The organism is Nocardia stercoris, assembly GCF_003696265.1.
Lineage (GTDB): Bacteria > Actinomycetota > Actinomycetes > Mycobacteriales > Mycobacteriaceae > Nocardia > Nocardia stercoris.
The window spans coordinates 1-230,686 of the sequence record NZ_RFFH01000002.1; the positions used below are offsets into that span (position 1 = coordinate 1).

General features: G+C 69.4%; 204 protein-coding genes, 1 pseudogene and 1 riboswitch (1 of these 206 cut by a window edge). Of the genes and pseudogenes, 109 read left to right on the plus strand and 96 right to left on the minus strand.

The features are described from left to right. Window positions 1-766, minus strand: a pseudogene (locus EBN03_RS34470) (hypothetical protein); the annotation flags it as partial. A gap of 123 nt (window positions 767-889) precedes the next feature. Then, entirely contained in the window at window positions 890-2,692 is a 1,803-nt protein-coding gene (gene leuA / locus EBN03_RS05510) for a 2-isopropylmalate synthase (protein ID WP_122186851.1), read from the minus strand. A 318-nt stretch (window positions 2,693-3,010) separates the two neighbouring features. On the opposite strand from leuA, the gene EBN03_RS05515 reads away from it, so the two are divergent. Then, on the plus strand, window positions 3,011-3,772 hold the full coding sequence (locus tag EBN03_RS05515; protein ID WP_122186852.1) for a sulfite exporter TauE/SafE family protein: 762 nt from the start codon (window positions 3,011-3,013) through the stop codon (window positions 3,770-3,772). Window positions 3,773-3,852: 80 nt separating this feature from the next. After that, the gene (locus EBN03_RS05520) at window positions 3,853-5,025 is read left to right on the plus strand and encodes a DUF5685 family protein (protein WP_122186853.1); all 1,173 of its coding nucleotides are present in this window, start codon (window positions 3,853-3,855) and stop codon (window positions 5,023-5,025) included. Here the strand turns inward: EBN03_RS05520 and EBN03_RS05525 are convergent. From EBN03_RS05525 to EBN03_RS05540, 4 genes are all read right to left on the minus strand, one after another. Then, window positions 5,022-5,696, minus strand: a complete 675-nt coding sequence (locus EBN03_RS05525; protein WP_122186854.1) for an alpha/beta fold hydrolase — start codon at window positions 5,694-5,696, stop codon at window positions 5,022-5,024. The two genes, EBN03_RS05520 and EBN03_RS05525, sit on opposite strands and share 4 nt — an antisense overlap. 67 nt (window positions 5,697-5,763) lie before the next feature. Further along, on the minus strand, window positions 5,764-6,645 hold the full coding sequence (locus EBN03_RS05530) for a transglutaminase family protein (protein WP_122186855.1): 882 nt from the start codon (window positions 6,643-6,645) through the stop codon (window positions 5,764-5,766). Further along, window positions 6,642-9,905: a circularly permuted type 2 ATP-grasp protein gene (locus EBN03_RS05535; protein WP_122186856.1), complete on the minus strand. Its 3,264-nt coding sequence runs from the start codon at window positions 9,903-9,905 to the stop codon at window positions 6,642-6,644. Before EBN03_RS05535 ends, EBN03_RS05530 begins: the two co-directional genes overlap by 4 nt. A 210-nt stretch (window positions 9,906-10,115) precedes the next feature. Then, on the minus strand, window positions 10,116-13,520 hold the full coding sequence (locus tag EBN03_RS05540) for a transglutaminase family protein (protein WP_122186857.1): 3,405 nt from the start codon (window positions 13,518-13,520) through the stop codon (window positions 10,116-10,118). 75 nt (window positions 13,521-13,595) lie between these two features. Between EBN03_RS05540 and EBN03_RS05545 the strand changes: the two genes are divergently transcribed. After that, a complete protein-coding gene (locus tag EBN03_RS05545) occupies window positions 13,596-14,240 on the plus strand; it encodes a hypothetical protein (RefSeq protein WP_122186858.1) in 645 nt (214 codons plus the stop codon). Here EBN03_RS05545 and EBN03_RS05550 read toward each other — a convergent pair. Next, window positions 14,237-14,974, minus strand: a complete 738-nt coding sequence (locus EBN03_RS05550; protein WP_122186859.1) for an AraC family transcriptional regulator — start codon at window positions 14,972-14,974, stop codon at window positions 14,237-14,239. The genes EBN03_RS05545 and EBN03_RS05550 overlap by 4 nt on opposite strands. 83 nt (window positions 14,975-15,057) lie before the next feature. Between EBN03_RS05550 and EBN03_RS05555 the strand changes: the two genes are divergently transcribed. After that, window positions 15,058-16,230 carry an MFS transporter gene (locus EBN03_RS05555; RefSeq protein ID WP_233608187.1) on the plus strand — a complete coding sequence of 391 codons (1,173 nt, stop codon included), beginning with the start codon at window positions 15,058-15,060 and terminating at the stop codon, window positions 16,228-16,230. A gap of 1,066 nt (window positions 16,231-17,296) precedes the next feature. Here the strand turns inward: EBN03_RS05555 and EBN03_RS05560 are convergent. Further along, window positions 17,297-17,815, minus strand: coding sequence for a hypothetical protein (locus tag EBN03_RS05560; protein WP_122186860.1), 519 nt, complete (start codon window positions 17,813-17,815; stop codon window positions 17,297-17,299). A gap of 66 nt (window positions 17,816-17,881) precedes the next feature. On the opposite strand from EBN03_RS05560, the gene EBN03_RS05565 reads away from it, so the two are divergent. Next, window positions 17,882-18,751: a LysR family transcriptional regulator gene (locus EBN03_RS05565; protein ID WP_199742627.1), complete on the plus strand. Its 870-nt coding sequence runs from the start codon at window positions 17,882-17,884 to the stop codon at window positions 18,749-18,751. Between the two features lie 107 nt (window positions 18,752-18,858). Then, entirely contained in the window at window positions 18,859-19,041 is a 183-nt protein-coding gene (locus tag EBN03_RS05570; protein WP_122186862.1) for a tautomerase family protein, read from the plus strand. Between the two features lie 40 nt (window positions 19,042-19,081). On the opposite strand, the gene EBN03_RS05575 is transcribed toward EBN03_RS05570, so the two are convergent. Continuing rightward, on the minus strand, window positions 19,082-19,423 hold the full coding sequence (locus EBN03_RS05575; protein ID WP_233608188.1) for a hypothetical protein: 342 nt from the start codon (window positions 19,421-19,423) through the stop codon (window positions 19,082-19,084). A 141-nt stretch (window positions 19,424-19,564) separates the two neighbouring features. Here EBN03_RS05575 and EBN03_RS05580 point away from each other — a divergent pair, with 141 nt between their 5' ends. After that, the gene (locus tag EBN03_RS05580; protein WP_122186863.1) at window positions 19,565-20,227 is read left to right on the plus strand and encodes a class I SAM-dependent methyltransferase; all 663 of its coding nucleotides are present in this window, start codon (window positions 19,565-19,567) and stop codon (window positions 20,225-20,227) included. A gap of 17 nt (window positions 20,228-20,244) precedes the next feature. Here EBN03_RS05580 and EBN03_RS05585 read toward each other — a convergent pair whose 3' ends face one another. Continuing rightward, a complete protein-coding gene (locus EBN03_RS05585; RefSeq protein ID WP_122186864.1) occupies window positions 20,245-20,844 on the minus strand; it encodes an alpha/beta hydrolase family protein in 600 nt (199 codons plus the stop codon). 285 nt (window positions 20,845-21,129) lie between these two features. On the opposite strand from EBN03_RS05585, the gene EBN03_RS05590 reads away from it, so the two are divergent. The 6 genes from EBN03_RS05590 (at window position 21,130) to EBN03_RS05615 (ending at window position 29,376) form a co-directional block, all read left to right on the plus strand. Then, window positions 21,130-22,965 (plus strand): acyl-CoA dehydrogenase, encoded by a 1,836-nt coding sequence (locus EBN03_RS05590; RefSeq protein ID WP_122186865.1) that lies wholly within the window; start codon window positions 21,130-21,132, stop codon window positions 22,963-22,965. Window positions 22,966-23,224: 259 nt separating this feature from the next. Continuing rightward, window positions 23,225-24,307 carry a DUF4185 domain-containing protein gene (locus tag EBN03_RS05595; RefSeq protein WP_407671086.1) on the plus strand — a complete coding sequence of 361 codons (1,083 nt, stop codon included), beginning with the start codon at window positions 23,225-23,227 and terminating at the stop codon, window positions 24,305-24,307. A gap of 177 nt (window positions 24,308-24,484) precedes the next feature. Beyond that, on the plus strand, window positions 24,485-25,513 hold the full coding sequence (gene gnd, locus EBN03_RS05600; protein WP_122186867.1) for a phosphogluconate dehydrogenase (NAD(+)-dependent, decarboxylating): 1,029 nt from the start codon (window positions 24,485-24,487) through the stop codon (window positions 25,511-25,513). A gap of 141 nt (window positions 25,514-25,654) precedes the next feature. Continuing rightward, window positions 25,655-26,821: a glycoside hydrolase family 3 N-terminal domain-containing protein gene (locus tag EBN03_RS05605; RefSeq protein WP_122186868.1), complete on the plus strand. Its 1,167-nt coding sequence runs from the start codon at window positions 25,655-25,657 to the stop codon at window positions 26,819-26,821. Window positions 26,822-26,962: 141 nt separating this feature from the next. Then, window positions 26,963-27,577, plus strand: a complete 615-nt coding sequence (locus tag EBN03_RS05610; protein ID WP_122186869.1) for a TetR/AcrR family transcriptional regulator — start codon at window positions 26,963-26,965, stop codon at window positions 27,575-27,577. Window positions 27,578-27,672: 95 nt separating this feature from the next. Next, window positions 27,673-29,376 carry a DUF5685 family protein gene (locus EBN03_RS05615; protein WP_122186870.1) on the plus strand — a complete coding sequence of 568 codons (1,704 nt, stop codon included), beginning with the start codon at window positions 27,673-27,675 and terminating at the stop codon, window positions 29,374-29,376. A 127-nt stretch (window positions 29,377-29,503) separates the two neighbouring features. Here EBN03_RS05615 and EBN03_RS05620 read toward each other — a convergent pair whose 3' ends face one another. Then, complete coding sequence (locus EBN03_RS05620; protein ID WP_122186871.1) at window positions 29,504-30,367, minus strand: MaoC family dehydratase; 864 nt, start codon at window positions 30,365-30,367, stop codon at window positions 29,504-29,506. Then, window positions 30,367-31,725 (minus strand): 3-oxoacyl-ACP reductase, encoded by a 1,359-nt coding sequence (locus tag EBN03_RS05625; protein WP_122186872.1) that lies wholly within the window; start codon window positions 31,723-31,725, stop codon window positions 30,367-30,369. The genes EBN03_RS05620 and EBN03_RS05625 overlap by 1 nt, the downstream gene beginning before the upstream one ends. Window positions 31,726-31,896: 171 nt before the next feature. Between EBN03_RS05625 and EBN03_RS05630 the strand changes: the two genes are divergently transcribed. Beyond that, on the plus strand, window positions 31,897-33,213 hold the full coding sequence (locus EBN03_RS05630) for an acetyl-CoA C-acetyltransferase (protein WP_122186873.1): 1,317 nt from the start codon (window positions 31,897-31,899) through the stop codon (window positions 33,211-33,213). 51 nt (window positions 33,214-33,264) lie between these two features. On the opposite strand, the gene EBN03_RS05635 is transcribed toward EBN03_RS05630, so the two are convergent. Continuing rightward, window positions 33,265-33,729, minus strand: coding sequence for a hypothetical protein (locus EBN03_RS05635; RefSeq protein ID WP_147471472.1), 465 nt, complete (start codon window positions 33,727-33,729; stop codon window positions 33,265-33,267). Window positions 33,730-34,019: 290 nt separating this feature from the next. Between EBN03_RS05635 and EBN03_RS05640 the strand changes: the two genes are divergently transcribed. The 4 genes from EBN03_RS05640 (at window position 34,020) to EBN03_RS05655 (ending at window position 40,254) form a co-directional block, all read left to right on the plus strand. Continuing rightward, complete coding sequence (locus tag EBN03_RS05640; RefSeq protein WP_122187308.1) at window positions 34,020-34,499, plus strand: universal stress protein; 480 nt, start codon at window positions 34,020-34,022, stop codon at window positions 34,497-34,499. A gap of 18 nt (window positions 34,500-34,517) precedes the next feature. Further along, entirely contained in the window at window positions 34,518-35,603 is a 1,086-nt protein-coding gene (locus tag EBN03_RS05645) for an isochorismate synthase (protein ID WP_122186875.1), read from the plus strand. 81 nt (window positions 35,604-35,684) lie between these two features. Then, window positions 35,685-35,855, plus strand: a complete 171-nt coding sequence (locus tag EBN03_RS05650; RefSeq protein WP_122186876.1) for a DUF2613 domain-containing protein — start codon at window positions 35,685-35,687, stop codon at window positions 35,853-35,855. Further along, complete coding sequence (locus EBN03_RS05655) at window positions 35,836-40,254, plus strand: alpha-(1->3)-arabinofuranosyltransferase domain-containing protein (protein WP_122186877.1); 4,419 nt, start codon at window positions 35,836-35,838, stop codon at window positions 40,252-40,254. Before EBN03_RS05650 ends, EBN03_RS05655 begins: the two co-directional genes overlap by 20 nt. Before the next feature lie 154 nt (window positions 40,255-40,408). Here EBN03_RS05655 and EBN03_RS05660 read toward each other — a convergent pair whose 3' ends face one another. Continuing rightward, on the minus strand, window positions 40,409-41,569 hold the full coding sequence (locus tag EBN03_RS05660) for an acyltransferase family protein (protein WP_122186878.1): 1,161 nt from the start codon (window positions 41,567-41,569) through the stop codon (window positions 40,409-40,411). A 117-nt stretch (window positions 41,570-41,686) separates the two neighbouring features. Between EBN03_RS05660 and EBN03_RS05665 the strand changes: the two genes are divergently transcribed. Continuing rightward, window positions 41,687-42,733, plus strand: a complete 1,047-nt coding sequence (locus tag EBN03_RS05665) for a DUF3068 domain-containing protein (RefSeq protein WP_122186879.1) — start codon at window positions 41,687-41,689, stop codon at window positions 42,731-42,733. A gap of 62 nt (window positions 42,734-42,795) precedes the next feature. Here EBN03_RS05665 and EBN03_RS05670 read toward each other — a convergent pair whose 3' ends face one another. Then, window positions 42,796-44,184, minus strand: a complete 1,389-nt coding sequence (locus EBN03_RS05670; RefSeq protein ID WP_122186880.1) for a polysaccharide biosynthesis protein — start codon at window positions 44,182-44,184, stop codon at window positions 42,796-42,798. A 115-nt stretch (window positions 44,185-44,299) separates the two neighbouring features. On the opposite strand from EBN03_RS05670, the gene EBN03_RS34030 reads away from it, so the two are divergent. From EBN03_RS34030 to EBN03_RS05690, 3 genes are all read left to right on the plus strand, one after another. Next, on the plus strand, window positions 44,300-44,473 hold the full coding sequence (locus EBN03_RS34030) for a hypothetical protein (protein WP_158675545.1): 174 nt from the start codon (window positions 44,300-44,302) through the stop codon (window positions 44,471-44,473). 124 nt (window positions 44,474-44,597) lie between these two features. Continuing rightward, window positions 44,598-46,328: an amidohydrolase family protein gene (locus EBN03_RS05680; protein ID WP_233608189.1), complete on the plus strand. Its 1,731-nt coding sequence runs from the start codon at window positions 44,598-44,600 to the stop codon at window positions 46,326-46,328. A 195-nt stretch (window positions 46,329-46,523) separates the two neighbouring features. After that, the gene (locus EBN03_RS05690) at window positions 46,524-48,230 is read left to right on the plus strand and encodes a hypothetical protein (protein ID WP_199742628.1); all 1,707 of its coding nucleotides are present in this window, start codon (window positions 46,524-46,526) and stop codon (window positions 48,228-48,230) included. 77 nt (window positions 48,231-48,307) lie between these two features. On the opposite strand, the gene EBN03_RS05695 is transcribed toward EBN03_RS05690, so the two are convergent. Next, a complete protein-coding gene (locus EBN03_RS05695; RefSeq protein ID WP_122187311.1) occupies window positions 48,308-49,483 on the minus strand; it encodes a glycosyltransferase family 4 protein in 1,176 nt (391 codons plus the stop codon). 281 nt (window positions 49,484-49,764) lie between these two features. Between EBN03_RS05695 and EBN03_RS05700 the strand changes: the two genes are divergently transcribed. Then, on the plus strand, window positions 49,765-50,595 hold the full coding sequence (locus EBN03_RS05700) for a class I SAM-dependent methyltransferase (protein WP_122186883.1): 831 nt from the start codon (window positions 49,765-49,767) through the stop codon (window positions 50,593-50,595). A 48-nt stretch (window positions 50,596-50,643) separates the two neighbouring features. Here the strand turns inward: EBN03_RS05700 and EBN03_RS05705 are convergent, their stop codons facing one another. Next, window positions 50,644-51,441 carry an alpha/beta fold hydrolase gene (locus tag EBN03_RS05705; protein ID WP_122186884.1) on the minus strand — a complete coding sequence of 266 codons (798 nt, stop codon included), beginning with the start codon at window positions 51,439-51,441 and terminating at the stop codon, window positions 50,644-50,646. Between the two features lie 135 nt (window positions 51,442-51,576). Between EBN03_RS05705 and EBN03_RS05710 the strand changes: the two genes are divergently transcribed. Then, entirely contained in the window at window positions 51,577-52,419 is an 843-nt protein-coding gene (locus tag EBN03_RS05710) for a MerR family transcriptional regulator (protein WP_122186885.1), read from the plus strand. A gap of 16 nt (window positions 52,420-52,435) precedes the next feature. Here the strand turns inward: EBN03_RS05710 and EBN03_RS05715 are convergent, their stop codons facing one another. The 4 genes from EBN03_RS05715 to EBN03_RS05730 all read right to left on the minus strand — a co-directional run bounded on the left by EBN03_RS05715 (window position 52,436) and on the right by EBN03_RS05730 (window position 57,838). Further along, entirely contained in the window at window positions 52,436-52,717 is a 282-nt protein-coding gene (locus EBN03_RS05715; protein WP_122186886.1) for a hypothetical protein, read from the minus strand. A 453-nt stretch (window positions 52,718-53,170) separates the two neighbouring features. Further along, window positions 53,171-55,003 (minus strand): phosphoenolpyruvate carboxykinase (GTP), encoded by a 1,833-nt coding sequence (locus EBN03_RS05720; RefSeq protein ID WP_122186887.1) that lies wholly within the window; start codon window positions 55,001-55,003, stop codon window positions 53,171-53,173. Between the two features lie 263 nt (window positions 55,004-55,266). Continuing rightward, complete coding sequence (locus EBN03_RS05725) at window positions 55,267-56,775, minus strand: hypothetical protein (protein WP_233608190.1); 1,509 nt, start codon at window positions 56,773-56,775, stop codon at window positions 55,267-55,269. Beyond that, entirely contained in the window at window positions 56,762-57,838 is a 1,077-nt protein-coding gene (locus tag EBN03_RS05730) for a hypothetical protein (protein ID WP_233608191.1), read from the minus strand. Before EBN03_RS05730 ends, EBN03_RS05725 begins: the two co-directional genes overlap by 14 nt. Window positions 57,839-58,065: 227 nt before the next feature. Here EBN03_RS05730 and EBN03_RS05735 point away from each other — a divergent pair, with 227 nt between their 5' ends. From EBN03_RS05735 to EBN03_RS05755, 5 genes are all read left to right on the plus strand, one after another. Continuing rightward, window positions 58,066-59,457 carry a lipase family protein gene (locus EBN03_RS05735; RefSeq protein ID WP_122186889.1) on the plus strand — a complete coding sequence of 464 codons (1,392 nt, stop codon included), beginning with the start codon at window positions 58,066-58,068 and terminating at the stop codon, window positions 59,455-59,457. Window positions 59,458-59,515: 58 nt separating this feature from the next. Then, a complete protein-coding gene (gene trmB / locus EBN03_RS05740; protein ID WP_122186890.1) occupies window positions 59,516-60,316 on the plus strand; it encodes a tRNA (guanosine(46)-N7)-methyltransferase TrmB in 801 nt (266 codons plus the stop codon). Between the two features lie 74 nt (window positions 60,317-60,390). Next, a complete protein-coding gene (locus EBN03_RS05745; RefSeq protein ID WP_122187313.1) occupies window positions 60,391-61,056 on the plus strand; it encodes an NYN domain-containing protein in 666 nt (221 codons plus the stop codon). Window positions 61,057-61,209: 153 nt separating this feature from the next. Then, entirely contained in the window at window positions 61,210-65,802 is a 4,593-nt protein-coding gene (locus EBN03_RS34475; protein ID WP_199742629.1) for an MMPL family transporter, read from the plus strand. Between the two features lie 102 nt (window positions 65,803-65,904). After that, window positions 65,905-66,273: a hypothetical protein gene (locus EBN03_RS05755; RefSeq protein ID WP_122186891.1), complete on the plus strand. Its 369-nt coding sequence runs from the start codon at window positions 65,905-65,907 to the stop codon at window positions 66,271-66,273. Between the two features lie 155 nt (window positions 66,274-66,428). Here EBN03_RS05755 and EBN03_RS05760 read toward each other — a convergent pair whose 3' ends face one another. The 5 genes from EBN03_RS05760 to EBN03_RS05780 all read right to left on the minus strand — a co-directional run bounded on the left by EBN03_RS05760 (window position 66,429) and on the right by EBN03_RS05780 (window position 71,132). Beyond that, window positions 66,429-67,241: an alpha/beta fold hydrolase gene (locus EBN03_RS05760; RefSeq protein WP_122186892.1), complete on the minus strand. Its 813-nt coding sequence runs from the start codon at window positions 67,239-67,241 to the stop codon at window positions 66,429-66,431. A 93-nt stretch (window positions 67,242-67,334) separates the two neighbouring features. Continuing rightward, the gene (locus tag EBN03_RS05765) at window positions 67,335-68,045 is read right to left on the minus strand and encodes a DUF1707 SHOCT-like domain-containing protein (RefSeq protein ID WP_122186893.1); all 711 of its coding nucleotides are present in this window, start codon (window positions 68,043-68,045) and stop codon (window positions 67,335-67,337) included. 123 nt (window positions 68,046-68,168) lie between these two features. Continuing rightward, the gene (locus tag EBN03_RS05770; RefSeq protein WP_122186894.1) at window positions 68,169-68,831 is read right to left on the minus strand and encodes a response regulator; all 663 of its coding nucleotides are present in this window, start codon (window positions 68,829-68,831) and stop codon (window positions 68,169-68,171) included. Further along, a complete protein-coding gene (gene macS, locus EBN03_RS05775) occupies window positions 68,831-70,000 on the minus strand; it encodes a MacS family sensor histidine kinase (RefSeq protein WP_233608192.1) in 1,170 nt (389 codons plus the stop codon). The genes EBN03_RS05770 and macS overlap by 1 nt, the downstream gene beginning before the upstream one ends. Continuing rightward, entirely contained in the window at window positions 69,987-71,132 is a 1,146-nt protein-coding gene (locus EBN03_RS05780) for an AI-2E family transporter (protein ID WP_122187314.1), read from the minus strand. Before EBN03_RS05780 ends, macS begins: the two co-directional genes overlap by 14 nt. Before the next feature lie 250 nt (window positions 71,133-71,382). On the opposite strand from EBN03_RS05780, the gene EBN03_RS05785 reads away from it, so the two are divergent. Genes EBN03_RS05785 through EBN03_RS05795 form a run of 3 tightly spaced genes read left to right on the plus strand, consistent with a single transcriptional unit; the run spans window position 71,383 to window position 74,414 of the window. Then, the gene (locus EBN03_RS05785; protein WP_199742664.1) at window positions 71,383-72,882 is read left to right on the plus strand and encodes an adenylate/guanylate cyclase domain-containing protein; all 1,500 of its coding nucleotides are present in this window, start codon (window positions 71,383-71,385) and stop codon (window positions 72,880-72,882) included. A 25-nt stretch (window positions 72,883-72,907) separates the two neighbouring features. Further along, entirely contained in the window at window positions 72,908-73,963 is a 1,056-nt protein-coding gene (locus tag EBN03_RS05790) for a lysylphosphatidylglycerol synthase transmembrane domain-containing protein (RefSeq protein ID WP_122186896.1), read from the plus strand. 28 nt (window positions 73,964-73,991) lie between these two features. After that, a complete protein-coding gene (locus EBN03_RS05795) occupies window positions 73,992-74,414 on the plus strand; it encodes a DUF3054 domain-containing protein (protein WP_122186897.1) in 423 nt (140 codons plus the stop codon). A gap of 3 nt (window positions 74,415-74,417) precedes the next feature. Here the strand turns inward: EBN03_RS05795 and EBN03_RS05800 are convergent, their stop codons facing one another. Next, the gene (locus tag EBN03_RS05800) at window positions 74,418-76,055 is read right to left on the minus strand and encodes an NTF2-like N-terminal transpeptidase domain-containing protein (protein WP_233608193.1); all 1,638 of its coding nucleotides are present in this window, start codon (window positions 76,053-76,055) and stop codon (window positions 74,418-74,420) included. 318 nt (window positions 76,056-76,373) lie between these two features. Here EBN03_RS05800 and EBN03_RS05805 point away from each other — a divergent pair, with 318 nt between their 5' ends. Next, the gene (locus tag EBN03_RS05805) at window positions 76,374-76,931 is read left to right on the plus strand and encodes a hypothetical protein (protein WP_122186898.1); all 558 of its coding nucleotides are present in this window, start codon (window positions 76,374-76,376) and stop codon (window positions 76,929-76,931) included. Window positions 76,932-76,948: 17 nt separating this feature from the next. Beyond that, window positions 76,949-77,377, plus strand: coding sequence for a type II 3-dehydroquinate dehydratase (gene aroQ, locus EBN03_RS05810; protein WP_122186899.1), 429 nt, complete (start codon window positions 76,949-76,951; stop codon window positions 77,375-77,377). 4 nt (window positions 77,378-77,381) lie between these two features. Here aroQ and EBN03_RS05815 read toward each other — a convergent pair whose 3' ends face one another. The 5 genes from EBN03_RS05815 to EBN03_RS05835 form a co-directional block, all read right to left on the minus strand. Beyond that, the gene (locus EBN03_RS05815; RefSeq protein WP_122186900.1) at window positions 77,382-77,762 is read right to left on the minus strand and encodes a cupin domain-containing protein; all 381 of its coding nucleotides are present in this window, start codon (window positions 77,760-77,762) and stop codon (window positions 77,382-77,384) included. Window positions 77,763-77,817: 55 nt separating this feature from the next. Next, on the minus strand, window positions 77,818-78,996 hold the full coding sequence (locus tag EBN03_RS05820) for an aminotransferase class I/II-fold pyridoxal phosphate-dependent enzyme (RefSeq protein ID WP_122186901.1): 1,179 nt from the start codon (window positions 78,994-78,996) through the stop codon (window positions 77,818-77,820). A 100-nt stretch (window positions 78,997-79,096) separates the two neighbouring features. Further along, window positions 79,097-80,167, minus strand: a complete 1,071-nt coding sequence (locus EBN03_RS05825) for a 3-oxoacyl-ACP synthase III family protein (RefSeq protein WP_199742631.1) — start codon at window positions 80,165-80,167, stop codon at window positions 79,097-79,099. A gap of 7 nt (window positions 80,168-80,174) precedes the next feature. Next, window positions 80,175-80,834: an SRPBCC family protein gene (locus tag EBN03_RS05830; RefSeq protein WP_122186902.1), complete on the minus strand. Its 660-nt coding sequence runs from the start codon at window positions 80,832-80,834 to the stop codon at window positions 80,175-80,177. Further along, on the minus strand, window positions 80,831-82,507 hold the full coding sequence (locus EBN03_RS05835; protein ID WP_122186903.1) for a thiamine pyrophosphate-binding protein: 1,677 nt from the start codon (window positions 82,505-82,507) through the stop codon (window positions 80,831-80,833). The genes EBN03_RS05830 and EBN03_RS05835 overlap by 4 nt, the downstream gene beginning before the upstream one ends. A gap of 129 nt (window positions 82,508-82,636) precedes the next feature. On the opposite strand from EBN03_RS05835, the gene EBN03_RS05840 reads away from it, so the two are divergent. The 3 genes from EBN03_RS05840 to EBN03_RS05850 all read left to right on the plus strand — a co-directional run bounded on the left by EBN03_RS05840 (window position 82,637) and on the right by EBN03_RS05850 (window position 85,016). Continuing rightward, window positions 82,637-83,155 carry an EXLDI protein gene (locus EBN03_RS05840; protein WP_122186904.1) on the plus strand — a complete coding sequence of 173 codons (519 nt, stop codon included), beginning with the start codon at window positions 82,637-82,639 and terminating at the stop codon, window positions 83,153-83,155. Between the two features lie 128 nt (window positions 83,156-83,283). Next, the gene (locus EBN03_RS05845) at window positions 83,284-84,240 is read left to right on the plus strand and encodes an ATP-binding cassette domain-containing protein (RefSeq protein ID WP_122186905.1); all 957 of its coding nucleotides are present in this window, start codon (window positions 83,284-83,286) and stop codon (window positions 84,238-84,240) included. Further along, window positions 84,237-85,016, plus strand: coding sequence for an ABC transporter permease (locus tag EBN03_RS05850; RefSeq protein WP_122186906.1), 780 nt, complete (start codon window positions 84,237-84,239; stop codon window positions 85,014-85,016). Before EBN03_RS05845 ends, EBN03_RS05850 begins: the two co-directional genes overlap by 4 nt. 51 nt (window positions 85,017-85,067) lie before the next feature. Here EBN03_RS05850 and EBN03_RS05855 read toward each other — a convergent pair whose 3' ends face one another. The 4 genes from EBN03_RS05855 to EBN03_RS05870 form a co-directional block, all read right to left on the minus strand. After that, window positions 85,068-85,802 (minus strand): zf-HC2 domain-containing protein, encoded by a 735-nt coding sequence (locus EBN03_RS05855; protein WP_122186907.1) that lies wholly within the window; start codon window positions 85,800-85,802, stop codon window positions 85,068-85,070. Further along, complete coding sequence (locus EBN03_RS05860; RefSeq protein WP_233608194.1) at window positions 85,799-86,386, minus strand: sigma-70 family RNA polymerase sigma factor; 588 nt, start codon at window positions 86,384-86,386, stop codon at window positions 85,799-85,801. The genes EBN03_RS05855 and EBN03_RS05860 overlap by 4 nt, the downstream gene beginning before the upstream one ends. Window positions 86,387-86,507: 121 nt before the next feature. Beyond that, window positions 86,508-87,122, minus strand: a complete 615-nt coding sequence (locus EBN03_RS05865; protein WP_122186909.1) for a YqgE/AlgH family protein — start codon at window positions 87,120-87,122, stop codon at window positions 86,508-86,510. Window positions 87,123-87,181: 59 nt separating this feature from the next. After that, on the minus strand, window positions 87,182-87,553 hold the full coding sequence (locus tag EBN03_RS05870; RefSeq protein WP_325052052.1) for a GNAT family N-acetyltransferase: 372 nt from the start codon (window positions 87,551-87,553) through the stop codon (window positions 87,182-87,184). A gap of 16 nt (window positions 87,554-87,569) precedes the next feature. On the opposite strand from EBN03_RS05870, the gene EBN03_RS05875 reads away from it, so the two are divergent. Beyond that, window positions 87,570-88,694: a glycerate kinase gene (locus tag EBN03_RS05875; RefSeq protein WP_122187319.1), complete on the plus strand. Its 1,125-nt coding sequence runs from the start codon at window positions 87,570-87,572 to the stop codon at window positions 88,692-88,694. A 79-nt stretch (window positions 88,695-88,773) separates the two neighbouring features. Further along, window positions 88,774-89,595, plus strand: coding sequence for an acyl-CoA thioesterase domain-containing protein (locus tag EBN03_RS05880; protein WP_122186910.1), 822 nt, complete (start codon window positions 88,774-88,776; stop codon window positions 89,593-89,595). Window positions 89,596-89,618: 23 nt separating this feature from the next. Here the strand turns inward: EBN03_RS05880 and EBN03_RS05885 are convergent, their stop codons facing one another. Then, a complete protein-coding gene (locus EBN03_RS05885; protein ID WP_122186911.1) occupies window positions 89,619-90,026 on the minus strand; it encodes an SdpI family protein in 408 nt (135 codons plus the stop codon). Between the two features lie 160 nt (window positions 90,027-90,186). Between EBN03_RS05885 and leuS the strand changes: the two genes are divergently transcribed. Further along, window positions 90,187-93,072, plus strand: a complete 2,886-nt coding sequence (leuS, locus tag EBN03_RS05890) for a leucine--tRNA ligase (protein WP_233608195.1) — start codon at window positions 90,187-90,189, stop codon at window positions 93,070-93,072. 58 nt (window positions 93,073-93,130) lie between these two features. On the opposite strand, the gene EBN03_RS34035 is transcribed toward leuS, so the two are convergent. The 4 genes from EBN03_RS34035 to EBN03_RS05905 are packed head-to-tail and all read right to left on the minus strand — an operon-like array spanning window position 93,131 to window position 96,669. Next, window positions 93,131-93,292 (minus strand): hypothetical protein, encoded by a 162-nt coding sequence (locus EBN03_RS34035; protein WP_158675546.1) that lies wholly within the window; start codon window positions 93,290-93,292, stop codon window positions 93,131-93,133. A 25-nt stretch (window positions 93,293-93,317) separates the two neighbouring features. Then, window positions 93,318-94,214 carry a formylglycine-generating enzyme family protein gene (locus EBN03_RS05895; protein WP_122186913.1) on the minus strand — a complete coding sequence of 299 codons (897 nt, stop codon included), beginning with the start codon at window positions 94,212-94,214 and terminating at the stop codon, window positions 93,318-93,320. Continuing rightward, on the minus strand, window positions 94,207-95,124 hold the full coding sequence (locus EBN03_RS05900) for an HAD family hydrolase (protein WP_122186914.1): 918 nt from the start codon (window positions 95,122-95,124) through the stop codon (window positions 94,207-94,209). Before EBN03_RS05900 ends, EBN03_RS05895 begins: the two co-directional genes overlap by 8 nt. A gap of 3 nt (window positions 95,125-95,127) precedes the next feature. Then, window positions 95,128-96,669, minus strand: coding sequence for an arylsulfatase (locus EBN03_RS05905; protein ID WP_122186915.1), 1,542 nt, complete (start codon window positions 96,667-96,669; stop codon window positions 95,128-95,130). Window positions 96,670-96,975: 306 nt separating this feature from the next. Here EBN03_RS05905 and EBN03_RS05910 point away from each other — a divergent pair, with 306 nt between their 5' ends. Both EBN03_RS05910 and EBN03_RS05915 read left to right on the plus strand, forming a co-directional pair. After that, a complete protein-coding gene (locus EBN03_RS05910) occupies window positions 96,976-97,821 on the plus strand; it encodes an SCO6745 family protein (RefSeq protein WP_233608196.1) in 846 nt (281 codons plus the stop codon). Window positions 97,822-97,899: 78 nt separating this feature from the next. Then, window positions 97,900-99,171, plus strand: coding sequence for a Fic family protein (locus EBN03_RS05915; protein WP_122186916.1), 1,272 nt, complete (start codon window positions 97,900-97,902; stop codon window positions 99,169-99,171). 11 nt (window positions 99,172-99,182) lie between these two features. On the opposite strand, the gene EBN03_RS05920 is transcribed toward EBN03_RS05915, so the two are convergent. The 3 genes from EBN03_RS05920 to EBN03_RS05930 all read right to left on the minus strand — a co-directional run bounded on the left by EBN03_RS05920 (window position 99,183) and on the right by EBN03_RS05930 (window position 101,741). Further along, entirely contained in the window at window positions 99,183-99,980 is a 798-nt protein-coding gene (locus EBN03_RS05920) for a polysaccharide deacetylase family protein (protein ID WP_122186917.1), read from the minus strand. A gap of 93 nt (window positions 99,981-100,073) precedes the next feature. Then, window positions 100,074-100,655 (minus strand): polysaccharide deacetylase family protein, encoded by a 582-nt coding sequence (locus tag EBN03_RS05925; RefSeq protein ID WP_325052053.1) that lies wholly within the window; start codon window positions 100,653-100,655, stop codon window positions 100,074-100,076. Between the two features lie 405 nt (window positions 100,656-101,060). Then, complete coding sequence (locus EBN03_RS05930) at window positions 101,061-101,741, minus strand: SDR family oxidoreductase (RefSeq protein WP_122186919.1); 681 nt, start codon at window positions 101,739-101,741, stop codon at window positions 101,061-101,063. Window positions 101,742-102,183: 442 nt separating this feature from the next. On the opposite strand from EBN03_RS05930, the gene ggh reads away from it, so the two are divergent. Together ggh and EBN03_RS05940 are read left to right on the plus strand one after the other, a co-directional pair. Beyond that, on the plus strand, window positions 102,184-103,521 hold the full coding sequence (gene ggh / locus EBN03_RS05935; protein WP_122187321.1) for a glucosylglycerate hydrolase: 1,338 nt from the start codon (window positions 102,184-102,186) through the stop codon (window positions 103,519-103,521). A gap of 89 nt (window positions 103,522-103,610) precedes the next feature. Next, window positions 103,611-104,357 carry a glycoside hydrolase family 25 protein gene (locus tag EBN03_RS05940; protein ID WP_122186920.1) on the plus strand — a complete coding sequence of 249 codons (747 nt, stop codon included), beginning with the start codon at window positions 103,611-103,613 and terminating at the stop codon, window positions 104,355-104,357. 58 nt (window positions 104,358-104,415) lie between these two features. Here the strand turns inward: EBN03_RS05940 and EBN03_RS05945 are convergent, their stop codons facing one another. Further along, entirely contained in the window at window positions 104,416-105,216 is an 801-nt protein-coding gene (locus EBN03_RS05945) for a hypothetical protein (protein ID WP_122186921.1), read from the minus strand. A 2-nt stretch (window positions 105,217-105,218) separates the two neighbouring features. Beyond that, window positions 105,219-105,770: a lipoprotein LpqH gene (locus EBN03_RS05950; protein ID WP_122186922.1), complete on the minus strand. Its 552-nt coding sequence runs from the start codon at window positions 105,768-105,770 to the stop codon at window positions 105,219-105,221. Window positions 105,771-105,937: 167 nt separating this feature from the next. Here EBN03_RS05950 and EBN03_RS05955 point away from each other — a divergent pair, with 167 nt between their 5' ends. The 3 genes from EBN03_RS05955 to EBN03_RS35660 are packed head-to-tail and all read left to right on the plus strand — an operon-like array spanning window position 105,938 to window position 111,190. Next, window positions 105,938-107,248: a hypothetical protein gene (locus EBN03_RS05955; protein WP_122186923.1), complete on the plus strand. Its 1,311-nt coding sequence runs from the start codon at window positions 105,938-105,940 to the stop codon at window positions 107,246-107,248. After that, window positions 107,245-108,285 carry a hypothetical protein gene (locus EBN03_RS05960; protein WP_233608197.1) on the plus strand — a complete coding sequence of 347 codons (1,041 nt, stop codon included), beginning with the start codon at window positions 107,245-107,247 and terminating at the stop codon, window positions 108,283-108,285. The genes EBN03_RS05955 and EBN03_RS05960 overlap by 4 nt, the downstream gene beginning before the upstream one ends. Window positions 108,286-108,343: 58 nt before the next feature. Next, window positions 108,344-111,190, plus strand: coding sequence for a tetratricopeptide repeat protein (locus tag EBN03_RS35660; RefSeq protein WP_325052054.1), 2,847 nt, complete (start codon window positions 108,344-108,346; stop codon window positions 111,188-111,190). On the opposite strand, the gene EBN03_RS05975 is transcribed toward EBN03_RS35660, so the two are convergent. From EBN03_RS05975 to EBN03_RS05980, 3 genes are all read right to left on the minus strand, one after another. Continuing rightward, window positions 111,183-112,268 (minus strand): YeiH family protein, encoded by a 1,086-nt coding sequence (locus EBN03_RS05975; RefSeq protein ID WP_122187324.1) that lies wholly within the window; start codon window positions 112,266-112,268, stop codon window positions 111,183-111,185. The two genes, EBN03_RS35660 and EBN03_RS05975, sit on opposite strands and share 8 nt — an antisense overlap. A 161-nt stretch (window positions 112,269-112,429) precedes the next feature. Then, window positions 112,430-112,567 (minus strand): hypothetical protein, encoded by a 138-nt coding sequence (locus EBN03_RS34480; protein ID WP_199742632.1) that lies wholly within the window; start codon window positions 112,565-112,567, stop codon window positions 112,430-112,432. Window positions 112,568-112,700: 133 nt separating this feature from the next. After that, window positions 112,701-113,495 (minus strand): LLM class F420-dependent oxidoreductase, encoded by a 795-nt coding sequence (locus EBN03_RS05980; protein ID WP_122186924.1) that lies wholly within the window; start codon window positions 113,493-113,495, stop codon window positions 112,701-112,703. Window positions 113,496-113,726: 231 nt separating this feature from the next. Here EBN03_RS05980 and EBN03_RS05985 point away from each other — a divergent pair, with 231 nt between their 5' ends. Continuing rightward, entirely contained in the window at window positions 113,727-114,809 is a 1,083-nt protein-coding gene (locus tag EBN03_RS05985; protein ID WP_122186925.1) for an ABC transporter ATP-binding protein, read from the plus strand. A gap of 4 nt (window positions 114,810-114,813) precedes the next feature. On the opposite strand, the gene EBN03_RS05990 is transcribed toward EBN03_RS05985, so the two are convergent. Further along, window positions 114,814-115,320, minus strand: coding sequence for a winged helix-turn-helix transcriptional regulator (locus EBN03_RS05990; RefSeq protein WP_233608198.1), 507 nt, complete (start codon window positions 115,318-115,320; stop codon window positions 114,814-114,816). Window positions 115,321-115,401: 81 nt separating this feature from the next. Here EBN03_RS05990 and EBN03_RS05995 point away from each other — a divergent pair, with 81 nt between their 5' ends. Beyond that, on the plus strand, window positions 115,402-116,571 hold the full coding sequence (locus EBN03_RS05995) for a thiolase family protein (RefSeq protein ID WP_122186927.1): 1,170 nt from the start codon (window positions 115,402-115,404) through the stop codon (window positions 116,569-116,571). Window positions 116,572-116,797: 226 nt separating this feature from the next. Next, window positions 116,798-117,772, plus strand: coding sequence for an o-succinylbenzoate synthase (locus EBN03_RS06000; protein WP_122186928.1), 975 nt, complete (start codon window positions 116,798-116,800; stop codon window positions 117,770-117,772). Window positions 117,773-118,351: 579 nt separating this feature from the next. On the opposite strand, the gene EBN03_RS06005 is transcribed toward EBN03_RS06000, so the two are convergent. Together EBN03_RS06005 and EBN03_RS06010 are read right to left on the minus strand one after the other, a co-directional pair. Then, on the minus strand, window positions 118,352-118,864 hold the full coding sequence (locus tag EBN03_RS06005; RefSeq protein ID WP_122186929.1) for a TIGR04338 family metallohydrolase: 513 nt from the start codon (window positions 118,862-118,864) through the stop codon (window positions 118,352-118,354). After that, a complete protein-coding gene (locus tag EBN03_RS06010; RefSeq protein WP_199742633.1) occupies window positions 118,861-119,697 on the minus strand; it encodes a DUF2786 domain-containing protein in 837 nt (278 codons plus the stop codon). The genes EBN03_RS06005 and EBN03_RS06010 overlap by 4 nt, the downstream gene beginning before the upstream one ends. A gap of 168 nt (window positions 119,698-119,865) precedes the next feature. On the opposite strand from EBN03_RS06010, the gene EBN03_RS06015 reads away from it, so the two are divergent. The 6 genes from EBN03_RS06015 (at window position 119,866) to EBN03_RS06040 (ending at window position 126,955) form a co-directional block, all read left to right on the plus strand. Further along, window positions 119,866-121,161 carry an ABC transporter substrate-binding protein gene (locus EBN03_RS06015; protein WP_122186930.1) on the plus strand — a complete coding sequence of 432 codons (1,296 nt, stop codon included), beginning with the start codon at window positions 119,866-119,868 and terminating at the stop codon, window positions 121,159-121,161. Between the two features lie 19 nt (window positions 121,162-121,180). Next, window positions 121,181-122,146: a carbohydrate ABC transporter permease gene (locus EBN03_RS06020; protein WP_122186931.1), complete on the plus strand. Its 966-nt coding sequence runs from the start codon at window positions 121,181-121,183 to the stop codon at window positions 122,144-122,146. Continuing rightward, window positions 122,146-123,030: a carbohydrate ABC transporter permease gene (locus tag EBN03_RS06025; RefSeq protein WP_122186932.1), complete on the plus strand. Its 885-nt coding sequence runs from the start codon at window positions 122,146-122,148 to the stop codon at window positions 123,028-123,030. The genes EBN03_RS06020 and EBN03_RS06025 overlap by 1 nt, the downstream gene beginning before the upstream one ends. Before the next feature lie 294 nt (window positions 123,031-123,324). After that, a complete protein-coding gene (locus EBN03_RS06030; protein ID WP_122187326.1) occupies window positions 123,325-125,574 on the plus strand; it encodes a transglycosylase domain-containing protein in 2,250 nt (749 codons plus the stop codon). Between the two features lie 484 nt (window positions 125,575-126,058). After that, window positions 126,059-126,520 carry a GyrI-like domain-containing protein gene (locus EBN03_RS06035; protein ID WP_122186933.1) on the plus strand — a complete coding sequence of 154 codons (462 nt, stop codon included), beginning with the start codon at window positions 126,059-126,061 and terminating at the stop codon, window positions 126,518-126,520. Window positions 126,521-126,529: 9 nt separating this feature from the next. Further along, window positions 126,530-126,955, plus strand: coding sequence for a GyrI-like domain-containing protein (locus EBN03_RS06040; protein WP_122186934.1), 426 nt, complete (start codon window positions 126,530-126,532; stop codon window positions 126,953-126,955). Between the two features lie 191 nt (window positions 126,956-127,146). Here EBN03_RS06040 and EBN03_RS06045 read toward each other — a convergent pair whose 3' ends face one another. Both EBN03_RS06045 and EBN03_RS06050 read right to left on the minus strand, forming a co-directional pair. Then, the gene (locus EBN03_RS06045; protein ID WP_122186935.1) at window positions 127,147-128,250 is read right to left on the minus strand and encodes an inositol-3-phosphate synthase; all 1,104 of its coding nucleotides are present in this window, start codon (window positions 128,248-128,250) and stop codon (window positions 127,147-127,149) included. Then, window positions 128,243-128,779, minus strand: a complete 537-nt coding sequence (locus EBN03_RS06050) for a PadR family transcriptional regulator (RefSeq protein WP_122187327.1) — start codon at window positions 128,777-128,779, stop codon at window positions 128,243-128,245. The genes EBN03_RS06045 and EBN03_RS06050 overlap by 8 nt, the downstream gene beginning before the upstream one ends. Before the next feature lie 135 nt (window positions 128,780-128,914). On the opposite strand from EBN03_RS06050, the gene EBN03_RS06055 reads away from it, so the two are divergent. From EBN03_RS06055 to EBN03_RS06115, 13 genes are all read left to right on the plus strand, one after another. Beyond that, complete coding sequence (locus tag EBN03_RS06055) at window positions 128,915-129,325, plus strand: DUF5318 domain-containing protein (protein WP_158675547.1); 411 nt, start codon at window positions 128,915-128,917, stop codon at window positions 129,323-129,325. Window positions 129,326-129,419: 94 nt separating this feature from the next. Then, window positions 129,420-132,290, plus strand: coding sequence for a transglycosylase domain-containing protein (locus EBN03_RS06060; RefSeq protein WP_407671087.1), 2,871 nt, complete (start codon window positions 129,420-129,422; stop codon window positions 132,288-132,290). A 14-nt stretch (window positions 132,291-132,304) separates the two neighbouring features. Beyond that, entirely contained in the window at window positions 132,305-134,104 is a 1,800-nt protein-coding gene (locus EBN03_RS06065) for a glycosyltransferase family 87 protein (protein ID WP_233608241.1), read from the plus strand. A gap of 81 nt (window positions 134,105-134,185) precedes the next feature. Further along, a complete protein-coding gene (rpsF, locus tag EBN03_RS06070) occupies window positions 134,186-134,473 on the plus strand; it encodes a 30S ribosomal protein S6 (protein WP_122187330.1) in 288 nt (95 codons plus the stop codon). 157 nt (window positions 134,474-134,630) lie between these two features. Next, window positions 134,631-135,182 carry a single-stranded DNA-binding protein gene (locus EBN03_RS06075; RefSeq protein ID WP_122186937.1) on the plus strand — a complete coding sequence of 184 codons (552 nt, stop codon included), beginning with the start codon at window positions 134,631-134,633 and terminating at the stop codon, window positions 135,180-135,182. Between the two features lie 28 nt (window positions 135,183-135,210). After that, complete coding sequence (gene rpsR, locus EBN03_RS06080) at window positions 135,211-135,462, plus strand: 30S ribosomal protein S18 (RefSeq protein WP_122186938.1); 252 nt, start codon at window positions 135,211-135,213, stop codon at window positions 135,460-135,462. A gap of 16 nt (window positions 135,463-135,478) precedes the next feature. Next, window positions 135,479-135,934: a 50S ribosomal protein L9 gene (rplI, locus tag EBN03_RS06085; RefSeq protein ID WP_122186939.1), complete on the plus strand. Its 456-nt coding sequence runs from the start codon at window positions 135,479-135,481 to the stop codon at window positions 135,932-135,934. 652 nt (window positions 135,935-136,586) lie between these two features. Then, window positions 136,587-137,966, plus strand: a complete 1,380-nt coding sequence (gene dnaB / locus EBN03_RS06090) for a replicative DNA helicase (protein ID WP_122186940.1) — start codon at window positions 136,587-136,589, stop codon at window positions 137,964-137,966. Window positions 137,967-138,176: 210 nt separating this feature from the next. Beyond that, window positions 138,177-138,488, plus strand: coding sequence for a hypothetical protein (locus EBN03_RS06095; protein WP_122186941.1), 312 nt, complete (start codon window positions 138,177-138,179; stop codon window positions 138,486-138,488). Window positions 138,489-138,564: 76 nt separating this feature from the next. Next, window positions 138,565-138,996 (plus strand): DUF1003 domain-containing protein, encoded by a 432-nt coding sequence (locus tag EBN03_RS06100; protein WP_122186942.1) that lies wholly within the window; start codon window positions 138,565-138,567, stop codon window positions 138,994-138,996. Between the two features lie 107 nt (window positions 138,997-139,103). Further along, the gene (locus EBN03_RS06105) at window positions 139,104-139,520 is read left to right on the plus strand and encodes a DoxX family protein (RefSeq protein ID WP_122186943.1); all 417 of its coding nucleotides are present in this window, start codon (window positions 139,104-139,106) and stop codon (window positions 139,518-139,520) included. A gap of 55 nt (window positions 139,521-139,575) precedes the next feature. Then, window positions 139,576-140,052: a hypothetical protein gene (locus EBN03_RS06110; protein WP_199742634.1), complete on the plus strand. Its 477-nt coding sequence runs from the start codon at window positions 139,576-139,578 to the stop codon at window positions 140,050-140,052. Between the two features lie 4 nt (window positions 140,053-140,056). Continuing rightward, a complete protein-coding gene (locus EBN03_RS06115) occupies window positions 140,057-141,271 on the plus strand; it encodes an AI-2E family transporter (protein WP_122186944.1) in 1,215 nt (404 codons plus the stop codon). Here EBN03_RS06115 and EBN03_RS06120 read toward each other — a convergent pair. Continuing rightward, window positions 141,257-141,736: a nuclear transport factor 2 family protein gene (locus tag EBN03_RS06120; protein ID WP_122186945.1), complete on the minus strand. Its 480-nt coding sequence runs from the start codon at window positions 141,734-141,736 to the stop codon at window positions 141,257-141,259. The genes EBN03_RS06115 and EBN03_RS06120 overlap by 15 nt on opposite strands. A 211-nt stretch (window positions 141,737-141,947) precedes the next feature. Here EBN03_RS06120 and EBN03_RS06125 point away from each other — a divergent pair, with 211 nt between their 5' ends. Then, a complete protein-coding gene (locus EBN03_RS06125; protein ID WP_122186946.1) occupies window positions 141,948-142,658 on the plus strand; it encodes a hypothetical protein in 711 nt (236 codons plus the stop codon). A gap of 24 nt (window positions 142,659-142,682) precedes the next feature. Further along, the gene (locus tag EBN03_RS06130) at window positions 142,683-143,648 is read left to right on the plus strand and encodes a GlxA family transcriptional regulator (RefSeq protein ID WP_122187331.1); all 966 of its coding nucleotides are present in this window, start codon (window positions 142,683-142,685) and stop codon (window positions 143,646-143,648) included. A gap of 45 nt (window positions 143,649-143,693) precedes the next feature. Here EBN03_RS06130 and EBN03_RS06135 read toward each other — a convergent pair whose 3' ends face one another. Both EBN03_RS06135 and EBN03_RS06140 read right to left on the minus strand, forming a co-directional pair. Then, window positions 143,694-143,906: a hypothetical protein gene (locus EBN03_RS06135; RefSeq protein ID WP_122186947.1), complete on the minus strand. Its 213-nt coding sequence runs from the start codon at window positions 143,904-143,906 to the stop codon at window positions 143,694-143,696. A gap of 361 nt (window positions 143,907-144,267) precedes the next feature. Continuing rightward, a complete protein-coding gene (locus EBN03_RS06140) occupies window positions 144,268-144,540 on the minus strand; it encodes an ANTAR domain-containing protein (protein ID WP_122186948.1) in 273 nt (90 codons plus the stop codon). Window positions 144,541-144,747: 207 nt separating this feature from the next. On the opposite strand from EBN03_RS06140, the gene EBN03_RS06145 reads away from it, so the two are divergent. After that, entirely contained in the window at window positions 144,748-146,325 is a 1,578-nt protein-coding gene (locus EBN03_RS06145) for a phytoene desaturase family protein (RefSeq protein ID WP_122186949.1), read from the plus strand. Here the strand turns inward: EBN03_RS06145 and EBN03_RS06150 are convergent. Then, window positions 146,322-146,939: a PadR family transcriptional regulator gene (locus tag EBN03_RS06150; protein WP_233608200.1), complete on the minus strand. Its 618-nt coding sequence runs from the start codon at window positions 146,937-146,939 to the stop codon at window positions 146,322-146,324. The genes EBN03_RS06145 and EBN03_RS06150 overlap by 4 nt on opposite strands. Before the next feature lie 118 nt (window positions 146,940-147,057). Here EBN03_RS06150 and EBN03_RS06155 point away from each other — a divergent pair, with 118 nt between their 5' ends. Together EBN03_RS06155 and EBN03_RS06160 are read left to right on the plus strand one after the other, a co-directional pair. Then, complete coding sequence (locus tag EBN03_RS06155) at window positions 147,058-147,510, plus strand: hypothetical protein (RefSeq protein WP_122186950.1); 453 nt, start codon at window positions 147,058-147,060, stop codon at window positions 147,508-147,510. Between the two features lie 66 nt (window positions 147,511-147,576). Beyond that, a complete protein-coding gene (locus EBN03_RS06160; protein ID WP_233608201.1) occupies window positions 147,577-149,640 on the plus strand; it encodes a CocE/NonD family hydrolase in 2,064 nt (687 codons plus the stop codon). Here EBN03_RS06160 and EBN03_RS06165 read toward each other — a convergent pair. From EBN03_RS06165 to EBN03_RS34040, 3 genes are all read right to left on the minus strand, one after another. Then, a complete protein-coding gene (locus EBN03_RS06165; protein ID WP_122187334.1) occupies window positions 149,606-150,244 on the minus strand; it encodes a TetR/AcrR family transcriptional regulator in 639 nt (212 codons plus the stop codon). The two genes, EBN03_RS06160 and EBN03_RS06165, sit on opposite strands and share 35 nt — an antisense overlap. A gap of 58 nt (window positions 150,245-150,302) precedes the next feature. Then, complete coding sequence (locus tag EBN03_RS06170; protein ID WP_233608202.1) at window positions 150,303-150,914, minus strand: GDSL-type esterase/lipase family protein; 612 nt, start codon at window positions 150,912-150,914, stop codon at window positions 150,303-150,305. A gap of 217 nt (window positions 150,915-151,131) precedes the next feature. After that, on the minus strand, window positions 151,132-151,305 hold the full coding sequence (locus EBN03_RS34040; RefSeq protein WP_158675548.1) for a hypothetical protein: 174 nt from the start codon (window positions 151,303-151,305) through the stop codon (window positions 151,132-151,134). Between the two features lie 63 nt (window positions 151,306-151,368). Here EBN03_RS34040 and EBN03_RS06175 point away from each other — a divergent pair, with 63 nt between their 5' ends. Next, complete coding sequence (locus EBN03_RS06175; protein WP_122186952.1) at window positions 151,369-153,756, plus strand: lysylphosphatidylglycerol synthase transmembrane domain-containing protein; 2,388 nt, start codon at window positions 151,369-151,371, stop codon at window positions 153,754-153,756. A gap of 237 nt (window positions 153,757-153,993) precedes the next feature. Here EBN03_RS06175 and EBN03_RS06180 read toward each other — a convergent pair whose 3' ends face one another. After that, a complete protein-coding gene (locus EBN03_RS06180) occupies window positions 153,994-154,953 on the minus strand; it encodes an MBL fold metallo-hydrolase (RefSeq protein ID WP_122186953.1) in 960 nt (319 codons plus the stop codon). A gap of 315 nt (window positions 154,954-155,268) precedes the next feature. On the opposite strand from EBN03_RS06180, the gene EBN03_RS06185 reads away from it, so the two are divergent. Continuing rightward, window positions 155,269-157,497 carry an acyltransferase domain-containing protein gene (locus EBN03_RS06185; protein WP_122186954.1) on the plus strand — a complete coding sequence of 743 codons (2,229 nt, stop codon included), beginning with the start codon at window positions 155,269-155,271 and terminating at the stop codon, window positions 157,495-157,497. 189 nt (window positions 157,498-157,686) lie between these two features. Continuing rightward, window positions 157,687-158,832: a cation:proton antiporter gene (locus tag EBN03_RS06190; RefSeq protein WP_122186955.1), complete on the plus strand. Its 1,146-nt coding sequence runs from the start codon at window positions 157,687-157,689 to the stop codon at window positions 158,830-158,832. Window positions 158,833-158,923: 91 nt separating this feature from the next. Here the strand turns inward: EBN03_RS06190 and EBN03_RS06195 are convergent, their stop codons facing one another. The 3 genes from EBN03_RS06195 to EBN03_RS06205 all read right to left on the minus strand — a co-directional run bounded on the left by EBN03_RS06195 (window position 158,924) and on the right by EBN03_RS06205 (window position 160,728). Then, window positions 158,924-159,307, minus strand: a complete 384-nt coding sequence (locus EBN03_RS06195; protein ID WP_122186956.1) for an RNA-binding S4 domain-containing protein — start codon at window positions 159,305-159,307, stop codon at window positions 158,924-158,926. Then, entirely contained in the window at window positions 159,300-159,962 is a 663-nt protein-coding gene (locus EBN03_RS06200; RefSeq protein WP_233608203.1) for a C40 family peptidase, read from the minus strand. The genes EBN03_RS06195 and EBN03_RS06200 overlap by 8 nt, the downstream gene beginning before the upstream one ends. A 17-nt stretch (window positions 159,963-159,979) precedes the next feature. Next, window positions 159,980-160,140: riboswitch (cyclic di-AMP (ydaO/yuaA leader) on the minus strand. Between the two features lie 297 nt (window positions 160,141-160,437). Beyond that, window positions 160,438-160,728, minus strand: a complete 291-nt coding sequence (locus EBN03_RS06205; RefSeq protein WP_122186957.1) for a hypothetical protein — start codon at window positions 160,726-160,728, stop codon at window positions 160,438-160,440. An 86-nt stretch (window positions 160,729-160,814) separates the two neighbouring features. Here EBN03_RS06205 and EBN03_RS06210 point away from each other — a divergent pair, with 86 nt between their 5' ends. Both EBN03_RS06210 and EBN03_RS06215 read left to right on the plus strand, forming a co-directional pair. Further along, window positions 160,815-161,999 (plus strand): AAA family ATPase, encoded by a 1,185-nt coding sequence (locus EBN03_RS06210; protein WP_122186958.1) that lies wholly within the window; start codon window positions 160,815-160,817, stop codon window positions 161,997-161,999. Window positions 162,000-162,126: 127 nt separating this feature from the next. Continuing rightward, window positions 162,127-164,070: an acyl-CoA dehydrogenase family protein gene (locus EBN03_RS06215; protein WP_122186959.1), complete on the plus strand. Its 1,944-nt coding sequence runs from the start codon at window positions 162,127-162,129 to the stop codon at window positions 164,068-164,070. Window positions 164,071-164,143: 73 nt separating this feature from the next. On the opposite strand, the gene EBN03_RS06220 is transcribed toward EBN03_RS06215, so the two are convergent. Next, the gene (locus EBN03_RS06220; RefSeq protein WP_122186960.1) at window positions 164,144-164,575 is read right to left on the minus strand and encodes a cupin domain-containing protein; all 432 of its coding nucleotides are present in this window, start codon (window positions 164,573-164,575) and stop codon (window positions 164,144-164,146) included. Window positions 164,576-164,825: 250 nt separating this feature from the next. Here EBN03_RS06220 and EBN03_RS06225 point away from each other — a divergent pair, with 250 nt between their 5' ends. The 5 genes from EBN03_RS06225 to EBN03_RS06245 all read left to right on the plus strand — a co-directional run bounded on the left by EBN03_RS06225 (window position 164,826) and on the right by EBN03_RS06245 (window position 170,436). Continuing rightward, window positions 164,826-165,839 carry an alpha/beta fold hydrolase gene (locus tag EBN03_RS06225; protein WP_122187336.1) on the plus strand — a complete coding sequence of 338 codons (1,014 nt, stop codon included), beginning with the start codon at window positions 164,826-164,828 and terminating at the stop codon, window positions 165,837-165,839. A gap of 193 nt (window positions 165,840-166,032) precedes the next feature. Continuing rightward, window positions 166,033-166,323: a hypothetical protein gene (locus EBN03_RS06230; protein ID WP_122186961.1), complete on the plus strand. Its 291-nt coding sequence runs from the start codon at window positions 166,033-166,035 to the stop codon at window positions 166,321-166,323. A gap of 541 nt (window positions 166,324-166,864) precedes the next feature. After that, entirely contained in the window at window positions 166,865-167,695 is an 831-nt protein-coding gene (locus EBN03_RS06235; protein ID WP_122186962.1) for a hypothetical protein, read from the plus strand. A gap of 30 nt (window positions 167,696-167,725) precedes the next feature. Beyond that, entirely contained in the window at window positions 167,726-169,687 is a 1,962-nt protein-coding gene (locus tag EBN03_RS06240; protein ID WP_122186963.1) for a fumarate reductase/succinate dehydrogenase flavoprotein subunit, read from the plus strand. 2 nt (window positions 169,688-169,689) lie between these two features. Further along, on the plus strand, window positions 169,690-170,436 hold the full coding sequence (locus EBN03_RS06245) for a succinate dehydrogenase/fumarate reductase iron-sulfur subunit (RefSeq protein WP_122186964.1): 747 nt from the start codon (window positions 169,690-169,692) through the stop codon (window positions 170,434-170,436). 76 nt (window positions 170,437-170,512) lie between these two features. Here the strand turns inward: EBN03_RS06245 and EBN03_RS06250 are convergent, their stop codons facing one another. Together EBN03_RS06250 and EBN03_RS06255 are read right to left on the minus strand one after the other, a co-directional pair. Further along, window positions 170,513-170,710 carry a hypothetical protein gene (locus tag EBN03_RS06250; RefSeq protein ID WP_122186965.1) on the minus strand — a complete coding sequence of 66 codons (198 nt, stop codon included), beginning with the start codon at window positions 170,708-170,710 and terminating at the stop codon, window positions 170,513-170,515. Window positions 170,711-170,779: 69 nt separating this feature from the next. Beyond that, window positions 170,780-171,676, minus strand: a complete 897-nt coding sequence (locus tag EBN03_RS06255) for a helix-turn-helix domain-containing protein (RefSeq protein ID WP_122186966.1) — start codon at window positions 171,674-171,676, stop codon at window positions 170,780-170,782. 283 nt (window positions 171,677-171,959) lie between these two features. On the opposite strand from EBN03_RS06255, the gene EBN03_RS06260 reads away from it, so the two are divergent. The 4 genes from EBN03_RS06260 (at window position 171,960) to EBN03_RS06275 (ending at window position 174,206) form a co-directional block, all read left to right on the plus strand. Continuing rightward, window positions 171,960-172,253 (plus strand): hypothetical protein, encoded by a 294-nt coding sequence (locus tag EBN03_RS06260; RefSeq protein ID WP_233608204.1) that lies wholly within the window; start codon window positions 171,960-171,962, stop codon window positions 172,251-172,253. Then, the gene (locus EBN03_RS06265) at window positions 172,253-172,546 is read left to right on the plus strand and encodes a hypothetical protein (protein WP_122186967.1); all 294 of its coding nucleotides are present in this window, start codon (window positions 172,253-172,255) and stop codon (window positions 172,544-172,546) included. Before EBN03_RS06260 ends, EBN03_RS06265 begins: the two co-directional genes overlap by 1 nt. 116 nt (window positions 172,547-172,662) lie before the next feature. Then, the gene (locus EBN03_RS06270) at window positions 172,663-173,364 is read left to right on the plus strand and encodes a hypothetical protein (protein ID WP_122186968.1); all 702 of its coding nucleotides are present in this window, start codon (window positions 172,663-172,665) and stop codon (window positions 173,362-173,364) included. Between the two features lie 89 nt (window positions 173,365-173,453). After that, complete coding sequence (locus EBN03_RS06275) at window positions 173,454-174,206, plus strand: SDR family oxidoreductase (RefSeq protein WP_122186969.1); 753 nt, start codon at window positions 173,454-173,456, stop codon at window positions 174,204-174,206. Window positions 174,207-174,331: 125 nt separating this feature from the next. Here EBN03_RS06275 and EBN03_RS06280 read toward each other — a convergent pair whose 3' ends face one another. The 3 genes from EBN03_RS06280 to EBN03_RS06290 form a co-directional block, all read right to left on the minus strand. Then, entirely contained in the window at window positions 174,332-175,255 is a 924-nt protein-coding gene (locus tag EBN03_RS06280; protein ID WP_122186970.1) for a DNA-3-methyladenine glycosylase family protein, read from the minus strand. Window positions 175,256-175,334: 79 nt separating this feature from the next. Continuing rightward, window positions 175,335-178,133 (minus strand): FAD-binding and (Fe-S)-binding domain-containing protein, encoded by a 2,799-nt coding sequence (locus tag EBN03_RS06285; RefSeq protein WP_233608242.1) that lies wholly within the window; start codon window positions 178,131-178,133, stop codon window positions 175,335-175,337. 202 nt (window positions 178,134-178,335) lie between these two features. After that, on the minus strand, window positions 178,336-179,304 hold the full coding sequence (locus EBN03_RS06290; protein WP_122186971.1) for an NADP-dependent oxidoreductase: 969 nt from the start codon (window positions 179,302-179,304) through the stop codon (window positions 178,336-178,338). Window positions 179,305-179,505: 201 nt separating this feature from the next. Here EBN03_RS06290 and EBN03_RS06295 point away from each other — a divergent pair, with 201 nt between their 5' ends. Further along, window positions 179,506-181,392, plus strand: a complete 1,887-nt coding sequence (locus tag EBN03_RS06295; protein ID WP_122186972.1) for an ABC transporter ATP-binding protein — start codon at window positions 179,506-179,508, stop codon at window positions 181,390-181,392. A gap of 14 nt (window positions 181,393-181,406) precedes the next feature. On the opposite strand, the gene EBN03_RS06300 is transcribed toward EBN03_RS06295, so the two are convergent. Together EBN03_RS06300 and EBN03_RS06305 are read right to left on the minus strand one after the other, a co-directional pair. Further along, window positions 181,407-181,844: a VOC family protein gene (locus tag EBN03_RS06300; protein ID WP_122186973.1), complete on the minus strand. Its 438-nt coding sequence runs from the start codon at window positions 181,842-181,844 to the stop codon at window positions 181,407-181,409. A gap of 2 nt (window positions 181,845-181,846) precedes the next feature. Next, window positions 181,847-182,422, minus strand: coding sequence for a DinB family protein (locus EBN03_RS06305; RefSeq protein ID WP_122186974.1), 576 nt, complete (start codon window positions 182,420-182,422; stop codon window positions 181,847-181,849). Between the two features lie 102 nt (window positions 182,423-182,524). Here EBN03_RS06305 and EBN03_RS06310 point away from each other — a divergent pair, with 102 nt between their 5' ends. Both EBN03_RS06310 and EBN03_RS06315 read left to right on the plus strand, forming a co-directional pair. Then, window positions 182,525-183,472, plus strand: a complete 948-nt coding sequence (locus EBN03_RS06310; RefSeq protein ID WP_122186975.1) for a helix-turn-helix transcriptional regulator — start codon at window positions 182,525-182,527, stop codon at window positions 183,470-183,472. Window positions 183,473-183,705: 233 nt separating this feature from the next. Next, window positions 183,706-184,731, plus strand: a complete 1,026-nt coding sequence (locus EBN03_RS06315) for a phosphatidylinositol-specific phospholipase C (protein ID WP_122186976.1) — start codon at window positions 183,706-183,708, stop codon at window positions 184,729-184,731. Window positions 184,732-184,762: 31 nt separating this feature from the next. Here EBN03_RS06315 and EBN03_RS06320 read toward each other — a convergent pair whose 3' ends face one another. Both EBN03_RS06320 and EBN03_RS06325 read right to left on the minus strand, forming a co-directional pair. After that, complete coding sequence (locus EBN03_RS06320; protein ID WP_122186977.1) at window positions 184,763-185,758, minus strand: oxidoreductase; 996 nt, start codon at window positions 185,756-185,758, stop codon at window positions 184,763-184,765. Between the two features lie 248 nt (window positions 185,759-186,006). Then, window positions 186,007-186,813, minus strand: a complete 807-nt coding sequence (locus EBN03_RS06325; protein ID WP_122186978.1) for an enoyl-CoA hydratase/isomerase family protein — start codon at window positions 186,811-186,813, stop codon at window positions 186,007-186,009. Window positions 186,814-186,980: 167 nt separating this feature from the next. Between EBN03_RS06325 and EBN03_RS06330 the strand changes: the two genes are divergently transcribed. Next, window positions 186,981-187,457: a PaaI family thioesterase gene (locus EBN03_RS06330; RefSeq protein WP_122187339.1), complete on the plus strand. Its 477-nt coding sequence runs from the start codon at window positions 186,981-186,983 to the stop codon at window positions 187,455-187,457. A 209-nt stretch (window positions 187,458-187,666) separates the two neighbouring features. Here the strand turns inward: EBN03_RS06330 and lon are convergent, their stop codons facing one another. Next, window positions 187,667-190,003 (minus strand): endopeptidase La, encoded by a 2,337-nt coding sequence (gene lon, locus EBN03_RS06335; protein ID WP_233608243.1) that lies wholly within the window; start codon window positions 190,001-190,003, stop codon window positions 187,667-187,669. 197 nt (window positions 190,004-190,200) lie between these two features. After that, on the minus strand, window positions 190,201-190,740 hold the full coding sequence (locus tag EBN03_RS06340) for a hypothetical protein (RefSeq protein WP_122186979.1): 540 nt from the start codon (window positions 190,738-190,740) through the stop codon (window positions 190,201-190,203). 279 nt (window positions 190,741-191,019) lie between these two features. On the opposite strand from EBN03_RS06340, the gene EBN03_RS06345 reads away from it, so the two are divergent. The 6 genes from EBN03_RS06345 (at window position 191,020) to EBN03_RS06370 (ending at window position 196,392) form a co-directional block, all read left to right on the plus strand. Then, window positions 191,020-192,375: a hypothetical protein gene (locus EBN03_RS06345; protein WP_122186980.1), complete on the plus strand. Its 1,356-nt coding sequence runs from the start codon at window positions 191,020-191,022 to the stop codon at window positions 192,373-192,375. 114 nt (window positions 192,376-192,489) lie between these two features. Continuing rightward, window positions 192,490-193,278: a TIGR03084 family metal-binding protein gene (locus tag EBN03_RS06350; protein WP_122186981.1), complete on the plus strand. Its 789-nt coding sequence runs from the start codon at window positions 192,490-192,492 to the stop codon at window positions 193,276-193,278. A gap of 344 nt (window positions 193,279-193,622) precedes the next feature. Next, a complete protein-coding gene (locus tag EBN03_RS06355; protein ID WP_122186982.1) occupies window positions 193,623-193,967 on the plus strand; it encodes a hypothetical protein in 345 nt (114 codons plus the stop codon). Between the two features lie 36 nt (window positions 193,968-194,003). After that, complete coding sequence (lhgO, locus tag EBN03_RS06360) at window positions 194,004-195,215, plus strand: L-2-hydroxyglutarate oxidase (RefSeq protein WP_122186983.1); 1,212 nt, start codon at window positions 194,004-194,006, stop codon at window positions 195,213-195,215. Window positions 195,216-195,278: 63 nt separating this feature from the next. Then, window positions 195,279-195,776 carry an SRPBCC family protein gene (locus tag EBN03_RS06365; RefSeq protein WP_122186984.1) on the plus strand — a complete coding sequence of 166 codons (498 nt, stop codon included), beginning with the start codon at window positions 195,279-195,281 and terminating at the stop codon, window positions 195,774-195,776. 10 nt (window positions 195,777-195,786) lie between these two features. Next, window positions 195,787-196,392 carry a ribonuclease H family protein gene (locus EBN03_RS06370; RefSeq protein WP_122186985.1) on the plus strand — a complete coding sequence of 202 codons (606 nt, stop codon included), beginning with the start codon at window positions 195,787-195,789 and terminating at the stop codon, window positions 196,390-196,392. A 78-nt stretch (window positions 196,393-196,470) separates the two neighbouring features. Here the strand turns inward: EBN03_RS06370 and EBN03_RS06375 are convergent, their stop codons facing one another. The 9 genes from EBN03_RS06375 to EBN03_RS06415 form a co-directional block, all read right to left on the minus strand. Further along, window positions 196,471-197,253 (minus strand): hypothetical protein, encoded by a 783-nt coding sequence (locus EBN03_RS06375; protein WP_122186986.1) that lies wholly within the window; start codon window positions 197,251-197,253, stop codon window positions 196,471-196,473. A gap of 95 nt (window positions 197,254-197,348) precedes the next feature. After that, window positions 197,349-198,518, minus strand: coding sequence for an MlaD family protein (locus EBN03_RS06380; RefSeq protein ID WP_122186987.1), 1,170 nt, complete (start codon window positions 198,516-198,518; stop codon window positions 197,349-197,351). Continuing rightward, complete coding sequence (locus tag EBN03_RS06385; RefSeq protein WP_122186988.1) at window positions 198,515-199,642, minus strand: MCE family protein; 1,128 nt, start codon at window positions 199,640-199,642, stop codon at window positions 198,515-198,517. The genes EBN03_RS06380 and EBN03_RS06385 overlap by 4 nt, the downstream gene beginning before the upstream one ends. Next, a complete protein-coding gene (locus EBN03_RS06390; protein WP_122186989.1) occupies window positions 199,639-200,724 on the minus strand; it encodes an MCE family protein in 1,086 nt (361 codons plus the stop codon). Before EBN03_RS06390 ends, EBN03_RS06385 begins: the two co-directional genes overlap by 4 nt. Continuing rightward, on the minus strand, window positions 200,721-201,722 hold the full coding sequence (locus EBN03_RS06395) for an MCE family protein (protein WP_325052055.1): 1,002 nt from the start codon (window positions 201,720-201,722) through the stop codon (window positions 200,721-200,723). Before EBN03_RS06395 ends, EBN03_RS06390 begins: the two co-directional genes overlap by 4 nt. After that, a complete protein-coding gene (locus EBN03_RS06400) occupies window positions 201,719-202,747 on the minus strand; it encodes an MCE family protein (protein ID WP_122186991.1) in 1,029 nt (342 codons plus the stop codon). Before EBN03_RS06400 ends, EBN03_RS06395 begins: the two co-directional genes overlap by 4 nt. Beyond that, the gene (locus tag EBN03_RS06405; protein ID WP_122186992.1) at window positions 202,744-204,258 is read right to left on the minus strand and encodes an MlaD family protein; all 1,515 of its coding nucleotides are present in this window, start codon (window positions 204,256-204,258) and stop codon (window positions 202,744-202,746) included. Before EBN03_RS06405 ends, EBN03_RS06400 begins: the two co-directional genes overlap by 4 nt. Before the next feature lie 8 nt (window positions 204,259-204,266). After that, window positions 204,267-205,130, minus strand: a complete 864-nt coding sequence (locus tag EBN03_RS06410; protein ID WP_122186993.1) for an ABC transporter permease — start codon at window positions 205,128-205,130, stop codon at window positions 204,267-204,269. Between the two features lie 4 nt (window positions 205,131-205,134). After that, window positions 205,135-205,953 (minus strand): MlaE family ABC transporter permease, encoded by an 819-nt coding sequence (locus EBN03_RS06415; RefSeq protein WP_122187341.1) that lies wholly within the window; start codon window positions 205,951-205,953, stop codon window positions 205,135-205,137. A gap of 479 nt (window positions 205,954-206,432) precedes the next feature. On the opposite strand from EBN03_RS06415, the gene EBN03_RS06420 reads away from it, so the two are divergent. The 4 genes from EBN03_RS06420 to EBN03_RS06435 all read left to right on the plus strand — a co-directional run bounded on the left by EBN03_RS06420 (window position 206,433) and on the right by EBN03_RS06435 (window position 210,626). Then, entirely contained in the window at window positions 206,433-207,104 is a 672-nt protein-coding gene (locus EBN03_RS06420; RefSeq protein WP_407671088.1) for a S1 family peptidase, read from the plus strand. A 210-nt stretch (window positions 207,105-207,314) separates the two neighbouring features. Next, complete coding sequence (locus EBN03_RS06425; protein ID WP_122186995.1) at window positions 207,315-207,950, plus strand: DUF6764 family protein; 636 nt, start codon at window positions 207,315-207,317, stop codon at window positions 207,948-207,950. A gap of 38 nt (window positions 207,951-207,988) precedes the next feature. Beyond that, window positions 207,989-209,380 (plus strand): cytochrome P450, encoded by a 1,392-nt coding sequence (locus EBN03_RS06430; RefSeq protein WP_122186996.1) that lies wholly within the window; start codon window positions 207,989-207,991, stop codon window positions 209,378-209,380. 304 nt (window positions 209,381-209,684) lie between these two features. Continuing rightward, window positions 209,685-210,626: a L,D-transpeptidase gene (locus EBN03_RS06435; RefSeq protein ID WP_122186997.1), complete on the plus strand. Its 942-nt coding sequence runs from the start codon at window positions 209,685-209,687 to the stop codon at window positions 210,624-210,626. A gap of 199 nt (window positions 210,627-210,825) precedes the next feature. Here the strand turns inward: EBN03_RS06435 and EBN03_RS06440 are convergent, their stop codons facing one another. The 3 genes from EBN03_RS06440 to EBN03_RS06450 all read right to left on the minus strand — a co-directional run bounded on the left by EBN03_RS06440 (window position 210,826) and on the right by EBN03_RS06450 (window position 215,300). After that, a complete protein-coding gene (locus tag EBN03_RS06440; protein ID WP_199742636.1) occupies window positions 210,826-211,746 on the minus strand; it encodes a hypothetical protein in 921 nt (306 codons plus the stop codon). A 187-nt stretch (window positions 211,747-211,933) separates the two neighbouring features. Next, window positions 211,934-212,995: an alpha/beta hydrolase gene (locus tag EBN03_RS06445; RefSeq protein ID WP_122186998.1), complete on the minus strand. Its 1,062-nt coding sequence runs from the start codon at window positions 212,993-212,995 to the stop codon at window positions 211,934-211,936. A 322-nt stretch (window positions 212,996-213,317) separates the two neighbouring features. Then, complete coding sequence (locus tag EBN03_RS06450) at window positions 213,318-215,300, minus strand: M13 family metallopeptidase (protein WP_233608205.1); 1,983 nt, start codon at window positions 215,298-215,300, stop codon at window positions 213,318-213,320. Window positions 215,301-215,476: 176 nt separating this feature from the next. Here EBN03_RS06450 and EBN03_RS06455 point away from each other — a divergent pair, with 176 nt between their 5' ends. Further along, window positions 215,477-215,956 carry a hypothetical protein gene (locus tag EBN03_RS06455; protein WP_122187000.1) on the plus strand — a complete coding sequence of 160 codons (480 nt, stop codon included), beginning with the start codon at window positions 215,477-215,479 and terminating at the stop codon, window positions 215,954-215,956. Between the two features lie 18 nt (window positions 215,957-215,974). Here the strand turns inward: EBN03_RS06455 and EBN03_RS06460 are convergent, their stop codons facing one another. Together EBN03_RS06460 and EBN03_RS06465 are read right to left on the minus strand one after the other, a co-directional pair. Continuing rightward, entirely contained in the window at window positions 215,975-216,427 is a 453-nt protein-coding gene (locus tag EBN03_RS06460; RefSeq protein ID WP_122187001.1) for a DUF4190 domain-containing protein, read from the minus strand. A 9-nt stretch (window positions 216,428-216,436) separates the two neighbouring features. After that, window positions 216,437-217,216, minus strand: coding sequence for a pirin family protein (locus EBN03_RS06465; RefSeq protein ID WP_122187002.1), 780 nt, complete (start codon window positions 217,214-217,216; stop codon window positions 216,437-216,439). Between the two features lie 240 nt (window positions 217,217-217,456). Here EBN03_RS06465 and EBN03_RS06470 point away from each other — a divergent pair, with 240 nt between their 5' ends. Next, window positions 217,457-217,927 (plus strand): NUDIX hydrolase, encoded by a 471-nt coding sequence (locus EBN03_RS06470; RefSeq protein WP_122187003.1) that lies wholly within the window; start codon window positions 217,457-217,459, stop codon window positions 217,925-217,927. 164 nt (window positions 217,928-218,091) lie between these two features. Continuing rightward, entirely contained in the window at window positions 218,092-219,720 is a 1,629-nt protein-coding gene (locus EBN03_RS06475; protein ID WP_122187342.1) for a DUF4185 domain-containing protein, read from the plus strand. Here EBN03_RS06475 and EBN03_RS06480 read toward each other — a convergent pair. The 4 genes from EBN03_RS06480 to EBN03_RS06495 form a co-directional block, all read right to left on the minus strand. Beyond that, a complete protein-coding gene (locus tag EBN03_RS06480) occupies window positions 219,717-220,838 on the minus strand; it encodes a sulfate/molybdate ABC transporter ATP-binding protein (RefSeq protein WP_122187004.1) in 1,122 nt (373 codons plus the stop codon). The two genes, EBN03_RS06475 and EBN03_RS06480, sit on opposite strands and share 4 nt — an antisense overlap. Window positions 220,839-221,293: 455 nt before the next feature. Then, entirely contained in the window at window positions 221,294-222,097 is an 804-nt protein-coding gene (locus EBN03_RS06485; protein ID WP_122187005.1) for an ABC transporter permease, read from the minus strand. A 554-nt stretch (window positions 222,098-222,651) separates the two neighbouring features. Then, window positions 222,652-223,431 carry a molybdate ABC transporter substrate-binding protein gene (gene modA / locus EBN03_RS06490; RefSeq protein ID WP_122187006.1) on the minus strand — a complete coding sequence of 260 codons (780 nt, stop codon included), beginning with the start codon at window positions 223,429-223,431 and terminating at the stop codon, window positions 222,652-222,654. After that, window positions 223,428-223,829, minus strand: coding sequence for a TOBE domain-containing protein (locus tag EBN03_RS06495; protein WP_122187007.1), 402 nt, complete (start codon window positions 223,827-223,829; stop codon window positions 223,428-223,430). The genes modA and EBN03_RS06495 overlap by 4 nt, the downstream gene beginning before the upstream one ends. A gap of 136 nt (window positions 223,830-223,965) precedes the next feature. Between EBN03_RS06495 and EBN03_RS06500 the strand changes: the two genes are divergently transcribed. Beyond that, a complete protein-coding gene (locus tag EBN03_RS06500) occupies window positions 223,966-224,781 on the plus strand; it encodes a hypothetical protein (RefSeq protein ID WP_122187008.1) in 816 nt (271 codons plus the stop codon). Here EBN03_RS06500 and EBN03_RS06505 read toward each other — a convergent pair. Beyond that, on the minus strand, window positions 224,778-226,241 hold the full coding sequence (locus tag EBN03_RS06505; RefSeq protein ID WP_122187343.1) for a CCA tRNA nucleotidyltransferase: 1,464 nt from the start codon (window positions 226,239-226,241) through the stop codon (window positions 224,778-224,780). The genes EBN03_RS06500 and EBN03_RS06505 overlap by 4 nt on opposite strands. Window positions 226,242-226,394: 153 nt before the next feature. Between EBN03_RS06505 and EBN03_RS06510 the strand changes: the two genes are divergently transcribed. The 3 genes from EBN03_RS06510 to EBN03_RS06520 form a co-directional block, all read left to right on the plus strand. Beyond that, a complete protein-coding gene (locus EBN03_RS06510) occupies window positions 226,395-226,931 on the plus strand; it encodes an NUDIX hydrolase (RefSeq protein WP_122187009.1) in 537 nt (178 codons plus the stop codon). Window positions 226,932-226,981: 50 nt separating this feature from the next. Continuing rightward, entirely contained in the window at window positions 226,982-229,531 is a 2,550-nt protein-coding gene (locus EBN03_RS06515; protein WP_122187010.1) for a DUF6049 family protein, read from the plus strand. A gap of 781 nt (window positions 229,532-230,312) precedes the next feature. Then, window positions 230,313-230,686, plus strand: partial view of a murein biosynthesis integral membrane protein MurJ gene (locus tag EBN03_RS06520; protein WP_407671098.1) — the start only. Its footprint extends 3,451 nt past the window's final position; the window shows 374 of its 3,825 coding nt (coding positions 1-374); it begins with the start codon at window positions 230,313-230,315; its stop codon lies beyond the right edge, outside the window.

The following is a 230,686-nucleotide window of genomic DNA, read 5'->3' on the forward strand; positions in this document are numbered from 1 at the left end:
CCCAGCCCGCGCCGGGGTCGACGGCCGGCTGTTCGCCCGGGTCGGCAGCGGGCGGCGCGGCCGGGTAGCCGGCGGGCGCGGCGAAGGTCGTGGGCTCGGCGGGCGGCGGGAAGCCGGGCGTGCCCGGCGGCGCGAAAGGGCTACCGGGCGGCGGGAATCCACCGAGGGCGGGACCCTCGGGAGCCGGCTGCGGGAAGCCGGGCGGCGCGAAACCCCCAGGGCCAGGCGGGAATCCGCCCGGTGCGAAACCCGGCGGCGGGAAACCCTCAGGCCCCGGCGCGAATCCGGGAGGCGGGAAGCCTTCGGGCCCCGGCGCGAAGCCAGGCGGCGGGAAACCCTCAGGCCCCGGCGCGAATCCGGGCGGCGGGAAGCCTTCGGGACCGGGCGCCAGACCGGGTGGCGCGAAACCGTCCGGCCCAGGCGGGAATCCGGGCGGCGCGAAACCGTCGGGTCCCGGCGGCGGGAAACCACCGTGGGGGAAACCTTCCGGTGGTGGGAAGCCGCCGGGCGGGAAATTCTCGGGTCCGGGCGCGGGGAAGCCACCCGTCACCGGCTGAAAGGTGGTGGCCTCGATGGTATCCGGGACCGGCGGGAACAGGCCGGCACCGTGCTGATCGTGGGTGCCGGAGTCGTCGGCCGCGTGCTTGGCGTCGCCCGCCGCGGTGCCCGTGAGCTCGGCACCTGCGGCGTCGCCCGCGTCGGAATCGGTTCCGGCACTCGAACCCGGCAGCCACGGAGGCGACGTCGAGTTGTCCTTGGTCGTCACTTTTCCCCCATCTTGCTGGAGTGGCGAGCGGCAGCTCGACGCGAATCAGTTTTCAAGCTAGCACGACGGACCTGGCCCGGCCCGGGCTGCCGGAACCGGGCCAGGACCCTCGAACAGTGGTGGTCAGGCCGTGCGGTTGGCCCGGTTGACCGCGGACACGACCGCGCGCAGCGACGCGGTGGTGATGGAGGTCGCGATACCGACACCCCATGTCACCTTGTCGCCGACGGCGCATTCGACATAGGCCGCGGCCTGGGCATCGTCACCGGCGGACATGGCGTGCTCGCTGTAGTCCAGCACCCGCACGTCGTAACCGATCCCGCCCAGCGCGTCGACGAAGGCGGCCAGCGGGCCGTTGCCGTCACCGGAGATCTCCTGCTCGACCCCGTCGACCTTGACCACGGCGTCGATGTGGTCGGTGCCGCCGTCGGTCTCCGAGGCGGTCACCTTCTGGCGCATCCGCTCCAGCGGCCGGATCGGGTTCAGGTACTCCTCGGCGAAGACGTCCCACATCTCCTTCGGGCTGACCTCACCACCCTCACCGTCGGTGATCTTCTGGATGGCCTGCGAGAACTCGATCTGCAGCCGGCGCGGCAGCGCCAGACCGTGGTCGGTCTTCATGATGTAGGCGACGCCGCCCTTGCCGGACTGCGAGTTGACCCGGATGACGGCCTCGTAGGTGCGGCCCACGTCCTTCGGGTCGATCGGCAGGTACGGCACCGCCCAGGTGATGTCGGCGACGTCGGCGTTCTGCGCGTCCGCATCGGCCTTCATGGCGTCCAGGCCCTTGTTGATGGCGTCCTGGTGGCTGCCGGAGAAGGCGGTGTAGACCAGGTCACCGCCGTACGGGTGCCGTTCGGGCACGGCCAGCTGGTTGCAGTATTCGACCGTGCGACGGATCTCGTCGATGTTGGAGAAGTCGATCTGCGGGTCGACGCCGCGGGAGAACAGGTTCATGCCCAGGGTGACCAGGCAGACGTTGCCGGTGCGCTCACCGTTGCCGAACAGGCAGCCTTCGATCCGGTCGGCGCCGGCCAGGTAACCCAGTTCGGCCGCGGCCACGGCGGTACCGCGGTCGTTGTGCGGGTGCAGCGACAGCACGATCGACTCGCGGCGGGCCAGGTTGCGGTGCATCCACTCGATCGAGTCGGCGTACACGTTGGGGGTCGCCATCTCGACGGTCGCGGGCAGGTTGATGATCAGCGGCTGGTCCGGCGTGGGGGCGATGATCTCGGAGACCGCGTCGCACACCTCCAGCGCGTACTCCAGTTCGGTGCCGGTGTAGGACTCCGGGCTGTACTCGTAGCGCCAGTTGGTGTCGGGGTAGTTCTGCTCGATCTGCTTGACCAGGGTCGCGGCGTCGGTGGCGATCTTCTTGACCGCGTCCCGGTCGGCGCGGAACACGACGCGGCGCTGCAGGATCGAGGTCGAGTTGTAGAAGTGCACGATGACGTTGGGAGCGCCGGCGCAGGCCTCGAAGGTGCGCTCGATCAGCTCGGCACGGCACTGGGTCAGCACCTGGATGGTGACGTCGTCGGGGATCGCGCCGTCCTCGATGATCTCGCGCACGAAGTCGAAGTCGGTCTGACTGGCCGACGGGAAGCCGACCTCGATCTCCTTGTAGCCCATCCGGACCAGCAGGTCGAACATGCGGCGCTTGCGGGCCGGGCTCATCGGGTCGATCAGGGCCTGGTTGCCGTCGCGCAGGTCGACCGCGCACCAGCCGGGCGCGACGTCGGTGACCTTGCCGGGCCAGGTGCGGTCGGGCAGGTCGATGGGCTCGACTTCCTCGGCGAACGGCCGGTACCGGAAGGTCGGCATCGACGAGTTCTTCTGCTTGTTCCACGCGGGCTGGTCGGCGGGCGCGGGCTTGGCGGGCGCGGTGATGGTGCGCGTACCGGAAGTGAAAGCGTCAGCGGATGACATGGGTGTGTGCTCCGAATGTGAGGGTGCCAGGTTGTGAGTTAGACCGGCACGGCAAAACCCCGCGACGGGAGCCGGTCCGTATCAGAACCCGTCGCGGCGGCCGAGGAGGAGAGCCCGCTGCATGATGTCCGCTAGTTTACGACATCCGCTCACGCGCCGTCATGGAGGTTGATTCGGATCACCCACCGGCCGGATCGGCGCGGGCCCCGGACATGCGACGTGATCGCCGGATGTATAGCGTCGTTCCGGAAACCGGCCGGTCAGGGCACTGTCTGTGACCCGGAACACTCGTACCCGCGCGCCCGAAGGATCGCCACGATGACCTTGCTCGAACAATTGGCCGTCCTGGGCGCAGGCATCGGGGCCGGCTGCATCAACACAATCGTCGGCTCGGGGACGCTGATCACCTTCCCGGTGCTGCTGGCCTTCGGCCTGCCGCCGGTGACCGCCAATGTGTCGAACACGGTCGGGCTGGTCCCGGGCGGGATCAGCGGCGTGCTGGGTTACCGTGCGGAGCTGGCCGGGCAGCGGCCGCGGCTGGTGCGTTACGGCGCGGCGACGCTGGCCGGCGCGGTGGTCGGCGCGGTCCTGCTGCTGGTGCTGCCGGCCGGCGCGTTCAAGGCGATCGTGCCGGTGCTGATCGCGCTGGCCCTGGTGCTGGTCGTCACCGGCCCGAAGCTGTCGGCGTGGGTGAAGCGCCGGCGCGAGGCCGGCGGCGGGGTTCCCGCGCACGGCGGCCCGCTGCTGCTCACCGGCATTCTCGGCACCGGCGTGTACGGCGGGTATTTCGGTGCGGCGCAAGGTGTGCTGTTGATGGGCCTGTTGGGGGTCTTCGTCGACGAGGATCTGCAGCGGCTCAACGGAATCAAGAACTTCCTGGCGCTGTTGGCCAACGCCGTGTCGGCGGCCATCTTCATCTCGGTCGCCCACATCGACTGGCGGGTGGCGGGATTGATCGCGGTGGGTTCGGTGCTGGGCGGCCAGATCGGCGCTCGCGCCGGGCGCCGCATGTCGCCGACGGTGCTGCGCGGCGTCATCGTCGCGGTCGGCGCGCTGGCCATCGTGCGCCTGCTCGCCTGAGCCGATTCTTAGCGAATTCTCGGGATACTCAGGGGTTTTCCCGGAGGCGCGGACCCGGCATCCGGGTTACGGTCGATCCCATGTTCGGCATCATTCGGCCCTGCCGGCACCGGCTCGGCGAGGAACTCGGCGCGGCCTGGCTGGCGCAACTGTGCGGCCTGTGCCTGGCGCTGCGCGACGACCACGGCCAGTCGGCGCGGATCGCGACCAACTACGACGGACTGGTGATCTCGGCGCTGGTCGACGCGCAGGCGGCCGGCGGCGCCACCACCCGGGCCGCGGGTCCGTGCCCGTTGCGCGGGATGCGGCGGGCCGATGTGGCCACCGGTGACAGTGTGCGACTGGCGGCGACGGTGTCGCTGGTGCTGGCCGCGGCGAAGGTCCGCGACCATGTCGCCGACGGTGACGGGATGGCGGGCACCGCCGGAATCCGCCCGGCCGCACGGCGAATCGCGCAACGGTGGGCGCGGCAGGGCACCGACGCCGGGGCGGAACTTGGCTTCGACACCGCTGTCCTACTCGAGGCCGTCGAACGGCAGACCGTGGTCGAGGCCACCGCCGGACCGGATACCCGGCTGCTCGACCTGACCGAACCGACCGAGACCGCGACGGCCGCCGCGTTCGGGCACACCGCGATCCTGGCGGGCCGGCCGGGCAATGCGGCCGCGCTCACCGAGATCGGCCGGATGTTCGGCCGGGTGGCGCATCTGCTGGATGCCGCCGAGGACTACGTCGACGACGCCGCGCAGGGCAAGTGGAATCCGTTGGCCGTCACCGCGACTCCCGCGCCGGAGGCCTACCGGCTGTGCACCGACGCCGTGCTGGCGATCGAATTGTCGCTGGCCGATGTGGAATTCACCGACCGCCGGCTGATCGAGAAACTGCTGGTCCAGGAACTGGGCCGCGCGGTCCGCCGCACGTTCCGGCAGTCCGGGCGCTCGCACCGGCACCGGGCCACCGTCGAGATCCCACGCGACGCACGGGAACTGCTGGCCCCGCCCACCCGCGGCACCCTGCACGGGCGCCGCCGGCGCGGCTATCCCCAGCCCCCGCCCGGATACGGTTATCCCCCACCAGGTTACGGCTATCCGCCGCCGCAGTACTACGGCCGCCCGCCGCGCCGCCGCGGCGGCTTCTGCCTGCCGTTCTGCGAGGGCTTCGCCTGCGCCGAATGCTGCAACTGCGGCGAGAACTGTTGCTGCTGTTCGTGCGAATGCTGCGGCGAGGGCTGCTGCGAGACGTGCTGTGACTAGTCCCCGCTGAGCAGGTAGTCGACAACCGCCCGCGGGTTCGACAGGGCGACCAGGTGACCGCCGGGAACGACATCGGGTTCGACACCGATCCGTTCGCGGGCGAGCCGTTGCTGCAGGGCGAGCGGGAAGAAGCGGTCGCCGGCACCGGCCAGCACCCGGGTCCGGGCAGGCCAGCCGGTGAACAGGCACGGATCGCCGAAGGCGCGGTCGGCCTCGGGACGCTGGAACGGCTCGCCCTCCCGCGCGATCTCCGGCGGTACGTCGTGCAGAAAGTAGATTTCCGGGTCGAATTCCCGGCTGTAGCCGCCCGCGTCGGCCGCCGCGATGCGGGCATCGATCGAGCCGACGTCGCCCCACCACTGGCCGGCCGTTTCGCCGGGCACCGGAATCATGGCGTTGACCAGGACCAGTTCCGCCACGTCGAGTTGCTCGCAGACCGAAGCCGCGGTGAAGGCACCCATCGACTGGGCCACGATCACGTCACCGTCGGTGGCCTGCGCGAGCACGAGGTCGCGGTATTCGGCGAGACCCGCCGCGGTGTCGTCGCCGGGCAGGTCGATCGGGATCGCGATGTGTCCCGCCTCGGTGAGGGCCGCGGCCACCCGGCTCCAGTACCAGCCGACGCCACCGGCACCGGGAACCAGGACGAATCTGCGCGTAGTCGTGCTCATACCGGCACAGACGACGCGGACGCGTCGAATTCATCGCGCGGACAATCGGAATCCCCGTGGGTCACGGTCAGTCCTGCGGGGCGACGTCCACCGACACCTGGATGGCGCTCTCGGTAGCATCGGTGTAGATGATGCCGCGCAGCGGGGGAACGTCGACGTAGTCGCGGCCCCAGGCGACGGTGATGTAGCGCTCGTCGGCGAACTGGTCGTTGGTGGGGTCGAACCCGATCCACCGTCCGTTCCGGTCGCCGTCGTCCGGCAGCCACACCGCCGCCCAGGCATGGGTGGCGTCCACACCCACCATGCGTTCCTTGCCGGGCGGCGGATCGGTGGCCAGATAGCCCGAGATGTAGCGGGCGGCCAGGCCCTGCGAGCGCAGGCAGGCGGCGGCCACGCGTGCGAAGTCCTGGCAGACGCCGTTGCGGGCGGCGAAGACATCGGGCACCGAGGTGGACACCGTCGTGGAACCGGAGCGGTAGGTGAAGTCGGTGTAGATCCGGTTGGTCAGCTCGGCCACCGCCTCCAGCAGCGGCCGGCCCGGCGGAAACGATTGCGCCGCATACTCGCTCACCACCGGCGTGATCTCCGGCGGGATGAGATCCAGGGTGAACTCGACGGCCAGCGGCCCGGTCGAAGCGGTGGGCCGTGCCTTCTCCCACGGCAGCGAATCCTCCGGCCACTCCGGCGGGTCGACCTCCACATACGACTCGGCGACGACCTCGAGCTTGCGATGCGCGGCGGTGACGTGGAAGTACCGGCTGATATTGCCGTACACGTCGGCGCCCACCGAGCCGTCCGAGGGCACCGGATCGATGAACACGTCGTGCACCCGTACGCGCTGACCGGGCATTTCCCGGGGTTCCAGGAAAACCCGCCCGTACGAGCTGGAGACGATGTCGGAGTAGCTGTAGGTCGTGCGGTGCTCGACCCGGTACCGGCGGGAGGTCACGGCACCACCTGAGTACTACCCCACAGCGGCTGGGTCGCACCGGGACCGGCCAGCCGCGAGGCCTGGAAGGAGTCGGCCAGTTTGCGCAGGCGCAGGTGGACACCGTCGAGCAGTTCGACCAGGTCGGTCCGGCGCCCGTCGGCGTCGGTGGCCTCCAGATCGGCCGGGTCGAGGCGCCGCAGCAGCCGCCGGGCGTCGGCCAGCAGACGTTGCGGCCGGGACGATCCCGAGTTTCCGGGCAGGGCGTTGAGGTCGGTGTGCAGCCGGTCCAGCTGGTAGGCCAACGAGCGCGGGTTGGCCTCGTCGAACAGCAGCAGGCTGGCGACCGCCGCCACCCGCACCGAATCCCGGTGCCGGCGACGGTAACTCACGCTGGATTCGGTCGCGCGCAGCACGCCCTCGGTCACCTTGCCCTCCACCTCTTCCGGGTAGGTGTGCTCGAACACCGACGACAGCAGTGCGGTGATCGACAGCCCGCGCTCGATGCGCTTGCCGATATCGGATACGTACCAGCCGATATCGCGCACCATCGACTCCGCGTCCACCCCGGACAGCGACAGCAATGCCACCAGGATCGCCGAATGCACCACGGACAGTTCGGCTTCCATATCGCGACCGGCCGCGCTGAACGCCTGCCGTGCCCGGTCGACCGCGCTCAGGATCATCCAGGTGTCCTGCGACAACTGATCTCGGACCGCGCGGGCGTTGGCGGCGTAGTGCTCGATGGCGAAGGCGACGGAGCCGGGGAGCTCGCGGTCCAGGGTGACGCGAACCAGGTAGTCGTAGCCGGCGGCGGTGGCGCCAACGACCTGCGGCTGAGGCGGCTCAAGCGAATCCGGTTGTGCGGCTGCGGGTTCAGTGGGCTCAGGCGATGCGGCAGCTGCTCCCTGTAATGCGGCAGCCCCGTCGGCCGCTCCCGGCGCCGCGGCCCCCGCGGCCTCTCCTCGTGATGCGGCAGCCCCGTCGGCCGCTCCCTGTGGCGCGGCCACTCCGTCGGCCGCTCCCTGTGGCGCGGCAGTCTCCGCCCCTCCCCGTGATGCGGCAGTATCCCCCGCCCCTCCCCGTGATGCGGCAGTATCCCCCGCCTCACCCCGTGATGCGGCAGCGCCCTCGGCCTCTCCCCGTGATGCGGCCACTCCCTTGGCCTCTCCCGGCGCTGCGGCCCGACCTTGCGCAGCGGCTTCGTCACTCGCCGCCCCACCTGGTGCCGCAGCCGTCCCCTGCTGCGCGGCTCCGGCCTGCGCGGCCGTCGTGCCCTGTGGCGGGACGATCCCGTCTTGCGGCTGCGGCGGTGGAACCTCGTTCGGCTCCGCGGCGCCGTCCGCCGAACTTCCGGCCGAGTCCGCCGCACTGTCGGGGTAGCCCCCCGCGGGCATGATCAGATCCGGGTCGATGCGCGGCGGCTGTTGTTGTGGCACAGGTGATTCCGGTGAAACACCGGAATTCGGGTGTTCGTACGGCAGCACTGTTCCGGTGACCCGGCTCAGGGCCGCCATCAGCACCGGCACGGCCGCCGCGCCTTCGAGCCACGGCCGGTAACGGTAGTCCTGGGACTGACTGTGGATGGCGGCGAGCAGACGGGTGGAGTTCTCCGCCCGTTCGGCGTAGCGGCCCATCCAGAACAGGTCGTCGAGGACGCGAGGTGAGCTGAGCGCCTCCACCACCGGGACGGTCGAGGGGATCCGGATGCGTTCCTCGGGTTGGGTTTCCGCCGGGACCGCCGCCACGGTGGTGGGGGCCATGCGGACCCAGACATCCTTGGCCGCGACCGGGATCATCGGCCGGCCGGGCGACGACACCACCGGGGTGCCGGGTTCCCGCAGGTACTGGTGGCCGAGCCCGCCCGGCATGGCGCGGTAGCCGACCCGGCCCGCGAGCGCGAACAGCCGGACCCCGACCGGCGCCGCGACCAGCCCGGTGCCTTCGCTCAACGCGGGCGCCACCGAGAACTCCGGCGGCTCCTGACCGACCCACTGCCAGCCGTGACTCTCGATCCGGGCGGCCAGTTCCTCGCGTTCGGCCGCGGCCAGCGCCGGACCGTAATAGGTGGTGCCGTCCACCGCCGACCGGACGATCAGTTTCGGCAGATCCGCCAGCACCTTGCCGCGGGCGCGGTCGTCACCGCACCAATAGGCCGGTGCGCCTTGGAGTTTCAGCTCTTCGTCGAGCACGGTCCGGGACAGCTCGGGCAGGAACGCGGCCAGCGCCGGACTCTCCAGCAGGCCGCTGCCGAGCGTGTTGACCACGGTCACCGCGCCCCGGCGCAGCACCTCCACCAGGCCCACGACCCCGAGCTGGGAGTCGGCGCGCAGATCCAGCGGGTCGGCGAATTCGGCGTCGAGGCGGCGCAGCACCACGTCCACCCGGCGCAGCGTGCCCAGCGAACGCATCCACAGGCAGCCGTCCCGCACCACCAGGTCCGCACTCTCGACCAGCGGAAAGCCCAGCACCGACGCGAGATACGCCTGATCGAACGCGGTCTCCGACATGACGCCCGGGCTGAGCACGACGACCACCGGATCAGCGTCGTCACCGGCCTCCGGCGCGGCCTCGATCAACATCAACCGCATGGCCCGGGCGAACGGGGTGAGTGGACGCGGGACCGCACCCTCGAACGCGTCGGGGACCGCCGTCGACACGACGCGGCGGTCGGCCAGCGCGTAGCCCGCGCCCGAAGGCGCCTGCGCCCAATCGGTCAGCACCCGGAACGTGCCGTCGGCCCATCGGCTCACATCACAGCCCAGCAGGAACAACTGATGCCGGCCCGGCACCGTAATGCCATGTGCCGCACGCAGATACCCGGTACTGCCGAAGACGATCTGCGGCGGGAGCTGGCCGGAACGCAGCAGCCGGCGCGGACCGTACACGTCGGTGAGCACCTCGTCGAGCAGCCGCGCGCGCTGGACCAGACCGGCCTCGAGGCCCGTCCAGTCCTCCGCCGACACCAGCAGCGGCACCGGGTCCAGCCGCCACGGGGTCGGGGCCGCGGGCACCGCGACCCCGTTCGGCGTCGCCACCCCGGTCTCGGTGTAGGTGATGCCGTCGTCCTCGATGATGCGGCGGACCCGGCTGTCGATCCGGTTCAGGGCGGCCGCGCCCTGAGTCACGAAGTCGTGCGACAGTTCCGACCACATCGGGCGCACCCGGCCGGTGGGGTCGACGAGTTCGTCGTAGTCACCGGATGATTCGGCGTCCGCGCGATAGCGCCGGAATTCGGCTTCCGCCTGCGCGCGTTTGCCGCGAACCGTGTCGTGCGTCATTGCGCGCCTCGCTTCCGCCGCTCGTACGTTGGCCGGCCGTCCCCATCCGGCCCGAGCGCGGCGCATCGAAGGCCCCGGCGCGCCGACGTGGGTGAATTATATCGCTTCGCGGGACGCTGATCGGTAACGCCGACCGCCCCCACGCAGCGATTTCGCCGGCCGGGCCGGCCGATCACACCGCCGCGCAACGCGATCGGCGACCGGCCGCGATTACCGATTGCCGGGCCGGTTCCACACGGTCCGGGCGCGCCGCAGATCGAGAATTCCTGGTGCGCCGACATCGGTGGACTGCACGGCCATGGTCGCCCGCAGTCGCGCCACGTCCACCGGTCCCGGCGTGTGCCCGATCGCCTCGAACCGCCGGTTGCGGCGGGACTCGGCCTCCACCGCGTTCACCGGCGGCAACTCGTGCGCGCGGCCGCCGGGGTGCGCGACGTGGTAGGTGCAGCCGCCCAGCGACAGTCCGGCCGCCGGGTCGACCAGATCGAACACCAACGGCGCGTCGACGGTGATCGACGGGTGCAGCGCGCTCGGCGGCTGCCACGCCCGGTACCGTACCCCCGCCACCTGCACGTCGGCCTTGTCGGTGCCGAGCATCGGCACCGGAATCCCGTTGCAGGTGAGCACGAACCGGCCGCGGTCGGCGCCGACCAGCCGAACCTGGACGCGTTCCACCGACGAGTCCACGTAGCGGGCGGTGCCGGTCGCGGTCGACTGTTCGCCCAGCGTCTGCCACGGTTCGATCGCGCCACGCAGCTCGAGCTCCACCCCGCTCAGCCCCACGGTGCCGATCCGCGGGAACCGGAATTCGGTGAACGGGTCCAGCCAGCTCTGCTCGAAGTCGATGTCGTGGGCGCGCAGATCGGCGACCACCTCGGCGATATCGGCCATCAGGAAGTGCGGCAGCAGGTAGCGGCCGTGCAGATTCTCGCCGTGCCGCAGCAGCGGCGCGTCGTAGGGGTCGGACCAGAAGCGCAGCACCAGCGCCCGGACCAGCAGCGACTGCACCATCGCCATCCGGAAGTGCGGCGGCATCTCGAACCCGCGTAGCTCGACCAGGCCGAGCCGGCCGCGGGCCGAATCGGGGCTGAACAGTTTGTCGATACAGAATTCCGCCCGATGGGTGTTGCCGGTGAGGTCGGTGAGCAGGTGCCGCAGCGAGCGGTCCACCTGCCAGGGCAGCGAGGCGGGCCAGCCGCCGCCCTCGGCCGCCAGCCGCGCGATCTCGGCGAAGGCGATCTCCAGTTCGTAGAGCGCGTCGGGCCGGCCCTCGTCGGCGCGCGGTGCCTGCGAGGTCGGGCCCACGAACCGGCCCGCGAACAGGTAGGACAGCGCCGGATGCCGCTGCCAGTAGCGCAGCATCGACACCAGCAGGTCGGGGCGGCGCAACATCGGTGAGCGGGCAGGGATCTCGCCGCCCAGGGTGATGTGGTTGCCGCCGCCGGTGCCGGTGTGCACGCCGTCGAGATCGAAGGTCTCGGTGCTGAGCCGGGCCTGGCGGGCCTGCTCGTAGAGGGTTTCCAGCAGTGCCGCCTGGTCGGCGAACGATTCGGTCGGTTGGACGTTCACCTCGATCACGCCCGGGTCGGGGGTGACCGAGAAGGTGGTGAGCTGCGGCGCCGTGGGCGGGCCGTACCCTTCCAGCACGACCGGCTGCCCGGTCGCGACGGCGGCGGCGTGCACCCGGGAGATCAGGTCGACGAAGTGGGCGGCGTCCTCGAGCGGCGGCAGGAAGACGAACAGCCGGCCGGCGCGGATCTCGGCGACGACCGCGGTGGTGGGTGCGGAGTCGGCGGGCTCGACCGGCGCGGCACCATCGTCGGGGCCGGGGTCCGGGTCCGGTGGGGCGAACAGATCCCGTTGGTACACCGGCGGACTCGGGCGCCAGCTGATGGCCTGCAACGGAAGCCGCAGTCCGGCGGGCGAATCGCCCTCGGTCAGCACGATGCGGCCGCGACGCAGCTTCCAATCCGCACTGGCCCAACCGGATTCGTCGGCACGGCGATGCAGGGGCAGTAGCCACGCGGCGGGTTCGGTGACCGACTCGTCCAGGCGGGCCAGCAGTTCGGCGCGGGTGCGGGGCGAATCGCGGTCCGGGCCGGGGTCTTCGCGCTCGTCGATCGGATCACCTTCGGGCAGGCGGACTTTCGCGGCGAGGGCGAGGAGCGGGTCCTCGTAGGCGGGGCGTATCTGCCGCTCGGGAAGGCCGAGTCCGGCGGCGAGGGCGGCGATCAGGGCGCGGGCGGCACTGGGGTCGGCTTCGCTGTCCGATGGGCCGGATTCTGTTGCGGCACTGTCATTGTCGGTGGTACGAGTTTCCGGCCGCCTGTCCCGCAACGGTTTCGGCCACGGTTCGGCCAGCAGGTCTTGGCGAGGCCACAGCGGAACCCCGTCGGTGCGCCAGACCGTCGCGATCTCCCAGCGCGGCAACGGTTCTCCCGGGTACCACTTGCCCTGACGGAACTGGCGGATACCGCCCGGGGCGTAGATCGCCGCCATGCGGCGGGCAAGATCCGCGGCGCGCTCGCGTTTGTGCGGACCGTCGGCTTCGGTCACCCACTCGGGACTGATCCGGTCGTCGACCGAGACAAAGGTCGGTTCACCGCCGACGGTCAGGCCCAGCTCCGCGGCCTCGGACCGCGCGTCCACCGCGGCACCCGAGGCGAGGATCCGGTCCCACTCGGCGTCGGTGTAGGGCAACGTGACTCGCGGATCCTCATGGATCCGGCGCACGGTGTTGGCGAAGTCGAACGTGGTGTTGTTCGGGCCGGTGGCGCCGGTGATCGCGGCCGCCGAACTGGGATGCGGGGTGGCGGCCAGCGGGATATGGCCCTCGCCGGCGAACAAGCCGGACGTCGGGTCCATGCCCACCCAGCCGGCGCCCGGCAGGTACACCTCGGTCCAGGCGTGCAGGTCGGTGAAATCCGTTGTGGGACCGGACGGTCCGTCCAGCGAGGGCATGTCCTGGGCCAGCTGCACCAGATATCCGGACACGAAGCGGGCGGCCAGGCCGAACTGGCGCAGAATCGACACCAGCAGCCAGGCCGAATCCCGGCAGGACCCGATCGCCGAGGTCAGGGTGAAATCCGGGGTCTGCACGCCCGGTTCCATGCGGACCGAATACCCGACGTCCTCGCCCAGAGCCCGATTGACGCCGACCAGGAAATCGATGGTGCGGATCCCGGGCTCGGGCGGATGCGCGGCGACCCAGCGCCGGACCTCCGGCCCGGGACCGCCCAGCTCGCCCTCGGCCACCGGGCGCAGGTACGCCTCCAGATCGGCGGCCAGTTCCGGCGGATAGCTGAACGGGAAATGCTCCGCGTACTCCTCGACGAAGAAGTCGAACGGATTCACCACGTCCAGGTCGGCGACCAGGCCGACGACGATCTCGAGTTTCTCCGCACGGTCCGGAAACACCAGCCGGGCAAGGAAATTGCCGAAAGCGTCCTGCTGCCAGTTGACGAAGTGCCCGCTCGGGGTGACCTTCATCGAATACGCTTCGATCTTGGTTCGGGTGTGGGGTGCGGGCCGCAGGCGCACGACATGTGGATGCACTTCGACCGAACGGTCGAAGGAGTAGGTGGTTCGGTGCTCGACAGCGACCTTGATCCCCATGTTCCCAGTTCACCACATCAGCGCCCATCAGGGCTGTTACGGCTTGTAACGGCTGCGGTCCGCTAGCCTCACCCCGTGAGCTACGACCAAGTCCTGTTGCCGTCCGGTGTCGCGTCGACCCCCGCCGAGGTCGACGAATACCTGACCGGACAGCAGGGCCTGCCCGAGTCCGAGGCCATCGCCGAGATCGCGGCCGAGCTGAACCAGCGGAACGCGGAACTGCCCGAGGTCGACGCGTTCCTCGCCGAATCGCCGGTCGGCGGCGGTGCCACCGGGGAAACCCTGTACGTGGCCAGCGACTACGACGCGATCGGGCACCTGCGCGGCCTGCTGTTCGAGCTGGCCACACCGCGCGGCTACGCCGTGTACGACCCGCAGCTGACCTGGCTGATCGACCCCGCCGACAGCGTGCCGGTGACCGTCAACCACGGCGGCGCCGGTGAATTTCCTTACCTCACACGCAAACTCGTCGACATGTGGGTGCCGGAGCTGGCCGCGCCCAACCCTTATCTGATCGTCGAGCGCGGACCCCAGTCCTATATCCAGACCTTCACCGACGGCAACGGTTCCTGGGCCCTGGAATACCGCGACGGCGGACCGGACCGGCACTACGGTCTCCTGCTGCAGGATCCGGCGCAGGTGGCGGACGCGATCTGGGCGTGGACCACCGGCGACCGCGGCGACTTCGACACCCTGCCCTGGCAGCGGATCGAGTTCTAGAAACGGGTGCCGGGCGTGTGGCCCAGGACGCGCCTGTAGACGTCGATGAAGGCGCTCGGCGTGGACCAGCCGCAGGCCGTGGCGACCGCGGTGACCGGCATCGACTCCGCCAGCAGTTGCACCGCCCGGTACAGGCGCAGCTGGGTGCGCCACTGCGGGTAGGTCATGCCGAATTCGGTGCGGAACAGCCGGCTCAGGGTGCGTTCGCCGGCGCCGCAGGCACGGCCGAGTTCGGCCAGGCTCCGGGCGACGGACAGATCCGACTCGACCAGGGCGCACGCCCGGCGCAGGCGGTCGTCGATCGGTGCGGGCAGGTGCAACGGGCGCTCGGGACAGTGCCGCAACTGGTCGATCAGGACCTGCCGGAGCCGCGCGCCCTCGCCCGGCGGTAGGTCGGTCGCCAGCGAACAGGAAACGATCAGTTCGCGCACCAGTGGCGACACCGACACCACGGCGGGCGTCGCGAAGGGCGCCCGCACTTGCGCGGGTTCGAATGCGACGCAATGGAATCGGGCCGAACCGTAGAACCGGTGCTCGTGCCAGGCGCCGGCCGGGATCCAGAGTGCGCGATCGGGCGGGGCGATCCAGCTGCCCACCTCGGTGGTCACCGCCACCACACCACTGCTCGGGTAGACGATCTGATGGTCGTCGTGCCGGTGCCGCACGATCGTGTCGCCGGCCGCCAGGTCGTGGGCGCCGGTGACCGGCAGACCCTCGTGGCGGTTTTTCGACATATCTGGGCATCTTATCGGAAGTAGTGCGGGCTGGATCTTCCTAGCGTCTGGAGCATGAACAGTTACCGCCGAAAGACCGGCCGATGAGCACCGAAGTCACCGGGTTCGCCCCGGCGGCGACCACACCCTGGAAACGCATGCGGCACTGGGCGATCGCGCACGCCGTGGACGACTTCTATCAGGGCCTGGTGCCGGCGAGCATCCCGTTCTTCGTCCTCGAACGGCACTACAGCTACACCGCGGCCTCGGGCCTCGCGCTGGCCGCGACCCTCGGCTGCTCACTGCCGCAGCCGCTGTTCGGCGTGCTCGCGGACCGGCGGTCGCTGCCGTGGCTGGCGCCCCTGGGCCTGACCGTCGCGGGCGTCGGCGCGGGCATGGCCGGACTCGCCCCGGTGTATCCGCTGGTCTGGGTGCTGCTGCTGGTGTCCGGGCTGGGTGTGGCCGCCTTCCATCCGGCGGCCGGGCGGGCGGCCCGGCAGGCCGCGGGTGACAGTGCTTCCTCGATGAGTCTGTTCGCGACCGGCGGCAGCGTCGGGTTCTTCCTGGCGCCGGTGCTGGCCACACCCGCCTTGGTGGCATTGGGCGTCGGCGCCACGGCACTGTTCCTGCCACCCGCGGTGTTGACCGGGTACGTGCTGTGGCGGCACCAGCTGCGGACGGGTGGCCGAACCGGTTCGCGCGCAACAGGTTCCGGCCGCGACCGCTGGGCGCCGTTCGCCCTGCTGACCGGCGTGGAGGTAGTTCGCTCCGTGGTGTATTTCGGGATGAACACTTTCGTCGCTCTGTTCTGGATCCAGCACTTCGGCGCTTCTCGCGGCCTCGGCGGTACCGCGCTGGGCGTGTTCCTGACCGGCGGCGTGGCGGGCACCCTGGCCGGTGGCCGGCTGGCCGATCGGATCGGCGCGACCCGCACCGTTCGCCTCGGCGCCGCGGCAGCCGTCCCGGCCCTGCTGCTGGTCCGGCTCGCACCCGGCCCCACCACCGGCCTGCTCCTGGTCCTGTCGGCCGGTGTCGCGATCAACATTCCGTTCGCGGTCCTGGTCAAACTGGGCCAGGACTACCTGCCCACCCGCCCGGGCACCGCCGCCGGCGTCACCCTCGGCCTGGCCGTCAGTATCGGCGGCCTGTTCGTCCCGGCGCTGGGCCTGCTCGCCGACCACCACGGCACCCCGGCCGCGATGGCGGTGCTGTGCGTAATCGCCGCCGTCGCAACAGCGTTGGCATGGTTCCTGCCGGAGCCGGACACCACCGCCTGACCGATGCGGTCCCATCTGCTCCGTCGACTGCGGGCCGGCGGAGCAGATCGCGGGCCCAATGCCAGCAACGAGATTCTCCGCTGCACAGCGACATACGTCTGCGCCGCGCCAGCGCTCTATCGCGCCGCCGCCGAATACCGCTCCGACACAACAACGGCCGCAGCCGACACCGCGACAACCAGCGCAACAGCCGTGAGCGTCAACGACCTACCGCATGCCCCGCGGCCGATCGACAACGGAATCGTCTGCACCACAGCAGCACTCATCAAAACTCACCCAAACCGGACGCTTCGGTCTATATATCTATAGAACCTGGGCTCAGTATTGCCATAGACGGATTCTCTTGATACTCATTGGACATGAGTGCCGTACACCTCCTCGCGCTGACCGTCGCGATCGGCAGTTCCGTCGACCATTTCCTCGCTCGCCTCCGCCTGTTTCGATCGCGGAACGCCCGGTACCCCGGCTGTCGCCATCGACATCGAGCGGCTCGATCGGCACAACCGACGGGAGCTCGTGCGATCCAGCCGGTGGATCGGCCCTCCCAGCCCGGTCGACACCGCGCCGACCGGCTACCGGACCGCGCCGACCACCGTCCACCGCCGTGGCCAGGACAGTTGCCGAGTTCACGACCGAGAAGGCCACGACCGGCAGGGGGCGGCGCCGCATGGGCCGATACGCACCGCCCGCCACACCGCACCGCGAACCGCGACGCACACCGTCCGCGGCAGTACGCGAATTCCCCGGCCGTCGCAGCGGTCCGAAACCACGCCCCGCTCGTGCGGCCGTACGTAACTTCGTCCGGCCCCCGATCGTTCAGGGCAGGTATTGATGCATGACTACCGAAACCACCGTCCCGACCCTCCCCGGATCCGGGCCGCCATGGCAAGAGGACTCCTGGCCGACCTTCGGCGACGAATCGAGTCGAGCCGGGTGCGTACGGCTCTGCGCGAGCTGCGTGACGGAGAGCGTTACCGATGCTCTATCCGGACAAGCGACTCGGCGAGGCCGCACATGCGGCCGGTCCGACCTGGGCCGCACCCGCCTGAGTGCGAACCGAGCGATCTCAGTGGCTCGGTAGCCGGTCGGTCGAACCGAGCGCGAGGGCCGCTGCCACGTTCTCGATACCGGTCGCGACCGTGTGGGCGTAGTTGTCCGCCGACAGGGCTGCCAAGCGTTCGCGGGCGGCGGTCAGGTGGCGGTGGGCGGCGGCGAAGGAGCCGATGCGGCGGAAGTTGTCGGCGACGTTGAGGTGGAGGGAGGGGTAGAAGCCGGCTACCGAGAGGGTTTCGTGGTGACGCTGGGTGCGCTCGTCGGTGAGGCCGTCGGCGGCTTCCAGGGCGCGGACGTCCCAGTTCAGGGCCTCGGCCGGGTCGTCGCCGAAGAGGTCGGCGAGATAGTGGCCGATGGTGCAGCGGTGGAGCGGATCGCCCTCGGCGCCGACCTCGTCCCACAGCTCGGCCAGCCGGTGCCGAGCCTGTTCGAGTTCGCCGCGACGACCGGCGACGATCGCGTCGCTGATGGCAACCATGATCGGATCCACCGTGGTGGGATCCTGACCGGACGTAGCAGATACCGCCGTCATGCCCCAAGACAATAACCACCGGCACCGACAAAATGGCCGAAACGGCGTAGTGCCAATCTGGGGGGCATGCCCATGGAGCTGCACCAGCTGAGCTACTTCGTCACCGTCGCCGAGGAACTGCACTTCGGGCGGGCGGCGCAACGGCTGCACATCGTGCAGTCGGCGGTCAGCCAGCAGGTGCGGCGGCTGGAACGAGAGCTGGGAATCGAACTGTTCCAACGGACTTCACGCAGCGTGACGCTCACTGCCGCGGGCGCCCGGTTCCTGCCCGCCGCCCGCGAGGTGCTGGCCGCGGCCGCACGGGCTCGGGCCAGCGTCGCCGACCTGCTCCCGGCCACCACGCTGCGGCTGGGCACCTGCGGCGGGCTCGGCGACCACCTCGACCGGATCCTGGAACAGCTGCCGCAACAGTTCACCGTGGACCTGGTGGCCGTGCCCGCCCGCGAACGGATCGAGCAGGTGCGGTCCGGGCAGCTGGATGCGGCGTTTGTGCGCAATATGACGGATCACCCTGAGCTGCAACGGATTCCGCTGTGGGACGAGCCGCTGGTGGTCGCGCTGTCGGCGAAGCACCCGCTGGCGGCCCGCGACGCGATCCCGCTCGCCGAGCTGGCCGCCCATCCCCTGCGGCTGGTCGACCGACGGGAGAATCCCGCGCTGGTCGATCTGGTGCTGAACGCCTGCCAGGCCGCCGGATTCGAGCCGGTGCCGGGCCGCAGCGCCGGGGCACTGCCGGAAACCCTGGCCCTGATCGGCACCGACACCAGCTGGACCGTCGCCTACGCCGCGCACGCGGTCCGGCTGGCCGTGGGCCGGATCGTGTTCCGGCCGATCGCGGGCGCGGCCCTCACCCTGCCGACCTCGCTCGTCGTACGTCGCGGCCGCCCCGCCGCCGGACTGCCCGCCCTCCTGGCCGCTATCGATCACGATTCGTGATCGCTGCGGGCCACCGTTTGGTTCTCGATCACGGCCGCGATCTGCGGTGAACTGGTGCACAGGTCGCCGAAACCGATACGGCGACAGTGAGATACAGGAGCACGACGATGCCGAACATCATCATCCAGCAGCTGCCCAAGGACCCCGAGGTCACCCGCGACCTGGTCCGCCGCGTCACCGACGCCGTCGTGGACGCCACCAAGGCCCCCGCCGACAAGGTGCACGTCTGGGTCCAGGACTACCCCGCCGATCACTACGCGGTGGGCGGCGTCCTGGTCGCCGACAAATAGCCGCTCCGATGCGGGGCGCGGTGGAGCGCCCCGCGCCGGATCAGCCGACCTTCAGGCAGTCCGGGGCCTTCTGGCTGGCACCCTGCAGCTTGGCCTGGTCGTCCTGGCTCAAGCCGGAGATGTCCGCGGGCATACCGGACGCGGACGGGTCGTGCGGCTTGACCAGCAGGCGCAGGCCGTCCTGCGAGATACCCGCGTCGATGAACATCTTGGCGAAGCAGTCGGCCAGGGCCGGCTGCTTGATCCCACCGTCCTGTAGCGACTTCGACAGGTCCGCCTGGGTGATGGTCGGCTGCGAGCTGGACGAGGAACTACAGCCGCTCAGCAGCGGAGCGGTGCAGGCGGCCACGGCGAGCAGGCCCGCGATCAGCGATTTCTTCAACAGATCCTCTTTCGGTCTCGACAGCGCGGCCAAGGCTACCTGCCGATGTGCGACCCAGGCCACAGTTGGCGGCCGATCCCGGCGTGGATGCGCCCCGAACCGGCTCGGGGGTGTCACTGCCCCGAACCATAGACTGAACCCATGGACGCTGCCGACTGGAATGCCCGGTATGCGGGTACCGAATTGGTATGGGGCGCGCCACCGAACGCGACGGTCGTCGAGCAGGTGTTCGGGCTGGAACGCCGCCAGCCCCATCCCGACCCCGACGGCAGCGTGCCCGAGCATCCGCGCGCCCTGGACCTGGGCTGTGGCGAGGGCCGGCACGCGCTGTGGCTGGCCACCCACGGCTGGCAGGTGCACGGTGTGGACTTCGCCCAGGTCGGGATCGACAAGGCACGCACGGTCGCGGCCCGGCTGTCCCGCTCGGTCCGCAACCGGATGACCTGGCAGTGCGCCGACGTCACCGATCTCGACGACGCCGACATCGGCGGCCACTTCGAACTGATCCTGGTGTCCTACTTGCACTTTCCCGCCGCGCAGCGCCGAATGATGCTGGCCGGTTGCGCCCGGCGGCTGTCGCTCGACGGCACGCTGGTGGTCCTCGGCCACGACCGCACCAATATCGACGAGGGTTTCGGCGGCCCGCAGGACCCCGACATCCTGTTCACGCCCGAGGGCGTGGTCGCCGACCTGGAGGCGTCGGGGGTGCCGGTGCGGATCGACAAGGCCGAGCGCATCCTGCGCCCGACCGAGGGCCGCGACGCCATCGATGCCCTGGTGGTCGCGACCCGCACGCAGGACTGACCGGGGAATGGTCACCACTACTTCGCGGACCAGCGGGTGAGCCAGGGTGTTACCGCCGCGGCGATCTGATCGAAGCCGGCGCGGTAGGAGTGCGGCTGGCCGGGGATCACCACGACCTCGGCGGCGTCGGCGGGATCCGGGATGCCGAACGGGTCGCGGGCACCGTTGACGACCAGCACCTCGACCGGGCGGGCCGCCAGGAGTTCGTCGCGCCGGGACCGTTCCGGCTTGCCCGGCGGGTGCAGTGGAAACGACAGGGCCACGACACCTTTCGCTCCGGCCTGCACCGCGGTGCGGCAGGCGAGGCGGGCGCCGTTGCTGCGACCGCCGACGAGCAGCGGGCCGGTGCGCACCTTCTTGCGCAGTGCCGCGACGACCTCGAGCCAGGCGGCGTCCTGGGCGGGTACCGAGCCCGGCGCCCGGCGGCCCGCGACCCGATAGGGCTGCGTCACCAGCGCCACCGCACCGCCGAGTTCCAGCGCGGCATCGCGCACGGTGAGCAGGTCGCGAGCGTCCACGCCACCGCCCGCGCCGTGGGTGAGGATCAGCAGGAAGCGGGCCCCGCGCGGCTTGCGCAGATCCGTTTCCGCAGGTCCGGCCGCAGTGTCGAGTTGCACCGGCTCACGGTAACGCGGGTCGGTACGGCTCACTGTCGCCGACGCGGCGCGGTGCGATCGCCTACCAAGCTCCCGGCGCCGGGAAACCGGTTCGGAGTGTGGTGTTTTTCTCATCACATCCGCAGGTCCAGGCGTGGACACCGTCCATTACTCGTAAGTAATATACAGCGTAAGTTACCTGCGAGTAGGAACCTGAGGGTCCCTCACGAACAGGAGACGGCACACAGGGCGGGAACGGTTTCCGTACCGACCGCACCCCGACTCAATGGAGAGTGAGCGATCACCATGGGCCACTACAAGAGCAACGTCCGCGACCTCGAGTTCAACCTCTTCGAGGTGCTCGGCCTGGACAAGCTCCTCGACGCCGGCGCCTTCGGCGACCTGGACACCGACACCGCCAAGGAGATGCTGGCCGAGGTCCGCCGCCTCGCCGAGGGCCCGATCGCCGACTCCTTCGCCGAGGCCGACCGCAACCCGCCGGTCTTCGACCCCGAGACCCACACCATCAAGATCCCCGAGGCGTTCAAGAAGTCCTACCGCGCCTACGAAGAGGGCGGCTGGGCCAAGATCGCCAACAACGAGGCCCTCGGCGGCCTCAACGCCCCCAAGGCGCTGGCCTGGGCACTGAGCGAGATGGTCCTGGGCTCCAACCCGGCCGTCGCCATGTACTCCGCCGGCGCGCCCTTCAGCCAGGTGTTCTGGAACAACGGCACCGACGAGCAGAAGAAGTGGGCGGAGGTCATCTCCGAGCGCAACTGGGGCTCCACCATGGTGCTCACCGAGCCCGACGCGGGTTCCGACGTCGGCGCCGGCCGCACCAAGGCCATCAAGCAGGAGGACGGCACCTGGCACATCGAGGGTGTGAAGCGCTTCATCACCTCGGCCGTGTACGACGACCTGTTCGAGAACACCATGCACCTGGTGCTGGCCCGCCCCGAGGGCGCCGGCCCGGGCACCAAGGGTCTGTCGCTGTTCTACGTGCCGGACCGCCACTTCGACTTCGAGACCCAGACCTTCGGCGAGAAGAACGGTGTCTTCGTCACCGGCGTCGAGCACAAGATGGGCCTGAAGGTCTCCGCCACCTGTGAGGTCACCTTCGGTGGCCACGGCATCCCCGCCAAGGGCTGGCTGGTCGGCGAGGTGCACAACGGCATCGCGCAGATGTTCGACGTCATCGAGAACGCGCGAATGATGGTCGGCACCAAGGCCATCGGCACCCTGTCCACCGGTTACCTGAACGCGCTGGACTACGCCAAGACCCGCGTCCAGGGCGCCGACCTGACCCAGATGGCCGACAAGGCCGCCCCGCGCGTCACCATCACCCACCACCCGGACGTGCGCCGCGCGCTGATGATGCAGAAGGCCTACGCCGAGGGCCTGCGCGCGGTGTACCTGTACACCGCCGCCCATCAGGACGCCGCCCTCGCCGAGCAGGTCTCCGGCGCCGACGCCGACACCGCGTTCCGCGTCAACGACCTGCTGCTGCCGATCGTCAAGGGTGTCGGTTCCGAGCGGGCCTACCAGTACCTGACCGACTCGCTGCAGACCTTCGGTGGCTCCGGCTTCCTGCAGGACTACCCGATCGAGCAGTACATCCGCGACGCGAAGATCGACTCCCTGTACGAGGGCACCACCGCCATCCAGTCGCAGGACTTCTTCTTCCGCAAGATCGCTCGCGACCGCGGTGTGGCCCTGGCGCACGTGGCCGGCCAGATCCAGAAGTTCATCGGCGCCGAGAACGGCAACTCCGCGCTCAAGAACGAGCGGGTGCTGCTGAACACCGCCCTCGAGGACATCCAGGGCATGGCGGCCACCCTCACCGGGCACCTCATGGGTGCGCAGGAGGAGCCGAAGGAGCTGTACAAGGTCGGCCTGGGTGCCGTGCGCTTCCTGATGGCCGTCGGTGACCTGATGGTCGGCTGGATGCTGCTGAACCAGGCCGAGGTCGCCCTGGCCGCGCTGGACAACGGCGCGCAGGGTGCGGACAAGGACTTCTACACCGGCAAGGTCGCGGTGGCGCAGTTCTTCGCCCGCAACGTCCTGCCCGAGCTGACCGCCACCAAGGCCGTGCTCGCCAACCTGGACAACGACATCATGGAGCTGGACGAGGCCGCGTTCTGAGCCTGACCCGGCACATCGACAGCGGCCCTGCCACCGGATCTTCCGGCGGCAGGGCCGCTGTTGCGTATCGACGCCAACCCTGTCGTATATGCGCAACCCCGCCGCGTTGTCCTTGCGGTTTTCCCGCCACACCGACCGCAAGCGTTGCGAGGTGCGGCGAGCCGGGGAACGATGTGCATGCTTCGATCCGATACCCAGCGCCTGGCTGTGCGAAACCGGCAGGGCCTTTTCGCGGGCGCCGCACTGGAAGGAATCGCACGTGCGACCACTGGCAACTCTGACCGGATGCTGCACCGCCGCAGCACTGTTGCTGCTCGGCAGCACACCCGCCGGCGCCGACCCGAACAACATCAACCCGATCCCAGTCCTCAACGGCATCGCCGGGCTGCCCAACCTGCCCGGGCCGACGGTGGCGGTCTCGCAGCTCACCGGCATGGGTTCGACGAACCACACCGAGCAGCAGAACGTGCTCGGCACCGACCTCGGCATCATGTGGGACAACGGCCAGGGGCAGATGCTGACCGCCTACGGCGACACCGCCGGCCTGGGCCTGCCGAACTTCCTGGCCGGCAGCATCTGGGCCTGGCGGTCGAACGTGCTGTTCACCAGCCCGGCCGGCGCCGACCCCAGCGGCGGGATCAACTACACCGGATTCATCGACAATCCGCTGCCCAGCCCGAAGATCCCGGGCATCGAGATCAGTTTCATCCCGACCGCCGGTATCGCGGCCAACGGCGCCCAGTACATGAGCATGATGTCGGTGCAGGACTGGGGTCCGGACGGGCACTGGGACACCAACTTCTCCACGCTCGCCGTCTCCGGTGACGGGGGACGCAGCTGGGTGCAGCTGCCGGCCACCCGGCGCGCCAACGAGAACGGGTTCCAGAACTTCCAGCAGGCCGCGTTCCTGAAGTCCGGCGGCTACGTGTACCGCTACGGGACGCCGGGCGGCCGCAACAACGCCGGTTTCGTCGCCCGGGTGCCCGAGGGCGACATCGCGAACATCGACGCCTACGAGTACTGGGACGGCGGCAAGTGGGTGCCCGGCAAGGCCGATGCGGCCGCGCCGATCGTCGGTGGTGTGGGCGAGCTGTCGGTGATGTGGAACGACTACCTGCACCAGTACGTCATGCTCACCACCGACCCGTTCGATTCGGTCGTGATGCGTACCGCACCCGCGCCGGAGGGTCCGTGGGACGCGCCGCGGGTGCTGATCGACGCCCACAGTCTCCCGACCGCGTACGCGCCGATGATCTACCCGTACCAGACCGGGAACAGCCTGTACTTCGCGCTGACCATGCACAACCAATACAACACGGTCCTGATGCGCACCCCGCTGTGACCGCCCGGCCCGCGGGCGCGCCCGGGTGCGAGAATGCGAACGGCTCCGCACTGTTGCCGGGTCGGGGGTCTGGCAACAGCACGGAGCCAACCGTCTTATCGGGACGCCGTTTCCGGTGTTACATCGGCCAGGCGCCGATATGCAAGCGTTACCGAAAAATGGCTGAGGAGATGTGACATGCAGCTGGGAATGATCGGGCTCGGCCGGATGGGCGCCAACATCGTGCGCCGTATCGTGCGCGACGGCCACGACGCTGTCGGCTTCTCGCGACACCCTGAAGAGATCGCGAAGATGAGCGAGGAACTGGGTGACGGTTTCTCCGGTGCCACCGACTTCCCGCATTTCGTCGCGCTGTTGGAGAAGCCGCGCATCGTGTGGGTGATGATTCCCGCCGGCTCCACCGGGGCGGTCATCGACCAGGTCGCGGCCCTGCTGGAACCGGGCGACATCATCATCGACGGTGGCAACAGCCGCTACCACGAGGACATCGAGCGGGCGAAGGCCTTGGCGCCCAAGGGCATCCACTACCTCGACATCGGTACCTCCGGCGGCGTGTGGGGGCTGGACCGCGGCTACTGCCTCATGATCGGCGGCGAGAAGGAGCAGGTCGGCTACCTCGAGCCGCTGCTGAAGTCGATCGCCCCCGGTGTCGACGCCGCCCCGCGCACCCCCGGCCGGACCGGGGCGCCGAGCCCCGCCGAGCAGGGCTGGCTGCACTGTGGCCCGGCCGGTGCCGGCCACTTCGTGAAGATGGTGCACAACGGCATCGAGTACGGCGCGATGGCCGCCTACGCCGAGGGTATGAACATCCTGCACAAGGCCAACATCGGCAAGGCGAGCGACGACGAGCACTCCGCCGAGGTCGCCCCGCTGGAGAATCCCGAGTACTACCAGTACGACATCGACATCCCCGAGGTCACCGAGGTGTGGCGGCGTGGTTCGGTGGTGGCGTCCTGGCTGCTCGACCTCACCGCCCAGCAGCTGTTCGCCGACCCCGACCTGAAGGATTTCGGCGGCCGCGTCTCCGACTCGGGTGAGGGCCGCTGGACCATCCAGGCCGCGATCGACGAGGGCGTCCCGGTCCCGGTGCTCGCCTCGGCCCTGTTCGAGCGCTTCGCGTCCCGTGACGAGGACCTGTATGCCAACAAGGTGCTGTCCGCCATGCGCAAGGGCTTCGGCGGCCACAACGAGCTGCCGGGTCAGTAGCACGCGAAAATGGTTGTGGCCCACCCTGATACCGGGTGGGCCACCGTCGTTTCCCGGGCGGCGGGGTCGGGCGATGCCGCCGGTGCGGCGGCAGTGCCGGGCGGGGGTATCCACCGAATCCGGTGCGGGTAGCGTTTCGGCATGCGCATGATTCGCGGGGTCGTGTTGGCAGTGGTGGCGGTCGGGGCGGCCGCCTGTTCGAGCGGGGGCACCTCGACGTCGGCGCCCAGCCCGGCGGTCTCGACGCAGACGAGCGTGGCGCCGGGAAGCGAGGCCACGCCGGCGTCGAGCGGACCGCAGGACTGCGACGGGCGGTATCTCGGGCAGTTCACGCTGCGGCAGAAGCTGGCGCAGCTGCTCACCGTCGGGGTCAAGGGCGAGACCGATGCGCTGAACGTCGTGCGGAACGAGCAGGTCGGCGGGATCTTCATCGGGAGCTGGACCGATCAGACCCTGTTGTCGGGCGGGCTCACCGACGTGCAGGGCGCCGCGAAGGTGCCGGTCATGGTCACCATCGACGAGGAGGGCGGCCGGGTGTCGCGGGTGGCGAACCTGATCGGATCGCAACCGTCGGCCCGGGTGATCGCGCAGACCATGTCGCCCGACGAGTTCTACAACCAGAGCCTGGCCCGGGCCAAGAAACTCAGGGACCTGGGGATCACCGTCGACTTCGCGCCCGACACCGATGTGAGTGATCAGCCCGACGACAGCGTGATCGGCGACCGGTCCTTCTCCAGCGACCCCGAGGTGGTCACCACGTATGCGGGTGCCTTCATCCGCGCGCTGCACGACGCGGGCGTGGGCACGGTGATCAAGCACTTCCCCGGGCACGGGCACGGATCGGGCGACTCGCACACCGGCGCGGTGCAGACGCCGCCGCTGGATCAGCTGCAGCAGGTGGATCTGGTTCCGTTCCGGAATCTGGTCGGCTCGGGCTCGGCCGTCATGGTCGGGCACCTCGACGTTCCGGGCCTGACCTCGCCCGGGGTGCCGGCCAGTATCAGCCCGCAGGCCATGCAGTTGCTGCGGGAGGGCACCGGGTACGGCGCGCAGCCGTTCGACGGGGTGATCTTCACCGACGACCTGTCCGGAATGGCGGCCATCACCAACCGGATGGACATCTCAGACGCGGTCGCCACCGCCTTGGAGGCGGGGGCCGACGAAGCCCTGTGGATCAGCACCGACCAGCTGTCCGCGGTGCTGGATCATCTGGTCGGTGAGGTGCAGTCCGGTAAACTGCCGCAGGCGCAGGTCGATGCCTCGGTGCTGCGCGTGGCCACCTTCAAGGGCATCGCGCCGCGATGCTGAGTACGGGGCCGGTCCGCCCGCCGGCGGCGACCGCGCCCTGAACTGCGGATTTCCGGACTGCCGCGACCGGATCCTCCGAGTGTCTCGGTTCGAAACTTACCTTGGAGTAAGATGTAAGTTTCGAACCGGCGAGGAGTGTGCATGGCAGGCGGAACGAAGCGACTTCCCCGCGCCGTCCGTGAGCAGCAGATGTTGGACGCCGCGGTCGAGGTGTTCTCCCGCAAGGGATACCACGACACCTCGATGGACGCGATCGCCGCCGAGGCCAAGATCTCCAAACCGATGCTGTACCTGTACTACGGCTCGAAGGACGAACTGTTCCGGGCCAGCATCCAGCGGGAGAGCGCCCGGTTCCTGGAGGCCGTCGCGGTAGCCGGGAACCCGGCACTGACCCCGCACGAACAGCTGCGGGCCGCGCTGGAGGCATTCCTGTCCTACGTCGACGAGCACCGGCTGTCGTGGCAGGTGCTGTACCGGCAGGCGCTCGGGCAGCAGGCGTTCTCCGGTGAGATCGCCGGCAGCCGCGACCGGGTCATCGAACTGACCGCGGCGCTGCTGGAGTCGAGCGCGAAATACGCCGACCCCGGCACCGACTACAACCTGGTCTCGGTCGCGGTGATCGGCGCCGGCGAGGCGATCGCCGACCACATCGCGTCCGGTTCCGTCGACGTGGCGCAGGCCGTCGACCTGCTGGACAATCTCGCCTGGCGCGGCCTGTCCGGCAAGAAGAAACCGGACCCCGAAACCGCCTCCTGACCCTTCCCCTTTCCCGGTTGCGCGGACCGGCCCGGCCCTGGCAGGGTGCCGGAGACTGTCTGTGTGCGAACCGGGTTCGGTTCGGGAGGGAACCCATGTTCGGACTTTTGCGGCCGTGTTCGCACGGCGCGGCCCGCTACGGAATCGACGGACAGGAGTGGTTCGCGCAGCTGTGCGGACTCTGCCTGGGATTGCGGGACGGCCACGGTCAGCTGGCCCGGGCCGCGACCAACACCGACGCCGTCGTGCTGACCATGCTGACCGAGGCCCAGCAGCCCCGCAGCGCCCGCCGGACCGCGGCCGGCCCCTGCCCGTTGCGCGGCATGCGACGGGCCGAGGTGGCGGCCGCCGGCTCCCCCGGTGTGCGGCTGGCCGCTACCGCATCCCTACTGTTGGGCGCGGCCAAGGTCGCGGACCGCGTCGAGGACGGTGAGGCCGGCTTCGGCCGCGCGCGGCCGCTGAATGCGATGTCGAAGCGCTGGTTCACGCACGCCCGCAACGGGGCCGCGGAGATCGGACTGGACATCGAACCGCTGATCGCGGCGATCTCGGCGCAGGCGCGGGTCGAGGAATCGGTCTCGGCCGGAGCGGGTTCCGAAGTTGTCCACAATCGTCCCCAGGGTCGCGGACCGCACCGCGCGATCGCGCGTGCGGGATCCGCCGCGCCCCCGACGGCGAATCACCGCACGGCGACTCCGGCTCCGGACCGCGCGACTTCACCCGCGAATCACGCAGCCGGACTTCAGGTCTCGCATGTCGAGGGCGAACGGATCGCCGAGTCGCTGGCGGCACTGACCCGGGCGAGCCAGGTCTGTGCGGCCGAATTGTTCGCGCACAGTGCGGTTCTCGCCGGGCGGCCGGAGAACGTGGCCCCGTTGCGGGAGGCCGGATGGCATTTCGGGCGGATCGCACACCTCGCCGACGCACTCGAGGACCTGGCGGAGGATCGGCGCCGCGGGCGGTTCAATCCGTTGACCGCGACCGGGACCAGCCCGGAACAGGCGTACTCGCTGCTGCGCGAATCACAGTCCGCGGTCGGGCACGGGCTGCGGCGGGCCGGGCTGGCGGACCGGGCCGAAGTGCGCTGGCTGCTGCTGGATCCGCTGCGCAGCGCGATCCGGCGGATCGGCCGGATCGCCGGAACCGCCTGCGACACAGCGCGGCACGCGTGCGGGTGCGGGTCGAGCGGGCGGACGCTGCCGACGGGGACCGATGCAGGTCGGACCGCGGCCCTGCTGGGGTACCCGGTCGCGCTGGGCGCGCTGGACGAGCAGTTCCGTGCGCCGGGCGCGCAGTCGCGCGGACTCGACGGACAGTACCCGGGCGGGCCGGGACCCTATGGCCCGCAACCTGATCCCGGGTTCGGGCCGAATCAGCAGCAGCCTTATCACATTCCGCCGCCGTTCGGCGGTGACCCGAATGCGCAGCAGCCGTGGCCGAGTCAGCAGCAGCCGTACGAGATTCCGCCGCCGTTCACGGACGGTGGTGGCTTCGACGGGCCGCCCGCGCCGCCCGACTGCGGCGGGGCGACAGGGATCGTCTGCACCCAGTACTGCACGGGTTACGCGTGCTGTCACAGTCACGACGACCCGTGCCACGGCGGACGCAAGCGGGCGATCATCGCGCGGTGCTGGGATCGCTTGGATTGCTGTGACTGTTGCGATTGCTGCCAGGGCTGCGGAGATTCCGGCGGTGGCGACGGGGGTGGCGGTTGCGGCTGCGGCGACTGTTGCGACGGTGACTGTTGCGACTGTGACTGCGACTGCTGCTGCGACGGGTGCGACTGCAACTGCAACTGACCCATCCGGAAATACGCTGAGCCGCACCAGCTTCGGTCCCCCTCCCGCGTCGGAACCCCCTGCGGTCCGATCCGGGATGTCGAAGTTGGTGCGGCTCAGCGTCTTACAGCCGAACTACGGCCGAAGCCTAACGTAGCGTGGCGGTCAGGTGCGGGAAGCCTTTCTTGGCATCCAGGACCGAAACGTCCCATCCGCCCGGAACGGCATCCGCGTAGACATTGACCGAGGCCGGCAGCAGGATCGGCTTGCCGAAGCGCACCGAATAGGTTGCCGCCGCCGGGATCCGGCCCTCGAGCACCTGCAGCACCGCCGCCGAGGACCACATGCCGTGCGCGATGGCGCGCGGGAAACCGAACGCCTTGGCGGCGATCGACGACATGTGGATCGGGTTGCGATCGCCGGAAGCCGCCGCGTAGCGGTGGATCCGGGCCTGGTCGACCTTCACCTTGCGCAGCGGCGCCGGGGGCTCCTCCGCGGGCTTGGGTTCGGGCTTCGGGCCACCCGACAGCGAGGTGCGCTGCTGGTGCAGGAAGGTGGAGGTCTGGCGCCACACCAGTTCCCGGCCGACCCGGACCTCGCTGATCGCATCGACCAGCAGGCCCTTCGGGTGCTCACGCAGGTTCTCGATCCGCGCGGTCAGGTCGAGCGGTTCGGCGACCGAGATCTCCCGGAACCGTTCGATCACGTTCTCGACGTGCACCGAACCCATGGCGGTGAACGGGAAGTCCCGCGCCACCATGAGTTCCATCACCAGCGGGAAGGTGAGCGTGAACGGGTAGGTCAGCGGCAGCTGGTCGCCGAAGCGCAGCCCGGTGGCGTCGCAGTAGGCGGCCAGGTTGCCGACGTCGACCTTCAGGCCGTTCAGCTCCGCCGCCCGGTCGGGCAGGTCGGAGCCGCGATCGGCCAGACCGGGCAGCGGGAGCGCACCGAGCGCGGCCCGCAGGTAGGTACGGCCGAGGTTCGGCTCGGTCAGGGTCACGGTACGACTCATCACGCGCCGATCAGGGCCTGGCCACAGACACGGATCGTGTTGCCGCTGACCGCGTTCGAGGCCGGGCTCGCGAAGTACGCGATGGTCTCGGCGACGTCGACGGTCTGGCCGCCCTGCAGCAGCGAGGACAGCAGCCGGCCGGCCTCGCGGGTACCGAGCGGGATGGCGGCGGTCATCGCGGTCTCGATGAAACCGGGGGCGACGGCGTTGATGGTGACGCCGTGCTCGGCCAGCTTCGGGGCCTCGGCGTTCACCATGCCGATGACACCGGCCTTGGAGGCGCCGTAGTTGGTCTGGCCGCGGTTACCGGCGATACCGGCGATCGAGGAGACGTCGATCACGCGACCACCGTCCTTCAGCACACCCAGCTCCACCAGTTTGGTGGTGATGCGGTGCGGGGCAGCGAGATTCACGTTCAGCACCGAGTTCCAGCGGCCGGCGTCCATGTTGGCGAGCAGCTTGTCGCGGGTGATGCCGGCGTTGTGGACGACGATGTCGAGGCCACCGAAGCGCTCCTGCGCGAACTCGGCGATCTTCTCCGCGGCGTCGGGCGCGGTGACGTCGACCGCGAGGGCCACGCCGCCGACCTTGTTGGCGGTCTCGGACAGCGCCTCCCCGGCGGCCGGGATGTCGGCGACGATGACCTTGGCGCCGTCGCGGGCGAAGACCTCGGCGATGGTGGCGCCGATACCGCGGGCGGCACCGGTGACGACGGCGACCTTGCCGGCCAGCGGCTGGTTCCAGTCGATGCCGGCGGCGGCGTTGTCGGCGGCGCCGACCCGGAAGACCTGGCCGTCGACGAACGCGGACTTGGCCGACAACAGGAAGCGCAGGGTGGATTCGAGACCGGTGGCCGCGGACAGTGCGTCCGGGTGCAGGTAGACCAGGTTGCAGGTGGCGCCGCGCAGCAGCTCCTTGCCGACGCTGCGGGTGAAGCCCTCGAGTGCGCGCTGGGCGATCTGCTCGTCGACGCCCGCGGTGAGCTCCGGGGTGGTGCCGATGACCAGCACGCGGCCGGAGGCGGCGATCGAGCGCATGGCCGGCTGGAAGAACTCGAACAGCTGGGCCAGGTCGTCGATCGAGGACAGGGCGGTGGCGTCGAACACCAGGGCGCCGTACTTCACGCCTGGCGTGATGTCGTCCTCGAAGGTGTAGTCGCCGAGCAGGCCGCGGATCGCGCCCGACACCCGGCCCTTGCCGCCGAGTAGCACCGGCCCGGGCAGGGCGGGCTCGCCCGCACGGTAGCGGCGCAGCGTCTCCGGCTGCGGCAACCCCAGCTTGCCGGCCAGGAACGCGCCCGGCGCCGAGTTGATGAACGATCCGTAGAGGTTGGGTGCACCCTTACTCTTGGCCGCCACAGCTACTCCCTTTTCTCGCGTCAGTCGTGTGATGCCACATGGGCATGTCACCGGGTCCCGGTATCGACAACCAACTTACTCCGGAGTAAGTTTAATGTAAACCGGCGACCGACACGGACCCGGCACTTCCGAGCCGACCGCGGGCGGAGTTTCCGCCAACGGACCCGAGACATGGAGACAGCAACTGTGACTATCGATGCACGTGTGACCAAGCAGACGCGCCCGGTCGCGATCCTGGGCGGCAACCGCATCCCCTTCGCCCGGTCCAACGGCCGCTACGCCCAGGCCTCCAACCAGGACATGTTCACCGCCACGCTGAACGGGCTGGTCAGCCGGTTCGGCCTGCAGGGCGAGCGGCTCGGCATGGTCGTCGGCGGCGCCGTGCTCAAGCGGGTCGGCGAGCACGGCATGATCCGCGAATCGGTGCTGGGCAGCGAGCTGTCGCACTACACACCCGCACACGACCTGCAGCTGGCCTGCGGCACCGGCCTGCAGGCCATCCAGACCGTGGCCGACGGTATCGCGCTGGGCCGCTTCGACTCCGGCATCGGCGGCGGCACCGACACCACCTCCGACGCGCCGATCGGGGTCAGCGAGCCGCTGCGCCGGTGGCTGCTCAAGGCCAACCAGGCCAAGTCCAACAAGGACTACGTCAAGCTGATCGGCCAGCTGCGCCCGTCCATGCTGGGCATCTACGCGCCGGCCAACGCCGAGCCGCGCACCGGCCTGTCCATGGGCGAGTCGGCCGCCATCACCGCCAAGGAATTCGGCATCGCCCGCGACGCGCAGGACGAGCTCGCCTACCAGTCGCACCGGAACATGGCCGCCGCCTACGACCGCGGCTTCTTCGACGACCTGATCACCCCCTTCCTGGGCCTGACCCGCGACGACAACCTGCGTCCCGGCTCGACCGTCGAGAAGCTCGCCACCCTGAAGCCGGTGTTCGGCGTGAAGGCCGGCGACGCCACCATGACCGCCGGTAACTCCACCCCGCTCACCGACGGCGCGTCCGCGGTGCTGCTGTCCACCGACGAGTGGGCCGCCGACCACAACCTCACCCCGCTGGCCTACCTGATCGACAGCGAGGTCGCCGCGGTCGACTACATCCACGGCCCCGACGGCCTGCTCATGGCGCCCACCTACGCCGTGCCGCGCATGCTGGCCCGCAACGGCCTCACCCTGCAGGACTTCGACATGTACGAGATCCACGAGGCGTTCGCCTCCGTGGTGCTGTGCACCCTGCAGGCGTGGGAGTCCGACCAGTACTGCAAGGAGCGGCTGGGCCTCGACGGCGCCCTGGGCCCGATCGACCGCAGCAAGCTGAACATCAACGGCTCCTCGCTGGCCGCCGGGCACCCGTTCGCCGCCACCGGTGGCCGGATCATCGCCCAGGTCGCCAAGCAGCTGGCCGAGAACGGCGGCGGCCGGGCCCTGGTGTCCATCTGCGCCGCGGGCGGCCAGGGCGTCGTGGCGATCGTCGAGCGGTAAGAACCGGCCGAGGCGGTGCCGTAGTGCGAAACACTATGGCACCGCCTCGTTTCATCTGCGGGGCGCTATGTCGCGCGCCTTCACCGCGATGTCCAGGATCTCCGAGAGCAGGGGGAGGGATTCGTCGCGGCCGGGGGGATGGGCCCACCAGCGGCCCTCGTGGGTGTGGCGGCCGAATCCGGTGGGCAGGATGACATTGCTGCGGTAGGCACCGATGTCGACGCCGTTGCGTTCCAGTTCGCTGAGGCGGTCGCGGTCGGGGCTTCCGTCGTAGACGGCGAGGAAGGTGCGGCGCGGCGGGCGGTCGCGGACCAGCACCGGGCCGGGGATGCCGCGGGCGGTGAGTTCGTCGAGTATCAAGGCCCCCAACGGTTCCGGGGTATTGACGGCGCCGATCGAATCCACCAGTGGTAGTACCACGAAACCCGGTGAGGTGACCCGGACGTGCGGCAGGCCGAACAGCGAACGATAGGCACCAGCCCAATCTTGGGGCGTTGCAAGACTTTCCAACCGCATGAATACACCTCGCTCGAACATCGGGACCGTCCGGCAGTGCTGACGAATGCCGGTTCTCCGGTCGATCCAGTGAAGCCGGGCAGAAGTATCGTAAGCACTGGATCCGGTGAATCGCGCGCGAATTGTCATGAACGACTGGGTCGGTCGCACACACTTCGCAGTCCGATCGAAATATGTTGCGACACAGCAAATTCGATGAAGAAATATCGATCCCGGACGAACCGTACAGAGACCGTCCGGTCGGCACGGTAAATCTCACCACCGATAACCCGCGCGAGTATTCTCCGAATATGCCTTGCGACACGATGCTCATCGCCTATGACGGATCGGAAAACGCGAAGCGCGCCATTACCTACGCCGGCCGAATTCTCACCCCCCGACGCGCCGTCGTGCTGACCGTGTGGGAGCCGATGGCCCGGCAGGCCGCCCGGCTGTCCGGCATCTCCGGCCTCACCCAGACCGAATGGCTGCCCGAGGAGGAGTACGTCGACATCGCCCACTCCGACGCCGAGTACACCAACGAGGAAGGAGTGCGGCTGGCCCGGCTCGCCGGACTGAATGCTCAGGCCCGGATCGAAGAATGCGATTCCACCATCTGGAACACCATCGTCGACGTCGCCGACGACCTCGACGCCGACATCATCGTGGCCGGCACCCGCGGCGCCACCGGACTGCGCGCACTCGTGCACGCCAGCGTCGCGGAAGCCGTGCTCAAGCACTGCCATCGCCCGGTCCTGCTGGTCCCTCCCTGCAAAGAGCCCGACGCGTAGCGGACTACAGTCGGCGAAATGGACGGTTTTCTGCTCGCACAGACTCGGAACGTGCTACGAGCAACCGGAACCCGGCACACCTTCGCCGACCCCGACCGAGCCGCGGCCGCACTGCGAGACGGCACCGCGGCATTGATCGTCGGCGCCCTGCCGTTCGACCCGCGCTGCCCGGCCGCACTCACCGCCCCCGCCCACGCCAACCACACCGCCGGGCCCTGGCGGCCGGCCGCCGTCCCGCCCCTGCCCGCCGTCCGTGTCGTCTCCGAACTGCCCGCCACCGGCGAATACCAGGCCCGGGTGGCGAAACTCGTCGACCTGCTGGCCGATCCGGCGCATCCCGTGCGCAAGGTGGTCGCGGCCCGCTCGGTACTGGCCGAAGCCGCCGAACCGCTCGACCCCGAGGTGATCGCCGCGGCGCTGCTGGTCCGGCATCCCGCCGCCAACGTCTTCGCCGTCGACCTCACACCCGCCGGCCGCGCCGGCGCCACCCTGATCGGGGCCACCCCGGAAGTCCTGGTCACCCGGCACGGCGACCAAGTCGCCCTGCGCCCGCTCGCCGGCACCACGGCCCGCCATCCCGATCCGGCCACCGACACCGCCCGCGCGCGAGAACTGCTCGCCAGCACCAAGAACCGCGAGGAACACGCCTACCTCGTCGACACCGTGCGCGCCCAGCTCACCCCGATCTGCGTCGACCTCGACATCCCCGCCGAGCCGGAACTGATCAGCACCCGCGAGGTCTGGCATCTCGCCACCCCGATCCGCGGCCGGCTGCGCGACCCCGGCACCACCGCCCTCGACCTGGCCCGGCTGCTGCACCCCACCCCGGCGGTCTGCGGCACACCCACCCGGGAAGCACTCGACACCATCGGCGAACTCGAAGGCGACCGCGGCTTCTACGGCGGCGCGGTCGGCTGGTGCGACGACCGCGGCGACGGCGAATGGGTGGTGGCGATCCGGTGCGCCGAACTCGCCGCCGACCAGCGCACGCTGCGCGCCTACGGCGGCGCCGGCATCGTCGCCGCCTCCGATCCAGCGTCCGAACTGGCCGAAACGACGGTCAAACTCCGGACCTTCCTCGGTGCCCTCGACTGTGCGATCTGAGCCCGGACAACAGTGGCCGGGCGAGGCATGCGGTAGGTTGACTCGCGATACGCCCACCGTCCAGCTCAGGGGAGTACAGCCATGAAGTTCGCCGTTCCCGGTGCAGTGAGCGCGGCCGCGGGTGCCGTGGTCGGAGCGGTCGCGGTGTGGCTGATCACCATGGGCGCGGCACAGGACTCGCGTCCCGACATCGGGCACAACGGAGACGCGTCGTCGTCGCTGCTCAACAACGTTGAGTACGGCAGCCGCTGAGCCCCTCGACGGTCACCCCGCACCTGCGACCCACCGGCTAGGCCGTCGCTGGGTCCTCGGTTCCGTCGTCGTCGCCTTCCTGCTGACATTCCTGCAGGCACCCGGCTACACCGTCGCCGACACCAAATACGATCTGGCGCAGAACCCGCTGGGCTTCCTGGCCCGCGCCTCCCACCTGTGGAACAGCCAGGCCCCGATGGGTCAGGTGCAGAACCAGGCCTACGGCTACTTCTTCCCGCACGGAACCTTCTTCGCCGCCGGGCATCTGCTCGGCGTCCCCGCGTGGGTGACACAGCGGGTGTGGTGGGCGCTGCTGCTGCTCGCCGGATTCTGGGGCGTGGTGCGGCTCGCCGAACTGCTCGGGATCGGCAACCGCGGCTCGCGGGTGGTGGCGGCGCTGGCGTACGCGCTGTCGCCGCGGGTGCTGACCACGCTCGGTTCGATCTCGTCGGAGACGGCGCCGATGATGCTGGCGCCCTGGGTACTTCTCGCGCCGGTCGCGCTGGGCGCGGTCACCGCGCGCCGCCGCGACGATCGGCACGGCGTCTACTCGCCCGCGGGCAGCGCGGCCGCGCTCGCCCTGATGGGCGCGGTGAACGCGGTCGCGACCGCGGCGGCGTTCCTGCCGGCCGCGCTGTGGTGGATCAGCTATCGGCCGAACCGGCGCTGGTGGCGGTTCACCCGGGCGTGGATTCCGCTGCTGGTCCTGGCCACCTGCTGGTGGGTGGTCCCGTTGCTGTTGCTGGGCAAGGTGAGTCCGCCGTTCCTGGACTACATCGAATCCGCGGGCGTCACCACCGAGTGGGCGTCGCTGGGCGAAGTGTTGCGCGGCACCGACAGCTGGACGCCGTTCGTCTCGCCGGAACGGATCGCGGGCGCGGTGCTGGTGACCCAGCCCGCGGCGGTGCTGGCCACCGGCCTGCTCGCGGCCGCCGGGCTGGCCGGGCTGGCGAGCCGCTCGATGCCCGCCCGCGGCCGGCTGACCTTGATCCTGTTCACCGGCCTGGTCGGTATCTGCGCCGGGTATGCGGGGGCACTGGGCGGGCCCTTCGCCGACGCCGTGCGGACGTTCCTCGACAGCGGCGGCGCGCCGCTGCGCAACGTGCACAAGCTGGAACCGTTGATCCGGTTGCCGTTGGTGCTGGGCCTGGCGCATCTGCTGCGCCGGGTCCCGCTGCCGGGCGCCGCGCCGATGCGGGTGTGGCGCAGCGCCTTCGCGCATCCCGAGCGGGAGCGCCGGGTCGCGGTCGCGGCGCTGATCCTGGCCGCGCTGACCCTGGCGTCGTCGCTGGCCTGGACCGGCCGGCTGGCGCCCAGCGGCGCCTACCGGGCCGTGCCCGGCTACTGGCAGCAGACCGCGGACTGGCTCGCGCACAACGCCGCCGACACCCGCGCCCTCGTCGTGCCGGGCGCGCCGTTCGGCTCCCAGACCTGGGGTCTCACCCGCGACGAACCACTGCAGGCCCTGGCCCGCACCCCGTGGGCGGTCCGCGACGCCATCCCGCTGACCCCGCCGGGCACCATCCGGGCCATGGACTCGGTCCAGCGCCTGATCGCCGACGGCCGGCCGTCCACCGCCCTGGCCCCGACCTTGATCGCGCAGGGCATCGGAATCCTGGTGCTGCGCAACGATCTCGACCCCGACACGGCCCGCGCCGCCCGGCCGCTGTTGGCGCATGCGGCGATCGAGGGGTCGCCGGGGCTGCACAAGGTCGCCGAGTTCGGGGACCGGACCTCGACCCGGCACATCGAGGGCTTCGTGGCGGACGGTGATCTGCGGCCGGGTTATCCGGCGGTGCAGATCTACCGGGTGGACGCGGCCGCCCCCGGCACTCCGGCCGAGCTGCGCAGCGGAACCGGTGCGCCGCAAGGGTTTCCGGGCGCGTATAGCGTTCCGTTGGATTCGATGCCGGTGGTGCAGGGTGGTCCGGAGGTGCTGGAACGCTTGCGGCGCAGTGAATCCGGTGCCGTGCCGAGCACCCCCGTACCTCCATCGGGACCGGTGTTGCTCGCCGCGGATGCCGCGCGCGCCGGGCTACCGGACACTTCGTCGCCGAGCGGTACGAACCCGGAAACTGCGCCCGGACAACCGTCTTCCTCCGTTCCGGGGCAGGCTGCGTCTCCAGGTCCCGGACAACCCCCGGGGTCGGCTACTCCGCACAACCCGGCGGAGACACCGTCATCCAGCCCGGTACAGACCTCCCTGCCCGGCGTCACGGTGACCGATACCCCTATGGACCGCGAGAGCGATGTGGGCAAGGTGGACGATCACAACTCGGCACTGCGCGCACCGACCGATCCGCGGCGGACCCGAAACCGCTTGCCCGACTACGCCGTACCGGGAGCGCCACTCGTGGAAGGGGCCTGGTCGGGTGCGACGATCACCGCTTCCAGCTCCGCCGCCGACGCCACCCAGCTGGGCGGGAGCTCGCCGGGGAGCTCCACCGCGGCCGTCGTCGACGGTGATCCGTCCACCGCGTGGCTGTCCACCAGCGGGGAACACGCTGTGGGCCAATGGCTTCGGCTCGACCTGGATCATCCGATCGACGCCGGGATCCTGACTGTCACCACCAGCCCGGCCGCGCTGGGCGATCCGGTGAAGTGGATGGAGGTCCGGACCAGCGGCGGCACCACCGCCGCCCGCGTCACCGAACCCGGTGTGCCGGTGTCGGTTTCGCTGCCGCCGGGCCGCACGGGCTGGGTGAAGATCACCGCCACGCAGACCGAGAACGACACCGCGGGTGGGCAATTCGGGATCAGCGAGCTCTCGCTCGACGACTATTCGAACGTAGACGACCCGGTGGCCGTGGACATCCGGCACCGGGTGATCGTGCCGCCGCCACCGGTCGGCACCGCTGTCGCCGGCTGGGATCTCGGGCAGGAATTCCCCGGCCGGAGTGGCTGTTTCGACACCCCGGACCGCATCCGCTGCAGCAAGGGCTTGGCCCTGGCCGCCGAGGAGCCCGGCCAGTTCGAACGCACCCTCACGGTGCCCGATCCCGCGTCCGTCACCACCGCCCTCACCGTCCGCACCCGGCCCGGGCCCGGTCTGGCGGCGCTGCTCACCGATCCCGCGCGGCCCGTCGCCCGCGGCCAGGCCGATGTCGGCGACCTGCGCGGATCCGCCTTCGCCGCCACCGACGGCGACCCCGCCACCAGCTGGACCGCGCCCGAGGACACCGTCCGCAATCGCACCGGGCCCGCACCGACACTCACCCTCGAGCTGCCCGCGAAGACCGAGGTGGACGGCATCGCGATGACCCTCCCGGCGGGCGATCTGCCGGCCCGGCCCACCTGGGTGACGGTGAATCTCGGCGACGGCCCGCAGACCCGCCCGATCGACCGAGCCGAACCGGCCGGTGCCACCGTACGAATCCCGTTGCACCCGTACGAAACCGACCGGATCGAGCTGAGCCTCACCGAGTGGAAGCCGGTGCTGGACCGCACCGCACTCGGCTTCGCCCAGGATCAGCCGCCGGGTCTGGCCGATATCGAGGTCCTCGGCCCGGACTATCCGGCCCCCGCCGACCCGAACCGGCCGGTAACCGTCGACTGCGCGCACGGTCCGACGGTCTCGCTGGCGGGGCGGGTCGTGCACACCAGTGTCACGGCGAGCTACGCCGACCTGCTCTCGGGTGCGCCCGTCACCGCCACGGTCTGCCCGGCCGACGCCGCGCCCGTCGACCTGCCCACCGGCCGCGTCGACGTGACCGTCGTCCCGACCGACCTGTTCACCGTGGACCGCCTGCAATTGACCCGGCCCACCGCACCGGCACCACTCGCGGCGCCGGCCGGCACCCGCGTCCTGGTCTTGCCGTCGAGCACGAACGCGGGCTGGCGCGCGACCACCGCGGACGGGCACGCATTGACCCCGATCGTCGTCGACGGGTGGCAGCAGGGCTGGGTGGTGCCGGCCGGGACCACCGGCCCGATCACGGTTTCGTTCCCGGCCGACCGCTGGTATCGCATCGCCATCTTCGGCGGGCTGCTGCTGTTGTTGCCGTTGTTCGCGCTGGCGATTCCGTGGCGGCGCCGGTCCGCGCCGGACGTCGATCCTGGTCCCGGTCCCCGCACCTGGCAGGCCCCAACATGGGGCACGGTCGCGGTTTCGGCTGCGGCACTGGTGGTTTCGGGCCCGGTCGGGCTCGTGTTGGCGGCGGTGGGCGCGGTTGCGGGGTGGTGGCGGCCGGACCGCACCGCCCGGGTACTTCCGATCGTGGCCGGGGTGTTCGCTGCGGTTGCGGCCGCGGCACTGTCCACCGGACCGTGGCGTTCGCCCGACGGCTACCTGGGCGGTTCGATCTGGGTGCAGCTCCCGGCACTGATCGCGGTCGTGGCCACGGGGCTGGCAGCCTGCCTGGCCGACGGCGCTGAGGCCGACAGCGGCGAGGAAGCGTAACCACACGGGGTGCAGCCGTATTGAGGCTCGGAGGCGCTGGCGCAGGGTCGACCGTGCTCAACGTGCCACTGGATGTACTCGGTCCGTCGACACGCACGATCACTACGCAGACCAGCGGACCGCTCACCCCACGCGCAGAGCCAGAGGGATCGACTCAGGTCCGCTGTCGCACCCAGTGCCGCACCGGTTCCTCGATCAGCGCGTACCCCGCCGCGGCCAACGGCAACGTGAATCCCACCGTCAGCACCAGCACCGTCGGGAACTCGCCCTGGAACGGCAACCAGCCGAACACCGGGAACACGATGCCCAAAACGGCCAAGTGCCACAGGAATACGCCATAGGACCACCGGCCCAGCGCGGCCGCGACCCGACCCGATAGCCAACGGTGCGGTCCGGGGCCGAGGACGAGCGGCGCGAGCAGCCCGAAACCGATCAGCGCGCCCAGGCCCATCTTCGCCGCGTACTGCCACGGCGCGCCGCGGGTCAGTCCCGGCGGGCCGGCCAGATCGGTCGCCGCCAGAGCGAACGCGGTCACCGCCAGCAGGGTCATCCACCGGCGGTTCGCGGCGAGCCGCCGCCAGCGCGGCTGCGGGCCCGCGACCACCGGGATCTCCGCCAGCTCGGCGATCGACATGCCGGACACGAACCAGGGCAGATAGCCCGGCAGCCAGTTGTCGCTGTGGATCGCGCCGGGCGCGGGCACCGGCAGGAAGTTCCACACCAGTGCCACCAGACCGAGTCCCAGCACGATCGGCGCCCGCCAGCGCGCCCGCGGCCCGCGCAGCCGGCACAGCAGCAACGCCAGTACCGGCAGCACCAGATAGAACGAGACCTCGACCGCGAGACTCCACATCTGGGTGAGCCCGTCGGTGAGTGTCAACGGGATATAGATCTGCAGCAGCGCCAGATTCGACAGCCACACCGTCTTGCCCGCCGAATGTGCCGCGCCGGGTAGCAGGATCAGCACGGCACACACCACCACCCAGTAAGCGGGCAGGATCCGCGCGGCCCGGTGCAGCAAATAGCGGCCGGTGCGCGGCGGCGTGCCGATCCCGCGCGCGGCGGCGGCGTGTGGACGCCACAGCAGGAAACCGGACAGGCCGAAGAACACCGCGACCGCCATGTCGAACCGCTCCCACACCCGGCCCAGCACGGGGGTCGCGGTGGCACCGGTCTGGAAGGCGGTGTGCGTCAAGACGACTCCGAGGGCCGCCAACCCGCGCATTCCCTCCAGCGCCGGCACGAAAGCCCGCGCCGAGCCGGCGGCGGGCCGGGGCGCGGAACTGTGCGGTGCGGCGGTGGCGGTGGTGGTCATCGCCGCCCAGTCTGCCGGGTGCGGTCGAGGCGATTTCGGGCGCACCGGCGGCTGCCTTCGACCGGGGCTGTTAGTGTCGGGGCGCAACGGCGCTGTCGGAAAACGAGGAGAGTCTGTATGGCACTGCGTGCCAACACCCGCACCACGGTGGCCTGCCTGCTCGTCGGGCTGGGCGCACTGCTCGTCGTGGCGGCGATCATGGTCCCCTTCTATACCGTGGGTCGGCTCGCGAAAACCCCACTGGACCTGGAGATTACGACGATCGCGACCAACGCGCCGAACACTCCCAGCGAAGTGATGGACGCGAAGTCGCTGACCACCGGCGACGGCCCGGTCAAGATCGACACCAACGCGCACCTGATCTCCCAGCGCTACCTGACCGTCGAGGACCCGTCCGGCGCCGACTCGATGACCGTGCAGGCCGGTCAGACACTGCGCCGCATCGACGTCCAGGGCGACACCGGGCTGCTGACCGCGACCATCGACCGCGTCACCATCGACCGCAAGACCGGCTTCCCGATCGACGCCGACGACAACGGCACCATCGCGCTGCAGGTGAACACCAAGGGCCAGAGCGTCGCCGAGACCGTGCGCCACACCGGCCTGCAGTACCGGTTCCCGATCGGCACCGAGAAGACCTCGTACCCGTTCTTCGACATCAACGTGCGCAAGTCCTACGACATGAAGTTCGTCGAGGAAACCCAGATCAACGACCTGAAGGTCTACCACTTCCGCCAGGAGGTCCCGGTGACCGACCTGTCGAAGGTGGCCAACTCCGCCACCAACAAGGTCGCGGTGGACGCCTCCAAGTGGGGTGTGGAGGGTGACGGCCTGGTGACGATGAACCGCTTCTACGGCAACACCCGCGACGTGTGGATCGAGCCGCAGACCGGCACCATCGTCAAGGGCCAGGAGCAGCTGAACGTCTTCTACGCCCGCGACGCCGCCAAGCCCGAGGTGACCGCCCTCAAGGCGACCCTGGTGATGGACGACAAGACCGTCAACTCCCAGATCTCCACCGCCAAGCACTTCATGGACGAACTGTCCCTGTACGGCCGGATCATCCCGATCATCTGTGGCGTGCTCGGCCTGATCCTGCTGGTCGCCGGCGTCCTGCTCGGCATGACGCACCGGCCGGCCGTGGCGCGCGACCCGCTGCGGTAGGCACGCTCGAACCGTACGGCTGAGGGGCATCCCGAAAGGGGTGCCCCTCAGCCGTTTCCGGTTCAGTCGGCCGTCTCGGGCGGGTGCGGGCGGGCCAGGACCATGGCGACCACGGTGGCGGTGACCAGCGCGACCACGATCGTCGTCACGACAGCCAGGGCGAGGATGGAACGGGCGAGCACGAGGGTCGCGACCACCTCTACGCCGAGCCCGGCCCAGGTGACCAGGGCCGGGGCGGTGCGGTCGGCGGCGATCGCGGACAGCAATGCGCCCTGCAGGACCGCGAGCAGCGCGCCCTCGAGCGCGAACAACCACAGCAGGCCCTGCACCGGCCGGTAGTCGCCACCCGCCAGCAGGGGCGCGAGGGGTGCGGCCAGCGCGGCACCGAGCACCGCCACCACCCCGATTCCGGACAGCACCGCCAGCGCCTCACGCAACGCCCGGGCGGAGTGTTGCGGCCGGGCCATCCGCGGATACAGCACCACCCCGACCGCCTGCGGCAGCCAGAACGCGATCTTCGCGGCGACCGCGCCGAGCGCGTACCGGCTGGCGTCGGATCCGCTCAGCACCACCCGGGCCACGATCAGGTCGGCCGAGGACAGCGCCATCAACGCGGCTTGGACCTGTGCGGCACGCAGGACCGGGAGGACGCCGGCGGTGAGGCGGGCGGGGAGCACATCCGCGCGGCGATCCGTGCCGCTGCCCGTTCGGATTTCGCCGGGCGGGTCTGCCCGGATACCGCCGATCGGGTCGACGGTGCCCAGGCGGTCCGGCCGAACAGCGTCGAGCTGGTCCGGCCGGTCTCGGTCAGGTCGGTCGGTCGGGACTCCGTCGAGCCGGTCCGGAAGGTCTCCGGTTGCGCCCGCCGGGGCGGGCGCCGGGCCGACGGTCCACCAGGCGCACCCCGCGACCACGGTGAGGCCGGCGGCGGCACCCCACAGCGCGGCGCCGGTCCCGGCACCGGTGGCCAGCAGTGCCAGCGCGGGGATCACCCGGCCCACGCCGGCTCCGGCCAGGACGCCGGCTAGAGCTCGAAAACGACTGTGGCCCTGCAGGATTCCCTGCTCGGCGTACAGCAGTACCAGCACCGGCGCCGAGGCGAGCGCGCCGGCCGCCGCCGTCCCTGGAACCTGCAGCACCAGGGCCACCACCGGAACCAGCACCAGCGCCACGAGGGTCACCGACAGCGCGCACCGCCGGCCCAGCGCGCGCATCTCGGCGACCACCGCACCGCGCACCATTTCCCGCGCCACCACGTTCTGCAGCGCCAGCGCCGGTACCGCGCACAGCAACTGGACGGCCAGCAGGCTCGCGAACGCGCTGTACCCGGCGGCCCCCAGCCACCGTGCCGCCGCCAGCTGCAGCAGATATCCCGCCACATTGGCGGTCATCGCACCGGCCGTCACCAACGTCAGATCCGCGACCACGGGCGGGCGACGAAGGCTGGGCACACGGCCATGCTGTCACAGTGGTGTCGCCGCGTACCCCGCACGTCCGCGCGACGCTCCGACCCGGAGGAACCGGACATTGCCCGGCGTGTCGGGAGCGACCGTGCACAATCGCCGCATGTCACGCACGGTCGAGCAGCCTGATCCGGATTCTCCCGCGCCCGGCGCCGCCCATTCCGGTGCCGTTCCGTTCGACTCGGAGCCGGCCGAGATCCGGCGGCGGTGCACGGTGCTGTCGGTTTTCGACGACGGCGACATGGACGATCTACCCGGTTACGCCGGTCCAGGTTAGCCGCGCACCCACGCATACCCGATGGTCTCCTCCCGCGACCGCCCCGCGAATTGGTCACTTGTCTGATTTGATGCGAGGTGTCCGGGCGGGCAGACGCGCCCGGCGGGACCCCAGGGAACATGCGATGACCCAACGTCACACCAGACGAGCCGTGCTCGGGTTCACGGCCAAGGCGGCCGGGCTCGCCGCCGCCGGCCTGACCGGAACCACCACCGCGGCAGCCACTTCCGGCGCCGACCCGGCCACCGGCACCGCCCCCGCGGCGGAAGCCGAGACGATCGCGGACGTCGACCTCGCGGTGGTGTCCGATGCCGGGCGGCTACCGAATCTGGACGCGGCCGGGCGGATCATCGGCATGGTCGACGCGCACGCCCACCTCACGGCATGCGCCGGCTTCGGCGGCGACATGCGGTGCGGGACACCGTTCGCGCCCGGCGGGATCCGCGCGGCACTCGCACCCTGCGACTCGCACATCGGAATCCGGCCCGGCTCCCTGCTGGAAGCCATCATCGGGAACACCGATCCGCTGTCCCCGGACGCATCCGGCTGGCCGGCCTTCTCCGCGTGGCCGCGACACAACACACTGCTGCACGAACAGGCCTACTACCAGGGCATCGAACGCGCCTGGCGGGCCGGGCTGCGCGTCGTCAACACCCTGCTGGTCAGCAACCGGGTGATCACCGAGTTGTACGACGCCGGCCGGCCGTGCGACGAGATGGACGAGATCCGCGCACAGGCCCGGTTCATCGTCGACATGCAGGACTACATCGACTCGCTGCACGGTGGACCCGGCCAGGGCTGGTTCCGGATCGCGCGCACGCCCGCCGACATCCGGTCGATCGCGGCGCAGGGCAAGCTGGCTGTCGTTCTGGGCACGGAGAATTCGGAGCTGTTCGGCGGCCGCGCGATCGGCGACGTCGCCCGGATCACGACCTCCGACGTCGACGCCGGACTCGACGAGATGGTCGCGCTCGGGATCTGCAATCTGTTCCCGGTACACAAGTTCGACAACGCGTTCGGCGGCGTACGGTTCGACACCGGACTTAACGGTGCCGCGGTGAACGTCGGCAACCTGCTGTCGACGGGGCACTGGTGGGAGGTCGAGGCCGCCGTCGACGGCCCGCCCGACAACCACCAGCCGCTGGCCGACGACTCGATCGCCCGGCTGCTGTCCGGCGGGCACAGCGAGATCCCCGCCGGCGCCGTGGCCCCCGTCTACCCGGCCGGCCCGATCCGCAACGTGCGCGGGCTGACCGATCTCGGCCGCTACCTCATCGAGGGAATGATGCGGCGCGGCATGATCATCAACGTCGACCACATGAGCGCCAAGACCGCCACGGCCGTGCTCGATATCGCCGAGGCGGCCGGGTACGCGGGAGTGATGTCGGCCCACAGCTGGTCGGATCGGTCGGTGCTAGAACGCACCCTGGCCCTGGGCGGATTCGCGGCCGGTTACGCCAACGCCGCCTGCTGCCAGGGCGGCAACCGGCCCACGTATGTGGCCGAATGGCAAGCGAATCGGTGCGGTGCGAGCGGATCCGCGCTCGCCGGTTACGGTTTCGGCTCGGACGTGAACGGTTTCGGCCCGCAGGCGGCGCCGCGCCTGGACGCCGCCACCCACCCGCTCCCGTACCCGTTCACCGCGCCCAACGGCACCCGGTTCGATCGAATGCGCATGGGCGAGCGGACCTTCGACCTCAACACCGACGGCGTCGCCCAGTACGGGCTGTACGCGGACTGGTACGCCGACGTCGTCCAGGTCGCCGGTGACGCGGGACCGCAGTTGCAGCAGGACATGCTGAACGGCGCCGAAGCGTTCGTCGCGATGTGGGAAGCCGCGCGGGCCTGGAACTGAGCCGGGTTCTTCGGTCCACGAACCGCCGGCCGCGGGCCGGGCGGGCCTCGATACTGCCAGGCGGTGCGTCGCACCGGGGTGGCGATCCCGGTGCATTCGCCGATCAGGACCGGCGCGAGCGGGTCGAGTCCGCCGCGCGCTGGGACGGTGGAGGCGCCGGACGGGACGCATCGGACAGCACCTAAGGTGCTGGGCGTGACGGACGGCGGCAGAAGTGCGCGGCGGCTGGTACCAGGCCTGTACAGCCTGGTGCTCGCGCTGCTGGTGCTCGGGCCGCTGCTCGGGCCGGGTTGTCTCCTGCTGCGGGACGCGGTGAGCACGCCGCGGTCGTATCTCACCGACTCGGCGCTGGGGCTGGGTGACGCGGCGGCGCGGGCGGTGCCGCAGGACTGGTTGCTGGCCGTGCTGTCGCCGGTGGTCGACGGCTGCCTGGTGGTGAAGCTGATCCTGGTGGGGTCGCTGTGCGCGGCTGGGGCAGGGGCGGCGGCACTGGCGCGGACGGTACTGGCGGTGTCCACCGGACCGCAGCTGGTCGCGGCGACCGTGGCGATCTGGAATCCGTATGTGGCCGAACGGCTGCTGCAGGGCCATTGGAGCTTGCTCACCGGGTATGCGGCGCTGCCGTGGACGGTGCTGGTGGCCGAGCGGATTCGGGCGGGCGGCACGCGGCGGGACTGGGCCGTGTTCGGTGGGGCGCTGGCCGCCGGGGGACTCACTCCCACCGGTGCACTGCTCACCGCGGTGGTGGCGGCGCTGCTGATCGGACGGCGGAATCTGCTTCCGGCACTGGCTCTCTGGCTCGCCGCCGCGGCGCCGTGGCTGATCGCGACCGCGTTGTCCGGGGCCGGATCCGGGCCCTCCGACCCGGCCGGGATCGCGGCCTTCGCGGCCCGTGCGGAACCCGGGCTGGCGACCGTGGGCAGCCTCGCCGGACTCGGCGGCATCTGGAACGGTTCGGCCGTACCCGGTTCACGGACTTCACTGTTCGCGCTGGCCGGCACGCTGATCCTGCTCACCGTGGTGGCCTGCGGGTTACCCACCGCGGTCCGGCACCGAACCGGCCGCATCCTGTTCGCGCTGGCAGCCGCCGCTATCGTGCTCCCGGCGCTGGGCGCCACCGGCTGGGGTGTTTCGGCCGGTGAATTCCTGGTCGGCCATGTGCCCGGCACCGGATTGTTGCGCGACACCCAGAAATTCGTCGCCCTGGCCGCACCGGCCTACACGCTGGGCGCCGCCGCCGGTTGCGCGGCCCTCGCCGCCGCGCTGCGCCGCCGCACCGAGCAGTTCGACGCGACGCTGTCGATCACCACCGCATTCGTGGTCCTCATCCTGCTGTCCCTGCCCGATATCGCCTGGGGGGTAGGCGGAAACCTGCGCCCGGTGCAGTACCCGGCAGGCTGGGCGGCGGTAGCGACCCGGCTGGACGGTCCCGGTGATGTGGCGGTGCTGCCGGGCGGCATGTTTCGCGAATTCCCTTTCAGCGGAAGGGTTCCCGTCCTCGATCCGGCACCCCGCCTGCTGCCCCGCGATGTACTGCAAACCGGCGAGCTTCCGGTCCGCGGGCGAACAGTGGCAGGCGAGGGGACCCGGGCCCGGGACGCCGAGAAAGCCCTGCAGGCCGGCGCCGCACCGAACCGGCTGGCCGTCCTCGGCGTCGGCTGGGTACTGGTCGAACGCACGTCCCCCGGCCCGCTCGGCGCTTCGGCAGTCACACTGACACAACTGATCCCGGTCTACACCGACGACGATCTCGCGCTGTACCGAGTACCCGAAGCCGTAGACCACACGCCACCGCACCACGGCCGCAACCGAATACTGGTTGTCGCCGCTCACATCCTGTGGGCCGCAATGCTATTGATCGGCCTCGCCGCAGTCCTGCCGCGCCGCAGACTCGGATCTTGATCGGCCACGGGCAGACCTCCGAGCCGGGTACGCCGATGGCACCCTGCGCCGCAGCGCTTTCCGCGAGCCGCAGGTACTCAGCTCGCGAGCTCGCTCGCAGTCGGGTTCGCCGCGACCAGCCCCGCCGTGTACTCCCCCCGCGCAGCCGCCGCCAGCACCCGATACACCCCGAATCCGGTATGCACCCAGGAGAATTCGGCCGCCCGCGTCCGTGCCTTCGCCCCCATCACCCGCCGCGCTTCCGCGTCCGCGAGCAGTTCGCCCGCGGCCGTGGCGAGCTGGTCCGGGTCGTCGACCAGGACGCCGGTGACGCCGTCGACGATGGAGTCGGTGAGTCCGCGCGAGCTGCGGTAGCCGATGGTGGGTACGCCGTGCTGCCCGGCCTCGATCACCGCCAGCCCCCAGCCTTCCTTGCGGGACGGCATCAGATGCACCCAGGCCCGGGCCAGCAGTTCGTGTTTGCGGTCCTCGTCGACGTGGCCGTGGAAGGTGACCGCGTCGGCGATGCCCAGTTCGGCGGCGCGCGCCTGCAGGTTTCCGGCCCACCAGCCGCCGCCGATCACATCCAGATGCAGGCCCGGCATTTCGGCACGCAAGGCGGCCACGGCGGCCAGCGCGTCCTCGATCTGCTTGTGCGGCACCAGTCGGGACAGCACCACCAGCCGGGGCCGGTCACTGCGTTCGGCCGCGGCACCCACCGGCACCGGGTCGATCCCGTTGCGGACCACCGCGATCCGCGACCGGTCCACACCGAGGGTGACCAGCTCGTCGGCCGAGGGCAGCGACACCGTCAGATACTGGTTGCGGCGGTGCACCCGCGGTGACAGGCGCGATTCGATCCACCAGCCGATCCGCCCGACCAGCCGCCCGGCGACCGGCCACTGCTCCCGATGCCCGTGATGAACCAGGACCACCGTCGCCACCCCGCCGGTCAGCTGGGCGAAGAACGGGATCCCGTTCTGGGTGTCGATGATCGCGTCCGGCCGCACGCCGCGCAGCGGGCCGAACCCGAACCGGCCCGCCAGGATCGCGGCCAGTGCCCGCGGATACACGGTGTAGCGCCCGCCCGCCCGGCTGATGTCGATGCCGTCGATCCGCTCCCGGCGCGCCGAACCCGGATACCGCGCGGTGCGCAGGGTGACCCGCACGCCGCGGGCCGCCAGCTGAGCGCCGACCTGCTCCAGATACCGCTCGCTGCCACCACCCTGGGGATGCGCGCTGTCGCGCCAGCACAGCAGCAGCACTTCGCGCACGCGCACATCTCCCGGTTCGGAATTCTGGATCGACGACGAACAGTGGTACACACTAGGCCTTCTGTATAGCTGATCCCGCAGCGCCCGCAGTCGAAAGAGACTAGGCGGCGGATGCCCGGTTGCGCCACCGGTGCTTTGTCAGCTGCATCGGGCCGGTCCGAGTAGGCCGCCGGTGAGCACAGTGGGCCTCGCTGGGGGGCCACCCGTTCCGGTCGTGGCCGACCAGGGTCTCGAGGCCCCCGCGCCGACCGGGCAACCGGTGATGCGAGACTGAGTCGGCCATGCTTGCCCCTGACGACCTCCGGCGCGCGGTGCCCGCGACCGCCCGTTCCGCCGCAGCTCCGCGGCCCGGCCGCCGGCCGCGGTTCGCCCGCCGGGCCACCCTGCGCCGGTCCCTGCGGCTACTGGGCAGCTTCCGCTTCGAACAGACCGACCCGGCCCGTTTCTACGGCGGGATCGCCGTCGACACCGCCGAGCTGATCGAGGATTTCTACGCCGACCACACCGGCCGGGACCTGTCCGGGCTGGTGGTCCTCGACGTGGGCGGTGGCCCCGGCTATTTCGCCGACGAGTTCGCCGCGCGCGGGGCCCGCTACATCCCGGTCGAACCCGACCCGGCGGAAATGCACGCGGCGGGTCTGCAGGTACCGGCGGCCGTGCGCGGTTCGGGGACCGCGCTGCCGTTCCGGGACGACGCCGTCGACGTGTGCCTGTCGTCGAATGTGGCCGAGCACGTCGCCACGCCCTGGCGGATGGCGCAGGAGATGCTGCGGGTCACCAAACCCGGTGGGCTGATGGTCTTCTCCTACACCGTGTGGCTGGGCCCGTTCGGTGGCCACGAGACCGGCCCGTGGCACTACCTGGGCGGTGAACGCGCGGCGGCACGGTACCGGCGCAAGCACGGCCGCGAGCCGAAGAACCGGTTCGGCACCTCACTGTTCGCGGTCGGCGCCGGCGAGGGCGTGCGCTGGGCCCGTGGAATCGGCTCGCGGGCAACGGTGCTCGCGGTGTTCCCGCGTTACCACCCGCGCTGGGCGTGGTGGCTGGTCCGGATTCCGGTGGTGCGGGAATTCCTGGTGAGCAACCTGGTGATCGTGGCCGCGAAGGCCTGACGCTCCCCGACGCCGGGCGAGACGGTGCGGTGGGCCGCCTGTGACCGGTCAGGCGGCTGCGAACGTGAGCAGATCGCGGTTGAGCCGTTCACGGTGCGACAGATGCAGCATGTGCGAGGCGTTGTCGTAGACCGTCAGTGTGCTGTGCGGAATCAGCTCCGAGGTGCGCCGCCCACAGTCCGCGAGCGGCGCGAACGCGTCGTTGTCGCCGTGGATCACCAATGTCGGGAGGGTGATTCGCCGGACCTCCGCGCGAAAGTCGGCGGCCAGGTTGGCGCGGCTGCATTCGACCGCCGCGTGCAGCGACACCTGCATCCAGTCGCGGATCGTCGCGTCCCGCTCGAGCTGCGGGACGGCACAGCCGGGAAGGCCGTCGCCGAAGGACAGGCCCGCATTGTCGCTCACCCACTGTCCGTACCCGCAGCGCAGTTGTTCGAGCAGCGATTCCGCCGCGTGCGGGTCGATGTTCAGGTGCGGTGCGGTCGCACCGACCAGCGCGATCCGTGACACGCGGTGATCGCCGTGGCGAGTGAGGTAACGGATGACCTCGCCCCCACCCATCGAATGGCCGACCAGCGTCACGTCGGTGAGCTGGAGCCGGTCGAGCAGCGCGGCCAGATCGTCGGCGAGAGTGTCGAAATCGTAGCCGGTGCCCGGATCGTCGGACCGGCCGTGTCCCCGGCGGTCGTAGGCGACGGTTCGATGGCCGTGCGCGACCAGGTGCAGCATCTGGTGCTGCCACATGTCGCTGCTCATCAGCATGCTGTGCACGAATACGATCGGGCGGCCGGTGCCGTAGTCGCGATAGAACAGTTCGGTTCCGTCGACTGTGGTCAGATAAGACACTTATCGATTCCTTTGCAGAGGTGCATGTTTCAGCGCTACTTGCGCTGACACCACAGTCGGCGCTCCCGTGGGTGGACAGTCCAGCGGCAACCCGAGGGCGAACTCTCCCCTAGGGGGAGGGGCAACAATGGGCGGATGTCCGCGTATCTGTCGATCGGTGACTTCTCCCGGGCGAGTCACCTGACCGTGAAGACCCTCCGCCACTACCACCAGGTCGGACTGCTGGTGCCCGCTGCGGTCGACTCGCACACGGGATACCGCCGGTACAGCACCGAACAGCTGGCGATCGCGCAGGTGGTCCGGCGGTTCCGGGACCTGGACATGCCGCTGGACGACATCCGGGCGGTACTGGCCACGCCCGACCCCGACACACGCAATACCCGGATCGTCGGTCACCTGGACCGTTTGGAGGAACAACTCGACCGCACCCGGCAGGCCGTCGACCAGCTCCGCGACCTGTTGACCCGGGCGCCCGGCGGACCCACCGTCGAACAGCGGTCGACGCCCGCGGTCACGGCCGCCGCCATCACGGATGTCGTTGCGGCCGAAGATGGTCCCGCCTGGTTGCAGGGCGCGCTCGGCGAACTCCACGCAACCCTCACGGCGCAGCGCCTGACCCCGACCGGCCCGGCCGGCGGGATCTACTCCGACGAGGTGTTCACCCAGCACCGCGGCGAATCGACGATCTTCGTGCCCTGCGCCGGTACCGTACGCCCGGTGGGGCGGGTCCGATCGGCGGTCGTTCCCGCCGCCGAGCTCGCCGTGATCTCACACTTCGGTTCACCGGCCGGTGTCGACCGCACCTACAGCGCCCTGGCCGCCTACGTCGCTGGGCACGCGCTGGGCGTTCCGGGCCCGATCCGCGAGTACTACCTGGTCGGCCAGCGGGATACCACCGACAGCGATCGCTGGCACACCGAGATCGGCTGGCCGATATTCCGCACCGGCACAAGCGAATCGGAGCGTCCGGGTTCGTGATCGTGGCTGCGGGAACTTAGCGCTCGAGGCGCCGGCGGCGCCGCTCGGCACGGCCGGGCCACGGCGGCTCCTGGGTGGCGAGACCGACCGCCTCGAGGGTGGTGAGCCCGACCCGGCCGGCCAGGGCCCGGAGCGCGGCAACCGCTTCGGCCGCCTGCAATGCGGCCGTGGCCTGCTCCAAAGTCAAGGTGCGGCCCGGGAGAAAGGAAACGACCCAGCCACCGGTGCCCACGCTGCGGGCTTGATGGAGAGTTTGATCGCTGGTCATCAGCGACCGGTCGACCAGATGAACCGCCATGACTCGGATCCCCTTGCAATTGCAGATGAAATATCGAGCGACACCAGCAGATAGCTATAAGCATGCTCCGCGCGCATCCACAACGCAATAGTGCGTTTCACGAAAAGTGAACTGCCGGGCGGGTTTCGGCCGTTTTGAACGAATTACGCTGCGCGAAACGGAGTTCTACGTTCAACCTCGCACCCACTCGGCCCGCGGCCCCCGATCCCGGTCGACCCCGGGAGCCGCCACGATCCCCGCCCGCCGGCCCGCCGCCGGCACCGCCCGCAAACCTCCGGCAGCCCGCGGCAGTGGCGGCCGGAACGCAACACTGTCGGAGCAATCGATTCCCCAGGAAAGCAATTCGTAAAGAGCGATCCAAGCACTGTTGCCGCCGAACGGAATTCCTGCCGGATAAAACGAACCGCCCGCATCATCGAATTCGACGATGCGGGCGGTTCACGAGTACCGGGACTAGCCCAGACGCTCCTTCAGAGCCTCGAACTCGTCACGCAGACCGGACGGCAGCCGGTCACCGATGAACTCGAACCACTCCTCGACCAGCGGGACCTCGCGGCGCCACTCGTTCAGGTCCACCTTCAGCGCCTCGTCGACGTCGGCCAGGACCACGTCCAGACCCTCCAGGTCCAGGTCGCCCGCGGTGGGCACGTTACCGATCGGGGTGGCGACCGCGTCGGCCTTGCCCTCGATCCGGTTGACGACCCACTCCAGCACGCGGGAGTTCTCGCCGAATCCGGGCCACAGGAAGCGGCCGTCCTCGCCGCGCCGGAACCAGTTGACGTAGAAGATCTTCGGCAGCTTGGTGGCGTCGGCGTTCTTGCCCAGGTTGATCCAGTGCGCCAGGTAGTCGCCCACGTGGTAGCCCATGAACGGCAGCATGGCCATCGGGTCGCGGCGGACGGTACCGACCTTGCCCTCGGCGGCCGCGGTCTGCTCGGAGCCCACGGTGGCACCCATGAACACACCGTGCTGCCAGTCGAAGGACTCGGTCACCAGCGGGATGGTGGTCTTGCGACGGCCACCGAACAGGATCGCCGAGATCGGCACACCCTGCGGGTCGTCCCACTCCGGGGCCAGGGTCGGGCACTGCGCCATCGGGGTGCAGTACCGCGAGTTCGGGTGAGCGGCCAGCGTCTCGGTCTCCCGCAGGTACCAGTCGTTGCCCTTCCAGTCGATCAGGTGGTCGGGCTCGCCCTCGAGGCCCTCCCACCACACGTCGCCGTCGTCGGTCAGCGCGACGTTGGTGTAGACGGTGTTGCCGGCCTCGACGGTCTTCATGGCGTTCGGGTTCGAGCTGTGGTTGGTGCCGGGCGCGACACCGAAGAAACCGAACTCCGGGTTGACCGCGTACAGGCGGCCGTCGGCGCCGAACCGCATCCAGGCGATGTCGTCGCCGAGGGTCTCCGCGCGCCAGCCCGGAACGGTCGGCTGCAGCATGGCGAGGTTGGTCTTACCGCAGGCGCTGGGGAACGCGGCCGCGATGTAGTAGTTCTTGTTCTCGGGCGAGATCAGCTTGAGGATCAGCATGTGCTCGGCGAGCCAGCCCTCGTCGTGCGCCATGGCCGAGGCGATGCGCAGCGAGTAGCACTTCTTGCCCAGCAGCGCGTTGCCGCCGTAACCCGAACCGTAGGACCAGATTTCGCGGTCCTCGGGGAAGTGGGTGATGTACTTGGTGTCGTTGCAGGGCCACGGCACGTCGGCCTCGCCCTCGGCCAGCGGGGCACCCACCGAGTGCAGCGCCTTCACGAACGGCTTGTCGGTGCCGAGCTTCTCGAGCGCGGCGGTGCCGGCGCGGGTCATGACGCGCATGGAGACGACCACGTACTCGGAGTCGGTGATCTCGACGCCCAGCTTCGGGTCCTCGGCGCCCAGCGGGCCCATACAGAACGGCACCACGTACATGGTGCGGCCCTTCATGCTGCCGCGGTACAGCTCGGTCATGGTGGCGCGCATCTCGGCCGGGTCGACCCAGTTGTTGGTGGGGCCGGCGTCGGCCTCGTTGCGCGAGCAGATGTAGGTGCGCGACTCGACACGCGCCACGTCGGACGGGTCGGACAGCGCCAGGAAGGAGTTCGGCTTCTTCGACTCGTTGAGTTTCTTGAAGGTCCCGGCCTCGACCAGTTGCGTGGTCAGCCTGTCCCATTCGGCGTCGGAGCCGTCGGACCAGACGACGCGGTCGGGCTGAGTCAGCTCTGCGACCTCCTGCACCCAGGCGAGCAGACCGGCGTGCTTGGTCGGTGCGGTGCCATCGGATCCGTGAAGACCAGGAATGGTCGCAGAAGTCATGAAAACTCTCCTGAGTAAGGCGGCTTCGAGCGGCGTGAGTCCGAACGAGGCCACCGTGGCGACGGACCCCCGCACCACCTTGCCAGCAGCACGCCCCGGCTGGGCGGCGTACAAGGACGAAGCGGACGCCCAGGTTTCCTTTGATATAGAGGTTAACGCGGTATGACGCGATCTGCGGAACGGGGTCACCCGCCACCTACGGGCCCGAGATCAGCGGTAATGCGGTGCGCCACGCCATGAAGCACCATCCGGGCACCGGCGTGTCATGACATTTCGACGCCCCGGGCGATTCGCGCGGCGTTGTCGGTCAGGGCCGCGGCCACGACAGTGAGATCTCGGTCACATGCGGCGAGCTGGGCGGGCTGCTGGGCGCGCATTTGACGCAATTGCGACTCGACTTCGGCGAGCCGATGCTGGTCGGCGACCGCCCGCGCGGTGGTCAAGCGGACGACGTCATCGGTGAACCGGGACTCCGCTCCGACCAGCCGGGTCGAGACCCGTTGTTCCAGCTGGGCCTTCACATTGACCAGCGCGTCCGCCGCCCACTGACGCAGATGCGCCTGCTGGGCGAGCTGTCCCCGCGCGCGCACCACCCAGTACGCGATACCACCGCCCAGGAGCAAGGTCACCGGCATGCTGGCGTAGTTCAGCGTCGGCACCAGCGCCAGCGGCGCCACCACCAGCCGGCCCAGGCCGAAACCAGCCGAGGCGCCCAGCGCGACCATCAGATGATCCTCGACACCACGATGCCGTGGTTCCGGTCCGGGCCCCGCCGAGGGCGGCGGGTCGATCCGGGCAGCCAGCGGCGCGACCGGTTCGGCATCGGGCGGGGTGAGACCCCGGGCGATCTCGGCCAGGCGGCGGGCCGCGACCTCGTCCAACTCGGCCGCGAGGGTGTGCACCGTGGCCTCGAGCTGCCCGGGATAGTCCCGGACCGCGGACGGGCCCAGGCGTTCCACCTCGGCGCGGGACGCGGCGTGCAAGGCGCGGATGCGGGCCCCGACCTCGTGCAACAGGTCCACCCGCGCCAGTTGCAGCTGATTACGCAGGGCCGACATCGCCTGCGCCCGCCCGCCGTCGCGGCCCGCGAGCAGCACCGCGCGCTGTTCCCGCAGCCGCGCCTCCTCGGTCCCGGACCGCAGGGCCTGCACCTGTTCCTCGATCCGCACCCGGGTAGCGGTCAGCACCTGCTCGACGGTCACCGACGGCTGCCGATCGGCCGTGCCCGCGACCTCGACCAGTGCCGCGTGCAGCGCGGTCAGCCCGGACCGGTCCAGCAGCGTGGCGTCAGCCGCGGTCCGCGCGGCCGCCGCCAGCCGGGCCGAGACCGGCACGATCCGGACCGCCCCGGCGACCGGGCCCAGCACCGCCGCGGCCTCCGCCTGTGTCGTCCGCCACTGTGGATGCGCGTGAATCCCGTCCAGCGCGAACACCATTCGCGTCCGATTCGCGGCGAGCCATCCCACCAGGTTCAGGGTCGCGGCCCCGACACTGCCGCCCGCGTCCAACAGAATCAGGGCCGCCGGCGGCGGCGCGGGAGCCGATTCGTGCTGCGGTACCGGCGGATCCACCAGGGTGACCTGCGGCGCACACCGCGCGAGCTCGGCGCGCAATTGCCGCGAGTTCGCGTCCGACGGCCCGAACGCGACGACCGGTACGGCCCGCCCGCCGTCGGACAGCGATCGCAGCAGCGCGAGACCCTGCGGATTCCAGCGTCCGACCACGGCCCGCGCCTCGGCGGGCAGCTCCGCGACCGGGTCAGAGGCCGGCACCGCTCATCCGTTCCCACAGCTGGACATACCCGTTGTGCACCCGGACCGCGGCCCGCCGCGCGGCGGGCGGCAGATCGCTCGCCACCACGGCCCGCCAGCGCCGGGCGCGGGTCAGCGCGTCGTCGGCGTCGGCCGGGTACGGCTGGGGATAACCGGCACCGAGGTGCCGGACCTCGGGCTGGGCCAGGCCCGCGCACAGTCCCAGCCACTTCGCTTCGGTACCCGCCAGATAGTCCTCGATCAGTTCCCGGGCCCCGCCGGACACCGCACGCGCCGCGATCCGGGCCAGCTCGTCGAGGAATTCGCCGCCGCGACGGGCGGTGACCTGCTCGTAGCGGGTGTGCAGTTCGGCGTACAACTCGTCGATGCCCGACCCCGCGTGCAGCACCTGCAGCAGGCTCTGCGGGCCCAGATCCGGCTGGTGACGCAGGGCGGCGAGGGCGCAGGCCACGCCGTAGAGCCCCCAGCGGTCCAGCAGCGCGGCCCGGTCGTCCACGTCGGTGCCCGCCGTGGCCGCCGTGAACAGTTCGGGCGTGAGGGTGAGCGAATCCGCGGCGGCGGTGTGCCGGGCCAGGACGGTCAGTTCGTGCTGGTCGGGGATGCCCGCCCGGGTGCGGGCCGCGAGGTCGGCCACCACCGGAAACACCGGCATCGCGATGCCGCGGGCGCACTGGCCGGCGGTCGCGACCACCTCCGACCAGCCGGTTCCCACCGCGTCGGCCTTGTTGAGCACCACCACCGTGCGGTCGGCGGGCAGTGTGGCCAGCACGCCGCGATCCCCGTCCCGCAGGGCACCACCCAGGACGTAGACGATCAGGTCCGCGTCCAGGACCGGCACCGGCACGTCCGGTTCGTCGACCGGCGGGGTCTCCTCGGCGGACAGCAGGGCCAGCGCCCGCAACAGCGTCGACTTACCGGCCCGGGCCCGCCCGGTCACCTGGATCCGCAGTGGCCGCCGCCACGCGGCGACCGCGGCGAGCACCTGATCGACCGGGGCGCGGTCACCGCCGGTGCGCAGCCGTTCGACGAGCCGATCCAGCTCGGGTGCAGCGGTTGTGGACACGGACGACACCCCCTTCCCCGGGGATTCTGTCAGACCGATGCCCAGGTCGGCGGTGCCCGGCCAGTCCGGCCCGCGACTTTCGGTGATAAATCGGACATCGGGCGCGCGGCGACCCCGGTGGGGACTGTCACCGCAGGTAGAGTCCGTAACCCGGAACGAACGGCCACACCGAAGACGGCCAGGCACGCGACGAGCAGTCGGTCGCGCCGGACAACAAGGAGGTTGTCATGACCGCCACCGACAACGCCGCCGGGAAGGTCACCGCCGCACCGAAAGCCACCGGCAATGTCACCGCGGTCGTCGAACGTATCGCGCTCGGCGCCGACCGGCCGCTGGTCCGTTCCGACGATCCGTTCTTCGATCCGCCCGCCGGATTCGCCGCCGACGCGCCCGGGACCGTGCTGCGCCACCGGGAGGTCGAGACCGCGTTCCTCGGCGTGATCCCGCAGCGAGTGTCGGCCTGGCAGTTGCTGTATCGCAGCACCGACCTGCACGGCGAACCCGATATCGCGATGACCACGGTGCTACTGCCCGACGCCGCCGGCGCGCTGCCCGACGGCCGGCGGCCGGTGCTGGCCTTCCAATCCGCGATCGACGCCGTGGACGAGAAGTGCGCACCGTCGTATGCGCTGCGGCGCGGCGGCTGGGTGCCCGGCTCGATCACGCAGGTCGAATGGCTGTTGATCGCGCAGGCCCTGCGTCGCGGCTGGGTGGTGAGTGTCGCCGATCACGAGGGCGCGGGCGGTCACTTCCTGGCTCCGCGCGGATCGGGGTATGTCGCGCTGGACGGCGTCCGGGCGGCGCTGGGGTTCAAGCCGCTCGGCCTCGAGGCCAACGCACCCATCGCGACCTGGGGATATTCCGGTGGTGGGTTGGCTGCGTCCTGGGTGGCCGAGCTGGCGCCCGCATACGCGCCGGAACTCGACCTGGTGGGCGCGGTGCTCGGCGCGCCGATCGGCGACCCCGTCGAGGTGTTCCTTCGCCTCAACGGCGGCCCGTTCGCCGGCCTGCCGACGATTGCCCTCGCGGGCTTGCGGCACATCTACCCCGCCTTCGCCCGGGTTGTCGACACCGAGATGACACCGGCGGGCCGACAGATCATCGACTACGCGAGTCGTCTCACACCCTTCCAGGCCGTGCGCCGGCTGCGCGACCACGACTTCGGCGACAACCTGCGCCGCCCGGTCCGGGAGGTGCTGACCGATCCGGGCATCCGGGCCGTCTTCGACGATCTCCGGCCCGGAGCCACCGCACCGGACTGCCCGGTCCTGGTGATCCAGCCGCAGCGGGACCAGGTGATCGCGACGACCGCGGTCGACGGCCAGGTGGACCGGTACCGGCGGGCCGGTGCCGAGGTCACCTACCTGTGCGACCGGGCCAGCGAGCATCTGTCCCTGCTGCCGCTGTCGGTGCCGCTCACCCTGGACTGGCTCGCCGACCGAGTGGCCGGCAAACCGGTCGAGGACACGGGTACCCACTCCACGGCGGTGGTCCTGGATCCGCGCAACTGGCTCGGTTACGTCGAATTGGCCACTACCGCAATACGTATCGTCATCGGCCGGCCGCTGCGCCGGCCGATGACGGCGGCGCCGGCCCGGAGACTGCGCCTGGTCGCGTGAGCGAGGGCACAGCCGCTACTCGCGGTCGATTGCCGGGTTGCTCGCGGAGTACTGGACAATGAAGGGTGTGAACGACGCCCCGAACCACGCCACGCCCGACACCACCGCCGGGACGGGGCGCCCCGCCACCGGTGCGCGCCCCGACGGCCGGTCCCGCATCTATCCCCGGGTCACGAGCTTCCGGCAGCGGTCGGGCGCGGTGTCGCCCGCTCGGCAGGCCGCGTGGGAGCGGATGTGGCCGCGAATCGGCGGGAACGTCTCCGACGACCCGCTGGACGCGACCGCTTGGTTCGGTCGGGAAGCGCCGCTGGTCGTGGAGATCGGCGTCGGCACCGGGATCGCGACCGCGGCCATGGCGCAGGCCGAGCCCGAGTTCAACCTGATCGGGATCGAGGTCTACCGGCCGGGCATGGCGGTGCTGGTGCAGCGCATGGAGAACGAGGGGATCGACAATATTCGTCTCTTGCGCGGTGACGCCGTCGACGTACTCGAGCACATGATCGCGCCCGGTTCCCTGACCGGTGTGCGAGTGTTCTTCCCGGACCCGTGGCCCAAGGCCCGCCACCACAAGCGCCGGCTGATCCAGCCCGCGACCGCGGCGCTGATCGCGAACCGGCTGCGGCCCGGCGGCATCCTGCACGTGGCCACCGACCACGCCGACTACGCCGAGTGGATCGCCGAGGTGGGCGCGGGCGAACCCCTGTTCACCGGCCTGAGCCCACACGCCGGCGGCAGCGAGGAGCTGCTGCGCAAGCACGCGCCGATCAGTGTGGAACGACCGGTGACCAAATTCGAGGGCAGGGCGCACGTCGCGGGCAGCGCGATTACCGAGCTCGTCTGGGGGAAGATCGAGTCGTGAACGAACTGACTTCCGAGGTCATCGACGTCAGCGACATCGTCCACGGCGCACCCCGCCGCGGGTCCGGGATCGGCATGGTTCCCGGGCTGGCGGGAGGGCCCGACGTCCGGCGGGTGTTGCTGGTGTGGGACGCGCCCAACCTGGACATGGGCCTGGGTGCCATCCTGGGCGGCCGCCCGACCGCCGCGTACCGGCCGCGGTTCGACGCGCTGGGTCGCTGGCTGCTCGCCCGCACCGCCGAACTGAGTGTGGGCTCCCCCACCCGGGTGGAGGCCGAGGCGACGGTCTTCACCAATATCGCGCCCGGCACCGCCGACGTGGTCCGACCGTGGGTCGAAGCGCTGCGCAACGTCGGATACGCGGTGTTCGCCAAGCCCAAGATCGACGAGGATTCCGACGTCGACTCCGACATGCTCGCGCACATCGAAATGCGCCGTCGCGGAGCGGGACTGGCCGGAATCATGGTCGCCTCCGCCGACGGCCAAGCGTTCCGGGAACCGCTCGAGGAGATCGCGGCCACCGGAGTTCCGGTCCAGGTACTGGGATTCCGCGAGCACGCGAGCTGGGCGGTGACTTCCGATATCCTCGAATTCATCGACCTCGAGGACATTCCGAGTGTGTTCCGCGAACCACTGCCGCGAGTGAGCCTCGAGTCGCTGCCCGACGAGGGTGCCTGGCTGCAGCCGTTCCGACCGCTGTCCGCCCTGCTCACCTCCCGCCCCGCGCAAGGAGTCGCGTAGATGCTCACGGCCTCCGCGCCCTGCTTACAGCGGTGCCCGTCGGGCACCCTCGGCGGGGCCGAATTCTCGCGCGTCGCAGTGGCATTGCTGCGCGGAGAGTCGGAGCCGCCAGCCGGGGCGCTCACGTCCCGCTCCGTCGAAGGAGTCTGTTAAGTGTTCACCCGCTGGGGCGATCTGGTCTACCGGTTCCGTTACGCAGTACTCGGCATAACGGTGGCCGGTCTGCTCGCCTTGGGCGGGTACGGATTCGGGGTGGAGAACCACCTCAGCTCCAGCGGATGGTTCGATCCCAACGCCGAGTCCTCGCAGGCCTCGCAGCTCGCCGACTCCACCTTCGGCCGGGATCACAAGGGCGATGTGATCGTCATGTACACCACCCCGCCCGGTACGACGTTCGATACGGCGCCGCCGGAGTGGAACCAGAAGATCACCGACAGCCTCAACGCGCTGCCCAAGGACCACCCGCAGATCTCCGGGATCTATGCGTCGCCGTTCCGCCTCGACGACCCCAAGGCGCAAACGGTGCGGACCGGGCTGATCAGCCAAGACGGCACGGTCGCGTTCGCGGCGGTGATGATCGCCGGTGAGAACGACACCGAAGGTGTGAACAACTTCCGCGCGGTGAAGGACGACTTCACCGTCCCCGGAATCAAGACCGAGGTCGCCGGCATGCAGGCGGTGTCGGGCACCTTGAACGACACCATCGCCTCGGACCAGAAGCGGATGGAGATGCTGGCCATCCCCGCCGTCGCGGTCCTGCTGTTCTTCATCTTCGGTGGTGTGGTGGCGGCGTTGCTGCCGCTGATCACCGGTGTGCTCACCGTGCTGGCCTCGAACGGCATCATCCGTATCTTCACGAATTTCACCGAGGTGAACTCGTTCGTCGGTGCCGTGGTGTCGATGATCGGCCTCGGTCTGGCGATCGACTACGGCTTGTTCATCGTGAGCCGCTTCCGCGAGGAGATGGCCGAGGGCTACCCGCCCGGCCTGGCGGTGAAGCGGTCCATCATGACCGCCGGACGGACGGTCACCTTCTCCGCGATCATGATCGTGGCCGGCAGTACCGCGATGCTGATCTTCCCGCAGGGGTTCCTGAAGTCCGTCGCGTACGGCACCATGTCGACGGTCGCGCTGGCCGCGCTGACCTCGCTGACCGTGCTGCCGTGCATCCTGGCGATGCTGGGCCCGCGCGTGGACATGCTGAGCCTCAAGTTCATTCGCAAGACGAAGACGGCCGACGAGATCGAGAACAGCTACTGGGGCCGCAGCACCGCGTGGGTGATGAAGCACCCGTTGAAGATCGCCATCCCGATCTGCATCCTGTTGCTGCTGTTGATCATCCCGGTGCAGCACTTGAAGTTCGGCGGGATCAGCGAAAGCTATCTGCCGCCGGACAATCCGACCCGAGTCGCCCAGGAGAAGTTCGACCGGCTGTTCCCGGGCAAGCGTTCCGACACCGTCAAGCTGGTGATCGTCACCGACAACTCCAAGGAGATCGGCGGCCTTCTCCGCAAGGCCGACGCCGCCCCCGGCCTGCAGGCCAAGTTCACCTCCGGCACGGTCACGCCGCCGCCCAAGGGCTCGAACGTCTACACCATCGAGACGCCGCTCGCCGACGGCGATCACGACGAGACCATCGCCTATCTGCGCTCGATCGACACTCCGGGCGACGTGAAACTGATGGTCACCGGCCAGGCTGCCCTGATGAAGGACAGCATGGACGCCCTGACCGGGCTGATGCCGCTGATGATCGCGCTGGCGGTCATCATCTCCGCGGTGCTGATGTTCCTCAGCTTCGGATCGGTGGTGCTGCCGCTGAAGGCGGCGCTCATGAGTGCGCTCGGACTCGGCTCGACCCTGGGCATCCTGACCTGGATCTTCATCGACGGTCACGGTGCCTCGATCCTGAACTTCACCCCGCAACCGATCATGGCGCCGGTCCTGGTGCTGATCATGTCGGTGATCTTCGGCCTGTCCACCGACTACGAGGTCTTCCTGCTGTCGCGCATGGTGGAGGCCCGTACCCAGGGTGCGTCGACCACGGAAGCGGTGCGCTCGGGTACCGCGCAGACCGGCCGCATCATCACCGCGGCCGCGCTGATCCTGCTGGTGGTGGTGGGCGCGTTCGCGTTCTCCGATCTGGTGATGATGCAGTACATCGCCTACGGCATGATGGCCGCGCTGTTCATCGACGCCACCGTGCTCCGCATGCTGCTGGTGCCCGCGACCATGAAGCTGCTCGGTGACGACTGCTGGTGGGCGCCGCACTGGATGAAGGTGGTGCAGTCCCGCGTGGGCCTGGCCGAACCGGTGCTCACCGACGAGCGTCCGGGTCGCGGCGAGGTGGTCGACCTGGTGAAGGCCACGCCGGTCACCGACCCGGTGACCATGATCATGCCGGTGCTGAAGGACGGCACCCCCGCCAAACCGGCCCGCAAGCTCAAGCGCCGCGGCTTCCGGGGCAGTGAGGCGCCGACGGTCGGGTTCGGCGCGATCCCGAAGCCGACTCCGCCCGCGCCGCAACCGGTTACGCCGTTCCAGCCGCCTGCGGTCGAACCGGAGTCGTCGGCCGGATTCCCGCCGCTCAGCTCACCGGACTCGTCGACGGGCTACCCGCAGTCGCCCGCCGATCCGCCGGAGGGACCGATCGGATATCCGTCGGCGCCGGGCAATTCGACGGAATCCTCCGCCGGTTACGCACCGCTCGGCACCTCGCCGGGCACGGCCGATGGCTACGCACCGCCGCTCGGCGGCTCGCCGGGCAATGCCGACGGCTACGGACCGTCGCAGGGCAACTCGCCGGAGACGGGCGGTGGTTACCCGCAGTCGCCCGGTAACCGGCCCGAAGCGGCTGACGACTACCCGCAGGCGCGCGGCAACTCGCCGGAGACAGCCACTGGATACGCACTGCCGCACCGCAACTCGTCCGACGCCAATGGTGGATACGCTCTGCCGCACCGCAACTCGTCCGACGCCAATGGTGGATACGCTCTGCCGCACCGCAACTCACCCGAAGCGACTGGTGGATACCCCCAGTCCTCCGGAAACTCGCCCGAAGCAGCCGGTGGATACCCTCCGGTGCCGGGTAATTCGCCCGAGACGGGTAGCGGGTACTCGCAGGCGCCGGACAACGCTCCCGGTGCATCGGCCGGATACTCACTGCAACAAGGCAACTCGCCGGAAGCACCCGGTGGGTACCTGCAGTCGCCGGGCAACGCTCCCGAGGCCGGCACCGGACACGCACTGCCGCACGGCAACTCGACCGAATCCGCAGGCGGTGTCCGGCCGGTGTCGTCCGGCAACGCTCCCGAAGCGGTCGACGGATACGCCCAGTCGGCTGGCAACGCTTCCGAAGCGTTCTCCGGCTACCCACTGCCGCAGCGCAACTCGACCGAAACGGCCGCTGGATACCCGCAGGCCCCGGGGACATCCTCGGACGCATTCGCCGAATACCCGCAGGCGCCCGGTAACCCGTCGGAGTCGTTCACCGGGTACCCGCAGTCGCCGACCAACCCGCCGGAAGTATCAGGCGGATACCCGTTGGCCTACAGCGCGCCGGAATCCTCGGACGGGTACCCACCTGCTCAGCCGGAATCCGCAGGCGGCTACCCGCCGGTGTTCAGCGCACCGGAGGCCTCGGGCGGATACCCGTCGGCCCAGCCGGAATCCGCAGGCGGCTACCCGTCGGCTTTCAGCGCACCGAAGTCCTCGACCGGATATCCGCCGGCTCAGCCGGAATCGGCCGGACACCCGCTGTCCCCCAACCTGTCTGGTTCGCCGACTGGATACCCGCCGCCCACCGTCCGCGCGGGCGACGCGCAGGCCGGTTACCCGTCGCCCGCCGGATCGCCGGAGGTGTCGACCGGATATCCGCCGCTGCGGTCGGCCGGCGACCTCGCGGCACCGATCGCCCCGATCCCGCCGATCCCGTTCGACGAGCCACCGTCCGAGCCGCTGCCGCGGCCCGCGCAGCGCACCGCCGCCACCTCCCGGATCCTGCCGCCCGGCGTGCCGATCCCCACCGAGGCGCGCGCGGATGCCAATGCGGCGCATACGGTTCCGGTGCCGCAGGTGCCGAACGAGCTGACTCCGCCGACGCCGACGATCAGCACCCCGGCGAGCGGGCCGACCGGGCCGGTGGCGGTTCCGACCGCGCTGGACCTGACGCCGCCGGCCGGTGCCACACTGCGACCGGTGCCGTTGAAGACCGCGAAGGTCGCACCGCACCCGGCCGAACGAGCTCAGGCACTGCACCCGCACGAAGCGGATACGGTTGCCGCGCAGGCTGTTCCGCAGTCCGAGCCGACGGTCGCACCGGCGCCGACGGTCTCGTTCCCGTCGTCCGCCGCCACACCGACCGCACCGGAACCGCCGGTCCAGCAGGCACCGTCGATGCCGCAGGCTCCTTCGGTGCTGCCGATGCGGCGTCCCCAGCCGGACCAGCAGGCGCAGCAGACGCCGCAGGAGCAGCAGGAGCAGCAGGCGCAGGAGCAGCCGCCTATGGAGCAGGCTCCCCAGCCCCAGCCCGAACCGGAAACTCCGGACGCACCGGCCGAGCCGGAACCCGGTCACCCGGAGGAGACCGGCACCGCGGATCCGGGCCGATCCAGCATCGAACGCTGGATGGCCGATCTGCGAAATGCCCGGCGGCGCACGGACTCCGCCGGTGAGCCGGGCCGGCACAGCGGTAACTCCAACCGCACGGTCAGCGTGAACGAGATACTGCGCCGCCAGAACCGCGACTGACCCACACGTGACACGATGACCGGCTGCGGTTGGAGCACAACCGGTCTCGAGTCATGGGTACCGAGTTCTGCATTGCGACAACGGTTCTCCTAAAGTTGTGCGGTGTTCAGCGTGGAGATGAGCCGGCGCTTCGACGCCGTGCAGGGTTTGCCGTCGACTGTGCGCGGCACCGACGGGCGGGTTCCCGTGGTGCGGTGCGCGGTCACGATGCGGTTGGGTTTCGCCTTCGGCGACGACCGGCTCGACCGGGACCAGCGGTTTCTCGGTGCCGAGACCGCCGATCAGCTACTCGACGAGTACGCCGACCGGCTGGAGGCCCAGACCTGGACCGAGATCTTCGACGCGACACCGACTTTCGAGTACGTGACGCGCTGGCTGTTCGAACAGATCGAACCGAAGCTCCCGGAGCTGACCCACGTCACATTGCACAACGACACACTGGACGTGACCACCACCTACACCGCGGCCTGACGATCGGCCGAGAAGCCGCCCGACGCGGCGGCCACCACATGTGTCGTCCTGCCGCAGGACAACTTTCGGTTCACGGCCAGCCTCGACGCGGGCACTGTCGTAACGGCCCCGATCCCCTCGGCGGGTGCGGACGCACAGCTGCCGACCCCCCGGAGTCAGGCCGGTGCCTGCCCCGCCGCAGCCTTGGCGATATTGTCGCGGATGTGCCCGGCGACCAGCTCCGGCGCCTCCATCATCGGCACATGCCCTACGCCGGAAAGGATTTCGGTCCGCAGCAGGGCGGTGTCGGGCGGCACCGTGATGGTGCGGGCGGGCAGCACCCGATCGTGCTCGCAGCGCAGCACGGTCACCGGCACCGAGATGTCGTCCAGTCCGTCGAATCCCGCCGCGACAGCCGGATCGTTGCCCAGCAGATCGCCGAGCACCTCGGAGTGCGCGAACGCGGCCGTCACCGCCATCGCCAGCCGGGCCGGCACCCGGGACGGGTCGTGGCACAGCAGCGGGGTGACGACGCTGCGCAGCATCGGCGAGGCGAGTGCGCCGTCGGATCCGACGCCCAGCATCGGGGCGTAGGCGCGGTAGCGGCGGATCAGTTCGGTGGGCGCGCTGGACGGCGGGCGCCACATGCCGGCGGGCGCGATGGCGGTCACCGACCGTGCCCGCCCGCGCGCCGCGAGTTCCAGCGACAGCCAGGCGCCCAGCGAGTTGCCCACCAGATGCGCCGTGGCCCAGTTGTTTCGATCGAGCAGCGCACACAGGTGGTCTGTGAGTGCGGCGATCGTCACGTGCTCGGGCGCGTCGGGGCCACCCCAGTGGCCGGGCAGGGTCGGGGCCAGCACCTCGTGGTCGCGGGCGAGGTCGTCGAGGACCGCGCCCCACGACTGCCAGTTGAGCATCACCCCGTGCAGCAACAGGATCGGCTCGCCCCGACCACTGCGAAACGCCTCCGCGGGGGCGACCTCCATCATGCCCGCATCTTACCGGCCGGTCGGCGCATACGGCCGCGGACCGGCTGAGCCGACGGTCACTGTGCGCACCGGGGACCCCGCGGGAGCAGCGGCCTAGAAACCGTTCATCAGCCGGCGCCAGCGGTCGCCGAGCGAGTATTTCACTGTGACGGAACCGAATCGGATCTGCCCGCGCAGCACAAGGTGCAGCGGGCCGAGCGGCGCGGTCCGCACCTTGCTGTTGATGGTGGAGCCGATCATCTCGACCTCGTTGGCGTCGACGGTCGCCTCCGGCGGCAGCACGATGGTCATCGAGCTGCACACGTCGTCGATCTGCAGTTCGACCACCTGGGTAGCCATCACGGCCTCGGTGAAATCGAGTGTGATGCTGGACATCCGGTTGTTCAGGTACAGCGTGGGCGGCACCTGCCACGCCCCCTTGCGGATCACCGACGACATGCGCGACCGGATCACGTTGCCGCCCGCCACGGGCATCGGCCGCGGGCGCCCCCAGGCGGGGCGCGGATGCCGGATGCGGCCCCGGCCGCCCTGCCACGGGTTGCCGTGGTGCCAGGGGCCGGGCCACGGGTACTGCGGGCCGGTCGGCGGGTACTGCGGCTGCGGCGCCTGCTGGCCGGTCAGCCGGATGCCCGGCAGATCGACGAGCACGGCGTTCAGCTCGCCGCGGGTCTTGGCCGCGAGGGCGGTGTCCATGCGCTCGGTGAATTCGCCGAGCGACAGCATGCCCAGGCCGACGGCCTTCTGCAGTAGTTCGCCGACGTGCTCCCGCTCGGCGTCGGAGACCCGCAGGTCCCGGTCGGCCACTGAGCCCCCGGCTACGCCGGACGGGGCTTGCTGGCCCGGAGTCGATACCGTCTCGCCACCCATGGGTCCAGGCTACCGACGGCCGCTGCGGCCCACATCAGGGCGAACCCTGAGGTGGTTCCCCTATTCCAGCCCCTGTTCGATGGCGTATCGGGTCAATTCCACCCGGTTGCCGAGGTGCAGTTTGCGCAGGGTGGCCTGTACGTGGTTCTCGACCGTGCGGTGCGAGAGCCCGAGCCGGGTGGCGATCTGCTTGGCGGACAACCCCTTCGCCACCAGGCGCAGCACCTCGGTCTCGCGGTCGGTGAGGACTGGGCGGGCGGGTTCGTCGGGTGCGGGGCTGGTGCCCGCCAGCCGGCGGTATTCGCCGAGCACCAGGCCTGCCAGTCCGGGTGTGAACACCGCCTGTCCGTTCGCGGTCGCGGCGACGGCGGCGATCAGTTCGGCCGAGGACGCGCTCTTGACCAGGTAGCCGAGGGCGCCGGCCTTGATGGCGTCGAGGACGTCGGCGCGTTCCGCCGACGCGGACAGCACCAGGATCCGGGTCTGTGGTGATACGGCGAGGATCGCGGCGGTGGCTTCGGCGCCGTTGCCGTCGGGCAGTTGCATGTCCATGAGCACGACCGCCGGACGGACGGCGGCGGCGCGGCGGACGGCGGTGGCGACGCTGTCGGCGGTGGCGGTGACCTCGTGTCCGGCGGCGGTGAGGTCGCGGGAGACCCCGTCGCGCCACATCGGGTGGTCGTCGACCACCATGATCGAGATCGGTGTGGTCGGTTCGGTCATCACTGCCTCCCGTTCGAGCGTGGCATCCGGAATTCCCATTCGGTGCCGTCCACGGTGAGCAGGTCGGCGGTGCCGCCGAGTTCCGTGATCCGGCCGATGATGGAGCGCGACACACCCATTCGTCCCTCGGCGGCCGCCGCGGCGAGCCGGCCGGCGGGGATGCCGGGCCCGTCGTCGCGCACGCTGACGATCACCTCGTCCCCGGTGTCTTCCAACAGCACGTAGGCTTTCGCGGCGGGACCGGCGTGCTGCGCGGTATTGGCCAGGGCGGCCGCGACGGTGGCGGCCAGTTCGGCGGCGGTGCGTCGCGGCAGCCGTACCGGTTCGCCGGGGGTCGCCACCTGTACGGCGGGCGCGGCCTGTGCGGTGAGCAGCGGCCGCAGATCGACTTCGGCGCCACCGCCGTCGGGCTGTTGGCCCTGTTCGGAGATCAGGATCCGCAGTGCCAGTTCCTGTTCCGCGGCACGGGCCGCGAGTTCTGCGGTGCGGCCGCCGATCTCGGTTCCGGTGCGGGAGATGTAGGCCAGGGTCTGTAGCACTCCGTCGTGGACTTCGCGGGCGAGCCGTTCCCGTTCGGTGGCCGCGGCGGTCATCCGCACCGCCTGTTCCAGCCGCTGCTGGGCGCGGCGCGCGGTCACCGACGCCAGGCCCATGGCCAGCCCGACCGACACCATCACCGGCGTGATGGGGTCACTCCACAGCTCCGAATTCCATTGCCCCCGAATGATCAGACTGAGCACGGAGACGGCCAGGGCCGCGGCGGTGCCGCCGGTCGCGCCCCACAGCACGGCCGCCGAGATCACCGGATTCGCCGACCACAGTGTGGTGGCGAAGGTTTCGCGGTCGTGGTACCAGCCGTAGTCGGCGACCAGCCGGGTGGAAGCGATCAGTCCGAGCACCACCAGCAGGTCGCACCAGACGACGGCGGTGTGCATCCGCTGGTCGAACCAGCGCGGAGTCTTCCACCGCGCCAACAGGAATGCCGACAGCACGGACCAGCCGACCAGAACGCCGGTGAGGGTCCAGCTCAGCTCGGGGTGCCGGTAGTAACGGGCCGACACGACCTGGTGCCCGATCGCGTACAGCATGGTGACCAGCCGGAACACCTGCGCGCCGCGCCACAGCGGAGTAGTCGCGACGGTATCGGCCGCACCGTCAGTCGCTGGCATCGCCGTCCGGGTCGGGCAGCGAATACTTGTCCGCGTCAGGATCATCCGGTTCGGCATGGAACATGGGCTCGCCCGGTGAGCCCGTATTCAGTTCGTGGAACAGCTGTTCCGGGTCTTCGGCGAGCAGCGATCGGATCGCGGTGTTCATCACGGCGACGAACGGGACCGCCAGCAGCCCGCCCATCAGACCGGCCAGCACCACCCCGGAGGTGATCGCGAGCACCACAGCCAGCGGATGGATCCGCACCGCCCGGCCCAGCAGCAACGGTTGCAGCACATGGCCTTCCAGCTGCATCACCGCGATCGTGATGCCGAGCACGATCAGCGCGGTCACCAGTCCCTTGGTCATCAACGCCAGGAACACGGCGATGGTGCCGGCCAGCAGCGAACCGATGATCGGGATGAACGCGCCGATGAACACCAGCGAGGCCAGCGGAAGTGCCAGCGGCACATGCAGGATCACCAGACCGGTACCGATACCGACCGCGTCCACCGCGGCCACCGCGACGGTCGCCCGGACGAATCCGATCAGCGTGCCGAAGCCGAGCCGGCCCGCGATCCGCACCCGCTCCCGTTGCGCGCTCGGCACGATCCGGGTGACGAAGTTCCAGATCTGGTCGCCGCCGTAGAGGAAGAAGATCAGGATGAACAGGGTCAGGAAGGTGCCGGTGAGGAACTCACCGATCGCGGCCGCGGTGGTGAGCGCACCGCTGGTCAGCGCGTCCTGGTTCGATTCCACGACCCGCAGAATGCTGTTGCCCGCGTTGTTGATCTGTTCCTGACTCAGGTGCAGCGGCCCGTTGATCAGCCAGTCCTGCACCTTGTGGACGCTGGTCTTGAACTCGTCGGACAGCTGCGGCACACCGGTGATGAACTGTTCGATGACGAAGGTGAAGATGCCGGCCAGCAGACCGAGCGAGGACACCAGCGCCACGAACACCGCGATCGAGCGCGGTATCCCCAGCCGCTGCAGCAGATTCACCAGCGGCGCCAGCAGCGCGGCGGCCAGCAGCGCGATGGCCAGCGGAATGAACACCGTCCACAGCGACTTGACCAGATAGCCGAGGGCGATCAGCGCCACCAGCATGATCAGCAGGCGCCAGCACCACTCCGCGGTCACCCGCACGAACATCGGTACCGCGTCGACAGCGGACCGCGACCCGGCGGCCGGCCGCTCGTCGGTTTCGGTCACCGTGTCCACGGTGTCGCCGACGGGTTCCATCCCGTCCCCTCCCCACCACGTACTACCTGTTCGGTCACGACGCGAGCCTAGCCGTGCGGCCCGATAGCGGCACCTCCTCGCCACAGTTGAACGTCCGGTGCCGGGGTCGAAGGCTAGATTGGTCTCTGTGGCAGCGCCTCTGGAAGCGGTCAAACAGACCATGCACACCCGCTGGCCGTTGTACCTGACGTCGATGGTGGCGGCCAATGTCTTCGGCGGGGTCCTCGTGCTGGCCTTCATCCGTTACGGCCTGCCCGCACCCGAGGGTCAGCCGAACGGTATCCACAACATCGGCCTGCTGTATCCGGTGGCGGTGTTCCTGGTCGCGTCCGCGTTCAGCATCCTGGCCTCCACGAAGATGTTGCGGCCGGTGATGCGCTGGCAGGTGCGTGGTGGCGCGCCGACCCGGGAGGAGCAGGCGGCGGCGCTGCACACGCCGTTGCGGCAGGCGATCCTGCATCTGGCGTTGTGGATCGTGTTCGGCGCGGTGGTGGCGGCGTCGATCATCCGGACGAATCCCGAGGTGGCGGCCGCGGTGATCGTCACCGAATGTATGGCCGCCACATTCGTGTTCGGCTTCACCTACATGCTGGGCGAGCGGATCCTGCGGCCGGTGGCGGCGCAGGCCCTGCAGGCGGGGCGGTTCGATCGCACACTGACCGCGGGTGTCGGGGTGCGGATGGCGATGACGTGGGGTCTGGGCACCTTCGCGCCGACGATCGCGATCATGCTGCTGTGTGTCACGGAGATCACGTCGAAGGTGCAGTTCTCGGCGCGGTCGTTGGCGGTGACGGTGTTGCTGCTGTCCGGGGTGGTGATCATGCAGGCGCTGGCGTTGTCGATGTTGACCGGTGCCAGCATCTCGGATCCGGTGCGGCAGCTGTCGGATGCCATCGACCGGGCGCAGAGCGGCGCGCGTGATGTCCAGGTGGAGGTCTTCGACGGCTCCGAGATCGGGCTGCTGCAGGTCGGTTTCAACCGGATGATGGCGGAATCCGAGCAGCGGCGGCAGTTGCAGGAGCTGTTCGGTCAGCACGTCGGCGAGGAGGTCGCGCGCCGCGCGCTGGACTACGGCACCGAGCTGGGTGGGGAAACCCGGTTCGTAGCGGTGTTGTTCGTGGACATGGTCGGTTCCACGTCGGCGGCCGCGGAACGCCCGCCGACCGAGGTGGTCAGCCTGCTCAACGAGTTCTTCCGGGTGGTGGTCGACGTGGTCGCCCGGCACAACGGCCTGATCAACAAGTTCGTCGGGGACGCGGCGCTGGCCATCTTCGGTGCGCCGCTGGACCGCCCGGACGCGCCGACCGCCGCGCTGGTCGCGGCCCGCGAGCTGCGGGAGGCGCTGCGCGACGTACCGGGACTCGATGTCGGCATCGGCGTGTCGGCCGGGTTGGCCGTGGCCGGGAACATCGGCGCGGCGAACCGCTTCGAATACACCGTGATCGGCGATCCGGTCAACGAGGCGGCTCGGCTCACCGAACTCGCGAAGGAGACCCCGGGCCGGGTCCTGACCTCGGGCAGCGCCCTGTATTTCGCCGATGCGGCCGAACAGCAGCATTGGGTGACCGGCGCGGAGGTCCAGTTGCGTGGCCGCCGGCGCATGACGACGCTGGCGGTGCCGAAGTCCGTCGCATCCGAACGCGAGCCCATCACCCCCTAGCGGCCGATTTCGCTAATCTGGCCAGGTGAGGGCCCGGGGTGATCTCGCCGGCGAGCCGCCGCGGCCCCGGCAACGGGCCGCCCGGCTGCGGTGGTGGCAATGGGTGATCGTGGCCGCGCTCGCCGTGCTGCTGGCCGGCGAGGCGTGGTATCTGTGGCCGCGCCTGCACGAGTCCTCGCGCAGTCTCACCGAGATCCGCTGGGTGCCGGTGGCCGGCTGCGTGCTCATGCAGATGGTGTCGATCAGCGGATTCGGCGGAATCCAGAAACAACTGCTGCACACGGGTGGTGTGCAGGTCACGCACCGGCAGTCGGTGGCGGTGGTCTACGCCGCGACGGCGATGGCGGTGACCTTGCCCGCCGGGCAGGTCTTCTCCACAGCCTTCACCTATCGCGCGACCCGGCGCTGGGGTGCGGGACCGGTCCTGGCGTCGTGGCAGCTGCTGATGTCGGGCGTGGTGGCGGCGGCGGGCATGGTGCTGCTCGGTTTCGGCGGCACGCTGCTGGCCGGTGACCGGATCGGCCCGGCCCAACTGCTGATCTCGGTGGGCACGATCGTGGCCCTGGCCTGGGCCGGCAACTGGACGGCCCGCCACCCCGACGGTCTCGAGGCACCGGTGCGGGCGGTATTGCGCCTGGTCAACCGGGTGCGGCGGCTACCGCCGGACCACGGCCTGCACCGGGTCAAGGAGCTGGTGCGGCAGCTGGATTCGGTGCAGCTGAATCGCCGGGACGCGCTGCTGGTGACGTGGTGGGCGGTGGTGCACCGGGTCGCCGATGTGGCCTGTCTCGGCGCGGCGTGTTACGCAGTCGGCGCCGATCCGACCTGGGCCGGGCTGGCGGTGGCGTTCAGCGCGGGTAAGGCGGTGGGCACGATTCCGCTGGCGCCGGGCGGCATCGTCTATGTCGACGCGACGCTGATCTACAGCCTGACGGCCGCGGCGGGGCTGCCGGCCACTCAGGCGGTGGCCGCGGCGTTCATATATCGCCTGGTCAGCTTCATTCTGGTAGCGATCGCGGGCTGGATCGTGTTCGCCTTCCTGGGCGGTGGCCTGGTGCGGACGACGGGTGAGCCGGACTGACGTGCGCCGGTGCCCTACCCTGTGCGGCGTGAAGAAACTGGTGCCGTTCGGTGTGGATGCCCTGCTGGTGATCGTGTTCTGCGCCATCGGGCGGCACAGTCACGACGAGTCGGCGATCTCCGGACTGTTCCGCACGGTGTGGCCGTTCGGAACCGGCCTGTTGATCGGGTGGGTTGCCGCGATCGCGATCTCGGCGAGCGCACTGCCGGAGGCGACCGGGGCCGCGGCCGGTAAGCCGGGCACGGATCTGGTGACGACGCTGCGCCGCTTCGACGGCCGACGGCTGTGGCCGACCGGCGTGGTGGTGTGGTTGTGCACCCTGACCGGCGGCATGGTGTTGCGTGTGCTCAGCCATCAGGGCATCGCGCTCAGTTTCGTCGGGGTCGCCGCGACCGTGCTGGCGTTGTTCCTGCTGGGCTGGCGCGGCGCCTGGAAGGCGCTGGGCCGCTAGGACTTACTGGTCGGGCGTGGCCAGCGACCGCAGCAGCCGGGCCGCCATCCGCGCGGTGGCGTCACCGCTGTCGACGTCGTCGATGTGGATGGCGAAGGCCAGGTCACCCATGTTCGCGATGAGCCAGCCCGCGGATCCCGCGATGCCGTCGTAGGCGATGACCCCGGCGTAGTGCCGCACGGTGGTCAGTTCGTCGCTGCCGACGCCGTCGGTGAGCAGCCGGCGCAGCCGGTCGACCACGGCCGGGTCCAGCGGTTTCAGGTCGGCGTCGGTGGTGCCGGGCCGGCCGATCTCGATCATGGGCGGGGCGACCGAGCCGCGCGCGATGGTGGCGGCGGCGATGGCCATTCCCAGCGGGCTGGCGGTGATCGGGTCGGTGCTGCCCTGGTGTACGGCTTCCACGCCGCGGCCGCCGATGGGCAGGTGGCCGGTGGTCTCGTCGAGTCCGTCGACCTTGAATCCGATGCCGACGCCGAGCTGGGCCGCGCCCTGGGCCACGTCGGACACCGCGGTGATCTCCTGCGGCTGCTTGCCCTTCTCCTGGGCCTCGACGGCCTTGAACAGCTCGGACATGCCGCCGACCGGATAGGCGTTGGTGAAGGCGGGGTTGCCCTGTTCGCTGGCCTGGTTGTTCTGCGCGGCGGCGACGATGGCCCCGGTGGACGGCTGGATCGCGACGATGGAGGCTGCGGTGCCGACGCTGACGACGGCGTCCTCGGCGGCGCGCTGCAGCTTGTTGTCGAGGGTGCCGGCGATGTCGGGTCCGGGCGGGCCCTGCTGGCCGGCGAGCTGGGTGACCATGGCGCCGTCGGGGCCAAAGACCTGGATTCCCCAGCCTGCGTGCGCGTCCCGGTTCTCCTGCCAGACCTTCTTGTAGGCGTCCAGCAGTGGCGACCAGATCCGGCGGTCGGAGGTGATCAGGGTGGGCTGCTTGTCCACGACGACGCCGGGGATGGAGGTCAGTTTGCTCTCCAGGACGGCGAAGTCGTCGGCGCGCAGGCGCACCGCGTCGACCGGTTTGCCCTGCGAGGTGGACAGCTGCTGCATCAGCGAGGGTCCGGTGATCAGCGGCGCGACCACGGAGATGACGTCGGCGAGCCGGTTGGTGGTGCCGACGAGGTCGGTGGTCTGCGCCGGGTCGACCTTGATGGCGTTGATGGTCTGCTCGCTCATCAGCAGGGCGCCGGAGCTGTCGTTGACCTTCGGGGAGGGCGTCGCCTCGGTGCGGACCAGTTTGACGGTGCGGCTGGCATCCAGCTGCGGGATCACGACGGTCGGGTCCCAGGAGATTCGCCAGCCGATTGCCAGCTTGCGCACGGTGCCGTGCAGGTCGTAGTCCCATTCCTTGCCGGGGCCGAAGTTCCAGGTGGCCTTCATGTTGAAGTTGGCCGTGGACTTGTCGAGCGGAATGTATTGCACGACACGGTAATCCGGTTTCCCTCCGTTGAGGGATCCGAACATCTGCTTGAGGGTGTCCTCGGCGCCGTTGGGATACGAGGTCAGCTGCGCGGCGCCGGCGGCGTCCTTCTTGTCGAGGAGGCCGGCGAAATGATCGACCACGGACTGCGGGTCGTTGTCATTGCCCGCAATTCCGCACGCACCGAGGCCCATCACGAGGGCAGCAGCCCCGGCGATTGCCATCACACCCCGAACGCGGAAGCGGCGGGATCCCCACACATCCATGTCGCCCACTTTTCACTCTTGTCACACCAGCAACAAGAACAACCGTACCCGAACAATTACCGTAGCCGCCGCGTCGGCAACCCTGCGCATTCTGCACGCCCGCGCCTCACAATAGTGACCGTTTCTCAACATCCGGCCGCCCCGGCCCGGACGCGACGGCGTCCTCGGCGAGCCATCACCTTACCGCCGTTCTCCCACGGCAGAAGCCACGGCATCGATTGCGGCGTAATCTTGTAATCACTGCAACACTGCTTCGTCTGTAAGAAGGTATGCATCATGAGACACGGACAACGAGGACGCGGTTTCGGCCGTCCCGGCGGCTGGCAGCAGGCCGACCTGCCCGACGCGGCGGACGCACCCGACTGGTTCGCCGGGCGCTTGCCCGCCGACTGGTTCACCGGACCGCCCACCATCGACATCGACCGCGACGAGATCGTCGTCGTGGGTGAACTACCCCTGCCCGACGGCGAGACGCCCGAGGCGACCCAGGACGGCCTGGTGGCCCGGTTCCGCGAATCCACGCGGCCCGCGCGCATGCAGATCGCCGACGAGGCGCAGCGGCGCTACGGCCGCAGCGTGGCCTGGGGTGTCCGGGTCGGCGACCAGCGGATCCTGTTCACGCACTTGGCCGTTCCGGTCATGACCCGGCTGCGGCAGCCCGAACGAAAGGTGCTCGACACCCTGGTCGACGCCGGGGTCGCCCGCTCCCGCGCGGACGCCCTCGCCTGGACGGTCAAGCTGGCCGGCAAGCACGCCGAGGAATGGCTGGAGGAGCTGCGGGCCGCGATGCGCAAGGTCGACGACCTGCGTGCCGAGGGACCCAAGGACCTCTGAACGATAGGGTGTCCGGCATGGGACCGATCCTCGTGCTCAACGGCCCGAATCTGAACATGCTGGGCACCCGCCAGCCGGAGGTGTACGGCGCCGACACCCTCGCCGACGTCCTCGACCTGTGCCGGCACACCGCCACGCGGTTCGACCGGACGATCACCGATTTCCAGTCCAATCACGAAGGGGCGCTGATCGATCGGATCCACGCCGCGCGCGGAGTGGAATCGGCGATCGTGATCAATCCGGGCGGGCTGACCCACACCTCGGTGGCATTGCGGGACGCACTGGTGATTCCCGAAGTGCCGATCGTGGAGGTGCATATCTCGAATGTGCATGCGCGCGAAGAATTCCGGCACCATTCCTATATTTCGCCGATCGCCACCGCGGTGATCGCCGGCATGGGAATTCAGGGTTACGCCGCGGCAGTCGAATTCCTCTGCACCCGTTGACCGGTCAGCCGGCACACGGCGGCGAAGGCACCCCGCGCGAGAGCGGGCTGCCGACCGGGTTCAGGTACAGCACGGTCAATCGCAGCGGCCGGTCACCGCTGTTGCGGGCGAGGTGCCGGTGGCCGGGCCCGCTCGGCTCGCGGAAGACGCGGCCCGGCCGGTAGCGCACCGGCCGGCAGTCGTAGCCGGGATGATCCAGCGGCGCACCCGTGACCAGCACGATCAGCGTGCCGTCGTGGTAGTGCCAGCCCGAATCGCCGCCCGGTTCGATGATCGTCTGCCGCAACAGCACCTCCCGCCGCCCCAGCCGCAACCGCAGCAGCAACCGGCTGCGGGTCCCGACCGCGGGTGCCGGGTTGGACCGGAACTCTGGCAGCAACGACATGCGCCGATCATCGCGCATCGGCCGGGCTGCCTCACGCAACCCCGCCGGACGGCAGCTACCGCGACCGGAACCACGAGGTCGAGTAGCTGTCGGTGTCGTCGGACTCGGACGGCAGCGCCGCCATCTGGACGGGCGGTTCGAGTGCGGTGATGACCGCGGTGCCGGCGTCCGGATCGCCGACCGCGATCCGCGCACTGCCGTCCGGGTAGCCCTTCACCGCGATCCCGGCGGCGGTCAGCCGCGCCGTGACGGTCCGGCCGGGCAGGTACAGGAAGTTGCCGCTGCTTCGCGGCACTGGAATACCGTTGCGCCGCAGGGCCGCTCGCAGATGGTCCCGTTCGACGGTGATGTGCAGGACGCGATCGGCGAGTTCGTGGGCCGCGGCGTACGAGGCCGCGACCGCGACCGCCGCGGATTCCGGTACCCCGAAAGGCAATTGGAGCCGCCGCACCCGCGCGATGAGTTCGGGCCGGCCGATCGCGTACCCGATCCGCAACCCGGCCAGACCGTACGCCTTCGAAAAGGTGCGCAGGATCAGCAGATTCGGGTACCGCTGCAGCAGCGTGCCCGGATCGATCCGTTCGGCGGCACCCAGGAATTCGACGTACGCCTCGTCCAGCAGCACCGGCACCCGCCGCGGCAGCGCGAACAGGAACGCCTTGAGCTCACTGCCCGGGATCAGCGTGCCGGTCGGGTTGTGCGGCCGGCACACCGCGACCAGCCCGGTCCGCTCGCCGACCGCACGCAGCATCGCCCAAAGATCCTGGCGGCCTGCCACATCCAGTGGCACACCGACACCTTCCAAGCCGCACATCGCCGCCAGGATCGGATAGCCGTCGAAGGTCGGCTCGGCGTACACGATGGTCTGCCCGGCGCGAGTCAGCGCCTGCATGACCTGCAGGGCCACACCGGTCGCGCCCGCACCGACCACGATCTGATCCGGTGCGAGACCGAGGTGATCGGCGATCAGGGTGGGCAGGCGGTGGGGCAGGAACTCCGGATAGCGGTTGGCACCGGCGATCGTCGCGTGCAGCGCGCGCTGGACGGAAGGCAGTGGCGGCAACGGATGTTCACTGAGCGCCAGGTCGAATCGCTTGCGCGGCAACGGTGATCGCTCCGCAGAACGCTTGCCGGACAGCAACGTCGGCCCGTGGGCGGGCTCCGGCGTCGTGAACACCGGCCGCAACCGCGCGGTGCGCGTCGGGGCCTCGTCGCCGGTGATCGAGTGACTCATGAGCACACCCGGCCGTTCCGCCCACTCACCGCGCCACGTACCCTGCCCGGGCCTACCGCAACCACCCTGTGCTGCCAGGGAATTCGCTTGTCGTGCGCACTCATCGCGCCGCTCCCCAGCGTACGGCGGCCGCACCGGCGAAGTCGCCGGCGTGCGCGAACGCGGCCATGAGTACCACCGACCCGTTGCGCAGCCTTTCCGCCCGGTTCTCCGTATCCAATGTGACAGGAATGCCTGCGGCAAACAGGTTCCCGCAGCTGTCGAAGGTGTCGGGATGGCGTTCGGCCGGTAGCTCGAGTGCCTCGTGCCAGTTGCGCAGGAACAGCCGGTTCGGCTGGTTGGTGACGAAGGTGTCGATATCGCGGCCCTTCACGCCGATCCGGTCGCACACCGCGTGTGCCAGCTCCGGCACCAGGCGGTTGCCGCGGGCGAACACCTTGGTGATGCGGGACTCGGTGAAGCTGACGCAGGCCTGACCGGTACCGGGCTCCCAGTACTTGCGGTCGGTGGCGAAATCGAAGTCGCCGTCCCGGTTCACGTCGGTGCAGAAGCTCATGTCGCCCGCGAACTCCGGGTAGGTGCGGGTCTGCACGTCCAGGATCGGCGCGTCCGAGTTCTTCACCAGCAGCCCGACGCCGCAGCCGTCGCCGGGGACCGGCGCCTGGGCGAGCTTGCGGATCTCGGTCTGGGTGAACACCGGACCGGCGCAGTTCTGCGACGTCGCGATCAATGCCGTTCGCGCGGAGGTGGTCTGGAGGATCATCCGGGCCAGCCCCATCATGTGTACGAAGGCGGCACAGCCGCCGTTGTGCACATCGATCACCCAGCCCGGATTCATTCCCAGCCGCTTGGCGACCTCGGAGCCGGGGCCCAGCACGGGATTGTCGGGCAGCTGGGTGTGGGTGAGCAGCACGTCGATGCCGGCGATCTCGTCGCGGCCGTGCCGCTGCACCAGCGGTTCGACCGCGCGCTCGACCATGTCGACGGCGGTCTCGTCGCGGGCGACGTGATGGCGGGTCCGGGGCGATCGGAACATGACGTTGCGGGCCATCCGATCCGAGCGCGAGTACTGCGTGAAGTAGTCGGTGGGCACCGGTTCGCCGGGCAGGTAGCTCGCGACGTCGACCAGGCTCACGGTCGGCAGGGCGGGTGCGATGTCGGTGAAATCCATTGTGCGCTCACTTCATCCAGTCAGGCTTGATCGGCAGGCCGTGGGTGGCGCGGTATTCCGCGATGGCCTTGAGATTGGCTAGTTCGAGCCGGTGACCGGCGGAGAACATCTCCCAGAAGTCGCCCACCCAGACCTTGCGTCCGGGCGGCGCGGCCTCGGGGAACGGATTCTGTTCGTAGAAAGGGTGATTGCAGTTGATCCAGGTGACCACCGACCCCGGCTTGTTCAGCACGACCTGGGCGTCGATCACCCGCATCAGGTAGATCATCCACAGGTGTTCGCCCTGGTCCCAGGCACAGTGGTAGTCGACGGTCATGGCGTCCGGGTTGGCGACGGTGCGGGTGTAGATCTCGGTGTTCGGGCCGAGCCGGTCGGCGGAGACCCACAGTCCGGGCTCGTCGGTCTCGGTGAATCCACGCAGGCTGTAGGTCCACTCCTCCAAACTGCGGGTGTCGGCCAGGTATTCGTAGAGCTCACGCGGCGGCGCGGCGATGTAGTCCTGCACCGGGCAGAACGGGCCGTAGATCTGATCGTGCGGGTACACCGACCGCAGCATGTCCATGATGATGGGCGCGGTGGCGTCGCGATCGGAGTTCTCGATCCGCAGCACGCCGGGCAGCTCCCGGTCTCCGATGTCGCTGAGGGCGGGTAGGGCGCTCGTGGTCAAGGGTGTCTCCTCTGTTCCGGCAGAAACGGGGTGAACGGTGGGATCTCGTCGGGGTCGCAGTCGATCGAGACGAAGGACGGCCCTGCGGTGGCGAAGCAATGTCGCAGGGCGGCAGTCAGTTCGGTGGTCGTCTCCGGGCTGAAGGTGGGCAGGCCGGGGAACATGGCGGCCAGCCCGGCGCCGAGGTCGGCGCGGCGGAAACGGTTGTAGCTGTAGTGGTCCCCGTAGTACTGCTGCTCCCGGGTGACGCACATGGCGTGCGCGTTGTTGTTGAAAACGACGACGGTGACCGGTAATCGGTGCTCGATGGCGGTGTGCAACTCGAGCCCGTGCATGTAGAAGGCGCCGTCGCCGGCGATGACGACCGTGCGCCGCGGCGGTCCGGTGGGCCGCGCCGATCGCGCGAAGGCCGAGCCGATTCCGGCGCCGAACGCGTATCCCATCCCGCCCATGCCGAGCGCGACCACGAACCGGCCACCGTGCGGCAGCCGCAGGTGGTGCACGACCGACGCACCGGTGTTGCCCGCGTCGGCGAACACATCGGTACCGGGTTCCAGGGCGGCACTGATGGTTTCGACGATGTCGTGGTAGCGCAGGCCGGGCCCGGCCGCCGGTGGCACGGCCAGCGGAGTGACGCTGCGTGCACCGCGGACGGTGGACAGCGTGCTGCCGGTGCGGCATTCGGCCACGAGCGTAGCCAGCGCCGTGTCCAGGTCGTCGGTGCCGGCGTGCAGCGAATCCGGGTACGGCACTTCTGCTCCGACGCTGGCGACGGGCACGGCCCCGAGCAACTCGTCGAGTCCGGTGCGCGCGGTGACCGGCAGCCGGGTGCCGACCAGCAGGCACAGTGCCGCACCGCGGACGGCGTCGATCAGCTCGGGATGGCCCATGCTCCCGGCGATTCCGCAGTAGCCCGCCTCGTCGTGGCCGTAGACGTCCTTGGCTTCCGGGGTGACTCCGACGGCAGCGTCGAGAACGCTTGCCAGCGTGGCCAATCGGGCCCGTGCGTCGTCGCGCGCGACCTGGTCGCCGGCGATGATCACGATCTTGCCGGCGGTGCGGGCGCGCAGCAGCGCGTCCCGGACCCGTTCCAGCGCCGCATGGTCACAGGTGTGGACCGGCAGTGGTGGGTCGAATGCTGCAGCAATCGACTCGGCCTGCTGTACATCTTTGGGCAGCAACAGAACTGCCGGCCCACCCGCCCGCGCGGCCGCGACCGCGCGAGTCAGGTGCCCGGGCAGAGCGTCGGGGGTCTCCACCCGGGCGCAGTAGACAGCGAACGATCCGAACAGGGCCGCGGCGTCGAAGGTGCCGGCCAGTCCGCTGGTGTCCTGGAACGCCCCGCGGCCTTCCAGGGCCCGGGGCGGCTGGCCGACCAGCGCCAGGACCGGCACCCGCGATGCGCGCGATTCCGCCAGTCCCGCAACTAGATTCATGGCACCACCACCCGAGGTGGCGCAGACGACACCGAGTCCCGCGCCGGTGCGCGCGTAGCCGTCGGCCATGGTGGCGGCGGCGAATTCGTGCTTGGCGACCACACCGGTCACCGGGCCGCCGGCCGCATGGAGGGCGTCGTAGAGGTCTTCGATATTGGCGCCGCCGACACCGAAGACGTGCCGCACCCCCAATGCTCCGACCGCCTGGACCAGGTAGTCCACCACTCGTACCGGCATCGAGGATTCCTTCCGAACCTTGATCGCTGTACTGGTGATACGACGCGGGACGGGGTCCGGTTCACCCCGGTATCGAACCGGGTCGCGGCAACCCTTGCTTATACGTATACATCTACTTATAGTGGGTTCATGCCGAACAAAACCATCTACGTCTCCGACGACGACCTACCCCTGTTCCAGCGGGCCCAGGAACTGGTCGGCGGCAACCTGTCCGGCACCATCGTGGCCGCCCTGCGCCGGTACATCGAGCTCGAGGAGGGCCGCGCCGAGGGCTACGAAGAGGTCGTCCTGCGGCTCGGGCACAACGGAGCCCGGCAGGTGCGGTTCTCCGGCCGGCTGCTCGGCGACCTGCAGGAGATGGACGGCGTACGGCTCGAGCACTTCAAGGTGTACCGCAGCCGCAAGGGCAAGTTCGTCCTGCATCTGCGCCGCTCGGACTGGAAGGACTACCCGACCGAGACCAACTGGATCAAGGACCTCACCAACTGGCGCAAGATGCTCGGCGTCGTCCCGGACGAGGAGTGGGGCGAGTTCACCATGGACATCTACGACAACCTGACCGATCTGCGCGGCCGTATCCCCGACAAGCTCTACGCCCGGGTCGCCGACCTGGCCGACCGCCCGGCCGTGGAGGACCTCGACATCTGATCCCGCGGACCGGAACCGATCCGGCCACAACCGAATACGACCGACCACCCCTCTTCGATCGCAATCGTCGCGACCGAAGCCGGATAACTCATGCATTCATCACTATTACTTGATATGAGGGGCACCCCATGACCACCAGAGAACCGGCCATCGCCGTCTCCGGACTGCACAAGTCCTACGGCGAGAAAGTCGTCCTCGACGGCATCGACCTCACCGTCCCGGCGGGCAGCATCTACGCCCTGCTCGGGCCCAACGGCGCCGGCAAGACCACCACCGTCGCGATCCTGTCCACCCTGACCGGCGCCGACGCCGGAACCGTGCGGGTCGGCGGGCACGACGTCCGCACCGACCCGGAGGCCGTGCGCACCGCCATCGGCGTCACCGGCCAGTTCTCCGCCGTCGACGAATTGTTGACCGGCCGGGAGAACCTGCTGCTCATGTCCGACCTGCACCATCTGCCCCGCCGCCACGGCAAGGAACTGGCCACCGAACTCCTGGCCAAGTTCGACCTGGTCGAGGCCGCCGACAAGCCGGCCTCCACCTACTCCGGCGGCATGACCCGCCGCCTCGACCTGGCCATGACGCTGGTCGGCGACCCGCGGATCATCTTCCTCGACGAACCCACCACCGGCCTCGACCCGCGCAGTCGGCACGCCATGTGGAACGTCATCCGGGAGCTGGTCGCCGGTGGTGTCACGGTGCTGCTGACCACTCAGTACCTGGAAGAGGCCGACCAGCTCGCACACCGGGTCGCGGTACTCGACCAGGGCCGCATCGTCGCCGAAGGCACCCCCGCCGAACTCAAGCGGCTGGTCCCCGGCGGGCACATCCGGCTCACCTTCACCACCGCCGCCGAGCGGGACGCCGCCGCGGCCGCCCTCGGCGGCGTGCCCGGCGACAACCTGAGCCTGGCGGTCGCCAGCGACGGCGGCGTGCGTTCGCTGCGCTCGGTCCTCGACCTGCTCGACGCCGCCGGCCTGGAACCCGAGGGCCTGGCCGTGCACACCCCCGACCTCGACGACGTCTTCCTGACCCTCACCGGCCAGGTCACCACCGCTGCCATCACCGAGGAGACCCTGCGATGACCACCACCGCCCGATCCCGCCTGCTCGCCGACACGGCAACCATGTTCCGGCGGAACATGGTGCACGCCCGCCGTTATCCGTCCATGACGGTCAGCATCATCATCATGCCGATCGTGCTGATGTTGATGTTCCGCTACATCTTCGGCGGCGCGCTGCACGCCTCGACCGGTGGCCGCGGCTACATCGACTACCTGGCGCCCGGCATGATGCTGATGATCCCCGCCTACCTGGTGGTCGGCGTGGCCGTCATGGTGGCCAGCGATATGACCAAGGGCATCGTGAACCGATTCCGCACCATGTCGATCGCGCAGTCGTCGATCCTCAGCGGGCAGGTCCTCGGCACGCTGGTCCAGGGCCTGCTGGGTGTGACGTCGATGGTGCTGGTCTCGCTGCTGGTCGGCTGGCGCCCACACGGCGGCCCGGTCGAATGGCTGGCCGCCTACGGTCTGGTCATGTTGGCGATCCTGGCCCTGACCTGGATGGGCGTGGCGTTCGGTCTGGTCGCCGAGACCCCGGAGAGCGCGTCGAACATGCCGATGCCGCTGATCATGCTGCCGTTCCTGGGCAGCGGCATGGTCCCCACCGACACCATGCCGGTCGGGGTGCGCCAGTTCGCGGAGTACCAGCCCTTCACCCCGCTGACCGAGACCCTGCGCGGTCTGCTGATGGGCGGGCCGGTGGCGGGACACGCTGTGGCAGCGGTGATCTGGTGCCTGGGGCTGGGGATCTTCGGCTACCTCTGGTCGATGTCGACCTTGCGCAAGAAGTCCGCCTGACACCTCGGCACCGGGGCCGGGTCGTCACTGTGACGGCCCGGCCGCCGTGTGTCACAAGTTCGAGGACAGAACCACCTGATTCGTTGCGGCGGAACGCACTTGGACCGACTTGATCTTGTCCGGCGCGAGCGCCACGGTGCCACTGGGCGACATCGTGGTGCCGGGCAACGCCGTCCAGTCCGCGACCCGGGATTCGGTGCCGTCCACACCCACCACCCACAGCGAACCCCGCCAGCTGTACGCCGTCTCGGATTTCGCGTAGCTGCAGGTCATGTCGATCCGGCTGCCACCGTCGGCCGCGATCACCCGGAACGACGCCGAAACCGGTGTGGGTACAACCGGATTCATCGTGTGTTCGGCCACCACCGCGGTCGGCGCGCCGTGGTCGTGGACCGCGAGCGTGGCCGGGACCGCGACCAGCACCGCGACCACCGCGGCCGCGGCCGCACCGGCCAACGCCAGCGCGACGTTCCGCCGGCGCCGCGCCCGGGTACCGGACACCAACTGCGGCAACAGGTTCGACGGCACCGGCGCAGCTTCCGGTTCGGGTTCCGCCGCCACCGGCTCGATCAGCGCGAGCGCCACCGCGGGCTCCACTCGCTGCAGCAGGCCGGGCACCCCGGCCAGATCCGCCACCGCGAGCCGGCAACCGGTGCAGTCGGCGAGATGCCGTTCGTATTCCCGGCGTTCGGCGGCACTCAATGCGCCCAGCACATACGCGCCGTCCCAGCTCGCGTAGGCGTCGGCGACGGGCTCGTCCGAGCCGGAAGCGACCTCGTCGATCATCGTGTCACCCCCATCTCCCCGAGCGCGCTGCGCAGTGCCCGCATCCCATAGTGCATCCGGGACTTGACGGTCCCCTCCGGGATGGCCAGCTCGGTCGCGATCTGATGGGTCGACAGACCCCGATAATAGGCACGCACGATCACCTCCCGATGGTCGGTACGCAGCCGGGCCAGCGCGTCGGCGATCAACCAGCCGTCGACGCTGCGGTCGGCCTGGTCCTCGGTCGCCTGCTCGGGCGGACTGTCGGTGCCGAACTCGCGCCGATTCCGGGCGCTGCGATGCTCGTCGACCGCGAGATTGCGGGCCACCGTGAACAGCCAGGCCCGCGCCGAGGACGTGGCCTGATCGAGCACGTTCGGCCGCTGCCAGGCCCGCAACAGCGTCTCCTGCACGATGTCCTCGGCCCGGCCGGCGTCACCCACCAGGCTGTAGGTGTAGCGCCACAGGGCCGCCGCATGCTGGTCGTAGAGCACCTTCAGCAGCGCGGAATCGGTATCGGATCCGTTCAGGGGGGTCGACGGGCGCAGGTCACGGGCGGGCTCGGTATCGGATCGGTCGTTACGCATCGGTGGTGTCGTACTCATAGCCTCACCGGTTCATCTGCCGCGCCGGACGCGGTCGCAGGGCCACACCGAGGTTGTACGTTCCACCCGGTGTCCGGGGTTCACTCTCGTCGCCGAGTCTAGTTCGATCGGCGGGAACCGGTCAGTTTCGCTCGAGTTCGATCGGGTGGGTGGCCAACAGCGACAAGGGCAGCGGCTGGCGGCGCAACACCTGCGCCCACAGGTCGATCCGGTCGGTGAGCAGATCGGACGGCAGGGCCGAGAGCACGAACCAGTCACCGCGTTCCAGCTCGCCCTCCAGCTGCCCGAACGTCCAGCCCGCGTACCCGGCGAAGATGCGCAGGCCCTCGATGTGCGGTGCGATACCCACCGGATCGGCGTCGAGGTTCACCAGCGCCACCCGCCCGTCGACCCGGCGCAACCCCTCGACGGTGTCGATGGCGGTGCCGATGTGGACGGTGGCCAGGCAGAGGGCGGCATCGCGTTTCACCGGTCCGCCGATGTAGAGATCGCGCGGTGTGGCGGCCAGCTCGGACCACTGCGGCAGTACGTCCGCGACCGGGGTCTCGCTGGCACGGTTGATCACGACACCCAGGCTCCCGGCGTCGTTGTGCTCGACGATGTACACGACAGTGCGGCGAAAGGACGGGTCAACCAGGTCGACAGCCGACACGAGCAGGGTGCCGGGGCGCACCACATGATCTTCGTGCCGGTACTCGCGTCGGGATCGGTCGCCGTGTTCCTCTGCGCGTGCCACCGATCCATCATCGCACCGGGAGCGGCTCGACGCCGCTCATGTGCGCGGAGTCCGGGGATCTACTGCGGCAGACCGAAGCGTTCGCGCGCCCAGTGCGGGACCAGGGCCAGGTACTCGGGCCGGCTCTCCACGAAGTGGTGCACCATCGGGCACAGCGGCAGGATCTGGAATCCGTCGGCCCGCGTCGCGTCCAGCGCCGCCTGGACCAGGATCTTCCCGTAGCCCTGCCCCTCGTAGCGGGGATAGATCTCGGTGTGCACGAGCGCCCGCTCGGAACCGGTGTCCTGGTAGTCGCAGTGACCGGCCACCAGCCCGTCGACGAGCAACTCGAATCGGTCCAGTTCGGGCCTGTCACGAACTTCGATCGCCATGTCCGGAGTGTAGGCCCAGCGGGCGCGCGGGTACGCGTGCACTGCCGGGGCGGCGGTCATGGCACAGAATGGCCTGATGGGAGCGCGATTGCGGGTTGTGGTGGCACCGGACAAGTTCAAGGGCTCGCTGACCGCGCCGGCGGTCGCGGCGGCGCTCGCGGCCGGAATCGGCAGTGCCGCACCGGATGTGGAGGTGCTGCAGCTGCCGGTCGCGGACGGCGGCGACGGGACCGTCGACGCGTTCGTGGCCGCGGGCTGGGAGCGCCGGACCGTGCGGGTCGAGGGACCTACCGGGGTGCTGAGTGAGGCGTCCTACGCCGCGTCCGGGGACCGGGCGGTCGTCGAGCTGGCCGATGTCGTCGGGTTGGCGAAGCTGCCGGGCGGAGTCCGGGATCCGCTGGGTGCGAGCACATACGGTCTGGGACAGGTGATCTCGGCCGCTCTCACGCGGTCGCCGCGGTCGCTGGTGTTGGGGCTGGGCGGCAGCGCGTCCACCGACGGCGGCGCCGGCATGCTGCAGGCCTTGGGCGCGGACGTGTTCGACGCGAACGGCAGCCAACTCGGCCGGGGCGGTGCGGCTCTGGCGGAGGCGACCCGGTATTTCGGTGAACGGGTGCACGCGGCCGTCCGAGGCTGCGCGGTCACGCTGGCCACCGATGTCGACAACCCGTTACTCGGACCCGACGGTGCCGCAGCGGTTTTCGGCCCGCAGAAGGGCGCGACTCCCGAGCAGGTCTCCGAACTCGAAGCGGCCCTGGCGAATTGGTCGGTACTGCTGAATCCCGAGCTGGCCACCCATCCCGGTGCGGGCGCCGCAGGCGGTACCGGGTTCGCCGCGCTCGCCGAGCTGGGCGCGACCCAGCGGCGGGGCATCGATCTGGTCCTGGAACTGCTCGACTTCCCGGCTCGGGTGACCGGCGCCGACCTGGTGGTCACCGGCGAGGGCGCGCTGGACGAGCAGACCTTGCAGGGCAAGGCCCCGCTCGGGGTCTGCGCCGCGGCCCGGGCCGCCGGGGTCCCGGTGGTGGCGGTGGCCGGCCGCAACGCGTTGTCCGCCGAACAGCTGCACCGCGCCGGTTTCGAACAGTGCTACGAGCTGGCGGCGCTGGAACCGGACCCGGTGCGCAGCATGGTCGCGGCCGCGGAGCTGTTGCGGCAGGTCGGTGCCCGGATCGCCGGTGACCGGCTGCGGGGACAGTGACGCAGCGGACAGTCCGCCCGCCACCGCGACAGAACTGAAACGTGTTCTAATTAGAGTCGGTTTCGGTCAGGAGGTTTCGGTGGCGTTCTTCAAGGTCCGCGACGGGCGGTTCGTACCCGATTACCCGGCGGTCAGCTGGTGGTCCCCGCAACAGGTCAACGGCGTCGCCGCCTGCGCGCTGATCGCCCGGCAGCTCGAGACCCACGACCCCGGACCCGCCTTCACCCCCGCCCGGCTGACCGTGGAATTCCTCATGCCGGTGCTCAACGAGCCCATCGCCCTGGAGAGCCACATCGTGCGCGAGGGCAACCGGGTGGTCGTCGCCGACGCGTCGATCGTGCAGCACGGCGAGATCCGCGCCCGCGCGACCCTGTCCTACCTCGCCGTGTCCGAGCAGCCGCCGGGCGAGATCTGGGCCCCGGACGAGCAGCCGCCGGTCCCGATGGTGCGGCTCACCGACCCCGAAGGCAACGTGCCCCAGTTCAAGACCGGCGACTCCGGCTGGAGCCCGGACTTCGCCGCCGCCCAGAACGCGGACCGCAAGCACGTGTGGCAGAATTTTCCGCCGGTGGTCGAGGGCGAGGCCATGTCGCCGCTGCAGCGCGTCGCGGCCCTCGGCGACTCGACCAACATGGTCTGCAACTGGGGCTCCGCGGGCGTCGGCTACATCAACAGCGATATGACGGTCACCCTGGCGCGGCTGCCCGAGGGCAACGAGGTGGGATTACAGGCCCAGGACCACGTGGCTGCCGCGGGAGTCGCGGTGGGAACCGCGACCATGTACGACCGGTCGGGACGGATCGGGACCACCATAGTGACGTGTGTGGCGAACGCGCGGCGGCAGATCGACATGGCCTCCGCGGCAGCGGCCGCGGCCGACGCGGGGACGCTGGCGCCCTAGCGTCGCCCAGTTCGCGGTGTCGCTCAGTTCGCGGTGTCGCAGGCCGAGCGCAGCGTGCACGACGCACAGGCGCTGCCACAGCCACCGATCTCGGGAGCCGGGGCCAGACCCGCGATCGACTTGGCCGCCACCCCCGCGCCCGCACCGATCGTGAACAGGGCGATCAGCAGCGCACCGGCGGTGACCGACAGAGCCGGGATCACCGGCGCGACCGCGACGACCGCGGCGGCGCAGGCCAGCAGCAGACCGGCGGCGGCCGAGGTGGGCGCCGCGACGCGATTGGCGATCCGGAAGACCTCGTCGGTGCGCAGCGCCTCCTCGGTGTGCACACCGAAGAAGCGGTTGCGCGGCAGTTTCCCGGTCCAGCCGAGGACCCCGGTCACCACGGCCACGGCCGCCAGCACGAACAGGATCAGGGCGACTACGAACACGCGGTCAGGCTACCCGAACCCGGCCACCCACCGGATTCCGGCGGTCGGTAGCCGGTCGGCCGACCGGTTCTCGACAACCCCTTTTCGGTTCCGAAGCGGTGACGCTTTACCCTGGTGGGCGACGTTATCCGGGCCCCTCGGCATGAATGAAGGCAGGACCGTGCAGGACATTCGCGCAACCGAGGCAGCGGAGGCAACCCCGGCTGCCGAGCTGCCCGCACACCGCTACAACGCCGACTTGGCCCAGCGGCTCGAGCGGAAGTGGCAGCAGGCGTGGGAGCAGCGCGGCACCTTCCACGCGCCCAACCCGGTCGGCCCGCTGGCCGGTCCGACGCCCGCCGACAAGCTGTTCGTGCAGGACATGTTCCCGTACCCGTCCGGCGCGGGCCTGCACGTGGGCCACCCGCTGGGCTACATCGCCACCGACGTGTTCGCCCGCTACCACCGCATGAAGGGCCGCAACGTCCTGCACGCGCTGGGCTACGACGCCTTCGGCCTGCCCGCCGAGCAGTACGCGGTGCAGACCGGCGCGCACCCGCGCGACACCACCGAGGCGAACATCGCGACCATGCAGCGGCAGCTGGACCGCCTGGGCTTGGGCCACGACCGCCGCCGCTCGTTCGCGACCACCGATCCCGAGTACTACAAGTGGACGCAGTGGATCTTCCTGCGCATCTACAACTCCTGGTACGACGACGCGGCCGGCACCGCCCGGCCGATCGCCGAGCTGGAGGCCGAATTCGCCACCGGCACCCGGGAAACCCCGCAGGGCAAGCCCTGGGCGGAACTGTCGGCGGACGAGCGCGCGGCCGCGCTGGACGCGTATCGCTTGGTGTACCTGTCGGATTCGACGGTGAACTGGTGCCCCGGCCTGGGCACGGTGCTGTCCAACGAGGAAGTCACCGCCGACGGCCGCAGCGAACGGGGCAACTTCCCGGTCTTCCGTAAGCGCCTGCGCCAGTGGATGATGCGCATCACCGCCTACTCCGACCGGCTGGTGGACGACCTGGACCGGCTGGACTGGCCGGACAACGTGAAGTCCATGCAGCGCAACTGGATCGGTCGTTCGCGCGGCGCCCAGGTGCGGTTCGACGCGGTCACCGCGGACGGCGCGGCCACCGGTGAGACCGTCGAGGTCTTCACCACCCGCCCCGACACGCTGTTCGGCGCCACCTATGTCGTGCTGGCCCCCGAGCACCCGCTGGTCGACCGGCTGGCCGCCGCGCAGTGGCCCGCGGGCACCGACCCGCGCTGGACCAACGGGTCCGGTTCTCCGGCGGAAGCCGTTGCGGCCTACCGCAAGTCGATCGCGGCCAAGTCGGACCTGGAACGCCAGGAGAACAAGGAGAAGACCGGCTTCTTCACCGGCGCCTACGCCGTGAACCCGGTCAACGGTGCCCGCTTGCCGATCTTCGCGGCCGACTACGTGCTGAGCGGCTACGGCACCGGCGCCATCATGGCGGTGCCCGGGCACGACCAGCGGGACTGGGAGTTCGCGACCGCCCTCGGCCTTCCGATCGTGGAAGTCATTGCGGGTGGCGACATTTCGGTGTCGGCGCACACCGGTGACGGTGCCCTGGTCAACTCCGGCTACCTGGACGGACTGCCGGTCGAGGAGGCCAAGGTCACGGTGATCGAGCGGCTCGAAGCCGACGGTCACGGCCGCGGCACCGTCCAGTACCGGTTGCGGGACTGGCTGTTCGCCCGCCAGCGCTACTGGGGTGAGCCGTTCCCGATCGTCTACGACGAGCAGGGCCGCCCGCACGCGCTGCCGGAATCCATGCTGCCGGTGACGCTTCCGCAGGTGAAGGACTTCGCGCCGGTCACCTTCGACCCCGACGACGCCGACTCCGAGCCGTCCCCGCCGCTGGCCAAGGCCACCGACTGGGTCACCGTGGAGCTGGACCTGGGCGACGGCCCGAAGACCTACCGCCGCGACACCAACGTGATGCCGAACTGGGCCGGAAGTTCCTGGTACCAGCTGCGATACACCGATCCGACCAACAGCGAGAAGTTCTGCGACCCGGAGAACGAGCGCTACTGGCTGGGCCCGCGAACCGCCGAACACGGCCCGAACGACCCGGGCGGCGTGGACCTCTACATCGGTGGTGTCGAGCACGCGGTGCTGCACCTGCTGTACGCGCGGTTCTGGCAGAAGGTGCTGTTCGACCTGGGCGAGGTCTCCAGCCCGGAGCCCTACCGCCGCCTGTTCAACCAGGGCTACATCCAGGCCTTCGCCTACACCGACGAGCGCGGCGCCTACCTGCCCGCCGCCGAGATCGTGGAGCGCGACGGCAAGTTCTTCTGGACCGATGCCGACGGCCTCGAGATCGAGGCGTTCCAGGAGTACGGCAAGATCGGCAAGTCGCTGAAGAACGCCATCTCCCCCGACGAGATGTACGACCTGTACGGCGCCGACACCTTCCGCTTCTACGAGATGGCGATGGGTCCGCTGGACACCTCGCGTCCCTGGTCGACCAAGGACGTCGTCGGCGCGCAGCGGTTCCTGCAGCGCGTGTGGCGCCTGGTGGTCGACGAGGAGACCGGCGCGGTGCGAGTCACCGACGCCGAGCCGAAGCCGGAAACCGTTCGCCTGCTGCACAAGACGATCGCCGGCGCCGACGACGACTATGCGAACCTGCGCGACAACACCGCCGGGGCGAAACTGATCGAGCTCACCAACCACCTCACCAAGGAGTACCCGCAGGGCACCCCGCGCGAGGTCGCCGAGCCCGTGGTCCTGATGCTGGCCCCCATGGCCCCGCACATCGCCGAGGAACTGTGGGAACGCCTGGGCCACACCACCTCCCTGGCCCACGGCCCCTTCCCCACCGCGGATCCCGCACTGCTGGTAGAGGATTCGATCGAGTACCCGATCCAGGTCAACGGCAAGGTCCGCAGCCGGATCAGCGTCCCCGCCGGCGCAGACAACGCGACGGTCGAGGCAACCGCACTCGCCGACGAGAAGCTGCGCGAGTTCCTCAACGGCAAGCAACCGCGCAAGATCATCGTGGTCCCGGGTCGCCTGATCAACGTCGTCGCGTAACACCGGTGCCGCTGTGCAGCTCCGAGCTACACAGCGGCACCATTCTTCCCCGCACTCGTCATTCGCCGCGGGCTGCCGCCAATGCTTCGAGGATCGAATCCGCATCTCCGCCCGGCCCGGGATCGGCTTCGAGCTCAGCTCGAATGGCCGCGAAAGCCTCGGCCTTGATGCGGCGGCGCGCCTCGTCGTCGGAATGATCACGGATCCGAGTGGTATTCATAGCGCTACGCTATCAGCATCTCGGATCACTCTACGCAGCGAAAACCTATGTGGCTCATGCCGGTATCCACCATTTGCGGCCGGCGGGCCGCCGGGCGGTAGCGCAGGCAGTAGGTGTCGGCGCAGAGGAACGAGCCGCCCTTGACCACGCGGCGTTCGATCGCGAACTGGGGTTGGCGCGGGTCGAAAGTGTCTGCGGCGCAGCACGGGCGAGTGGCGCGGGTGGGGCCGTAAAGGTCGGAGGTCCACTCCCAGACGTTGCCGGCCATGTCGAAGAGGCCGTAGCCGTTGGGGGCGAAGCTACCCACCGGCGTGGTCTGCCCGTACCCGGTGTCGGGGAGATAGGGGAACTCGCCGTGCCAGTAGTTGGCGAGCCGCTGACCTGGACGTTCCGGCTCGTCGCCCCAGGTGAACCGGGCATGCGGCAGCCCACCGCGGGCGGCCGCCTCCCACTGCGCCTCGGTGGGCAGAGCCAGTCCCGCCCACTCGGCGTACGCGGCCGCGTCCTCGTACGCCACGTGCACCACGGGGTGCGCGTCGCGGCCGCGCAGCCCCGAACGCGGTCCGCGCGGATGGTTCCAGCAGGCGCCGGGGGTCCAGCGCCACCACTGACTCATGTCGCGCAGATCCACCGGTCCGGCGGTGCGGTGGAACACCATCGAGCCCGGTTGCAGGTTCTCTCGCGGTGCGCCAGGGTAATTCGCGGGGTCGAGGTCCCGCTCGGCCACAGTGCGGTAGCCGGTTGCCGCGACGAACACGGCGAACTGGGCGTTGGTGACCTGGTGCCGCTGGATGCGGAAGGACTCCACGGTGACTTCCCGGACCGGGCCCTCCTCCGGATCTCCGTCGTCGCCCTGCAGCAGGGTCTGCGCCGGGATCCGCACCAGCTCGCCCACCGCCTCGATCGTGCCGGTCTCAGTCATCGAACACCTCCGCCCAATCCCGTGCCATGCTGACGACCACCCAGCCGTCGGCCGCGGCCCGCTGTTCGGCTCGTTCCGCGCCTGCCGTGTAAGCGAATTCGCGGTCCGCGTCGTCGTGCTCGACCAGCAGCGCGAGTCCGGGACCCGGGCCGCTCGTCGCGTACTCCAGCATTTCGATGTCCCCGTTGGAGTTTCCGGCCGCGAGGATCGGGCGGCGGCCGATCCTCGACCACACCCGGGCCGGCTTCGCCGGACCGTCGTCGAAGATGTCGAGCTCGGTGGTGGTGCGCACCCGGCCCGAATCATAGGTCAGCCCAAGGGAACTGCCGACGACTCGCTCGGGCGGGATCGCGTACATCCGCTCGCTGACCACACGCATGAAGTCGCGACCACCGCCGGAAACGATGTAGCAGGTGAACCCCTCGCCCTCGAGATAGCGGAGCAACTGCACCATCGGCGCATAGCCGCAGTCCGGATAGGGACGATCCAGCGACGGATGGCGTGCGCTGTCGAAGAATCTCGCCACCCGCGCCGCGTAATCCTCCGTCGACTCCGCCCCCGCGATATGTAGTGCCGCCCCGGCGAATTCACGCAACATCGAATCGTCACCCTGATAATGCTTTTCGACGACCCGACCGAACCAGGCGAGATCGCCGTCGTGCGCGGCCCGAAACAGCGCCTGGTCCAGCAACTTCGGATCCTCCTGCGCGGCCTGCACCAGCGAGCGCACGATGAAATCCAACTGCACGTACGCCGGCTTCTCGCACCACAGCGTGCCGTCGTTGTCGAACACCGCCACCCGCTCGGCGGGCGGCACGAAATCGGAACCCGGACGGGTGACGCGCCCGACGAAATCGACGATGGCCGATTTCGCGGGCGCGTCCCGCCAGGCGCTGAGCGCGTCCGCCAATTCTCAGTCCTTCGCCAGGAACTCGTGCAGCTTCTCGACCGCCTGATCGATGCTGAAGCTGGCCGGTGCGTGCCGCGGCGGGAACTTCTCGAAGGTCTTCAGGAACGCCGTGGCCATGGCGGTCATATAGAAGATGAAGTAGTCGTGCTGCAGGAACCAGTTGTAGTACGTGTTCGAGGTGATGTCGGCGTACTCGTAGGGATCGGTGCGCAGGTTGAACAGCTTCGGCACCCGGAGCGTGGTGAACGGCTCCGCCCAGATCCGCAGCGTGCCCTGGCAGCGCTGCTCCATGAACACCGCTTTCCAGTTCTCGAAGCGCATGGCCATCAGGTCACCGTCGTCGGAGAAGTAGAAGAATCCGCGCCGCGGGCTCGATTCCACCTCGCCGGTGAGATACGGCAGCAGGTTGTAACCGTCGATGTGCACCTTGTAGGTCTTGTCGCCGATGGTCTTTCCGGTCTTCAGTTCCTCCGGCGTGGTGGTGTCCCCGGCCGCGGCCAGCAGCGTGGGCAGCCAGTCGTGGTGCTGGATGATCTCGTTGGACACCGAACCGGCCTCGATGTGCCCGGGCCAGCGAATGAGCTCGGGGACGCGGAAGGCGCCCTCCCAGTTGGTGTCCTTCTCACTGCGGAACGGCGTGGTGCCGGCGTCCGGCCAACTGTTGCGGTGCGGGCCGTTGTCGGTCGAGTAGATGACGATGGTGTCGTCGGCGATGCCGAGTTCGTCGAGCACGTTCAGCACCGTGCCGACATTCTTGTCGTGCTCGATCATGGTGTCGTGGTATTCCGATTGCCACAGCCCGGCCTGCCCGCGCTTGGACTCGTCGATGTGCGTGTACAGGTGCATGTGGGTGAAGTTGCACCACACGAAGAAGGGCTGGTCGTCGGCGTGCTTGCGTTTGATGAAATCGACTGTGCGATCGGCGATGTCGTAGTCGATCCGCTTCATCCGCTCGATATTCAGCGGGCCGGTGTTCACGATGGACTGTTTGCCCACCGGGCCGAATTTGGGGTCGTCCGGCTCATCCGAAACATGGTCGAGCGCTTTGCAATCCAGCACGCCACGGGGCTTGGCGAGGTCGTACAGCCGGGGGAACTGGTCGGCGTGCGGGTAGTCGAACTGCTCGGGTTCCTCTTCGGCGTTGAGGTGGTAGAGATTGCCGTAGAATTCGTCGAAGCCGTGCACGGTGGGCAGGTATTTGTTCAGGTCGCCGAAGTGGTTCTTGCCGAACTGACCGGTCGCGTACCCGTGCGGTTTGAGCAGTTCGGCGATGGTCGGATCGTCGGCCGACCAGCCGATATCGGCGCCGGGCGCGCCCACCTTGCTCATGCCGGTGCGGTACACGCTCTGCCCGCTGATGAACGCCGCCCGCCCCGCCGTGCAGCTCTGTTCACCGTAGGAGTCGGTGAACTTCATCCCCTCTTTGGCGAGCCGGTCGATATTCGGCGTCCGATAACCCATCAAGCCGTCGCTGTAGCAGCTGAGGTTCGTGATTCCGATGTCGTCACCCCAGATGACCAGGATGTTGGGCTTACCCTTCGGCATTGCTTACCTCCCGAGCCTAGAGATTTCGTCCGAATGACGATCCGGCTGTGCGGCATAACGCAAATGGTGCCCCGGCCCGCAGGCGCAGTTCCGGAGCACCGACCCGATTTCCGAGCATAGTTCGCATTTCCACGGCCGACCGCAGGCGCGGCCGCATCGGTCGCGTGCCGGGCCGATCACACCCGACTACCGGTCTCGCGTTCAGCACATGCCGGCCGGGAGCCAGGCGCAACCGCGCCGATGTCCGGGTGAACTGCCCGCTCAATCTAGCTTCAGTAAAGTAAATCCAGTAGGTACGCTCGATTCATGGATCATGCTTTCGCCCGCGCGATGTGGCGGGTACTCGAACCCCTGCACAGCGTCACCTATTTCGAACCCGGATGCATCGCCGCGAACAAGGACGCCGGTCTGCGCGGGTACTGGATGGGCTACTTCGCCGCGCGGTCGGCGCCGCTCGGGGCCGCCGGACCGGAGCTGGTGACCGCGACCTTCTTCAACTTCAGCCCCGCCATGGTGGCGCGGGCACTGCCCGACGCGTGGGGGTTCGCCGACCCGGACACCGTGCTGGAGGTGCGGCAGCGGGCCGCGGCGGCGGCGCTGCGCGCGATGGCGCCGGAGATCGCCGCGGCCGCCGACGCCGCGCTGCCGGCGTTGCGGGCGGCAGTGGCTAGCGCGCCCAGCGGCGGGCGCCCGCTGTTCGCGGCCAACCGCGAGGTCGCGAACCCAGCGGACCCGGTCGAGGAACTCTGGCAGGCGCTGACCGCCCTGCGGGAACACCGCGGCGACGGCCACGTCGCGGCCCTGGTCGCGGCGGGCCTGGACGGCATCGAGGCCCTGGTCCTGTTCGCCGCCGACACCGGCAGCGGCCCCGAGGTATGGCTCCCGATCCGCGGCTGGAGCGAATCCGACTGGGCCGCAGCACAATCACGCCTGGCCGAGCGCGCCCTCCTCGACACCGACGGCGCGGTCACCCCCGCGGGCAAGGCACTGCGCGAACACATCGAGGCCCGCACCGACGCATTGGCCGCGACGGCCTACCGCGACATCGCCGGAATCGACGCAGCCCTGACCGCCTTGACCCCCGCAGCCCGGTCGGTGACGGCGACCAAGGTGGTCAAGTCCCCGATCTTCCTGGCCACCGGTAAACCCTGAGCTCCGCACCCCAGAGAAACACCGAAATCCCGCGGGCCTTATTAAAGGTTGTGCCGTAACCTTTAATAAGGAGGAGCCATGGCACAGCTTGTACGGCAGGAATGGGTCGCCGACCTCAGTGGCGGCGGGCTGTCCCGACGCGACCGCCGGTCCGGCACGTTCGAGGCATACTGTCCGGATTTCCTGGTCGGGCGCGCGCTGCCGCTCGATGTCGGCACCGCCGCGGACATAGCCGACGCGGAACGGGCGATCGCGTTGCTCGATACCGAGGCGAAGACCCTGGTCGACACCGAAGCGCTGTCTCGGCTGCTGCTACGGGCCGAGGCGGTCGCCTCGTCGCGAATCGAAGGCCTGGAGGTGGGAGTCCGACGGTTGCTGCGCGCCGAGATGGCGCAGCAGACCGAAGGACGATCCTCGGACGTGACCGCCACGGAAGTACTGGCGAACATCGACGCCATGGCGGTAGCTGTGAACTCGACCGATCCCGGCAGCGACATCACCGAACAGGCAGTGACCGAGGTGCATCGCCGACTGCTCGACGGGACGCGCCTGAGCGCGCACGCCGGGCGCTGGCGGACCGAGCAGAACTGGATCGGCGGCAGCTCCTACAACCCGTTCGGAGCCGTATTCGTGCCCCCGCCGGCCGAACTCGTTCCCGGATTGATGGCCGATCTGATCGAGTTCTGCAACAGCGACGACGTCCCCGCGGTTGCCCAAGCCGCCATCGCCCACGCGCAGTTCGAGACCATACATCCGTTCGCGGATGGCAACGGCCGGAGCGGACGTGCGTTGATACACATGATCTTTCGACGGCGCGGACTCACCCGGCACATCACCCCGCCGGTCTCTCTGATCCTGGCGACACGGACGCAGAGCTACCTGGACGGTTTGACCGCGTACCGCTACCTCGGCCCGGCCGACTCACCGGCCGCCGCGGAAGGAACGGCTCTGTGGGTCGGGCGGTTCGCCGCCGCCTGCACGCGGGCGATCGAGGACGCCTCCGGCTTCGAGCGGCACGCCGCCCGGGCGCAGCAGCAGTGGCGTGACCGACTCGGCCCGGTACGCTCGGGTTCGGCCTTGGATCTGTTGCTGCACAAGCTGTTCGGAGCGCCGATCCTCACCGTCGGCACTGCCGCCCAGCTCGTCGATCGCAGCTTCCCGGCGGTGAGCGCAGCCGTCGACCGGTTGGTCGCGGCCGGGATTCTGCGGCAGGTCACGGTCGGCCGCCGCAATCGCGCCTTCGAATCACTCGAGGTGATCGCCGCTTGCACCGCGCTGGAGCGTCGGTTGGCGAGCCCGGCAGGTGACACGCGGTATTCACCACCAGCCCGGCCGGTGCCGCGGCGTTGACGTCGCGGCGGTCAGGCCGGTAGGGGGGTCAGGACGTCGTTCAGGGTGACCATGGCCAGGTTTCGTTCCCGGATGATCGCGACCAGGCGGTCGTAGCAGTGGGTGACCGGGGGGTGATTGGCGTGGCCGATCACGAGGGCCTGGGGGTTGAAGTAGGCGCGGGCCTGGTCGACCAGGTAGTCCTCGGTGACGACGCTGGAGTCGCCGAACGAGCCGTACCACATGGTCGGGACGGTGTAGCCGAGGTCGGCGGCGATCCGGTCGACGGTGGCGTTGTGGAAGCCGTAGGGCGGGCGGAAGAACGGGGTGCCGTCGACGCCGAAGGTGTTCCGCAGGAAGGTTTTCGTGCGGCCCAGCTGGTCGGCGACGCCGGTCGCCGACAGCTTGGTCAGCGCCGGATGGTCCCAGGTGTGGTTACCGAGCTGGATCTGGCCGGACTCCACCAGCGGCCGGAGCGCGGCGGCGTTGTCGGTCCACGAGTCGTAGGACGCGGTCACGAAGAAGGTGAACCGGGCGCCGGTGTCCTTGGCGAACTGGATGTACGCGGCCACGACCGACGAATCGGCGCCGTCGTCGACGGTGAGTGCCAGCGCGTTGCCCTCGCCGGGAAGCGCCGTGATCGTGCCGGGCGGAAGCACCGCCTTGGGCCCGCGCGGCGGCGGCAGCAGCAGCGGCGGATGGGCAGCCGCGACCGGCACCGGCGGGGCGATCGTCGCATCCGGCGAGGTGGGCTGCTTTGTGCCGCAGCCGGACACGGCTGCGACCGTACCGGCGGCGAGCATCGTCAGCCATTGCCGACGGTTCAGCATGGGTTACGCCTCCGATGTGCCAATCGTTAGCCAGTGGTGTTTCGGCAGCGTAACGAAACAGACCAATCGGTACAACGACCCAAAGGTGACGAATCAGTGACCAGGCGGGATCAGGACGTCGTCGAGCGTCACCAGGCTCAGGTTGCGGTCCCGGACGATATCGAGCAGCCGATCGAAGATGCCGGTCACCGTGGGCCGGTTGGCGTGCCCGATTACGATCGCCTGCGCCCGGAACCACTGCCGGGCCGCGTCGAGCAGCATGTCCTCGCTGATGGTGGGGCTGGTGTCACTGAGCGTGCCGTACCACATGACCGGGACCGTGTAACCGCAGTCGGCGGCCACCTGGTCGACGGTGTCGTTGTGATAGCCGAACGGCGGGCGGTAGTAGGGCGCACCGTCGACACCGAAGGTGTTCCACAGGAAGTCCTTCGCGCGATTCAGCTGATCGGCGATCGCGCCGGCGGGCAGCTTGGTGAGCGCCGGATGGTTCCAGGTGTGGTTGGCGAGCTGGATCTGCCCCGAATCCACCAGTGGCCGTAGCTCGTCGCGATGGTCGGTCCACGACGGGTAGTAGGCGGTGACGAAGAAGGTGAGCCGGGTGCCGGTCCGGCGCGCGAAATCGATGAAACCCCCGACTGTTTCGCTGCTCGCGCCGTCGTCGATGGTGAGGGCCATCGTGGTACCCGCGCCCGGGAGGGCGTTGATCGTGCCGGGACCGATTGCGGTGCGGGGGAATCGAGGTTCGGGCGGCGGGAGACCGGGTAGTGGGGGAAGACCCGGGATCGCAGGTAGGCCGGGGATACCACCCCAGGACCCGCTATCGGGCGGATCCGCCTGCGCTACCGGAGTTTCGGACAGGATCGCGGCGGAACCCGCTGCGATGACGGCGAGCCATTGCCGCCGGGACAAACGGTGCATCGTAACCACTTACAGGACAGCCGATCAATACCCGTCCCACCGTACGCGCGAGCGGCGCCCGGCCACCGGAGACGCAGCATCCAGACGGTGAACATCGCGCCAGCGCAACATTTCCGGGACATGATCGACTGCCGCACGGTCTCGCGACGGCGTCCCGCGGAATCAGCGGCCGGTCGGCCGCAACACGATCTCCGTCGGGTGCGCATCCTGGGGCGTACGGATCGCCTGCCCCACCGCTTGCGCCACCGTTGCGGCGGAAAGGAATTCGCCTGGCTGGTACTCCCGGCCTTCGCCGGCGATGATCTCGCGCTGCATCTCGGTGTCGATCCGCCCGGGATGCACCGACGTCACCCGCAACTCGGGCTCCTCGAGCCGCAGCGCGTCCCCGAACGCCCGCAACCCGAACTTGCTCGCGGCATACACACCCCACCCCGGGTTGGCGCGCAGTCCGGCCCCCGAATTGATCAGCACCACATGTCCGCCCGCCGCGCGCAACGCGGGCAGCAGCAGGCGGGTCAGCTCGGCCACCGCGATCAGGTTGACCTCCAGCGTGTTCCGCCATTGGTCCACCGAAGACTGTTCGACGGTACCGAGATCCGCGACCCCCGCATTGCACACCAGCACATCCAGCCGCTCGATCGGCGCCACCGCCGCGGCCACCGCCGCATAGTCGGTGAGCTCCACCGGCCACCCCGCCGCTCCCGGCAGCTCGGACAGAATCGGTCCCAACGCGGCCGCCGTACGCGCCCCGAGCAACAACGAATGAGTGGGCGCCAATTCACGAGCGATCGCGGCCCCCAGACCACGACTGGCACCGGTGACGAGGGCGGTGGGTTCGGTCACGCGGCCACCCTACCCATGGTCGACCCGAATCGTCCTCGCGGTTTGCGCGGATAGAACCCCGGTAACGAATCGGACGCTTGACCGATTCAATGCGTAACGCTCAGCATCGTGGGCGTCGTCACATAAACCTCAACACCCACGAGGCGAAACGTTGAATGCTCCGCACCCGGTCGGCGGACCGGACTCGACACCGGCGGTGACCCTGCGCCTGGTGAATCATGATGTCGACCACAGCGCGGCCGTGCCGGCCACGGCCGCCGCGACGCCCGAGCCCACAGGCGATCCGGTGGTGCCGAACCGCGAAACAGCCGCTCGGGACGACCACACGCCGGCGGCGGCGATCCCGCCGCGGACCCGGTTCGGTGCGACGCGGCGCGCCGCGAGTCCGGTGAATCCCGCGCCTCGCAGCGCGTACCTGCGCGTCGCACCGCAGAATGGGAAAATGAACGGTCCCGGATTCACCCCGACCCAGCTCGCGGCCCGCGCCGCGTACCTGCTGCGCGGTAACGATCTAGGGACCATGACCACGGCGGCGCCCAAGCTCTATCCGCACATGTGGAGCTGGGACGCGGCGTTCGTGGCGGTCGGGCTGGCGCCGCTGAGCGTGGAACGCGCGGTCATGGAACTCGACACTCTGCTGTCGGCCCAGTGGCGCAACGGCATGATCCCGCACATCGTGTTCGCGAACGGGGTCGACGGATACTTTCCCGGCCCGGCCCGCTGGGAATGCCGGCGGCTGGCCGCCAACGCACCCGATGGCCCCGACACCTCCGGTATCACGCAGCCGCCGGTGCACGCGATCGCGGTGCAGCGCATCCTCGACCACGCGCAGCGGCACGGCCGCAGCACCCGCGCCACCGCGCAGGAGTTCCTGCACCGCCGCTGGCCGGACCTGATGCGCTGGCATCGCTGGCTGGCCAACGCCCGCGACACCAAGCAGCACGGCCGGATCACGCTGTACCACGGCTGGGAATCGGGCATGGACAACTCGCCGCGCTGGGACCGCGCCTACCAGAACGTCGTCGTCGGTGCCGACCTGCCGCCCTACCAGCGCGAGGACGTGCACCTGGTGGACCCGGAACAGCGGCCCACCGACCGCGAATACGACCGATACCTGTGGCTGGTCGAGCAGATGCGCCGCTGCGGCTACGACGACTACGAGCTCGCGTCGACCATGAGTTTCGCGGTCGAGGACGTATTCGTGACCGCGATCTTCGCCCTGGCCTGCGACGTCCTGGCCACCATCGGCGAGGACCACCGCATGCCGTTGGCCGACGTGCGGGAACTGTACGGCTGGTCCGAGCACTTCCGCGCCGGCGTCATCGCGACCACCGACCCGCGCACCGGCGCCGCCCGCGACTACGACGTGCGCCTGGACCGCTGGATCAGCACCGAAACCCTGGCCATGTTCGCGCCGCTGCTGTGCGGCGGCCTGCCGCGCGACGCGGAACGCGCGCTGCTGCGGCTGTTCGAGGGGCCGCGGTTCTGCGGGCATCCCGATCTGCGGTACGCGCTGCCACCGTCCACCTCGCCGGTCTCGAAGGATTTCCGCCCGCAGGAGTATTGGCGCGGGCCGGTGTGGCCGGTGATGAGCTGGCTGTTCTCCTGGGTGTTCGCGCGGCGCGGCTGGGCCGAGCGGTCGTTCATGCTGCGGGCGGAAGGATTGCGCCAGGCCGGCGACGGCTCGTTCGCCGAATACTACGACCCGTTCACCGGCGAACCGCTGGGCAGCATGCAGCAGTCCTGGACGGCGGCGTCGGTCCTGGACTGGCTGGGCTGAGCTTCGCGAGCGTTACATCAGCACGCTGTGAGCAACCTCTAGCGCCGTCCGCGCCGTCCGCGGCAGGTGGGCAAGTTACTCTCTTTGACATGCATCAACGCGGTACGACTTTTCGGGGGTTCCGCCGTTTTGCCGGAACTGCCCTCATTCTCACAACGTCCAGCATTTTATCCGCAACCGGAATTGCTGCGGCTGAACCGACCGGCCCGGACGTGTCGTCCTGGCAGCACATCAACGGCACCATGATCAACTGGAATGCCGTCCGGGCCGCCGGACACCAGTTCGCCATGCTCAAGGCCACCGAGGGACTGAACTACGTCAACCCGTACTTCGTCCCCGACAGCGTGTTGATGCGTGCCGCCGGCGTGGCCCGCGGCACCTACCACTACGCCCACCCCGAACTGTCCCCCGAACTCCAGGGCGCGTTCTACGCCACGCTCGTGCTCGGCCAGAACGGCCCGCTCGACATGCCCCCGGTCCTGGACCTGGAGACCTCCGGCGGCCTCGCACCCGGGGCGCTGATCGACTGGACCCACCGCTACCTCAACACGGTCCAGGCGCTCACCGGCCGCACGCCGATCATCTACACCTATCCGCGTTTCTGGCGGACCGCGATGGCCGACACCCACGACTTCGCCCAGTACCCGTTGTGGATCGCGGACTACAACGGCAACGACGGGCCCGACGTCCCCGGCGGCTGGAACACCTGGTCGTTCTGGCAGACCACCGACTCCGGCCACGTCCCGGGAATCAACGGCGGCACCGACATCAACGTCTACAGCGGCGCCCAGGGACCGTTCGCCAACTACGCGAACATGGGCTTCGGCAGCGCGTAACTCGCTGAAACACGAAGCAGGGCACCGACATTCGTCGGTGCCCTGCTCGTGTACCGGCTCAGGCATCCAGCGGGAGGGCCAGGACGATGTCCTGTTCTGCGCCCGGCAGATAGTGCGCCTGCACGATCCGGCCGACCTGGACGTGGTCGATGCTGCCCTGCGGGACGAACTTCTGGACCCGGGCCGCGAAGGTCGAGCTGTCGGGGCGGGTGACGACCAACCCCAGATCGACTTTCGTGTATCCCTCCCGGATCTCGCCGGTCACCGACAGCGACTGCACCACCGCCCGGGCCGCGACACCGCTGGCGGCGATGTCGAGGTTGCGGCGGCTGGTGAGGCCGCGGCGGATCATCGACTCGTTCACGGCCTGCTGCATCGCATTTCGGTCGTTGGAGCGATCGATCTCGACCTTGTCGGTGCGGCCCGGCTGGTACCGCACCGGCAACACCACACCCGGTCGCAGCAGCGCCAGTTCGGTGAGCGGGACGATGATCTTGGTGTGCGAGTCGAAGCGCACCCCGTCGGCACCCTCCACCGACAGCTCCACGCGAACCTGCGGCTGATCGTTGACCGTCAACCCGGTCTGGCGGACCGAACGGACCGTCGCGATCCCCACCGGCATGTCCCGGAACGCGGCACTGTTGCGGCCGGTGAACGCGGACATGATGCCCTCACCACTGAACGCGAACACGATCGGCACGATCGTGAGCGCCACGATCGGCAGGCTCATCCGCCAGTTCACCCAGCCCAGCATGGCGCCGGTGAACTCGTCGGGCTGGTAGGTGATGCCGTAGTAGAGGTAGTAGCCGACCGCCAGGGCCGCGAAAACCAGTGTGCCGATGCGGATCTTGCTCGCCATCACTACCCGCCGACGATGTCGGTGCAGGCGAACGTGATGTCGAAGGCGTCGGTCTTGACCGCGGTCGGGTTGGTCAGGTCGGGAGTGCCGACACCCTCACCGGTCACGTGGTAGGTCTTGCCGGTGACCGAGACCTTGGCCGAACCACCGGGCGCGCCCTTGCCGTAGCCGACCGCGAGCGGAACGCCGTTCGCGCCGCCCTTGGTGCCGGCGATGGCGACCGCGGTGACCGTGGTCCCGTCGACGGTCGCGCTGACGGCCAGGTTGCCGTAGGCGCTGTTGGCCGCGTCGTCGATGCTCAGCGCGATGGTGCCGCCGGTCTTCGCGCAGGTGGTCTCGAAGTTGCCGGTCAGGGCCTTGCCGTCGAGCGACACGCTGGACGTGCCCGACGGGGCCGCACCGCCCGGCGCGGCCGGGGCCGCCGAGGAGCCCGCCGCTGCGGACGTCGGGGCCGCGCTCGGGGTGCTGCCCGAGTTACAGGCCGTGCTGGCCAGAGCCAGGGTGGCGGCGGCGACGGCGGCGACGGTGACCCGGCGGATGGTGGTGGCATTCATGGTGTTTCCTCTTCCGTGTTGGCCCCCCGCTGGAGCCGATGACAGAACAGTACGAACGGATTTCCGCCTACCGATCCCAGAAATCGTCCGGATCCGACGCCGGCGGATTCGGGCTACCGGGACGCCCGACCGGCGGCTAACCTGGGCGAATGCAGAGACCGAGAGCCATGGTGCTGGACGAGGTCTGGCGCGGGCTCGACGGTGTGGAGGTCCTCAGCGGACCACAGGGCGGACCGCTGCGCCGAACCGTGAAACTGATCCTGGACCCCCTCGTCATCCGGCCGGTACAGCATCCGCTGTGCGCCGGGCCGATCGTGTCCGCCGAGGGCGCCAGTGAACTCGCGAGCCGGCTCAACGATGCCGCACCGGTGCTGCGGGCGACCGCCGACTGGTTCCGGCTGCTCAAGGGACTGCGCCGGTCGCTCCGGATCACCGAAGGGCATCCGCAGGACCTGTACTTCCAGCGGTGTTTCGAACTGGCCACCACGCTGGGGCGGCCCGATCCCGAAGGGAGCCGGCCGGTAGCCGAGGACACGCTGCGCGAGGTGCACGAGGGTACCGCCGGGCGCACCACGCGGGCGCTGCGTGATCACCTCACCGATCCGGAGCAGGCCGCAGAGCTGGAGTCCCTGCTCGCGCTGGCCTGGAGCCGCCGGCCCGCGAACGCCGTTTCCGGGGCCGACTTCAGCGGTCGGCTGCTGGGGCTGGTGAACGCCTGCGCCACCGCGCGATCCACCGGCGGCGGGGCCGCCGAGCAACGACGGTTCGACGACCTGGTGGGCGACCGGGCAGGCACACACAGCGGGATTCGGCTCTGGGGGACCGAGATTGCCCCTACTGCGAGGCATTTAGGGCTGACTGTGCATCCGGTGCCGCATCAGCCGGAGCTGGGCGCCTCGGCTTCGACTGCGACACTGGGGCTTCCGTTCGACCGCAGCATCTATGAGCGGGTGTTCACCGTGCTGCAGAGCGAATCGGATCGCAGTGCGCTGCCGACCGTGGCGGAGCTGGTGGAGGCGGAGATCGCCCGCAGTTCGGCGCCGTGGGCGTTGCTCACCGAGACTCTGCGCGTCGCAGCGGCCGCGGGAACCACACTGGCGCAGGGATTCCGGCCGCTCGGAGTGGATCACGGCGCGGGGTCCGACGACGAATCCGTTGCCCAGCAGGTGATCAACGGCCGCTGGCGGCGGGAGGCGTACGTGCTGCAGGCGCGGCGGCTCGCGATCCGCGACACCGACGAGCCGACCGGTCCGCTGGCGGTCATCGCCGCGGAGCTGCGCGAACCCTGGCGGCCGTACCTGCGTCGCCTGTGGGTGCGGCTGCACGGCCGCGACGCCCGCGAACTCGATCTGTACGACGCCACCGACCTGTGGGATCTGCTGGACGGCGTGGCCCGGTCGGTGATCCTCGATCATCGCGGCCGGGTGAAACAGGCACTGAGCGTGAGCATTCCGCCGGACCGCGGGGAGGCCGCATGAGCGGGGAGATCGTGGTGGCCGGGGCGCCCGGCGGCGCGGTGCTGGTCACGCCGATCGACGCGGCGGTCACGGTGGACGGACCGGCTCCGGTCGACACGCTGGTACTCGGGGTACCCGGGGGGCATCTGAGCTGGAGTCTGCTGTCCGGACAACGGATTCCGACCGCAACGCTCGACGATGCCGACGAGGCGCAGGACTGGCTGTGGGCGGTGTACGGGGAGGCTGCGGCGCTGGCGGTCGCCACGTTCGCCGGGCCGGTGGGGACGGGCCGTCCCGATCGCCGAGCAGCCGAGCCCGGGCAGGCAGTTGCCGTCGTCGCGGCGGCCGTGCTGCCGCAGACGGTGGTATCGGCGCGGCGACTGGCTTACGCGCACTGGGCATCCCGGTGGTGGCCGGCCTCGACCGTGGACGGCATCACGCCGCTGGACGAGGGGCTGCTCGCGCTGGACATCGCCGCGTTGACGGTGGAGTGCGATCTCCTTGCCGACGGCGCCGACGCCGAGTTACCCACGACTGCTGTGGAATCACCCCGGCAGTCCGACTATGCGCTCGCGGCCGGCCCGCAATCGACCAGTGCCACTTCGGTTCTCGCACGCGGAACCTCCGGGTGGGACTGGCGCAATTGCCCGCCGGGTCTGATCGACGCCTCGGAACGTGCCGTGACCTGGGAAGTTCACCGCGAAGCCGGGCGCATTCTGGCGTCGGTGCGCGCGGTCGCGGCTCCGCAACTGCGCGGGCCGGTCCCGGCACACCTGCGCCCGTATGCCCACCTTCGCACCGCGGCCGGCACCCACACCGCGGCGCTCACTCTGACCGGTGACGACTGGATCGGGTCGGTGGCGATCCCCGGCATGGAAAGCATCACTGCCGTGGACATCTCAGTTCCTGGCGTCGGTTACGGCAGCGACTCACCCACCGAAGCCGCTACCCGCGAACAGATCCGCCGCTTCGCCCGTAAGCGACTGCACGCTCCCGACCGCACCGACCTCGAGCCGCTGGCTGCGGAGACGGCGGCCGCCGAAGAGCCCGACTTCTGATATGTCCCCACCGGATCCGAGCCCCGGTGCCTCCGGCAGCGGAGGCACATATTCCACAGTGCCGCAGAGTGATACGCGTGCAGCCGGTCGGGAGCGCCTACTCGCCGGAGCGGCCGCGTACCAGGCCGGTGACACCGCTGCGGCGCTGGCGATCTTCACCGCGTTGGCAACTGAGGCCGAGGGCCGGATTCGGGTGTCTGCCATGGTCAATGCGGGGAGCATGGCGGATCGGATGGGGGATCACGACCGTGCGGTGCGGTGGATGCGGGAAGCGCTCGCGGAGATGGGGGACGAGGACGCGGACCTGAGGGCCTCGACACTGGTGAATTATTCGCAGGCACTGCAACATCTGGGTGATCTGGACGGAGCCCAGGTGGCGCTGACCGAGTGTCGGGAGCTGCTGGCGGAGCTCGAACCCGGCTCGCTGTGGGTCGCCTGCCTGCTGTCGTCCACGGCGGTGGCGATTGCGCGAGAGCAGTGGGCGGCGGCGATCGAACTGGCACAGGAGACGCTGGATACGACCGCCCGGCTCGCCCCGGAGCTGGCGGGGCATCCGCTGATGAATCTGGCGGCAGCCTATTTCGAGACCGGACGGACCGACCTGGGGATCGATTTCGCGGAGCAGGCGCTGACGGCGTTCGAGGTAGCCGAAGATGCCACGGGGGTGGCCGAGGCTCGGCAGAACCTGGCGCTCATGCACATTCGCCGGAATCGGCCGGACGACGCAGAGCCGCTGCTGGTCGCGGCGCAGGACTACTTCGAACGGGCCGGGTTGGCACCGCGGGCCGGGATCGGGCTCAAGGCACTGGGGTTCCTGGCCGAGTGCCGCGGAGACCAGGCCGGGGCCTATGCGCTGTACCGCCGCAGCACCGAGCAGTTCGATTCCGCAGCAGCGCATCTGGAGGCAGCGGAGGCGCGGGTTCGACTCGCCACCGCAGCCTTCGCGCTGGGCCGTCCCGACGAGGCGGAACAGCTGCTGGACAACGCGTTCCGGGTATACGCCGCGCACGACCTGGGCCACCGCTGCGCTCAGATCGACTATTGGCATGCGGCACTGCTGGAATCGGCGCTCGACTACGAGCGACCCGATCCCGCTGTGGTGGGTCGTGCGACCGGATTGGCCGTGGCCTCCGCCTTGGCCATCGACGCGGTCCGGTTCAGTTTCCCCAGCGCTGCCCAGCGGCTGCAATGGGAGCAGAACCTGGCCCGACCGGCACAGCGGCTGGCCTTTCGGTTCGCCACCCTCTCCGGCGCCGCGCATCTGCTGGCCGAGCTGGTCGAAACCCAGTGTGCGGGTTCGACAGTGCAGCCGGAGCGACCCGAACACGCACCACCGCGACGGTTGCCGCTGCAACTGCCTGAACCGTCGACTCCCGATCCACCGCCGGGGACCCTGGCGCTCGGAGTCACGCTCGCCGCCGCCGTCGCGGTGACCGGGCTGCGAGTCTCGTTGCCCCCGCTGCTGCGGGTCGGTCCACCGGACCGCATCGCTCTCGCCGACCACTTGACGGCCGCCGAGCGACGGTACCGGCTGGAGCTTCGCAATCGGAGGGTACCCGCGTTGCACACCTCGGCCGAGATCGCCGAGTCGGCCGTCGAGTTCGGCCCTGCCGCCGGGGAAGCTGCCGACGGGCAGGAGGATCCGCCGACACTGCTCCTCCGCATGGCCGATGCCGGTGAACTGTACCTGTATTGGCAGTGGGGCCGTGCGGTGTCCGAGCCGGGGATCGCGGTTGTCCCCGAGGATCAGGTGGTCGCGCTGGTGGAGCGGGTGGCCGCCGCACTGCCGAATCCGACGCGACCTGACGGTCTCGAATCCGCGCTCACTGCCAGTGAATTGGTAGACCCGGTAGCCGAATTAGACCTGGCTCAGCAGTTGTCGCGGACGTTTCTGCCCTATCGGTTGGCCGAGCAACTGTATCGGTACTACACCGCTGGGGTGCGGCCGCGGATTCGGATCCAGCCGTCGCCGCGGGTCGCCCAGATCCCCTGGGAGCTCATGGCTCCCGACCCCGCAGTGCGGTTGCTCGATCTGGCCGATATCAGTCAGCTCGCGCCGGCGGGGTTGATCCACACACCGGGGCGCACGCAGCGGTCGTGGGGTGAGTCGGCCGATCTGCCTCGGGTGGCGGTTCTGGATCCGCGGGTACCGGGATTCCGTGCCGACTCGGCGCTCGGATCGGTGCTCGGACGGATGGCCGCGGAATCGCCGCTGCTGCAACGGGTCGAGAAGTACCGCCAGCGAGATCTGTTGCGGCCGAAGGTGGACAGTGCGGTGGAGGCGTTTCGGCGCTCCGACGTTGATCGCGAATGGCTCAGTGACACTTTGCGTTCCGGGGCCGCCCGGCTGCTCTACGTGGGGCACGTGACCGCTGCGGCGCCCGAGACCGGGCTCAGTGAACTGGCTCGCCTGCACCTGGCGTGCCGGGACGACACCGACGGGTGGGCCGAGCCCGAACGGACGCATCGCCCGCTGTCCGCTCGCGACCTCATCCTCGGCGGGCCGGGCGGTGCGCCGGGCGAGGGACCCCGGCACTGGCCGATTCCCAGCCGGGTCGCCCTGATCGCCTGTGAGAGCGGCGGTGACCTGCGGTTCGGTGAACCTCTCGGCCTGGTGGCGGCGATGCTGCACGGTGGGGCCGAACTCGTGACGGCCGGTCGGTGGGCATTGCCCACCGACCTGGCCTTTCACCGGTTCGCCGGGGCCGAATCGCACACACATCCGCTGCAGGAGGCGATCTGCGCGATCGACGCCGCGCACGAAGCCGCCGATCCGGTTCGCGCACTGAATGATTGGCAGCGCGCCCGGCTCGCGGCCTGGCGCGCCGGTGGCTCGGTCGTCGACTCGCCGCTGCTGTGGGCGGCGTTCACGACCGTGTGTTCCCCGGCGCCCCAGGTCAGTTGACCACGCCCCAGTGCAGGACGCGGGACGCGAACAGCACCAGCCCGAGCGACACCGCCGCCACCACGACCAGCCCGACCACCGCGACCGCCAGCGGGCGCCACCCGGTCTTGCCGAGCTCCCGGAAGTCGGTGTTCAGGCCGACGCCCGCGAAGGTGAGCAGGAACGCCCAGCGCGACGCGTTGCCCAGACTCGTCAACTGCCCCTTGTTCAGCCAGTGCAGGGTGGCCAGCGCCGACACCGCCAGGAAGCCGAGCACGAACTTGGGGAACTTCGCCCAGACGAATTCTGCCTTGGCGCGCACCCCGGGCGCGATCGCGTCGGCCTCGCCGCGCCCCGCCCAGTAGAGCGCGAAACCCAGGACCACGAAACCGATCAGGGCGTTGCGGGTCGACTTGACCAGCACGGCGAGCTTGCCCGCCGCATCCGAATAGAGGTATCCGGTCGCGGTCGTCTCCGCGGTGTTGTCCACCGCCAGACCCGCCCAGAGCCCGAATTCGTGGTCGCTCAAGCCGATTCCGTGGCCGATCGCGGGCAGCGTGAACAGGGCGACCGCGCCGAGTGCGAGGATCGCGGCGATCGCGTAACTCACATCCGAGTTCTTCGCCCGGATCGCGCCGCGCGCCGCGGCGATGGCGGACACGCCACAGATCGACGTGCCGATCGCCAGCAGGGAGCCGAGTTTCCCGGACAGGCCCAGCAATCGGGACACGGTGAGGATGACTGTCCCGGCCACCGTCATGTCGACGAGGATCAGCACGAAACTGGTGCCACCGAGTTTCGCGACGTCACCGAGCACGAACCGGGAGCCCAGCAGGACGATTCCGGCCTTCAGCCAGAACTCGTAGCTGCCGACGCCCGGCTTGAAGATTCGGTGCACACCAACGGTATTCACAATGATGATGCCGAATACGATCGCCCACAGCACGTATTCGATATCGGGGAACGAATGGTGATGGGCTTTCGCCCACCGGTTGAGCCAGATTTCGGTGTACTTGCCCGCCAGGCCGATCACGATCAGGAGCGCGATCCCGGGTAGATATCCGAGCAACCGACGCAGTTCCGTCACCGGTGGCGCGATCGCCTCGGCCGACGTGAATTCCGTTTCAGGCGTGACTGTTTCGGCGGAAGCGCCCTGCGTTTCGATCGGGACGGACGTCTCGGCGGGTACGCCCGCCGGCTCGGACGGATTCGCGGGCACGGATGTTCCACTCACAGTGGTGTTCTCGGCAGACACGGCACTCACCACGAGATCTTCGACACGAGGCCCGTGATCACGAGAATCACGATCACCGCCGCGAAAAGTACCGCCCACCAGTCCAACCCGATCCGTGCGAGCACGGACCGATCCGGGGTGGGCGCGGGGCCCGATTCACTCATGACTGCTCCTAGCCACACCGGCCGCGGGGGTGTTCACCCACGGTCAGCAGTCATGGTGCGGCCGGATCCCGCCAGCGGGAACCGATGCGATCACGGTGATTCCAGCGCCGGCCACCCGACCGGAGGGTCCCGTTCAGGCGATGCCGGTGACCGGCTCCGGGTTGTAGTCGTCCCGCCATCCGATCGCCTCGACCACCGCGCTCAGGTCGTAGTCCGGACCGCCGACCCCGACGGTGAACAGGGTGACGCCCGCGGCCGCCAGCGCACCGGCGGCCTCGGCACCAGGCCACTGCACGGACCGTTCGATCAGCGCCGGGTCGCGGCCGACGACCGCGCAGTGCTCGGCGAGGATCTTCGACTTGCGCTGCAGCACTTCGAGATCCGCGAAGGTGTGCCAGATGTCGGCGTAATCGGCCACCAGGCGCAGGGTTTTGCGTTCGCCGCCACCGCCGATCAGGATCGGCATCGGTCCCACCGGGGGCGGGTTCAGCCGCGCCAATCGGTCGGTGATCCGGGCCAGCGAGTCCTTGAACTTGTCGATCCGCGTTCCGGCGGTACCGAATTCGTAGCCGTACTCGTCGTAGTCGCGTTCGAACCAGCCGGCCCCGAGGCCCAGGATCAGCCGCCCGCCGGAGATGTGGTCGACGGTGCGGGCCATATCGGCCAGCAGGTCGGGGTTACGGTAGCCGCCGCCGGTCACCAGCGCGCCCAGCCGCACCCGCTCGGTCTGTTCGGCGATCGCGCCCAACATGGTCCAGCACTCGAAATGTGCGCCGTCGGGGTCGCCGTAGAGCGGATAGAAGTGGTCCCAGTTGAAGACCACGTCCACCCCGACGTCCTCGGCGCGCAGGACGGCGTCGCGGATCAGGCCGTACTTCGGGGCCTGCTGGGGCTGGATCTGCACACCGATGCGGATCGGGCGGCTCATGATCGCTCCTCGTCGACGGCACAAGCGGAACAGGGCAGAACGGACCGTTCCACACGCTACCCGGCCCACCGCCCGATCGGTCAAGGCCCGCAGCCGGTAGCCGAGCGGAACCGCTCAGGCCGCCGACGGGCGACGAACTACGGCTAGGATTCGAGGGCTGCGGTTCGCCCCGGCTCCCCTCTATTCGGATCGTCCGGCACGTTCCTGCCGGTGAAGGGACGTTCATTCGTCATGGCCACAGTCGTCTTCGACCGGACCACCCGGCTGTACCCGGGCAGCACCACGCCCGCGGTGGATTCGCTGAACCTGGAGATCGCCGACGGCGAGTTCCTGGTGCTGGTCGGGCCGTCCGGGTGCGGCAAGTCCACCTCGCTGCGCATGCTGGCGGGGCTCGAAGAGGTGAACGGCGGCCGCATCCTGATCGGCGACCGGGACGTCACGCACGCCGAGCCCAAGGAACGCGACATCGCGATGGTGTTCCAGAACTACGCGCTGTACCCGCACATGACCGTGGCGGAGAACATGGGCTTCGCGCTGAAGATGGCGAAGGTCGGCAAGGCCGAGATCGCGGAGCGCGTCGCCGAGGCGGCGAAGCTGCTGGACCTCGAGCAGTACCTGGACCGCAAGCCGAAGGCGCTGTCGGGTGGTCAGCGGCAGCGCGTCGCGATGGGCCGCGCGATCGTGCGGCAGCCGCAGGTGTTCCTGATGGACGAGCCGCTGTCGAACCTGGACGCCAAGCTGCGCGTGCAGACCCGCACCCAGATCGCGCAGCTGCAGCGTCGGCTGGGAACCACCACCGTCTATGTCACGCACGACCAGGTCGAGGCCATGACCATGGGTGACCGGGTCGCGGTGCTAAAGGACGGCATCCTGCAGCAGTGCGCGGCGCCGCGCGACCTGTACCGCAATCCGGCGAACCTGTTCGTGGCCGGGTTCATGGGTTCACCGGCGATGAACCTGTTCACGCTGCCGCTGCAGGGTGATTCGGTGGTGCTGGGCGGGTTCACCATCCAGGTTCCGCGCGAGGTGACCTCCGCGGCGAACGGTTCGGTCGTGGTCGGGATCCGGCCCGAACATCTGATGTTGACCCAGCAGAGCATCGGCATCGCCGCCGAGGTCGACGTGCTGGAGGAGCTGGGTTCCGACGCCTATATCTACGGCCGTACCCCGATCCTGCCCAACGACGGATCGCAGTCGATCGTGGCCCGCGCCGACTGGCGCAACCCGCCGCCGCGCGGCACCCGCCTGTATCTGGCGCCGGACCCGAAGCACACCTATTTCTTCGCTCCCGACGACGGGCGCCGCCTGGCCTGATCGGTCAGCGCGAGCGCGCGGATCGCCGCTGGGCCAGGTAGTCCGGGTTGACCCGGACCTGAACGCCTTCCAGCGGCACTTCGCTCCCGGACGCGCTGCGCAGTTCGAGCTGGACCGGTTCCCCGGTCGCGTCCGTCACGCGCTGCAGCGGCGGGATGCCGTCCTGCAGGTACTTGTCACCCCACTGCCACAGCCCCAGCACGACCGGCAGTACGTCGCGGCCCATGTCGGTGAGGACGTATTCGTGCCGGGTGCGTTTGCCTTCCTCCTGGTAGGGCTGCTTGCGGAGCAGGCCGGCCGCGGTCAGTTTGCGCAGGGCGGCGGCGGCCGCGGCGTCGGTGACGCCGACTCGTTCGGCGAACGCGTCGAAGCGCGTGGTGCCGTACATGGCTTCGCGCAGGATGAGGATCGCCGAGCGGGTGCCGACGATGTCGAGGGCTTTGGCGATCGAGCAGCCGTCGGGCTTCCAGCGGCTGAGATCCCGCAACCGGTCTTCCAGGATTACGGACATGTGATCCATCATAACTCGATCTGGCTTGCGTTGAGTATTGTTAGCTCCTAGGCTGACTATAGTTCACGAAAGGAACTGGTCATGAGAGACGCAGTCATCGCCGCCGCTGTCCGCACTCCGATCGGCAAGGGCAAGCCCACCGGCGCCCTGCACGAGGTCCATTCCGTCGACCTGCTCGCCCACAGCCTGCGCGAAGTGGTCCGGCAGACCGGAATCGATCCGGCCCTGATCGACGACGTGATCGGCGGCGTGGTCACCCAGGTCGGCGAGCAGAGCAACAACGTCACCCGGCGCGCCACCCTCGCCGCCGGCTACCCCGAATCCGTACCCGCCACCACCGTCGACCGGCAGTGCGGCAGCAGCCAGCAGGCCATCTCCTTCGCGGCGCAGGGCGTCATCGCCGGCGCCTACGACGTGGTCGTCGCCGCCGGGCTCGAATCCATGAGCCGAGTACCCATGGGCACCAACCTGATCGGCACCAGCGACCCCGTGGGCGCCGACCTCGCCGGCCGCTACCCGGAAGGACTGGTGCCGCAAGGCATCAGCGCCGAACTGATCGCCGCGCGCTGGGGCATCAGCCGCACCCGGATGGACGAATTCGCGCTCGCCAGCCACGAGAAGGCAGCAGCCGCGACCAAAGCCGGGCTCTTCGAGCGCCAATTGATTCCGGTGCACGGACTCTCCACCGACGAGGGCATTCGGACCGGCAGCACCGTGGAACAGCTCGCCGGTCTCCGCTCCGCCTATTACAGCGCGGAGTACGCGACGCGCTTCCCGGAGATCGGCTGGAACATCACCGCCGCCAACGCATCCCAGATCAACGACGGCAGCGCTGCGGTACTGATCACGACCAGCGCGAAGGCCCGCGAACTCGGCCTCACCCCGCTGGCCCGCATCCACACCACCACCGTGGTCGGCGACGACCCACTGCTCATGCTCACCGCGATCATCCCCGCCACCCGAAAGGTCCTGCAGCGAGCCGGATTACAGCTGTCCGACATCGACCTGTTCGAGGTGAACGAGGCCTTCTCCTCGGTGGTACTGGCCTGGGCCGCCGACACCGGCGCCGACCTGTCGAAGGTGAACGTGCACGGCGGCGCCATCGCGCTGGGCCACCCGCTCGGCGCGTCCGGCGCCCGCCTGGCCACCACGCTCGTGCACGCCATGCACGACACTGGTGCCCGGTACGGACTGCAAACCATGTGCGAGGCAGGCGGATTGGCCAACGCCACGGTGTACGAGCGACTCTGAGCGAGCGGAGCCCGGCCAGTCGCCGACTACGGGCAATTGCGAGCACGCCCGGCCCCAACATGCACGGCACGGGCCGAGAATCGACCTGATCGCTGTCATGCGCACATGTGCGTATGACAGCGATCCGCGCGTCCCGCTTCGGCAGGCGGCAGGTGAATAATCGACGGGTCGTGCCGATCGGTACCGAGCACGCTCGAGTGCTGCGGCGGCCGGATAACGTGGCGGGATGGACGAGCTGGTGGAGGTCGGGTCGGCGGTGGTCTACGCGATCCCGTTGCGGACCCGGTTTCGCGGGATCACCGTGCGCGAGGGTGTCCTGATCCGGGGCCCGCTCGGGTGGGGTGAGTTCTGCCCGTTCCCCGAGTACGACGATCGGGAGGCGGCGCAGTGGCTGGCGACCGCGGTCGAGCAGGTCGGCGTGGGGTGGCCGGGGGCGATCCGGGACCGGATCGCGGTGAACTGCATCGTGCCGGCCGTCGATCCGGAGCGGGCGCATGCGATCGTGGCCGGATCCGGTTGCTGGACAGCGAAAGTGAAGGTCGCCGACCATCCCGGGTCACTCGCCGAGGATCTCGCGCGGGTCGAGGCGGTGCGGGATGCGCTGGGGCCGGGCGGGGCGGTCCGGATCGACGCCAACGGGGTGTGGGACGTCGACATCGCCGTCGACCACATCGGGCGCATCGATCGAGCGGCGGGTGGTCTGGAATACGTCGAGCAACCGTGCCGCAGCATCGAGGAACTGGCCGCCGTGCGCCGCAAGGTCGACGTGCGGATCGCGGCAGACGAGTCCATCCGGCGGGCCGAGGATCCACTGCGGGTCGCGGTCGCCGGCGCGGCCGATATCGCGATCCTGAAATGCACCCCGCTGGGCGGCGTGCGGCGCGCACTGGAGGTCGCGGCGGCCGCCGGTCTGCCGTGTGTGGTGTCGTCCGCGCTGGAGACCAGCGTCGGACTGTCCGCGCAGCTCGCCCTGGCCGCGTGCCTGCCGGAACCGTCCTTCGCCTGCGGCCTCGGGACACTGCGCCTGTTCGAGGGGGATGTGACCGCGACGCCGTTGCTGCCGGTCGACGGCTTCCTCGACGTGCCGGCCACGCCGCCGGTTCCCGATCCGAACCTGCTGGACCGCTACCGCCACCCCGACCCGGAGCGCACCCGCTGGTGGCTCGACCGGTTGACCCGGGTCGCCCGGCTGCTCGAATAGTCGCCACCGGAGGCCGAGAACTCGCCGAGTGCGGTCCGAAATACGCGCCGGCACGAGCCGAGTTCGATCGAACCGGCGGCGCGGCGGTCCGCGCGCAGCCGGGTTCGCCCGAATTCACCCCCGCAAACTCTCTGTTAACCACCCGTACCGCCCCCACCTCTGGCAGCATTGCGGCAGTCACACCTCTGTGCCCCCACCCGGACGGGTCCGACGATGGAGGACGTGCTCGTGCAGTTGCCGGACAACAACCGACCACCCGCTGTGCGCCCGCAGCAGGTGTGGGAACGCCGCCTGACCGCCGTCCCCGTCGAACCGGCCACCGACGACACCACCCCGACCCAGCCCTTCGCGGCACAGCCACAGCAACTCGAGCAACCACCGCCGCCGAAGCCCTCCCTGGGCCGCCGCGCCGACCGGCAGCTGTTCGGCATGTTCCCGGTCGAGGACGAGTTCGCCGCTTTTACCGGCTTCGATCCACGGTCACCCGCCGGCTTCCACGCCCCGGCCACCCCGGGCGGCGGCCTCGACACACCGGTAGCCCCAGCGGCATCGGCCGATCCGAGCAGCCCGTCCGACACCTCAACCGACCCGTACCCCGCAGCCGAGGAAGCCCGAACGCAGCACCAGGGCGGCCTCGGGTCCGACGACGCCGTCGACGAGTTCCACATAGCGCTCACAGAACTCTGGGCCATGGGGGGCGACATCGGACCCGGCGGGCTGGAGATGATGGGCGATTTCATGGAGGACGACGAGTTCCCGTAGCGCCCAGCCCGGCCCGCTGCCGTGCACCGGGACGGCCAGTACCGCGCGGCCGGTCTCGTAGTGGGCGGCGGACGTGCCCGCCCGGGCGCGCACGCGGATCGGGGTGGCGGCCTGATCCCATTGCGCCCGAACCCAATTCAATGCCAGCACGCGGTCGACATAACTCTGCACCGACTCCACCGAACCGAAGCGCCGCTCGACGGGCAGCGTGAGTTGCGAGCCCAGCACCTCGACCGTGCGCACCCCCGACGCGTCGGCCACCTCGAACATGCGCCGGACCAGACCCTCCGCGTCGTACACCCGGGACCGTTGGGTGTCGCGCACACTCACCCCGCGGGACCCAACTGTGCACGGGCAGCGCCCAATTCGGGTGCGGTGCCCAGACGCGCGGCCCGGCCCGCCCGGTCGCCCGCCTGCCGGGCACCGCGCGAATACCCCGCCGATTCCTGCGGGCCACGCCAGCGCCCGCGGGCCTGCGAGGTACTGCGATAGAAGTCGAGCAGTTCGAGTTCCTTGTCGCGCAACACGAGTGCGGTACCCGTGGCGGCCGCCGGCTCGGCCGCCGCCTCCCGGGTCACCTCCGCGCGGGCCTCGTCCAGCCGTGTGCCGATCCGCGCCGCGAACGCCATCTGGAAGTTCAGCCGCGCGGTCACGGCCGCCACCGGCGCCTGTACCCGGCGCTGCACCGTTCTGCCCCAGCGCTTCTCGGCCACCACCTTCTCCACGGTCGCCGACTTGTACACCCCGGACTTGATGTAGTGGTCCGACGCCCGCACCATCTGTACCAGCAGGCTCGCGTACAGCGCCTCACACGTCGCGATATCGGACTCGAAGCCGTGCGCGAACACCTGGGTGGACGACCGCGCCACATCGCACTGCACATCGTTGGCCGACGCGATCGCCACGAACAACTGGACGTAGGTACGCAATCCGCGTTTACCGGGCTCACCAATGGGAACGATCTTCTGCACCGGCGTCGTCCGGCGCTCCCGGACCGCCACATGGGCCCGGGCGACCGCCAGATCGATCGAGGACCGCGTCGCCAGCCGCTGCGCGGCGGTCAGGAACGCCTCCGCCTCGTGCTCGTTGTCGGTCGACTCGGCCTGCCGCAGCAACCCGCCGATGCGGGTCAACACCTTGTCCTGGGCCGGGTTGGTGCTCATGCGATCACGATACGAGAGCGCACCGACACCGGCCCCGGGCCTCGAACCCTGCCCCCGCGCGGCCCGGGCAATCGGGGCCTTCAGAGGCGCGTCCACAGGCCGACAATGTATCTTCCGTTGTGCAAACGCTGAGTGTGCCGGCGCTCACGGACCAACCCTGGAGTATCGATGGCCTTGAAATCCTCGCGACGTACCTCCCTGGTCTCGCGCGCCGCCCTCGCCGCGGTGTCGACCGCACTGCTCACGGCGACGTTCACCAGCGCCTGCTCCAGCAGCAGCGGCGGTGACCCGTCCGCGCAGAACCTGACCGGTCGCGGGCCCATCACCTACGTCGAGGGCAAGGACACCACCCAGAACGGCGCGGTCCGGCTGATGATCGACCGGTGGAACTCCACCCACCCGGACGAGAAGGTCACCTTCAAGGAGCAGTCCGCGGACGCCTCCCAGCAGTACGACGACCTGGCCCAGCACATGAAGGCCAAGCAGTCGGACTACGACGTGATGGCGCTCGACGTCACCGACACCGCCGAGTTCGCCGCGAAGGGCTGGATCCAGCCGCTGAAGGACTCCTTCGCGATCGACACCTCGAACCTGCTGTCGCCCACCGTGACCAGCGCGACCTACAAGAACACCCTGTACGCGGTGCCGCGCAACACCAACGGTGGCCTGCTGTACTACCGCAAGGACCTGGTCCCCACCGCGCCGCGCACCTGGAGCGAGATGCTCGCCGACTGCGCCATCGCCCGCGACCACAACATGGGTTGCTACTCCGGCCAGTTCGCCCCCTACGAGGGTCTGACCGTGAACGCGTCCGAGGTCATCAACGCCTACGGCGGCACCTTCATCGGCTCCGACGGCCGCACGCCGACCGTCGACAGCCCGGAATCCCGTGCGGGCCTGCAGGTGCTGGTCGACGCCTACAAGAACGGTGACATTCCCAAGGAAGCCATCGGCTACAAGGAGGCAGAGAGCCAGGACGCGTTCGAGCAGGGCAAGCTGCTCTTCGTCCGCACCTGGCCGAACCTGTTCGACGTGGCCAACTCCGACGCCTCCGCGGTCAAGGGCGACTTCGACGTCGCGCCGCTGCCCGGCAAGGACGGCGTCGGCGCCTCCACCCTCGGTGGCTACAACGCCGCCATCAGCACCTACTCCACGCACAAGGCCACCGCACTGGACTTCCTGCGGTTCCTGATCGGCGAGGACGCGCAGCGGCTCATCGCCACCGGTGGCTTCCCGCCGGTGCTCAAGTCGATGTACGACGACCCGGCCCTGAAGGCCAAGTACCCGTACCTGACCGCGCTCAAGGAGTCGATCGCTAGCGCCGTGCCGCGCCCGGTGACCCCGTTCTACCCGGCCGTGTCCAAGGCCATCCAGGACAACGCCACCGCCGCCATGACCGGCAAGGAGTCCGTCGACACCGCCATCGCCCAGATGCAGAAGGGCATCGCGGCCGCCGGCGCGTGAGCCGCGACGTCCTTCACACATCGGTCCGGTAGGAGAAAGAACGGTGTCACAACGCTGGCGGCCCTGGCTGTTCGTCGCGCCCGTGCTGTTGTCGCTGGCCGTGGTCATCGGATATCCGGTGGTCCGGGCGATCTGGATGTCCTTCCAGAAGGACGCCGGGCTCAACGAGGCCACCGGCATGTTCGAGGAGGGCGGCCCGGCCGGGTTCGACAACTACTCGCACTGGCTGCTGCAGCAGTGCCCGTTGCCGGGCGGCGGCACCGAGACCTGCCCGACCGGCAACCTGGGCTCGCAGTTCTGGGTCGCGGTCGGCATCACCCTGCTGTTCGCGGTGGTGACGGTCACGCTCGAGGCGTCCATCGGGCTCGGCATGGCGATGGTGATGGGTAAGACGTTCAAGGGCCGGGCCCTGCTGCGCGCGTCGGTGCTGATCCCGTGGGCCATCCCCACCGCTGTCACCGCGCGGCTGTGGGAGTTCATGTTCCAGTACGACGGTGTGGTGAACCGGGTGCTCGGCACACACATCCTGTGGCAGCAGGACGCGTGGCCGTCCCGGTTCGCGGTCATCATCGCCGACGTGTGGAAGACGACGCCGTTCATGGCGCTGCTGATCCTGGCCGGGCTGCAGGTCATCCCGGCGGACGTGTACGAGGCCGCGAAGGTCGACGGCGCCTCCGCCTGGCAGCGGTTCACCCAGATCACCATGCCGCTGCTCAAGCCGGCGCTGCTGGTCGCGGTGCTGTTCCGGACCATGGACGCGCTGCGGCTCTACGACCTGCCGGCCATCATGACCCAGGGCAACTCCGCGACCCGGACCGTCTCGATCCTGGTCGTCGACCAGTTGCGTCAGGGCTCTACCGACAACAGCGCCTCGGCCCTGTCGGTGCTCACCTTCCTGCTGATCTTCGCGGTCGCGTTCGTCCTGGTGAAGGTGCTGGGCGCGAACGCGGTGGCGACCCAGGAAGAACAGCGGAAGGCGCACTGATGGCGACTGTGACGACCCCGATGGACGCGCCCGAACGGCCCGCCGTGCCGTGGACGGCCCGGCTCGGTTCGGCCCGCGTCTACGTGGGCGCGCTGATCGTGCTGGTGTGGGGACTGGGACCGTTCTACTGGATGGTGGTCACCGCGTTCCGCGACCCCGCCTACACCTTCGACAACTCGCCGTGGCCGACCCATGTGACGCTGACGAACTTCCGCAACGCGTTCGACACCTCACGCGGGAACGACTTCGGCCGGGCCCTGCTCAACAGTGCCGTGATCGGTGGTCTGACCACCGCGCTGGCCCTGGTGCTGGGGATCATGGCCGCGTATGCGTTGGCCCGCATCGACTTCCGCGGCAAGTCGCTGATCGCCGGGCTGATCCTGTCGGCGTCGATGTTCCCGGTGGTCGTGCTGGTGACCCCGTTGTTCCAGCTGTTCACGAACATCGGCTGGATCGGGCACTACCAGGCGATGGTCATCCCGAACATCTCGTTCGTGCTGCCGATGACCGTCTACATCCTGGCGTCGTTCTTCGCCGAACTGCCGTGGGAGCTGGAGGAAGCCGCCCGGATCGACGGCGCCTCCCGGTTCCAGGCATTCCGGCTGATCATGCTGCCGCTGGCCGCGCCCGCGGTGTTCACCACCGCGATCCTGGCCTTCATCGCGGCCGTGAACGAGTACCTGCTGTCGTCGTTGCTGTCCTCGTCCGGCACCGAGCCGGTGACGGTCGCGATCGCCCGGTTCTCCGGCAACGACCCGCACGTGCCCCCGTACACCGCGATCATGGCCGCTGGGACGATCGTCACAGTGCCGCTGGTCGTCATGGTGCTGGTGTTCCAGCGGCGCATCATCTCGGGTCTGACCGCGGGCGGCGTCAAGAGCTGACCGGCACTCCGGATCACAGGTAGTAACAGAGACGGCCTCGGCGCTCGAACGAGCACCGGGGCCGTCGTATGGTGGAGACTTCGGTGTAGTTCGTCGAACATCCTCCCGAGGAGATGATCGCGTGAACGAGCGAAGTATCCGGCCGGCCCTGCCCGACCCAGCCGCCAGTCGCGGCACGGTTCAGGTGGACAGGTGAGTTCCGGCGGTAGACCGGGCGGTTCGGGAAGGCCGAGCCTGCGCGACCTCCTGCACCGTTGGAACGAACTCGTGGGCACCGCGGCGAATCGCCGGCGCATGCGGCAGGGCCTGCAGATGCGGCCCGTGCGCCACCGGGCTCCCGCACCCGCCGCCCCGGCCGACACGGACACCGGAACCCGAGCCGCCGTAGCGGACTGGACGCGGTCCGGCCGCCGTGCCGGGCGCTTGGTCCTCGCACTGTTCCTGATCTTCCTGGTGGTGCCGGCGCTGTTGTGCGCGCTGGCCTATTGGAGTGCCCAGGTCCCCCGCCCCAGCGCGGTGCAGACCAATCAGATCGCCACGGTCACCGCCGCCGACGGTACCACTGTGCTGGCGAAAATCATTCCGCCCGAAGGCAATCGGACCCTGGTCAAGCTGGACGACGTCCCGATGCCGGTGCGCGACGCGGTGCTGGCCGCCGAGGACCGCAACTTCTACTCCAACCCGGGCTTCTCCACTCAGGCGTTCCTGCGCGCGGCCCGCGACAATCTGCTCGGGCGCCAGGACGCCGGTGGTGGTTCCACGATCACCCAGCAGTACGTGAAGAACGCCTTCCTCGACTCCGAGCGCAGCCTGACCCGCAAGATGCGGGAACTGATCATCTCCGCGAAGATGGCGCGGCAGTGGAGCAAGGACGACATCCTCGCCGCGTACCTGAACACGATCTACTACGGCCGTGGGGCCTACGGGATTTCGGCCGCCGCGCGCGCCTATTTCGACAAGCACGTGCCGGATCTGACCCTCGCGGAGGGCGCGGTGCTGGCCTCGGTGATTCGCACCCCGTCCCTGCTGGACCCGGAGACCCACCACGATCAACTGGTGGCCCGCTGGAACTACGTGCTCGACGGCATGGTCACCATGGGCAAGCTGACACCGGATCAGCGTGCCGCACAACAGTTCCCGAACATCATCGGCCCATCGGCGCTCGACGACGCGACCCACACCCCGAACGGGCTGATCCGCACCCGGGTGCTCGACGAGATGCGGGCCGCCGGCATCACCGACGACGAAATCAACACCGGCGCACTGCGAATCACCACCACGATCGACCGCCGCGCCCAGCAGGCCGCCGTGGACGCCGTGCACAGCACCCTCGACAACCAACCGCCCGACCTGCGCACCGCAGTGGTGTCGATCGACCCCAGAACCGGTGCGGTGCGGGCCTATTACGGCGGTGACGACGGCGTCGGCTACGACTTCGCGCAGGCGCCGTTGCAGACCGGGTCCTCGTTCAAGACGTTCGCGGTGCTGGCCGCCGTCCAACAGAACGTGCCGCTGTCCTATCAGCTCGACAGCGGTCCGATCACGGTGAACGGCGTGAGCGTCAGCAACGTGGGCAACGAGACCTGCGGAACCTGTTCGCTGGCAGAGGCTTTCAAGCGTTCGCTCAACACCAGCTTCTACCGGCTGACCGAGACCGTGGGCCCGCAGGCGGTCGCGGACGCCGCCCACGCCGCCGGGATCCCGGAACGGATCCCCGGCGTCGCGGGCACCTCGCTGACGGATTCGGACACCGGTACGCCGTCCCCGTCGATCGCGCTGGGCGTGTACTCGGTCCGGCCGATCGACATGGCCTCGGCCTACGCGACGCTGGCCGCCTCCGGCATGTACCACTCGCCGTACTTCGTGCAGAAGGTGGTGACCGGTGACGGCCGGGTACTGCTGGACCACGGAAACCCGGCCGGCACCCTGCGGGTGACCGCGGCGGCCGCCGACACCACCACACACGCGATGCTGCCGATCGCCGGCTACTCCAACGGCCACGACCTGGCCGGCCGGCCCTCGGCCGCCAAGACCGGCACCACCCAGCTCGGGGACACCGGCGCCGACAAGGACGCCTGGATGATCGGTTTCACGCCGTCGCTGTCCACCGCGGTGTGGATCGGAACCGAACAGCCGCAAGCGATCACGACCCGCTGGGGTGGCCCGATCTACGGTTCCGGGCTGCCCGCCGACATCTGGAAGCGGACCATGGACGGCGCCCTGGCCGACAGCCCGGTCGAACAGTTCGCGCAGCCAACCGACCCGCCGCTGTTGCTCGACCCGGGCCCGCCCCCGCCGGGCGAGGCCCCGGCCCCACCGGCGCCCGCACCGGCCTGGTCCGGTCCGGACCCGTCCGCGATCGGGCCCGCCGCCCCGGCACCCGCTCCCGCGCCGCAACAGGCCCCGCTGCGCGGCGGCCCGTTCGACACACCGGACCCGGGTCCCCCGCCGGAGGACCCGGCGCCGGGCCTGTTGGTACCGCCGCCGAACACGCCCCGGGAGGTGCAGATCCTGCCCGGACTGACCATTCAGCTGCCGGGCTGACATGGAATTGCCGAACCGATTCTCGAACTGGCGCGGATGCGCAATCCCGGCGGCACCGGCGGACAGAAAGTGTCACCCGCGCAGGCGCGAACAGCGGTGGCCCGGTGAAACCGGGTCACGCTGACGCGCAATGGCGTGTTCGGTCCGCCGCCTGACCGGTCAGAGCCTGTTTTGTGACGAAGTGAATCCTCGTTATGCGGCCACTGTCCGGCCCGCGCCGATAGGGTAGGGCGCACGCCCCCGGGTGCCGGAGTTGTGAAACAGGGATATGAAACTGAACACTATTCGGGGCGGGCCGCTGTGGAGTGATAGTGGATGGATGCGGGAGGATAGGCGCAGTGATCGACCAACGGGACGCCCCGATCGGATCTGCCGCCCGCAACCGCAGTAGATCCGATCAGGCACCGCTGGCAGCAAAGTGGGTGACCGGACCGAGTGGCATCGGGCGGCCCGCCACACCGCACGAGACTTAGGGGCGACACCGGTGGATTTCGAAATCGTCGAGCGCCCGGAGACGCTGGTCGCCGGAACTGTGCTCCGCAGCCCGGCACTGGCGGTCGAGGGCCCGCGCAGACAGCGCGTGGAGGACGCCTGGAAAGCGCAGCTGACCCGGACCATGCCGGGACCTCCGGCGACCGCGTACGTGGATCACGCGCCGGAGATCGGCTCGTATCTGACCCACATCATCGGCTACCGCTGCGAGTCGCTGGACGATCTGGAGCCCGGCGACGTCCTGGCCCGGGTGCCCGGCGGCACCTTCGCCAAGTTCGTCACCGGTGGCGACAATCTCGGTGACGCCATCGTCTCGGTCTGGCGTTCGGTCTGGGACCTCGAAGCCGCCGGCACCATCACCCGTGCGTACACCGGAGATTTCGAACGGTATCCCGACGCCCGCACGGTCGAGATCTACGTCGCGGTGGAAACCGGCGACGAGGGCGACAGGTAGGAACGACACGTGGACTTCGAGATCGTCTCCATTCCCGGCAGCCTGGTGGGCGGCCTGACCGTGCCGCTGGCGGGCCGTGAGGTCACTGCCCGCGACCTGGACCTGGTCAATTTCACTTGGGACCGCTATCTGGCCCGGGAGAAGCCGGTCCCGCGGATCGCGGCCTACATCGGCCAGGACGACCACGCGGTGGCCGTGCTGGGTTACGAGCTGGAGGGGCTGGACCAGCTCGACACCGGCGACGTGCTGACCCGGGTACCGGCCGGCCGCTACGCCAAGTTCGTGGTCTCCGACAAGCCGTACGACCTGCTGCGCACGGCGTGGGCGCAGGTCGCCAAGGCGGAGGCCGCGGGCACCATCACCCGCTCGCACGTCGCTGAGATCGAGCGCTACACCGGGCCGACGTCGGTCGAGGTGTACGTCTCCCTGGACTAAGCTCGCCCGCCTCTCCGCGTTTCTTGCGGGCGGCTGAGAGCCGTCGGCTGTTTCGTATCCGTGCCTACGGTGCGTAGCGATCCAGTTCGGGCGTACCCGCCGAGTTACCCGGCCCGCACGAGATCAGTTGTCCTGAAACGTCGGAGCCGACCGGGTAGGTCCCGGTCGGCTTCCGTACTGACGTGCTGTAGTCAGTCTGCGTCGATGATGAAGGCTTCGAGCTGGGCGCGCGCGATGTCGTCCGCGATCTGCTGGGGCGGGGACTTCATCAGGTAGGCCGAGGCCGGGATGACCGGGCCGCCCAGGCCACGGTCCTTGGCGATCTTGGCCGCCCGCACCGCGTCGATGATGATGCCCGCCGAGTTCGGCGAGTCCCACACCTCGAGCTTGTACTCCAGGTTCAGCGGCACGTCACCGAAGGCGCGGCCCTCGAGCCGGACGTACGCCCACTTGCGGTCGTCGAGCCACTCCACGTAGTCCGAGGGGCCGATGTGCACGTTGCGGTCGTGCACCTTGCCCGACAGCGGGCCGTTCAGGTTGGAGGTGACGGCCTGGGTCTTGGAGACCTTCTTCGACTCCAGACGCTCCCGTTCGAGCATGTTCTTGAAGTCCATGTTGCCGCCGACGTTCAGCTGGTAGGTGCGGTCCAGCACCACGCCGCGGTCTTCGAACAGCTTGGCCATCACGCGGTGGGTGATGGTGGCACCGACCTGCGATTTGATGTCGTCGCCGACGATCGGCACGCCCGCGTCGGCGAACTTCTTCGCCCACACCGGGTCCGAGGCGATGAACACCGGCAGCGCGTTGACGAACGCGACGCCCGCGTCGATGGCGCACTGGGCGTAGAACTTGTCCGCTTCCTCGGAACCCACCGGCAGGTAGGACACCAGGACGTCGACCTCGGCGGCCTTCAGGGCGGCGACGACGTCGACCGGGTCGGCCTCGGACAGTTCGATGGTCTGCGCGTAGTACTTGCCGATGCCGTCGAGGGTCGGGCCGCGCTGGACGGTGACACCGGACGGCGGCACGTCGGCGATCTTGATGGTGTTGTTCTCGCTGGCGTTGATCGCGTCGGCGAGGTCGAAACCGACCTTCTTGGCGTCGACATCGAACGCGGCGACGAATTTGACGTCCCGCACGTGGTAGGCGCCGAACTTGACGTGCATCAGGCCGGGGACGCTGGAGTTCTCGTCCGCGTCCTTGTAGTACTGCACACCCTGAACCAGCGACGAGGCGCAGTTACCGACGCCGACGATGGCGACGCGAATCTCGCCGCCGGGTTTGTTCTCACTCATGGCCGGTTCTTCCTTCTTTCTCCGCGGCAATCAATTCGTTGAGCCAGCGCACTTCGCGCTCGCTTGATTCCAGACCCAGCTGGTGGAGCTGGCGGGTGTAGCGGTCGAAGGTTCCGCTGGCTCGTTTCACGGCCTCGCGCAATCCCTCTCGACGCTCCTCCACCTGCCTGCGCCGGCCTTCGAGGATTCGCATCCTGGCCTCGGCCGGGGTGCGGCCGAAGAACGCCAGGTGCACACCGAAGCCGTCGTCGGTGTAGTTCTGCGGGCCGGTGTCGGCGAGCAGTTCGCCGAAGCGGACCCGACCGGCGTCGGTGAGCTGGTAGACCCGGCGGGCCCGGCGGGTCATGGACAGGCCGTCGGGCACCTCCTCGGCGATCAGTCCGTCGGCCTGCATGCGCCGCAGGGTGGGGTAGAGCGACCCGTAGGAGAAGGCCCGAAACGGTCCGAGCAGGCCGGTGAGCCGTTTGCGCAGCTCGTAGCCGTGCATCGACGTGTCCAGGAGCAGCCCGAGGATCGCGAGTTCGAGCATTTCGGGCGCCACCTCCTGACTGTTCTCTCCACACCTAACCGATGGATACGACAGACACTATATCGGAGCGATACATCTGATGCAGCGTTGTTCACACCACGACCCGCTGGGGGCGCGGGCAAGTACTCTGGGGGCGTGCGAATTCAGCGGCAGGTGGTCGACTACGCGCTCCGGCGCCGGTCGCTGCTGGCCGACGTCTACGCGGGACGGGTGGATGTCGGCGAGGTATGCGACGCCAACCCCTACCTGCTCCGGGCGGCCAAATTCCATGGTCGCGGCAGTGATGTCACCTGCCCCATCTGCCGTAAAGAGCAGCTCACCCAGGTCTCCTGGGTGTACGGGGAGGGCCTGGGTCCGGCCGCCGGATCCGCCCGCGCCCCCGAGGAACTGCAGCGGATGGCGGAGACCCGCGAGGAGTTCACGGTGCACGTCGTGGAAGTGTGCCGGACCTGCAGCTGGAACCATCTGGTGCAGTCCTACGTGCTGGGCCGGACCCCGACGCCCACCCGGCGTCGCAGCGGCACCCGCCGGACTGCTGCGGAATGACGGGACCCGCGGATATATCTGGTGAGCGGGCGCGTGCACACCGTTGTGATCGCTCGCCTGCTGCCGACTCGATCAAGTTATGGAGAACGTTCCTGTGACTTCGCCCTACGACGACGGGCCGCACGGTGGCCGCATTCCGCGCGCACCGCAGGGGCCGGGAGGACAGCCGCAACGACCGGCCGGTCCCCCACCGGGACGTTCGATGCCGTACCGCCCGGACGAGACCCAGCGCGCTGGCGGCCCCGCCCCGCGCGGTCCCGGCGGCATGCCGCCGCGGGGGCCACAGGGCGGCGACCCGCGCGGACCGCAAGGCGGCGATCGACGCGGCCCACAGGGCGGCGATCCGCGCGGCCCACAGGGCGGTGACCGGCGCGGGCCGCAAGGCGACTACCCCCGTCGGCCGCAAGGCGACTACCCGCGTGGACCGCAGGGCGATCCGCAGCGGCGGCCCGCACCGCGCCCCGGCGACACCGGCGCCCAGTCCAACATGCCGATGGACGACTCGACCCGCCGCGTCATGGGCTCGCTGAGCGAGGCCGTCGCCCAGCGTGGACAGCGCCCCGGTGGCCGGCCCGGCGATCCGAGCCGTCCCGGTGATCCGAACCGCCCCGGCGCCGGCTCGCGACCGGCGACCGGATCCCAGCGCGCCGTCGGCCCCGGGCAGCGTGTCGGCGGTCCGCCCAACCGGCCGCCGAACGGGCGGCGCGGCACCGGCGGTGGTGGCGGCGACGGCCGCGGCCCGGCCTGGCTGCGGAACTTCAAATGGAAGTACGTGCGCCGCGCGGCATACGTGTTCTTCGCGCTGCTCATCATCATTCCGAGCACGGTGTTCCTGGTCGCCTACAACACGGTGTCGGTGCCCCGGCCGGGCGACCTGAAGAACAGTCAGACCGCGACCGTCCTCGCGGCCGACAACACCACGGTGATCAGCAAAATCGTTCCGCCGCAAGGCAACCGGACCGATGTGACGATCGACCAGATCCCGCCGCACGTGCGCAACGCCGTGATCGCGGCCGAGGACCGGTCCTTCTACACCAACCCGGGTTTCTCGGTCGGCGGCTTCGCCCGCGCGTTCCGCGACAACCTGCTGGGCAAGGAGAGCGCCGGTGGTGGTTCCACCATCACCCAGCAGTACGTGAAGAACGCGATGGTCGGTAACGAGCACTCGCTGACCCGAAAGATGCACGAGCTGGTCATCTCCGCGAAGATGGCCCGGTCGTGGAGCAAGGACGACATCCTCGTCGCCTACCTCAACACCATTCCGTTCGGCCGCGGGTCGTTCGGCATCGACGCCGCCGCACACGTCTACTTCAACAAGAAGGTCCAGGACCTGACCGTCGAAGAGGGCGCGATGCTGGCCGCCACGATCCAGCAGCCCTACGGTCTCGACCCGGAGCACAACCTCAAGGGCGCGCAGGAACGCTGGAACTACGTCCTCGACGGCATGGTCTCAATGGGCAACCTGCCCTCGGCCGACCGGGCGAAGATGCAGTACCCGGAGGTGCGCTCGTCCGCGGACGTCGACAACGAGCCGGGCAGCGGCACGGGGCCCGAGGGGCACATCAAGACCCAGGTGATGAACGAGCTGTCCGCCGCCGGGATCACCGACACCCAGATCAGCACCCTGGGCCTGCAGATCACCACCACCATCGACCCGCAGGCCCAGCAGGCCGCGCTCGACGCCGTCCACAAATACAGCGACGGCGAGCGCGAGGACAACCGGTACGCGGTGGTGTCGATCGACCCCAAGACCGGTGGCGTGAAGGCGTACTACGGCGGCGAGAACGGTGTCGGCCTGGACTACGCCAACTCCCCGGAGCAGACCGGTTCGACCGCGAAGGTCTGGGGTCTGGCCACCAATCTCGAACTGGGCAAACCGCTTTCGGAGATGTACGACAGTTCCACGGTCAACGACCACGGCATCCAGATCACCAACGTGGAGGGCGAGGGCTGCGGTACCTGCACCATCGCCCAGGCGCTGAAGATGTCGCTGAACACCAGCTTCATCCGCATGGAGATGGCCATGCAGCCGGCCAACAGCGGCGCCCAGAAGATCGCCGACATGGCGCACAAGCTGGGTATCCCGGAGACCATTCCGGGCATGGAAGGCAAGACGCTGCAGAACGCCGACGGCGGCGTGAACGACGGTGTGGTGCTGGGTGAGTACACGGTGCGCCCGATCGACATCGCCTCCACCTACGCGACGATCGCCAACTCCGGCATGTACCACGCGGTCCACTTCGTGCAGAAGGTCGTCGCGGCCGACGGTCAGGTGCTGCTCGACCGTGGCACACCCACCGGTGAGCAGCGGGTGTCGGCCGCGGTGGCCGACAACGTGATCGACGCGATGCGGCCGATCGCCGGCTGGTCGAACCACCACGATCTGGCCGGTGGCCGCCCGTCCGGCGCCAAGACCGGTACCACGCAGTACGGGACCGGCGGTGACGCCGGCGCCGACCAGGACGCCTGGATGATCGGGTTTACCCCGTCGCTGGCCACCGCGGTCTGGATCGGGCACGACACCCCGGCACCGCTGAAGACCGCCAGCGGCGGGCCGATGTACGGTTCGCAGCTGCCGTCGGACATCTGGAAGGCCACGATGGACGGCGCGCTCAAGGGCACGCCGGTCGAGCAGTTCCCGAAGCCCGCCGCCATCGCCGGCCAGGCCGGTGTGCCGTCGTGGTCGACGCCGTACACACCGCCGGCGACGCAGAATCCGCTGGTCCCGCAGTTCGTTCCGAGCATGGTTCCCGGACCGCCCGGGCCGTTCGGCCTGCCCGGTGTGCCGCAGGTGACGATGGTGCCGAACCCGGCCTGGACGCCTGCGCCCGCTCCCGATCCCAACCAGCCGAGCGGACCGGCACCCGGCCAGCCGATGGCCACCACCGACCCCGCGGCACCGGGTGCCGCACCCGGTGGAAATCCGGCAGCCGGGACACCCCCGGGGAACCGCAACGGCAGGTAGCCTCGGATGCCGTGATCGAACAACTGGTGTCAACGCGGGCCGGAGCAGACCTGCCGGAGGATTTCCGGTCGGACTCTCCGGCCCCGCTGGCATCCGACCTGCGCTCCCTCGACGACCGGGACCTCCCCAGTCGCAACGACACGCTCGCCGCCGCCGGCTCCACCCTGATCGGCGGCCCGGTCGGTCGGCACGCGCTGATCGGCCGGTCCCGGTTCTGGACCCCGCTGCGCATCCTGCTGGTCTTCGCGCTGATGTTCCTGGCGCTGGGCTGGTTCGCGAAGGCGCCCTGTATCCAGCAGGCCAAGACCGGCGACGGCCACTACATGCTGGACTGGAGCAACAGCCGGCAGTACGTGGCCATGTGCTATTCGGACACGGTCCCGCTGTACGGCGCCGAACATCTCAACGAGGGCGCGTTCCCGTACAAGAAGTCCTGGACCGAGCCGGGCGCGAACGGGAAAACGCAGGTCCGGTACATGGAGTATCCGGTGCTGTCGGGGCTCTACCAGTACGCGGCGATGGAGGTCGGCCGGGCCTGGCAGCAGTTGAGCCTGCCCGGAACCCTGGCCGTGGTCGTGTATTTCGATGTGGTGGCGTTCGGGCTGGCGATCGCCTGGCTGATCACGGTGTGGGCGTCGTCGCAGTTGGCGGGCGGCCGGCGGATCTGGGATGCGGCGCTGATCGCGTTGTCGCCGCTGGTCGCGGTGCACATCTTCACCAACTTCGACGCGCTGGCGACCGCGTTCGCGGCGACCGGTCTGCTGGCGTGGGCGCGTAAGCGGCCGATCCTGGCCGGTGTGCTGCTCGGCCTGGGTACGGCCGCCAAGTTGTATCCGGTGTTCCTGCTGGCCCCGATCGTGCTGCTGTGTCTGCGGGCCGACAGCCGGCGCAAGGAGCCGGGCGGGTCGTTCGCGGACCTGCGGAAATTCGGTCCGGTCACCGGTATGCGGGCCTACCTGACCGCGGCTCCCGCGCGGCCGTTGCGTGCGGCGGCGCTGGCCGTGGTGGGCGCGGTGCTGTCCTGGACCGCGGTGAACCTGCCGATCGCGGTCCCGTATTTCGACGGCTGGCACGAGTTCATCCGGCTCAACACCACGCGTGGCCAGGACCCGGACTCGATCTACAACGTGATCTCGTCCTTCACTGGCTGGAAGGGACTCGACCCGGGCTTGGCGCCGGGCGCGCCGCCGACCGTGCTGAACGGCTTTTCGCTGGTGCTGTTCCTGGTGGCCTGTGTGGGTATCGCCTATATCGCGCTGACCGCACCGCGCCGGCCGCGGCTGATGCAGTTGTGCTTCCTGGTGGTGGCGGCGTTCCTGCTGACCAACAAGGTGTGGAGTCCGCAGTACTCGCTGTGGCTGGTACCGCTGGCGGCGCTGGCGCTGCCGAACCGCAAGGTGCTGCTGGCCTGGATGACGATCGACGCGTTCCTGTGGTTCCCGCGCATGTACTTCTATCTGGGCGTGGACAAGAAGGGTGTGCCCGAGCAGTGGTTCACCGGCACGGTGATCGTCCGCGATCTGGCCGTGCTCGTGATGTGCGCGCTGGTACTGCGCCAGATCTACCGGCCCGCCGAGGACCCGGTGCGCCGCGACGGTCTCGACGACCCGGCCGGCGGGCTGCTCGACGGCCTGCCCGATCCGCTGCTGCCCTGGCTGCCGGGCTTCCTGCAGCCGCGGGTGGCGCCGGTCTACACCGAGCAGGTCGACGGATTCGGCGGGGCGGCACAGGAATTCGCGATGGCGGCGGCCGCGTACGGGGACGGGCCGGACCGGCCCGCACCCGATTTCACCGAGCAACGGCCGGTCGGGTAGCCTTACCGGGTTGCTGACGCGACAACCCTCCTGCCACGGAAAGTCCGTGGCCGTTCCAGTCCACAGGAGGTGATGGGTTCCGTGCGTCATTACGAAGTGATGGTTATTCTCGATCCGAGCCTGGACGAGCGCACCGTCGGTCCGAACTTGGACAAGATGCTTGGTGTGGTCTCCCAGCAGGGCGGCAAGATCGACAAGGTCGAGATCTGGGGCCGCCGCCGGCTGGCCTACGAGATCGCCAAGCAGGCCGAAGGCATCTACGCGGTCGTCGACTTGACCGCCGAGTCCGCCACCGTGAGCGAGCTCGACCGTCAGCTGGGGCTGAACGAGTCGGTGCTGCGCACCAAGGTGCTGCGCCGCGGCAAGTAGACCGCACGGCGGTCACGGCAATCCGTGACCGCGCCGCGGTAGCGGCACGTAATTACCCTCCCCGCACGCACTACTCGTTTCCGTCGGTGCCTGTCTCTAGGCTCTGACGCAACAGTCACGAGTGCATGCGGTACTGCACCGGAAAGCAGGAGGAACCATGGCAGCAGGCGACACGGTCATCACCGTCATCGGAAATCTGACGGCCGATCCGGAACTGCGCTTCACACCCGCGGGTGCCGCGGTGGCGAACTTCACCGTCGCCTCCACGCCCCGGGTGTTCGACCGGAATTCCAACGAGTGGAAAGACGGCGAGGCGCTGTTCCTGCGCTGCAACATCTGGCGCGAGGCCGCGGAGAATGTTGCCGAAAGCCTGACCCGAGGCTCGCGAGTGATCGTGAGCGGACGACTCAAGCAGCGCTCCTACGAAACCCGCGAGGGTGAGAAGCGCACGGTCGTCGAGCTCGAGGTCGACGAGGTGGGTCCCTCCCTGCGCTACGCCACGGCGAAGGTCAACAAGACCACGCGCGGCGGCGGTGGCGGTGGCGGCTTCTCCGGCGGCAACGCCGGTGGTGGCGGGGGTGGCGGTAATTACGGCGGCTCCGGCGGGGGCAGTCGCGGCGGCCAGAGTGGCGCCGGCGACGACCCGTGGGGCAGCGCGCCCGCGGCCGGCTCCTTCGGGGGCCAGATGGACGACGAACCGCCGTTCTGACAAACGGCTCATCCACAGGAGTAAGACAATGGCGAAAGCACCCGCGCGCGAAAAGGTGCTGAAGAAGAAGGCGTGCGCCTTCTGCAAGGAGTCCAAGTCGGGCATCGTCTCGATCGACTACAAGGACACGACGCTGCTGCGTAAGTACGTCAGTGACCGGGGCAAGATCCGTGCCCGTCGCGTCACCGGCAACTGCGTGCAGCACCAGCGCGACATCGCGATCGCGGTCAAGAACTCGCGTGAGGTGGCGCTGCTGCCCTACGTGTCCACGGCTCGCTGAGAACGGAGGCAGACAAATGAAGCTCATTCTTACTGCTGACGTCGACAACCTCGGCGCTCCCGGCGACACCGTCGAGGTCAAGGACGGTTACGGCCGTAACTTCCTGCTGCCCCGCGGTCTGGCCATCCCGGCCACCCGTGGTGCCGAGAAGCAGGTCCAGGGCATCCGCCGGGCGCAGGACGCCCGCAAGGTGCGCGACCTCGACCACGCCAACGAGCTGAAGCAGGCCATCCAGGGCCTGGAGTCGGTGTCGCTGACGGTGAAGACCGCCGGCACCGGCAAGCTGTTCGGTTCGGTCACCGCGGCGGACGTCGCGGCCGCGATCAAGACCGCTGGTGGCCCGGTCGTCGACAAGCGCTCGATCGAGCTGCCGAAGGCGCACATCAAGGCGACCGGCAAGCACGGTATCCAGGTGCACCTGCACCCGGACGTCGTCGCCAAGTTCGACCTGCAGGTCGTCGGCGCCGAGTAGTTCCCCGCCCGGGTTCGCCCGGGTGCGAGCTCGCTTCGCTTGCGTGAGACCGCCTTTCGATTCGTCGAGGGGCGGTCTCACGCTGCGCTCGCGTGCGGTTTTCCCGGTGATAGCCGAACCGCACACTCCTGCCGGGCCGGTGCCGTCGCGCCGGTCGGCGAAAATATCCCCAGGTCCGGCCTTCGGTGTGGACAACTTTGCGAACCATCCGGTTGCGATGTGACCCGCGCCACTTGCTGTGCGCTGGCCGTTTCCCCAACACGCCCAGCAGTTCATCTTCCACGACACGCCGGTGTGATATCGATCCACAAGTCCACAACTGTGGAAACACTGCTCTAGCAGGTAATTCTCCGTATCCGAGTGCAGAATTCCCCAAGTGATACACAGAGGGTGCACAACGGCGGGTGAACATTTCACAAGTTATCCACAACCGTGTGCACAGTCGCGTTTGGTACTCCCCAGGTCGGTCCCCTAAGTTCGTCCGGGTGCCGTGCCGGACGACCGGAATCCCACGCTCGACGCGGTAGGTGTCCGTTTGCCGTGCCCCGGTCAGCGGAACTTGCCGTGCGCCGGTGGGATCGGCGAATCTGTCGGCCCCTGCGGGTACAAACGTTGTCGAGGTCGAACGTTAGGGAGAGGACGGTCGCATCCGATGGCAGTCGTCGACGATCGCGGACGTGCCGACGTGGCCGAACCACCCGGCGAGGATTTCGGGCGCCAGCCCCCGCACGACATGACGGCCGAGCAGTCGGTCCTGGGCGGCATGCTGCTCAGCAAGGACGCCATCGCCGACGTGGTCGAGGTCATCCGCCCCGGCGACTTCTACCGTCCCGCACACCAGGCCGTCTACGACGCGGTCCTGGACCTGTACGGCCGCGGTGAACCCGCCGACCCGGTCACCGTCGCCGCCACCCTGGAACGCAAGGGCGAACTCAAGCGCATCGGTGGCGCCCCCTATCTGGTCACCCTGACCCAGACCGTCCCCACCGCCGCGAACGCCTCCTACTACGCCGAGATCGTCGCGGAGAAGGCGATTCTGCGCCGCCTGGTGGAGGCCGGCACCCGCATCGTCCAGTACGGCTACGCCGGCGCCGACGGCCAGGACGTCGCCGAGGTCGTCGACCGCGCCCAAGCCGAGCTCTACGACGTCACCGAACGCCGCGCCAGCGAGGACTTCATGCCGCTCGAGGAGCTGCTGCAGCCCACGATGGACGAGATCGACTCCATCGCCAGCCGTGGCGGTATCTCCCTCGGCGTCCCAACGGGTTTCACCGAACTCGACGAACTGACCAACGGCCTCCACCCCGGCCAGATGATCATCGTCGCAGCCCGACCTGGAGTTGGAAAGTCAACTCTAGGAATGGATTTCATGCGGAGTTGCTCGATCAAGCACGGGTTGGCGAGCGTCATCTTCTCGCTGGAGATGAGCCGGACCGAGATCGTCATGCGTCTGTTGTCGGCGGAGGCGAAGATCAAGCTCGGGGATATGCGGGCCGGGCGGATGAGTGACGACGACTGGACGAAGCTGGCGCGGCGAATGAGTGAGATCTCGGAAGCGCCGCTGTTCGTGGACGATTCGCCGAACTTGACCATGATGGAGATCCGGGCCAAGGCGCGGCGGTTGAAGCAGCGGCACGATCTCAAGCTCGTGGTGGTGGACTATCTGCAGCTGATGACCTCGGGTAAGAAGGTCGAGTCCCGGCAGCAGGAAGTCTCGGAATTCTCCCGAAGCCTGAAGCTGCTGGCCAAGGAACTCGAGGTTCCGGTGATCGCGATCAGTCAGCTGAACCGTGGCCCCGAGCAGCGAACCGACAAGCGCCCCATGGTGTCCGACCTGCGTGAGTCCGGCTCGCTGGAGCAGGACGCCGACATGGTCATCCTGCTGCACCGCCCCGATGCCTTCGAACGCGACGACCCGCGCGGCGGTGAAGCCGACCTGATCGTGGGCAAGCACCGTAACGGCCCCACCGCCACCATCACCGTCGCCCACCAGCTGCACCTCAGCCGCTTCGTCGACATGGCCCGCGGCTGACCCGCAGCGTTCAGGCGGCTATATCGAATTCGCCTGTGTCGGGCATTGTTTCGCCTGAATAGTCCGCTATTACGGTGTCCGCGAACGGAAGTCCGCGACCGGGCGCCGAAACGGTCCGGCGCTGCCGTACAGTGCGGCGGTGGCCTGTGCGAAGCGGTATCGGGGGCGCCAGGGGCATTTGTCCGAACACCTTCGCACCGGGGAGATTTCGTGACCGATCGCCGTCGTAATGCCGTCCTCGCCGCCGTGTGCGCGCTGCCGATCGCCTTGTCCACGTTCGATGCCGCCGCCGCTGCCTCGCCGGTCCAGCCGGGCGTGACCACCGGTGGCGACCAGTCCGATCAGAATCTGGCAGTGGCGGTGCAGCCGGTCGACAATATGCCCGCCGCCCCAGACGAGCAGGCACCCGAGGCGGATCTGGCACCGGCTCCGGCCGCACCCTGGTGGGAAGCCGGTTCTGCGTTGCCGGGCATCCCCGATCTGGCGAACGGATTCCCCGCGCTGGCGCTGCGCGGCGCCTGATCCGGCTCAGCTCTCGCGGTCGGCCGACCACGCCTAGGATTCGGCGAGACCAGGAAAGCCGACGTCTGGAGCAGTCGTGTCCACCCAAACCCCGAAGCGCCGCCGCCATCCCGCGGTCGTCGACCTGCATGCCCGGCGGCAGGCCGATGTCCAGCTGCGGATCGCGGACTGGATCACCAAGTTCGCGGGTTCGATGGCGTTCGTCTACATCCATGCGGTCGGATTCGCGATCTGGATGATCTTCGCCGAGAAGAACCCGTGGCCCACGCTGACGCTGGCGGTGTCGCTGGAGGCGATCTTCCTGTCCACGTTCGTCATGATCGGCCAGAACCGGCAGGCGGAGTTCCAGCAGCTCAAGGCCGACCACGACTTCAATGCCCAGGAGCTGGAGTTGAAGACGAACACCGAGCTGACCCGCGCGATCCACCAGATGACCGCCGAACTGCATCGCCGCCTGATCGAGGAGCCGGACGCGGGCGGCGACGCCGATCGACGGCCGGCATCCTGACTGGTCACACCTTCGACACACTCTTGCCACAGCGGTTACGCGGTGTTGCCGATCCGCCACACTGAATGCCTGGTTGTCACCGTTCCATCACCATATGGAGGCACACCGTGGACGTTGTGGTTCTGATCGGCCGGATCTTCTTCTCGGCCCTGTTCCTGGCTTCGGCCGTGGGGCATCTGACCCAATCCAAGGCGATGGCGCAGTACGCGGCCGCCAAGCGCGTGCCGATGGCCGAGATGTCGGTGCTGGGCTCGGGCGTGCTGCTGGTAGTGGGCGCGTTGAGTGTGCTTCTAGGCGTGTGGGCCGATCTCGGCTGCCTGCTGCTGCTCGCGTTCCTGGTGCCGACGGCGCTGATCATGCACGATTTCTGGGCGCAGACCGATCCGCAGGCCAAGCAGATGGAAATGGTCAATTTCAACAAGAACATCTCGCTGGCGGGCGCGTGCCTGATGTTGTTCGCGTTCTTCGCGCACAACCATGATCTGGGCCTGACCTTGACCGGGCCGCTGTTCTCGCTGTCCTGACGCGATCGCGGCCGGGGCTCGACCGGGTGGTGCCGACGACTGAGGCGGTGCGTGCATGGGCTGGGCCAATGTGGCGATGGGTGCCGCTCCCGTGGCGGCCGGCGCGCTGGTGGGAATCGTGGCCGGCAACCTGCGGGGCCCGAATCTGCGGGAGATGATCAGCAAGGACTTGGACCTGCTGGACCGGATGCCGGCCGACCAGGTGGAACGCCGTACCCGATTGCAGGCCGTCGTCGACCGCAATATCGACGGCCTGATCGAGGCCCACGAACGAACCTTCCGGCTCGAGCAGGCGGCCCGAGCCTCGCGCGGTTTCGGCCGCGACCTGACGATCTTCGTGGCGGCGCTGCTGTTCGCGTTCGTGTGGTGGCACGTCGGCCACGACAAGCAGCACTGGCCGTCGACGTTCGTGGTGCTGATCGCGGTGGCGGCGGTGAGCGGGCTGCGGGCGGTGCGCACCGGCTACCTGGCGATCCGCGCGTACCTCACCGGCGGGCGGCGCACGCGATCGGCGAATTCGCTGCCACACTAATGCCATGGCAGGCACGGAGACGGACCTGGACGAGCCGGCGGACGACGGTGGGGGTGGCGCCGGCGCGCACGTGCTGGGCGAGCACATGCCGCAGTGGCTGCCGCGGGCGATCGCGACCGTGTTCGTCTATCTGGCGTTGTTCCTGTTGGCGGTGTGGGCTTTTCAGCGCCTGACCGGCATTCTGACGCTGCTGCTGGTGGCGTTCTTCGTATCGCTGGCGATGGAGCCGGCGGTGGGTGCGCTGGTCGGCAAGGGTGTGAACCGGGCGCTGGCCACGGCGGTGGTGTTCATCCTGTTGTTCGCGGGCGCGGCCGGGTTCATGTTCGCGCTGGTGACCCTGCTGGTGGAGACGATCACGCATCTGGTGAACGAGTTGCCGAGTCTGGTCGACAGCACGGTGCGGTGGGTGAATCGCACCTTCCACCAGAACTTTTCGCTGCACGAGTTGACCGATCGGCTGTTGCACGACTCCAACATCATCAACAACTACGCCCAGACCGCGGCCGGGAACATCTGGGGTGTGTCGAGCACGCTGCTGGGTGAGCTGGCGAAGATCTTCACGATCGCGCTGTTCAGCATGTATATGACGGCGGGCGGCCCGAAGTTGCGGCGCGCGGTGTGTTCGCTGTTGCCGCCGGCGCGGCAGGCGACGGTGTTGCACGCGTGGGATCTGGCGATCGAGAAGACCGGCGGTTACCTGTATTCCCGTGCGCTGCTGGCGGTGATCTCGACGGTCGCGCACGCATTTTTCCTGTGGATTCTCGATATCCCGAATGCGGTGGCGCTCGGGATCTGGTTCGGCGTGCTGGCGTCGTTCGTGCCGACGGTCGGCACGTACCTGGCGGGAATTCTGCCGATTCTGGTGGCGCTCACCATCCATCCGATCGACGCGGTGTGGATCTTCATCTTCGTGGTGCTGTATCAGTGGTTCCAGGATTATCTGCTGCAGCCGCGGATCACCGCGCGGACCGTGGATGTGAACGCGGCGGTCGCGTTGTTGGCCGTGCTGGCGGGTGGCGCGCTGCTGGGGGCGGTGGGTGCGCTGCTGGCGATTCCGGCCACCGCCACCGTGCAGGCGTTCCTGAGCGAGTACATCACCCGGTACGAGGTGCCGGAGGATCCGCGGATCGAGCGCACCACCTCGGTGCGCAAGCGGCGTAAGCAGGCGCAGGCCGCGCAGCGGTCGGCGGCCCCGCCCGCCGATTCAGGCGAGGGGTAGCGGTGTGCCGTATTCGGATTCGGGGCGCGGCCCGAAGATCCGGCGTTGTTCGGCGGTGATGGCGAGGTCGTTGATGGAGGCTTCGCGCCGCCGCATGAGCCCGCTCTCGTCGAACTCCCAGAGTTCGTTGCCGTAGCTGCGCCACCAGGCGCCGTCGTGGTCGTGCCATTCGTACTGGAACCGGACTGCCATGCGATTGCCGCGGAATCCCCAGAGTTCTTTTCGCAGGGCATATTCCAGTTCGCGTTCCCATTTCCGGGTGAGGAATCCGATGATCTCGGTTCGCCCGGTGACGAATTCGTCGCGATTACGCCAGATCGAATCGGGGGTGTAGGCCTGGGCGACCCGCTGTGGGTCGCGGCTGTTCCAGGCGTCCTCGGCGCGCTGGACTTTCGCGCGCGCCTGCGCCTCGTCGATGAAGGGCGGGACCAGCGGATTCGCCGGATCGATGGGTGTGTGTGCCATGGGTCCAGCTTGGCTGATGGGCGGGTTCCGGTGCCGTCCGCATCCGGACACGATTCCCACATTTCCGGACATACGACCAGGTTGGCGAATCCGTCGATTCGAATGCTCCGATTCGAATGTTTTCTAGTCAAACGAGGATGTTCCGGATAGTATCGGCGCGCTCTACGTTTGTAACCACAGGAGGACCCGGACCGTGCGCCGTACGATTGCAGTGGCCATTCTCGTACTCGCGACGGCCGTGTCGGCCGGTTGCGCGAAGGACGAATCCGCGGACTCCACGTCGTCGCCGGCGACGACCGCCCGGGCGGTACCCAAGGTGGCGGATCCGGCGGGCGACACCAAGGCCGCTGCGGGGGCGCAGCTGGTGCTCACCGACCTGCCCGAGGGCTACACCCAGGCGAGCCAGCCCGCCTCCACTCCCGACCGCGCCGGAGACAGCAACGCCGGGTACATCTGGGGCAAGCCCACACTGGACTGCATCGGCACCTCCCGGGACGCGCTGGGCCGCTTCGGCCCGATGGCCAATTCGGGCACCTTCAAGTCTCCCGAGAACGCGGTGGTGACCTCGATGGTCGAGTTCGAGCCGAACACCGACATCGCCGGCAAGGAGATGTCGATCGTGCACGACCCCAAACTCGATGCGTGCCTGCTGAGTTCGGCCCGGGACAGCGCCAAGGGCAACGCGGCGATCAACTTCACCTCGGTGGGCGCGACCGATCTCCCCCCGATGGGTGACGACTCGGCCGCGATCCGGACCACCGCCCACATGGCGACCAACGACCAGGACGCGTTCTCGGACGTGATCACCGTCCGGTCGGGCCGCGCGCTGGTCACGATGACCCTGCAGTCGGTCGGCCAGCCGTTCACCACCGACTTGGAGCAGCAGCTCACCCAGGTCGTGCTCGACCGCCTGCCGCACTGATCCCCGCGCACCTATCCTCCCGTGGTGGACAACAGGCAGGTGCTGGTGCTCGCGTTCGACGGTGTCCGGTTGCTGGACACCACGGCGGTGCTGGAGGTGTTCAGCACCGCGAACCGGCTGGGCGGGCACTACACGGTCGCGCTCTGCTCCCCCGACGGCACCGCGGTGACCACGGCGTCGGGCACGCGGCTGCTCCCGGACCGCGCGTATCCCGGCGCGGACCGGCCGCACACGGTGATCGTGCCCGGCTCGCCGCGCTTGACTACCGCCCCGGCGCCGGCGGAGTTGCTGACCGCGATCACCGCGGCCGGTGCGTCCGCGACCCGGGTCACCTCGGTGTGTACGGGGGCGTTCGCGCTGGCCGCGACGGGCCTGCTGGACGGGCGCCGCGCGACCACGCATTGGCGGTACGCGGAGCGGCTGGCCCGGTCGTATCCGAAGGTCGCCGTCGAACCGGACGCGATCTACGTCCGCGACGGCCACGTGACCACGTCGGCCGGGGTGAGCGCGGGGCTCGACCTGGCGCTGGCGCTGGTCGAGGAGGACGAGGGGCCCGATCTCGCGCGTGAGGTGGCCCGCGATCTGGTGGTGTTCCTGCAGCGTCCGGGCGGGCAGTCACAGTTCTCGGTGGCGGCCCGGACCGGGCGGCCGCGGCGCCGGGAATTGCGCGCGGTGCTGGACGCGGTGCTCGCCGATCCGGCCGCGGATCATTCGCTGCCAGCGATGGCGGCGCGCGCACATCTTTCCGGCCGCCATTTGAGCCGCCTGTTCGACGACGAATTATCTGTTACGCCAGCGACTTTCGTGGAAAGCGTGCGACTGGAGGCGGCGCGTCAGCTGCTGGAGTCCGGGGAATCGGTCTCCGGTGCCGCACAGCGATCCGGGATCGGCAGCGAGGAATCGCTGCGCCGCGTGTTCCTGCGCCGGCTGGGTGTCACACCGTCGGCTTATCGCGCGCGTTTCCGCACGGCGCACCGCGGCGCGCACTGAATCACCGCACGGGCAGCCGGGGCACCGTGCGGCGGATCGGGGGTGTCAGACGGATTCGTGTTCGGGGGTGAGTCCCTCGCTGAGCCGGAGCTGCTCGGCGACGTCGACCAGCTCACGCAGATGCTGGTCGGTGAGCCCGGCGGCGTTGGACAGCAGGCGACGCAGCGGCCGCTGGTCCAGATCACCCGCCAGGGTGGCGTCGCGGTCGACGATCAGCTGACCGGGGTGGACGGGGCGAAATTGACTGCGTGAAGGCATTGTGGGCCCTACTTTTCTCGGCGGTTCGGCGGGATGTTGCAGATTTTCCGAGTTCTCGTAGCAAAGAGTTCAACACGAGTGCGAGCGCCGGGCAATGGTTTTGTCCGAATCTGTGAGCGACTTAACCCTACTTCTATTCGGAAGGAAGTAACGATTCGGATACACCGGAATTTCGAGGAAAATACCCCTATTACGAAACGGACTTCGTCCCTTCAGAATCGCTTCGATTCGGGCACTCGGTATCCGTTGACCGCTAATTCACCGACACCGCATCCGCTTGTTCGGCCAGAGTTTGCCGACATCGATCCCGAATCGAAACCGACCGGTGGGTCGGCGGCCGGACGCGGCCGCCGACTCGGAACTACAGCGCGGCCGGCTCGGGGTGGCGCTCGAACAGTTCGCCCCAGGCCGCGCGGGCGGCGTCGGCGAACTTGTCACCCGCGGGGGCGGGCTGATCACACGCGAGATCGACCAGTGCCCGCGCCAGACCCAGCGCGGCAACGTGGTGCTGCTGGGCGGTCGCCAGGATCTCGTCGAACGCCTCGCTGACGCCACAGCGACGCAGGGCGATCAACACCCCTTCGGCGGTGTCGAGCAACCGTGCATCGGTGCGTCGAGCGTCGAGACCGGTCATAACAATTTTCTCCTTCTCGATGCGCTCGGGTCAGCGACCGACTCGGCAATACTGGCCGGTTACCGAAACGAAGTCAAGCAACTGTCCAATTCTCGATGCCGTTGCGCTGAGGGCATATTCGCGTCCCGAGGCCGGCTCGCCGGAGCAATTGCGGCGTTTCCCGGTTCAGCAGTGGAAAGCACCTGGCAATCGTGCTATTCAAGACCGATGGGCGCTTCCTACGACGTGGTTATCGTCGGCGGTGGGCACAACGGATTGGTCGCTGCCGCCTACCTCGCCCGGGCCGGGCGCTCGGTGCTGTTACTGGAACAGCAGGACCGGCTCGGCGGCGCGGCGGTCTCGGAACGAGTCTTCGACGGCATCGACGCGCGCCTGTCGCGCTACTCCTACCTGGTCAGCCTGCTCCCCGAGCGGATCGTGCGCGATCTGGACCTGAACTTCGCCACCCGCCGCCGGCGGATCTCCTCCTATACCCCCGTCGACGGCACATCCCTGCTGGTGGATACCGCGCGCCCCGACCGCACCCGGGACGCGTTCGAGGCCCTCACCGGCTCGGCGGCCGAGTACCGGGCCTGGGAGCGGTTCTACGCCATGACCACCCGGATGGCCCAGCAGGTCTTCCCCACCCTGACCGAGCCGCTACCCACCCGCGCCGAACTCCAGCGGCGGATCGACGACCGGGTGGCCTGGGAGACGGTCTTCGAACGCCCGATCGGCGAGACGCTGGAGGCCGAGTTCGGCCACGACGCCGTGCGCGGCATCGTGCTCACCGACGCGCTGATCGGCACCTTCGCCGGGGCGCACGATCCGGCGCTGCGGCAGAATCGTTGCCTGCTGTATCACGTCATCGGGCGGGGCACCGGCGAGTGGGACGTCCCGATCGGCGGCATGGGCGCGTTGACCGGCGCCCTGGCGGACGCGGCGCGGGCGGCAGGGGCGAAACTGGTCACCGGGGCGAACGTCACGGCCGTTCGTGCCGACGGCCGGACCGCCGAGGTCACCTGGACGGGCGGGACCGGGGGGAGCCGCGCGCCCGATACCGCGGCCGAGACGAGCGCGGGGGCGCGCTACGTGCTGGCCAATGTCGCGCCCTACACCCTGGCGTCGCTGCTCGGCACCGCCGCGCCACCGAAACCCCAAGGCGCCCAACTGAAGATCAATATGCTGGTGGACCGGCTCCCCCGCCTGCTGGACGGCACCGATCCGCGGGATGCCTTCGCCGGCACCTTCCATATCGCCGAGGGCTACGGCGCCCTGGAGCGGGCCTACCTGGAGGCGGCCGCCGGCCGGCTGCCCGCGGCACCGCCCTCCGAAATCTATTGCCACACATTGACCGACCGTTCGATCCTGGGTCCCGGCCCGGCCGCGGCCGGCATGCACACCCTGACCCTGTTCGGATTGCACACGCCCCCAGCACTGTTCGCGAACGATCCGGAGCGGTCCACGGCCACGCTGGTGGAGTCCACCCTCGACTGCCTCGATGCCGTTCTGGCCGAATCGATCCGGGACCGCCTGGTGACCGATGCCGACGGCAAGCCCTGCCTGGAGGCCCGCAACCCGCTGGACCTGGAGCGGGAGATCGGGTTGCCCGGCGGCCATATCTTCCACGGCGACTTGGCTTTTCCCTATCTGGCGACGAACGCGGACGCGACGGACCCGGCGGTCCGCTGGGGTGTGGCGACCGAGGTGCCGAACGTCCTGCTGTGCGGGGCGGGGGCGGTGCGCGGTGGCGGGGTCAGCGGTATCGGCGGCCACAACGCGGCCATGGCGGTGCTGTCGCGCTAGGCGTCGGACGACCGGTCGACGTGCGGGGCCAGTGATTCCCACGACCAGGTGAGGCGGCCCGTGGTGAGGTCGGCGACCACGCCGTCCACCCAGGCCAGTTCGGCGACGGTGACCGCGCGCAGGTATTCGTCCTCGAGGGCGGTGACCCGCGGGAGCCCCAGTTTCGCGGCGAGTTCCGCGTCGCGGTCCATGTCCGCGAGCCGGGCGCGCAGGGCGTCGGCGCGGCGGGCCAGTTCCGCCCGGGCGCCGTCGGGCCCGAGCAGCATCATCGACGACAGCGCGGCGGGGAACTCGGGAAACTCGTTGCGCGGCACCGCGATCATCTCGGCCAGCCAGCCGACGCACGCGGCGCGTCCGGTGTCGGTGATCTCGTACACCGTGCGCTCCGGGTACTGCTGATCGCGCCCGGTCTCGCGGACCGCGACCAGCCCGGCCTCCTGCAGCCGGCCGATGGTCTTGTACAGCCCGGCCCGCTGGCCGACGTTGACCACTTGGTCCTTGCCCCACTCCTTGATGCGCCGCTGGATGCCGTACGGGTGCATGGGTTCCAGCGTGAGGATGCCGAGCACCGTCATGGCCAGGGGAGAGCGCTTGAACTGGGGCGATGCGGTCACAGGGGCATAGTACCCAGATTTCTTCCGATAGATTCTCGACAACTAGTTGCAAAGACACTAGTTGCCATGCCACTATTGAGGAGCAGGCAGCACCGACCACAGGGACAAGGAACACGCCGTGAACGCCACCACCATCCACGTCGACCACGACACCACCAAGCGCCTCGGGCACTGGACCGACGCCACCCGCTTCGACATCTCGGCTCGCTACGGCAGCGCCGTGGTGGACCTGCGCTCCCCCGAGATCGCGGGCAGCGACGACATCGTCGTGGAGGTCGCGATCGACCACGGCATGATCAAACTGCTCGTGCCCGACGACGCGGTGATCGACCAGACCGGGCTGACCTGGACCGGGCGCGGCCGGGTCAAGGACATGGCCCGCCCGAAGGACGCGGCCGGCCGGGTCGTGCGACTCACCGGCACCGTCGCCTCCGGCGAGATCCGGGTCCACCGCGCGGGTATCGCGGTGCTGTCGGCACTGTTCTCCCGCGAGTTCTTCGAGGACGCCAAGCGCGCCCGCCGGGAGGGCCGCACACCGACGGTGGCCGACCCCGCCAACACGCCGCGCTGAGCCAACGTGCCGGCGGTTGCCCACCCCGGGTGATCGCCGTTACACTCCTCGCGATCAACAGGAACTATGAAGTTCCTGATTCTGGAGGGGTGCGAGTACATGGTCAACCACCGGCCGAGGGCGCTGGCCGCCGTCATGACCACACTGGCACTCACCACCGGAGGTGTCGTCGCGGCCGCGCCGGGGCACGCGGACACCTCCGCGCTGGACGCCCAGTTCGAAGCGACTTATCAAGCACCCCAGCAGTACCCGAACATCGCCATCGACTGGGACGTCCCGATCACGATGAGCGACGGCACCGTGCTGAAGGCCAACGTCTACCGCCCGGCCGATGCCGCCGGGCACCCGGTCGACGAACAGCTGCCCACCATCGTGAACCTCACGCCCTACACCAAATTGGTGGGCGCCCTCGCCGAAGCCGCGCTCTCCGTTCCCGGCCTGTCCGACGCGCTGGTGAAAGTGCTTGCCAAGGCAGACTTCTCGGCGCTCGGCATGAGCTCGCTCAGCGACATCCTGCGCGCGGTGCCCGGCGGCGCCGGCCGCACCTTCGCGGTCGACCCCAACCTGGTGCGCAGCGGCTATACCCAGGTAGTGGTCGACGTGCGCGGCACCGGGTTCTCCCAGGGCGACTGGCAGGTCTTCGGCGACCGCGAACAAGCCGACGGCGCCGAGGTGATCGACTGGGCCGCACAGCAGCCCTGGTCCGACGGCAAGATCGGCATGAACGGCATCTCCTACTCGGGCATCAACCAATTGCAAACCGCCGAACGGCATCCCGCCGCGCTCGGCGCGATCTTCCCGATCGTGCCCGGCAGCGACCTGATCCGCGACGTCGCCGCGCCCGGCGGCGCCCTCGGGATCGGCTTCATCCCGGAATGGCTGGCCGCGGTGGACGGCACGAAGCTGATCCCCGACCTGACCGCACTGCTGACCGGCAAGTTCGACTGGACCTGGCTGGCCGACCGCGCCGCCGACCCGCTCACCTTCATCGACACCGTGATCGCGGCGCTGACCACGCCGTCGGTGGATCAGATTCCACCGCAGCTCTATTCGGTCCTGAACAACCGAAGCGACCTGCGGCAGGCCTGGCTCGGGCACCCCGAACAGATCCAGGTACCCACCTTCGTCTACGGCGGCTGGCACGACATCTTCACCTACTCCTCGCCGCAGGTGTACAACGCCGTGGACGTGCCGGCCGAGCAGAAGAAGCTGCTGATGGGCGACACCTACCACGTCACCACCAGCGCCGGACTCGGCGACCCCGGCGCACCCGCACCCCTGGACGCGCTGCAGCGCGCCTGGTTCGACAAGTGGCTCAAGGGAATCGACAACGGCATCGACCGGTACAGCCCGGTCACCCTGTGGCAGCAGGGAACCGAGCAGTGGACCACCGACGACAGCTTCCCGCGCGCCGGAATGGACTACCGGCGAATGTATCTCGGCGCGACGACCTCCGGGACCGCGCCGCAGAGCCGCTACGACGGCAGCCTCGCCGCGCAACCCGACGGTCCCGCAACCGTTTCCGTGGACCCGAGCATGCTCACGATGTGCTCGCGCGACGCGATCCAGGGCACCGCGGGCCTGGTCCCGGAACCGGACCAGTGCGCGAAGGACGCCCGGATCAGCGAGGGCGCCGCACTGAGTTTCACCAGCGCGCCGGTGGACCGGCCGACCGTGATCTCCGGCCCGATCGGCGTCCACCTGAACACGGTGCTCGACGCCACCGACGGTTACTGGACCGTGACGGTGAACGACGTTGCCCCGGACGGACACTCGACCGTATGGTCCACGGGCCAACTGCAGGCCTCCCTGCGGGCGGTGGACGAGTCGAAGGCGCAGCGGTCCGCGAACGGCGACTACACCGACCCCTATCCCGCGCTGTCCCTGGACCAACGGCAGCCGGTGGTGCCCGGTGCGCCGACCGTGCTCGATATCGGGATCCGCGCCACCGACGGCATGCTGCAGCCCGGACACCGGCTGCGCCTGGACGTCTTCGCCGGCAACCTGCCGAGCAGCATTCCGGTGCGCCCGCTGCTGAACGAAAGTGGGCTGCGCACCCAGCATCTGGCGCTCGACCCGGATCAGCCGAGCTGGATCAACGTTCCAGTTCAGGCGGATTCGGGCTGGTGACCGGTCCCGCTCCGGCCGGTGACGTATCGTCGAGCCGGTCCAGGACCGCCGAGACCACCAGGTGGGCGCTGTCCACCACCTCGCGCAGTGGCCGGTCGTAACCGTTGAGCACCCACTGCTGGGCGATGACCAGCATCGCCCCCGCCAGTCCTGTGACCACGGTCCGCTGCCCGGACGGTCCGGGCGGCAAACCCAGTGCCCTGACGCATACTTCGACCAGCGCCTGGAACCGCCCCCGGTAGATCTCGTCCACCGCGGGGCTCACGCCCAGGATCTCGAAGAAGGCGATCCGCGGCACCGGCGGATCGTCCGCGATCAACTCGAAATAGCCGGTCAACATCCCCAACGCCCGCGCGGCCGGGTCGGTGCCGCCGCGCTCGGCGCCACGCACGATGGCGTCCCGGATGCGACCGGTCACCACCTCGTACGCGGCGAGCAGCAACGCCTCACTGCCGTCGAAGGATTCGTAGAAGTAGCGTTTGCCCACCCCGGCCCGCGCGCAGACGGCGTTGATGGTGGTGGCCCGGTAGCCCTCGGTCCCGAACTCGGCCACGGCGGCCTCGATCAACCGCGTGCGCCGCTCCCGCTGGCGCTGTTCGGGCATGCGGCCCCGATACTTTCGGCCGTCGGCATCGGAATCGGGGACCTTCACGCCGCCATGTCTACACCACCCCGAAGGCGGTCGTGAACCAGTGGTTCCAGCCGGGGGACAGCAAGTCCGCGTACCGTTCGTAGGCCGCGCCGTCGGGGTGGTAGCCGTCGCCGGCGGCGATCTCGCGCTGCCAGACCACGTCGGCGGACAGCGGTTCCAGCGCCCGCAGGTACCCGACGTCCGCGGCGGCGCAGACCGCGGCGAAGCGCGCGTCCAATTCGGCCAGCCGCGCGTTGTGCTCGGGATCGATGTTCGGTGGCGGCGACACCACCAGCCGGTGCCAGCCCCGATCGGCAGCCGTATCGAGAAACGCCACCAGATTCGCCACCGATTTCTCCGGCTCGACGCGCGGCCGCCCGTCCTCCAACACCGTGTCGTTGGCACCGAACGCGAACACCACACCGGCGGCCACCCCCGCGGGCAGCCGCCGGGCACATTCGGCCTCCCAGCGCGCCGCGATATCGGCGGATGTCTCGCGCCGGATCCCGAGGTTGTACCAGGTCAGCGGCCATCCGACGGCCTGGGCGCGGGCAGCGAGTCGGCCCGGCCAGCCCAGGGCCGTCCGGTCACCGACCCCGGCGACCAGCGAGTCCCCGACGAAACAGATGCGAATATCGGACATCACCCGAGTGATGGTGGCACGACCACGCCAATATGATCACGAGCAGGTTGCCCGTCGGATCCGCGCGGCAAACCCGGCCACCGTCGTCCGTTCCGGAGGGAGAGACCGTGCACCCGTCACCGCTGCCGGAAGCCGTCGATCCGCGCGACGGCGCGTCAGCGCCCGCGCGCGCGGTCCCGCCGTTGAACAATGCCCTGGTGTCGCTCGCACCTCCGGGTCACCGGGCCGCCCCCGCCACAGGCACCGCGGTCGGGTGAATACCGGCGACGACGAACCGCAGCGGTCCGGCAACCAGCCGGACCGCGACCAGCCGCGCCCGGGAGCGGTCGGCACCGCCGATCAGCCCGAGCCACGCGACAGTGCCGGGAACGGGCAGCCCCCGATCCGGCATACTCACAGCGGAGCCGGCCCCGGGCCCGAGGTCGCGCCGACGATCCGAAAGACGCGACACGACATGCGAGTCGACGGACGAGAGATCTCGGTCTCCGGCAACCTGCTGCAACCCCGGATCCGCCGGACCAGCGACATCCTGCGGGTCATCGCGTCGGCGATCCTGATGACCCTGGTGGTCCTCGGTTCGCTGATCACCCGGCCGCGCTGGGAGGCCCTGGAACGCTCGGTGTCCGGGATCGTCGGCTTCCTCACGCCCGAGCAGTCCAACCTCGTGTATCTGCTCTACAGCATCGCCATCTTCGCGCTGCCGTTCGCGATCGCGGTCCGGCTGATCCTGCGCATGCAGTGGAAACTGCTGGCCGGCTACCTGGCCGCGGGCGCGATCGCGGTGGTCCAACTGTCGATCACGCACACCGGGTTCTCCGCGCCCAGCTGGCATCTAGGGGTCCCGAACCAGCTCGACACCTTCCTGGCCCAGTTCCTCGACGACCCGCGCTGGATCGCGATGCTCACCGCGATGCTGACCGTCGCGAGCCCGTGGCTGCCGCCGAAGGGCCGGCGCTGGTGGTGGACCCTGCTGCTGGCGTTCGTGCCGCTGCACCTGTTCGTCAGTCTGGTGGTGCCGTCCCGGGCCATGTTCGGGGTCGCGGTCGGCTGGCTGATCGGCGCGATCATCGTGCTGCTCGTCGGCACGCCCGCACTCGAGGTGCCGTTGGAGGCGGCGGTGCGGGTGCTGGCCCGGCGCGGGTACACGGTCGCGGAATTCACCGTCATCCGGCCGGCCGGACCCGGGCCGCTGCTGCTGTCGGCGACCACGGGCGACCCCGGCGACCAGGCCCGCACCCAGCAGCTGGTCGTCGAGCTGTACGGGCAGAACCAGCGCAGTACCGGCATGCTGCGGCAGCTGCGGCGATTCCTGGCCTTCCGCAGTTCCGAACGCAGTCCCGGTTTCGCGTCGATGCGCCGGGCCGTCGAGCACCGGGCCCTGATGGGGATCGCGATGGGCGATCTGGGGCTGGCCAACAACAAGCCGCTGACCGTGGCCGCCCTGGACCGCGGCTGGATGCTGTACGCGCACACCGTTCCCCGCGGCGCGCCGCTGTCCGGGGCGGACGCCGACCGGCTGCCCGACGTGTGGCGGGCGTTGCGCGGCATGCACCGCGCCCAGATCACCCACGGTGACCTGCGCACCGAGGAGATCCGGCTCGCCGACGGCCAGGTGCTGTTCGGCGGCTTCTACAACGCCGAGTTCGGCACCTTCGACGCCCGCTTCTCCGCCGATGTCGCGCAGCTGCTGCTCACCTCGGCCCACCTGTACGGCCCGGAGCGGGTCGTCGAGTCGGCGATCGACATCCTGGGCGCGCAGGCGGTGCTGAACGCGTCCCGCCGGCTCACCCGCTGGGCGCTACCGGCGACCGTGCGGCGTTCGGTGCCCTCCCCCGGCGATCTGATGAACCGGGTCCGCGAGCAGGTGCTGCTGCAGACCGGTGCCGAATCGATCGAGACCGCCCAGATCACCCGGTTCTCGCAGAACCAGATCGTGCAGCTGGTCCTGCTCATCGGCCTGGTGTACGTGGCGTACCCGTACATCAGCCAGGTGCCGACCTTCTTCACCGAACTGCGCACCGTGGACTGGTGGTGGGCGCTGGTCGGGTTGTCGATGTCGGCGGCCACGTATGTCGGTGCGGCACTGGCACTGTGGGGTTGTGCGGGCGGGAAGATCGATATCCGCAACCTGCTCGCCATGCAGGTCGCGAACACCTTCGCCGCCACCACCACTCCCGCCGGGGTGGGCGGCCTGGCGCTGAGTGTGCGGTTCCTGCAGCGCAGCGGGCTCGGCGCGGTGCGCGCCACGGCGGCGGTGGCGCTGAACCAGACCGTGCAGGTGGTCACCCACGTGCTGCTGCTGATCGTGTTCAGCGTGACCGCGGGTGTGTCGGCGAACCTTTCGCACTTCGTGCCCAGCGCGACCGTGCTGTACCTGGCCGCGGGCACCCTGTTCGGGGTCGCGGGCGTCGCGCTGCTGGTGCCGACCGTCCGGCGCTGGCTGCGCACCGAGGTCCGGCCGCAGCTGGCGACGGTAGGCGAGGAGCTGAAAATCCTGTCCCGCCATCCGCTGCGGCTGTCGATGATCGTGGGCGGCTGTGCCACCACCACACTGGCCGCGGCGGGCGCGCTGTGGGCGGCGGTCGAAGCCTTCGGCGGGACAACCGGATTCGTGACCGTCACCATCGTCACCATGATCGGCGGCACGCTGGCGTCGGCGGCCCCGACCCCGGGCGGTGTGGGCGCCGTCGAGGCCGCGCTGATCGGTGGCCTGGCCGCCTTCGGCGTGCCGGCCGCGATCGCCGTGCCCGCGGTGCTGCTGTACCGGGTGCTGACCTGCTGGCTGCCGGTGTTCTGCGGCTGGCCGCTGATGCGCTGGCTGACCGCCCGCGAATTGATCTGACCGTTCAGGCTGTGCCGACGGCGCCTGGACCGGGCGGCCTGCGTGGTTACACTGCGCTGCCGCCTCCGCCCGCTGACCGGCTCAGGCGCGGGCCGACGGCGCCTGGACCGGGCGGCCTGCGTGGTTACACTGCGCTGCCGCCTCCGCCCGCTGACCGGCTCAGGCGCGGGCCGACGGCGCCTGGACCGGGCGGCCTGCGTGGTTACACTGCGCTGCCGCCTCCGCCCGCTGACCGGCTCAGGCGCGGGCCGCGGCCGCGGCGGCGTCGTGGCCGGCGATCACCTCGATGCCGGGCGGCAGGGCGTGCAGGCGCTGGATGGTGCGGAACGCCTCGTCGCGGTCGGCGTCGAACAGCTTGCCGGGCATGGGCGCCTTCTCCCGGATCATGGTGACCTGCAGGGTGTTCCACACCGCGTCGCCGGCCAGCAGCACGCGGGTGCCGTCGTCGACGGCGAGCAGCACGCCGAGGCTGCCCGGGGTGTGACCGGGCAGGGCCACCAGCAGCACCGAGCCGTCACCGAACAGGTCGTGGCTGGCGGTGAAGGTCAGGACCGGCGGCCCGTCGAGCTCGACCGGCGCCACGGTACGGCCCGACAGCGGGGCGCGGACCACACCGTAGGGTGCGTGCTCGCCCGCGGTCGCCCAGTCGTATTCCACTGCGGGAACCCGGAGTTCGACCGGCGCGGGTAGTTCGAGCAGACCAGAGACGTGATCCCAGTGCAGATGCGTCGCGACGGTGAAATCGATCTGATCGACCGAAACGCCCTGTGCGGACAACACTTCCGCCAGCCCGGCCACCGCCCCGTGCGGCTCCACCAGCTGCCGCAACGGCACCGGCTGGCCGGGCAGCACGCTGCGTCGCACGTCGCCGCACAGCGCCGGATCGACCAGGAAACGCGCCGTCGGATGTTCGACCAGGAAGCAGCCGTACCAGATCGGCGCGGTGCGCAAGGTCCGAACGCCCTCGGCCGCAATGGTCATCGGCACGTCGCCACCGGCCTGCCGCAGGGCGCGCAGCCGGACGGTGGCTGTCGCGGTGGGCAGCTCCGCGATCGTGAGCGCGGCCAGGAACTCCGGGTCGGCTTGCCGGGGCCGCAGCAACTTGCCGGGCGTGGCCGCCAGAGCCGAACAGCAATCCAGCAGCGTGCGCGCCAGCGTGGGCCGGCCGAGCACGGGATCCGGTGCGGAGACAGGCATACCGCGCACTATATCCGCTTCCCGGTGCCCGCTCCGGGTGGATCGTGGGGGACGAATCCGATCTACCCGACAACAGTTTTCGCCGATGTCGGCATCGCGGCGAGAACGCCTACACTTGTTGTGCCCCCACCACCGCAGGACCCGTCCGGGTCGGGTACCCGACTGCGCGGAGCTGGGCCGGCACACCCTAGGGCGGCGGATTCCACCGGATGCGGGAGGAGACCTGGTGACACGACACTCAGGCCACGCCATCTCCAAATCTGTTGACACACTAGACATCTCACCCATTACGACCGGTCGCGGCAGGCGGGCCACATGAAACCACCGTTCACCGCCGGCGCCACCGCACCCCTGTTGCTGTTCGCCGGCGGTGGCGGCCTGCAACCACGACTGGGGCGGATGCTCGCCGCCCGCTATCCCGTCTTCGCGCGTGCCCTCGACGCCGCCGCCGACGCCGTGACGGCGGCCGGCGGTCCCCGGGTCTGGACCCCGCGCTACGGCTTCGGCCGCAGCATCGACGACCCGCGCGCCGCCGAGCCGGCGCTGTTCACCTACCAGGTAGCCATGGCGGAACTGCTGCGCGCCTGCGGCATCCGGCCCGCCGCCCTGATCGGCTACGGGCCCGGCGAAGTGGCGGCCGCCGCGGTTGCCGGCGCACTGAGCTGGACCGACGCCGCCCGGCTGGCCGTCGTGCGCGGCTGGCTGCTGGCCCGGCACCCGAGCGCGGCCGCCATGCTCGCGGCACCCGCCGAGGAGGTGCACAAGCTGGTCCAGCCGCTGCGCGGAGAGGTGGCCGTCGCGGCGGTGCACGGGTCGCGCTCGGTGCTGGTCACCGGCGCACCCGGCACGATCGGAACGGTCCTGCGGCGCGCCCGCCGCCGGGGCATGGCCGCCCAGGAGCTGGCCCGGGCCGGGCACCAGCCCTGGCCGGTCCTCGACAATCAGCTGTTCATCGCGGAATTGGGTCCGTTGCGCGCGGATTCCGGTGCGGTACCCATCTATTCGACCACCCGGCTGCGCACCGGCGCGGCCACCGGCCGCTTCGACGCCGGCTACTGGGCCGACCACGGCAGCGGCCCGGTCGAGCTGCCCCGCGCCCTGGATTCCGCTGCCCGCGACGGGTTCTCCACCGTCGTCGAGATCGGACCCGCCGCGGTGCCGGCCGTTCGGACCCATCCGGCCTTCCGCGCCGGTATCCAGGCCGTCACCGGCGGCGCCGACGAGGCATCCACCCTGCTCGACGCCCTCGAACAGGTCCGGCACCGCCTGTACCCGTCGGCCACACCCGGCCCGGAACCGACCGCGGCCCCACCGGTCGCCGCAACCGGGGCGCCGGAGGCCTTCCGCGACCCGTATTCGACTGCGGTGCAACCGCTTCCGGTGTTACGCCCCGGCATCCCAGCAGGCTCCGGTCACGAGGCGGGCTTCCGCGATCCGTATCCGACTGCGGCGCAACCGCTACCGATCCTGCCGACCACCTCCGAATCGAACTCGGACGGACCGGCAGCCTTCCGCGACCCGTACCCCACTGCCGCCCAACCGCTGCCGATCCTGCCGCTCGCCCCCGAATCCAGTGGATCCGGCAGCGATCCGTACGCCACCGCAGCCCAACCACTGCCGACCAACGCGTCCGATCCGAACGATCCACCAGTCTTCCGTGCCCCGTATTCCACCGCGGCGCAACCGCTACCGATCCTGCCGCTCGCCCCCGAATCCGGTGGATCCGGCAGCGATCCGTACCCCACCGCAGCCCAACCACTGCCGATCATCTCGACCACCTCATCCGAGCCAGGCGAACCGGCCGTCCTCCGCGATCCGTATCCCACTGCCGCGCAACCGCTGCCGCGTCTCGGCGACCAACCGAACTTCGCAGATCCGTATCCCACGGGAGTTCAACAGCTTCCCGGCGCGACGACCGGTAGTGACCTCGAATCATGCGCTGCGGCACCGCAACCCGAGCAGCGCCTGCGACCGGTGCTGCACCTGGCGCTCGGCCGCCCGAACACTCCGGACCATGCCCGCACCCCGCATCCGGTGCAGGTGGAGCCGGACGGCACCTATGTCGTCACCGAGGGTCTCGGCCCGCTGGGCGCGGCGGCGGCCCGTTGGCTGCTCACCGCCGGCGCCCACGATGTCGTCGTCCTGACCCGCAATCCCGATTCGCTCCCCCCGCTATTGTCCGGCTGGGAAGACCGGGTCGTCGTGGTCGGCTGCGAGGTGGGCGACCGCGCCGACCTGGCCGCCGCCATCGACGACATCCGTTCCTGCGGCTCGATCATCCGCGGGCTGGTCCACGGCCTCCAACTGCACCACCCCGACGCCCACGACGCCGACGAATCGGAACGCATCGCCGCCGACCTGCTCGACCTCACCGACACCGACCCGATCGATTTCATGGTCCTGTTCGCCGGCCCCGGGCCCTCCCCCACCACCGACCCCCTGGTCGGCCTGGCCCGCGCCCACCCGGACCGCCGCTTGATCGGCGTCGGCCGCGGTATGGAACTCACCTCTCTGGACGACGAAGGCGGGGCCGAGAGCGCCTGACCGCCGAGCTCATCCGAGCCGATCACGCTGGACGTCGATACCGAACGCGCCCGGGTGTCCAGCCCGAGAACGACAGCCGGGCGTGTCGGTCGCGTGTGGCGCGCCGGGGGCGGATGATGCCGGGATGTTCGTCCCCATTCCAGGTAGTCGCATCCGTCCGGGCCGCATCGGATCGCCGGGTGGTCGGCCGTGACGTTCTCGACCCTCGCCCTCGTGCTCGTCCTCGGCTCCGCGGGACCGTTGCTCGCCTGGCGGGCGAACTGGCACGTCCCCATCGTCATCGGTGAACTGTTTGCCGGAATCATCTTCGGTGCCAGTGGATTTCGCGTGCTGCATCCCGACGAGCCGACCTTCGCGTTCCTGGCCGACATGGGGTTCGCGCTGGTGATGTTCGTGGCGGGCACGCATGTGCCGGTGCGGAGCGCGGAGGTGCGGTCCGCGCTGGGTACCGGGTTGCTGCGGGCGGCGCTGGTGGGGCTCTGCGCCGCCGGCGCCGGATACGGGATCGCCTCCTGGTTCGATCTGCCGCACGGCGCGATCTACGCGGTGCTGATGGCATCGTCGTCCGCGGCGGTGGTGCTGCCGATCATCGACTCACAACAGCTGACCGGGCCCGCGGTGCTGCAGATGACCGCACAGGTCGCGGTGGCCGATACGGTCGGGGTGGTGGCGCTGCCGCTGGTGATCGACCCGGCGCACGCCGGGCGGGCCGCGCTGGGCGCGCTGGCGGTCGCGGCGGCCGCGGGGGTGATGCTCGGCGCACTGCGGTACCTGGACCGGATCGGCCTGCGCCGGCGTGCGGAACAGATCTCCGAGCAGCGAAAGTTCGCCTTGGAGTTGCGAATCGGGCTGGTGCTGCTGTTCGCGCTGGCCGCCGTCGCGACCCGGGCCGGGGTCTCGATCATGCTGGCCGGATTCGCCGCCGGGCTGGCGGTCAGCGCCACCGGTGAGCCGCGCCGGGTGGCCGAGCAGCTGTTCGCGATCACCGAGGGCTTCCTGGGTCCGCTGTTCTTCGTCTGGCTCGGCGCCCGGCTCAACCTCCGCGAATTCAGCGAACAACCACATCTGATCGTGCTCGGTCTGGCGCTCGGTGCCGGTGCGGTCGCGGTGCATATCGCGATGCGCGCGGTGGGACAGCCGATTCCGCTCGGCATGCTGGCCGCAGCGCAGATCGGGTTACCGGTCGCGGCGGTGACGGTGGGTGGTCAACTCCACGTCCTGCGGCCCGGGGAGGGCGCGGCGATCATGCTGGGCGCGCTGGTGACGGTCGCCGCGGCAGGCATCGGCGGGGCGCTCGCGGCGCGGAAGACGGCCCAGGCACCGACGGCGCACTGAGCGGCGGCGCGCCGGATACCGGCAACCTCAGGCCGGCTGCCCGACCCGATGCGGGGATCGACCGGCCCTGCGGGACAGCGAATCGAACCGGCTACTGGGACGGGTGGCCCAGTAGCCGGTCGGTCTCGCGGCGTTCCCGTTTGGTCGGCCGCCCGGACCCGCGATCACGGCGGGGCTGAGCAGCCAGGATCTCCGGCGGCGGCGGTGGCGGCGACTTGTCGATGTAGCAGGTGACGGCGATCGGCGCGCCGACGCGCTTGTTCACCACCTGCTCGACGAGCACGATCCGTTCGAGTCCGCCGACGCGCAGCCGGATCTCGTCGCCCGGACGAACCGAATGGGCAGGCTTGACCGCGACGCCGTTGACGCGGACATGCCCGGCGCGGCACGCGGCCGCGGCGGCTGATCTGGTCTTGAACAGCCGTACTGCCCAGACCCAGGCGTCGACCCGGGCCGTGACGGGTGAATCAGGCAACGATGCGACGGGCGGTAACCACGTCGCTCGTGTTCAGCGGCGCGTAGCTGACCGTCTCACCGGACTGCGGGGCCTGCAGGATCTGGCCGTCACCGGCGTACATCACCACGTGGCCGCCACCATTGGTGACGAGCAGGTCGCCTGGCTGGAGGTCGTCGAGCGCTACCGGCTGACCGGCGTTCGACTGCTCGAAGCTGGTGCGGGGGATGTCGACGCCGGCCTGCTCGTAGGCCCACGAGGTGAGGCCGGAGCAGTCGAAGCCGCCGGGGCGGTTGCCGCCCCACACGTACTCGGTGCCGATCTGGCTCTTGGCGGCGTCGAGCGCGCGCTCGCCGGCGGTGTTCTGGACCTGCGGCTGACCGAACAGGCTGGGCATGGTGGGAACCTGGGCCGGCGCGAGGGCCTGCGGGTTCACGACCGCCTCGGCCGCCTTGATGTCGTCCGCATGGTCGGACAGCAGCTGGTTCGCCTGCGTGACCTGCTGGTCGAACTCCGGCGGAACGTCGAAGTTGCCGACCCCGGGAATGTTGAGGGTAGCGGCACCGGCCGAGAGGGCCGGGAAAGCGCCGGTCGTCACGGCAGCGGCTCCCATTACGAGCGCGCCCTTGACGGAGTTCGGCAGCTTGGATTCCCGCTGCATGCTGTGTTTACCCACCGAGCTTTTTCTCCTGCTTCTTCCTGCCCGTCCGCCGACCGGGTTAGCTGACGGGTTCGGGCCGGGAAGCTCGGCCCTACCGCTACGGCCTTGCGGCCGTAGCAGATTCACCCCGATAACCTGGGTCCCCGATTCGGTAACGGATCGAATCCGTGCACCGATTAGGCGGTGACCATCCGCGCCACTTCTGGGATGGAGTGACTGACTGCGTCTGGTCACGAGAAGATTACGACCCGTCCGCAGGGTTGTCTAGCCCGTGGCCTCGGCAAGCCACCCGAAGGGCGAAAATTCCTGCGGGAACACCGCAAACGGAATGTTTTGCCCAGGTAACGGAACTGTGTCGGCGAAACGGCTTCCGTTATCGAAACCGCCGGACACGCCGCCGCCACAGCGGATTCCGGCCGGGGCGCCGCGAAACTTCCGATCGGGAGAGTCATTCCCCAGCACCGCATACCGAGCAGATGTCTCGAATGCGTCACGATTCGTCAGGGGGGTTACCGGACTGTTCCAAGGCCGTGATGCGGCGTTCCGCGTCGGCCAGCGCCACCTCCAGCCGGCCCACCACCATCACCAGCGGACCGACCGCCAGATCGGCGACCAGCTGCGCATCGCCCACCCCGGTACCGATGACGGCCAGCAGGTTCGCGCGGATCTGCTGGGCCATCGCCGCGCCCGGCGGGATCCGCCAGGATTCGACCACCTTCGCGAGGGCCTCGGCGCGCGCCTCGTCGTCGAGATCGGATTCGTCGTATCCATCGGATGGCATGGCAGCGCTCACCTCTCGATAGGCGTTTCTAGGTCTTGGCTTAGACGAGCCGAGAATTTCCCCCGTCGACGCTACATTGGGCAAGCATGGACCCCGTACGGAATCCGTATGCTCCCGGCGCCGGACAGCGACCGCCCGAATTGGCCGGTCGCGACAAACAACTCGACGCCTTCGACGTCGTCCTGGAACGCGTCGCCGCCGGACGCCCGGAACGCAGCGTGATGCTCACCGGACTGCGCGGCGTGGGGAAAACGGTGCTGCTCAACCAGCTTCGCTCCAGCGCCCGGTCGCGGGGCTGGGGCACGGGCAAGCTCGAGGCGCGCCCCGACCAGGGCCTGCGCCGGCCGCTGGCCTCGGCCCTGCACATGGCCGTCCGGTCGATAGCCGCCGAACATCGCAATCCGGAGATGGTCGACGACTTCCTCGGCATTCTCAAGGCTTTCGCGCTGCGCGCGACCGCGGACAAGGGCATGCGGGACCGCTGGCAACCGGGCATCGACGTCCCCGCGGTGACCGGTCGCGCCGATTCCGGCGACATCGAGATCGATCTGGTGGAGCTGCTGACCGAGGCCGGGCAGCTAGTGGCCGGCACGGGTGTCGGCCTGGGCCTGTTCATCGACGAACTGCAGGACCTGGGCGCCGACGACATCTCGGCCATCTGCGGCGCCTGCCACGAACTGAGCCAGGAGTCGGCGCCGGTGATCGTGGTCGGCGCCGGGCTGCCGCATCTGCCCGCCGTGCTGTCGGCGTCCAAGAGTTACTCCGAGCGGCTGTTCGGCTACCACCGCATCGACCGGCTACCCCGGGAGTCCGCCGACCGCGCGCTGATCGCACCGGCCGAACGCGAGCAGGTGAAGTTCACCGACGAGGCCCTGGCGGCGCTGTATCGCAAGGCCGACGGTTACCCGTATTTCGTCCAGGCCTACGGCAAGGCGACCTGGGACGCCGCGGCGGACAGCCCGATCACGGCGGAGGATGTGGAGCTCGCCGCGCCGGCCGCGGAGGAGGAGCTGGCGGTCGGTTTCTTCGGCTCCCGTTACGAGCGGGCAACTCCCGCCGAGCGGGACTATATGCGGGCCATGGCGGATCTGGCCGGTGACGAGGGCCCGGTGTCGACCGCCGCGGTGGCGGCCGAGCTGGGCCGCAAGCCGGCCTCGGTCTCCCCTGCTCGGGACGGTCTGATCAAGAAGGGGCTGATCTACTCGGCCGAGCGCGGCACGATCGGTTTCACGGTCCCGCACTTCGGCCGGTATCTGCGGGGCGTCCAGTAACCCTTTATTTGCCTCTCTAGCGGGCCGATTAGAGATCGTTATAAACCGCAACCCGAACTACTACCGGCCGGTAACCCACGCTCCTACACTCGAATGTGACTCTGATCACCTCCGAGTAGGAGACGGCATGACTACTCATGCGAAGGTCGACGCCACCGAGGAACAAGCCCGGGCGCTGGTCGAGGAATCGCGCGAAACAACCTGGTCCAAACCGTCGTTCGCCAAGGAGATGTTCCTGGGCCGGTTCCGGCTGGATCTCATCCACCCGTACCCGAAGCCCTCCGCCGAAACGGCCGCCAAGACCGAGGAGTACCTGGAACGCCTGCGGGCTTTCATGGAGACCGTCGACGGCGGCGTGATCGAGGCGGAGTCCAAGATCCCCGCCGAATACGTCAAGGGCCTCGCCGACCTCGGCTGCTTCGGCCTGAAGATCTCGGAAGAGTACGGCGGACAAGGGCTTTCGCAGCACGCCTACAACCGGGCGCTGATGCTGGTCGGTTCGGTGCACCCCAGCCTGGGTGTGCTGCTGTCGGCCCACCAGTCCATCGGCGTACCCGAGCCGCTGAAGCTGGCCGGCACCGCCGAGCAGAAGCGAGAGTACTTGCCGCGCTGCGCGAAAGGCGCGGTCAGCGCCTTCCTGCTCACCGAGCCCGACGTGGGCTCGGACCCGGCCCGGATGGCGTCCACCGCGACGCCCACCGAGGATGGCGAGGCGTATCTGCTCAACGGCGTGAAGCTGTGGACCACCAACGGCGTGGTCGCCGAACTGCTCGTGGTGATGGCCCGGGTCCCGCGCAGCGAGGGACACCGCGGCGGTATCTCGGTCTTCGTGGTCGAGGCCGACAGCCCGGGAATCACTGTGGAGCGGCGTAATTCGTTCATGGGCCTGCACGGCATCGAGAACGGGGTCACCCGCATGCACGATGTGCGGGTGCCCAAGTCGAGCCTGATCGGCCGCGAGGGCGACGGCCTCAAGATCGCGCTGACCACCCTGAACGCGGGCCGGCTCGCGATCCCGGGAATGTGTGCGGCAGCGGGGAAATGGTCGCTCAAGATCGCCCGCGAGTGGAGCACGCACCGGGTGCAGTGGGGCCGCCCGGTCGGGCAGCACGGCGCGGTAGCGAGCAAGCTGTCCTTCATCGCCGCAACGAGTTTCGCGCTCGACGCGGTGCAGGACATGTCGGCCATGATGTGCGACGAGGACCGCAACGACATCCGGATCGAGGCCGCCCTGGCCAAGCTGTGGGCCACCGAGATGAGCTGCCGGATCGCCGACGAGCTGGTCCAGATCCGCGGCGGCCGCGGCTACGAGACGGCGGCCTCCCTGCGGGCGCGCGGCGAACGTGCCGTCGGCGCAGAACAATTGCTGCGCGATCTGCGGATCAACCGGATCTTCGAAGGGTCCAGCGAGATCATGCGGCTGCTGATCGCCCGCGAGATGGCCGACGCGCACATGGCCGCGGCCGGCGCTCTGGTGGACAAGAATTCCACCTTGGGTGCCAAGGCGAAGTCCGCGGTCGGGGCCACCGGTTTCTACGCCACCTGGTTCCCGAAGCTGGCGGTCGGCGTGGGCGCGCTGCCGGGCGTCTACGCCGAATTCGGGCCGCTGGCAAAGCATCTGCGGTTCGTGGAACGCAAGTCGCGCAAGCAGGCGCGAGCCCTGATGTACGCGATGGGCCGCTGGCAGGCCAAGCTCGAGTACCGCCAGGGCTTCCTGGGGCGCATCGTCGACATCGGCGCCGAACTGTTCGCGATCTCCGCGGCCTGCGTGCGGGCCCAGGAGATGCGGGCCGCCGGCGACCCGGACGCGGGCGCGGCGATGGAACTGGCCGACACCTTCTGCCGGCAGTCCCGGCAGCGGGTGCGGGCGCTGTTCGGTGAGCTGTGGGACAACACCGACGACGCCGACACCACGCTGACCAAGGGCATCCTCGAGGGCCGCTACCGGTGGCTGGAGGCCGGCGTGATCGATCCGAGCGAGGGCACCGGGCCGTGGATCGCCGAATGGGAGTTCGGCGCCTCGACCGAACCGAACCTGCTCAGCCCGTTCCTGCCGTCGACACGGCCCTGAGCCGAAGCGAACAGAATTCTGCCCCGATCTAGCCGAAAACCTAGATCGGGGCAGATCGATCTGCCCTCACCGGTCAGGCGACCCAGGCCGGCAGCAGGCGATCCCCGATCCGCTGCGCACATGCGGGAGCCGCGTCGGCCCCCGCCCGTCCGTTGGCGTCGAGGGTGTAGGCGAGCGCGCCGCCGCGCGCGCACACGATCGCCGCGAAGCCGCGCTCGGCATCGGCGAAGATCCGGCGCCGGACGTCGGCGGCCATGACGACGGTGTCGCCGGCGGCCACGGTCAGCTCGTCGGCGCCCAGTTCGATGCGGGCCGCGCCGCCGACCGCGGTCCACACCAGCTCGGTATCGAAGGCGTGGTCGGGCCCGGCCGCGCCGGGAGCCATGTCGACCTGCCAGACCGCGAGTTCGCCACCGCCCTGAGTGGGGGAGGCAAGCGTGGTCATGACGGCATTCGGGGTCTCGGTGCGGCGTCGTTCGTCGGCACGAATCATCGGCATGGTCATCAACTCCTCAGTAGTCAATTTACTTGACCAAATAGTCCAATAGATTGACCATTTCGTCAAGGCCCAGGTCCGCATGCCTTTCTGGCCATTTCTGCCCTCTGCGCTAGAAATCCGTAGAAAACTACGACTGCACAGCACGACCACCCGCCTCGACATCCGACAACGGGTCTGCAACTCCAGGTCACAGCCGATTAACGCGGCGACCCCGGAGCCCGACGACATGGATGACGGCGGATTCCAGGAGCACCCGATGACCATCCACACCGTGACCATCGACCCCCAGCCCGTCCCGCGCGCCCGGGCAGCTGATCACGACGGCCATCGCCACACCGTCGCCGCCGACGACGGCACCCCACTGTCGGTCCGCGACCACGGTCCCGCCGACGCGCCCCTGACCGTCGTGTTCGTGCACGGCCACTGCCTGCGCGGCGAGTCCTGGGCCTTCCTGCACCCGCACCTGCGACAGCACTGCGGCGGCCGGGTGCGGGTGGTCACCTACGACCACCGCGGGCACGGCGCGTCCGGCACCGCCGACGCCACCACCTACACCATCGACCAGCTCGGCCACGACCTCGACGCCGTCCTGCGCGCGATCGTGCCCACCGGCCCGATCGTGCTGGTAGGCCACTCGATGGGCGCCATGGTCCTGCTCAGCTACGCCCGTCAGTTCCCGGCGATGATCGGCACCCGCGTGATCGGCGCCGGCTTCATCGCGGGCACCTCCGGCCGGCTCACCACGATGGGGCTGGCCCGCTACCTCAACCGGCACACCGTCGGCTCGCTGCGCCTGGCGGTGCGCCGCGCCCCGCGCCTGATGTACGCCTCGAAGCGCCTGAGCCGCCGGCTGCTCACGCCGATCGTGCGCGAGGCCGCTCTGGGCACCCGCCGGGTCGGCCCGCGGGTGGTTGCGGTGGCCACCGCGATGATCAACGAGACCCGGCTCGAGACCATGGCCGGCTTCCTGGACTCGCTGATCCACTTCGACGAGACCGCGACCCTGCCGCAACTCGCCGACCTGCCCACGCTGGTCCTGAGCGGGTCGGCCGACCTGCTGGTGCCGTTCACGCATTCGGCGCTGCTGGCCGCGCAGCTGCGGCACACCGAACTGGTCCGGGTGGACGGCGCCGGACACAGCGTGATCCTGGAGCGCGCCGCCGAGGTCGGTGTGGCGGTGGCCGCGCTGACCGAGCGGGCACTGCACGCCTTCGCCGGGGCGCCACCGCAGCGGCCGGCGCCAGAGCTCGCGGGTGCGGTGGCGGGATGACGCGGACCGGCGTTCACTGGAGAGCAGCGGGGCGATCGACCCTGGTCGTGAACCCGCACAAAAAAGTGGACCGGAAAATTTCCGCAGGTACAGGTGCCGGAATCCACCGGATCCCGTACTGTGTTGTAGATCACGATGTGTGGTCGGTCACACGGCTCTGCCACGCGCCGGCACCCGATAGAGGAGGTTTCTCTTGACACGCAGCGAGATCGCGGAGCTCCGCTTCGCGGTAGGACAACTCCGGCAGTGCGTCACCACACTGCGGTCCCAGTACGGCGACGCGAACGTCGTGCGCCGGCTCGAGAACGACGTGGAGCGCCTCGGCCTCGACGCGGACGACTTCGAGCAGACACCCCCACAGCAGCAGCCCGCCGCCGGCCGGCAGGAGACCATCTACGTCCCCGACAGCAAGTCCGACGAGGCGGCCTGGATGGGCGCACAGGACGAGGGACTGGGCTTCCACTCCCGCCCCCGCACCAAGTAACCCCAGTCGGGCGGCGAGGGCCTCGGGCTGTCACATCGCCGCCCCCGCACCAAGTAACCCCAGTCGGGCGGCGAGGGCCTCGGCACCAGTAACCCCGCGGCTCGGACAACTTGTGGCTCCGGCATTTCCGGCACCACAGCGCTGAGCGCACATCGACCAGCACCGCCGGATGACACCGGCGCCGATCCCCACCCACATCGCGGGCCGGTCTCGTCCGGCCCGCGATTCACATTGCGCCACACCGCATTCGGCCCCGATTGCCCGCCGATCGCGCGGCGCCGAATCCGCGGCCGCACCGTCCGCGCCGCCCCCGGACCGAGCTGCCGGACCGCCGAAAGTGCGGCCGTAGCCAGACATTCGCGACCCTCACCAGGGAATTCGCCGCGCAAACTATGACCCAGATCACCCCCCGTCGAGCGTCGCTATATTCTTCCGACCGGGCACCTGTGATAGCCACGGTGTCGTAGGGTGCTCACCATCACAGTCCCTGCCGGAGGTAACGAATGACGTTCTTCGGGGTAGATCAGCGAGGCAGCCACCAGTGAGCGCCGCACCCACACGTGTCCCCACATCGGGCACCGGAGTTTTCTCGACCGGCCGCGCCGCGATCGCGGCCCGCACCCTGCGCACCGATCGATGGTGGGTGCCACCCGCCATCACGGTCGCCGGACTGGCGATCTTCGTCGGTTATGCGACGATCAGATCCTTTGTCCGAACGGCATATTGGGTTCCCGAGTACCACTACCTGACGCCGTTCTACTCTCCCTGCCTGTCCAGCTCGTGCGTGCCGGGGTCGAGCCATTTCGGCCACTGGTTCGGCGCGCTGCCGTCGTGGATCCCGCTCGGCTTCGTCGTGCTGCCGTTCCTGCTCGGGTTCCGCCTCACCTGCTACTACTACCGCAAGGCCTACTACCGCTCGGTGTGGTTCTCGCCGCCGGCCTGCGCGGTGGCCGAGCCGCACGCGAAATACACCGGCGAGACCAAGCTTCCGCTCATCATCCAGAACGTCCACCGCTACTTCTTCTACGCGGCGTTCGTGGTCTCGATCGTCAACACCTACGACGCGATCATGGCCTTCCACGGCCGCGACGGCGGTTTCGGTTTCGGACTCGGCAATATCGTCCTCACCGTCAATGTCGTTCTGCTGTGGGCATATACGCTCTCCTGCCACTCCTGCCGGCACATCGCCGGCGGCCGGCTCAAGCACTTCTCCGCACATCCGGTCCGGTACTGGTTCTGGACCCAGGTGTCCAAGCTGAACACCCGCCACATGGCGCTGGCCTGGACCACGCTGGGAACACTGATGCTCACCGACTTCTACGTGATGCTGGTGTCCTCCCACACGATCTCGGATCTGCGGTTCGTCCACTAATTTCCCTCTCTGCCAGGAGTATTCGGTTCCATGCCAGAAGTCGAACGGCACTCATACGACGTAGTGGTCATCGGCGCCGGCGGCGCCGGGCTGCGCGCTGTCATCGAGGCCCGGGAACACGGCCTGTCGGTCGCGGTGGTGTGCAAGTCGTTGTTCGGCAAGGCACACACCGTCATGGCCGAAGGCGGTTGCGCCGCCTCGATGGGAAATGCCAATGAGAAGGACAATTGGCAAGTCCACTTCAAAGACACCATGCGCGGAGGCAAGTTCCTCAACAACTGGCGCATGGCCGAACTGCACGCCCAGGAGGCTCCGGACCGCGTCTGGGAGCTGGAAACCTATGGCGCACTGTTCGATCGGACCGCCGACGGCCGGATCAGTCAGCGCAACTTCGGTGGTCACACCTATCCCCGGCTCGCCCACGTCGGTGACCGGACCGGCCTCGAACTCATTCGCACCATGCAGCAGAAGATCGTCTCGCTGCAGCAGGAGGACTTCGCCGAAACCGGCGACTACGAGGCCCGGATCAAGGTTTTCGCCGAAGTCACCATCACCGATCTGCTGACCGCGCCCGGCAAGGCCGGCACGAACGCCATTGCCGGCGCCTTCGGTTACTACCGCGAATCCGGCAACTTCGTCGTGTTCGAGGCGCCGGCCATCGTGTTGGCCACCGGCGGAATCGGCAAGTCCTACAAGGTCACCTCGAACTCGTGGGAGTACACCGGCGACGGCCATGCGCTCGCGCTGCGGGCCGGCGCGACGCTGATCAATATGGAGTTCCTGCAGTTCCATCCGACCGGCATGGTCTGGCCGCCGAGCGTCAAGGGCATCCTCGTCACCGAGGGTGTGCGCGGTGACGGTGGCGTGCTGGTGAATTCGGACGGCAAGCGCTTCATGTTCGATTACATCCCCACGGTGTTCAAGGGCCAGTACGCGGAGTCGATCGAGGAAGCCGACCAGTGGCTCAAGGACAACGACTCCGCCAGGCGCACACCGGATCTGCTTCCCCGCGACGAGGTCGCCCGCGCGATCAACGAGGAAGTCAAGGCGGGCCGCGGTACCGAGCACGGCGGCGTCTACCTCGACATCGCGTCCCGGCTACCGGCCGCGGAGATCGTGAAGCGGCTGCCGTCCATGCACCACCAGTTCAAAGAGCTCGCGGACGTGGATATTACGAAGGAGCCGATGGAGGTCGGCCCGACCTGCCACTACGTCATGGGTGGCATCGAGGTCGATCCCGACACCGGCGCGGCCAAGGTGCCCGGATTGTTCGCGGCCGGTGAATGTTCCGGCGGCATGCACGGTTCCAACCGGCTCGGCGGCAACTCACTGTCCGACCTGCTGGTGTTCGGCCGGCGGGCCGGTCTCGGTGCGGCCGAGTACGTCGAAGGGCTGGGCGGCACCCGGCCGGGGATCACCGAATCCGATCTCGAGACCGCGGCGAAAACCGCTCTGCTGGCGTTCGATCCACCGGCGGACGGCACCCCGGAGAACCCCTACACCCTGCACCACGATCTGCAGCAGACGATGAACGACCTGGTCGGCATCATCCGCAAGGAGCACGAACTGAAGCAGGCGATCGAGAAGCTCGCCGAGTTGCGGGAGCGCTTCGATCGGGTCAGCGTCGACGGCAAGCGGCAGTTCAACCCCGGCTGGCACCTGGCGCTGGACATGCGAAACATGTTGCTGGTCAGCGAATGTGTCGCGCAGGCGGCGCTGCTGCGGACCGAGAGCCGTGGCGGCCACACCCGCGACGACCACCCGGGCATGGACCCGTTCTGGCGGAACAAGCTGCTGGTCTGCAGCGTCGACCCCGACGACTTCGGGCAGACGGTGCCGGCTGCCACGGTCACCCCCGCCGACCAGATCCCCATGCGCGACGACCTGCTCGCCCTGTTCGACTACACCGAAGTCCAGAAGTACTACAGCCCCGCCGAACTCGCCGGTCACCCCGGCGCGACACCGGACTCGGGCGCGAAAGGGGAAGCCTAGCCATGGCTTACGACGCCCATTTCCGGGTCTGGCGAGGCGACACCGACGGCGGTGCGCTGCAGGACTACACGGTCACGGTCAACGAGGGCGAGGTGGTGCTCGACATCATCCACCGGCTGCAGGCCACGCAGGCACCCGACCTGGCAGTTCGCTGGAACTGCAAGGCCGGCAAGTGCGGATCCTGTTCCGCGGAGGTGAACGGCCGCCCCCGGCTGCTGTGCATGACTCGGATGTCGACCTTCACCCCGGACGAGATCGTCACTGTGACACCGATGCGGACCTTCCCCATCATGCGCGATCTGGTGACCGACGTGTCGTTCAACTACCGGAAGGCCAGGGAGATCCCCTCTTTCACGCCGCCGGACGATCTCAAGCCCGGTGAGTACCGGATGCAGCAGGTGGACGTGGAGCGCTCGCAGGAGTTCCGCAAGTGCATCGAATGTTTCCTGTGCCAGAACACCTGCCACGTGGTGCGCGACCACGAGGAGAACAAGGAAGCCTTCGCCGGCCCGCGCTATCTGATGCGCGTCGCCGAACTGGAGATGCATCCCCTGGACGTGGCCGACCGCCGCGATCTGGCCCAGGACGAGCTCGGCATGGGGCTGTGCAACATCACGAAGTGCTGCACCGAGGTCTGTCCCGAACACATCAAGATCACCGACAACGCCCTGATCCCCCTGAAGGAACGGGTAGCCGACAAGAAGTACGACCCCATCGTCTGGTTGGGGAACAAGCTGTTCCGCCGTTGAGAAACCCACTGTGCCCCGGCTCCGGCCGGGGCACAGTGCGGTTCGGGGTCGATCGCGTCGCGAGCCGCTGCCCGTCCTACAGTTGGGTGACCACCCCCAGCGCCACGAGTGCGAGCAGAACCCCGACGAGCACGGCAGTCACTGTCGCTCCGGTCATTACATACACGCCTACGGCCGAAACAGCGAAGAGGATGCCGACGATCGAACGTTCTACCCCGTCCCCCGGCAACACCTTGCGGTAACGGACCGGGGCGTTCTTGCGCCCACGTTCCATGCCTAACGGGCTACCCGGCCCTCCCGGGACCAAACACCTTTCCGCGGCCGGGCAGCCGTCGTGGCGTGACTAGGCCGCTGCGTATTCCTTGCCGAGCTGCCGCAGCAGCCGCCGCGTCTCGGGTACGTCCAGGGCGCAGGCGGCCAGCGCGGCGTGCGCTCGCCGGTACCGGTCCACGTCCGCGGCGCGTTCCAGGTACAGCTCGCCGGTGAAGCCCTGTACATAGACCACCGGGGGTTCGCCGGCGCGGCCCTTGGCGTCGGTGCCGAAGCCGAGAATGACGTACGGGCCGGTCGGCAGGCCCAGTGGCATCCCCGCAGCGAACGGCAGCACGCGCAGCGTGACGTGTTCGCGGGTGCTCAGGTCGGCCAGGTGCCGCAACTGCGCCGCCATGACGCGCGGACCGGCCACCAGTCGCCGCAGGACCGACTCGTCGAGGACGACGTCGACAGTCGCCGGGTGGTTGCGGCGATTGATCGGCGCCTGGCGCTGCACCCGCAGCGCGACCCGCCGCTCCACCTCGGCATCGGTTGCGTCCGGATTGTCCAGGCGATACAGCGCCCGCGCGTAGTCGGCGGTCTGCAGCAAACCCGGCACCAGTTCGGATCGATACGAGACGAATTGCTGCGCAGCGGCTTCCAGCCCGACATAGACGTCGAAACTCTCCGGGATCGCGTCGTCGTAGGCGTGCCACCAGCTCTGCACCACCGACTGGGAAGCCAAACCCTCCAGCCCCTCGGCGATTTCGCCCGGAATGCCGTAGATGCGACAGAGTTCCCGAATATCGATGAGCCGGATACGATCCGAATGACCCGTTTCGAGACGTTGCAGCGTGCTGGCCCCCCACTCCATCAGGCGAGCGGCGTCGGCTATGGTCAGGCCCGACTGAGTTCGCCAGTCCCGCAGATACTTTCCCAATTGCCGCCGTGGCACGGTCGAGGTCGTATTCGCCGGTTCTCGCGACATCGCAGACTCCGTTCCCCGGGCGCGCGGCCGTCCGCACCCGGCGGCCGGCCACCTCCCGGCATCTCGAGCGACGGGGGTTCTCATCCACTATGGAGAATGTTCCTCCCCCAAGTGGTTTCGATGCTGGGAATTCGCGCCAATTAGCTCCGGATCGTCGAGTCGAGGCCCGCGAATCTCCGGCATACCGGATGCTGGAGGTATGCCCGGGATGGTGGCGGCCTGCCCGAACAGCTGTCACGGAACACCGGGTCCGGTACGGAATCGCTTGCAGGAACGAGGAGTCATGGCTGTTCATGTCATTCCGATCCCAGACAGCACCGCCGACCGACCAGCCGACGACGGCGGCTGCGGCTACCCCACCGAAGTAGGTGTGGCAATCCTCCAGCATCAATTGCCACCGTTGCCCGGTTTGCTCGGTTGCCACACCGATCCGGGCCCGCTCACCGTCCAACAGGCGCACGCGGCAATGCAATTGCACCTCGACTGCACCGTCGACACCTGCCGGATCCGGCGGGCCGCGCGCACGGTGCTCGTCGAGTCGAGACACTGCGTCCTCGACGAACGGGCACTGCCGTGATGCCCGACCTGGCGCCCGCGTACGGGCGCACCGTGGTCCCGCTCCCGCCGCAGCGCCGCACCGGAGCCCGGCACGCCGCCGGCCCCGGCCGTCCGCCCTCCCCCGTCACCGCCCTGCCCCTGCCGCCGCGCAGCACCGGGGGCCGGCACGCCGCACCCGAACCGGGTGCGACCACGCCCCGGCCCCGGCACGCCACGCTCACCCGCTCCGACCGAGCGGTGCTGTGGTTGTGCGGATCCCTGCTCGCGGTCCGGACCATGGTGGCGGGCAGCCATCCGATCGACCCGGTCTGACCGGATAATCCCGTTCGTCTCGCCTTGCGCTCCCAGCTCCGCCACCTATCCTTGCTCGATATCCGGGGCGGGTGCGGAGAAGCGGTTCCTGCTCGAGTTGTGCGAGAGGAACCCGCATGCGCGGCAGGCAGTACCGCGAGGCCGACGAGTGGGCCGACGACGACGCCGACGAACGGTGGCCGATCACCGAATCGGAGGACGAACGCTGGGAGTCGGCCCGCCGGCGTGCCGCCGTGCTATCGGGAGCGGCCGAGCGGCCCGTCGTCAACCCGTACGCGATCGTCGCGCTCGCGGCTGCCCTGTTGTTCCTGGTGCCGGTGGCGATTGTGTTCGGGTTGCTGGCGTTCTCGCACCCCAAGGGAAAGGCCATGGCCGTCGTCTCGGTGCTGCTCGGCATCGTCGAGGCGGCGGTCCTGGCCGGGGTGCTCACGATCATGGGCGCGAAACTGCCGCACGACCTCTCGTCGAACGCCACCGGAACCGTGGCGGTCACCACCACCGCGACGACCGCCGCGCCCGTCCCCACCACCGTCGCGCCGACCACGCCGGCGGCCCCGCCCGAGGCGGTCGCCGGAACCGCCTGCACTCCAGCCCAATCGGCGCTGATCGGGCAGGCCAGCGACGGAACCACCGTCATCTGCCTGCACAGCGGTAACGGATACCGCTGGGCCGGGCCCTACACCCTGTCCACCACCGCTCACGACGCCGGAACGCCGTGCACCGCGGGCACCGACAAGGGCGCGCGGACCGCGGACGGGCACGCACTGGTCTGCGAACGCTCGGGATCGGCCACCACCTGGGCGCTCTGGGTGGAGTGACGGCGCGTCGTTACCCGCGAGTCGCGAGTAACCAGCTTGACGCGCGCGGCCCGGCCGGTGGGTTGCGCCGATCCCTTTACACTTTCGGCATGACCGAACGTATTGCAGTTGTTTCCGGTGCGGCGCGCGGAATCGGAGCCGCGGTCGCACAGCGACTGGCCGCCGACGGTATGAAGGTCGGGGTGCTCGACCTGAACGCCGAGGCGTGCGCCGAGACGGTCGCGGCCATCACCGGCGCCGGCGGGCAAGCCGTCGCGCTGGGGGCCGACGTCAGCGACGAGGCCGCCGTCATCGCCGCGGTGGACGAGCTCACCGCGACGCTCGGTGCGCCGACGGTCGTGGTCAACAATGCCGGCATCCTGCGCGACAACCTGATCTTCAAGATGAGCGTGGACGACTGGGACGCGGTCATGAACGTGCACCTGCGCGGCGCGTTCCTGCTGACCCGGGCGGCACAGGCGCACATGGTCGCCGCGGGCTGGGGCCGGATCGTGAACATGTCCAGCACCTCCGCGCTCGGTAACCGCGGCCAGGTCAACTACTCCACCGCCAAGGCCGGCCTGCAGGGCTTCACCAAGGCCCTGGCCAAGGAACTGGGCAAGTTCGGGGTCACCGCGAACGCCATCGCCCCCGGCTTCATCGCCACCGACATGACCGCCGCCACCGCCGCCCGCCTGGGTGTCTCGGTCGAGGACTTCCACGCCAGCGTGGCCGCCCAGACCCCGGTGCAGCGGGTCGGCACGCCGGCCGATATCGCGCACACCGCGTCGTTCCTGGTCAGTGAGGGCGCGGGATTCGTGTCCGGCCAGGTGATCTACGTGGCCGGCGGTCCGATGGACTAGATCCGGGATTTACTGAAGCCGAATTCAGCGGTCCCGCTGCAACATTCGTCTGCGGCGGGGCCGCTGTCGTTTCAGCGAGCTCGATTCGCTCGTCCCGCCAGGGGACAGCCGCCCCACGACCCGGCCTAGATTCCGCTGATGTCCACCAGCGAGGTGCGCGGGCCGAACTTCGGTTTGTGGGCGAAGCCCGCGGCCTGGAGCAGGCGGATCGCTCGATAGCGGTGGGGGCGTAGGGGTTCCAGATACTCGACCATGGCTTCGTCGTCGAGCGGGCGCCCGAGCAGGGTCCAGCCGACCATGGCGGCGAGGTGGAAGTCGCCCACCGACAACGCATCCGGGTCACCCAGGGCCCGTTGGGCTACTTCCGCCGCCGTCCACACGCCGACACCGGGCACGGCGCGCAGGCGTTCGGCGGCTGCCGCGTGGTCCATGGTCGCGGCCTGTTCCAGCTTGTCGGCCATCCGGGCGGCGAGCACGATCGTCTTGGCGCGCTGCGGATCCACGTTGGCGCGGTGGAAGGTCCAGGACGGGATCCGGCGCCAGACCTCGGCGGTGGGCGGCAGCCGCATGGGCTCGGGCGTCGGGCCCGGCGCGGGATCACCGAACTGCCCCACCAGTTTTCGCCACGAGGCGTGCGCCGAGACGGTGTGCACCCGCTGTTCCAGGATCGCGGGGACGAGCGCCTCGAACACCTGCCCGGTGCGCAGCATCCGCAGCCCGGGGAACCGGCGGTGCGCCTCGGCGATCAGCCGGTGTTCCGGGGCGAAGCCGGCGACGTCCTCATCCAGGCACAGCATGTGCGAGAGGCGGTCGAGGAACTCCGCGCTGCCGGGACCCCAGGCGCGGACCGTCACCGTGTCCGGCGCGCCTTGCGTGAAACGCGCCGTGACCGGGCCGGTCGCCGTCCGCGAGGCGTGCCAGTGCGCACCACCGGCGGTCACCCGATGGCAGGGGTCACCGGGGCCGCGCCGCAGCGGCGCCAAGGTCAGGGCCAGGTGAACGGGGCGGCCGGCGGTCACCGTGCGCTCCGCGCCGTTCCTGTCCGACATGCTGCCATTGTGCCTGAGGCCGCAACCCCGTTCCGGCGGCGGGTCCGCCCCGTTGTCCTGCGAGTATGTCACACGGCTATCAATGCAGGAACTGTGCCAGGTGGGTGCCGGTTCGGCCGCCGAGCTGCAGCGCCTGGGTGCGGCAGGAGAAGCCGTCGGCCAGCAGGACCGCGTCACCGTGGTCGCGCAGCGCGGGCAGCAGCCCGTTCTCGGCCACGGCGGCCGAGATGTCGTAGTGGCCGGCCTGCATCCCGAAATTGCCTGCCAGACCACAACATCCGGCGATCTCGGTGACCTCGGCGCCCGCCCGGGCCAGGATCCGGCGGTCGGCGTCGAAGCCCGCTGTCGCGTGCTGGTGGCAATGCGGTTGCACCACAACCGATGTGCCGGTGCGGTCGGGTGGCTGCCAGCCCGGTTGCGCGTCCAGGAACTCCGCCAGGGTCCGCACCGCGGCGGCGGTCGGGGCGGCGCGCGGGTCGTCGGGGAGCAGCTCGGGCAGATCCGAGCGAAGGACCGCGGTACACGACGGTTCCAGCCCGATCACCGTGCCGCCCGCGCGCACGTGCCCGTCCAGCTCGGTGAGAGTGGCGCGCAACCGTTTCCGCGCGCCGTCCAGCTGACCGGTGCTGATCCAGGTCAACCCGCAGCACACCCGGCGTTCGACCGGGCGCACCCGGACGCCGGTCGACTCTATGAGTTCGATTGCGGCCCAGGCGATATCGGGATCGAAGGTGTCGGTGAACGTGTCCACCCACAGCAGCACGCCCGGACCGCCCGGCGGTCCGGTGCGATCGGCCCGGGAGGCCCACTGCTGCCGGAAGGTTCGGTCCGCCAGCACCGGAATCTCGCGGCGCGCATCCATTCCCGCCGCCCGCAACCCCCACCGGCGCAGGAAGGAATTCGCCGCCAGCGCATTGGCCACGCGTGGCAGCCGAGAGGCCGCGGCCAGCCAGCTGGGCAGCCGGCCCAGCACGTAGTGGTCGCGGGGGCGCAGCCGACCGGCGTAGCGGTGGTGCAAGACCTCCGACTTGTAGGTGGCCATGTCGATCCCGGCGGGGCATTCGGATCGGCATGCCTTGCAGGACAGGCACAGATCGAGGGACTCGGCCACCGCCACGGACCGGGGATCCAGCTCCCCGCGCACCACCTCCTGCAGGACCCGGGCCCGGCCGCGGGTGCTGTCCTTCTCGTCGGCGGTGGCCAGAAACGACGGGCACATCACACCGCCGGAACCGCGAGAATCCGCCCGGCACTTGCCGATTCCGACACAGCGGTGCACTGCGGTGGCGAGATCGCCGTCGCCCGGGTAGGCGAAGCCGCCCGCCGCCGGCCAGATGGGCACCCCCGGCAGGCGCAGATCGGCGTCGACCGGCCTGGGGCGCACCAGAACTCCCGGGTTGAGCAGGTCGTTCGGATCGAACAGCGCTTTGAACTCGGCGAACGCGGCCAGGACGGCGGGGGAGTACATGCGGGCCAACAGTTCCGAGCGCGCCCGGCCGTCACCGTGCTCGCCCGACAGCGAGCCGCCGAACCGCACCACCTGATCTGCCGCGTCGAACAGGAAGGACCGGAACCGGCTGGGCGCCACCGCGATCGGCAGATCGAGCCGGACGTGGATACAGCCGTCGCCGAGGTGCCCGTAGAGCAGGCCGTCGACGCCGTGATCGCGCATCAGCTCGCCGAATTCGCGCAGGTAGGCGCCGAGCCGTTCCGGGGGAACGGCCGCGTCCTCCCAGCCGGGCCAGGCCGGGCGGCCGTCGGGAGTGCGGCCGGCCAGCCCGGCGCCGTCGGCCCGAATCCGCCACAGTCGGGCGGCATCCCGTGCGTCGATGACGATCCGGCTGTCCTGCGCGTGCGCGGTCCGGCACAGTTCGACTGCCCGCGCCCGGGCCTCGTCGCCGGTCTCGGCCGCGAGTTCGACGAACATCCAGCCGCCTCCGCGCGGCAGCTCCGGCACCGAACCACGATGTGCCCGAACGGTATCCACCAGCCGGGCGTCGATCCCCTCGACCGCGATCGGCGCGGCGGCCAGCACCGTCGCCACATCGTCCGCGGCAGTTGCCATATCGGGGTAACCGAGCACGACCAGAACGGTGGCGCGGGGGAGTGGCACGAGTCCGACGGTGGCGTCGAGCAGCAGCCCGCAGGTGCCCTCGGTGCCGACAAAGGCCTTCGCGACCGCCGAACCCTGTTCCGGCAGTAGATGTTCCAGCGCGTACCCAGACGCCTGGCGCCCGAACCGGCCGAGTTCGGTGCGCACTGTCGCCAGCCGGGACCGGGTGAACTCCGGCAACCCGGGGACCGCCGCGAGGTCGTTGCCGAGGACGCGTTCGCTGCCCGTACCGTCGATGATCCGGACCTGCCGCACGGCCCCCGACGTGCGCCCCCACGCCACGGCCCGCGGCCCGCACGCGTTGTTGCCGATCATGCCGCCCAGCGTGCAGCGGTCCTGCGTCGACGGATCGGGACCCAGCCGGAGCCCGTGCGGCGCAGCTCGTCGCTGCAACGCGGCCTGCACTACCCCGGGCTGGACCCGCGCCACGCCCGCCGCCGGATCCAGTTCCAGAATCGCGTTCAGGTGCCGGCTGAAGTCGAGCACCAGACCGGGCCCGATCGCGTTCCCCGCCACCGAGGTACCGGCACCCCGCGCCGTGATCGACAGCCCCTCCGCGCGCGCGAACCCCAGGGCCGCTGCCACATCCGCGTCCGACCGCGGAAACACCACGGCCGCCGGCGGCACCCGGTAATTGGACGCGTCCGAGGAGTATTCGGCCCTCCGCCGCGGTGACGCGTCCACCTCACCGTCGAGCACTTCACGCAAACCGCGCACCCAGGCAGGCTCACCCACCCCCGCCACCGGCCCGACTCCCCGCGCCACCTCGGTCACCGGTCCAGCCTAGTCAGTGCGAGTCGCTGTCCGGCGCGATAGACGGCGGCCCGGGACACCAGCCCGTCGCCGCAGCGAGCAGGTAGGCCGGCCGCATCGGGGACCGGGTACTGCCATGATGCCCTGGGCGGGTTGCGGGCCTACCGGGGACCGGAACTGCCACGATGCGCTAGGCGGGTTCGGGCCCGGTCGTCTAGCTGGTCAGAAGCACAATCTTGCCCAGCGCACGGCCGGTTTCGCTGTCGATCTGCGCGCGGGCCGCGTCGGCGAGCGGGTAGGTGCGCGGTGGGGCCGGGAGGTGGAATGTGCCGACGGCGAGCAGGTCCGCGGCGCGTTCCACGGCGTCCAGGTCGGGCGGACCGCCGGCGGAGAAGGCCACGCCCTTCGATGCGGCGGCGGGGTCGACGAAGGTGACGATGCGGTCGGTGCCGCCGCGCAGTTCGATGGCGGTGTCGAGGAAATCGTGGCCGGCGCAGTCGAGCACGGCGTCCACACCGTCGGGAGGCTGAATCCGATGCCGCAGCTCCCGAGAGCCTACGTGGTTACGCTCCGCTGCCGCCTCCGGCCCGCCGGTTCGCTGCAGCGCGCGCACCCGGTCGGCGAGACCCGCGCCGTAGGTGGTCGCGAGCGCGCCGAGTCCGGTCACGACCTGCTGATTGGCGGCCGACGCGGTGCCGATCACGGTCGCGCCCAGCCGGCGGGCGAACTGCACCGCCATCGCGCCGACCGCACCGGAGGCGCCGTGGACCAGCAGCGTCTCCCCGGCCTGCAGATCGAGTTCGTGCAGGCCGCGGGCGGCGGTGGCCGCGGCGACCGGTACGGCGGCCGCCTCGGCGAAGGACAGTTCCTCGGGTTTGGCGACCAGATTCTCGCCCACCGCGTAGTCGGCGTAACCGCCCGCGCCCCAGCCCAGCACCTCGTCGCCGACCTTCCAGTGCGCCTGTGGGCCGACCGCGTCCACCACGCCGGCGACCTCGAATCCGGCGCGGCGGGGGAGCGGGCCACCGGGGATGAACCCGGCGCGCATCTTCCAGTCGGCGGGGTTGACGCCCGCGGCCCGGACCGCGACTCGGACCTGGGCATCCACCGGTTCGGGCACGGGCAGATCCACCAGTTCGAGGACCTCCGGACCGCCGAGCGACGCGTACTGGATCGCCTTCATGCTCGAAACACTAGGGCCTCACCGATCGATCCGGGCAAAACGGCACGGCCGGATTTCGCCGTCGGCGAAGCCTGGGCCGGAAGCCGTTGACCTGAACTTTTGTTGAGGTCCTAGTGTCAGTGGTCCGGGGTTGAATTACCCGGACGAGCAGGACCGGGAGGGTGCCATGACCGAACGATGTGAGACCGGCGAGGCGCGGCGATGAGTATCGAACAGGTGGCCTGGAGCCAGATGTACCGGCAGGCCACGGCGCCGGAGCACCGCGCACTGAGCCGCGGTACGGCCGTGCGCATCCTGCGGTTCGCCGCACCACACCGCGCGCAGCTGATCGGATTTCTGCTGTTCAGCCTGGGTTCCGCGGTGCTCGCCGTGGCCAACCCGATCCTGGCCGGCCGGGTGGTCAACGACATCGTCGGGCACGCCGCGCCGCGGTCGGTGGTGGTGCTGGCGCTGATCATCGCCGCGGTCGCCGTCGCCGACGCCGCCCTCGGGCTGGTCATCCGCTGGCTGTCGGCGAAGATCGGTGAGGGCCTGATCTACGATCTGCGCACCGCCGTGTTCGACCATGTGCAGAAGATGCCGATCGCGTTCTTCACCCGCACCCGCACCGGCGCCCTGGTCAGCCGGCTCAACAGCGACGTGATCGGCGCGCAGCGCGCGTTCAGCACCACACTGTCCGGTGTGGTGAGCAATATCGTCACGCTGCTGCTCACCCTGGCCGTCATGGTGCGGCTGTCTTGGCAGATCACGCTGCTCGCGTTGATCCTGTTGCCGCTGTTCATGATTCCGGCCCGCCGCATGGGCACCCGGATCGCCGGGATCCAGCGCGAGGCCGCGCAGCTCAATGCCGCCATGAGCACCCAGATGACCGAGCGGTTCTCCGCGCCGGGCGCCACCCTGGTCAAGCTGTTCGGCCGGCCGCACCAGGAGTCGGCGGAATTCGGGCTGCGCGCGGGCCGGGTGCGCGACATCGGCATCCGGACCGCCATGGTGCAAACGACTTTCGTCACCGCGCTGACGTTGGTGTCCGCGCTGGCCATCGCGCTGGTGTACGGCCTGGGCGGCTGGTACGCGCTGCGCGGCGACATGGATGCCGGTGCGGTGGTGGCCCTTTCGCTGCTGCTGACCCGGCTCTACACCCCGCTCACCGCCCTGGCCAGTGCCCGGATCGACCTGATGTCCGCACTGGTCAGCTTCGAGCGGGTCTTCGAGATCCTCGACCTGCGCCCGCTGATCGAGGACGCGCCCGACGCGGTCGAGGTCCCCGAAGGCCCGGTGGCCCTGGAGTTCTCCGATGTGCGGTTCGGGTATCCGTCGGCGGACAAGGTCTCGCTGGCTTCGCTGGAGGATGTCGCCACGCTCGACACCCGCGGGGGAGTCGAAGTGCTGCACGGTATTTCGCTGCGCGCCGAGCCGGGGCAGATGGTGGCGCTGGTCGGTTCGTCGGGTGCCGGTAAATCGACTGTCGCCCAGCTTGTTTCACGACTCTACGACGTGGACTCCGGCTCGGTCCGGCTCAACGGCGTCGATGTGCGTGAGCTGACCGGCCGTTCGATCCAGGACGCCGTCGGCCTGGTCACCCAGGACGGGCACCTGTTCCACGACTCCATCCGGGGCAACCTGGAACTGGCCCGGCCCGGCGCCACCACCGAGGAACTGTGGGACGCGTTGCGCCGAGCCCGGCTCGGCGAGCTGGTCGAATCGCTGCCCGACGGCCTGGACACGGTGGTCGGCGAACGCGGCTACCGGCTCTCCGGCGGCGAACGCCAGCGGCTCACCATCGCGCGCCTGCTGCTCAAGCAGCCGCGGCTGGTGATCCTCGACGAGGCTACTGCCGCACTGGATTCCACCAACGAGGCCGCCGTGCAGGAGGCCCTGGGCGAGGCACTCGAGGGCCGCACCGCGCTGGTCATCGCACACCGCCTGTCGACGGTCCGCAATGCCGACCAGATCCTCGTGGTGGAGGACGGCCGGGTGGTCGAGCGCGGTACCCACCTCGACCTGCTGGCCGCCGGCGGTCGCTACACCGAGCTGTACACCACCCAGTTCGCCGATTCACCGGCCCCCGCACCGGCGGTCGTGGACTGACCGCCGCCGGGCCTTCAGTCCAGACAGAACTCGTTGCCCTCCGGATCGGCCATCACGATGTGGCCGAAACCCATCGGGGGAGCGGGTTCGTACCGGGTCAGGCGGGCGGCGCCCAAGGCGACGAGCCGGGCGGCCTCGGCTTCCAGGGCGTCCATCCGGGCGTCGTCCCGCAGGCCGGGTGCGGCCCGGATGTCCAGGTGCACCCGGTTCTTGACCTGTTTGGGTTCGGGGACGCGCTGGAAGAACACCCGCGGCCCGGCACCGGACGGGTCGACCACGGCCGAGGCGTCGTTGCGCCGCTCCGGCGGGACACCCATGGCGTCGAGGGCCTGCTCCCACGATTCGAATCCGGGTGGCGGCCCCTGCACCTGGTAGCCGAGCGCCTCGGCCCAGAATTCCGCCAGCGCAGCGGGATCGGCGCAATCGAGTGTGATCTGTACGACGCGAGCCACGGTCAGTTCTCCTTCGAGCGGTCGGTGTGCAGGTAGAGGTCGCGCAGCAGACAGACCTCGGCGAGATGGTGGATCAGTTCCCGATTGATATTGAGCACCAAACTACCCAGCGGCCGACCGGCGAACGGGCCCTCCGCGTCGCCGCACGCGCGGGTCAGGCCGGCGTCGCCCAGCGATTCCACCCCGGCCTGCCAGGCGGCGTACTCGGCGTCGAGCTGGGCGAGTGCCCCGGCGGCCGTGGGGGCGTAGTCGAAGGACAGGTAGTCGGTGGGGGTGCGGCCGAAGTGCGCCGCGTTGCGCATCGCGAGTCCGCCGACGACGACATGGGCCAGGCGCCAGGCGATGGTGGTGAACGGCGCCGGTTCCGGTGCGGGATAAGCGAAGTCGACGGTCATCGCACCGGCGCCGCCCTGGATCGGCGCGGTGCCGGTGCCGCGCGGGCGGACGTTCCAGCAACCGGGGACCGGTTCCCGGAAGTATTCGGCGTCGGTGAGGCCGTCGAGACGAGGGCGGAGCTGGGTGTCCCAGTGCCAGGACAGTTGCTCACGTAGCAGCTCGTTCCAGGTCTGGTCGGTCATGCGGTACCTCCTTGTCCGTGCCGGGCGCCTGACCCGGTCATGAACGCAGCCTGTCCTGGATTGCGGACAGTTTCGTTCCGTGATCCGTGAAATCATGGAACCGTGTCCGTCGAAGCGACCACCGAACGCGTGCTGCGGCTGCTGTCGCTGCTGCAGCGCCGGGCGTCCTGGACCGCGAGCGATCTGGCCGCCGAGCTGGGTGTCACCGACCGCTCGGTGCGGCGGGATGTGGAACGGTTGCGGGCGGTCGGCTATCCCGTGCACGCGAGCCCAGGGGTCGGCGGGGGCTATCAGCTGGGTGCGGGCACCCGGCTGCCCCCGCTGCTGTTCGACGACGAGGAGGCGATCGCGACCGCGGTCTCGCTGCGCCTGGCCTCCGGCGGCACCGTCGCGGGCCTCGGCGAACCGGCCCTGCGCGCCCTGACGAAACTCGACCAGGTGATGCCGCCGCGCCTGCGGGCCGAGGTGCGAGCGGTCGCGACCGCGACCGAGTCGCTCACCGACACCGGCACCGGCATCGACACCGACCTGCTGATGACCTTGGCCCGCGCCTGCCGCGACACCGTGCTGGTCCGCTTCGGCTATCCCGGCCGCGACGGCACCGCCGAGCGCACGGTCGAACCGATTCGCATGGTGGCCACCAGTAATCGCTGGTACCTGATGGCGTGGGATCGCGACCGGGCCGATTGGCGCACCTTCCGCCTGGACCGCATGCGCGACACCGTCCCCACCACCTTTCGCTTCCGTCCGCGCGCGCACCCGGACCCGCTCACCTACGTCCAGCAGTCGGTGGCCGCCGCCCCCTATCGGCACGTGGCACGGATCCGGCTCCAGGCCGCGGCCGAGACCGTCCGCCGCATGGTCCCGCCACAGGTAGGCCACGTCGAAGACGATCGGGACGGCTGGTGTGTGCTGGTCGTGGCCGCCGACGATCTGGAGCGGATCGCCGCCCACATCGCGCTCCTGGGCTTTCCCGCGCAGGTGCTGGAACCGCCGGAGCTGCGCGAGGCCGCGGCGCGACTGGCCACCCGGCTCAGCGCACTGGGCTAGACGCTCGTGGATCACAGTGCGGGACAGCATGTTCGCCTGCCCCGCACGGCCGATCTTCAGACCAGGTGCTCGCACAGCCAGGTCACCAGCATGGGGATCACCTCGGGCCGCCGGAGCCGCTGAGCCTTCGGCCACCGGCATCACCCGGCCGAATCGCGCAATCGACCACATGTGGACGCCTGCCCAGATTAGGCTGCCCCGATCGTCATCGACCTAGCACACCGGGACTGCATATGGATCTGAGCCGCCGAGAGTTCACGCGCACCACACTGGTTTCCGCCCTGGCGGTCGGGCTGGGTTCAGCTGCCCTCGGCTCGGCGCAGGCGCGGCCGGTGCATCGGGCGGTCGGTGCGCCGCAGGGCTGGATGGCGGCGCTGCCGGATGCGACTTCGATGCTGCGGCTCACGATTCCCGGAACCCACGACTCGTGCTGCACCAGCGCGTTGAACGGCACCCCGTGGGCGCAGACCCAGAACTGGACGCTGCCACAGCAATTCGCGCAGGGCATCCGGTTCCTCGATATCCGGTGCAACGGAATGCCCGGCAGTACGGACACTTTCGGGATCTACCACGGCGGCTTCTACCAGGGCATCACCTTCGACACGGTGCTCGACCAGTGCCGGGCCTTCCTCGCCGCCGATCCCGGTGAGGTGCTGATCATGCGGGTGAAGAAGGAGAACGGCACCAGCAACGACGTCGGCGCGAACTTCGCGCAGATCTTCGACGGCTACCTGGGCGCGAAGGGTTACGGTCCACTGTTCTTCACACAGAACCGGATGCCCACCCTCGGCGAGGCCCGCGGCAAGATCGTGCTGATCGCCCAGTTCGCCAATTCGCTGCCCTGCCTGCAGTGGCCGGGCGGGGACAACGGAGTACTGCTCAGCGACCACTTCTATCTCCAGGACCACTACCAGAGCGCCGGACTGGCCGGGCTCGAATCCGGTTCGGTGGGAACAGGTTCCGCCGGTTCGTCGTCACCGGTGGGCCTCGGCTCCTCCGGCGGCGACAAGTTCGATTACGTCCGAGCGTGTTTCGACAAGGCCGCGGCCGACCCGAACAACACGCTGCAGTACATCAACTTCACCAGCTTCGCCGACGACGCCTGGCCGCTGGACAACGCCGCCGCGATCATGCCGAAGGTGCAGGCGTACCTGACTGCCAACCAGGCCACGCCCGCGCACTACGGCATCGTGCCGATGGACTTCCCGGACCTGCACCCGGCCGTGCTCAGCCTGCTGTTGAACAAGAACTTCGGCTAGCCCTTCCGGGCCGCGGTGCCCCGACCTCGGCTCAGAACGCGCCGGCGACCCGCAGTACCGTGCGCCCGGAGTGCTTGCCGGAGTGGATGTCTCGCAGCACCGCCGCCACCTCGGTGACCGGCGCCTCGTTCGCCAGTCGGTCCAGATGTCGCGGCTTCAGGTCCGCGCCGAGCCGGGTCCACAGCGCCCGCCGCCGCGCGATCGGGAACTGCACCGAATCGATGCCGAGCAGCGAGACGCCACGCAGGATGAAGGGCAGCACCGTGGTCGGCACCGCGGCACCACCGGTCAGGCCGCTGGCCGCGACCGCGCCGCCGTACTTGACGGCCGACAGCACCCAGGCCAGCGAGGTGCCGCCCACACTGTCCACCGCGCCGGCCCAGACCGCCTTGCCCAGGGGGCGCAGCTTCGCGTCCGGGTCCTCGGGCAGCCGCCCGATCACCCGGCTCGCCCCGAGTTCGGTGAGCAGATCACCGGCGTCGGATTTGCCGGTGGAGGCGACGACCTCGAATCCGAGCCCGGCGAGCAGGTCGACGGCGACGGTCCCGACGCCGCCGGTCGCGCCGGTAACCAGCACCGGACCGGCCTCGGGCGTGAGGCCGTGGTCGAGCAGGGCGGCCACGCTCATGGCCGCGGTGAAGCCCGCGGTGCCGAGCGTCGCGGCGTCCCGCGGGGTCAGGCCGTCCAGCTTCACCACCCAGCCGGCCGGCACCCGTGCGTATTCGGCGTACCCACCGTGGTGCGCGACCCCGATGTCGTAGCCGTGCGCGATCACCAGATCGCCGGGCGCGAACTGCGGATCCTGCGATTCGACCACCTCGCCGGACAGGTCGATCCCGGGGACGATCGGGTACTCGCGCACCACCCCGCCACCCCGGGTGACGGCCAGACCGTCCTTGTAGTTCGCACTCGAGTAGTGCACCTTGATCGTGACCGTGCCGGTCCCGAGGAAGTCGTCGCCGACCTTCTCCCGGGCCAGCACCACGTCGTCTCCGGCTTCGCGCGCGACCATCGCCCAGAACTGCATGGCTCACCCTAACCAGACGAGGGCCGCCGCACTACGGTGCCGCGCAGTGGATCGCTGAGCGGCCGCACTGTCGCTGCACCGCAGTCCGATTCGCGGCTGCCGGATGTGTACCGGTTTTCCGCCCTCGACTTCACTGTCCGGTAGGCGTTCCCGGTTCCTTTCGGCCGCGCTCGGTCCGGTGGCGGTCGCGACCGCGCGCCACTCGCGGCGTAAAGCCCTGCGGCAGTGACCGATCGGCCGACGCCCGGCTAGTGCCGACCCGCGGCCGAGTGGCCGAAGTTCGGGGTGCGCTTGTTCAGGAAGGCGTCGATACCCTCACGGCCGTCCGGGGATTCGGCCGCGTGGATGATGAACGACGCTTCCCGGGTCAGCTGCTCCTCGAGCGTGTGACTGGAGCTGACCAGCAGCAGCTTCTTGACATTCGCGTTGGCGACCTGGGAGCCGGCGGCGAAGGTTTCGGCCAGTTCGTCCACGGTCGCGGCGAGGTCGGCGGCGGGGACCACCCGGTGCAGCAGACCCCAGTCCAGCGCCTCGGCGGCGGACAGCACGCGGTTGGTGAACATCAGGTCCTGAGTGCGGCGCAGGCCGATCAGCCGCGGCAGGTAGTACGAGGCGCCGACGTCGGGGCTCAGGCCCGCGCGGGTGTAGGCCATGGTGAAGGAGGCGGTGTCGGCGGCGACCACCAGATCGCCGGCCATGGCCAGGCTGAACCCGGCGCCCGCGGCCACGCCGTTGACCGCGGTGATCAGCAGCGCGTCCATCCGGCCGAACGACGACACGGCATCGTTCAGGTCGTCGGTCAGCGCCTTCAGGTGCTCGCCGACGTCGGTGCCGGCCGCGGCCATGGCCTTCAGATCGCCTCCGGCACAGAAGAACCGGCCGCTCCCGGTGAGCACCACGACCTTCAGTTCGGGGTCGTCGGCGCAGTAGGACGCCACCTGGCCGAGCTCGCGGCCGAGCTCCCGATCCAGGCCGTTGGCGGCCTCGGGACGGTTCAGGGTGATCCGGGCCACCGGCCCGGATCGGTCGACGGTGATCGTCCGGAACTCGTTCATAGGAAACCTCTCGCCCGTACCTGCGGCATTACATGATCACTTCCAGCATCGCAGATCCGGCGGTCCGGCGAATCACCCATGCGAATCACGGATCGCGGCGTCCGGATGCCCGTCGCGATGGCTACCGTGGGCCGCACGCGCTGCACCCGACCACCTTGGAGCGACTGATGAACATCGCGAAGTTCGACCTCGACCTGGCCCGTTCGGTACTGGCCGCGCAGCCGTTCAGCAATCTGCTCGGCGCCCGCCTGGCCGCGTTCGGCCGCGACCAGGGCGCCGTGCTGGAGATCCCGATCCGCGAGGACCTGCGCCAGCAGTTCGGCTATGTCCACGGCGGTGTGCTGTCCTACGCCGCCGACAACGCCCTCACCTACGCCGGTGCCACGGTCCTCGGCCCGAACGTGCTGACCGGCGGTTTCACCATCACCTATCTTCGGCCCGCCGACGGCAAGCTGCTGAGCGCGGAGGCCCGCGTCGTAGGCGCCACCCGCCGCCAAGCGGTGTGCGAATGTTCGATCTATGCCGTCCCGGAGAGCGGCGACCCGGTGCTGTGCGCGGTGGCGCAGGGGACGATCCGCGCCGTCGACCGCGACCTGCCCGGCACGGACGCACCAGAACCGGGACCCGGTATCGCGGACGCCTGACGACCGGCACACCGCCGAAGCCCGGCCACCACCGGACTCCGGCCGACCTGATCGCGGCCGCAGGGCATCCCAGCGGGCCCGTGATCGGTTAGTGCCCAGCCTCTCCGCGCCGATCCGGCCCGGAAACGGCGAGGGACCGGGTGCGTGTGCACCCGGCCCCTTGAGCACCCGATCGGACGGTGACGAGCGCGCCCGATCGGGGCCGACCCTTACGCGGTGGCCGCCAGCGGTCCCGCGTAAGCCGGTTCGGCCACCGGCTCGATGGCGTAGGCGAGGATCTCGGCCACGTCGGCGATGGGTCGCACATCCAGCGCTTCCAGCACTTCGGCGGGGACGTCGTCCAAATCCGGCTCGTTGCGGGCCGGGATGAACACCGTCTTCAGGCCGTTGCGCTGGGCGGCGAGCAGCTTCTGCTTGACGCCGCCGATCGGCAGGACGCGGCCGTTCAGCGTGACCTCACCGGTCATACCGACATCCGCGCGCACCTGCCGGCCCAGGGCCAGCGACACCAGCGCGGTCACCATGGTGACGCCCGCCGACGGTCCGTCCTTGGGCACCGCGCCCGCCGGGAAGTGGATGTGGATATTGCGATCCAGCACGCTCGGCTCGATCCCGATCTCCTCCAGGTGCGAGCGGACGTAGGTCAGCGCGATCTGCGCCGATTCCTTCATCACGTCGCCCAGCTGACCGGTGAGGGTCAGGGAGCGCTCACCCTCGGCGGCGTTGGCCTCGATGTAGAGGACGTCACCGCCGGCACCGGTCACCGCGAGCCCGGTGGCCACACCCGGCACAGCGGTGCGTTCCACTCCGTCGGGGGTGAACCGCGGCCGGCCCAGGTACTCCTTCAGGTCGCCCAAACCGATGTCAAGCGACACGCGGTTGGTTTCCCGTGAAACATTTTCGTCGTAACCCAGGTCTTCGTCGTAGCCCAGCGTGGCCTGCTCGGACAGCTTGGTCGCCGCCTTGCGCAGGGCCTTGGCGATGAACCGTTCCATCTGCCGCACCCCGGCCTCGCGGGTGTAGTTCGCCGCGATCTCGCGCAGCGCCGCGTCCGAGATGGTGACCTCGTCGCTGGTCAGCGCGTTGCGTTCCAACTGCCGCGGCACCAGGTAGTCGCGGGCGATGGCCACCTTGTCGGCCTCGGTGTACCCGTCGATGGTGATCAGTTCCATCCGGTCCAGCAGCGGGCCGGGGATGGTCTCCATGACGTTCGCGGTCGCGATGAACAGCACATCGGACAGGTCCAGATCCAGGTCCAGGTAGTGGTCACGGAACGTGTGGTTCTGCGCCGGGTCCAGCACCTCGAGCAACGCCGCCGCCGGGTCGCCCCGGAAGTCGGAGCCGACCTTGTCGATCTCGTCCAGCAGCACAACGGGATTCATCGAGCCGGCCTCCTTGATCGCCCGCACGATGCGACCGGGCAGCGCGCCGACGTAGGTGCGCCGGTGCCCGCGGATCTCGGCCTCGTCCCGCACGCCACCCAGGGCGACGCGCACGAACTTGCGGCCCAGTGCCCGCGCGACACTCTCACCCAGCGAGGTCTTACCGACACCGGGCGGGCCGACCAGCACCATCACCGCGCCGGAGCCGCGGCCACCCACGACCTCCAGACCCCGCGACGCCCGCCGGGCACGCACCGCCAGGTACTCGACCATGCGGTCCTTGACCTCGTCCAGACCGTGGTGGTCGGCGTCCAGCACCGCGCGCGCGGCCGCGACATCGGTGGAGTCGGTGGTCTTCGCGGTCCACGGCAGGTCCAGCACGGTGTCCAGCCAGGTCCGGATCCAGCCGGCCTCGGGACTCTGGTCGCTGCCGCGTTCGAGCCGGTCCACCTCGCGCAGTGCGGCGGTGCGCACGGCGTCGGGCAGATCGGCGTTCTCGACCCGGGTGCGGTAGTCCTCGGCGCCGTCGGGCTCGTTCTCGCCCAGCTCTTTTCGAATGGCGTTGAGCTGCTGGCGCAGCAGGTATTCCCGCTGGGTCTTCTCGACACCCTCGCGGACGTCCTCGCTGATCTTCTCGGTGACCTCGACCTCGGCGATGTGGTCGCGGGTCCAGCCGATCAGGGTGGTCAGCCGCGCGGCCACGTCGGGCGTGTCGAGCAGCTGCCGCTTCTGATCGTTGGTCAGCCAGGACGCGTAACCGGCGGTGTCGGCGAGTGCCGACGGCTCGCTCAGCTGGTTGACCGCGTCGATGACCTGCCACGCCTCGCGGCGCTGCAGGACGGAGACGACGAGCTTCTTGTATTCGGCGGCAAGGTCTTTCGTGGGCCCGTCGGCCGGCGCGATGTCGACCGGTTCGGCCTCGACCCACAGCGCGGCACCCGGGCCGGTCACGCCGTGACCGATCTTGGCGCGGCGTTCGGCCTTCAGGACGGCGGCCGGTGCGCCGCCGCGCAACCGTCCGACCTGTTCGATGGTGGCGACCACACCGTAGGAGGCGTAGCCCTCGGTCAGCCGGGGAGCGACGAGCACGGCGTCCAGGCCGCCGGCCCGTGCGGCATCGATGGCCGCCCGCGCCGCCTCGTCGAGTTCGACCGGCACGACCATGCCGGGCAGCACGATGGGGTCGGTCAGGAACAGCACCGGCAGGTTCTGTGACGTACTCACAGGTTCAGCCCCTTCCAAAGTTGAGCGTTACCTACTCAACCTGGGGGCATCCCCGTTTGTTTCCGCTCGCCGTTCACCCTGGGAGAACAGCCGCGACCCGCTCGCCGCCGGCGGGCGGCGAGCGGAATCATCGGCCGTCAGCTCGCCGGCGCGGCCGAGGTGGTCGTGGCGGGCTCGGTCGTCGGGGCCGGTGCCGAGGTCGTGGCCGGGTCGCTGCTCACGGCCGGACTGGTGGACACCGGAGTGCTGGGCGCGGCCGAGGTGGTGTCGGCCGGCGGCGCGTCAGCGGGCGGGGCGTCGGCCGGGGGTGCGTCGGCGGGCGGCGCGTCAGCGGGCGGCGGCACCTCGGGGGCACCGGCTGCCGGCGGCGGGTTGCCGGCCGGCGGCGCGGGCGCCGGGTTGCCACCGTCACCCGGGGTCTGCGTGTCGGCCGGGGGAGCCGAGCCGTCGTCCGTCGCACCGTCGCCGGCGACCGGCATAGCGGCCGGAACCTGGGCACCGGCGGGCGCCTGCAGCGGATTCGGCGGTGCCACCGAAGCACTCGCGGCGGCGATCGAGGTCGCCGTGACCGGCGACGGGTGCGCGGGCGTGGTCGACGCCGGCTTCGTCCCCTGGCCACACGCCATGGCCAGAGCCGCCATCGCAATGGCCGCCGTCGTGATGACGATCTGTTTCATGTGTGGAGCGCCTTTCTGCGAACAGGTCGGGCACAATGATTGCCGGGAATGAACCGGCGGGTACGACGCGCGATCCTAACCGGTCGAGACCCATTGCCCAGAAGCGAATTCCGAAAGATTCACCGCAGTTGCCGACAGAACGCCCATAGTGCTCCAAACCGGCGGCAGAACGCCGATCCGGACGCCGAATGGTAAATCGGTCGAATGTTTGACACCGGCGACGACCAGGCAGAATGATGGACACCCACAGAGCCGGCGCAGTACCGAGGGGGCAGCACGATGACAACACTCGCCGGTGGCCTGTTCCTGGATTGGGAGCATCTCACCGGCCAGTCCAAGTTGGTCGTGGACCTGATCTCGTTTCCGATCTTCAGCGCCGCCGCCGGTCTGCTCACCAACTGGACCGGCGTCATCATGTTGATCTGGCCGCTGTATTTCAAAGGCTTCTACGTTCCCGGGCTCCGGGTGCTCTATCCGTATCTCCCACGGCGAGTTCAGGTGCTGCCGATTTTCTCGACCGATGCCTCCCGGCTCGGATTTCAGGGCTTCATCCCAGCCCGCGCGGAGAAAATGGCGAGTATCTGTGTCGATGTCGCGATCATGCGGATCGGCAGCCCGAAGGATTTCATCGAGGAACTCGACCTCGACTCGATCGCCGACCATATTGCCGACGCGATCTCCGAACAGGTGCAGCCCACGGTCGATCAGGTCATGATGCGGGAGAACCCGGATCTGTGGCGCGCGGTGCCCCGGCAGGCCCGCCAGCTGCTCTACCAGCGGGTGCAGCGCGAGCTGCCGGCCTTGGCGCGCAAGTCCTTTCGGCAGCTGGGCGACAATGTCGATCAGCTGATCGACATCAAGCAGTTCGTCATCCGGTATCTGCAGCAGTATCCGGAGATCCTCAAGGATCTGCTCACCACCATCGCGGCACCGGAACTGCGGTTCATGGTGCGCATCGGCCTGCTCGGCGCGCCGTTCGGCGTGCTGTTGGCGTTGTATCTGCAGGTGCACCAGCACATTCCGGTGTGGGGCTGGATCCCGCCGTGGGTGATCATCCTGGTCGCGGCCGCGCTGATCGGTGTGGTGGTGAACTGGATCGCGGTGAAAGTGGTGTTCGAGCCGGGTGATCCGCAGCCGCGCTACCGATATCCGTGGAAGCAGGCACTTCTCGCCAAGCGGCAGCCGCAGGCCGCCGACGATCTCGCGCACATCCTCGCCTACGAAGTGCTGACGCTGCCGAACCTGGTCGACGAACTGCTCGACGGTCCCAACGGCGACAAGACCCGGCAGCTGCTGGAGACCCTGATCTCGGAGGAGATCCACCGGCAGCTGGGGGTCACCAAGAACGTGGTCCGGACCGTGTTCGGCGCCCGCCAGTTCGACAATCTGAAGGTGGGTGCCGCCGGGGTGGCGGTGAGCCTGGCGCCGACGGTGGTGTCGGACGAGGAGTTCGCGCGGGAGCAGGCGCACAAGATCGACGAGTTCGCGGCCCGCAAACTGCGCGATCTGAGTCCGGGTGAGTTCATGGAGATGTTCTACGCGGCCGTGGAGCAGGACGCGTGGCTGCTGTATGTGCACGGCGCGGTGCTGGGCCTGGGCGTCGGCATCATCCACCTGGTGCTTTTCGGCTGGTAGCGGGCCTGCAGCAAGAACAATCAGGCGTGCTTGCATTTTTGAGCGGGCGTTGCCATGCTGATCCGTGCGCACAACGGCGTGCGCCTTCGACACCTCTTCGCGGGCAGGACCGGTATGGCTGATCTCGACACCCTTCTCGCCGACTTCGATGCCGAGTGCGCCACCCTCGACGACCTGGTCGCGCCGCTCGCGGCCGACGACTGGGCCCGGCAGACACCGGCCGCGGGCTGGACCATCGCCCACCAGATCGGGCACCTGACCTGGACCGACGAGGTTTCCGTGCTCGCCGCCACCGATGCCGCGGCATTCACCGACCTGGTCGCCGCCGCCGCGCCGAAGGCGCTCACCTTCGTCGACGAGGCCGCCGAGGAAGCCGCCACCACCCCGCCCGCCGACCTGCTGGCCCGCTGGCGCACCGGCCGCACCGATCTGGTGGCCGCACTGGCCGCCGCCCCGGCCGGCACCAAGCTGCCCTGGTTCGGGCCGCCGATGAGCCCGGCGTCGATGGTGACCGCGCGGATCATGGAGACCTGGGCGCACGGCCAGGACGTGGCCGACACCCTCGGGGTCGTGCGCGCGCCCAGCAACCGGCTGCGCCACATCGCCCACATCGGCGTACGGACCCGCAACTTCGCCTACCAGGTCCGCGGGCAGCAGCCACCGGCCGAGGAATTCCGGGTCGAACTCACCGGACCCGACGGCGACGTGTGGACCTGGGGTCCCGAAGACGCCGCGCAGCGGGTCACCGGCACCGCGGCCGACTTCTGCCTGCTGGTGACCCAGCGCCGGCATCGCGACGACCTGGCACTCACCGCGACCGGCGCCGACGCCGCGACCTGGCTGACCATCGCCCAGGCCTTCGCCGGGCCACCCGGAACCGGCCGCGACGCCGTCGGCAACTGAAACTGAACTTCCTGAACTCCCGGCTCGGGAGAAGATCAAGCGGACGGGCGCCATCTCGGTGAACCCTGCCTTGGTTGCCGACCGGGACAACGTTGGCCAGAGCCGTCGAGAAAGCAGGCGGAGTTGACACCCGCCGCGATTATTTGTTACCCGGACGGCACGTGCGGGAAACCCCGTGTTCGGCCGGAGCACGGATTCACCCGGTCACGGCCGCGACTGTGAGATGAGTCCTATTTCGGTTTAGCGGGATGTGACCGACGTCGCGACAGCGATATACACGGAGTAGAGCCTTCATCGGTGCGGGCACGAACAACTACGAAACAGGTAGTTCGAAGGGACCCACCATGTCGCAATCTCCCGCACCCCACCGCCGGACCGCCCAGATCCTGCAGCACGGCGCCATTGTCGTAGCCGGAATGTCGAGCGTGGGCTTGACAGTCGCCGCGGCCACCTACGCGGTCAACTCGTCCTCGGTCGCGGCCGGGGACCGCGCCGCGAGCCGGCCCGCGGCGCCGGCCGGGCCCGGTCCGGTCGGAGTCGGCCTGCGCGCCGCGTCCTGGGCGGTACCGGCCACCGCGCCCTCCGCCGACCAGGTCGGCTTCCTGCCCGCCGGGCGGTTCGAACTCGAGGGTGTACACCACGCCTTGACGGTGCCGTTCGTCACCCTCGCACCCGACCTGGCGGCGTAAAGCCGGTCACGCGCCGAATCGTGTGAGACTGCCGGGGTGCACGACTCGAATGTCTACGACTACTGCGTGATCGGCGGCGGCATCGTCGGCCTGGCCACCGCCCATCTGCTGCTCGCCAAAAATCCGGGGGCGCGACTGCTGCTGGTGGAGAAGCAGGACCGGCCCGGGGCGCACCAGACGGGTCACAACAGCGGCGTGATCCACTCCGGCATCTATTACGAGCCCGGCAGCCTGAAGGCCCGGATGTGCCGGCGGGGTGCCAGCTGGACCAAGGAATTCGCTGCGGCACATGGCATTCCGTACGAGGAGTGCGGAAAACTGCTGGTGGCAACCGATTCAGCCGAGCATGCCCGGATGCTGGCGCTCTACGAGCGCTCGGTCCGCAACGACGTCGACGTGGAACTGCTGGATGCGCAGGAACTTCGCCGCCGTGAACCCCGGATCGACGGTGTCGGAGCGCTGTTCGTTCCCGCCACCGGCATTATCGACTACGCGCGGGTCGCGGCCGCGCTGGCCGACGAGGTGACCGCGGCCGGCGGGGAGATCCTGCTGAACACCGAGATCACTTCGATCACAGAGACTTCCGATGCGGTGACGGTCGCCGGGCCGGCCACGTCCCGGCGCGCGCGCCGGCTCGTGGTGTGCGGCGGGCTGCAGGCCGACCGGCTGGCGCGGATGGCCGGGCTACGGATTCCGTTGCGGATCATCCCGTTCCGAGGTGAGTACTACCGATTGCCGGACAGCCTTAAGGGTTTGGTGTCGACGCTGATCTACCCGATCCCGGATCCCGAGCTGCCGTTCCTCGGTGTCCACCTGAGTCCGACCATCGACGGGGAGCTCACCGTGGGCCCGAACGCCGTGCTGGGCTGGTCGCGGGAGGGCTATCGCAAGGGCAGTTTCGCGCTGCGGGACGCGCTGGAGATCGCCACCTTCCCCGGTATGCGCCGGGTCGCGCTCACGCATGCCCGCACCGGGGTGCGGGAGCTGCGCAATTCGCTGTTCAAGCGCGGTTATCTGGCGGAGTGCCGCCGCTACTGCCCGGAGCTGACCCTGGACGACCTGCTGCCGCGCACCGCGGGCATCCGGGCCCAGGCGGTGCTGCGCGACGGAACTCTGTTGCACGACTTCATGATCGAGAGCACGCCGCGTTCGGTGCACGTCCTCAATGCGCCGTCGCCGGCCGCCACCTCGGCGTTGCCGATCGCCGAGTACATCGTCGAGCGCCTGGAGTCGGCGAGCGAGCACTGATCTCGAGATTAAAGAGGAAAGGTGTAGTACTTTTGTAATAGCCGTGGGAGAAGGGGTTCACCTATGGGCCACATCAGGTACGCGAGCGATGTCGGGGCGCCCGTCGAAGTCGCGTTCACCTATACGGACAACTATCTGTTCGTACCGGACTGGATGTTCGCGATCGCCGCCTTCGAACCACTCGGCGACGCCGGACACGGTCCGGGTGCGGTCTATACCGCCACCCTGCAGGCGGGTATCTGGCACCCCACGGTCACCTGTGAGATCACGGAGTACCGCAACAACGCGGTCATCGGATACACGGTGCGCGGACGCCGGCCGGGGAAGGCGGCGTCCGCGCGGTCCGGCCGCCCGCTGGCCACCGTGACCCTTCGCTTCGATCCGCTCGGTCCGGGCAGTTCGATGCTCACGTTCGAAGCCGGCTACCCGACCCGATCGAACCGGATGCCGGCCGCTGTCACCGACTCGATCGCCCGGACCGCGGTGCGGCGCACCGAACAGCGCCTTCGCCGCCAGATCGAGGACTTCCACGGAACAGACCTTGTCGGTCGGATTGCGTAGGGTACGAACCATGATCATCGTCAGCACCGACGGATCCTGTCTGGCCAACCCCGGCGGCGCGATCGGCTGGGCCTGGGTCGATCACAGCGGACCGTCCGCCAGTGGCGGCTCGCCCTCCGGTACCAACCAGGTCGCCGAACTACGCGCGATCCTGGAGGCCATCACCGCGCACCCCAGCGCCGAACCCCTGCTCATCGAGAGCGACTCGCTCTACGCGATCAAATGCTCGTCGGAGTGGAACGCCTCCTGGCGGCTCAACGGTTGGCGGACCGCCAGCGGGGCCGCGGTGAAGAACCTGGAACTGGTGAAGAGCATCGATCAGGCCATCGCGTCGCGGCCCGGCCCGGTCCGCTTCCGCTGGGTGCGCGGCCACGTCGGCAACTACTTCAACGAGCAGGCCGACACCCTGGCCGGCGCCGCGGCCCGCGCGGCCGCGGCGGCCGCCGGTGAAATCGCGGCCGAGCCGGTTTCGAGTACCCCGGCCGAACCGGCCCGGATCACGCCGGACGAGCGGATCGCGCACACCGAGCGCGCGCGGCCCGAATCAGCCCGGCGCGCAACGATATCCGAGGAGAACACCGTCCTGGTCCCGGACGAACACCTCACCCTGTTCTGATCCCACAACCACCGAGGGCCACCACCGTTCGCACCCGCGAACAGTGGTGGCCCTCGTCAGTGGTCGGCCGCGAACCGGTTACTTCGGCGGCGCGGGGGCCGGGGCGGGCGCCGGGGCCGCGCCCGGGAGGCCGCCGGCGGGCGAGCTCTTCAGCATGTTCGCCAGCCGCGGCGACTTGAAGTCGCTGACCACCCAGTTGTCGCCCTTGTGCTCCAGGGTCGCCACCACGTCCACATCCGAGATCTGCGGTTGCGGGTCGGCGGGCTTCTGCTCCTGCTGCGAGATCAGCATGACCACCGTGGCGTGGTCGGCGTCGCCGGCCTGCCAGCCACAGTGGATCTCCGACACCGAGGACTTCACGTTCGCCTGCTGCACCAGCTCCTTGAGCGGGTCGGCGCCGGAGGCGAACTGGTCCAGCCAGGCACCCGTCGACTGGGCCTTGACCTTGGTGATGTAGTCGTCGAACTTGGCCGGGTCCCAGGTGCTGACCAGGTTGCCGAAGTCGCAGGCGGCCTGGGTGGCGCTGTCCCGGTAGGCGAGCTCGTTGCCGCGGCTGTGCGACTGGATCCCGAACACGGTGGCCAGCGTGGCCGCCCCGACCAGGACGACACCGGCCGCGAAGGCACCGCCGACGACGAGCCAGTTGGTCGGCTGCGCGTCGGAGCTCGCGGAGGCCGGAACTTCCTTCTGCTTCTCGAACTTCACCGTCGGTTCGGCCGGCTTCTCTTCGGCTTGCTCCGGTGCCGGCTGCTCCTCCGCCGGCTCGGACAGCACAGTGACAGCAGCGACGCCGTCCGCCGCCGCGTCTTCCCCGCTCGCGACGTCGATCTTTTCGGTTTTCTGGGCGTCGTCTTCAGACATGGATCTGCTACGTCACTTTCCCGGCACGCGTGCGCGCACCGTTCAGGCCGTGTCCCACGGGTTGCCCGAGGGACGCGGATCGTTTGCTGAGTATGTCACCGCACCGGCTGAGGTGTCCGGGCATTGGGGTCGGCGCCGGCCGGCATCTGCGCGCCGTTGTCCGGGATGTCGGGCCGTGGCGCGTTCGCCGAGCCGCGAACCTGCTGGTTCGGAGCCGGGTTCGTACAGTAGTTGTACTTGGGCAGCGTACCGTCCTGGACCACCTCGTTGCGGATCGGCACGTGGTCGTACTGGCAGAACGGGCGCGGCCAGATGTCCAGAATGGTGTAGAACTCGCCGTCGTGAGCGGGCACGCCCATCGCGTCCAGACCGAGGGCCAGCGACGGGAACAGCGCCTGCAGCGCCGGGCCCCGCAGCTCCGCCGCCTTGGTGATCGCCACGAAGTTGCTCGCGAGGCTGGTGATCGGGTCGGCGTTCTTGTCCAGCACCGCGCCGAGCTGACGGACCTGCGCGGGCGCCCGGTCCAGGACCTGACTCACCTCGTCGTTGGCCGCCTGCAGCTGGTTGAACAACGTCGACGAATTATTGGTCAGGGTCTGCAGATCCGGCTGCGCGTGACTGGTGGTGCCCGCGATCACCTGCAGGTTCTTGAGCAGATTGACGGTCTGGGGGAGCAGCCCGTCCAGGCCGGCGGTGACGGTGGACAGCGCGTTGATCATGTTGCGCAGCTGGTCCGGACCGCCGCTGAGCGCGGTGTCCAGCTCGGTCAGGATGGCGCTGAACCGTTCCGGATCCACCTGTGCGATCAGCGAACTGGCGTCGTCGAGCACCGCCCACACCGGGGTGGGAGTCGTGATCTTGTCCGGGTCGAACCGGATGACCTCGCCGTTGTGCAGGAACGGGCCCTTGTCGCTGTCCGGCCGGAAGTCGATGTACTGCTCACCGGCCGCGGACAGCGCGTTCACCGAGATCCGGGTGTCGCGCGGAATGTGGTAGTTCGAGTCGATCTGCGCCTCGGCGGCGATCGAACCACCCTGGTCGGCCAGCTTGATCGAGTTGATCTTGCCGATTCGCCAGCCGCGCAGGGTCACGTCGTTGCCCGGCTGCAGCCCGCCGGACCGGTCCAGGCTCACCGTGACCGTGTACGTGGACTTGAGCGGGTTGAGCCGCATGACGTCCACGGCCAGGTAGGACGCGCCGAGACCCAACACCAGCACCAGTGCGATGTTCGCCCAGAACAGCTTGTTACGCAGCAGCTTTCTCACTTCGGCGTACTCCCCAATCGGTACTGGATCACCTGCAGTACCTGCGTCAGGCTGCCGGCGAAGTCGGCCACGTCCCTGCCGTCCCAGATCTTGCCGTGCGCCGGGTCGGTGAGAATGCTGGCGTCGAGGCTGGTCACAGTCGCCGCGACCGCCAGCGAGTTACCGCGCAACGTCGCATCCACGCCCGGGCGGATGTCGTGCAGCGCGTCCATGGTCGGGCCGAGCGTGTCCTGCGTCTGGGCGAGCGCGCCCATCAGGGCGTGCACGCTGTCGAGCAGGTGACTCAGCTGCGGCGTGGTGGTGTCGGAGTAATCGCCGATCGCCTCGGTCGCGGTGGACACCTTGGTCAGCAGGTCACCGATGTTCTTGTTGTTCTCGGCGATGGCACCGATCATGTTCGGCAACGTGTCCGCCACCCGGCTGAGGTCGTCGTGGTGACTCTGCAACGTGTTGGCCAGCGTGTCGAAACCGTTGAACATGGCGTCGATCCGGTCACTGTCGGCGTGCAGGGTGCCCACCACGCTGGTCATCTGCTTGATCAGATCGGCCAGCTTGTCCGGCCGCCCGCCGACCACGCTGTCGAGTTCCCCGCTCAACTTGGCCAGCGAGGCCAGGCCGCCACCGTTGAACAGCATCGACACCGACAGCAGCAGCTCCTCGACGGTGGCACCCGCCGAGGTCTGCTGGATCGGCACGGTGTCACCGTTCTTCAGATTCTGTGTTCCCGCTTCGGCTTTCGGCATGGACACCGCGATGAACACGTCACCGAGCGGGGTCGCCTGACGCAGTTCGGCGGTGCTGTTCGCCGGCAACACGATGTCCTTGCGGATCTGCATGTCGACCAGGGCCTGGAAGTTCTTGGTCGAGATGTGGGTCACCACACCGACATCGGAACCACCGATCTTGACCTTGGCCTGGTCGGGCAGGTTCAGCGCGTTGGCGAACACCGCGTGCAGCGTGTACGTGTCGCCGCTGACGCCCGGCTTGGGCAGCGGCAGACTCTCCACGGTCAGACCGCAACCGGACGCCGCGAGCACGGTGCTGCCGGCCGCCAGGGCCACGACGGTCTTGCGCGCCCGGCTCCCCAGCCGGCCGATCCCGCTGTTCTGTTCGCGTTCGGTCATTTCTGCGTGATTCCCAACAGTGCGGCGGAAATACCCATGTCCGGTCCGAGGTCCTCCGGCTTGCCGGTACGGCAAGCGTCGGAGCGCATCTGGATCCGTTCACAGAACAGACTCATCTGGTCGGCCGTGACCCCCTCGAGCAGCAGCGTGTGCAGCCGGACGAGGTTGCGATTGCGGTCCATCGAGGAGTTCACGTTCTGCATGAGCAGCGGGGCGACGTCCGCGACCTCGGTGACGCCGGCGGCGTTCTGCCGCAACTGGTTCGTCACGTTGGTCAGGCCGGCCAGCGCCGAGGCGAGCGTGCTCGACTTGTCGCCCAGCGCGGTCGAGGTGTTGACCAGGAACGCGTTGAGCTGGTCGAGCGTGGCCTGCAGGCCGGGGGCCTGTTCGGCGAGCAGGCCGGTCATCTGGGTGACCTGCTGGCTGAATCCGCGCACCGAGGCGTCGTTGTCGGCGAGCATCGAGGTGAGCTCGTTGAGCTTCACGATGATGGTGGACAGCGCGTCCTTGTTGTCCACGCCGAGTTTCAGCGCGCCGGAGAGGGCGTTGAGGGTGTCGCGGATCTTGTCGCCCTGGCCGTTGACCATCGAGTAGAGCAGCGTGCCCGACAGCGGGCCCTGCTGCTGGCCCGGGTCCGGCTTCAGCGCCGCGGCGAACTGGTCGATGGTCTTGATCATGGTGTCGAGTTCGACCGGCGTGCGGGTCTGCTCGACCGTCAGGTGCGACTTGTCGGCCAGCGTGGCACCACCGGTGTACACCGGGCTGAGCTCGATATGCCGGTCGGTGACGATGGACGGCGAGATGAGCGCCGCGACAACGTTCTTCGGCAACTTGATGTCACCGTCGACCGTCATGTGCACCTCGACGTACTGCCCCTTGGGGATGATCTTGTCGACGTGCCCGACCTCCACGCCCAGCACGGTGATCGGGTTGCCCTCGAACATGCCGGCGATGTTGCGGAAATCCGCGGTGTAGTGGTGGTCGTTGTTCAGCGGTCCCGGCAGCGAGCAGCTGCCGAGGGTGAGCGCGCAGGCGCTCACCAGCGCGACCTTGGCCAGCGTGGCCCGGACGGATTTCCTCATCCCTGGCACCCCTCGATGACTCGGGCCAAGCACAGCCAGTTGTCCGGGAACAGGCTCCACGGCATACCGACCTCACCGTAGGGACCGTTGCCGAACACATTGTTGAACTGCCGCACCGACGGCGGCATGATCTGCAGCAGCTTGTCCAGGTTGTCCTTGTTCTTCTGCAGACCCTCGGACATGGTGTTGAGCTGGTCGATGGTGGACGACAGCTGGTCGTTGTTGTCCGCGCCGATCGACTGCAGCTGCTTGGTCAGCGCCGCGATGTTGTCCAGCAGCGTGCGCAGCAACTGCTGCCGCTGCATGACCGCGCCGGCCACCGCCTGGCCCTGAGTGATCACCAGCAGCACACTGTTGCGGTTGTCGCCCAGGATCGTGGTGACCTTGTCCAGGTTCTTGAGCAGCCCGTCGACCTGGTCCTTGCGATCGTTGATCGTCTTGGCCAGGGCGCCGACGCTGTCGAGGGCCTGCGCGGTCAGTTCCGACGAGCCGTCGATCTGGTCGCCCAGCGCCTTGAACGCCTCGTTCAGCTTCTGGGTGTCGAGTGCCTGGAACTTCGGGGTGCCGTTCTGGATCACGTCCGACAGGTCGTAGGGCACGGCCGTGTGGTCGAGCTTGATCCGGTTGTCCTTCAGGCCCGAACCGGTACCCGGGTCGAGACTGACGTAGCGGGCACCGAGCAGGGTCGCCATCTTGATGGCGGCGTGCGCGTCCGAGCCCAGCTTCGTCGACGACGTGACCTGCATGGTCACCAGAACGTGGTCGCCCTCGAGCTTGACGCTGGAGACGTTGCCGATCGGCACACCGGAGACGGAAACCTTGTCACCGCTGCGGATTCCCGCGGACTGCGGGAACTCGGCCACGATGTCCTGCTTACCGATACCGAGCGACTTGTACACGGTCGAGGACAGCAGCAAACCGACCACGACAAGGGCGCCGATGACACCCAGCCAGAAGTTCCTGTTCGACCGGAAGATTGTTTTCAGCTTGGTCATCATGGACGGCACACCGCCGAGTGCGAGTTTCCGCCGACCTGGGACACCAGGCCGCGCGGGAGGAGGACTCCGTAGAGAGAGATGTCGAGACTGCACACGTACGCGTTGGCGTACGCGCCGTCCTGGGTGAAGCGGCCGAGGTCGGCCAGGACCGACGGCAGGTCGACCGCGGCGTTGTCGAGCTTGTCGCCGTTGGCGAGCAGCACGTTGAACGCGGCAGTGGAGGAGTTCTGTGCCGCCTGCAGTCCGGGCTTGATCTGGTCCAGCATCCCCACCAGCGAGGTGGTGTTGGTGGCCAGCGTCGAGACCGAGTTCTCCAGCGACTGTCCCTGCTCGTAGAGGCCGCCGATCAGGGCGCGGGTCTGGGTGACCAGGGTCTCCAGCTCGTCGCCGCGGTTGGCCAGCCCGGCCATCACGCCGCCGAGGTTGGTGATGATGTCGCTCAGGATCGCGTCGCGGCGCTGGAAGTCCGACGCCAGGGCCGCGGCCCGGGTGATGAAGGAGCTCAACGAGACTCCGTCACCCTGCATCGCGAGGATGAAGGTCTGCGACAGGTCGTTGACCTGGTCCGGCGACAGCGACTCGAACAGCGGCTGGAAACCGTTGAGCAGCCCCGAGATGTCGAACGACGGCTCGGTGCGGTCCAGCGGGATGTCACCGTGGTCCCGCAGTGCGGTGTGGTCGCCCTTGGTGCCGGTCTGCAGCGCGACGTAGCGCTGGCCGATCAGGTTCTGGTACCGGACCAGCGCCTTGGTGTCGCCGAACAGCGTCTGGTCGCGCTGCACGACGAAGGTGACCTTCGCCTGGTGCTTGCTGTCGAGCGAGATGTCGGACACCTTGCCGACGCGCACACCGGCGATCCGGACGTCGTCGCCCGGGTGCAGGCCGAGCACATCGCTGAAAGTCGCTGTGTAGGTGTTGGTTTCACCTTTCACGCTGCGCGCCAACGTGTTCCAGACGACGACCGTCACCAGGATCGACACCAGCGCGAAGATGGAGAAGCCGATCAGGGGTTTGCGGATACTCATCGGCCTGCACCACTATCGGTGACTTGCAACGTTCCACCCCTCAGGATCGAGCTCAGCAACAGGTATTCGGCTGTATTCGGACGACGGCCGAGGAAGGCCAGAACCGCGGCGTCACCGCTGTAGATGCCCGGGGCGGCCGCGGCGATATCGCCGGCGGGCGCGACGACCGGCCCGGCCGCGGGCGCGTCACCCGGGGTCGCCGGGTTCGGGTTGCCGGCCGGAGCCGGCGTCGGCGCGGGAGCCGGTCCGTTCAGCCACGGGAAGAGTCCGGCCAGCGGGCTGCCCGCGAGCGGGTTGGCCGGCGCACCGGGCGCGGCCGGTTCGGCCGGCGCCTGGCCGAAACCGTCGGGCAGTCCCGCCATCGGCAGCGCCGGCGGCAGACCCTGCGCCGCGGCGAGCGCGTGCGGCCGCAGCGAATCCGGCAGCACACCCGGGTCGGCGACGGACGGCGCGGTGGCACAGCTCGGCGCGGCCAGGTTGCCGTAGTGCGGGCAGTCGGCGTTGGTGTAGGGCAGCCACGGGGTCAGCGTGGCGCCGGCGTTCCAGATCATCTGGCGCTGCGGACCCCAGTGGAAGGTCGTGTTGAGCTTGCGCAGCGAGTTGTTCATGTTGGCGATGGTCGCCGGGATGGCGGCCGGGTCGGCGGTGAGGTTGCCGAACATGTCGCCCAGGCCGACGGTGAGCACCTTGCCGGTGTCGTTGTTGCGGGCGAACAGGTCGTTGACCCGGTCGGTCGTGTCCATCGCGCCGGTGAGTAGCGCCACCAGCTCCTGCCGCTTGTCCGACACCGTCTGCGCGGTCTTGATCGACGACTTCAGGGTGTCCATCAGGTCAGGCGCCGACTGGTTGAGCGCGCGGAAGGACGAGGCGAAGTCGCTGAAGGTCTGGTCGGCGTCGGGCACCGCGGCCCGGACCTGGGTCAGCCACTCGTCGAGCCGGTCGAGCGTCGAGCCCGGCATGCGGCCGTTGCCGTCGAGGGCGTAGGACAGCGTACCCAGCACCCGGCCGAGCTGGATCGGGTCCAGCTTGTCGAAGATCTTGCGGATCGTAGTGAGGGTGTCCTGCAGGGCGATGGTGCCCTTGCTCTTGTCCTCTTCGATCTGCGAACCGGCGTGCAGGTATTGGTCGCTGGGACCGTTGTAGACCAGTTCGACCGAGGTGACGGCGAACAGGTTGCTCGGCACCACGCGCGCGGTGACGTTGGCGGGCACCCCGCCGACGTACTGCGGCTTCATCTCGATGTGTACCTGCTGGATCTCGCCCTTGGCGGCGACGGTCACATCGTGCACCGCGCCGACGAGCACGCCGCGGAACTTCACGTCCGCGTTCGAGGGCAGGCCGTCACCGGTGGTGGTGAGGTTGGCGGTGACGTCCACCTTCGGGTGCAGGATGTAGCCCTTGTAGCGGGCGAACAGCAGGCCCAGGATCAGCGCGCACACGGTCAGGCCGCAGACGCCGGCGACATAGAGCTGCCGCATGGTCGGGCCCCGACCACTCGGATCGATGATCACGTCTCCCCCTAGCCCGAGATCCGGATACCGGGGTCGACGCCCCAGATCGCCAAGGTCATGAACAGGTCGGCGAAGACGACCGCGATGATGCACAGCTTGATCGCGCGGCCGGCCGCCACACCCACACCCTCGGGACCACCGGAGGCGAAGAAGCCGTAGTAGCACTGGATGAAGGTCGTGATCGCCACGAACAGAATGGCTTTCAGCAACGACCAGAGCACGTCGTGCGGAATCAGGAACTGATAGAAGTAGTGCTGGAAGGTACCGCTGGCGGTACCGCCGTACAGGGCCACGGTCACCTTGCAGGCGATGTAGGCGAACGGCAGCGCCAGGCAGTACAGCGGCACGATGGCGATCATCGCCGCGATCATCCGGGTGGAGACCAGGTACGGCAGCGGCCGGATGGCCACCGACTCGAGCGCGTCGATCTCCTCGGCGATCCGCATCGAGCCCAGCTGCGCGGTGAACCGGCAGCCGGCCTGGGCGGCGAACGCGACGGTGGCGAGCATCGGACCCAGCTCACGTGTGGTGGCGAAGGCCGAGATGGCGCCGGTGATCGGGCTGAGCCCCAACAGGTTCAGCGAGGTGTAGCCCTGGATACCGACGGTCATACCGCCGAAGGCGGTCAGGATCAGGATGACGCCGATGGTGCCACCACCGACGATCAGGTTCCCGTTACCCCACGTGACGTCGGAGAGCAGACGCCACACTTCCTTCGGATACTGCTTGAACGCCAACGGCATCGAACCGATGGAGCGCAGGAAGAAGAAGACCTGGTGCCCCGCGCGGGCGAGCATGTCGCGGGGTGCGTCGGCGGCCTTCTTGATCCGGTCGAGTGGCCGCAGCAGCGGCGGAACATATCTTGTGGACACCGGCTCAAACCATCTGTGGGGGGAACAAGGTGCTGTAGACCTGGGTCAGGATGACGTTGACGCCGAACAACATCACGGCGGAGAGCACGACCGCGGTGTTGACCGAGTTGGCGACACCGCCGGGGCCGCCGCGGGTGTTGAGGCCGCTGTCGCAGGCGATGATCGCGGCGAGCAGACCGAAGATCAACGACTTCAGCAGGGCCACGAAGAGATCGGTGGTGACGGCGAAGGAAGCGAAGGTTCCGATATAGGAACCGGGGGTGCCGTTCTGCGCGAAGATGTTGAAGATGTAACCGGTCAGGAAGCCGACGAAAACCACGAAGCCGCAGAGCAGCACCGACACCAGCATGGCGGCGCCGAGGCGGGGGGCGACCAGCCGGCGCATCGGGTCGACGCCCATGACCTTCATGGCGTCGATCTCCTCGCGGATGGTGCGGGAGCCGAGGTCGGCGCAGATGGCCGAACCGACGGCACCGGCGATCATCAGCGAGGTGACCAGCGGCGCGCCCTGCTGAATGATGCCGAGGCCGTTGGCCGCACCGATGAACGAGGTCGCACCGACCTGCCCGGCAACGGATCCGACCTGGATCGAGACGATGACACCGATCGGAATGGCGACCAAAAGCGTTGGCGCGGCTGCGACATTGGCCATGAATGAACATTGCCGAATGAATTCACCATAGGGAAAGCGCCGGCGCACGATTGCGACGAACAGTTCGGTGATGGCCGCGACACCCATGGTCATCTGACGACCCATGGTCTCCAGCGACTTCTTCGGGTGATCCTGCCAGTACGCCGCCATCCAACCGAGTACGGCGCTCATTCGCGTCTTCGCCGGCGGACTGTTCGTGAACTGCACTGACTACCCCTCTCGCGCCGGATTGCGACAACCCCGACGTCTGTTCGCTTGACGCACCCTACTACGGAGTAGCGCTGAACCACAGTGCAAAGTGTGGTTGTCGTCATAGATCTCGGTCACAAGACATAGATGTTTGTGAGCTAACACTTTGGGGCAGCGGATATCCGCCTGACCTGGACATTTGACCAAACGAGGCCGCAACGGAACCCGCAAACCGCCCCTAACAGGCGCGACGCATACTCATGTTTCCACTCGCCGCGAGTTGCACACCCGACCGATACGCGTGTGTCACGGCGAATTCTTCATGCCGATAATGCCACCCGGTAGTAATCGAATCGGACACGGTGCGGCCCGGGGTACGCGGTTTCGCGGCCCCGGGCTGACAGGATGTAGGCAGTCAAGCTGGACACCGTGCGTTCGCAGACCACTGGAGGGACATGCTCATGACACAACTGGCCCACGCGGCCCGGGCCGCCGGTGGTGCGATCCTGTTGTCCGCCGCGCTCCTGGGTACCGGAACGGCAACCGCGCACGCGGACGGCGGATCCGCGGTGATGGGCGGCGGCTCCGGCATCATCATCGACAACCTGTACGAATGCACCCTCACCACAATCGGATACGACGGTGCGGGGCGGTTGGTGGGCCTGACCGCCGGTCACTGCGGTGACCCGGGGTCCACGGTCTGGGCCGAGCAGGCCCGCGGCGTGGGGCCGATCGGCAAGTTCGTCCACTCCGACCACGACCTCGACTACGCGGTGATCCAGTTCGATCCCAACCGCGTCACCCCGGTCAACCGGATCGGCAACACGACGATCACCAACGTCGGCCAGGCCGCGTCGTTCCCGCAGGTCGCCTGCAAGGAGGGCCGGACCACCGGCAACACCTGCGGCATCGTCTACGGCGACCTGTTCGGCGACCAGAGCATCTGGACCCAGATGTGTGTGGTCGAGGGCGATTCCGGCGCGCCGGTGGTCGTCGGCAACACCCTGGTCGGAATGGTGAACGCCTACCTGCTCGTGGCCTGCGCCGGACCGGAGGTCGGTACCAATATGGGCATCATCATGGGCGACATCAACGGACGCGGCGACGTGGGCGCCGGGTTCGCGCCCGTCTAGCGATCCGGCTCACACCCGGCTACCGACGCCCGCCGTACACCGGTGGGCGTCGGTGCCATTCGGCAATGTTTCAGCAAATAATCCGAACCGATACATTTTCGCCTGCAGGGCACAAGAATTCATTCCCGGTTCCCACATTTCGGCCCGGCCAAACGGGATGTTCGCGGAATTCCAGTTACTGTTTGGAAAACCGGCGAACGAGGAGGCACCGTGCGGCGAGACCATTTCGGCCCGCGAATCGGTGCGCTCGCCGTCCTGGCCGGCTCGGCCTGGATCCTGCTGGTCACCGCCACCGCCCCGAGCGCGGCCGCGGCATCCACCCTGACCTGCGCCTCCGAGGCCGGACAGGATCTGACCCTGATCAGCGGTTCGGCCGGGTGCCGGGCGGCCGTCGACGACAGCGGGCACGCGCGAGCGCTCAGCTACGACGGCATCGGCTACGCCCGGGCCGGGTCCGGCGGCAGCGCGGTCGGTGTCGGCACCGGCGGCGGGATCGGCGCCAGCCACGGCAGCTCCGGCCTGGCCCTCGCCTTCGCCCTCGGCCCGGACGCGTACGCCTTCACCGATCGAGGCACCGACACCGGCGGCGGCACCACCGTGAGCGTGGCCTTCGCCGGCTCGCGCGCCCAGGAGGTGCCGGCCGGTCACCGGGCGGTCTGCCTGGGCACCGCCGCCGTGGTCTGGGACTTCGCCACCGGGTACGGCTGCCTGGCCACACCGCTGGGCCTGTGGTGCCCGGCGCCCACCTCGGAGCTCGGAACCGGCGCCGTCCCGGACACCACCCCGGCGGATTTCTGGGCCACCACCGAACCGCGGGCGGCCGACTCCGGCACCGTCGCGCCCTAGGCGGCGAACCGGAACCCGTTCCGGCACGTATCACTGGTATGCAGCCCGAATCGCCGCGCGCCTCCGACTCCGGCCATCCGCGACCGCGTGCTCCCCGGGCGGTACTGCTGCACGCGTTGTGGGCGGGAATCGACTTCGAGAGTTATTTCCGGCATCGCCGGGCGCACGACGGTGACCCATTCCTGGTGCGATTTCCCGGCTTCGGCGGGGCACTGTTCACCGGAACAGCATCCGGTACAAAAGAATTGTTCCGGGCGCCGGTCGAATTGCTCCGGCCCCCCGAACCGAATCCGATCGAGCCGCTCGTCGGATCGGCATCGCTCATTCTCGCCCGGGACGCGGTCCATCGCCGCGATCGGCGACTGCTGGCACCGGCCTTTCATCGCAGTCGAATTACACTGTACGGACACACCGTTCACGAATCCACGGTCGCGGAACTGACCGGCGCCGGAGCCGGTCCGGCGTGGACGCCCGGCGCCCGGATCGACGTACGCGCGGCGGCCCGGGCGATCACGCTGCGGGTGATCCTGCGGGCCGTGTTCGGGATCGACGATCCGGGTCGCCGGGCGGTCTACACCGCCGCCGTGGTCGAATTCCTCTCCGCCTTCGGCGGACCGCTCATGCTGGTTCCGCTGTTGCGGCACAGCGTGTTCGGCCACGGCCCGTGGGCACGGTTCGCGGCCGCGCGCGACCGGCTGGACGAGCTGCTCACCGCCGACCTGCAGCGGCGGCGGAGCGAGACCGCGGGCGCGGGCGCCGACATCATGGGACTGTTGCTGGCGGCCCGCTACACCGACGGCGGCGGCTGCACCGACGCCGAACTGCTCGATCAGCTGCGCACCCTGCTGGTCGCGGGTCACGAGACCACCGCCACCAGCCTGGTCTGGGCGCTGTACCACCTGCACCGCACACCCGCGGCGCTGCGGCGGCTGCGTGCCGAACTCGCGGCGGTAGGCCCCGATCCGGATCCCGAGGATCTGGCGCGGCTGCCGTACCTGGACGCGGTGTGCCACGAGACGCTGCGCCTGCACCCGCCGGTCCCGATCGTGCTGCGCCGGCTCACCGGACCGTTCACGCTGCTGGGCGTCGACCTGGCGGCCGGCGACACCATGGGGGTCGCGCTCCCGCTGCTGCACTCCGATCCCGAAACCTGGTCCGACCCGTACACGTTCACGCCCGAGCGGTTCCTGGACCGCGGTTACGGGCCGTTCGAGTTCGCCCCCTACGGTGGCGGTCACCGGCGCTGTGTGGGCTCCACCCTGGCCGAGTACGAACTGCGAATCGCGTTGGCGACCATCGTGTCTCGGGTGGAGCTGGCGCTGACCCCGCGCTACGCGGGGGGTCGGCAGCCACGTGCGGTGCCGCACAACATCGCGACCGGACCGCATGCGGGCATCACGGTCGACGTAGTGAGAGCCGTTGCGCCATAACGTGATTTGCCTCACATGACGGTGTACACCGAATGACCGCTGAAGCCGCCTGCGCACCTGCGCAATCGGCGATGCGGCACGCGGAGCGGGGCTTTCACCACAGCGGTAACACAAACCTCGGGCAGAGTGTGGTTCACCACACATTCGCTGTGCCGAGTTCATAACTGCCGGAAGGGGATTGGCGTACCGCCGCCGCCCCGGTAGTAATGAAACCCGTAGCGGCCACGATAGTGATCATGAACGCGTAGCCGCCCTTCCGCGCTCTGCGTTTGCATGTGATCGAGATGAGAGGACGAGTACGGCTGTGCGCAGCACCCCCTCCCGCCCGGGAGCCAAGAACTCGCCGAACCGTCGTACCGGGGTCCTGACCCTGGCAGCGGCCACACTGGCTGTCACCGCGGGTACCATCACCGCCAATTCCGCTGTGGCCAACCCGCTCTGGCCCGGTGGGCCGGACCTACCGTCGGGCTCGTCGTCCGGGGCCGCGGCCGCCGTCCCGCAGCCGGCGGAAGGTGCCGCGCCGATGGCCAACCCGCCGGCCCTGCCGGCGGCCAATTTCGCGGCGCCCAACATCAGCCCCGGCGACGGCGACGTCGTCGGTGTGGCCGAGCCGATCATCATCAACTTCAAGGAACCGGTCGCCGACCACGCCACCGCCGAGGCGGCCATCCGGATCACCTCGTCGAACCCGGTCGAAGGCCACTTCTACTGGGAGGGCGACAAGCAGGTCCGCTGGCGGCCCGAGCAGTTCTGGCCGGCGCAGACCGCCATCACCGTCGAGGCCGGCGGCACCACGGTGGCCTACTCGGTCGGCGACGAGGTGATCGCCACCGCCGACGACGCCACCCACATGATCACCGTCACCCGCAACGGTGAGGTGATCAAGACGATGCCCACCTCGATGGGCAAGCCCGGGCACGAAACCCCCAACGGCACGTACTACGTCGGGGAGAAGAACCGGAAGATGATCATGGACTCGTCGACCTACGGTGTCCCGGTCGACGACCCGCAGGGCTACAAGCTCGAGGTCGAGTACGCGACCCGCCTGTCCTGGAACGGCATCTTCGTGCACGCCGCACCGTGGTCGCTGGCCCAGCAGGGTGTGTCCGACGCCAGCCACGGCTGCCTCAACGTGAGCACCGAGGACGCGCAGTGGTTCATGGAGAACAGCCAGAAGGGCGACCCGGTCGTCGTGGTGAACTCCATCGGCACCTTCACCGGTGACGGAATGAGCGACTGGAACTGAGCTCGGCTGCGGCGCTGGGAATGCGCCGCTGATCGCGGTCCGAAGTCGGGGGCCCGGGTGTAATGCCCGGGCCCCCTTCGTATTCCGGTCGGGTGGATGTCGCCGATGGTTGGGGGGGCGTACCGGAATCGCGTCGAACCGGCAGCGGGACGATCCGACTGCCGGTTCCGGCCGTGTGAGTTGTTGCGCTACAAGGTGATCAGTGGACCCCGAGCGCGCCGAGCAGACCCGCCAGGATGTCACCCGCGCTGCTGCCCGCGCCGCCACCGGTGGTGGTGGTCGTGGTCGGCGGCGCGGTGGTGGTGGTCGGCGGAACGGTCGAGCTGGTCGGCGGGACCGTGGTGGTCGTCGGAGGGACCGTAGTGGTCGTGGTCGGGGGGACCGTGGTCGTGGTGGTGGGCGGCGCCGTGGTGGTCGTGGTGGGCACGCTCGCCGGGCCCACAACGATCGGTGTGGCCGAGCTCGCGGTGTCCCGGACGCCGTAGGTGGCGGTCAGGCTCGCGGTCCCGCTGGGGCACAGGAAGCTTCCGCTCACCGAGGTCGGGACCTGCCCGTTGGTGACCGAGATCTTCGACGGGTTGCTCGCGGAATCCGTTCCGTTGGTCCAGGTTCCGGCCAGCGACACGGGACCGGACGGGGCAGCGGTGACGGTGCAGCTGGCCAGACCGGAGGTCTTCACGACCACGCCGTTCTGCGGAACGGTCAGGGTGCCGCCGATCGGGCTGCCGTACTGGCCGGTGATGGTCCAGTTGCCGCTCGCGGTGACCGAGTCGATGGTGGCCAGCGAGGTCGAGCAGTTGGACAGTGTGGGCGCGCCGATCGAGACCGAGATCGGGCCCGAGGCCGACGAATTCGCCGGCGCGGCGGGGAGGGTACCGGCGGCCGCGGACGCGGTGCAGGTGATGGTGAACGAACCCAGCTGGATGTTCACGTTGCCGATGTTCTGTGCGCTGAACGGCGCACCGGCCGGACCGACCGAGGTACCGGTGCCGACCGGGGCGGCGGAGGCGGGGATCACCGCGAAGGTGGCGGCGGCCGCGGCGGCGCAGCCGGCGGTGGCCGCGAGGGTTCGAGTGAGACTGTAGGACGTACGCATCATCGCGCCTTTCGAAACGAACATGTCGAACCTGGCAGTCGACGACGCCAGCGTAGGCATCCGTGACCGGGGCCACACCGGTTTTGAAAAATAAATGTTTCACTCAGGCACAGACAAATCCCCGTCCCACCGACACGAACGAAAAACCCCGGCCCGCACCATGATCGGTGCGGGCCGGGGCTCGATTCGAGAGACTCGGCGAGTCCGCGGACTACTGGTCGATGCCCATACCGGCGGCCAGCTGCGGCCACGAGGCGTCGAACGAGTCCTGCCAGTAACCCCACGAGTGGGTACCGGTGACCGGCAGGTCGAAGGTGGCCGGGATACCCAGCTGAGCCAGCTTGTTCTGCAGGTTGTGCGTGCAGTAGCTGGTGGCCGCCTCGATGATGCCGCCGACGATGATCTGGTTGGCCAGACCCGCCGAGGTCGGGTTCATCATGGTCGGGTCGCCGAGCGCGTCGTGCGGACCCGGCAGGCCGGAACCGCTCGAGATGAACAGGTTGGTGCCGCGCAGCTTCTCCGCGTTGACGACCGGGTCGTGGGCGATCCAGTCCGGGTCACCGTCGGGACCCCACATGTTCGAGACCTTGCCGCCACCGTAGGCCTCGGTCACCATCTTGACGAACTGCTTGCCCGTCGGGTCCGAGGTCTGCGCGCACCCGCTGTAACCGGCGACCGCGCTGTAGAAGCCGGGACGCATCTCGGCCAGGTTCAGCACCGAAGTCGCGGTCATCGAGTTGGCCGCGATGGCCTGCACGCCGTTGGTGCCCAGCGCCGCGTTCACCAGCGGGGGCAGCTCGTCGAGCAGGAAGGTCTCCCACTTGTTGCGGCCCAGGGTCGGGTCGTCCTGCTGCCAGTCGGTGTAGTACGCCCAGCGCCCACCGAGCGGCATGACGATGTTGGCGTTCTTCTGGGCCAGCATGTCGTAGATATTGGTGTTGTGCTGCCAGGTGGCGATGTCCTCGCCACCACCGGCGCCGTTGAGCAGGTACAGCACCGGGCGCGGCACCGACGCGTCGGCCGGGCGCTGCACGTTCACGGTGATGTTCTTGTCCATGGCGGCCGAGTAGACCGACAGCACGATGCTCTGACCGTTGATGGTGCCGGAAACGATCTTCGAACCGTCGTCCGACACCGGGCTCGCCAGCAGCGCGTTGCTCGCGATGATCGGGTCGGAACCGGCGTCCGCGGCGGCGGTTCCGAGACCGGCTGTAGTGGCTACACACGCCGAGACCATGCCGGCAACTGCCAACGACGTCACACGACGCTTCATCTTGTTACGCAATTCCTGAATCCCAACTTCTCCACATGCTGCGCAAGCTAGCTTCGACTTTCGCATCGCCGAAGCGCACCGGATCGTTACCGAAACGAATCCGCGCGACCCTCGGGCAGCCTACCGTGCATTCCGGTCATTGGGGAGTTAATGCCCTCCCACCGGCGGGATCGCCCCGGCGGCCACGTCCGCCGGTCCGTACGGCACGGCACTCGTGCGTCGCTGCCCGATCCGGCCGCACACCGGGCGGAAGTCGGACACACGCCGGGCCGGCCGCGGCGACGACGATCGCGCTCCGGCCGGCCCGGTCGGGTATGCGGGGCTACCAGATTCGGACGCGTTCCCCCTCGGGCAGATACAACGCGTCGTCCGGGCGGACATCGAATGCCTCGTAGAAGCTGTCGATATTGCTGACCACACCGTTGCACCGGAATTCCGGCGGCGAGTGCGGGTCGACGGCCAAGCGGCGGATCGCCTCCTCCTTGCGCGCCTTGGTGCGCCACACCTGCGCCCAGCCGAAGAACACCCGTTGCAGGCCGGTCAGGCCGTCCAGCACCGGCGCTTCCTTGCCCTCCAGCGCGATCCGGTACGCGACCAGGGCGATCGACAGCCCGCCCAGGTCACCGATGTTCTCGCCGATCGTGAACTCGCCGTTGACCGTGTGATCGTCGGACAGATCCTTGGGGGAGAAGCGGTTGTACTGCTCGATCAACGCCGCGGTGCGCTTGCCGAACTCGGCCCGGTCGGCGTCGGTCCACCAGTCGGTGAGGTTGCCCGCACCGTCGTACTTGGAACCCTGGTCGTCGAAGCCGTGCCCGATCTCGTGCCCGATCACGGCGCCGATTCCGCCGTAGTTGGCGGCGTCGTCGGCGTTCATGTCGAAGAACGGCGGCTGCAGGATCGCGGCCGGGAAGACGATCTCGTTCATGCCCGGGTTGTAGTAGGCGTTGACCGTCTGCGGGGTCATGAACCATTCGGCGCGGTCCACCGGGCCGCCCAGCTTGGCCAGGTCGCGGTCGTGTTCGGCGGCGTAGCCGCGCCGGTAGTTGCCGACCGGGTCGGCGGGATCGATCACGACGGCGGCGTAGTCGCGCCACTTGTCCGGGTAGCCGATCTTCGGGGTGAAGGTCTCCAGCTTGGCCAGCGCGGCCCGGCGGGTATCCGGGCCCATCCATTCCAGGTCGGTGATATTGCGCCGGTACGCCTCGATCAGATTGGCCACCAGCTCCTGCATCCGCGCCTTGGCCTGCGGCGGGAAGTGCTGGGCCACATACAGTTTGCCGACCGCCTCGCCGAGCAGGTCCTGCACCAGGCTCACGCCGCGCTTCCAGCGTTCCCGGTTCTCCTGGGCGCCGGTGAGGGTGCGGCCGTTGAAGTCGAAGTTCTCCTCCACCAGCGCCGCGTTCAGCAGCGAGGCGCGCGAACGCAGTACGCGCCAGCTCGCCCAGGCCTGCCAGGACTCCAGCGGTTCCGCGGCCCACAGCTCGGCGAAGGTGCGCACGAAATCAGGCTGGCGAACGACGAATTCGGCCAGGATCGCCGAACCGTCCGCCGGCACACCGGCGGCCAGCGCGGTACTCCAGGCGGCCCAATCGAATCCGGGATGGTCGGCGATCAGCGCGGCGAAAGTGCTCGGGTTGTAGCTCAGTTCGGCGTCGCGGCGCCGCACCACATCCCAGTGCCCGGCCGCGATCTTGCGCTCCAATTCGAACACCGTAGCCGGGTCGAAATCGAGACCGGCGAGCGCGAACATACGACCCATATGCGCCACGTACGCAGATCGGATATCGGCGTATTCGTCCTCGCGATAATAGGACTCGTCCGGCAGCCCGATCCCGGACTGGGTGAGGTTCACCAGGTATCGCTGCGAATTCTTGTCGTCGGTGTCGACGTACAGCGCGACCGCGCCGCCCACCCCGGTGCGCTGCAATTCGCCCAGCAGCGCGGCGAACGCCGACCGGTCGCGCACCCCCGCGACCGCCGCCAGTTCGTCCGCGATCGGTGCCAGACCGGCCGCCTCGATCGCGTCGGCGTCCATGAAACTGCGATACAGGTCACCGATCTTGCGCTCGTCGCTACCGGACTCGGCCGCGGACTCGGCGGCCGCCAGGATGATCTCCTTGACATCCAGTTCGGCCTGGTCGTAGAGAGTCCGGAACGCCCCGTCGACCGCCCGGTCGGCGGGTATCTCGTAGCCGGCCAGCCACGCGCCGTTGACGTGCGCGAAAAGGTCGTCCTGCACTCGGACGGCGGAATCGCGGTAGGTCAGGTCGATACCGGAGGGCACAGTCGCATCGGAAGTCACGTCGCAAGTATGCCGACGCGAACCGGGTCCGCGCAGGATCCGCAGCTCGGGCACCGCGGACTCGGGTACCCACCAGCCGCGTTCCTTGCTGGCGGCCGACAGTTCGAGATACCTTCTCACCAGCGATTGCGGGACCCAGGTACACCCAGACAGGGACACCGAGACGAGGTTCATCGATGAGCACGCTCGACCCGCGGCCCGTGTCGTTCGCGGCCACCCAGGAGGCCGTGGCCCGGTGCCGGCGCTACCGCATGGAGAACGGCCTGTACGGCGTCGTCGAGTCCCCGCCGGCCCGCATCGTGCTCGAAGCCGGGCCGGTCGGCGCGGTCACCATGCCGGTGCCCCTGGGCAAGCGGGTGCGCGCATTGCTGCTCGACCACGCCCGGCCCTCCCCGATCATCGGTCACCTGCGCTCCGGGCGCTGGACCTTCCTCACCGGGCCGGTCGGCGCGGTCGTCGCCGACGAGCCGCTGCTCGCCGACCTGCTGCACCAGGGCGTGGACCTGGCGTTGCCCGGCGCTCGCGTAGTGCTGCCGTCACCGGCCGACGAGAGCACCGGCTACCGCGTCTGGATCGAACCGCCGCACGGCTGCGACCGGCCCGACCTCACCGCGATCCTGGCCGCGACCCGCGCCTGCCGGGCCGCACACCGCTGAACCCACTGGGGTAACCGTTCAGGCGGAGTGGTGCTTGACGCCCAGCCGGTCCTGGAAGTTGTCCACACACTGCTGCACGGCCGTGTTGTTGTTGCCGGCGCGGTTCACGCAGTCGAAGTAGTCCTGCATCCCGTGGCTCCACAGGTACCAGCCCATGACCAGCGATCCGATCAGGGCGATGGCACCGAGTACCAGACCGGCCAGGGCCATACCGCGGCCACCGGCCCGGCCCGACCGGGCCTGCAGCACCGCGATCAACCCGAAGATCACCGCCAGCACACCGAGGATCACGCCACCGAACATGGTGCAGAACGTCACGACCGCGAGGATGCCCAGCACCAGCGAGGTGATGGCCAGACCGCGCCCACCGCCCTGCTGCGGCTGCGGACCAGGCGGATAGTTCCCCGGCGGCGGGGGATAGTCACCGGGCGGGGGCGGGGGGTAGCCGCCCGGCGGCGGATACTGCGACATGGATGAATGTTATTGCGCGCCGAGGCGCGCGTGCATCTCCCACACCAGGATCTCCGCCGGACCGGACGCGCTGATCCGCTGGCCACCGGTCCGGGTCAGGCGCACCGAATCGCCCGCGTACAGCGGCCCGACACCCTCCATATCGACCTCACCGCGCGCGACGAACAGATGCAGGTACGGCGCGTCGGGCAGCCGGACCGGCGGTGTCTGCGCGTCCATCCGGGCCACATGCAAGGCCGCGTGACTGGAATTGATCGCGATCGCGGTGCTGTCCTGATAGCGCGGCAAGCCGGAGGCAACGGTCACCAGACCGCCGCCGGCCAAGTCGGCGTCCACCTCGAGCTGCTGATAACCGGGAGTCAGGCCCGAATCGTCGGGAACCACCCACATCTGTACGAAATGCACCGGATCGGAATGCTGTTCCGCCGGGCCGCCGGACAGGCGCCAGGCGTCGTTCTTCTCCGAGTGCAGAATGCCGGTGCCGGCGCTCATACGCTGCGCCAATCCGGGATAGATGACGCCGCTGTGGCCGAGTGAATCCTGATGTACCAGCGATCCGCCGAGCACCCAGGTCACGATCTCCATATCCCGATGCGGGTGGGTTTCGAATCCCTGCCCGGGGGACACAATGTCCTCGTTATTGACCAGCAACAATCCGTGATGAGTGTTATCCGGGTCATAGTGCTCGCCGAAGGAGAAGGAGTGCTTCGAATCCAGCCACGACACGCGAGTTTTCATGCGGTCGCCGGCTCGATGGACGTCGATGTGTGGTGTCGTGAGTGTGGACACCCTGGTCCTCCTCTCGGGCCGAGCGCCGATCACCATTTCAGCGTAGTTGGCGCATTCCGCGCCCAACCTGAATTTCTCGTAAATTCTAACCCGTCGCCGCCGCGGCTCGACGACGGTCCGGACAACACTCTGGCAAATACGCGGCACATGGCACGTACCGGTTCGACGGCACCCCCGAGAGGACAACCGCGACCGACCGTATCATGATGAGCTGCAACATAAACCGGAGGAGATCCGCGTATGCGACCCGAGGTTCTGGCGGACATCGAGCGCACCCTGCGACAGCAGGCACACAGTGTCGGCATCGTCGACTTCGTCGTCGGTGTCGCGGTTTTCCGAGCCGGAAAACTACTGGTAGTGCGGCGTGTCGCGGACGACTGGAACGGCGGCCTGTACGAACTCCCCGGCGGCGGCGTCGAACCGGGTGAGTCGTTCGCCGCGTGCGTCGCCCGCGAACTACGCGAGGAAACCGGATTGCGGCTGACCCGCATCACCGACATCGTCGGCGGCTTCGACTACGCCACCCGGACCAAGGCGCGGGTCCGCAAATACAGTTTCCTCGCCGAGACCGAACCCGGCGAAATCGTCCTGGCACCCGGCGAACACGACGAATACCGCTGGATCGACGCCGGCGCACTCGAAGCACTGCCGATGGCCGCCGATATGCGCGAAACTGTGCGTGCCCTCGTCGGCACCCATCCGACGCACTGACCGCCGATTCGCGCGGCCGGTGAAACGCCGGTGCCGTTGCGGTCGAGACGCTGTGCGCTCGGCTACATTCGACGATGGTGTGTCGTCGCCGCGACGAACCGGGCGTGTTCCGATCCGACGAGGAGTAGGACAGGACTGTGCTGCGAACGGCCTCAGGGTTTCGGCTGCGAAAAGCGTCCACACCCGGTGTTTTCGGGCTGGTCGTCGCCTGCGCGCTGCATCCGGCGCCCGCCGCCGCCGCGCCCGCGCCCTGGGCGCCCCCACCGGTCAACGCCTGCGGCGAAACCGGATTCGACCCCCGCGCCCGGCTGCCCGAACCCGGCTCACCACCCCCACCGCTGCTGCCGCCGCACATCGACATCCAGATCCCGGTCCCGCAGCTGGTCCCGGTACCGATCCCCGGCCCGGCACCGGACAACGAACGCATCGACCCCGGACCGCTGCCCACCGATCCGTGCCGGAACCCGTGTCCCGAACCGGGTAGCGATCCCGACAACCAGGCCACCACCACCGACCCCGAACTCGGCAGCGACGAGACACCACTGCCCAGCTACGGACCCGACGCACCCGCCGACCCCGGCCCGCCCCCCGACCCGCTGCACGGGCTGCTCACCTCGCTGAGCGGCGGTGGCAGCAACGGCAACTCGGTGCTGAACATCCCCTCGATCAGCTTCAGCCCGGACATCGAACCCATCCCGATCCCGGTTCCGGGCGGCGTCGCGCCGCCGCCGCAACCCGCGCCGGAACCGGTAGTGCACCCGGCCGAACCCGGACCGGCCGTGGCGCCGCTGCCCGCCCCGCAACTCGACTCGGTGCACCTGGTGAACCAGGTGACCGGGCCCGGCTCGATCAACCGCACCGACGTCCGGTGGCAGGTGAACGCCACCGATCTCGGCATCATGTGGCAGACCAAGCCCGGCGAGATCGCGACCGTCTTCGGCGACACCTTCGGCAAAGGCTGGCAGGTGAACACCGTCGGCGGGCCCGACGAGGACTGGCGCAGCAATGTGCTCGGCTACAGCACCCAGACCGATCTGTCCAAGGGCCTGACCATCGAGCGGATGGTGCAGGACAGCAAGTGTCACGCCGCCGAACTGCTCGACAGCCGCAAACTGAAGAACTTCGAGACCACGGTCATCCCGACCTCCGGATTCGCGCTCGGCAACCGGCAGTACCTCAGCTACATGTCGATCAACAAGTGGAGCCGGATCCCCGGCATGTGGTGGACCAACCGGGGCGGCCTCGCCTACTCCGACGACGACGGCCAGACCTGGGTCAAGTCGCAGCACGCGGTGTGGGACAACATGTTCGGGCTCGACCGCTTCCAGGTCGCCGCGATGGTCCCGCACGGCGCCTACGTGTACATGTTCGGCACGCCCAACGGCCGGGTCGGCAATATCGGGCTGGCGCGCGTCCCCACCGCCGAGGTACTGAACAAGACCGCGTACCAGTACTGGGTCAACGGGACCTGGGCGCCCACGGCGGAGAACTCGGCCTCACCGATCCTGCCCGGCATCGCCGGCGAACTGTCGGTCCGCTACGACGAATCCAGCGGGCACTGGCAGATGGTCTATCTCGACCCGGCCGCCCACTCGATCGTGCTGCGGATCGCCGACGAACCACAGGGCAACTGGTCCGACGAGGTGCCGCTGGTCGACACCAACGACTATCCGAAGTCCTACGGCGGGTTCATCCACCCGTGGTCGACCGGGAACGACATCTACTTCACCATCTCGGCCTGGGACACCTACAACGTGTACTTTATGCGCGCCACGTTCGCGGGCGATCCCTAGGTCAGCGAATAGACCTGTACCTCGGTCGCTTTCACCACGAACCAGACCTCGGCGCCGACCGCGAGGCCCAGTTCGGCCACGGCGGCGGGAGTGAGATCGGCGACCAGACCGGTCGCGGTGCCGTGCGCGGGCGCCGCCTGGACCCGGATCACGCCACCGCGGTCGGTCAATTCGGCGATTCGGACGCGGAAGACGTTGCGCGGACTGCCTTCCGGGACCGCGCGGTGCACGGCGACCGCAGCGGGCGAGAACACTGCTGCCGCAGCACTTCCCGGTGCCGGTAGCTCCGCGTAGCGGCCGACGACGGTGACGTCGCCCGCACGCAGACCGGCCGTACCCGGACCGGTCGTCACCGCGGGGCCGAGCAGCAGGTTGACCCCGGCGATCCGCGCCGCGAAGGCACTGCGCGGGCGCGACAGCACCTGCGCCACCGTGCCTTGTTCCGCGATCCGACCCGACTCCAGCACGACCACGCGGTCGGCGAGTGTCAGCGCGTCGACGATGTCGTGCGTGACGAGCACAGCGGTGCGACCATGGTCGCGGCGCTGCGGATCGCGTAAGACCCCGCGCAGCAGCGACCGGATCGCCGGCGCCGCAGCCACATCCAGCGCGGCCAGCGGCTCGTCGAACAGCAGCAACCGCGGTTCCACAGCCAGTGCACGGGCCAGCGCGACCCGCTGCGCCTGCCCGCCCGACAACTGCCCCGGCCGCCGCCACGCCCACGGCGCCGCATCCACCGCGGCCAGCCATCGCCGTACCTGCGCGTTCGCCGCCCGCGCCCGCATCCCCCGGCTGCGCGGCCCGAAGGCGACATTGGCCGCGACGCTCAGATGCGGGAACAACAACGGATCCTGCGCCAGCAACGCGACATCGCGCCGATGCGGCGGGACCGCGATCCCCGCACGCGTATCGGTCAGCGTGCGCCCACCCGAGCGCACCACCGCCGCGTCCGGTGCCACCAACCCCGCCACCACATCCAGCAGGGTCGACTTTCCGGCGCCGTTCGGGCCGAGCACCGCCAGCACCTCCCCGGCGCCGATCCCCAGGCTCACGTCTAGACCGCGACTGTCGACCTTGACCGAAAGCTCAAGGCCCGCAGCGGTTTCCGGTGCACTCATCGCGTATCGCCCTGCACCCGCACGAGCACGGCAGGTCGGTGTTCTCGACCCGGATGCGGTAGTCCTCGGCGCCGTCGGGCTCGTCCTCGCCCAGCTGCTGCTCGAACGCCACTACCACGGTCGGCGGCGATGCTCGGCACAGCGAAATCGGCCGACCCACGGTGCGCGCCCCGGTACCGCTTAGGGCAAGCGACATTCGATCCTCTTCGTGCGTTACTCATCGCGTATCGCCTTTGCACCCGCACGAGCACTGATCTACGAACGCCACTACCACGATCGACGGCGACGCCCGGCGCACCGAAATCGGCCCGCCCACGCTGCACGCCCCGGCACCGGTTCGGGCAAGCGACATTCGACCACTTGGCGCGTCAGCCACGGCGGGGACGAACGGCACGGCCCGCAACGTCGACGTGATGCCGACCGCATCGGTTCCGCTGCGCACGTGGGACTTCCGCTCACACACGGTGAACCCCCTTGCGCCGGTAGGCGAACAGCACGATGACCACCGCTACCGCGATCAATACGAGCGACAGTGCCTCGGCCGCAGCCGGATCGGTCTCGCGTTGCAGGTAGATCTCCAACGGCAGCGTCCGGGTGCGGCCGCGGAGGCTACCGGCGAAAGTGAGCGTGGCGCCGAATTCGCCCAGTGCGCGAGCACCGGCCAGTACCGCGCCCGAGATCAGCGCGGGCCGCAGCAGCGGCAGGGTGACCCGCAACCACACCGTGGTCGGACCGGCGCCCAGAGTGGCGGCGACGCGCTCGTATCGGTCGCCCGCCGTGCGCAGTGCCGCCTCGAGGGTCAGCACCAGGAAGGGGAGCGCGACGAACGCCTGCGCGAGCACCACAGCCGTTGTGCTGAAAGCGATCTCGATACCCAGAGCTTCCAGCTTCCGGCCCAGCAGCCCGTAACGGCCGAACAGCGCCAGCAACGCCAGCCCGCTGACCACCGGCGGTAAGACCAAGGGCAGCAAGACCAGTGCCCGCACGAAGACCAGCGCCCGATGCCGCCCCCGCGCCAGCACCACCGCCAGCGGCACACCCAGCACCACACACAACGCGGTGGCGCAGGCCGAAGTACGGATACTCAATTCCAGTGCGTCCCGCGCGGATCCGGAGGTGACCAACTCCAGGAAGTGCGCCCAGTCGATCGACTCGGTCAACGCCACCAGCGGCCCGGCGACGAACAGCACCCCGAGCACCGCCGGCACCACCAGCCAACGCGGCACCCCGATCCCCGGCGCCCGGCCCAACCGTCGCATGGCACGGATCAAGGAAGCCGTTGCGCCCGAACGAGACTCGCGACCAGCACCGTCATCCGCGCGCCGGTCCTCCCGGGCCGCACAGCCATCGACAGCTACGGCCGTCATTGCCAGGCGGCGGTCGGAACCGCGCAGTCTCCCCGAACCACGTAGTGCCACAAGCTCATCGGCACGTCCAGATGCTGCATCCGCCCCGGAGTCTCCTACGGATCCGGCGGCACCTCCCGGATCCCGCACGCCACCGAGAGTGTCGGCGGGCACACCGATCACGCTCCACGGCCGCCCTACTTCGGACCGACCGCATTCACCTGAGTCCCGCAGGGCCGCAGTGTTATCGACGGGGGCGAAACCCGGCCGAGCCTCGTCGGCCGATTCATCGAGTCCGCTCGGAGCCCGAGCGGCTTCCTGAACGTCGGCGGCCGTTGTGCCGGTGGCCGATCGGTTGTCGGCCTCCTCATCCGAGGGGGCGGGCACAGCGCCTGGAGGTGGCTCAGCGGACCCGCCGACGGCACCCGGATCCCGCAGGGTCCCAGGCTCGTCGACGGGATCGTGCGTCACGGTGCGCCGAATCCCGCCTGGCTCAACGCCTGTCGGCCTCGGGGGCCGTCGACCAGGTCCTCGAAGGCCTGAGCGAGGTCCGCGTGCTTCGAATCAGCCACGGGGGCAATCGGATAGGTATTCACGGTGCCGGCGGACTCGGGGAAGGAGACCTGGGTGACCTTGGGTCCGGCGCCGGCCGCGTCGGTGACGTAGACCAGGCCGGCGTCGGCCTCGCCGGAGGTGACCTTGCCCAGAACGTCGGTGACCGAGGATTCCTCGCTGACCGGGGAGATCGTCACGTGGGCGGTCCCGGTGACCTTCTTGGTCGCGGAACCGCACGGCACCTGGGGCGCGCACACCACCAGCCGCAGGCCCGGCTGGGCCAGATCGGCCAGCGTCGCAACATGTTTCGGGTTTCCCGGGGGAGTGACGATGGTGAGGACGTTGGTGGCGAAGGTCTGCGGCTGCGCGGTGATGCGGCCGGTCGCGGTGACCTTGTCCATGTTCGCCCGGTCCGCGGCGGCGAACACGTCCGCGGGCGCACCCTGATTCAACTGCGCGGCGAGATCGGCGGAGCCGGCGAACGAGAAGGCGACCTTCGTACCCGGATGCGTCGACTCGAACTGCTTGCCCAGGTCGGTGAAGACCTTCGTCAGCGACGCCGCCGCGAAGACCGTCAGCGTCGTGCTGGGAGCGGCTGCGGTGCCGGAATCAGTTGTACCGGAAGAACATCCGGCAAGCACTCCGGCCAGCAGGCCGGCCGACAGCAGCGCCGCGACCGGCCGCGCCGTCACTCGACGTCGATCGACTCCACCACGACGGTCGTCGCCTTCATCGCGGCCGCCACCACACTGCCGGGTTCGAGCCCCAGCGTGCGCACCGACTCGCTGCTCATCAACGACACGATCACGAAAGGTCCGCACTGCATCTCCACCTGGGCCATGACCCCGTCCACCACCACACGGGTGACCAGACCGGGCAACCGATTCCTCGCCGAACTCGCGCTGCCCAGCCGGGCCCGCGGCGGCCGCGCCGCCGCCACCGCGACCTCCGCCACCTGGGCGCCGTCGACGACCAACCGGCCCGACTCGTCCTTGTGCGCGGTCAGCACATCGGTGTCGATCCAGCGGCGCACGGTGTCGTCGCTGACTCCGAGCAATTCGGCAGCGGTTCGGATCCGGAGGGCAGGCACCCGGCAAGGATATCCGCAGATACGGACACAAGCGACAGATACCTCCGCAACTACGGACGGCGACCGGCCGTGGCGGCCGGGCTCGGAACTTTCTCGGTGACGAGTTCCGGTCCCGCCAAGTAGGCTCGGAGCAATCATGGCCACCTATTTCGATCCGCGGTCCTGGTCGCCGCTGCGCGCGGTCGACCCGGTCCGGCGGATGCTCGACCCCGCCTGGCTCGACCAATGGGCCGGATTCACCACCTCCTGGCTCGACCCGTTCGCCGACCTCGGCGCCGGCACCGTCACCGCACTCCTGCCCGACGTACTCATCACCGTCCTCAGCGAAGGCATCCGCAGCCGATTCGGCGGCCAGACCCTGAGCGCGGCCGTCCTCGGCCACGAGGTCACCGCCGTCCTGGACACGCTCGAAGTCCGCCGGCGCGGCGCCCAGTTCGAGATCAGCAGCGAACTCAGCGACATGCGGTGGGACCGGCACGCCATCGAACGGATGACCGTCCTGGCCCACGGCGTCCGGCTCACCCCGGGCGTCCCCACCAAACTGCGCACCCGCGTCATCGAGGTCAGCGGCACCGTCACCACCGCGGCGCTGGTGGGTTGGCTGAACGAGACCGGCCTCGACTGGGAACTCGCGATCGACACGGACGGGCTGATCGTGGCCCGCGACCCGAGCCGCCGGATTCGCGTCGTCCTGGACGCCACCGTCAACGACAACGTCCTCGCCCTGGCCGTGCACCGCGCCTACTGGCGGGGAATGCGAGTGCCGCGCCGCTACATCAAGGTCGCGCCGATCCCGCTCGGCGAACTACCCCGCGACGCGCGCATCGTGCGCGCCGACCGAGACGCCGACCGGGTGCACTGGCGGCTGGAGATCCCGCAGCTGACCGGGTCGTTCGACCTGGCCGAGATCCGCACCGCCATCGTCACCGGCACCACCCTGGTGCTGTTCTAGGGCGCCCCGGCGTTCCACCACTCGACCAGCGCCTGCTCGGCCTCCTCGGCGGTCATCGGCCCCCGGTCCAGGCGCAGCTCCTTCAAATACCGCCACGCCCGGCCGACCTGCGGGCCCGGCGGCAGGCCGAGCAACTCCATGATCGCGTTGCCGTCCAGGTCGGGACGCACCCGAGCCAGATCCTCGGCCTCCTGCAGCCGCGCGATCCGCACCTCGAGATCGTCGTAGGTGGCCTGCAACTGCGCGGCCCGGCGCTTGTTGCGGGTCGTGCAGTCGGCGCGGACCAGCTTGTGCAAGCGGGGGAGCAGCTCGGCGCCGTCGGTGACATAGCGCCGCACCGCCGAATCCGTCCACTGCCCCTTGTTGTAGCCGTGGAACCGCAGGTGCAGATACACCAGCCGCGCCACGTCCTCGGTGAACTGCTTCGGATACTTCAACGCGCGCAAGCGTTTCCGCACCATCTTCGCGCCCACCACCTCGTGGTGGTGGAAGCTGACCCCGCCGCCGGGCTCGTTGCGCTTGGTCGGCGGCTTCCCGATGTCGTGCAACAGCGCCGCCCACCGCAGCACCAGGTCCGGGTCGCCCTCCTCCTGGTCGATGGCCTGGCGCAGCACGGTCAACGAATGCTGGTAGACGTCCTTGTGCTGGTGGTGTTCGTCGATCTCCAGCTGCATGGCCGGGATCTCCGGCAGCACCCGCGCCGCCAGCCCGGTCTCGCACATGACGTCGATACCCTCGGTCGGGTACTGGCCGCCGATCAGCTTGTCCAGCTCGGTGTGGATGCGCTCGGCGGTGATCCGGTCGATCTCACCGGCCATGGCCGTCATCGCCGCCCGCACGCGCGGCGCGAGCTCGAAACCCAGCTGAGCCACGAAGCGGGCCGCGCGCAACATGCGCAGCGGGTCGTCGTCGAAGGAGTCCTCGGGCGCGGCGGGCGTATCGAGCACCCCCGCGAGCAGGGCGTCCAGACCGTTGAGCGGGTCGACGAATTCGAGGTTGCCGTCGCCGCCGATCCGCACCGCCATCGCGTTCACGGTGAAGTCGCGGCGCACCAGATCACCCTCGAGGGTGTCGCCGAAGGTCACCTCCGGATTGCGCGACACCCGGTCGTAGGAGTCGCTGCGGAACGTGGTGATCTCGATCTGCTGCCCGTCCTTGGCGCCGCTGACCGTGCCGAACGCCAGCCCGCCGGTGTCCCACATCTGATCGGCCCAGCCGCGCAGGATGCCCTGCACCACCTCGGGCCGGGCGTCGGTGGTGAAATCCAGGTCGGTGCCCAGCCTGCCCAGAACCGCGTCGCGCACACTGCCGCCCACCAGATAGAGCTGGTGACCCTGCGCGGCGAACATTTCCCCCAGCGGTGTCAGCACATCCGACAGGCGCCCCAGCGTGACCGCCGCAGCTGCCAGCAGGCGCGCACGACGATCCTCGACAGCATCCTCGTACTTCTGCGAAACCACGACCACGCAGCTTAGTTGGCGAACACCCCCGACACCGAATCCCCGCCGCCCGGTCCGGGCCCCGTCCGTCCGCTCGACGCACCCGGTACCGCCCGCACTCCGACCGGCGCCGCCAGGCGACGTAGCGGGTACCGCGTCGCCTAAACTGACGCAGTGTCTCCGGCCGATCGCGCGAACAATCGACGCCGCCAGCCCCGGCGCCGAAGTTCGGCCGGTTCAGCGGGCAAACCTCGGATGCGCACCGTGCGCGAAACATCCGCAGGTGGGCTGGTCGTCGACGGCCTGGACGGTCCCGCAGCGCTGCGCTGCGCGGCCCTGATCGGGCGCACCGACCGCCGCGGCCGACTGCTGTGGTCCCTGCCGAAGGGGCATATCGAAGAAGGCGAGACCGCGGAGCAGACCGCCGTGCGGGAGGTCGCCGAGGAGACCGGGATCAACGGTGAGGTGGTCGAGGAACTCGGCAGCATCGACTACTGGTTCGTCACCGAGGGCCGCCGCGTGCACAAGACCGTGCACCATTTCCTGATGCGGTCCCTGGGTGGCGAGCTGACCGACGCCGACGTCGAGGTCACCGAGGTCGCCTGGGTGCCGCTGACCGAGCTGGAGTCGAAACTGGCCTACGCCGACGAACGGCGGCTGGCCGAGGTCGCGAACCGCCTGATCGATCGGATGGAGAACGGCAGACGATGACGCGTGCGGGACGGTGGCGCCGGCCGATCGATCGGTCAGCCGCCGGCGGCATGAACCGGACTCGAACGGCGAGTCCGGTGCGCCGGTGGCCGGTTCTGATCCTCGTCGGGTTGGCCCTGCTGACCGGAACCGCGACATTGCCGGCGCTGCCGTTCGCGGTCGCGCAGCCGACCGGTTCGGCCGGCACGCCGGTGGAACCGAAATTCGTCAAGCTGACCGTGGACGCGGTGGGCCCGACGGCGGTGACCGCGGCCGGCGACGGCTTCTTGACCGTTACCGGCACGGTCACCAATATCGGCGACCGCGACGTGGACGACATCAGTGTGCGCGTGCAGCGCGGCGGCGCGATCGAAACCCCGAGCGGCCTGCGCACCACGCTGCGGCCGGACGAAGCCGATGACGAGGTGGTCGGCGACTTCGTCGACCTCACCGACCAGCTCGCCCCGGGGCAGCGCAAACAGTTCGCGCTCAAGGTCGCCGTGCGGCCGGGCACCCAGACCACGCCACCGGTCAGCTCGCTCGGCATCAACGCGCCGGGCGTCTACCCGGTGCTGCTCAATATCAACGGCCAGCCCGCCTACGGGAACCAGGCCCACCTCGACGACGCCCGGTTCCTGCTGCCGGTGCTCGGGCTGCCGCCGGAGACGATCGACGGACGGCCGACCGGTGAGGGCCCGGTGTCCGCCCCCACGGACGCGCCGGTGGCGACGACGTTCATCTGGCCGCTGGCCGACCGCCCGCGCACGGTGGCCGGGATTCCGGGCCAGGCCGACGGGAAGCCGCTGCTCACCGACGACGAGTTGGCGGCCTCGCTGACCACCGGCGGGCGGCTCGACCAGCTGCTCGCCGCCGTGGAATCCGAGGTCCGCACCGACAGCGGCCGTCCCGGACCGGGCGCGAACCCGGCCGCGGGCGCGCTGTGCCTGGCGATCGATCCCGATCTGCTGCTCACCGTCGACGGGATGACCCGGGGCTACAAGGTCCTGGCCTCCCCGTCGGATCCGAGCGGGCCGACCCGGGACGGAACCGGCGCGCGGGCCGCGAGCGCCTGGCTGGACCGGTTGAAGGCGGTCGCCGCCGCGGTCTGCACGATCGCGACCCCGTTCGCGCAGGTGGACGTCAGCACCCTGGCGGCGGTGGCCGATCCCGACCTGAGCGGCCTTGCCCTCGACTCGCCCGCGACCGTCGTCGATACGCTGTTGTCGGTGAAGTCGGTCCGCGGCGTGGCGCTGCCGGCCGCGGGCAGTGTGGACGAGGCCGGCGCCCAGCTGCTGGCCGCCCACGGCACCACGACCGCGGTACTCGCCGCCAATGCCGTTGTCCCCGGCGATCATCCGGCCCCGGCCGGTCCGGCACCCGCGTCGACCGTCGCGCACGGTCCGGCCGCGACGGCCGGCACGCCGGTCGAGGAGGTCGACGCGCCCGAGATGGTTCGCCTGCTGGGTGTCACGCCACCCAGCGCTCCCGGTCAGCAGCTGGCGGATCCGGGCCTGCGGGTCGCCACCTTCGACGTGTGGACCGCGACCGCGATGGCGGCGGTCGGTTCCGGTCCGCCGACCCCCGCCTTCACGCCGGCCGGCGCCCGCTTCGAGGTGACCGGCGACTCGCGGCCGGCCCGGCTGCAGGACGCGCTGGGCGCGCTGGCCTGGAGTGCGCTGAACCCGCAGGCCGGGCAGCGCGCCGCCCTGATCATGCCGCCGCAGGAGTGGGGTGCGGGCCGCGACGAGGCGACCGCACTGCTCGGGGAGTTCGATCTGCTCGCGCACAGCGGGCTGATCACGCCGCGCCCGTTCGCCGACGTGCTCACGACCGCGCCGGATCCGCGCCCGTTCACCGTGGACTATTCGGCGCAGGTCGCCGCCGACGGAGTGCCCGGTCACTACGTCGAGCCGGTGCGCAGCCAGGAACAGCGGGTGCAGAACCTGCTCGGCGCGCTGGTGGACGCGCCGCTGCAGAAGCCGACCCCGAACGACTTCGTGCAGCCGCTGCGCGACGACCTGCTGCGGGTGCTGTCGGGGGCCAGCCGGGGCAGTGATTCCGGTGCGGAGACCGCGGCGCAGCGCCGGATGGACCAGATCACTCGAACTTTGGACAACATCTACGACTCGGTGACGGTGCTGCCGCCGGGCGGCGTCTACACCCTGGCCTCGGAACAGAGCCCGCTGCTGCTGGTGGCGCGCAACGACCTTCCGGTCGCGATCCGGATCAAATTCAAGATCGACGCGCCCGCTGAGACCAACATCACCGACATCGGCGAGCAGCAGTTGCCGGCCGAGGGCACCCGCTGGTTCCAGGTGCCGAGCCAGGTGTCCGACAGCCGCAAACTGGTCATTCCGATTTCGCTCACCACGCCGGATGGGGTCCCGCTGGGCAACGCGACATCCGTTCAGGTGCGTTCCAACGCCTATGGTCAGGCATTGGCGATAATTACGGCATGCGCGTGTGTTCTGCTGTTCCTGCTCACCGGACGCCGGCTCTGGCGGCGCTTCCGGGGACAGCCGGATCCGGCGGACGAGGGGCTCGACCCCAGCAAGCGGCGCAGGTTGAACCGCTATTTGCGCGCCCGGCGACGGGTTGGACGGCAGCAGGAGGATTCGTGACGATGCTCGACGGCGGACTCGGTCGTGCCGCCCTGCCATCGCGCGATCGGTCCGGGCTGCGGCCGCGAACCCCGCGTGACCGCGCGGTGACGCCGGCCCGGGGGGCGTGATGACAGATATCTCCAAACCCACCCACGGCGATATCCCCCAGCAGAACAGCAACACACCGCCCGGTGGCCCGGCACAGCCGGCCCGGCGCGGCCCGGCGCGGCCCGATCGCCGTGACCCGGCCCAGCCCGACGGCGACACGCCCGAGGTGCAGCGGACCGCGGCAGCCCCTTGGGAACGCGGCAACCAGCCGCCGAGCGGCGCCCAGCGCCGGGTGCCGCCGGCGAGCGGCGCGATGCCGCAGGTACCGCGGCCGCCGGACGGCCCGCCGCCGGGCCGTCCGGGCGGCCGGATCCCGGAATCCCGGCGGCACGAACCGCGCCCCGGATTCCAGTGGGGTCACCCGAACGGGCCCGACGGTGGCCAACCGCAACGCATCGATCCCGCGCAGCCGCGACGGCGTCCCCCCGCACCCCCGCAGCGAATCGAACCCGGCCGCGGTGACGTGCCGGGTGCCGGTCCCGGCAGGCGCGGACCGGCGCATCCCGCAGGCCCAGCCAGCGGCCACTTCCCGGCCGTGAACAACGGGCCGTCGAGCGGTCACTTCCCGCAGGTTTCCGGCGGCGCGCCCCGCGCGCAACGCCCGCCGAGCGGTCAGCTGCCGCGGGTACCGAACCCGCAAACGCCGAATCGGCCGCCCAGCGGCCAGATTCCGGTCACCCCCGGTGGCCGGATGACGCCACCGGCGTATCCGGTCCGCCGCGCCGCGGGATCCGAGACGCCCGAACGCGTTTCCGGCGGCACCGCGACCGCGGTCGCCACCGCGCCGAAACCCGACACGCCGCAGGGCCGCAACGCCCGGTTGATGAGCGACTCCGGGTCGATGGCGATCGTCACGCTCATCAGCCGGATCACCGGATTCGGTAAGCAGCTGCTGCTGCTCACCGTGCTGGGTCCCCGGATCGCGAGCGCGTTCACCGTGTCCAGCCAGATCCCGACGATGGTCGAGCAGCTGGTGCTGGGTGCGGTGCTGACCGCGTTCGTGGTCCCGACCCTGGTCCGGGCCGAGAAGGAGGACGCCGACGGCGGCGCCGCCTTCGTCCGCCG

Coding starts and splice junctions, on each gene's coding strand:
- EBN03_RS06295 (WP_122186972.1), top strand. CDS start 179,506: ATGAGTATCGAACAGGTGGCCTGGAGCCAGATGTACCGGCAGGCCACG.
- EBN03_RS06375 (WP_122186986.1), bottom strand. CDS start 197,253: ATGTCTGAAGACGACGCCCAGAAAACCGAAAAGATCGACGTCGCGAGC.
- rplI (WP_122186939.1), top strand. CDS start 135,479: ATGAAGCTCATTCTTACTGCTGACGTCGACAACCTCGGCGCTCCCGGC.
- EBN03_RS05800 (WP_233608193.1), bottom strand. CDS start 76,055: ATGGCAATCGCCGGGGCTGCTGCCCTCGTGATGGGCCTCGGTGCGTGC.
- EBN03_RS05565 (WP_199742627.1), top strand. CDS start 17,882: ATGCCCATGGAGCTGCACCAGCTGAGCTACTTCGTCACCGTCGCCGAG.
- EBN03_RS06305 (WP_122186974.1), bottom strand. CDS start 182,422: ATGACCGACCAGACCTGGAACGAGCTGCTACGTGAGCAACTGTCCTGG.
- EBN03_RS05940 (WP_122186920.1), top strand. CDS start 103,611: ATGCATCAACGCGGTACGACTTTTCGGGGGTTCCGCCGTTTTGCCGGA.
- EBN03_RS06480 (WP_122187004.1), bottom strand. CDS start 220,838: ATGAGTGCACCGGAAACCGCTGCGGGCCTTGAGCTTTCGGTCAAGGTC.
- EBN03_RS05550 (WP_122186859.1), bottom strand. CDS start 14,974: ATGTCGAAAAACCGCCACGAGGGTCTGCCGGTCACCGGCGCCCACGAC.
- EBN03_RS05640 (WP_122187308.1), top strand. CDS start 34,020: ATGCCTTGCGACACGATGCTCATCGCCTATGACGGATCGGAAAACGCG.
- EBN03_RS05945 (WP_122186921.1), bottom strand. CDS start 105,216: ATGGCGAGCAAGATCCGCATCGGCACACTGGTTTTCGCGGCCCTGGCG.
- EBN03_RS05580 (WP_122186863.1), top strand. CDS start 19,565: ATGGACGCTGCCGACTGGAATGCCCGGTATGCGGGTACCGAATTGGTA.
- EBN03_RS05620 (WP_122186871.1), bottom strand. CDS start 30,367: ATGAGTCGTACCGTGACCCTGACCGAGCCGAACCTCGGCCGTACCTAC.
- EBN03_RS06045 (WP_122186935.1), bottom strand. CDS start 128,250: ATGAGTGAGAACAAACCCGGCGGCGAGATTCGCGTCGCCATCGTCGGC.
- EBN03_RS06440 (WP_199742636.1), bottom strand. CDS start 211,746: ATGTTCGTTTCGAAAGGCGCGATGATGCGTACGTCCTACAGTCTCACT.
- EBN03_RS05610 (WP_122186869.1), top strand. CDS start 26,963: ATGGCAGGCGGAACGAAGCGACTTCCCCGCGCCGTCCGTGAGCAGCAG.
- EBN03_RS06010 (WP_199742633.1), bottom strand. CDS start 119,697: ATGAGCACCAACCCGGCCCAGGACAAGGTGTTGACCCGCATCGGCGGG.
- EBN03_RS06000 (WP_122186928.1), top strand. CDS start 116,798: ATGGACGAGCTGGTGGAGGTCGGGTCGGCGGTGGTCTACGCGATCCCG.
- EBN03_RS06250 (WP_122186965.1), bottom strand. CDS start 170,710: ATGGAACGTGGGCGCAAGAACGCCCCGGTCCGTTACCGCAAGGTGTTG.
- aroQ (WP_122186899.1), top strand. CDS start 76,949: ATGGGACCGATCCTCGTGCTCAACGGCCCGAATCTGAACATGCTGGGC.
- EBN03_RS05995 (WP_122186927.1), top strand. CDS start 115,402: ATGAGAGACGCAGTCATCGCCGCCGCTGTCCGCACTCCGATCGGCAAG.
- EBN03_RS06270 (WP_122186968.1), top strand. CDS start 172,663: ATGCGCGGCAGGCAGTACCGCGAGGCCGACGAGTGGGCCGACGACGAC.
- EBN03_RS06160 (WP_233608201.1), top strand. CDS start 147,577: ATGAAGTTCCTGATTCTGGAGGGGTGCGAGTACATGGTCAACCACCGG.
- EBN03_RS05980 (WP_122186924.1), bottom strand. CDS start 113,495: ATGAGCCGCCCGATCCGCATCGGTGTGCAGATCCAGCCCCAGCAGGCC.
- EBN03_RS05920 (WP_122186917.1), bottom strand. CDS start 99,980: ATGCTGAACCGTCGGCAATGGCTGACGATGCTCGCCGCCGGTACGGTC.
- EBN03_RS05850 (WP_122186906.1), top strand. CDS start 84,237: ATGACCACCACCGCCCGATCCCGCCTGCTCGCCGACACGGCAACCATG.
- macS (WP_233608192.1), bottom strand. CDS start 70,000: ATGCCAGCGACTGACGGTGCGGCCGATACCGTCGCGACTACTCCGCTG.
- EBN03_RS05770 (WP_122186894.1), bottom strand. CDS start 68,831: ATGACCGAACCGACCACACCGATCTCGATCATGGTGGTCGACGACCAC.
- EBN03_RS05855 (WP_122186907.1), bottom strand. CDS start 85,802: ATGATCGACGAGGTCGCTTCCGGCTCGGACGAGCCCGTCGCCGACGCC.
- EBN03_RS05955 (WP_122186923.1), top strand. CDS start 105,938: ATGGTGCTGGACGAGGTCTGGCGCGGGCTCGACGGTGTGGAGGTCCTC.
- EBN03_RS05700 (WP_122186883.1), top strand. CDS start 49,765: ATGCTTGCCCCTGACGACCTCCGGCGCGCGGTGCCCGCGACCGCCCGT.
- rpsR (WP_122186938.1), top strand. CDS start 135,211: ATGGCGAAAGCACCCGCGCGCGAAAAGGTGCTGAAGAAGAAGGCGTGC.
- EBN03_RS34035 (WP_158675546.1), bottom strand. CDS start 93,292: ATGAATACCACTCGGATCCGTGATCATTCCGACGACGAGGCGCGCCGC.
- trmB (WP_122186890.1), top strand. CDS start 59,516: ATGAAGGGTGTGAACGACGCCCCGAACCACGCCACGCCCGACACCACC.
- EBN03_RS05925 (WP_325052053.1), bottom strand. CDS start 100,655: ATGGCCCTCACCATCGACGACGGCGCGAGCAGCGAAACAGTCGGGGGT.
- EBN03_RS06225 (WP_122187336.1), top strand. CDS start 164,826: ATGACCATCCACACCGTGACCATCGACCCCCAGCCCGTCCCGCGCGCC.
- EBN03_RS06180 (WP_122186953.1), bottom strand. CDS start 154,953: ATGCCTGTCTCCGCACCGGATCCCGTGCTCGGCCGGCCCACGCTGGCG.
- EBN03_RS06255 (WP_122186966.1), bottom strand. CDS start 171,676: ATGTCGCGAGAACCGGCGAATACGACCTCGACCGTGCCACGGCGGCAA.
- EBN03_RS05805 (WP_122186898.1), top strand. CDS start 76,374: ATGAGACACGGACAACGAGGACGCGGTTTCGGCCGTCCCGGCGGCTGG.
- EBN03_RS05645 (WP_122186875.1), top strand. CDS start 34,518: ATGGACGGTTTTCTGCTCGCACAGACTCGGAACGTGCTACGAGCAACC.
- EBN03_RS06445 (WP_122186998.1), bottom strand. CDS start 212,995: ATGAAGCGTCGTGTGACGTCGTTGGCAGTTGCCGGCATGGTCTCGGCG.
- EBN03_RS05780 (WP_122187314.1), bottom strand. CDS start 71,132: ATGTTCGTGCGGGTGACCGCGGAGTGGTGCTGGCGCCTGCTGATCATG.
- EBN03_RS06470 (WP_122187003.1), top strand. CDS start 217,457: ATGCGACCCGAGGTTCTGGCGGACATCGAGCGCACCCTGCGACAGCAG.
- EBN03_RS06030 (WP_122187326.1), top strand. CDS start 123,325: ATGCGGCAGGGCCTGCAGATGCGGCCCGTGCGCCACCGGGCTCCCGCA.
- EBN03_RS06515 (WP_122187010.1), top strand. CDS start 226,982: ATGAACCGGACTCGAACGGCGAGTCCGGTGCGCCGGTGGCCGGTTCTG.
- EBN03_RS05590 (WP_122186865.1), top strand. CDS start 21,130: ATGGGCCACTACAAGAGCAACGTCCGCGACCTCGAGTTCAACCTCTTC.
- EBN03_RS06485 (WP_122187005.1), bottom strand. CDS start 222,097: ATGCGACGGTTGGGCCGGGCGCCGGGGATCGGGGTGCCGCGTTGGCTG.
- EBN03_RS06175 (WP_122186952.1), top strand. CDS start 151,369: ATGCGAGTCGACGGACGAGAGATCTCGGTCTCCGGCAACCTGCTGCAA.
- EBN03_RS06400 (WP_122186991.1), bottom strand. CDS start 202,747: ATGAGTATCCGCAAACCCCTGATCGGCTTCTCCATCTTCGCGCTGGTG.
- EBN03_RS05985 (WP_122186925.1), top strand. CDS start 113,727: ATGGCCACAGTCGTCTTCGACCGGACCACCCGGCTGTACCCGGGCAGC.
- EBN03_RS06420 (WP_407671088.1), top strand. CDS start 206,433: ATGACACAACTGGCCCACGCGGCCCGGGCCGCCGGTGGTGCGATCCTG.
- EBN03_RS05895 (WP_122186913.1), bottom strand. CDS start 94,214: ATGACTGAGACCGGCACGATCGAGGCGGTGGGCGAGCTGGTGCGGATC.
- EBN03_RS06325 (WP_122186978.1), bottom strand. CDS start 186,813: ATGAACGAGTTCCGGACGATCACCGTCGACCGATCCGGGCCGGTGGCC.
- EBN03_RS34030 (WP_158675545.1), top strand. CDS start 44,300: ATGTCACGCACGGTCGAGCAGCCTGATCCGGATTCTCCCGCGCCCGGC.
- EBN03_RS05715 (WP_122186886.1), bottom strand. CDS start 52,717: ATGGCGGTTCATCTGGTCGACCGGTCGCTGATGACCAGCGATCAAACT.
- EBN03_RS05535 (WP_122186856.1), bottom strand. CDS start 9,905: ATGACGCACGACACGGTTCGCGGCAAACGCGCGCAGGCGGAAGCCGAA.
- EBN03_RS05760 (WP_122186892.1), bottom strand. CDS start 67,241: ATGATGGAGGTCGCCCCCGCGGAGGCGTTTCGCAGTGGTCGGGGCGAG.
- EBN03_RS05560 (WP_122186860.1), bottom strand. CDS start 17,815: ATGACGGCGGTATCTGCTACGTCCGGTCAGGATCCCACCACGGTGGAT.
- EBN03_RS05650 (WP_122186876.1), top strand. CDS start 35,685: ATGAAGTTCGCCGTTCCCGGTGCAGTGAGCGCGGCCGCGGGTGCCGTG.
- EBN03_RS05665 (WP_122186879.1), top strand. CDS start 41,687: ATGGCACTGCGTGCCAACACCCGCACCACGGTGGCCTGCCTGCTCGTC.
- EBN03_RS06415 (WP_122187341.1), bottom strand. CDS start 205,953: ATGAGCGCCGTACTCGGTTGGATGGCGGCGTACTGGCAGGATCACCCG.
- EBN03_RS05960 (WP_233608197.1), top strand. CDS start 107,245: ATGAGCGGGGAGATCGTGGTGGCCGGGGCGCCCGGCGGCGCGGTGCTG.
- EBN03_RS06395 (WP_325052055.1), bottom strand. CDS start 201,722: ATGATGACCAAGCTGAAAACAATCTTCCGGTCGAACAGGAACTTCTGG.
- EBN03_RS06120 (WP_122186945.1), bottom strand. CDS start 141,736: ATGGCACACACACCCATCGATCCGGCGAATCCGCTGGTCCCGCCCTTC.
- EBN03_RS06315 (WP_122186976.1), top strand. CDS start 183,706: ATGGATCTGAGCCGCCGAGAGTTCACGCGCACCACACTGGTTTCCGCC.
- EBN03_RS06140 (WP_122186948.1), bottom strand. CDS start 144,540: ATGACCGGTCTCGACGCTCGACGCACCGATGCACGGTTGCTCGACACC.
- EBN03_RS05910 (WP_233608196.1), top strand. CDS start 96,976: ATGGATCATGCTTTCGCCCGCGCGATGTGGCGGGTACTCGAACCCCTG.
- EBN03_RS06260 (WP_233608204.1), top strand. CDS start 171,960: ATGGCTGTTCATGTCATTCCGATCCCAGACAGCACCGCCGACCGACCA.
- EBN03_RS05555 (WP_233608187.1), top strand. CDS start 15,058: ATGAGCACCGAAGTCACCGGGTTCGCCCCGGCGGCGACCACACCCTGG.
- EBN03_RS06290 (WP_122186971.1), bottom strand. CDS start 179,304: ATGAAGGCGATCCAGTACGCGTCGCTCGGCGGTCCGGAGGTCCTCGAA.
- EBN03_RS05680 (WP_233608189.1), top strand. CDS start 44,598: ATGACCCAACGTCACACCAGACGAGCCGTGCTCGGGTTCACGGCCAAG.
- EBN03_RS06205 (WP_122186957.1), bottom strand. CDS start 160,728: ATGCCATCCGATGGATACGACGAATCCGATCTCGACGACGAGGCGCGC.
- EBN03_RS05520 (WP_122186853.1), top strand. CDS start 3,853: ATGTTCGGCATCATTCGGCCCTGCCGGCACCGGCTCGGCGAGGAACTC.
- EBN03_RS06340 (WP_122186979.1), bottom strand. CDS start 190,740: ATGAAACAGATCGTCATCACGACGGCGGCCATTGCGATGGCGGCTCTG.
- ggh (WP_122187321.1), top strand. CDS start 102,184: ATGAACGGTCCCGGATTCACCCCGACCCAGCTCGCGGCCCGCGCCGCG.
- EBN03_RS06145 (WP_122186949.1), top strand. CDS start 144,748: ATGGGCGCTTCCTACGACGTGGTTATCGTCGGCGGTGGGCACAACGGA.
- EBN03_RS06245 (WP_122186964.1), top strand. CDS start 169,690: ATGGCTTACGACGCCCATTTCCGGGTCTGGCGAGGCGACACCGACGGC.
- EBN03_RS06500 (WP_122187008.1), top strand. CDS start 223,966: ATGGCCACCTATTTCGATCCGCGGTCCTGGTCGCCGCTGCGCGCGGTC.
- EBN03_RS06220 (WP_122186960.1), bottom strand. CDS start 164,575: ATGACCATGCCGATGATTCGTGCCGACGAACGACGCCGCACCGAGACC.
- EBN03_RS05635 (WP_147471472.1), bottom strand. CDS start 33,729: ATGCGGTTGGAAAGTCTTGCAACGCCCCAAGATTGGGCTGGTGCCTAT.
- leuA (WP_122186851.1), bottom strand. CDS start 2,692: ATGTCATCCGCTGACGCTTTCACTTCCGGTACGCGCACCATCACCGCG.
- EBN03_RS06210 (WP_122186958.1), top strand. CDS start 160,815: ATGGACCCCGTACGGAATCCGTATGCTCCCGGCGCCGGACAGCGACCG.
- EBN03_RS06370 (WP_122186985.1), top strand. CDS start 195,787: ATGATCATCGTCAGCACCGACGGATCCTGTCTGGCCAACCCCGGCGGC.
- EBN03_RS06320 (WP_122186977.1), bottom strand. CDS start 185,758: ATGCAGTTCTGGGCGATGGTCGCGCGCGAAGCCGGAGACGACGTGGTG.
- EBN03_RS05845 (WP_122186905.1), top strand. CDS start 83,284: ATGACCACCAGAGAACCGGCCATCGCCGTCTCCGGACTGCACAAGTCC.
- EBN03_RS06280 (WP_122186970.1), bottom strand. CDS start 175,255: ATGTCGGACAGGAACGGCGCGGAGCGCACGGTGACCGCCGGCCGCCCC.
- EBN03_RS05915 (WP_122186916.1), top strand. CDS start 97,900: ATGGCACAGCTTGTACGGCAGGAATGGGTCGCCGACCTCAGTGGCGGC.
- EBN03_RS06350 (WP_122186981.1), top strand. CDS start 192,490: ATGGCTGATCTCGACACCCTTCTCGCCGACTTCGATGCCGAGTGCGCC.
- EBN03_RS05540 (WP_122186857.1), bottom strand. CDS start 13,520: ATGGGGATCAAGGTCGCTGTCGAGCACCGAACCACCTACTCCTTCGAC.
- EBN03_RS06455 (WP_122187000.1), top strand. CDS start 215,477: ATGAGCACGCTCGACCCGCGGCCCGTGTCGTTCGCGGCCACCCAGGAG.
- EBN03_RS05875 (WP_122187319.1), top strand. CDS start 87,570: ATGGGAGCGCGATTGCGGGTTGTGGTGGCACCGGACAAGTTCAAGGGC.
- EBN03_RS06365 (WP_122186984.1), top strand. CDS start 195,279: ATGGGCCACATCAGGTACGCGAGCGATGTCGGGGCGCCCGTCGAAGTC.
- EBN03_RS06330 (WP_122187339.1), top strand. CDS start 186,981: ATGAACATCGCGAAGTTCGACCTCGACCTGGCCCGTTCGGTACTGGCC.
- EBN03_RS05720 (WP_122186887.1), bottom strand. CDS start 55,003: ATGACTTCTGCGACCATTCCTGGTCTTCACGGATCCGATGGCACCGCA.
- EBN03_RS06390 (WP_122186989.1), bottom strand. CDS start 200,724: ATGAGGAAATCCGTCCGGGCCACGCTGGCCAAGGTCGCGCTGGTGAGC.
- EBN03_RS06110 (WP_199742634.1), top strand. CDS start 139,576: ATGGGCTGGGCCAATGTGGCGATGGGTGCCGCTCCCGTGGCGGCCGGC.
- EBN03_RS05990 (WP_233608198.1), bottom strand. CDS start 115,320: ATGTCCGTAATCCTGGAAGACCGGTTGCGGGATCTCAGCCGCTGGAAG.
- EBN03_RS05870 (WP_325052052.1), bottom strand. CDS start 87,553: ATGACCGCCGCCCCGGCAGTGCACGCGTACCCGCGCGCCCGCTGGGCC.
- EBN03_RS05835 (WP_122186903.1), bottom strand. CDS start 82,507: ATGCCGGTACGAGTGGTGGACTACCTGGTCCAGGCGGTCGGAGCATTG.
- EBN03_RS06165 (WP_122187334.1), bottom strand. CDS start 150,244: ATGCCCGAACAGCGCCAGCGGGAGCGGCGCACGCGGTTGATCGAGGCC.
- EBN03_RS06275 (WP_122186969.1), top strand. CDS start 173,454: ATGACCGAACGTATTGCAGTTGTTTCCGGTGCGGCGCGCGGAATCGGA.
- EBN03_RS06215 (WP_122186959.1), top strand. CDS start 162,127: ATGACTACTCATGCGAAGGTCGACGCCACCGAGGAACAAGCCCGGGCG.
- EBN03_RS06015 (WP_122186930.1), top strand. CDS start 119,866: ATGGCCTTGAAATCCTCGCGACGTACCTCCCTGGTCTCGCGCGCCGCC.
- EBN03_RS05615 (WP_122186870.1), top strand. CDS start 27,673: ATGTTCGGACTTTTGCGGCCGTGTTCGCACGGCGCGGCCCGCTACGGA.
- EBN03_RS05630 (WP_122186873.1), top strand. CDS start 31,897: ATGGAGACAGCAACTGTGACTATCGATGCACGTGTGACCAAGCAGACG.
- EBN03_RS05825 (WP_199742631.1), bottom strand. CDS start 80,167: ATGGATTTCACCGACATCGCACCCGCCCTGCCGACCGTGAGCCTGGTC.
- EBN03_RS06345 (WP_122186980.1), top strand. CDS start 191,020: ATGACAACACTCGCCGGTGGCCTGTTCCTGGATTGGGAGCATCTCACC.
- EBN03_RS05515 (WP_122186852.1), top strand. CDS start 3,011: ATGACCTTGCTCGAACAATTGGCCGTCCTGGGCGCAGGCATCGGGGCC.
- EBN03_RS06075 (WP_122186937.1), top strand. CDS start 134,631: ATGGCAGCAGGCGACACGGTCATCACCGTCATCGGAAATCTGACGGCC.
- EBN03_RS05570 (WP_122186862.1), top strand. CDS start 18,859: ATGCCGAACATCATCATCCAGCAGCTGCCCAAGGACCCCGAGGTCACC.
- EBN03_RS05525 (WP_122186854.1), bottom strand. CDS start 5,696: ATGAGCACGACTACGCGCAGATTCGTCCTGGTTCCCGGTGCCGGTGGC.
- EBN03_RS34040 (WP_158675548.1), bottom strand. CDS start 151,305: ATGCCGGATCGGGGGCTGCCCGTTCCCGGCACTGTCGCGTGGCTCGGG.
- EBN03_RS06460 (WP_122187001.1), bottom strand. CDS start 216,427: ATGTCGCAGTATCCGCCGCCGGGCGGCTACCCCCCGCCCCCGCCCGGT.
- EBN03_RS06025 (WP_122186932.1), top strand. CDS start 122,146: ATGGCGACTGTGACGACCCCGATGGACGCGCCCGAACGGCCCGCCGTG.
- EBN03_RS05710 (WP_122186885.1), top strand. CDS start 51,577: ATGTCCGCGTATCTGTCGATCGGTGACTTCTCCCGGGCGAGTCACCTG.
- EBN03_RS05815 (WP_122186900.1), bottom strand. CDS start 77,762: ATGTCGTTGCTGCCAGAGTTCCGGTCCAACCCGGCACCCGCGGTCGGG.
- gnd (WP_122186867.1), top strand. CDS start 24,485: ATGCAGCTGGGAATGATCGGGCTCGGCCGGATGGGCGCCAACATCGTG.
- EBN03_RS05660 (WP_122186878.1), bottom strand. CDS start 41,569: ATGACCACCACCGCCACCGCCGCACCGCACAGTTCCGCGCCCCGGCCC.
- EBN03_RS06050 (WP_122187327.1), bottom strand. CDS start 128,779: ATGCTCGAACTCGCGATCCTCGGGCTGCTCCTGGACACGTCGATGCAC.
- EBN03_RS05785 (WP_199742664.1), top strand. CDS start 71,383: ATGCACACCCGCTGGCCGTTGTACCTGACGTCGATGGTGGCGGCCAAT.
- EBN03_RS05745 (WP_122187313.1), top strand. CDS start 60,391: ATGGTTCCCGGGCTGGCGGGAGGGCCCGACGTCCGGCGGGTGTTGCTG.
- EBN03_RS06355 (WP_122186982.1), top strand. CDS start 193,623: ATGTCGCAATCTCCCGCACCCCACCGCCGGACCGCCCAGATCCTGCAG.
- EBN03_RS06170 (WP_233608202.1), bottom strand. CDS start 150,914: ATGTCCGATATTCGCATCTGTTTCGTCGGGGACTCGCTGGTCGCCGGG.
- EBN03_RS34480 (WP_199742632.1), bottom strand. CDS start 112,567: ATGAGTGAATCGGGCCCCGCGCCCACCCCGGATCGGTCCGTGCTCGCA.
- lon (WP_233608243.1), bottom strand. CDS start 190,003: ATGGTCGTGCCGGTCGAACTCGACGAGGCGGCGCGGGCGGCCATCGAT.
- EBN03_RS06185 (WP_122186954.1), top strand. CDS start 155,269: ATGAAACCACCGTTCACCGCCGGCGCCACCGCACCCCTGTTGCTGTTC.
- dnaB (WP_122186940.1), top strand. CDS start 136,587: ATGGCAGTCGTCGACGATCGCGGACGTGCCGACGTGGCCGAACCACCC.
- EBN03_RS05820 (WP_122186901.1), bottom strand. CDS start 78,996: ATGAGTCACTCGATCACCGGCGACGAGGCCCCGACGCGCACCGCGCGG.
- EBN03_RS06385 (WP_122186988.1), bottom strand. CDS start 199,642: ATGACCGAACGCGAACAGAACAGCGGGATCGGCCGGCTGGGGAGCCGG.
- EBN03_RS05840 (WP_122186904.1), top strand. CDS start 82,637: ATGCCGAACAAAACCATCTACGTCTCCGACGACGACCTACCCCTGTTC.
- EBN03_RS05605 (WP_122186868.1), top strand. CDS start 25,655: ATGCGCATGATTCGCGGGGTCGTGTTGGCAGTGGTGGCGGTCGGGGCG.
- EBN03_RS06115 (WP_122186944.1), top strand. CDS start 140,057: ATGGCAGGCACGGAGACGGACCTGGACGAGCCGGCGGACGACGGTGGG.
- EBN03_RS06240 (WP_122186963.1), top strand. CDS start 167,726: ATGCCAGAAGTCGAACGGCACTCATACGACGTAGTGGTCATCGGCGCC.
- EBN03_RS06430 (WP_122186996.1), top strand. CDS start 207,989: ATGCAGCCCGAATCGCCGCGCGCCTCCGACTCCGGCCATCCGCGACCG.
- EBN03_RS05905 (WP_122186915.1), bottom strand. CDS start 96,669: ATGCCGAAGGGTAAGCCCAACATCCTGGTCATCTGGGGTGACGACATC.
- EBN03_RS06135 (WP_122186947.1), bottom strand. CDS start 143,906: ATGCCTTCACGCAGTCAATTTCGCCCCGTCCACCCCGGTCAGCTGATC.
- EBN03_RS05735 (WP_122186889.1), top strand. CDS start 58,066: ATGACCGCCACCGACAACGCCGCCGGGAAGGTCACCGCCGCACCGAAA.
- EBN03_RS05860 (WP_233608194.1), bottom strand. CDS start 86,386: ATGAGTACGACACCACCGATGCGTAACGACCGATCCGATACCGAGCCC.
- EBN03_RS05950 (WP_122186922.1), bottom strand. CDS start 105,770: ATGAATGCCACCACCATCCGCCGGGTCACCGTCGCCGCCGTCGCCGCC.
- EBN03_RS06265 (WP_122186967.1), top strand. CDS start 172,253: ATGCCCGACCTGGCGCCCGCGTACGGGCGCACCGTGGTCCCGCTCCCG.